Here is a 206,947-nt window from a genome sequence, read left to right on the forward strand (position 1 = left end):
CAGCGCGAGTACTTCCGCGCGTCCGGTCGCACGCTCAAGGCCGGTTTGCGGCGATTGATCGCGGACGATAAATAAGTCGCGTCGCGACGAATCCGCGGACGAGTCGTCGTGCCGCCTGGAAAAGCAAATCCCCCGCGCGGACCGCGATGTTCAGACGTCGGAGCGACGCAGCGCGCAGCCCCATTTTTCAAAGGGGGCGAAGTTCAGAGGGGGCGAGTTGTCTCGCGGCGATCACGTGGCCGCCAGGAAATTGCGGAATATCGCCCCGACTTCGCGCGGCTTTTCCATATGCAGGTGATGCGTGCCCGGCAGAATGTGCAGTTCGCCGTGGGCGAGCAGCGCGGCGCGCTCGCGCCGCATCGCGTCGGGCATGTAGCTCTGCGCCGGATCGGCCCAGATCATGCAGGTCGGGCACTCGATCGCGCGGATCAGCGCGCGCATCTGCGCTTCGCTCTGGCGCAGCGCCGAGATCAGGGTCAGGCGCGGATCGCTGCGCCAGACGTAGCCGCCCTGACGCTCCTCGCTGCGCACCGGCGCGACGCCGCGCTCGACCAGCAAGCGCGCCACCGGTTCGCTCAGATCGTTGGCGACGATGCGCGCCTTGATCGCGGTGGAGATGTCGCCGAACACCCGCAACTGCTTGCCGCTCATCGCGGCCATGCTGGCGAAGGCTTCGCGCAGACGCACGCCGACCCGTTCCTCCGGTTCGGCCAGCGAGCCCAGCGCCTCGATCAGCAGCAACCGCCGCACGCGCTGCGGCGCGGCTGCGGCGACGAAGCTCGCGGTGGCGCCGCCGAGCGAATGGCCGAGCAGATGGAACGCATCCCAGCCCAGCGCATCGGCCACCGCCAACGCCGCGCGCGCGGCGGTGATCAGGGTGTACTCGGCGGCCGGCGGCAGATGCGCGCTGGCGCCGTGCCCGGGCAGATCCGGCGCGACCAGATCAAAGTCCTCGAACCACGGCGACAAGGGCACGAAGCTGGCCGCGTTGTCCAACCAGCCGTGCAGCGCCAGCACCCGCGGCGCGCCGTTGCGGCCGTTGCGTAATCCGGCCAGGCGGCCGAACTGGGTATCGACGACGAATTCGTGCATGGGCTCTCTCGATGCCTGGGGTTGCATGACGGGGCGGTCGCGACCGGCGCTCAGTTCCAGGCCGCCAGTTCGCGTTGCACGATGCCGGCCAACGCCGCCACGTGCGCGGGCGATTCGTTGAGGCAGGGCACGTAACGCAGTTGCCCGCCGCGCGCGGCGAAATCCTCGGCCAGCATCATCGCCACTTCTTCCAGGGTTTCCAGGCAATCCACCGCGAAGCCCGGCGCGACCACGTCGACCTGGCGCACGCCGCGCGCGGCCAATGCGGTCAGGGTGTCGGCGGTGGCCGGTTCCAGCCAGCGTTCGCGGCCGAAGCGCGACTGATAGGTCAGCGTCCAGGCGTCCTCGGGCAGTTCCAGAGCCTGCGCGATCGCCCGCACGCTGGCTTCGCATTGGCGCGGATATGGATCGCCGGCGGCAGCGAAACGCTGCGGCAGGCCATGAAAAGAAAACAGCAAGTGCTGGCCCGCGCCGTTGGCGTGGCGATGGCGTCGCACCGAATCGGCTATCGCCGCGACCCAGTCCGGATCGAGGTGATAGTCATGCACCATCCGCGTGTCCAGGCCTTCGGCCCGCGCCAGCACATCGCCGACCGAAGCGGTGGTGGAGGTCGAATACTGCGGATACAGCGGCAACGCGATCACCCGCCGCACGCCCTGCTCGCGCAGTTGCTCCAGCAATTGCTTCCACGACGGCGCGCCGTAGCGCATCGCATGCAGCACGCGATGCTGCGGCAGCTCGCGTTGCAGCGCTTGAGCCAGACGGCGGGTATGCACCGCCAGCGGCGAGCCTTCCGGCAGCCAGATGCTGGCGTACTTGTGCGCGACCTTGCCGCTGCGCAGCGGCAGGATCGCGAAATGCAGCAGCGGGCACCACAGCCAGCGGTTCATGTCGACCACGCGACGGTCGTGCAGGAATTCGGACAGATAGCGCCGCACCGCGGCGGTGTTGGGCGCTTCGGGCGTACCCAGGTTGACCAGCACCACCGCGGTGTCGGCGGTGGGGCGGGGCGAAACGGGGGCGATGCTGGCGGAAGCGGGCATGCGCATAGGATGACATTCGCGCGCCGGCCTGGGCAGTCGCGCGGGCATCGTTGTTTCGGATCGCCGTCATCGATCGCGCCGATCGGCGCGTATTTCATCGAATCCAGGCGGCGTTCGCGCACGCGCTCGCCGATGCGGATCGGACACACCGACCAGGCGATGCGGCGTCGCCGTGCACTGTTCGGACAGGCTCGTGCGAGGCGGCCTACAATGCAGGCCGCGCGCATCGGCCTGCGTCGAGGCGAGGCTTCAGGTGGCAGTTAGGCGGTGATTCATCGCCGCCGCACTAGCCTGAACCGACCGTCGTCTTTGCGGTCATAGCGTTACAGCCACGGGCCCGGTCCGTGGCGCACCACATCCCGCACAACCGTCGGAGTTCCTCATGTCCCGTCCGCTGCCCCGCGTCCTGAGTCTGAGCTTGGCCTTGAGCCTGAGCGTCGCCGCTACCGCCGCCGTGGCTGGTCCGACCGAGGACCAGCGCGCCCGCGATGCGGTGCGCGTGCTCGGCGATATCCAGCAGATTCCCGAATCCTCCATTCCCGACAAACTGTTCGACGAAGCGCGCGCGATAGTGGTCGTGCCCGATACGCTCAAGATCGGCCTGGTAGTCGGCGGGCGTCGCGGCCACGGTCTGGTGTCGGTGAAGAATCCCGACGGCACCTGGTCCAACCCCAGCTTCGTCAAGCTCACCGGCGGCAGCTTCGGCTTTCAGGCCGGCGTGCAATCGTCCGACATCGTGCTGGTGTTCCGCGGCAACCGCGGCCTGGATTCGATCGTCAACGGAAAGGTCACCCTCGGCGCCGACGCCAGCGTCGCCGCCGGCCCGGTCGGACGCACCGCCGCGGCCGCCACCGACGGCCAGCTCAAGGCCGAGATCTGGTCGTGGTCGCGCGCGCGCGGCCTGTTCGCCGGGATCGCCCTGGACGGCGCGGCGCTGTCGATCGACGACGCCGCCAATCAGGCGGTCTACGGCGAGGGCAACACGCCGCGGATGATCTTCGAAGGCCGCGCCACCGGTCAGCCGTCCAACGCCGTGGTTGATTTCCGCGACCGGCTGGAAGAAGCCAGCGCCTCCGCGCGCGCGCACCGCACCGCCGAAGAACAGCGCATTCCGCTGGGCGCGACGGTGTATCCGGCGTCCGGCGCGGGCAACACCCAGGCCGTGCCCGCATCGACGGTCGCGCCCGCCGCTACGGCCCCGGCCGTGCCCGCGCAGCCCGCCCAGGGCCCGAAACCGTTCGAAACCGTGCCGGCGCAGCCCAATCCGACCAAGGTCGAACCGCTGCCCTGAGCGAGCGCGGCAGCGCGACCGATCCCGTCCGCGGGCCCGGTCGCGCGCACCCGGGGCCCCGTCGCGGCCCCGTTCAGCGGTTCCGGGCCGCTTTCGTGCCGAATCGGTCCTTCGAGCAGATAGGACCTTCGCCACATTGGCTTACGGACGGTTGCGGTATCCTTGCCGTCTTCATTCAGCAGCGAGCATCGTCATGGGCGCCTGGGGCATTGGTCATTGGATCGTCGTCCTCGTGATTGTTCTGCTGGTCTTCGGCACCAAGCGTTTGGGCAGCGTGGGCAAGGATCTCGGCGACGCGGTCAAGGGATTCAAGAAGGGCATGCAGGACGAGGACAAGCCGTCCGCGCAGTTGCCCAACGACAGCAACCGCACCGACAGCACCACCAGCACCACCAGCACGCAGTCTCGCGATAACGAGCAGAATCCGCGCTGAGTTCGGCCTGTTGCGCCACCCGCATCCCCCGCCAGGCAGACGCGCATGTTCGACATAGGCTTCTCGGAAGTCTTCCTAATCGCGATCGTGGCCTTGATCGTGCTCGGTCCCGAGCGCCTGCCCAAGGCCGCGCGATTCGCCGGTCTGTGGGTGCGACGCGCGCGCGCGCAGTGGTATTCGGTCAAGTCCGAACTCGAGAACGAACTGGCCGACGAAGAGCTCAAGCGCAGCCTGCGCCAGGCCCAGGACGATCTGCGCAGCGCGCAGAACCAGTTGCGCGACAGCGGCCAGGCGATCCGCAACGAAGTCGACGAGTTGAACCGCCGCGTCGCCGCGCCGGTCGCGGGCGCCGCGGCAGCCGCCGATCCGGCCTCCCCGGCCGATTCGTCGCCGCCGGCTCTGCTCGATGCGCCGCTGCTCGATGCGCCGCTGCACGATGCCGCGCCGCCGGCCGACGCGCCACCGACCCACGACTACCCGCACGACTACGGCGGCGCCGCGCAGCCCGACTACCACCCCGCCCCCCAGCCTTCTGCTGCGAGCGATACCGATGAGCGACGCTGATTCCGGCGCGCCCGACGGCGACGCCGCGGCCGAACCGCGCCTGCTCGATCATCTGATCGAACTGCGCGCGCGCCTGCTGCGCGGAGTGACCGGGCTGATCATCGTGTTCCTGGGACTGTTGCCGTTCGCCAACAAGCTCTACCACTTCCTGGCCACGCCGCTGCTGGCCAAGCTGCCGGCCGGCAGCCAGCTGATCGCGGTGGAAGTGGCTTCGCCGTTCTCCGCTCCGATCAAGCTGGCGTTCTTCGCCGCGCTGATGATCTCGATGCCGTGGCTGCTGTACCAGGCCTGGGCTTTCGTCGCTCCGGGTCTGTACAAGCGCGAGAAGAAACTGGCGCTGCCGCTGCTGGCATCGGCGCTGGCGCTGTTCTACACCGGCTGCGCGTTCGCGTTCTTCCTGGTGCTGCCGTCGGTGTTCGGTTTCCTGGTCAAGATCACGCCGACCGGCGTGTCGATGATGACCGACATCAACGCCTACCTGGATTTCGTGCTGATCCTGTTCCTGGCCTTCGGCATCAGTTTCGAGGTGCCGGTGGCGCTGGTGATCCTGGCGCTGCTGGGCTGGGTCACCCCGACGCAGCTCAAGGAAGGGCGCGGTTACGCGGTGGTCGGCATCTTCGTCGTCGCCGCGGTGATCACCCCGCCGGACGTGGTGTCGCAGCTGATGCTGGCCATTCCGATGTGCGTGCTATACGAGTTGGGAATCATCGCGGCCAAGTGGGTGGCGTCCGCGCCGCGCGGAGCCGACGACCGCCCGACCGGCGACGCGCACGATCCATGAGTTCGCCGGCCCGGTCCGCATCGGCCGCGGCGGCGCCGGCCGCGACGGCTCTGCGGCCGGCTGGCTTCTGGACCCGTTACCTGGCCTGGTCGCTGGATGCGGTGCTGATCGCCGCGCTGACCAGCCTGATCGGCGCCAGCCGCTGGCTTCATCAGATCGCCGCCGCGCGCGAGGCCTATGCGGCGATGAACGCGCGCGTGGCCGAAGTGATGTCCGGCGCGGTGACCGGCGATCTGGATTTCGGCGGATTCTCGCAACAGTTGCTGGCCGATCCGGCCACGCACGCGGCCGCCTCGGCCACGGCCGACGCATTGAGCGCGTTGATCCTGGGCTGGATCTTTCTGTTCGCCTTGTTCGGGCTGGTGTACGAAACCGGCTTCGTCTCGTTCTCGTCGTGGCAGGCCACGCCGGGCAAGCGTGCGCTGGGGTTGCGGGTCGGCGATGAGGCCGGCCGCCGCCTCGGCGCCGGCCGGGCCGCCGTGCGTTATCTCGCCGGCGGCTTGTCCTGGCTGACGTTGAACATCGGCCATCTGTTGGCGATGGCCAAACCCGAGCACCGCGCCTTGCACGACCGCATCGCCGGCGCGCGCGTGCTGCATGCCGGCGAGGCGCGCATGCCGCTGTGGGGCTGGGCCTGGCTGTTGTTGCAGGCGGTCGCGACGCTGGCGGCGTGCGTGTGGCTGATGCGCGCGATGCAGGCCGCGATGGACGCGGCTTTGTTCCAGAGCGGCGCGCTCTGAGCCGGGCTCAGGCTTCCAGATGCCCCGGCGGCGCGAGCGTCGACGGCGCTGTCGGCGCATCGTCGTTATGCGCGAACACATCGCGCCAGGCGAAGTAGCAGGCGCCGCACATCACCACCAGCACCGTCATGCCGTACAGCGCGAACAGCACCATCACCAGCAACTGGCCCAGCACCGGGCTGATCGCCGCGCCCAGCGGCATCAGCAGCAGCGCGGCCGCGCTGACCAGCAGGCCGCACACCATCACCCCGAACATGAACAACATCGCCGCGAACAGGTACGAGCCCAGGTTCCACAGCGACGCGCCGAAGCTGCGCTTGACCGCATCGGAAATGCCCAGCCCGGAGAACATGATCAGCGGCACCGACACCAGCACCACGGCGGTGCTGAGGTAGTAGTAGATCAACTGCACCAGCACCACCAGCGCGGGTTGTTCGGCGGTGGGCGCGCTGGTGATGCGGCCGGTGATCGCACCGCGCACCATGTCCTGGTACTGCGACCAGAAATCCAGCCCGGTCGCCCACAGCAGCAGCGAGCCGCAGATCAGCGCCAGCGCGATCTGCACCAGTCCCAGCAAGGCCAACGGCACCGCCTTGTGCAGGCGCACCGGCGCGAACAGATCGCGCGCCCGCACCGGCCGGCCGTTCTCGGCTTCGCGGATCACGTGCATCAGTCCGCCCAGCAGCACCGGCAGCACCAGCACCGCGGCCAGCACCGCCACCACCAGGGTGGTGACGAAGCTGTCCATGCTGATCGCGTTGCCGCCGATGCGCAGCGGCATAGTGAACAGGTACAGCAACAGATACAGCACCGCGATCAGCAGCAAGGCCGCGCCGAAGATCGCACGCGGATTGCGCGTACCCAGATTGATCGCGCGGATCAACCATTGCGCTCCGTGGGTCAGCGGTACCTTGCGTATCGGTTGGCTCATCTGTTCGATCCCGGGGGCTGGGAGGACGGCGGCGGGCCGGCGGCAAGACGCGTCGCGGCCGGGGCATCGCCCGGCCGCGGCCGAACCGGCGGTTCAGCGTGCGTGCAATGCACGCGCGTGGCCGACGAAACGGCGCAGCACCCGCCGCGCGTGCGGCGCGGCGCTGACATTGCCGGCGATGGTCTTGGGGCAGTGGCCTTCGTTGCGCAGCGCGTCCTGGCGCGCACGCACGTAGCCGCGCATGTGGCCGGCGCTGAATTCGGGATGGAACTGCACGCCCCAGGCGCGATCGCCCCAGCGGAACGCGTGGCAGGCGTCGTGCGCCGAGCGCGCCAGCACGGTCGCGCCGTCGGGCGCGCGCAATACGGTCTGCAAGTGAGTGGCCTGGGCCGGAAACCGCGCCGGCAGCCCGGCGAACAACGGATCCTCGGCGGCGCTGGGATGCAGCTCCAGTCCGATCGTGCCCATCTCGCGCCCGCCCGGATGATTGCCGACCTCGCCGCCGAGCGCGTGCGCCAGCAGTTGATGGCCGTAGCAGATGCCGAACAGCGGCAGTTTGGCGTGGGCGGCGTCGCGCAGCCATTGCGCGCTGCGTTCGCTCCACTGGGCGCGGTCGGTGACCATCGCGCCCGAGCCGGTCACGATCGCTCCGGCGAAACCCTCGCGGCTGGGCAATTCCTCGCCGTATTCGACATTGACCACCACCGCCTCGTCCCGGCCCAATCCGGCGGCCACGCGAATCCAGTGCGGAAAGCCGCGATGACGGCGCATGGAGGCGACCGGCTGGCCGGTCTCGAGGATCAGGAAGGGCGGGTTCACGGCGGGGCGTCGATGGGGGATGGGCGCTGCTGAAATCCGGGGCGAAGCCCTGTATTTGCAAGGCTCATCGCTATACTAACCCGCTTTGCTGCACTGCGATGAGCCCATGAGCGCGAGCGACGCACCCACCCCGGTGATCACCTTCCAAAGCATGATCCAGCGCCTGAACGCCTACTGGGCTGAACAGGGCTGCGTGCTGATCCAGCCGCTGGACCTGGAGGTCGGTGCCGGCACCTTCCATCCGGCGACCTTCCTGCGCGCGCTGGGTCCGGAGCCGTGGAACGCCGCCTACGTGCAGCCCTGCCGCCGTCCCACCGACGGCCGTTACGGCGACAATCCCAACCGCCTGCAGCGCTACTACCAGTACCAGGTGGCGATGAAGCCCAGCCCCGACAACATCGTCGAGCTGTACTTCGATTCGCTCAAGGCGCTCGGCGTGGACCCGCTGGTGCACGACCTGCGTCTGGTCGAGGACAACTGGGAATCGCCGACTCTCGGCGCCTGGGGCCTGGGCTGGGAAGTCTGGCTCAACGGCATGGAAGTGACCCAGTTCACCTACTTCCAGCAGGCCGGCGGCCTGGAATGCCGGCCGGTGCTCGGCGAGATCACCTACGGTCTCGAACGCCTGTGCATGTACCTGCAGAACGTCGACAGCGTGTTCGACATCGTCTGGACCTACGGCCCCGACGGCAGCGCGGTGACTTACCGCGACGTCTACCACCAGAACGAAGTCGAGCAGAGCGCGTACAACTTCGAGCACGCCGACGTGGCCGAGCTGTTCCACCGTTTCGACGCTTGCGAAAAAGAAGCGCAGAAACTGATCGAGCTCGGCCTGCCGCTGCCGGCCTACGACCAGGTGTGCAAGGCCAGCCATTCGTTCAACCTGCTCGACGCGCGCCGCGCGATCAGCGTGACCGAGCGTCAGCGCTACATCCTGCGCGTGCGCAAGATCGCGCAAGGCGTGGCCGAGGCCTACTTCGCGCAGCGCGAAAAGCTCGGTTTCCCCGGCCTGAAACAGCCGCCGAAAGCCGAAGCCGCATAGCCCCGTCGCGCCCCTTAAAGCCCCTCTCCCGCGTGCGGGAGAGGGGTTGGGGTGAGGGCCAGCCGCAAGCAACGAATTGCAAGCCACGTTCCGAACTTCATCCCACCTCGCACAAGCAGCGCGAGGCGCCGTCCGAAAACCGGACGGCAAACCGCAAAGGCCATCGCATGAGCACGACCCAACCTCTCCTGATCGAACTGGGCACCGAAGAACTGCCGGTCAAGGCCCTGCCCGGCCTGGCCCAGGCCTTCTTCGAGGGCGTGCTCGACGGTCTGCACAAGCGCGGCATCGAGTTCGATCGCGACGGCGCCAAGCCGCTCTACACGCCGCGACGTCTGGCCGTGCTGCTGCGTGCGGTGGCGGTGCGCCAGCCCGAGCAGAACAGCGAAGTGCTGGGCCCGTATCTCAACATCGCCCTCGATGCCGACGGCCAGCCGACCAAGGCGCTGCAAGGCTTCGCCGCCAAGGCCGGCATCGACTGGACCCAGCTGGAAAAAACCAGCGACGCCAAGGGCGAGCGTTTCGTGCACCGCGCGACCAAGCCCGGCGCCGACACCGCCATCCTGCTGCCGGAGATCGTGCGCGAGGCGATCGCGGCGATGCCGATTCCTAAGCCGATGCGCTGGGGCGATCACGATTACGGTTTCGCCCGGCCGATGCATTGGCTGGTGCTGTTGCTTGGCGATGAAGTGGTGCCGGCCGAAATCCTGGGCGTGCGCAGCGACCGCATGAGCCGCGGCCACCGCTTCATGCACGACAAGCCGGTGTGGTTCAGCGCGCCGGGCGACTACGTCGAATCGCTGCGCGGCGCCAAGGTGCTGGTCGACCCGGGCGAACGCCGCGAACGCATCGTGCGCGAAGTCACCGCCGCCGCGCAGCAGGCCGGCGGCGCGGCGCGCATCGACGAGGGCATCCTGGAAGAGGTCAACGGCCTGACCGAGTGGCCGGTGGCGATCGCCTGCGGGTTCGAGCGCGAGTTCCTCGCCGTGCCGCAGGAAGCCTTGATCGCGACCATGGAAGCCAATCAGAAGTTCTTCCCGGTACTCGACGCGGCCGGCAAGCTCAGCGAGCGCTTCGTCGGCATCGCCAACATCGAAAGCCACGACGTGGCCGAGGTGCGCAAGGGCTATGAACGCGTGATCCGCCCGCGTTTCGCCGATGCCAAGTTCTTCTTCGACGAGGACCTCAAACAGGGTCTGGAGTCGATGGGCGAGGGGCTGAAGACGGTCAAATATCAGGACAAGCTGGGCAGCGTGGCCGATAAGGTTGCGCGCGTTGCGGCGTTGGCCGAGGCGATCGCGCCGATCGCCGGTGTCGATCCTGCGCAAGCCCGACGCGTAGCGGAGCTGTCGAAGAACGACTTGCAGTCGCGCATGGTCAACGAGTTTCCGGAATTGCAGGGCATCGCGGGACGCTACTACGCCCAGGCCGCGAACGAAGCACAAGCAGTGGCCGATGCGGTCGACGAGGCGTATATGCCTCGTTTCGCCGGTGACGCGATCGCGCCGTCGCGACTGGGCCGGGTGCTCGCGATTGCCGAACGGCTGGACACGCTGGCCGGCGGATTCGCCGCGGGATTGAAGCCGACCGGCAACAAGGATCCTTTCAGTTTACGCCGCAGTGCACTGGGGTTGGCGCGCACGTTGATCGAAGGTGGCATCGATCTATCTCTGGACAGCGCCTTGGATGTTGCATTGATGGCCACTAACGGAGCAGTCATTTTCGAGGATGCACGCAAGCAAGCGCAGGCTGCAGACGCGGCGAAGCAGAAAGGCGCCAACGCGAACGTCGAGTCGACCGCCGAGGAACTTTACGACTTCGTCGTCGAACGTCTGCGCAGCTACTACACCGAACAAAACGTGCCCGCACAGCAGTTCGAAGCGGTCTCCGCATTGCGCTTGTCCAAGCTGCCCGACTTCGACCGTCGTCTGAAGGCCATCGCCGAATTCGCCAAACTCCCCGAGGCCGAAGCCCTGGCCGCCGCCAACAAGCGCAGCCGCAACATCCTCAAGAAAGTCGAAGGCGGAATACCGACGGCGATCGATCCGGCGCTGTTCAACGAACCCGCCGAGCGCGAGTTGGCCGAAGCCGTCGATGCCGCCATCGCCGACACCGATCCGCTGCTCGCCCAACGCGATTACGTCGCCGTGCTCGGCCGCCTCGCCCGGCTGCGCCCGCAGGTCGATGCGTTCTTCGACAAGGTGATGGTCAACGTCGACGACGCGGCGGTGCGCAACAATCGCCTGGCCTTGCTCAAGCGCTTGTCCGATCGCTTGGGCAGCGTCGCGGCGATCGAACATTTGTCGATTTGATCGACCCACCTGTCGTAACAGAACAGGCCGGCGCATGCCGGCCTTTTTCTTGTCCGCATCATGGGCGATTCGCTGCGTTCGCGTTACCGCCGAACCGAACGAATCGCGAGGTCTATTGTGGGAGGGGCTTCAGCCCCGACGCTTTTCAGCTCTCGTCTCGATAAATCGGAGGGAAAGTGTCGGGATCGAGACATCTCCCGCAAGAGCGATGTTTCCATTGCTGGAGCGAAGCCTCTCTCGCCAGGGTGTCGTCCCGCGAGCAAACGGTGCGGATGTTCCGGCGGATACTCGCGCGTGACGACACAACAAAAAAGGAAGCCGGCTTGCGCCGGCTCCCTTGGTGTTGTGTACAAATCGTTCCGATCGCTGGGATCAGAGGAACTTGTAGTTGAAGCCCAGGTAATACGCGCGGCCGATGGCGTCGTAGACGCCCGAGCCGAACGTATCGCCGTACATCGCCAGCGGCGGATCGGAGTCGAACACGTTGGTGATGCCGCCGTAGACATCCCAGCCGGTCTTGCCGAAGGTGTAGCCCACGCGCACGTCGTGGACGACGCCGGAGCCGGCCTTGCCCGGCGCGATGAAGTACGGATCGGCCTTGTAGGTGTCGTAGTCGGTCGTGCGCGCGACGCCAGAGACGAAGCGGGTGCTCCAGGTCGCCTGCCAATCGTCGCGCGTGTAGCCGGCGCTGAAGCTGGCCTTCCACTTGGGGTAGCCCAGTGCGCCGAGGTAATCGACCGCCGAGTTCGGGTCGTCCTGGAACGGGTAGTCGGTGTAGCCCAGAACGCGGCTCGCATCCAGCTTCCAGTTCATCTTGCCGCCGTACAGGTCGTGGACGTACTGGACACCGATGTCGACGCCGTCGGTTTCCTTGGCCGCGATGTTCTGATAGATCGCGGTCACACGGTCGATCTGGCCGTCGCCGCGACGCACGATGTTGTTGCAATAGACGTTGCCGATGCCGCCGGGGGAGTCGACGCAGCGCTGCGCGGTCGTCTCGAAATCGAGGATCGAAATCGCGTTGCGCAGCTTGATTTCCCAGTAGTCGACGTTGAGGCTGAAGCCTTCCAGGAAGCTCGGCGTGAACACGAAGCCGGCGGTCCAGGTGCGGCCGGTTTCCGGTTCGAGGTTGGGGTTGCTGCCGGACAAGCCCTGGTTGCTGCCGGTGACTTCGTCGCGGAAGTTCGCCGGCAAGCCCAGCGCGGTGCAGTTGGCGCGGCGCACGTCCGGATTGGTGGCGCGACCGATCTGCTGCACATCGCAAGGATCATCGACGATGCCGAAGTTCTGGCTCTGACCGCTGAACAGCTCGTCGATGTTGGGCGCGCGCACGGCCGAGGACGCGTTGCCGCGCAGACGCAGGCTGTCGTTGATCACCCAGTCCAGGTTGTAGCGCCAAGCCCGGGTATTGCCGGTGGTGTCGTAGTCCGAGAAGCGGATCGCGCCGCCGATGGTGAGGTTCTTGATCAGCGGCAGGTCGTGCAACACCGGCACCGCGGTTTCCAGCCAGAGCTCGCGGACGTTGTAGCTGCCGCTCGAGCTGGGAATCGCGTTGAGGAAGGTCAGGCCCGCGATGTCGCGCGGATCGTTGATCTGCTCGCTGGTTTCGCGGCGGTATTCCAAACCGGCGGCGAGGCTGACCGGGCCGGCCGGCAGCTCGAACAGGTTGTTGTTGACCAGCGAACCGCCGGCGACCATCTGGGTCAGGCGGGTCTTGGTCAGGGTGGTGACATTGAACCAGTCGCGCGCTTGACGGGTAATGGCGCCGTCGCCGAACACGCTGAAGGGAACGCAGCTGGCCGCCACGTCCGCGGAGACGACTTCGCCGGTGGTGGCGTTGAGCGAGCCGGGATCGCGCTGCGAACGGCAGACGATCTTGCCGGTAGAATCGGTCACCGCGTCCAGACCCGCCCAGAAACGCTCGTTGTAGCGGTTGTTGAGGTTCAGGCGGCGCTCGTGGGTGCGGCCGTAGTTCACCGACACGTCGTACTGCCAGTCGGTGCCGAGCGCGCCTTCGGCGCCGATCACCAGGCGCTGAGTCTTGCGTTCGGTGTCTTCGCCGCGCAGGCCGCCGTCGAAGTCGTCGCGCGAGACTACGAAGTCCTCACCACCCGTCGCGGCCGCCAGGGCCGGCTTGATGTAGGCGTTGTCGGCGGCGATGTAATGGCCGCCGTAGGTGCCCCAGGTGTTGAAGGCGCCCGATGAGGCCGACTTCACGTTCACCTTGTTGTACATGCCTTCCAGGTAAAGGCGGTGATCGTTGTTGATATCGAAGCTGCTCACCACGTTGAGCGTGGTGCGGTCGTACTTGGGCTGCAGCTGGAACGAGCGGTTGCTGTCGTTATGGTCGCAGTCGGTGCACCTTCTGCGGCCCGCATCGGTCAGGCCGTTGATACGCAGCGGACGGAAGCTGCCGTCCGGGTTGAACACGTTCAGCGTGCTCGGATCCCTGAAATTGGAGCCGAATACGCCGCCGGTGGTGAACTCATAGTTGCCGCCGTTGCGGAAGTACGAGCGGGTGTATTCCGAGCCCGGCGTGGTGATCGTAACCAGGTCTTCGTTGCCGAAGCGGTCGCGGAACTCCAGGCTGTCCTGGCGCGAATGTTCGAGCGAGAAGGCGATGTTGCCGCGGTCGTCGGAGAAGTTGGTGCCGCCGGTGAGGGAGACGAAGGCCTTGTCGAAATTGCCGTGCTGGCTGGTGCCGTACTGGGCGTGAAGGTTCGCGCCCTCGTACTTCTTCTTGAGAATGAAGTTGACCACGCCCGATACGGCGTCGGCGCCGTACACGGCCGAGGCGCCGCCGGTGATGATCTCCACGCGCTCGATCCAGTCGGCCGGGATCAGGTTGGTGTCGACGGCGGTGGTGCCTGAGGACGAACCGACCATGCGGCGGCCGTTGACCAGCACCAGCGTGCGCGCGGTGCCGAGGTTGCGCAGATCCTGCATCGCCACGCCGGCGGTGCCGATGAATTGGGTCGAGTTGCCCATGGTGAAGCTAGTGGCCAGCTGCGGCATGGTGGTCAGCACGTCGCCGATGTTGACCGCGCCGGTGGCCTTGATGTCCGCGGCGGTGAGCACGCTGACCGGCTGCGCCGAAACTACGTTCGGATTGGAGATGCGCGAGCCGGTAACGGTGACGGTCTCGATCTTGGTGACGCCATCGTCCGACGTCGCCTCGGCTTGCTGGGCGTACGCCGGCGCGACCACGCTGGTCAGTGCGGCGCAAACAGCCGTGGTCAGTAATTTTCTATTCACGAAGTGGACTCCTGAAATGTGCAGTGACATTGCTTCCCTACCGTGCGACTTCCCTGGTGATTGGAAGAGTGGGTTGGTCTTGAGCTAGGAGACCCCGAGTGTCCGCAGCGCAGCCCCCAGCGCTTCGCGGTCAGTTCCCCTGAAACCGAAATTACGACTTCTTAACGGCTGATGCAATTAATCTGCAACGCTCAACGCCAAAATTTGTAAGCAATACAAGCCTTTACCGGTTATCCTGCGCGCTATGCCATTGATCCCCCGCCTTTTTTTTGCCGTGGCCCTGGGCTGCGGGGCTGCCGGTACAGCCTCTGCCGCCACAGTCGGCAAAGTCGAGATCCACGGCCTGGATGAGGCCATGACCCAGAACGTGCGGGTTTCGTTGTCGTTGGTGGACACCATCGGCAAGGACGTGTCCGGACGCCGTTTGGGTTATCTGTTGCGCGAGGCCGAGAACGAGACTCGCGAAGCGCTGGAGCCGTTCGGCTATTACTCGCCGACGATCAAGATCGAGGATTCGCGCGGCACTCGGCGGATCGCGACGCCGGCCGGCACCGATCCCAACGCGCCGGCCGACGCGGGCGAGGCAGGTGCCGCCGATGCAGGCAATGCAGGCAATGCAGGCAATGCAGGCAATGGTCCGGGCAATCGGACCACTGCCGATACCGACACGGGAACCGGTTCGGATTCGAGCGCGGCTTCATCAACCGCCGCTTCGCCGACCGCCGCCTCGCCGCCGATCACCGTCACCATCACCGTCGACAAGGGCGCGCCGGTCAAGGTGCGCCGTTCCGATATCGCCATCCTCGGCGCGGGCAGCGACGACCGTTACCTCAAGCAGGATCTGGCCGCGTTCAAGCCCGGTCCGGAACAGATTTTCAATCACCCCGCCTATGAAGCCAGCAAGACCAAGATCAGCCGCCGGCTCGCGGAACGCGGCTACTTCGACGCCGATTTTTCTTCGCGGCGAGTGGAAGTCACGCGCGCGCAGAACGCCGCCGATATCGACTTGGTCTGGACCAGCGGCCAGCGTTACGACATGGGCCCGATCAGCTTCGAGCAGACGCCCAAGCGGATCATCCGCGACAGCCTGCTCGAACGTCTGGTGTACTGGGAACAAGGCAGTTACTACCACCAACGCAAGCTCGACACCTTCCGCGAATCACTGGCGCGGCTGGACTATTTCTCCACCATCGACATCGAGCCGCAGCCGGAAAACGCGGTCGACGGCCAGGTACCGGTCAAGGTCACTCTGACCCCGGCAAAGCGCAGCATCTACACCGCCGGCGTGAGTTACGGCACCGACAGCGGCGCCGGCGTGCGCCTGGGCGTGGAGCGGCGTTATCTCAACGATCGCGGGCATAAAGCGCTGGCGCAGATCGACTTCGCCCAGCGCCGCAAGACCGCGACCTTGCAGTACCGCATTCCCGCCTTCGCCTGGCTCGACGGCTGGTACACCATCAGCCTGCAAGGCGCGGACGAGCAGACCGATTACATCGATTCGCGCCGGATCGAGCTGGTCGCCAGCCGCAGCGGCAAGATCAACCAGCACTGGACCGCGACCGCGTCGCTGCACGGTGTGCGCGAGCGCTGGGCCTACGCCGACGAAGACGACGGCGATCCGACCACGCCGGTGGAGTACCGCACCGCGACGTTCCTGTATCCCTCCTTGCGCGCCGAGTACATCGATGCCGACGACCGTCTGTATCCGCGCAACGGCATCAGCGCCACCGGTCTGTTGCGCGGCGGTCTGGAAGCGCTGGGTTCGGACGCCAACTTCTTTCAGGCGCACCTCGCCACGCGTTGGTACAAAGGCCTGGGACCGCGCAGCCGTTTGATCGCGCGCGGCGAAGTCGGCCACACCTTCACCAATGCCCTGGTCGACATGCCGCCGTCCTTGCGCTTCTACGCCGGCGGCGACCGCAGCGTTCGCGGCTACGAATGGCGCGAGATCGGCCCGCGCATTCCGGCCATTCCCGGACGCAAGGCGTTCGCGCTGGGCGGCAAGAACGTGGTCACCGGCAGCATCGAATTCGAGCAGTACTTCAACGACAGCTGGGGCGCGGCGGTGTTCGTCGACAGCGGCAGCGCCTGGGGCGGCGCGGACGAGGGCGCGAGCGGCGTCGACGACAAGCTGAAGATGCGCACCGGCGTGGGCGTCGGCGTGCGTTGGCGTTCGCCGGTCGGGCCGCTGCGCGTCGACATCGCCCGCGGTCTGGACAACCCGGATTCGGGTTTTCAGCTTTATCTCAACATCGGCGCCGATCTGTAAGGCGCGGACAGGACGACCACCGAGCACATGAGCGATACGCCCCCGCCATCGCAGACCCCCAGCGCCGAAGAGCTGTTGCTCGAGCGCCGCCGCCGTCGCCGAGCCGCCGCCAAGCGCTGGGCCTGGCGCAGCAGCCTGGCCGCCGCGGCGCTGACCTTGTTGATCGCCTTCGCGGTGTACTGGCTGATCGCGACCATCGCCGGCCGCGATCTGCTGCTGTCGCAAATCGTCGCGCGCCTGCCGGCCGATTCCACGTTCACCTGGAAATCCGCCGAAGGCCCGCTGTCGGGCCCGCTGACCTTGCGCGGCGTGCGTTTCGCCTACAAGAACACCGTGTTCACCGCCGATCGCATCTATATCGATCCGGCGCTGCGCCCGCTGCTGGGCCGCAAGCTGCGGCTGGATGCGTTGCAGGTCGAAACCGCCACGCTGGACATCGAAAAAAGCGACGAGCCGTTCGAGTTGCCGCGTTGGCCCGAGGTGCTGCCGCAGATCGAACCGCCGCTGGCCTTGCAGGCCGACGATGTGCGCATCGACGGATTCAAGGTCAGTCGGGGCGGCGAGCATCTGATCGACGTGCGCCGCCTGCGCGCCGGCCTGGATGCGCAGTCGGGCAAGCTGCATGTCGAAAAACTCGACGCCGATACCGACCGCGGCCATTTCACCGTGCACGGCGGCTATGAGCCGCGCAAGGATTTCAAGACCGATCTGATCGCCACCGCGGTGCTGCCGAGCGCCGCCGGCCGCACGCCTCCGCGCTTGGGTTTGGTCGCGCGCGGCGATCTGGCGCGCATGGACGTGGCGGTGGCCGGCGCCGCGCCGGGACCGGTGCGGCTGACCCTGACCTTGCGCGGCAAGGACGATCCGAACTGGCAGCTGCACGCGCGCAGCGATGCGCTCGACATCGGTCTGCTGACTTCGCCCGACGCCAAGCCCAGCGACACACCGATGGCGCTGCGTTTCGACGCATCCGGCGTCGGCGGCAAGGCCGAGCTGAGCGGCGAATTCCGCCAGGGCGATCTGGCGATCAGCGTGTTGCCTTCCAAGATTTCGTTGAAGGAGCAGCTGCTCGACGTGCAGCCGCTGGCGCTGCAGTTGTTCGACGGCACCGCGACCTTGCGCGGCCATGCAGATTTCACCGATGCCGACAACGGCCAGTTCAAGTTCCAGGTCAACGCGCGTGGCCTGAGCTGGGGCGGCAAGGTCGCGCCGACCACGTTGAAGTCGATCGCCAAGCCTTCGCAGGCCGCGCAGACGCCGGACACGCCGGCGGTGACGCTGGAAAGCGCCGATCTGGGCTTTGCCGGCACGATCAAGGCCTGGGCGGCGATCGGCAACGCCCGGCTGGTACGCGACAAGCAGGCGGCCACCGTCGAGTTCGACGGACGCGGCGACGATCAGCGGATGAGCTTGAAGACGCTCAAGGCCAAGATGCCGACCGGCCTGCTCGACGGCAGCGGCGAAGTCGCCTGGGCGCCGAAACTGAGCTGGGATTTCAAGGCCGTTTTGTCGGGCTTCGACCCGGGTTACTTCGCGCCGCAGTTCAAGGGGGCGGTCGACGGCAAGCTCGCTTCCACCGGCGTCACCCGCGACGACGGCGGGCTGGACATCAAGGCCAGCGCCGAGCAGCTCGGCGGACGTTTGCGCGATCGCCCGCTCGGCGGGCGCGGCGATTTCCTCATGCGCGGCGCCGCGCCGGGCAAGACCGGCGATGCGTATGAAGGCGAAGTGGCGTTGACCCTCGGCGGCAGCCGCGTCGACGCCAAGGGCAAGTACGCGCAAGCTATCGATATCGATGCCAAGTTCGCGCCGCTGCAACTCAACGATTTGCTGCCGGGCACCGCGGGCAGCCTCAGCGGCACGGTGAAGCTGACCGGCGCGGCCGATGCGCCGAACATCGATGCCGATCTGAGCGGCAGCGGATTGAAGTACGGCGACTACCAGGCCGCCGGCTTCAGCGCCAAGGGCCGCTTGCCGTGGCGCGGCCGCGGCGGCCAGTTGGCGTTGCGCGCGAACGAACTCGACGCCGGCATCGCGCTGTCGTCGCTGAGCGTGGATGCGCAAGGCGCGGTAGAAGCCTTGCAACTGCAGTTGCAGGCGCGCAGCGAGGTGGCCAATCTCGATCTGTCCGGCAATGCGGAAAAACGCGGCGCGACGTGGCAAGGTGCGCTTGCGTCGCTGCATTTGGCGCCGAGCAAGGGCGCGTCGTGGCGATTGCAGCAGGCCGCGCAGTTCCGTTGGGACGGACGCAACGGCTCACTGACGAATGCTTGTTTGGCCTCCAGCGGCGGTGGTTCGCTGTGCGCGAGCGCGGATTGGCCGCGTCGCGGCGTCGATCTGAAAGGCCAGGGCTTGCCGCTGATGCTGGCGCAGGCGTACCTGCCCGAGCGCAGCGACAAGCGGCCGTGGATTCTGCGCGGCGAGATCGCGCTCGATGCCGAGCTGCGTCCGGTCGGCAACGGCTGGCGCGGTCAGTTCAACCTCGCTTCCAGCGGCGGCGGCCTGAAGTTCAGTGAGCGCGCACGGCGCGAATTGCTGCGCTACAACGAGCTCTCGCTCAAGGGCAGTTTCGATCCGAACAAGCTCAACGCCGAACTCAAGGCCGGCTTCAACGACGACGGCCGCATCGACGCCATCGTCAGCACCGGCTGGGACGCGTACGCGCCGCTGTCGGGCAACGTCGCGGTCAATACCGACGAGTTGACCTGGATCGAGTTGTTCTCGCCGGACATCGTCGAGCCCAAGGGCAAGCTGGAAGGCCGGATCAGCCTGGCCGGCACGCGTTCGCAGCCGCTGCTCGGCGGGCAGGCGCGCTTGTCGCAGTTCACCACCGAAGTGCCCTCGCTCGGCATCGTGTTGCAGGACGGCGACGTGCGTCTGGACGCGCAGCCCGACGGCAGCGCCCGCATCGCCGGCAGCGTGCGTTCGGGCGAAGGCACGCTCAACATCGACGGCACCCTGGGTTGGCAGGGCGACGACACGCCGCTGGTGCTGAACCTGCGCGGCAGTAACGTGCTGGCATCGGACACCCGCGATCTGCGCGCGATCGCCGATCCAGACCTGACCGTGCGTTACGCGGCCAAGCAGCCGTTGAACGTCACCGGCAAGGTCACCATTCCCTCGGCGCGCATCGACCTGGAACGCCTGGACCAGGGCGTGTCGGTGTCCGAGGACGTGGTCGTGCTCGATCCGGTCGATCCGGAAGACACCGGCGCCTCGCCGCTGGAGCTGGACCTGACCTTGATCGTCGGCGAGCAGGTCAAGCTCAACGGTTTCGGTCTGGACGGCAAGCTCGGCGGCCAGATGCGGGTGCGTTCCAAGCCCGGCCGCGAGATGACCGCCAACGGCGCGCTCAACATCGAAGGCCGCTACACCGCCTACGGCCAGAAGCTGCAGATCACTCGCGGCAATCTCAACTGGAACAACGGACCGGTGTCCGATCCGATCCTGGACGTGCGCGCCGAACGCGAAGTCGGCGCGGTCAAGGCCGGCGTCGACATCAGCGGACGGGTGAGCTCGCCGCAGGTCAACGTCTGGTCCGATCCGGCCAGTTCGCAATCCGAAGCCTTGGCGTATCTGGCCCTGGGCCGACCGTTGTCCTCGGCCAGCGGCGACGAGAACAAGCAGCTCAACGCCGCCAGCGCCGCGCTGTCGGCCGGCGGCGGCCTGCTGGCGTCGCAGCTCGGCGCCAAGATCGGCCTGGACGATGCGGGCGTGATGGAAAGTCGCGCGCTCGGCGGTTCGGTGCTCGGCGTCGGCAAGTACCTTTCGCCGCGCTTGTACGTCGGTTACGGCGTATCGCTGCTCGGCACCGGCCAGGTGCTGACGTTGAAGTATCTGCTGCGCAAGGGCTTCGATATCGAGATCGAATCGAGCACGCTGGAGAATCGCGCTTCGGTGAATTGGCGGAAGGAAAAGTAGGCCGCGCTCGGGTTGGCGTTGTGCTTTCTCGACGGCGCTCGCGCCGGGCATTGCGGTGCGGAACCGGGCCGGGTCGCGCCGGCGCTGCCGGAATGAGTCTTTCAGGGCCGTGAGTCAGATCTGTTCTCGATAAAAAATGCTGACGGCCCATCAGAGCAGTGAAAGAAGCGGCCACAGCTCGTGCGATTACCAACGAGGCCGCTGACGCGTCAGCTGAGCCTGAGGTTCACTCGCATGCGTCGCGTATCACCTGCACCTCGCGCTGCACTTCGCTGCCGTCGAGCCGCACTTCGGCGATCGTGCGCAGCAGTCCGTCGAGCGTCGCCCGCGATTGGCCGCGTTGCGTGCCCACGCAGCGCGCCTGCGCGGCGTAAGCCTGGGCGCGCCAGCCGATCTTGCGCAGGGCTTCGTCGGTGGTCGGCAGTTGCGCCAGCGAATCGAGTTGGGCGATGGCCGCGCTGTCGCCGCTCACGGCTTCGGCGCGGGCGAGGTCGAGTTCGGCGTAACGGGTGTTGGGATGGCGCGGCCCGTAGGCCTTGCGGGTGATCTGCAAGGCGCGTTGCAACCGCGGTAGCGCCAGTTCGGGTTCGCCCAGCGCCAGTTCCACGTCGCCGAGCAGGCGTTCGGTGTCGCCGACGCTGCCGTGGTCGGGGCCGAACCGCTTCAGGCGCAGATTGCGGGCGTGTTCCAGCAGACCGCGCGCTTCGCTGTCGCGGCCGGCTTCGTGCAGTACCTTGGATTGATCGAACAACAGCTCGGCCAGACGATCCGCGCGCGCGGTCGGGTCGGGGTTCTTGCGCGCGATGTCGACCGCGCGCTTGAACTCGCCGAGCGCCCGATCCTGGTCGCCGCGTTCCCAGGCGATCGTGCCGAGCGCGCTGCGCACGCCGGCCAGTTCCGGATGTTCCGGTCCCAGGCGTTGGGTCAGCAGGCCGCGGATCAGCTCGTACTCGCTCTGGGCCTGGACGAACTGGCCTTGATCCACGTGCAGCGCGGCCAGTTGCCGGCGTACCGCCAAGGTTGCCGGGTGCTGGGCGCCGTTGACTTCCAGCGCGATCGCCAGCGCGTCGCTGGCATCGCGTTCGGCATCGCCGAGCTGACCCAGTTCGCGGCGCAGCGCGGCCAGGTTGTAGCCGATCTCGACCTGCAGCGGATGGCGGTCGCCGACGCTTTGCTGCAGCCGGCGGCGCGCCTGTTCCAAACCCTGCAGCGCTTCGCGGCTTTGTCCGGCATCGGCCTGCAGGCCGGCCAGATCCATCAGGTTTTCGACTTCGCCCACGTCGGTGTTCTCGAGCATTTCGCGGCGGATCGCCAGCGACCGCTCGAACAGCTGCCGCGCGACCTGGCGTTCGCCGTTGCCGCGGCGGCAACGGCCGAGTTCGGAAAAGAATTCGCTCGATTGCAACGGCAATTGCGATTGCTCGCGTCGCGCCAGGTCCTGCGCGGGTTGCATCAGCACGGCGCAGTCGCGCGGCAGATTCAGCAGGCGCAGCACTTTGCCGCGCTGGGTCAGCGATTCCAGGCGCAGGCTGTCGGGGATGTCGTTGGCCGAGGCCATGATCGTGGTCTGGCGATCGAGCAGCGCGCGCGCTTCGTTGTAGTCGCCCAGGCTGGTGCGCAATCGCGCGATCACTCCGAACAATTCGGCGCGCGCACGCGGTTGCCGCGCGAGTTCGCGATTGCCGCGCGCCACCGACGCATCGAGCAGGCCGCGCAGATCCAGCGCCTCGCCTTCGGGCGTGCCGCGCGCGCTTTCGAACAGGCCGACCATGAAGTCCTGCATCGCCTGCGCGCGCGCGGCTTCGCCGACCGCTTCGCGCGCTTGCCAGGCGACGATGCCGAGCGCGGCGCTGAGCACCACCGCGACCAGCGCGGCGGTCGCCAGGGCCCAGCGATGACGGGCGACGTATTTGTTGAAGCGATAGCGCAGGCTCTGCGCGCGCGCCAGCACCGGCCGGCCGGCTTCGAAGCGCTGCAGATCCAGCGACAGCGCTTCCACCGAGGGATAACGTTGCTCGGGCCGCTTGGCCAGGGTCTTGAGAACGATGTTGTCCAGATCGCCGGCGAGTTGCCGGCCCAGTCGGCGCAGCGACACCGGGTCGATATCGTCGTCGCTGGCGTCGGCGTAACGCAGCACCGCTTGCGAAGGCCGCAACGGATCGGCGGCGAGAATCGCTTCTTCCCATTCCGCGTCGGTCTGACGCTTGAGCTTGTAGGGCTTGGCGTCGGTGAGCAGTTCGTACAGCACCACGCCGAGCGAATACACGTCGGTCATGGTGGTGACCGGCTCGCCGCGCACCTGCTCGGGCGCGGCGTAGTGCAAGGTGAACGCGCGCGCGCCGGTGCGGGTTTGATCGGGCAACGGCCCGTCGCCGCTGTCGAGCAGTTTGGCGATGCCGAAATCGAGCAGGCGCACGTCGCCGCCCGGGGTGACCATGATGTTGGACGGCTTGAGGTCGCGATGCACGATCAGGTTGGCGTGGGCGTGGCTGACCGCATCGCAGATCTGCTGGAACATGCGCAGACGCTTGTCCAGCGGCGTGCGTTGATTGCGGCAGTAGTCGGTGATCGGTTCGCCTTCGACGTATTCCAGCGCCAGATACGGCAGGCCGTCGCGGGTCACGCCCGCGTCGAGCAGGCGGGCGATGTGCGGATGGGCCAGGCGCGCGAGGATCTGCCGTTCGCGGGTGAAGCGGGTGCGCAGGTTGGTGTCGGCCAGGCCCGGCCGCAGCAGCTTCAGCGCGACCCGACGCTGGTACAACCCGTCGGCGCGCGAGGCCAGCCAGACCTGGCCCATGCCGCCTTCGCCGAGCAGGCTTTCCAGGCGGTAGGAACCCACTTCCACGCCCGGTCGCATGCCGCTGACCTGCGGCGCGACCAGCGGCTCGGACAGGAAATCTTCATGGCCTTCTTCCAGCGCGATCAGGCCGGCCAGATCGTCGGCCAGTCGCGGATCGTCGGCGCGCAATTCGCGCAGGCGTTCGGCGCGGGCGTCGGGATCCAGCTCGAGCAGCGCGTCGAGCAGCGGAGACAGGCGTTGCCAACGCTCGGCATCCATGCGCGATCAGGCCGGCCGCGACGCCGCGACGGCGCGGGCGGTGCAGGCGGTGCACACGGGTTTGGCGTTGAATGCGGATACGGCGTTGACGGTCATGACGGTGCGCACTTCCTTGCAGGCGCGCTGCGCGCGAGCGGCCGGCGACGCGGTCGCCGTCAGCGGTTGGGCTCGTCCTGCAGCGAGGCCAACAGGAACAGCCGCGCCTTCTGCCAGTCGCGGCGGATGCTGCGCTCGGAACGCTGCAGCAGCGCCGCGATTTCCAGCTCGGACAGGCCGGCGAAATAACGCAGTTCCACCACCTGCGCCAGGCGCTGGTCGACCGCGGCCAGCTTGGTCAGCGCGGTGTCCAGGCCGAGGGTGTCTTCGTCCAGGCGCAGGCCGCCTTCGACGTCTTCGGGCAGCTCGGTGACGCGGTGCAGATCGCCGCCGCGCTTCTGCGCCATGCGCTGACGCGCGTAGTCCACCACCACGCTGCGCATGGCCGAGGCGGCGTAAGCGAAGAAGTGGGCGCGATCGTCGAACTGGGCTTCGCGGCGACCGACCAGCTTCAGATAGGCCTCGTGCACCAGCGCGGTCGCGTCCAGGGTCTGACCGTGCTGGCCGGCGAGCTGGCGCCGGGCCATGGTGTGCAACTCCTGGTACAGGGTCGCCAGCACGCGATCGAGCGCACCGCGGTCGCCCTCGCGGGCGGCATCCAGCAGGATGGTGATGTCTGCGCTATCGGTCATATACCCCTCGACTGGACGCGACTATAGCGCGTTCATCTTCCGTTGGTAGCGGCACGGGTGGCATCAATCCTGCTTGCCGCAGCACGATGGCGTCCACTTGAATGATGGCCGAAATGCGTACGAATCGCCCCGCCGGATGAACGCGCGGGGTGCGCGCCGGATAACAGGCGCCATCAGGGACCGATGGACGGCGGCCGTTCGACCGTCCATCGGGGATGGCGCCGGCCGTCCGGCTCAGCGCTGGCAGTGTCCGCACCACACCGTGGTGCGCTGGCCGATGCTGGCCTGCTTGAGCGGCCGGCCGCAGCGCGGGCAGGGTTCGCCGCCGCGACCGTAGGCCGACAGTTCCTGCTCGAAATAGCCCGGCGCGCCGTCGGGACTGATGAAGTCGCGCAAAGTGGTGCCGCCGCGCTGGATCGCGTAGCTCAGGATGGTCTTGATCGATCCGGCCAGCTCGCCGTAGCGCTCGCGCGAGACCTTGCCGGCCGCGCGCAGCGGCGAGACGCCGGCGGCGAACAGGGCTTCGGCGGCGTAGATGTTGCCGACGCCGACCACCACCTTCTGGTCCATCAGAAAGGTCTTCACCGGCGCCTTGCGGCCGCGGCTGAGGTCGAACAGGTAGTCGCCGTCGAATTCGTCCGACAGCGGCTCCGGGCCCAGATCGCGCAACAGTTCGTGGGTTTCCCCGGGCGGTTGCCAGAGCAGGCAGCCGAAGCGGCGCGGGTCGTTGAAGCGCAGCACCCGATCGCTGTCGAGCAGCAGATCGACGTGGTCGTGATCGCGCACCGGCGTATCGGCGGGCAGCACCCGCAGGCTGCCGGACATGCCCAGATGCAGTAGCGCGCTGCCGGCGGCGGTGTCCAGCAGCAGGTACTTGGCGCGGCGGCGCACCGCGTCGATGCGCTGGCCGGGCAGGGTGTCTTCGATCTGCAGCGGGATCGGCCAGCGCAGGTTGGGCCGGCGCAGGATCGCGGTCACCACGTGGCGGCCTTCCAGGTGCGGCGCCAGGCCGCGCCGGGTGGTTTCGACTTCAGGTAATTCAGGCATGGCTCCAGCGTACTATCCCGGTCAAGCCGGTGCCGACACGTACCGGTCGCGACGTATGGAGTCCGCCATGTTGCAGGCGAGTGCATCGGAGGAAACCGCCGCCGGGCTCAAGTCCGGCGCGCCGCGCGGCGCCGGTTCCTCATCCGATTCAGTCGACGATTCGGCGACCGCCGGGGAGCGCCCGCCGGGTCTGCGCCTGCGCGCTTTCGCATCGCGAGAGCTCGATGCGGCCCTGGACGAGCTGGGCTGGCGCGGCAACCGCATCCACGCCGGCGTGCATCTGGCGCGCAAGAGTCTGCGCCGGGCGCGCGCGACCCTGGCTCTGGGCGGCGCGGCGCTGGGCCCCGGCGCGGCGCTGGTCGATCGCGAACTGCGCCAGCTCAACCGCGATCTGTCGACCCTGCGCGACGCGCACGCGCTGGTGGAAACCCTCGACCGCCTGCTGCGCGGTCACACCGACCCCGAGATCCGTCCGCTGCTGATGCGGGCCCGTCGCCGCGCCGCGGCCGCGCGTGCGCAGGCGGCCCGGCAGGCCCGGGCCGAGGATCCGGACCTGGGCGCGCGGCGTTCCATGCTGAAGGTGCTGCGCGCGGCTCTGCGCGCCCTGCCCTGGGCGGAGTTGCAGTCCGAACACTGGCGTGCGGCGGTGGCCGCCAGCCTGGACCGGGTCGCCCAGACCGGCGCCCGCGCCCGCCGCAGCGGCCTGGACGAGGACTGGCACGACTGGCGCCGCCGCGCCCGCCGGCTTTCGCAACAGCAGCGCGCGCTCAAGGTGGCCAAGCTCGGCCGCGACGCGCCGAAGTTCGACAAGCACCAGATCGAGCGCCTGGGCGAGGCCCAGGACCTGAACCTGCTGCTGGACCACTGCGGCAAGCGCTCGGTATTCGGCAAGGTCGACCGGACCGCGCTGCGGCGATTCGCCGAGGCCGAATTGGCCGGGCAGCGCGAGCGCATCGCCGGTGGCGCGGAGATCGCGGGCGGCTGACCCGGGTGGTGCGCGAGCCGAGACCCGAGACCTTTCGAGGTCTCGTGGGAGGGGCTTCAGCCCCGACGCTCTTCGCCCCGGGAGGCGATTGCTTGGCCAGACCGGAAAGCGTCGGGGCTGAAGCCCCCTCCCACAAAAGACTTCCGGCCTGCGATCGGCGCTCCGGGGCTCAAGCCCCTTCTTTCGGCCTGCGATCAGCGCCTGCCAAGCCATGCCAATCACCTGAACCACTCAGTCCTGCCCGTTTTCCCGCGTCTTGCCCGTTGGAATTTACGACCCCATCACAGGCCCGCATGCCGTACAGGCGCGAACGGTCATTTGAAAGTGGCATCATCCGATATACAACTGTCCTTTAATTGGCCTAAGGCCGACTCACCCGGCTGTCGCCACAGCCACCGCCGCTTCCGGAGTTTGCAATGCCCGCGTCCCTGATCGATTTTCTTGCCGGCGGACTGGCCCAGGCCAGTTTCTGGGAGCTTGTCGTTTACTTCCTGGTGGTGACCCAGCTCACCATCATGTCGGTGACCTTGTACCTGCACCGCTCGATGGCGCACCGCTCGGTCGATTTCCATCCCGCGCTGGCCCATTGCTTCCGTTTCTGGACCTGGCTGACCACCTCGATGATCACCAAGGAGTGGGCGGCGATCCATCGCAAGCACCACGCCAAGTGCGAGACCGAGGAAGACCCGCACAGCCCGCAGTTCAAGGGCATCGACACGGTGATGTGGCGCGGCGTGGAGCTGTACCGCGAAGCGCGCGCCGAGCGCGACGACATCGAGAAGTACGGCAAGGGCTGCCCGGACGACTGGATCGAACGCAAGCTCTACACCCCGCACGCGACCATGGGCCCGACCGTGCTGCTGGTGCTGAGCTTCGTCTTGTTCGGCGCGGCCGGCGTGGCGGTGTGGGCGCTGCAGATGGTGTGGATCCCGTTCTGGGCTGCCGGCGTGGTCAACGGCCTGGGCCACTGGTGGGGCTATCGCAATTTCGAAACCACCGACACCGCGACCAACCTGACCCCGTGGGGCTTCTGGATCGGCGGCGAAGAACTGCACAACAATCACCACGCGTTTCCGAGTTCGGCCAAGTTCGCCCTGCGCAAGTGGGAGTTCGACATCGGCTGGACCGTGATCCGCGGCCTGAGCGTGCTGCGCCTGGCCAAGGTGCTGCGGGTGGCGCCGTCGCTGGACGTGCGCCCGAACATCGCCATGCCCGACAGCGAAACGCTCAAGGCGTTGTTGGCGATCCGCTTCCAGGCCATGACCGACTACTACCGCAATGTCACCCTGCCGGCGCTGCGCGAGGAAGCCGGCCATGCCGGCGACCGCATGCGCTCGCTGCCGCGGCGCCTGCGCAAGGGCCTGGCCGACGGCGGCCGCTGGCTCGACGACGGCGCGCGCACGCGCCTGCAGAACTGGGTCGACGAGCGTCCGCGCATGGCCACCCTGGCCGACTTCCGCCAGCGTCTGGCGCAGGTGCTCGACGACCGCTCGCACGATGCCCAGGCCACCCTGCAACGGCTGCACGCCTGGTGCGTGGAAGCCGAGGCCAGCGGCATCCATGCGCTGCAGGCGTTCTCGGCGCGACTGAAAGGCTACGCCCTGGCGCCGGCGCGCTACTGAGCCGCCGGGTCCGCCGGCCCGCGAAAACCCGCGCAGCGATGCGCGGTTTTTTTTCTGGGGCCGGCGCCCGTGCCGGACGAAAAACCAGACGTCCGTTCCAGATCGGTGCCTGTGCGCAAGCGCACAGTACGTGGTCGGGTCGGTTGGCCCGACGCAACCCGCCACCCGGCGATGCGTCCGCGCATCGCGGCGCTCGCCGGTTTTCGCACATCAAGGAGATTGCGATGAAGATGTTCAGGATGAAGCGTTACAACGCAATGGTTTTCGCCGCGGTGTTCGCCGCCGCGGCCGGCTTCGGTATCGCCCACGCCGACAACGGCGCCGGCGTCGCGTGCCAGCCCTGGCCGGGCTGCGACTTCGGCGGCGGCTGGGTGTTCTGCTGCGTACCGGAGTGAGTGCCCGGGCAAGCGACCTGTAAGGAACACGGCCGGTGCAAGGCCGGTCATCGTCGATCCAAGGAGAGCTCACGATGAAGTCGCAGTCCCATCGCCGTATCAAGCAACTGTTGTTCCTCGCGCTGTTCGCCGCGGGCCTGGGCTTCGGCGCGGCCCAGGCCGATCGCCAATACGCCGAGGGCTGCGCGCCCAAGGCCGGCTGTCAGTTCGGCGGTAGCCGTCTGGCGTGCTGCGTGGACGACCGCTGATCGCAGTACCGCCGCGCGGCCCGCTCGGGCCGCGCGGCATTTCGGCGCGAGGGTCGCGACCGGGTTCGGATAAAGCCTCTTGCCCGCGCGTCGCCGCCGCGTCAGGCTGCGCCATCCCCCGCCGCCGATCCGCCATGCGCCAGGTACCGATTGCGTTCGCGTTCTGCCTTTGCCTGTCGTGCCCCGCGATCGCGGCCGCGCAGGCGGTGACGTCCACCGGCGACTATCTCTCGCGCATGGACACCGACGGCGACGGCAAGATCGCGCTGGGCGAGTACCAGGATTGGTTGAGCTACGCCTTCGATGCGATGGACGCCAACCGCGACGGCGTGCTCGACGCGCAGGAACAGCCGGCCCGTGGGCGCGGCGCGAGCGCGGCATTGACTCGGGAGCAGCACCGGCAGACCTTGGCCGAGCGTTTTCGCAAGCAGGATCGCAACCACGACGGTTGGCTCGACGCGCGCGAACTGGCCTCGCCGCCGCAGTAATGCCGCGCACGCGGCTTCGGCGACGGCGTGCGACACGCCGATGACAAGCCCAGCACCAACCGATTCTCCGCCGCACGTCGCAATGCCTGGATCGCGCAATTGCCGCATCCGCGCGCCGGGTGTCTACTAGCCGGCTATGGAATACGCACTGCCTCAGGGCGAGCTGGACAGTCTGTTCGCAGGCCCGCAATCGATCACCGGCGAACAACGCCGCGAACTCGTCGACGAGGTGGTCGAACAATTGCGCCAACGTCACGGCGAGCGCCTGCTCGCGGTGGCCTTGTACGGCTCGACCGCGCGCGACACCGACGGCCCGTATTCGGACATCGAACTGTGGGCGGTGCTCGACGACGGCGCCTTCGGCGAGGACTTCGATCTGTCCCTGGAGTGGGTGCACGGCCGCGGCAAGGCCGAGGTCAATCTGATGTCGCGCACCGCGGTGGAAGCGTTGGCGCGCGAGGTCGACGAGCACTGGGCGGTCAGTCACGGCCAGTTCGTGCATGCGCGCGCGCTGTGGATCGCGCCGGACCACGGCACCTTGGTCGAAACGCTGCGCTCGCTGGCCGCGCATCCCGACGATGCGCAAGTGGATCGGGCGATGGCCGAGGTGGTGGTCGGCGAGTTGTACGAATTGCTCGGCAAGCTGCGCAATCGTTATGCGCGCAAACCCTTGGCCTTGCTGGTCGGCGAGTTCGCCCGGTATCTGGCTTGCCTGGTCGGCCTGGCCGAACGCCATGTGTTCGTATCGGCCGGCACGATGTTCGATGAAGCCGCCGACCTGCCCGCGCCGGACGGCTCGGCGGCGCTGTTCAAGCTCGTCGCGCACGGCGATCTGAGCGACGAAATGGCGGCGACCGCGGCGGTGGAGCGGGTCTGGGCAGGCCTGCAGGCCTGGGCCGGCGAAGTCGCGCTGGATCCGGCGCTGCTGCTGCGCTGCGTGGCGGGACAGCGCTGAGATTCGGCTGCCGCAGGTTCGGCAGCGACTCCGGTGCCCGCTTTCACAGGCGCCCATCGGCAAAGGCAACCGTACCAAAAGGCACTGGATTCCCGGGTTTGCGACGATAACGATGGTGGGACCGGCGGCGCGGTCCGGTTTCCGCGGCCGGCCGCGTTGCGCGTAGTGACCGTCTTCCTCCGAGCCCGCTCATGCCGATGTTGCTCCATCCGTGGCTATACGAAGCCCGTCTTGCCGTCGTGCGCGGCGGCGATTGGCGTGGATGGCGGTTGCGCGCGTTGGCGCTGGCTTCGTGCATCGCCGTGCCGGTCGGCTTGCGGCTGTGGAGCGAGGAGACCGCGGCCTTGCCGGCGGCGCTGCCGCGGTTGATCGCGCAATTGCCGCTGCCGTTCGGTCTGCTTGCGATCGCCTTCGCCTATGCGCTGGCGCGCGGGCGCTTGATCGCGCTCGACGACACGCTGCGCCATGGCTGGTGGGCGGCCGCGCCGATCGAGCCGGCGCGCGCCACGCGCACGCTGATCTTGCTGGCGCTGGTCGCCGGCCTGGCGGCGATGGCGATCGTGGCGCTGGTGTTGGCCGCGTTCGGCGGCGGCGGCGAGGTCTGGCGCGGCGCCTGCGCGATCGTGGAGACGGGCGTGGCGGTGGGCACCGGGCTGGGACTGATCTCGGCCTTGCGCCATCGCCGTCATCCGGCGCGGCGCACCCGCGAAGGCGCGCGCCAGCCGTTGTTCGGCCTGCGTTGGCTCGACGACGCGCGGCTGCCGCATCTGAGCGATTGGCAACGCCGCGAAGCCCTGCTGCGCTGGCGCCGCGGCGGCCACGCCTGGATGATCGGCGCGGTGCTGCTGGCCCTGCCCAGTTCCACCGCCGCGGCCAGCGGCGCGGGCGTGTTGCTGATCGCGATCGCGCTGGCCTGGTTCAGCCTGGTGGTGCAGTCCTGCGCCGCCGCGACCGTCGATGCGGAGAGCTTGCTGACCAGCGCGCCGCGCGAGCCGCATGCGCTGGCGCGCGCGGCCTGGCGCTATCCGGCGTTCGCGTTCGCCTGCACGACGGCGTTCGCTGCCGCCGGCAGCGCGCTGTTGTCGCTGAGCTGGCGCGCCGCGCCGGTGTTGCTGGCGATTCTGACCGTGCTGTGCCTGCCGGCGCTGTCCGCGCTGCGCTTCCTCCACCGATCGGCGCCGCGATGAACTTCGTTCTCGAACTGCAACAACTGCAGCATCGCTACGACGAGCACGCCGTGCTGCACGGCATCGATCTGGGGCTGCCGGCCGGCGAATTCGCCGCGTTGATCGGCCCCAACGGTTCGGGCAAGACCACCTTGCTGCATTGCCTGGCCGGCATTCAGCGGCCCGGCGGCGGGCGGGTGTTGATCGGCGGCCACGACATCGTGCGCGCGCCGTTGCCGGCCAAGCGTTTGCTCGGATTCGCGGTCGATCCGGCGCGCCTGCCGCCGCTGCTCAGCGGCCGCGAGTGTCTGCGCCTGTTCGCCGGCGCGCGCGGCCTGAGCGAAATTCCCGCGGCCACTCTGGCATTGGCGGACACCTTGTCGTTGATGCCGATGCTGGATCGCCGAATCGGCCAATACTCGCTGGGCACGCGACAGAAACTGGCGATCGCGCTGGGCCTGCTCGGCGAGCCGCCGCTGCTGGTGCTGGACGAGCCGCTCAACGGTCTGGATCCGCTCAGCGCCTACGCGCTCAAGCGCCACCTGCAACAGCTCGCGCGCGAACGCGGCACCACCGTGCTGTTGGCGACCCATTCGCTCGACGTGGCCGAACGATTCATCACCCGCGCCGTGCTGCTGATGGACGGCCGCCTGCGTCGCCAGTGGCGGGCCGACGAACTCGACGCGATCCGCGCCGATCCGCGGCGATCGTTGGAGCAGTCGATGGTCGAGGCGTTGGCCGATCCCGAGTCGTCGCTTTGACCGAAGTCCGACGGTAGGAGCGGCGCAAGCCGCGAACGCGAACCGTGGCTTACGTCGAATCTGCGATGTCGCGGTCGCGGCTTGCGCCGCTCCTACAGGGGTGGCATTAATCCGCGAACGACGGGGCGATGAATTCGATGCGATTCGCGCCGATCCGCAGTGACGGCCCCCAGGCTGCCGCGATGATCGAAGTCCGACGGTAGGAGCGGCGCAAGCCGCGAACGCGGACTGGCTGTTTGCGTCGCAAGCCAGATGTCGCGGTCGCGGCTTGCGCCGCTCCTACGGCCGGTGGCGTCGGTCCAGCTCAGGGCGATGGGCCGAAAGCGCGTTCGAGCTCCGCGCGCCGTTGTTGCAATCCGGCGTAATGACGTCGTGCGCGCAGTTGCAAGGCTGCGGCCACGCCGGTCATGCCCAGGCCGATCAGGCCGGCGAACCAGCCCGCGCTCAGGCCGCCCAGCATCGCCAGAGCGAACGCGCCCAGGCTGTAGAGCGCGCAGAACGCGGAGGCCATGCGCGCGGCGATCAGGCGGTGGCGCGCGTACAGCACGCGCCGGTGGCGCAGCGCCCACAGCGCATAGACGCACCACGACAGATTGATCGCCAGCAACAACGCGAACCCCGCCTGGGTGCGCGCGGCCAGCGCCGGTTCGGTCAGCCACAACGCAGCCAATGCGGCGCTGGCCGCGGCGGCGAGCAGCAACAGGCCGACATGGGCGCCGCGCGCGGCGGGACTGAGTTCGCGTTCGAGCAGTTCGCGCAGGGCCGGCGGCAATGCTGCGTCGGTGTGCGCCGGGGCATCAGTGTTCATCGCGAGCTTCCCTCGGTGTCGAATTGATGGCGCAGCCGTCCGCGCGCGCGGTGCAGCCGCGATTTGACCGTGCCCAGCGGCCGCTCCAGCACTTGCGCGATCTCGTCCAGGGCCAGGCCCTGCAGGTAGTGCAGGCTCAGTACTTCGCGCTCCATCGCAGGCAACCGGTGCAACCCGCGTTGCAGCAGCTCCAGGTCCATCGTCTGCTCCGGCGCGGGGTCTTCTCCGGAGATGGAATCGAGTTCGTGCTCGTGCGCGGGTTCGGCGTAACGCCCACGCAAGCGGTCCATCGCCGCGCGCCGGGCGATGCCGAACAGCCAGGCGCGCAAGCGCGCGGCATCGCGCAATCCGGGCATGCCGCGCAGCACCCGCAACCAGGTGTCCTGGGCGATCTCGTCGGCGAGTTCGTCCTCGCCGCACAAGCGCCGCGCATAGCCGCGGATCGGTCCGTGCCAGCGCCGGACCAGCGCGTCGAACGCCTCGCGCTCGCCGAGTTGGCAGCGCACCGCCAGCCACTCGTCGTAGCGGGGATCGTCGTGGTCGGCGGCGGCAGCGGGCTGATTCAAAGCGCGATTCCGATGGGGTTCGATCCTGTAGTCGCGATCCGGCGGAAAAGGTTCGCGCCACCCGCGGCGGCGGGCCGGCGGCTCCGGCAACTGCTACCATGCGCCCGTTCGCAGAAGAGTGGCGCCGGCCCATGGCCGCTGCCCGCCGAAGGCGCAGGCTCCCATAATCGCTCAGGCTCGGCCGTCAGGCCGGAACACTGCAACGACATCGCCGATCTGGAGAGAGGCCGCCATGCGGCCCACCGAAGGGGCAAGCGGTCGCCGGCGCGAGCGTCGGGCCGCCCAAACTCTCAGGTAAAAGGACAGCGGGAGCGGCGCCGCGGCTCAGGCCTCGGAGACGACAGCGCATTCGCGCGACGCGCGACGCGCGGCCCGTGCCGCGGGTACGCTCGCCCGCGATGGCCTTCGCCGCCTTCGCCGTCCGTCTTCGCTGCCGTCGCCGCGGTTTCCCGCCTGGATCCGACGGAGTCTCTCGCCGTGCTACTGCAAATCATCTACCTCATCGCCATCAGCGCCGAAGCCATGACCGGCGCGTTGTCCGCCGGCCGCCGGCGCATGGATCTGTTCGGCGTGGTCATCATCGCCAGCGTGACCGCGCTGGGCGGCGGTTCGTTGCGCGATATCGTGCTCGGCCATTACCCGCTGGGTTGGGTGCGCCATCCCGAGTATCTGGGCTACACCATCGGCGCGGCGATCGCGGCGACCTTCCTGGCCAAGAAGCTGCACTATCTGCGCCGTACTTTCCTGTGGCTGGATGCGCTGGGCCTGATCGCCTTCACCCTGATCGGCTGCGCGGTCGCGCGCGAAGGCGGGCATCAGCCGGCGATCGTGGTGATCGCCGGCATGCTCACCGGCGCCTTCGGCGGCGTGCTGCGCGATGTGCTGTGCAACGAGATTCCGCTGGTGTTCCAGCGCGAGTTGTATGCGGTGATTTCGCTGTTGACCGGCGTGGCGTATCTGGCGCTGCTGTATCTGGGCGTGGCCGAAAACACCGCGGTGCTGATCTGCCTGGGTGCGGGCTTCGCACTGCGCTTGCTGGCGATTCGCTACGAGTGGGAGATGCCGAAGTTCGTCTATCAGTGAATGACCGCTTCGATGCGTCGCGACGGAGTTCTTTGCAGGAAGCGTTTCAGGTCCGGCGCTCTTCGGTCAGTCCGCGGCGGATGCGGCAGTCGGGCCTGAAGGCCCTCCCACAAAAGACTTCGGGCTTTTGTAGGAAGATCGACAGGTCCGAGGCTCTTCGGTCAGTTTGCAGCGGGTCCGCAGTACCGGCCGCGGGCCGTGCGGCAGATGCGCGGCGCACACGGCGCAGGCGCGGACCCGCGTCAGCAGGGTGGCAGCGATTCCATCGGCGGATTCTAGATCAGCGGCGAAGGCGGCGAAGCGGAAACGACGACGCCGGCGCAAGGCCGGCGTCGCGTAAGACGTGGAGCGGATCGAAGCCTTACAAGGTGATATCGCGATCCTTGGTTTCCGGCAGGAACAGCGCGCCGATCACCACCGTCATCGAGGCGACGATGATCGGATACCACAGGCCGCTGTAGATGTTGCCGGTCGCGGCGACGATGGCGAACGCGGTGAACGGCAGGAAGCCGCCGAACCAGCCATTGCCGATGTGGTAGGGCAGCGACATCGAGGTGTAGCGGATGCGGGTCGGGAACAGTTCGACCAGCCAGGCGGCGATCGGGCCGTAGACCATGGTCACCAGCAGCACCAGGAAGGTCAGCAGCGCGATTACCATCGGCTTGTTGATCTGCGCCGGATCGGCCTTGGCCGGGTAGCTGGCGGTCTTCAATGCCTCGGTGAGCTGCTTGCCGAACGCCTCGGACTGGGTCTTGAACGTGGCGCTGTCGAGCGCTTCGCCTTCGAAGCTGGTCAGGCTGGCACCGCCGATGCTGACGGTGGCCACGCTGCCGGCCGCGCCGGGTGCGTTGACGTAGGGAATGCCCTTCTTCGCCAGCGCCGACTTGATGATGTCGCACGACTGCTTGAAGGTCGCCTTGCCGACCGGGTCGAACTGGAACGCGCAACGTTCCGGATCGGCGGTCACGGTGACCGGCGATGCGGCGACCGCGGCTTCCAACGCCGGATTGACGTTATGGGTGAGCGCCTTGAACACCGGGAAGTAGGTGAACACCGCGATCAGGCAACCGGCCAGGACGATCTTCTTGCGGCCGATCTTGTCCGACAGCCAGCCGAACAGGATGAAACCGCCGGTGGCCAGGGCCAAGGCGATCGCGATCAGGATGTCGGCCTGGTTGGGATCCATGCCCAAGGTCTTGGTCAGGAAGAACAGCGAATAGAACTGTCCGCCGTACCACACCACCGCCTGGCCCGCGGTCGCGCCGAGCAGGGCGAGCAGGGCGATCTTGCCGTTGCTGGAGAAGAAGCTCTCGGTGATCGGCGCCTTGGAGGTCTTGCCCTCGGCCTTCATCTGCTGGAACAGCGGCGATTCGGCCAACTGCAGGCGGATCCACACCGACACGCCGAGCAGCAGCACCGACACCCAGAACGGAATGCGCCAGCCCCAGGATTCGAAATCGTCCTTGCCCAGGAAGTTGCGGCAGGCCCAGATCACCAGCAGCGACATGAACAGACCCAGGGTCGCGGTGGTCTGGATGAAGCTGGTGTACAGGCCGCGCTTGCCGTTGGGCGCGTGCTCGGCGACGTAGGTCGCCGCGCCGCCGTACTCGCCGCCCAGCGCCAGGCCCTGCAGCAAACGCAGCGTGATCAGGATGATCGGCGCGGCGATGCCCAGGGTTTCGTAACTGGGCAGGATGCCGACCAGGAAGGTCGCCAGGCCCATGATGACGATGGTGACCAGGAAGGTGTACTTGCGCCCGATCATGTCGCCCAGACGTCCGAACACCAGCGCGCCGAACGGCCGCACCGCGAAACCGGCGGCGAAGGCGAGCAGGGCGAAGATGAACTGGCTGGTCTCGTTCAAGCCGCCGAAGAACTGCTTGCCGATGATGACCGCGAGCGAGCCGTACAGATAGAAGTCGTACCACTCGAACACGGTGCCCAGGCTTGAGGCGAAGATGACCTTTTTATGGCCTTTGGTAAGCGACGCGGTGGACGGCGTCGCGTTGGCTGCAGTGCTGGACATGTCTGTTCCCCCGAACAGTGGGAAGGAGCGGTCTAAGGCCCGCCGGGTTTGTTTCTAATCGACTGCTGGTGCGGATTTCAAAGAAAGAAGAATGGTGCGGTGGCAGGGCGATTGATGATTCGATCGCAAAACGTCCAGTCGGTAATTCCGGCGAAGCGGAGATCAGGGATTGGAACGCTTTGCCGCGAACCCTCCAGGCCGTCACTGAACCCTCCCGCCGTCATTCCCGCGAAAGCGGGAATCCAGTGCCTTTCGTGCGAGAACGTTTGAAGTCACTGGATTCCCGCTTTCGCGGGAATGACGGTGGGAGGGAGACTCGCGACCGTATGCGTCATCGAAAAATCAGAAGCTGTACTTCACATGCGTCTGCAAACGATTCAACTCGCCCTTGTCGCCGCTTTCGATCTCGCGCTGGCCCCAGATGTATTCCGCGCCGATGTCGAGCTTCGGAATCGGGGTGTAGATCAGGTTGACGTGCGCGGACTGCGCCGACTTGGTGATGCCAAGGCCGGTGAGCGCGGTCTTGTTGTCGTATTCGGCGCGCGAGTAGAACAGGTTGCCGCGCAGCTTCGGGCTGAACACATGGCGCCAGCCGACGAAGCCGGAGATCAGGTCGATGTTCTCCAGATCGCCGGCGCCGTCGAGCACCGCGTCGTTGTTGAGCGCCAGGCCGATGTAGCGGCCGATGCCGCTGCCGGTGGTGACCATGTAGCGCAGATCGTCGCGGGCGCCGAGGTTCCACTTGCCCGACACACTGATGCCGTAGCCGGTGTTGGAATCGTTGATGCGTCCGGTCTGGTACTTGAGCTGACGCGCCAGCGCGCCGACGCTGAAGTGACCCCAGTCGCCCTTGGCGGTGTAGCGCGCGGTCACGTCGGGCACCGCGCCGTCGTCGCCTGCCACCTGCGCCATGTTGCCGCGGAACGGGGTGTAGACGGTTTCCGGGTTTTCGATCGAGAACGACCACGGCCCGCTGGTGTAACGCAACTGCGCCTGGCGGACGAACACCGTGCCTTCGGTCGGGCCGAGGAAGTCGACCGTGTCCGGCAGCGCGTTGGCGTCCTGGAAGTTCGACCAGGTCTGACCGGCCAGCCACTTGTTCCAGGTCACGTAGGCGTGGCGCAGGGTCAGCGCATAGGTGTTGGTGGCGATCTCGTTGCCAGTGAAGGCGGTCGAGCCGCCGCCGAACAGATCGAATTCCAGATAGCCCTTGAGCTTGTCGCCGCTTTCCAGGTCGGTGTCGGCGGCAAACCAGAAGCGCGAGAAGTTCGCGCCCATGTCGGTGTCGGCACTGCCTTCTTTCGCGTTGCCGCCGCCGACCGGGATGGCCTTGGGCACGTAGAACAGCCGGCCGACCGAGCCGTCGGCGATATCGCCGTCGTTGGTCGAGGTGACCGCGCTGTCGAGCTTGATGAAACCGCCGTAGCTGAAACGCGTGCCCGGATTGCCGGCGGTGCTGATGGTGGTGGACTGGATCGGATTCTTGACCGGCGTGGCCGCTACTGCGGGCGCGGCGGCTTGCGCGGCCTTGACCTCGGTGACCTGGGTCTGGACTTGCTGCTGTTGCGATACCAGTTGCTGGACCATGCGCTCGAGGTCGGCGACGCGCGCTTCGAGTTCTTTTTCTTTCGCGGTCTGGGCCAAGGCCATACCGGGCAGCAGCAAGGCGACCAGCAGGGCCGAGGCCAGCGGTCGCCGGCGGATCGTCGCGCGCGGTGCGGCGCTGCGTGTGAGCACGCTAGAGCAAGTCATGATTCCCTCCCAAGGAACGCCGCCCGAACGGTGCGGCCGCAGCCAGCCTGCGCGCCGGTGCCGGTATCTCACCATTCGCCATTGGTCGAAAAGGGCGACCTGTCTGCGCGGCTTACGACCAAGGTCTAAATACCCGGGTCCACCGCGCTTGTTGCGTTGCGGCACACTGAAGGGCCGCGATCGGGGATTCGGGATCCGCCGGACAGGCGCTATTGTTACCGCCTTGCATCGCCTCCCGAATCCCCCAATTCCTGATCACGGCCTTCCCGGAGCCATTCATGAGCCATCCCGCCAGCGTCTATCCCATCGACGAGGCGTTCGCCGCCAAGTCCCGGTATGCGCGCGCCGACTATGAGCGTCAGTACGCCGAATCGGTGAGCGATCCCGACGGCTTCTGGGGGCGCATCGCGCAGCGGCTGGAGTGGTACAAGGCGCCGACCAAGATCAAGAACGTCAGCTACGACCTGAGCGATTTCCGCATCAAGTGGTACGAGGACGGCGAGCTCAACGCCAGCGTCAACTGCCTGGACCGGCACTTGGCCACGCGCGGCGACAAGACCGCGCTGCTGTTCGAGCACGACAATCCGAACCTGCCGGCCGAGCCGGTCAGCTACCGCGAACTGCATGCGCGGGTATGCCGCTTGGCCAATGCGCTGCGCAACCTGGGCGTCAAGAAAGGCGATCGCATCACGATTTACCTGCCGATGATTCCCGAGGCGGTGGTGGCGATGCTGGCCTGCGCGCGGGTGGGCGCGATCCATTCGGTGGTGTTCGGCGGGTTCGCGCCCAATTCGATCGCCGACCGCATCGCCGACTGCGCCAGCAAACTGGTCATCACCTCCGACGAAGGCCTGCGTGGCGGCAAGAAGATCCCGCTCAAGGCCAACGTCGACGCAGCGCTGAAGCTGCCGGGCACCCACTCGGTCGAAACCGTGCTGGTGGTGCGCCACACCGGTGCCCCGGTCGACATGCAGATGCCGCGCGACCGCTGGTACGACGCGGTGGTCGAGGGCCAGCCCGACACCTGCGAACCCGAACGCATGAACGCGGAAGACCCGTTGTTCATCCTCTACACCTCCGGCAGCACCGGCAAGCCCAAGGGCGTGCTGCACACCACCGGCGGGTATCTGACCTACGCCGCGTTCACCCACGAAGCGGTGTTCGATCTGCGCGAGGACGATGTCTACTGGTGCACCGCCGACGTGGGTTGGGTCACCGGCCACAGCTACATCGTCTACGGCCCGCTCGCCAACGGCGCCACCGCGCTGGTGTTCGAGGGCGTGCCCAACTATCCGGACGTGTCGCGCTTCTGGAACGTGATCGACAAACACCAGGTCACGATCTTCTACACCGCGCCGACCGCGATCCGCGCGTTGATGCGCGATGGCGACGAACCGGTCAAGAAGACCTCGCGCGCCTCGCTGCGCCTGCTCGGCACGGTCGGCGAGCCGATCAATCCCGAAGCCTGGCGCTGGTATTACGAGGTGGTCGGCGATTCGCGTTGCCCGATCGTCGACACCTGGTGGCAGACCGAAACCGGCGGCATCATGATCACCCCGCTGGCCGGCGCGATCGATCTCAAGCCCGGTTCGGCGACCAAGCCCTTCTTCGGCGTGCAGCCGGCGCTGGTCGACGCCAACGGCGGCGTGCTCGAAGGCGAGGCCGAAGGCAATCTGGTGCTGACCGATTCCTGGCCGGGCCAGATGCGCACGGTCTACGGCGATCACCCGCGTTTCATCGAAACCTATTTCAAGACCTATCCCGGCAATTACTTCACCGGCGACGGCTGCCGCCGCGACGCCGACGGGTATTACTGGATCACCGGCCGCGTCGACGACGTCATCAACGTCAGCGGTCACCGCATCGGCACGGCCGAGGTCGAGAGCGCGCTGGTCTCCCATCCCAAGGTCGCCGAAGCGGCGGTGGTCGGCTTCCCGCACGAGCTCAAGGGGCAGGGCATCTACGCCTACGTCACCCTGATCGCCGGCGAAGCGCAGAGCGACGAGTTGCGCAAGGAACTGGTGGCCTGGGTGCGCAAGGAAATCGGTCCGATCGCCACGCCCGACCATCTGCAATGGGCGCCAGGGCTGCCGAAGACGCGTTCGGGCAAGATCATGCGACGCATTCTGCGCAAGATCGCCGAGAACGCGCCGGACCAGTTGGGCGATACCAGCACCTTGGCCGACCCGTCGGTGGTGGAGAGTCTGGTGAACGAGCGGCTTGGGAAGTGAGGTTTCCGCGGTTGGAATGGCCGCAGCAACATCAGTAACAGCAACAGCAAATCCCCCCTGGCCCCCCTTTTTCAAAGGGGGGAACCCGGTAGGTGGGGAATGGGGTTGTGGGATATCGCTTAGGGGTGTTGGCTGCACTGAAGCTCTGGAAGCTCTGGAAGCTCTGGAAGCTCTGGAAGCTCTGGAAGCTCTGGAAGCTCTGGAAGCTCTGCTCCTGCTCCTGCTGTTCCCCCCTTTGAAAAAGGGGGGCCAGGGGGGATTCAGCTTTTGCTCTCAGCTCCGGCCTTTTCCTCCAGCCGCCCGCGCACCACCCGATAAATCTCTTCCATCACCGCCACCGTTTCGTTCAACACCTGCAAGTTGTCGAAGCGGATCACCACCAGCCCCAACCGTTCCAGATCCGACGTGCGTCGCGAGTCGGCGATCCGGCCGGATTGGGTCAAATGCTGCGCTCCGTCCACCTCGATCACCAACCCCGCCGCTGGCGCATAGAAGTCCACGATGTAACCCAGCAAAGGCTTTTGCCGATAAAACGGCACTCCCAGTACCTGCTGGCGAGGTACCAGGAACCACAGTCGCGCCTCGGCTGCGCTGAGTCCGCGGCGCAAGCGTCGGGAAGGATTTTTGAGAACTCGTTCATACGGCCGCATCCCCGCATTTCACCCACCTTCACCCATCGTCCAATAGCGGACTTCGCCCCCTGCGGACGTAAGATCAGGCTCTTCTGACTCGTCGGTGCATCGCCCACCGTCGGACCGGCTCGTGCCGGCGCCGAACGTGACCGCCGAGTCGCATCGCCCAACAGGCCCGCCCCATGCCTACTTTGCTGATCGCCGACGACCACCCGCTGTTCCGCGAAGCCTTGCGCGGCGCGGTCGCGCGAGTGCTGCCCGATGCGGCGCTGCGCGAGGCTGACAGCGTCGACGCGCTGTACGCCCTGGTCGAGGCCGAATCCGACGCCGACCTGCTGCTGCTCGATCTCAACATGCCCGGCGCACAAGGCTTCAGCGCGTTGGTGCACTTGCGCGCGCTGCACCCGCAACTGCCCATCGTGGTGGTGTCCGCGCGCGAGGAGCCGGCGACGATGCGCCGCGCGCTCGATCACGGCGCGGTCGGCTTCATTCCCAAATCCGCCGACGCCGCCACCTTGGGCGAAGCGTTGATCCGCGTGCTCGACGGCGACCGCTGGGCGCCGGCCGCGGCGCTCGCCGCCCCGGCCGCCAATGCGGAAGAACACGACGCCGCGCAGCGCCTGCGCGATCTCACCCCGCAGCAGTTCCGGGTGCTGCAGATGCTCGGCGCCGGCCTGCTCAACAAGCAGATCGGCTACGAACTCGGCGTATCCGAGGCGACGGTGAAAGCGCACGTGACCGCGATCCTGCGCAAGCTGGGCGCCAACAACCGCACCCAGGCGGTGCTGATCGCCGGGCGCCTGGCGCTGGATCCGGGAGCGATCGTGCCGCCGCCGGAAGAGGTGGATTGATCGCGCCGCCATGGCTGGCGCACCGCTGCAGCACCGCGAACCGATGTGGGCCGGCCTGACCGCCGCGGATGCGCGGCGCATCGAGGCGGCCTATCGGCGCGGCAAGCACCGGGAGCAGCAAATCCGGCCGGGTGTGTTCGAGACGTCCGGCGCGCTCGATCCGGGCGGATTCTCGTTCGAGTGCTGTATCCAGCGGTCCGGCGGCGAAGTGTCGGTGAGTTGGCAGGAGGCTTGAGGGCTTCAGGATTCGGCTGTCGTGTGGCTTTCGCTTGCGCCGGCGCTATTCCGATGCCGGCGCCCGGACCATGGTCAACGATCGTCCGGATCGGATCGATCGCGGCCTAAACCCAACTCCCGCATCGCCGCGGCATACGCGCGGTCGATCTGCATGACCCGCAGCTGCGTCTGCTGGCGCGCCTTGGCTCCTTGCCGCGCGATTCGTTCGGGCGCGTGTTCGGCACGGCGGGCCTGATGGGCGGCGTCGATGCTTTCGCGGTCGGCGTCGCGGGCGACATCCAGCACTTCGTGCCAGGGCGGATCGGCTTCGAACGGCGGCGGCGCCAAGGACGCATCGTGACGCCGCGAGCGCGAACGAATCATCGCGATCAATGCACCGCCCAGCGCCACGGCGGCGAGGCCGATCAGTAACGCGGTCGAGGCCATCGCGGTCGCAGCGTCCTTGATCGAGTAGCGGGGCCGTTCAAGCGCAAACGCATGCCGTCAGACCCGCGCGGTCGGCCGCTGTGCGGCGAGGAAGGCGCGCAGCGAAGCGGGCTTGATCGGCTTGGTCAGCACCCGGCAGCCGCGTTCGCGCGCGGCGTGCTTGAGCGCGTCGCTGCCGTCGCCGGTCAGCAGCGCGGCCGGCAGCGGCGCGCCGAGGCGTTCGCGCAGCGCCTCGATCGTGGCCAGTCCGTCGAGCCGGTCGTGCAGGTGGTAATCGACCAAGGCCACGTCGGGATTTTGATCGAGCAACGCCAGCGCATCGTCGACCGTCGCCGCCAACAGCGCGTTCGCGCCCCAGCGGTCCAGAAGCGCGCGCATGCCGTCGAGAATCTCGCGATCGTTGTCGATGCACAGCACGCGCAGCCCGGCCAGCGAATCGCCCAGGGTGGGATGCGCCGATTCCTGCGGCGCGGCCGCGCGCAGCGGTTGTCCGCACGGCACCGAGATCGAGAACACGCTGCCGTAGCCGATCTGCGAACGCACCCGCAACGGATGATCCAGGGTGCGGGCGATGCGCTGACAGATCGACAAGCCCAGGCCGAGGCCGCGCTCGCCGCCGGCGCCGGGTTGGTCGAAGCGGCGGAACTCGTCGAAGATCTGTTCCAGATGGTGCTCGGGAATGCCCGGGCCGGTGTCCCACACCTGCAGTTCGACCCGGCCCTCGTACGGCCGCGCGCGCGCGGCCATCAGCACGCCGCCTTCGCGGGTGTAGCGCAACGCGTTGGCGAGGAAGTTCTGCAGCGCGCGGCGCAGCAGGCGGCGATCGCTGCGTACCGACATCGGCAGCGCCGGTGCGCGCACGCGCAATTGCAGGCCGCGGCCGGAGGCGCTGGGCGCGTACTGCGCGGCCAGTTCGCGCAGCAGTTCGCCGGCATCCAGATCGGCCGGTTCCGGACGCAGCGCGCCCGCGTCCAGGCGCGAGATGTCCAACAGCCCGTCGAGCAGATCCTCGGCCGCGCGCAGCGAGGCGTCGACGCGTTCGGCCAGGCGGCGTTGTTCGCCGGGGTCGTCGCTTTCGCGCAGCGCGGTGGTGAACAGGCGCGCGGCGTTGAGCGGTTGCAGCACGTCGTGGCTCACCGCGGCCAGGAAGCGGGTCTTGGACTGTTGCGCGGACTCGGCTTCCTGGGTGCGTTGTTCGACGCGTTGCTCCAGGGTTTCGTTGGCCTCGCGCAGCGCGCGTTCGGCGCGCTTGTAGTCGGTGACGTCGCTGTAGCTGGTGACGTAGCCGCCGCCGATCAGCGGCCGGCCGACCATCTCGATCACCTGGCCGTTGGCGCGCACGCGCTCGAACACGTGCGGCGCGCCGGCGCGCAAGTGGGCCAGGCGGCGGCGCACCAGTTCGCTGATGGTGTCTTCATCGAGCGGGCCCGCGCCCATCTCGCCGCGTTCGGCGTTCCAGCGCAGCAGATCGGCGACGGGCCGGCCGACGTACAACATGCCGTCGGGATAACCGAACAGTTCCTGATAGCGGCGATTCCACGCCACCAGCCGCATTTCCGGATCGACCACGCTGACGCCCTGGCTGATGTTCTCCAGCGTGGTCGACAGCACTTGCCGGTTGAAGCGCAGTTCCTGATTGGCCTCGTCGAGCAGCGCGACCACCTCGCCCAGTTCCATGCCCGAACCGCGCAGCGCGCTGGTCAGGGTCAGACGTGCAGAGGCCGCGCCGATCGCCGCGGCGAGCAGGCGTTCGGTGAACTGCGCCAGGGCGCGGTCGGCGGGTTGTTCGGGCAGCCATTCGCCGCCTTGCTGGCGTGCGTAATCGACGAAGGCGCGGCGCGCGTGGCGCTCGCCGACGATGCGTTCGGCCAGCGCCAGCAATTCGCCGCCGCGCACGCTGCCGGCCCAGCCGCCGGGGCCGAGCGCGGGACGGCGCACGTAGGGATCGAGAAATGGCGCGGCCAGCAGTTGTTCCTGCAGGCGCGGACGCTGGCGCACCGAGACGAACAGGAACGCGCCGATGTTGAACAGCATCGACCAGAACGTGCCGTGGGTCAGTCCGTCCCAGCCGACCAGACCGAACAACTGCTCCGGACGCAGCCAGCCGATGTCGAGCGGGCCGGTCGCGATCCAGCCGTCGGCGATCCAGCCGCCGCGCGCCAAGGCCGGCAGCAGCAGGGTGTAGATCCACACCACGGTGCCGGCGAACAAACCGGCGACCGCGCCCGAGCGGCTGGCGCCGCGCCAGTACAAACCGCCGATCAAGGCCGGCGCGAACTGCGCGACCGCGGCGAACGCGAGCAGGCCGTGCTGGGCCAGACCGTTGGCGCCGATCGAACCGCGGTGGTAGGTGTAGGCCATCAGCGCCAGCAGCACGATGGTCACCCGACGCACCCACAACACCTGCCGGTCGATGCCCGGGCTCTGGTGCGGCGCGCCTTCGTGCAGCACGCCGCTGCGCAACAGCAGCGGCATCACCAGATCGTTGCTGACCATGGTCGACAGCGCGACCGAAGACACGATGACCATGCCGGTGGCGGCCGAGAAGCCGCCGATGTAGACCACCAAGGCCAAGGCCTGCTGATCGAACTGCAGCGGCAGCGCCAGCACGTAGGTGTCCGGCGACACGCCGCTGCCGCCGAGCGCGGCCTGGCCGGTCAGGGTGATCGGCACCACCAACAGGCTGATCAGGATCAGGTAGCCGCCGAACAGCCAGCGCGCCGAACGCAGATCGTTGGGGTCCTGGCATTCGACCACGGCCACGTGGAACTGGCGCGGCAGGCAGATGATGGCGGTGAACGCCAGCAGCGTCTGGGTCACGAAGCCGGCCGGCAGGCCCGGCTGCATGACTACCCGCGCGGCTTGTTCGACCCGTTCCGGATAACTGCCCAGGCCGGGCAGATGGATCATCGCGAACACGCCGATGGCGATGAAGGCGATCAGCTTGACCAGCGATTCCAGCGCCACCGCCAGCACCATGCCGTGGTGGTGTTCGGTCGCATCGACCCGGCGCGTGCCGAACAGGATCGCGAACACCGCCAGCATCATCGCGACGTAGAACGCCGGGTCGGCGAACAGGCCCGAATCGGCCGGTATGCCCGCCAGCACTTCCACGCTCATCGCCACGGCCTTGAACTGCAGGGCGACGTAGGGCACCGCCGCGGTCAACGCGACCGCGGCGACCAGCGCGGCCAGGCCGGGCGCGCGGCCGTAGCGCGAGGACAGGAAATCGGCGATCGAGACGATCCGGTGCTCGCCGGAAATCAGCACCAGCCGCTCGAGGATGCGCCAGCCGAACATCAGCATCAGCAGCGGACCCAGGTAGATCGGCAAGAACCCCAGCCCGGTGCGCGCGGCGGTGCCGACCGCGCCGTAGAAGGTCCACGACGAGCAGTACACGGCCAGGGCGAGCGAATACACCGCGGTGCGCAGCCAGCGCGCGCGCGGCGAGCGTTCGCGCTGGTCGCCGTAATAGGCGACGGCGAACAGCAGGCCGACGTAGCCGGCCGATACCAACAGCAGGATCCAACCGGGGATCAAGGGCGCGGTTCGGGTTCAGGTGAAGTGGGACGAGTGTACGGCTTCGGCGGCGGGCCCTCACCCCAACCCCTCTCCCGCAAGCGGGAGAGGGGCTTCAAGCACCCGAGCACGAGGGGTTACAAGCGCTTGCGCTCCTCCCTTCTCCCGCTTGCGGGAGAAGGTGCCCGGAGGGCGGATGAGGGCGCTTGGACCGAGGCATCTCGCGCATCGGCACCGCACCGTGCTGCCCTGCGTCATCTTCGCGACCGCCGCGTCGCCGCCGCCTGAACACCGCCCACGCCCCGCACAATCGCGCTGAGCGGCCGATCAAGCTTCCGCACCGCGCCGCGGTGGAATCCACCGCAGTCACGGTTTCGCTGCCGCGTATTTGCCAGTGTCGGCCGCGCGCGCAGACCTTCATGTCCTCGGCGCGCGCCACCTCAACCCATCTCACGGCGCAGCAATCGCCACGCATCTCCACCGCACGCGCGGTGCGGATACGCGCGTGCCATCGTTTCCGTTGATTTCGCGCCGTCACCGATCCCTGGAGGGAACTGCGAATGAAGTACGGATATTCAATTAAAGACGGATCTTCGAAGTTGTTCGCGCCCGCGCTGCTGGCCAGCGCACTGTGTCTGGCGCTTCCAGCCACCGCGCTCGCGCAGGCCGAACCGGCCGCTCCCGCGCCGCTGAAGATCGCCGACCAGCGCAGCATCGACCTGCGCCTGGGCGCGCAACCCGGCCGCGTGGGTCGCGCCGGCACCGCGCCGGTCGAGATTCGCACGGCCGATGCGTCCTTCATCAAGGTGCACTTCGATCGTTTTTCGCTGCCGGCGGGCGTGAGCCTGGAAGTCGCCAGCCCCGACGGCCGCGAAGTCTATCGCTACAGCGCGCAGCAACTGGGTCCGCACACCGTCGCCGCCGATCTGGGCCAGGACGGCAAGACCAGTTTCTCGGCGATGTCGATCAGCGGCCCGGTCGCGGTGCTGCGCCTGGTCGGTACCGCACGCGAGCCCTGGCGCACCGACCACGGCGTCAAGGTGTCGCGCTATCTGGAAGGCTATCCGGAAGACATGTTGCCGGACCTGCAGAACGAGGGCCTGCTCGGCGGCGATGTCGGCGGCAAATCGATCTGCGGCACCAACAACAAGCAGCACGCGGCGAGCTATTCGAGCAGCGACACCCAGGCCTTCAACGGCTCCAGGCCGGTCGCGCGCGCGGTGATGAGCGGCGGCAGCCTGTGCACCGCGTGGCGGGTGAGTTCGAGCAATCGCATGTTCACCAACAACCATTGCATCAGCAGCGCCGCCGGCGTGGCCGGCGCCGAGTTCTGGTTCAACTACCAGCGCAGCACCTGCACCGGTACCGTCACCGCGCCGGTGACCAAGGTCGCCGGCGACCAGATGCTCAAGACCGATGTCACGCTCGACTACACGTTGTTCACGGTCAAGAACTTCAGCACCATCTCGAGTTTCGGCTTCCTCGGTCTGGATCCGCGCGCGGCGGTCGCCAACGAAGGCATCTTCATCGCCGGCCATCCGGGCGGGCGGGTGAAGGAGCTCAGCGTCGCCGATACCCAGAACAGCGGCGGAAAATGCCGCGTCGACGCGCCCAGCGTGACCGGCAACGCGCCCAACAGCGACGTGGGCTATTACTGCGATACCGAAGGCGGCAGTTCGGGTTCGCCGGTGATCGCCCGGTCCAGCAGCAAGGTGATCGCATTGCATCACTTCGGCGGTTGCTTCAATTCCGGCGCGAAGATCTCGCTGATCTGGCCGCAGGTGTCGACCCACTTCGGTGGCGTGATTCCCTGAAGCGGTTCGCGGTGTGATCGGATGAATGCGAAAACCCGCCTGATTCAGGCGGGTTTTCGTTATCGCGCGCATCGCGATCGCGCGCGTCGGTGTCGTCGCGATGCGTTCACACCTCGCGCACATCGTCATTGCGGCGGCGATTCAAGTTCCGCACATCCGTCGAGCGAATCCAATCGGGATCACGTTTTCTCACGTTTTCGACGTTGCCCGACACGTCCGTGCGCGGTCGGCGCTGTGCAATCTCTTGCGCGGCGCCTGCGTGCCGTTGCGGCTGCGCGGTGAGCGCCGGATCGCGATCCAGGGAGAACGTACATGCTTATCGCAAACACCGTACCGCGCGCGCTCGGCCTCGCGCTGGCCGCCTGTCTGTCGGCCTCGCCGGCCTTCGCCGACGACACTCGCCCGGCGCCATCGACCGCGGGCCAGACGCGCGCGACCGATCTGCGCCTGGGCGCGCATCTGGGCCTGTCCAAGTCGGCGTGGTCGGCGCCGGTGGAAATCCGCACGCCTGATGCGGCGTTCATCAAGGTTCACTTCGCCCAGTTCGATCTGCCTGCCGGCGTGGTGCTGGAAGTGTCCGATCCTCAGCGCAGCGAGGTGTATCGCTATCGCCAGGGCGATCTGGGTCGCCACACCGTCGACGCTTCGCTCGGCGAAGACGGCAAGACCCGTTTCGGCGCGATGTCGATCGCCGGCAACACCGCGGTGCTGCGATTGGTCGGCACGCCGACCGAGCCGTGGTCGCCGCGTCATGGCGTGCGCGTGCAGCGTTACGACGAAGGTTTCCCGCAGGAGCTGATGGGCGAATTGAGCGAAGCCGGATTGCTCGGCGGCGGCGCGTCGACCAAGTCGATCTGCGGCGTGAAAGACAGCCGTCCGGTGGCTTGCTACGCGAGCAGCGACGCGACCGCGGTCGCGCGTTCCAAGCCGGTCGCGCTGATTCTGCTCAACGGCACCAAGTGGTGCACGGCGTGGCGGGTCGGCGCCGACAACCGCATCTTCACCAACAACCATTGCCTCGACAGCGCCGCCGACGTGGCCGGTTCGGAGTTCTGGTTCAACTACCAGGCGACCACCTGCGCCGGCACCACCAGCGGCGCGTTGACCAAGGTGGCCGGCGACAAGTTGCTCAAGACCGACCAGACGCTCGACTACACCCTGCTGACGGTGAAGAACTTCGCGAACATTTCCAGCTTCGGCTATCTGAGCCTGGACGTGCGCAAGCCCGTGGTCGGCGAGGAGATCTACATCAGCGGACATCCCGATACGCGTATGAAGGAACTGTCGGTGGTCAGCGATCGCGACGGCGGCGGCCGTTGCAAGGTCATCGACGCCGATGCCGACGGTTACGGCGCCGACACCGACGCGGGTTATTACTGCGACACCGAGGGCGGCAACTCGGGTTCGCCGGTGCTCGCGCGTTCCTCGCACAAAGTCGTGGCCTTGCATCACTTCGGCGGCAACTGCAATGCGCAGGCGCCCAATCGCGGAGTGAAGATGCAGTTGATCTGGCCGCAGGTGAAATCGTTCTTCAACAACACGGTGCCCTGAGGAGGCTGCGGCGCGATCGGATCGCACGCGTCGGGGTGAAGCCCCTCCCACAACAGACCTCGTGGCCTCGGATCGCCGGCGGTAGGAGCGGCGCGAGCCGCGACCGCGACACCGCGCTGGCGGCGCAAACTGCCTGCCTTCCAAATGCGGCCAGGTCTTTTGTCGGAGGGAGCTTCAGCCCCGACACCCGCCGCGACAGACTTTGCCGAAGGCTTCGCTTGGCTCTGAGCAAAACCTTCGGGCAAAAGAAAACCCGCCATATAGGCGGGTTCGCTTCTGAAGACTCTGGATCCCCGCCTTCGCGGGGATGAAGCAATGGCACAGGCGTTTGCGCTATGCGCAAACGCGCTGCGAAGTGGGGCAGGGAATACGTGTAGGCAAAAGAAAACCCGCCATATAGGCGGGTTCGCTTCTGAAGACTCTGGATCCCCGCCTTCGCGGGGATGAAGCAATGGCACAGGCGTTTGCGCTATGCGCAAACGCGCCATTGCTTCACTTGATCTTGCCTTCCTTATAGATCACGTGCTTGCGGACGACGGGGTCGTACTTCTTGACCTCCATCTTCGCCGGGGTGTTCTTCTTGTTCTTGTCGGTCGTGTAGAAGTGACCGGTGTTCGCCGTCGAGATCAGGCGGATCTTGTCGCGCTTGGAAGCCATGGTTCGATCCTCCTCAGATCTTTTCGCCGCGAGCGCGGAGTTCGGCGAGGACGGAATCGATACCGTTCTTGTCGATGGTGCGCAGGGCATGGGCGGAAACGCGCAGCTTCACCCAACGGTTCTCACTGGCGACCCAGAAGCGGCGCTCGTGCAGGTTGGGCATGAAACGGCGGCGGGTCTTGTTCATGGCATGCGAGACGTTGTTACCAGCCGTCGTTCGCTTGCCCGATACTTGGCATACGCGGGACATTACGCACCTCGAAAGGAGTCTTGCTTCCCTTGGCCAGGGAGGCGGCGGCCCCGACACCGCGTTCTTTCGAAAGCAGGCATCGCGCGATACAGGTAAGGAATCTCGCCGTACGTGGCGGCCCGGAATCGCGCTTCCGAGGGCCGCCCGGTGATGCCCCTAAGGGCGGCCGGACACAGCGAGCCGCGTATTATGCCGGCAAATTCAAGCCGGAACAAGCACTTGGCGACCCGATCCAGGTGCGTGGCCGGAAAGACGCGATATTCTCCCGAGCACGGCCGCGAGCCCCTTATCCAGTTCCCAGCCCGGCAAGGAGATCCGCATGAACCGTCGCACCGCATCTTGCGACTGTGGCCAGTTGAGCCTGATCTGCGAAGGCGATCCGGTGCGGGTCTCGGTCTGTCATTGCCTGTGCTGCCGGCGCCGCACCGGCAGCGCGTTCGGCTGGCAGGCGCGGTTTCCGCGCGAGGTGGTGGCTATCGAAGGCGAGTCGCGCGAATACGTGCGACGAGGCGACAGCGGTAGTTCGGCCCGGTTCGGCTTCTGTCCGAACTGTGGTTCGACCGTCTACTGGCGGGCCGAAGGGCTGGAGGCGTTCGTCACGGTCGCGGCCGGCGCGTTCGCCGACCCGGGTTTCCCGCCGCCGCAGGTGTCGGTCTACGACGAGCGACGCTCGGGTTGGGTCGCGGTGCCGGAAGGTTGCGAGATCATCGACTGAGCGGCCAGCGACTCAGTGATCGGCGCGGTCGCGCTTCCAGCCGCGGTGCTTGATGTCCAGGTACAGGCTGTAGGCCGCGGTGAAGGCCGGGAACAGGTTCTGGATCACCCCGACCGAGTCCTGCTTCTGCGAGAACACGAAGTAGCTCAGGGTCATCACGCTGCCGATCAGGCTCATGTACCAGAACGCGCGCGGGATCACCGGCTTGCCCTGGCGCTTGCTGGCGATGAACTGGACCAGCCAGCGGCCGCCGAACATCAGCGCGCCGATCAGGCCGATCAGCTTCCACGGCGACATGTGCAGGCCGGTCCAGGCCAGCCAGGAGATCGGCGAATTCATGAAGTCCATGCGAGCGCGCCTTCAGCGTTCGACGATCTGGGTGATCTTGCCGCGGCGGATCAGCCAGGCCACGCCGCGCAGGTCGCTGATGCCGACCAGGGCGCGGTTGAGGTTGTTGTACTTGGACACGCCGGCTCCACGCGGACGGTGATTGACCGGCACGCTGAGGGTCTTGCACCCGGCGCGCTGCATCAGCGCGGGCAGGTAGCGGTGCATGTGGTCGAAGTACGGCAGTTCCAGGAACGCGGCGCGCTCGAACAGCTTGATGCCGCAGCCGGTGTCGGGGGTGTCGTCGCGCAGCATGCGGCTGCGGATCGCGTTGGCCCACTTGGAGGCCCAGCGTTTGCTGCCCGAGTCCTGGCGGTTGACCCGCCAGCCGGCGAACAGCTTCACCTCCGGCGCCGACTCGGCGCGCTTGGCCAGCAGCTTGGGAATGTCGGCCGGGTCGTTCTGGCCGTCGCCGTCCAGAGTCGCGATCCAGGCGCCGCGCGCTGCCTTGACGCCGTTGCGCACCGCCGTGCTCTGGCCGCTTTGGGTGACGTGGTGCAGCACCCGCAACTCCGGCACGCCGGCCTTCAGCGCTTCCAGCGCCGCCAGGGTGCCATCGCGCGAATGGTCGTCGACGTAGACGATCTCGAAATCGGCCACCCCGCGCAGCGCGGTGACGATTTCCTGGACCAAGGGTGCGACGTTGTCCTGTTCGTTGAACACCGGGACGACGATGGACAGCTGCGGCGATTGCGTCATGAACGAAGCTCTTAGGTAGTACGGGGTATTTCAGCCCGGCCCCTTGTCGGCGCGGAGTGATGAATGCGATGACGGCGAGCTGGCCGGAACGGAGCGGGGCGCGAGCCCGACCCGGGACGATCTGACCATTGGAGTGTTAAAGCGTGATCAGGCGGCGGTCGCCACAGCGACACACAAAGCGGGTCTCAGCTTAAGCCCCCGTCGGCACCTGGGTGAACGGAGCGGCGACACAAGCCGCCGCCAGATTATGAATACGCAGATGTCAGCGAAATGTCGGCGTGCCCGGGTCACAGTGGCCGCGGGCCGTCCTGGCATGGCCGAATTTCGAGAACGTCGGCGAAAATGCGCTATATGGGCCGATAATGACGAAAATATCAGACATCGTCGCCGAAATAGTCACGACACCAGGCGACCACGCGCGGCAATCCGGTCTCGATCGCGGTCGCCGGCTCGAAGCCGAACGCGGCGTGGGCGCGCGAGGTGTCGGCCATGGTTTCGATCATGTCGCCAGGTTGCATCGGCTTGTAGACCTTCTGCGCCGGGCGCCCGGCGGCGGTCTCGATGACCTGAATGAAGCGTTCCAGCTCGACCGGGGTGTGGTTGCCCAGGTTGAACACCCGATGCGGCGGATCGGATTCGGGCGGATGCTGCAGCGCGCCGAGCACGCCGGCGACGATGTCGTCGATGTAGGTGAAGTCGCGGCGCATCTTGCCGTGGTTGAACACATCGATCGGCCGCCCGGCCAGCACCGCGCGCGAGAACAGCAGCGGCGCCATGTCCGGCCGGCCCCAGGGGCCGTAGACGGTGAAAAAGCGCAGGCCGGTCGAACGCAGGCCGTACAGATGCGCGTAGGTGTGCGCCATCAGCTCGTTGGCGGCCTTGGTCGCCGCGTACAGCGAACGCGGTTGATCGATGCGTTGATCTTCGGAGAACGGCGGGGTCGCCGAATCGCCATAGACCGAGGACGAACTGGCATAGGCCAGATGCTGCACGCCGCGATGCCGGCACAGCTCCAGCAGATTGACGAAACCGACCAGGTTGCTGTCGACGTAGGCATGCGGATGGGTCAGCGAATAACGCACGCCGGCCTGCGCGGCCAGATGCACCACGCGCTCGAAAGCGAACTCATCGAACAACGCGGCCAGGCCGTTGCGATCGCCCAGGTCCAGCGCGCGGATGTCCACCTGCGGACACAGCGCGGCCACGCGGTCGCGCTTGATCTGCGGATCGTAGTAGTCGTTGTAATTGTCGAGGCCGACGACCTCGAGGCCTTGCGCGCGCAGGGCCTTGCAGACGTTGGCGCCGATGAAGCCGGCCGCGCCGGTGACGAGAATGGTCATTCGAGGGAGAGCTGGCTGACGATGCGTAAAGTGTCGCGCAGTTCCGTTGCATTGGCTGCATCGATCCACACGTGGAAGGTCCACCGATAGCGCGAACTGCGTGGCGAGAACAAGGTTTCGCGGGCGTATGCGCCGCCGCTGGAACGGAACCAGCGCACCGCACGACCGTCGATCCGGCCCTCGGCGAGGATCTGTCGCGACAACGGCTCGAAGTTCGGGTACAGGCCCGAGTACAGGCCGATCCGGATCCGCTTGTCGGCCCGCTTGGCCGTGCCGCGCTCGACCGCATAGCAGACGTCGAAATCGGGGCCGTTTTCGAGCTCCCATTGCAGGCCCGAACCGGCCGGCAGGAACGGGCAGCGGAACGGTCCGGTGTCTACGGGCAGCGGGGGCGGCTTGAGGGCGGACGCGTCCGGCTTGGGCGTCGAACGCGCCAGCGGGTCGGCCCACTCCAATGGATCTTCATACTCGGCGGGCGGCAGCGGTATCAGGACGTCCAGCGGCCCGGCCATCTGCATCGCCAGCGGTGGCCGGTACTCCGGCAACTGGTCCATCACCCGCGCCAGCGGATCGGCCCATTCCAATCGAATCGGAACGGGCCCGAACATCCCTGCCGGGCCGAGCGCGTGCAGCGGCGGCTGCATCGGCGGTGCGGCCTCCTCGTGCGGCGGTGAAGGCACCTCAGCAAGCGCAGGCGGTGCCGCCGCCTGCAATGCCGCGAGCAACAAGGTGGAGCGCATGCGGGAACCTCCGTGTCGGCCGGACGCGCCTGCCGGCCGCAGCGACGGCCACGGCCGTCGCTCCGCGGTTCGAGTTTCTTACTGTACGGCCACCTGCTTGGCTAGGGCGAAGCCCTCGTTGAGCTGCTCGGCGCTGGCCGCGTCGATCCACACGTAGACCTTGATCTTGCTCTTGGGCTTGTCGCCCGGCAGGTTGACCAGGGTTTCGCGCGAGAACGGACGCACGTTATTGACCGTTTGCTTGGTGAACCACTGAACCTGCTGCGCACCCACCGTGCCCTTCTCGGCGCGGGCCTTCTTGGCCGGCTTGAAGGTGCGGCTGCCCAGGTAAACGCCGAAGCCGCTGCCCGAGCCCAGGCTGGAAGGCAGTTCGAGGTAGCAGATCGTGTAATTGGCGCCCTGGCGCTGGTTCCACTTCAACTCGGGGTTCTTCAGTTCCGGACAGGTTCCGGTCTGCGCCCAAGCCATAACCGGTGCCAGCATCAGTGCGGCGGCGGCCATCCATTTCATAGTTGCGTCTCCTTGCTTGGTGGTGTGGTTCGTCGTGCGGCGACGACGCTTCGCATCCGGCTGGGGAATGCCCAGGCAGGACGTATCGGTGAAAGCGGAAGCGTCAGTTTAGTGGATTACCCCAATCCTGCCGGTGCGGATTCGTCACAGGACGGTCCTCTCCGGCCCGCCTGACGGCGGTGCGCCCAGGCTAGTGGGAAATAGTCGAGCCGGTGCTCGGGAGCGGGTCGGGTTTGTGGAGTGCTGAGCGGAAAGCGTCGGGGCTGAAGCCCCTCCCACAAAAGACCTCGGGGCTGAGCGGAGCCGTGAAGCATCCGATCGCGCCGCGGCGCCAGGATTGTTGTGGGAGGGGCTTCAGCCCCGACGCTCTCGCGCCGGAAGCAGCGAAACCCAGCCCAACAGCGCGATCGGCGCGCCCGCGGCGGGGTCAACCCCGCGCGCCTGCCTAATCAGGCCTCGACCTTGCCCCGCAGCTTCTCCAACACCCCGTCCAGCGAATCCAGATCGGTGTAGTGGATCACCAGCCGGCCCTTGCCGCCGCGGCCGTGCAGGACGTTGACCTTGGTGTTGAGCGACTCCGACAGCTCGCGCTCCAGGGTGGCGATGTCGGCCTGCGGCTTGACCTTGGCCGGCTTGGGCTTACCGGAGACCGGAATCTTGCCGGCCGACAGCTGCTGCACCCGATGTTCGACGTCGCGCACCGACCAGCCCAGCTCGGCGGCCTGGCGGGCCAGCGCGATCGCCGCCTGCGGCTGCAGGCTCAGCAAGGCGCGGGCGTGGCCCATGTCCAGCGCGCGGGTTTCGACCAGCACGCGGATCTCGTTCGGCAGTTCCAGCAGGCGCAGCAGGTTGGACACCGCCACCCGCGAGCGGCCGACCGCTTCGGCGGCCTGGGCGTGGGTGAGATCGAATTCGTCGATCAGACGGGTCAGCGCCGTCGCTTCTTCCAGCGGATTGAGGTCTTCGCGCTGGATGTTCTCGATCAGCGCCATCGCGACCACGGTGCGGTCGTCGACTTCGCGGATCACCACCGGAATGGTGCTCAGCCCGGCCAGGCGCGAGGCGCGCCAGCGACGCTCGCCGGCGATGATTTCGTAGGTCTTGCCGCCGCGCTCTCCGATTTCTCGAACCACGATGGGCTGGATCACGCCCTGGGCTTTGATCGACTCGGCCAGCTCGGCCAGCTTGTCTTCGTCCCAATGCTTGCGCGGCTGGTACTTGCCGGCGCTCAGCGAATCGACCGGCAGATTGCGCAGCAGGTCGCCGGGCTGGGCCTCGACCAGGGTCGGCGCCTCGGCCGCGGCCTTCGGGCCGAGCAGCGCTTCCAGTCCGCGGCCCAGGCCGCGCTTCTTGGCGGGATTGCTCATGCCGGAGTCTCCGCGCTGACAGCGGTCTTGGAGGCCTTGGCGGCTTGGTCGCGTTCGCGCTGGCGGCGCAGCACTTCGCCGGCCAGGCCCAGGTAAGCGATGCCGCCGCGGCTGGTCCTGTCGTAGCCCACGATGCTCTGACCGTAGCTCGGCGCCTCGGCCAGACGCACGTTGCGCGGCACGATGGTCCGGAACACGCGGTCGCCGAAGTGGGTGGTCAGGTCGGCCGAAACGGCGTTGGCGAGGTTATTGCGCACATCGAACATGGTGCGCAATACGCCTTCGATTTCCAGTGAAGGATTCAGGTTGACCTTGAGCGCCTCGATGGTGTCGACCAGCGCGCTCAGTCCTTCCAGGGCGTAGTACTCGCACTGCATCGGCACGATGATCGAATCGGCCGCGGTCAGCGCGTTCAAGGTCAGCAGCGACAGCGCCGGCGGGCAGTCGATGAGGATGAAGTCGTAGCTGCCGCGCAGCGGGGTCAGCGCCTGCTTGAGCCGCTGCTCGCGCCCGTCCTGGCTCATCAGGCTGATTTCGGCCGCGGTCAGATCGATGTTGCCGGGCAGCAGGTCGAAGTCTTCCGCCACGCGCAAGATGGTCGCGGCGGCATCGGCCTCGCCGAGCAGGACGTCGCAGATCGTGTCTTCCAACTGGCGCTTGTCGACGCCGCTGCCCATGGTCGCGTTGCCTTGCGGGTCCAGGTCGACCAGCAGCACGCGCTTGGGCGTGCGTGCGAGCGCGGCGGCCAGATTGACCGCGGTGGTGGTCTTGCCGACCCCGCCTTTTTGATTGGCGACGGCGATGATGCGGGCCATGCGGCTCGTCCCCTGCTGTTCGGGAATAGAAAGAAGTAACGAAGGCGGCCGGCGCCGGACGCCGATCGGACTGGGGATTATGCCCGCGCCGGCTGCCTCGCGCTTGAAGCTGGAACGGGGTCGGGCCGAACGGTGCGGCGGCGGACGCTTTGGCGGGCCGGCGTATGGTCGCCGGCCGGGGCGAATGCCCGCTCAGCCCTCGCCCTGGCGGCCGACGACCACCATATGGCGTTCGCCGACCAGGCCCGGAACGCTCAGCGGATCGACCGAGCGGACTTCCCAGCCCGGCGGCAGCGCGGCGATTTCGTCGCCCGGGCGCACGCCCTTCATCGCCAGCAGCACTCCGCCGGGTTTGAGCAGATGCCCGCCCAGCTCCAGGATCAGCGGCAAGGTGGCCAGGGCGCGCGCGGTGATGGCGTCGTACGCGCCGGGTTCGGCGAAAGCCTCGATCCGCGATTCGGCCACCCGCGCGTCCTTCAGGCCGAGCTGGCGCAAGGCTTCGCGCATGAAGCGGGCCTTCTTGCCGTTGCTCTCGACCAGGCTCACCCGCAGGCCGGGCTTGACGATCGCCAAGGGGATGCCTGGCAGGCCCGCGCCGGTGCCCAGATCGGCCAGCGCGCCGCCGCGCGCGGCGATCTCGTCGACATAGCGGTGCATGGCCAGCGAATCGAGCAGGTGCTTGCCGACCATCTCCTGCGGATCGCGCACGGCGGTGAGGTTGTAGGTGCGGTTCCAGCGCGCGAGCAGTGCCAGATAGTCCAGCAACGGCGTCGACAGCGCCGGATCGAGCGCGAGCGCGGACAGGCCGGATTCGAGCTCGCTGCGCAGCCCGGGCGGTAGGGAGACGGGGGTGTTCATCGCGGCGATTATCGCCGATGGCGGTGGCGGTGGCGGGCGGGGTCGGCGCGGCGGCGCGAGTCGGGGCTCAAGCCCCTCCCACAAAAGTCCTGGCGCTGCGTCGCGACCGGATGCGCCGCGACTTTCGCTTGGAGTTCAGGCCGCGACCATCCCGAGCAGCCCAGGTCTTGAGTGCAGGCCCGAGGTCTCTGTGGGAGGGGCTTGAGCCCCGACTTGCACCCAGGCCAAGCCAATGCTGCGGTCGCTTCACGCGTCCCACGGCCGCCACGCCAACGCCCCCAGATACCCCGGCGCCGGCTCGATCTCGCACATCCGCCATTGTTCCGGCGACCCCAGGTCCGGGTCGCATTCCACCAAGGCCAGAATGTCGCCGCGCTGCTCGAAGCGCAGTCGGTCCAATCCGAACGACAGGCCGTGTCCGTGCGCCTTGAGCACCGCTTCCTTGGCGCACCACAGCCGCAGGAAGGTGCGATCGCGATCGGCATGCTCGGCCAGCCACTGCGCTTCGGCCTGGGTGAAGTAGCGCCGTGCGATCTCGACCGCGCGGGGGCGTCGATGCATCCGCTCCAGATCGACTCCGACCTGGGCCCGGTGCGCCAGCGCGATCAGCAAGCGTTCGCTGCTGTGGCTCCAGTTGCAATCGAACTCGCCATGCGGCGGGTCCAGGTGCGGGCGCTGGCGCGCATCGCGCGACAAGCTCAGCGCGGCGTCGCCGAGCTGCGCGGCCAGCCACTCACGCGCCTGCGGTTGCGCCGGCTGGCCGTGCGGATGCGGCAGCCAGGTCCAACGCGGCGTATCGCTGCCCGGCGTGGCGGCGGAGCCGGATGAACGACTGGACAGGGACATGAACGAGGGCGGTCTTGGCGGGCGGCAGGCCACTCAGCGTAAGCTAAACGCCAGGGGATCGGACTCGAACAAGGACGCACGCGCGGGGGCGCGGCGTCTTTCCTGAAGCCAGGCTGGGCGGTCGGCGACCGCCGTCAGGCTGCGATCAGGCGGGTCCGGGCAAGTTGCAGGGCAATGATGGCGGCCACGGCCGCGGGATAACCACACCGATGTCAGCGGTCTTCGATCCGAGCCAGATTCCGCTCAGCCAGGGTCATGCGGATACAACCCGATGGATGGATCTGGTCGCCGGCGCGCCCGGACGCTTGTTGGCGTTCGGCGGCGGTCCGAGCATCGAGCGCGCGCGTTTCGAGCGCGAAGTGCGCGCGCTCGCCGCCGCTTTGCCGCACGGCGCCTGCGCGGTCAATCTGTGCGAGAACCGTTACCGCTTCCTGGTCGCGTTGTGCGCGGTGGCTTTGCGCGGGCAGATCAATCTGCTGCCGTCCTCGCGCGCGCCGGCGGTGGTCGACGACGTGCTCGCGCGTTACGCCGACAGTTACTGCATCGGCGATCTGCCGCTGGATCCGCTGCCGCCGCGCTATCTGCGTCTGCCCGAGCTCCTGGATCAGGCCGAGGGCGAGCCGCTGCGGGTCGACCCCGACGCGCTGCTGGCGATCGGCTTCACTTCCGGCAGCACCGGCCAGCCCAAACCCAATCACAAAACCTGGCGCGCGTTCGCCACCAGCACCGCGCAGAATCTGGCCGCGCTGGACGATCTGCTGCGCAGCGATGCGATCACGCCGCTGGTCGCGACCGTGCCGCCGCAGCATATGTACGGCATGGAGATGTCGGTCCTGCTGCCCTTGTTCGGGCCGGTGTCGGTGCATGCGCAGCGGCCGTTCTTCCCTGGCGATGTCGCGCGCGCGCTGAGCGAAGCCGCTGCGCCGCCGCTGCTGGTGACCACGCCGGTGCATCTGCGCGCGCTGGTCGAATCCGGCGTCGAACTGCCGGTGTTGGCCGGCATCGTCTCGGCGACCGCGCCGTTGCCGGCCGAACTGGCCCAGGCCGCCGAAGCGCGCTACCGCTGCGAAGTGCGCGAAGTGTTCGGTTCCACCGAAACCTGCGTATTCGCGCGCCGCCGCACCGCACTGGAACAGGCGTGGACGCCGTTGCCGGGCGTGCGGGTGTGCCCGCAACCCGACGGCACCGCGATCCACGCGCCGCATCTGCCCGAGCCGGTGGTGCTGGCCGACCTGATGGAAGTCGAAGCCGGCGGCCGTTTCGTGCTGCGCGGACGCAACGCCGATCTGTTGGAGATCGCCGGCAAGCGCGCCTCGCTCGGTGATCTGACCCGCAAGCTGATCGCTATCGACGGCGTGCGCGACGGCGTGGTGTTCCAGCTCGACGTCGCCGATCACTTGGGCGTGCGCCGTATCGCCGCGCTGGCGGTGGCGCCGGGACTGACCGAAGCGCAGATCCTGCACGCGCTGCGGCAAAGCATTGATCCGGTGTTTCTGCCGCGGCCGTTGCGTTGCGTGAACGCATTGCCGCGTAACGAAACCGGCAAGTTGCCGCGGCATGCCTTGGAAGCGATGCTGCGCGCCGCCGAGTGAGGCGCGAGACATTCCGTTTCGGTCGGCGTCGCGCACGTCGATGGCGGTCGCGGATCGAGCGAAACCGCATGATCCGATCGCGCGAGTGAGCCGACGCGGCGCACGATTCCTGGCGTTTGCGTTCACGAAGTTCAACGCCGCGCGTTTTCTTCACACGACGCTGATGCGCAATTCGACGTTGCCATCACGTCATGCGACCCAGACTGCACCCGACCCCATTCGGGGGCGATGACTCGGCGTTTCGACGCGACATCGCGCATCGACAGCAAACCGTGAGGAGAAAAACATATGAGCATTACCGGCTTGATCGTCTGGCTGGTGGTTGGCGGCGTGATCGGCTGGATCGCCAGCATGATCATGAGGACCGACGGCCAGCAGGGCATTTTCCTCAACGTCATCGTCGGCATCGTCGGCGCGTTCCTCGGCGGCTGGCTGGGCGGCGTGCTCGGCATCGGCGCGGGCACCATCAACAGCGGCGCGTTCAATCTGCCGGGACTGTTGTTGTCGCTGGTCGGCGCGGTGGTGCTGCTGGCGATCGTCAATCTGTTCCGTCGCGGGCGGGTGCGCTGAGCGCGGTCTCGCTCGGTTACCGGTGAGCGATAGTTAAACAAAAGGCCCGGCGAAAGCCGGGCCTTTTTGTTGAGATCAGAGCGACCGCCAGCGATCTGTTCGGGGGCTCTCCAGCGATTTGTTTGGGACCTCTGAGGTCTCTGAGGTCTTTTGTGGGAGGGGCTTCAGCCCCGACGCTTTTCGTTCCGAGTTAAGCGAAGTTCGAAGCTATCCGATCGAAGAGCGTCGGGGCTGAAGCCCCTCCCACAAAAGTCGCCGAAGCTTTCGCGGAACATTGCGAACCCCGAACCCCGAACCCCGATCAGCCCGTCAGTTCGACCCAAGCGGGCGCATGATCGCTCGGCCGATCCCAGGTGCGCGGTTCGCGGTCGATGCCGGCGGCGACGCAGCGCGCGCGCAGCGATTCGGAGATCAGGGTGAGGTCGATGCGCAGGCCCAGATTGCGGCGGAAGCCGGCCTGGCGGTAATCCCACCACGAGAACTGGTCTTCGTCCTGGTGATGCAGGCGATAGGCGTCGTGCAGGCCCAGCGAGAGCAGGCGACGCAACGCGTCGCGCTCGGCGGTGGAGGTCAGGATGTGGTCGTCGTTCCACACCGCCGGGTCGTGGGTGTCACGCGCTTCGGGCGCGATATTGAAATCGCCGAGCACGATCAAGTCCGGATATTGCTTGAGTTCCTGTTCGATCCAGACGTGCGCCGCGTCGAGCCAGCGCAGCTTGTAGGCGTACTTGTCGGTGCCCACGTCCTGGCCGTTGACCACGTACAAATTGACGATGCGCACGCCGCCCACGGTCGCGGCGATCACCCGCTTTTGCTCGTCCTCGAAGCCGGGAATGCCGACCTGCACGTCTTGCGCGCTTTCGCGCGAGAGGATGGCCACGCCGTTGTAGGTCTTCTGCCCGGCGAACACGCTGCGGTAGCCGGCACCGATCAGATCGGTATCGGGGAAACGCGCGTCTTCGAGCTTGGTTTCCTGCAGCGCGACCACGTCGGGCGCGAACCCTGCAAGCCACTGTTGCAGGTGCGGCAGGCGCACGTTGAGGGAGTTGACGTTCCAGCTGACGATCTTCATGCGCGCAAGTTTAGCCGCGTTTGCCGCGCCGGCGCCGGCCGCGACGACGCCTACCGTTGCGCTGGCGGATGTTCGCGGACGGCGTCGGCGTCGGCGTGGGCCCGACCCGCCGCCGCCGCGGCCTCGGCGGCCGCAGAGACGCTGTCCTCGTACGGGGTGGTGGACGAGGAGACGGCCGGCGGCGGTTGTCCCTGCGGACACAAGGCCTGACGGATGCGCCGGGCCGCGGCCTGGCGCGCGGGCGAGGCGGCCTGGCTGCGTGCGCCTTCGCGCTCCGCCTCGGACTCGGTGAACTCCTGGCAGGGGGTGCGGCCGTAGGCGGCGCGGGCGATATCGGCGCCGGCGCCGACGTAGGCATCGACCAGATCGGCCTGCGCGGCCGGGTCTTCGCTGTCGTCCAGCCATAGCGACAGCCGCCCGGTCAGACGCGACAGCGGTGCCTCGTCGGGGCCGAGCCGGCGCAGCCGCGCGGCCGGATCAAGGCCGGCGGCGATCAGCTCATCGAACCCGGCCTTGGTGCGCACGCCTTCCAGCGCGGCCAATTCCTGTTCGGGCGCGAAGCCGTAGCCGGCGCGGATCCAGGCGCGCAGGCCGGCGTCGTGCCAGCTGCTGGCGACCACGCGCGCCAGATCGACGTTGCCTTCCAGGCGGCAATCGCTCATCGCGTCCGGGTCGCGCGGCTCGTCGAACAGCAGCAGGCGCGCGCCCGGATCGGCCTGGGTGGTGCGCCACAGACGCAGCCAGCGGGGCAGATGGTCGATCTCGTTGCGTTCGCTCAGCCGCACCAGCAGTGCGCTCAGCAGGGTCTGTTGCTGGGCGCGCGGCCGCTCGCGCATCAGCGCCTGCGCCGCGTCGAACAGGCGCGCGGTGGACACGCGCGGCCGGATGCCGTCGGGGTCGGGCATCAGCCAGTCGTCGCCGGAACCGGTGCCGAGGCCTTCGCCGCCGACGATGCACAGTGCGCGTCCCGGGCCGTATTCGGCGGGCAGCTTGGCCATCGCCGCGCGGATCGCGTCGCCGTCGCCGCGCTCGCTGGCTTGGGTCAGCGCGGCGAAGCGCTTGCGCTGAGCCTCGTAGCCGCCCCCCTGATACGCGCGTACCGCCTGGTCGACGAGCAGAAGCACCAGCAAGGCCGGCAAAATTCCGAGCAGGCAACCGCTCAAGGCCGGGCCGATCGCGCCGGCGCGCGCGCCGTCGATCAGGGCCACGAACGGGATCGCCAGCGCGACCACGCCGGCGGCCAGCAGCGCCAGGAAGAATCCGCCCAGGTCGAGTCGGTCGGCCCAGAGGAAGAAGCACAGCGAAAACGCCAGCGTCGCCAGCGGATAGGCGAACAGCCAGCGGCGCAAGGCGCGGCGTCGGCGCGCGATCTGATCGGGAGAGCCGTCCAAGGCGATGACCGGGGTCCGTGGGAGTGCCGTTGTTGTACCGCCGCGGCCGCCGTCGCGCCAGCGAATCCGGCGCCGCGGCTACACGCGGGCGACGACACGCGGACGACGACGTAGTTGCGGCCGCCGATGGTCAAGCAGCCGCGAAGGCAACATCGGGTCTGCAAGCGCCTTCGGGGCATCGAAATCTTTTGTGGGAGGGGCTTCAGCCCCGACGCCTTTCGATCCGCTCGCGACGATAGTCACCGTGTGCAGCACATCCATCTCGCATCCTCTTTCAGCCGGATCGGACATTCGTCCACTTTCGCCGAAACCTCTGTCGCGCCGCGGTGCAATTCGAGGTCGGCGGGGACTCGGGTCGACTCGGTTGCGCCTGCCGCGAATGGCGCCACGAGTACGATGCGGCAGGCCGCGGCACGCAAGAACGATCTGAAATTCATCGCGAGCTTTGCAAGAAGTTTGCCTGGGGACATCCGGTGAGCCATCGCTTCGAGGGCGGCGCACGCAAGAGCGTCCGCATTCGCAAGCGCAGCCGATGCACCGCCTGGCTGACTATCGTCAAATGCAGCGTTTGGGGGCCGGCGCTTGCTCCTGGTCCTTCCCCGCTGGACACAGCGCCGCGTGGATGCGTTCGGCCGCTGCCTGCCGTTGCGATGGATCGGCGACGGGCTTGAGCTGGTCGGGCGCGATGGGCTTGCCGGCGGCCGCCTGGCTGGCACGCCAGTGTTCGCTGCGTTCGAACACCGCGCACGGAATCTGGCCGAGCTGCCCGGCGCGGCGCGGATCGACGCCCAGGCCGACATAAGTTTCGATCAACTCGGCCTGCTGCGAGGGATCGTCGCTTTGATCCAACTGCGTGGTCAGGGCGTAGGCGATATGGCCGAACCGGGCGGCACTGTCGGCGGCCTGGACCAGCTCGCGGCGCGGATCCACGCCGGCGTCCCGCAGCCGTCGCAACGCGGCCGGCGTGCGTATTTCCGCGAGCGCCGGCCCGGCTTGCTCGGCGGTGAAGCCGAACCCGGCGTCGACCCACGCGCCCGCGCCCGCGTCGTGCCACGTGCCCAGAATGTATTTGACCAAGGCGGCATCGTCGCCACCGCGGCAGCCGCCCTCGGCGAAGGCGTAGACCGGCGCATCGAAGGCCAATCTGCGCGAGGTGGGGTCGGCTTGGGTGGCGCGCCATAACACGGTCCATTCGCGCAGATACAGGTTCTGATCGCGGTCCACCATCGCGTGCAGCGCGGCGTACAGCGCCGCCTGTTTCTGCCCGCGCGGCCAGTCGCCGTAGACCACGGCCGAAACGGCCTTGAGCAGGGTCCTGGTATCGACCGTATGCCGGTCGCCGTCGGGCGTGTGCGGCGACCATTGGTCGGTGCCCGGGTCCGAGCCGCCGCCGAGCGCGCAGATCGCGCGAGGCATCGGAAAGTCCGACGGCAAGTCGCGCAGTGCTTGCTCGATCCGGCGTTGGCTGCCGTTGCGGACGATGTCGACCAGCCCGGCGTAGCGGCCCTGCGCGGCCTGGATCCGCGCGGTTTCACGCCTGGCGTGGGCGTCCTGGATCGAGTCGTGGACCACGCTCAGAGCGATCAACCCGGCCGGTGCGCCGAGCAACAGACCGATCAGGCAATGCGGCAAGGTGCGGGTCAGCGCGCCGTGGACGATCGCGCCCACCAGGGCAAGGGCCGCCATGGCCGCGCCGAGTATCAGCATCTCCATCCCGTTGACCAGGAACTCGATCATATGCGGGCCGAACACGCCGCCGGGCGGCATGCGTCGATAGCTGATCGCCAGCCAGATCATGGCCAGCACCGGGCCGGAGGCGAGCCACACCGCGAGGGCCAGCCAGGGCCGCGACGGACGCGCGCGCGGCGACGCGACGGGTGCGGAATCGGTAGGGCCGGCCATGGCGGAGCGTCCTTGCGTGGCGGTGGTCGCGGCGCGCGGATGCGCGTGGCGATCATCCGCGGCCGGTCACTTCACTTCGCCAGCCAGCGGATCATCGCGTCGATCTTGCCACGGTACGGCGGCTTGAGCAGATCGCTGCCGGCCTTGGAGCGCTGATAGAACACCGGCAACAATTTGCTGAAGGTGTCGAAACCGGCGCGGCCGTGGATCGCGCCGATGCCGCTGGGACCGATGCCGCCGAACGGCAGATCGTGGGCGCCGAAATGCAGCAGGGTGTCGTTGACGGTGACGCCGCCGGCGAGGGTCTGGGTCAGGATCTTTTCGACTTGCGCCGAGTCGTGGCCGAACGGGTACAGCGCCAGCGGCCGGTCGAGCGCGTTGATGCGGGCGATGGCTTCATCGAGCGTGCGATACGACAGGATCGGCAGGATCGGGCCGAAGATCTCGTGCTGCATCACCAGCGCGTCCATGCCCGGCTCGATCACCAGGGTCGGCGGGAAGATGCGCTCGGCCTCGCGCTGCTCGCGCGGCGCGCTGTCGGCGAAGGGCTCGATGACCTGCAGGCCGCGTTCGCGCGCGTCGTCGAGGTAGGAACTCAACCGCGCGTACTGGCTGGCGTTGATAATGCGGGTGTAGTCCTGCGGCGCGACCAGATCGCCGTAGCGCTGCTGCAACTGCTTGAGCAGCGCGGCGACCAGTTGATCTCGGCGCGCGGCGTCGACCAGCACGTAGTCCACGCCGATGCAGGTCTGCCCGGCGTTGAACCACTTGCCGCTGGCGATGCGCGCGGCGGCCTGTTCGATCGGGTAATCGGCGCAGATCAGCGCCGGCGCCTTGCCGCCCAGTTCCAGCGTGACCGGGGTGAGGTTGGGCGCGGCCGCGGCCATGACCTTGCGGCCGACCGCGGTGGAGCCGGTGAACAGCAGGTGGTCGAATGGCAGCGCCGAGAACGCCGCGCCGACGTCGGGCCCGCCGATCGCCACCGCGACGCGGTCTTCGTCGAACACTTCGGCCAGCAGCTCGCGCAGGAACCGCGCGGTGCGCGGGGTGTGTTCGGAGGGCTTGAGGTAAACGTGATTGCCCGCGGCGATCGCCGAGACCAGCGGCACCAGAGCCAGATTCACCGGGTAGTTCCACGGCGAGAGAACGCCGACCACGCCGACCGGCTCGGGCCGGATTTCCGCGCGCGCCGGCCAGAAGCGCCAGCCCACCGCGGCACTGCGCGGGCGCATCCAGCGGCGCAGATGGCTCAGCGCGTGGTCGATTTCGGCCAGGGTGATCATCGCCTCCGAGAGCAGGTTCTCGTGGCTGGAGCGATGGCCGAAGTCGCCGCGGATCGCCGCGTCCATCTCCGGCCCGCGTTCGCGGAACACGTCGCGCAGGCGGATCAGGTCGGCGCGGCGCTGGGCGTAATCGGGTTTGCGCTTCTGCCAGGCGCCGCGCAGGCGTTCGCGGGTGGCGGAAAGCTCGGAGATCGGCGTGTCGGCGAAGGTGTCCATACGCCGCAGTGTAGTCGTCCGCGCGCTGGCGGAGTGTGTCGGCCGTGGGGCGGCAGAGGTCAGGCGTGGGGGCCTCGGCGGTCGCTCTGCGCGATCGGCGTCGGGCCGGCGGCGGAGGCGATCCGCCGGCCGCCGCAAACCCCCCGCGGCGGATGCCGTCGCGCTAGCCCCTACAATGCTCGCATGAGCCTGCGACCCTATCTCGAAACCTTCCCCAGCCTCGGCGAACGCGTCTACGTCGATCCGGCCGCCACCGTCATCGGTGCAGTGACCCTGGCCGACGACGTGTCGATCTGGCCCGGCTGCGTGGTCCGCGGCGACGTCAACTCGATTTCGATCGGCGCGCGCACCAACGTCCAGGACGGCACCATCGTCCACGTCACCCATGAAGGCCCGTTCACCCGGCCGGGCGGTCTGCCGACGGTGATCGCCAACGACGTGACCATCGGCCACGGCGCGATCGTCCACGCCTGCACCATCGACGAGTTCGCCCTGATCGGCATGGGCGCCAAGATCCTCGACGGCGCGCGGGTGATGCGTTTCGGCTTCGTCGGCGCCGGCGCGGTGATCGCGCCGGGCAAGGTGGTCGGCGAGGGCGAACTGTGGCTGGGCAATCCGGCGCGCCCGGCGCGCAAGCTCGGCGATCGCGAGATCGAGCAGCTGCAATACAGCGCGCAGCATTATGTCCGCCTCAAGGATCGCTACCTGGGCATGCGGACAGGCTAGTCAGGCCCGGCGGCCGCGTTTACAGTCGCGGCAGGGGACAGCAGGACTCAGGGAGTCATAACTACATGGAAGACACGCAGAATCCGTACGCCGCGCCGACCGCGCCGTTGCCGGTCGAACTGGGGGAAAGCGTCAAGGCCGATCGCGGCATCCGTCTGGTCGCGCGCCTGATCGACGGCGGCCTGCAACTGGCGGTGCTGGTGCCGATGATCGTCGTGTTGGTGCTGGCCGGTCCCAATTCCGGCGGCGCCGGCAGTGCCGACCAACTCAACGGGATCCAGATTGCGGCACTGGCCCTGAGCGGGCTGATGACCCTGGCGCTGGTGATCTATCAGTTCGTGCTGCTGTACCAGACCTCCCAGACCCTGGGTAAGCGCTGGATGGGCATCAAGATCGTGCGCAACGACGGTTCGTCGTGCAGCTTCGGCCGTATCCTCGGCCTGCGCATGTTCGTGACCGGGTTGATCGAGCAAGTGCCCTGCATCGGCATGGTGTTCGCGTTGGCCAACGTTTTGTGGATCTTCGGCGAAGAAAGCCGCTGCCTGCACGATCTGCTCGCCGACACCAAGGTCGTCAACGTCTGATGCTCGACACCTATCGCCAGGTGGTGACGCCCGAAGGGGTGGCGTTGCACCTGCGCGCTGCCGGACCGGTGCCGCGCGCGTTGGCTTACGCGCTCGATCTGATCGCGCGCGGAGCGATCTACACCGCGATGTTCCAGGCGCTGGTGTACGCCTTCGGCGGCGCCGGTTACGCGATCCTGATGCTGGCCAGCTTCGTGCTGAGCTGGTTCTACTCGGTATTGTTCGAAGTGCTGATGCAGGGCCGCACGCCCGGCAAATGGGCGCTGGGCCTGCGTGTGGTCGCCGCCGACGGCGCTCCGGTGGGCTGGATGGCCTCGTTCACGCGCAATCTGCTGCGGGTGGTCGACGCGCTGCCGGTGGGCTATGCGGTCGGTCTGACCGCCTGCCTGATCGATCCGTGGAGCCGCCGGCTCGGCGACATGGTCGCCGGCACCCTGGTCGTGCATGCCGCGCGCTCGCAGGCGCTGCACGAGGCCGCGGTGGCGCCGGCGCTCGCGCCCAATCAAGTGCTGCTGCCGCACGAACAGGCCGCGGTCGTCGCTTTCGCCGAACGCGGACCGCGCCTGACCGCGGCGCGTCAGGCCGAACTGGCCGATCTGGTCGAGTCGCTGGTGCATGCGCGCGGCGCGCCGGCGGTGACGCGCCTGTACGGTATGGCCAACTGGCTGCTGGGGCGACGATGAGGCAGGATCGTTTCGTCGAACGCCATCAGGCCGAGTGGCGCGAATTCGAGCTGTGGCTGGACAAGCGTTCGCTGAGCGCGCGCGAGGCGCGCAAGCATCGGCGCGAGTGGACCGGCATCAGCGACGACGAGTTGCCGGCGCGGCACCGTCGCCTGTGCCAGCAGTTGGCATTGGCGCGCCGGCGCGGCTACAGCGCGGTGGTCACCGACCGCCTGCAATCGCTGATGCAGCGCGGCCACAGCGTGCTGTACCGGAGCAAGCCGCTGCATCCGCGGCGCGCGATCGAGTTTCTGCTGGCCGGCTTCCCGCGCCTGGTGCGCGCCGAATGGCGCTGCATGCTGGCCGCGGCGGTGTTGTTCGTGGTGCCGCTGGTGACCATCTTCGTCGCCATCCAGGTCAAGCCGGATCTGGCCTCGGGCCTGTTCGACGCGCACACCCTGGCCGGGTTCGAGCGGATGTACGACCCGACCAGCAAACGCGACCTGGGCCGCACCGACGAAGACGATCTGCAGATGTTCGCCCATTACATCGGTAACAACGTCGGCATCGGCTTCCAGACCTTCGCCAGCGGCCTGGTCGCCGGGTTGGGCACGGTGTTCGTGCTGATCTTCAACGGCATCATGATCGGCGGCGTGGCCGGACACCTGCAGGCGGTCGGTCACGGCGATCCGTTCTGGCGTTTCGTCGCCGGGCATTCGGCGCCGGAGTTGACCGCGATCGTGATCGCCGGCGGCGCCGGTCTGCGGCTGGGCCTGAGCCTGATCGCGCCGGGCCAGCGGCGGCGCGTGGATTCGCTGATCCATGGCGGAAGGCGCGGCGCCAAGATCTGCATCGGCGTGTTCGCGATGTTGGTGTTCGCGGCCTTCGTCGAGGCGTTCTGGTCGTCGATCGGCAGCATGCCCGCGCCGATCAAGTACGCGGTCGGCGCGCTGCTGTGGGCGCTGGTCGCGCTGTGGCTGGCGCGCGGCGGCCGCAACGCGCTGCATCAAGACGACGAAGACGCGCAATGAAACTCGAAGCGCTCACCGTCGCTCTGCGCCCGCGCACGTCCTGGGAAGCCTGCGAACTCGGCATGGCCCTGGTCCGTCGCCATGCCGGCGCGATCTGGAAGCCGTGGCTGCTGGTCACCCTGCCGATGCTGGCGCTGCTCAACCTCGCCGGCTGGGCGCTGGATCAGCTGTGGTTGGCCGGCGTGTTGATGTGGTGGCTCAAGCCGTGGTTCGACCGCATCCCGCTGTATGTGATCTCGCGCGCGGTGTTCGGCGATGTCCCCGGCACGCGCCAGACCGTGCGCGAACAGTTCCGTTGGGGCGCGCGCTGGTGGCTGGCCTACCTGACCTGGCGCCGGCTGGGCCCGGCGCGTTCGCTGTACCTGCCGGTGGATCTGCTGGAAGGCGGCAGCGGCGCGGAGGCGCGCGAGCGCCGCGCGGCGCTGGGCGCGCCGGTGTACGGCGTATGCGCGCTGTTGACCCTGGTGTGCTCGAACTTCGAACTGCTGATCATCATCGGCGCGGTGTTCGGCGGGCTGATGTTCATTCCCTTCGACTACTTGCCCGACACCGTGAAGTCGCTGTGGGATTCGTTCCTGGAACAGCCCGATTGGATGAATGCGTTGTTCAACGTGCTGATGTGGCTCGCGGTCAGCGTGATCGAGCCGTTCTACGTCGGCGCCGGGTTCGGTCTGTACCTCAATCGCCGTACCGAGATCGAAGGCTGGGACATCGAGATCGTGTTCCGCCGCCTGCGCGCGCGCCTGGCCGCGGCCGCCGCGCCGACGCTGATGGCGCTGTGCCTGTGCATCGGCTTGCTGCCCGATGCGGCGGCTCAACAGGCCGGCGAGAACGCGCCTGCAACCGAGGCGGTCGCTCCGTCGGAGCAGGCGCCTGCTCCGGCGCAAGACGGCGAGGCCGCGGACGAGTCTTACGAGGAAGAAGACGAGCCATCCATCCATAGCGCGCCGATTCGCGCGTTCGATGAAAGCAAGAAATCCAAGCGCCTGCCGTCGACGTTGAACGAGCTCTACGGCGATGCGCGCAGCGACGACCGCGCGCTGCGCGATGCGGTGGCCAAGGCGATGAAAGAACCCGCCGTCGCGCCCAAGCGCAAGGAAACGGTGTGGAAATCCAAGCAAGAGGTCAAGGCGCCGAAGATCGATTCGACGCGATCGCGCCGCGATTTCAGCACCCTCAGCGAGGGGCTGGCGGCTGCGGTGCAGATCGTGTTGTGGACCATCGTGGCGCTGATCGTCGCCGCGTTGCTGTTCAGCATCGGTCGCTGGCTGGGCTGGTTCCGCGGCGGCGGTGAGGTCGATCCCGACGCGCCCGGCGAGTTGCGCACCGGCGCGATGGCCGAAGCCGAGCCGCTGCCCGACGATATTCCCACCGCGATCCACCGGCTCTGGAACGACGGCCGCCGCCGAGATGCCTTGGCGCTGATGTACCGAGCGGCGGTCGAATCGATGGCCACCCGCGCCGAAGTGGTGCTGGTGCCCGGCGCGACCGAGGCGCAATGCCTGCGCGCTTCGCGCAAGCTGAGCTCGGCCGAAGACCGCGACGTGTTCGCGCGCGCGGTGCGCACCTGGCAGTACGCCGCCTATGCGCAGACGCTGCCGGCTTCGGAGGATTTCGACGATCTGGTCGGCCAGTTGAGCCAGCGCTTCGGGTGGGCGGCGTGAACCGCGGCAACGCAGTGCTCATCGGCGTCGCCGCGGTCGTGGTGATCGTGGTGGCCGTGCTTGCCGGAGTCGTGTGGAAGCGCGGCTACGTCAAAGTCGAGGAGACCGTCGATGTGCCGCGCACCGGCGAGGCCGCCAGCAATCCGCTGTACGTGCTCAAGCTGGCGTTGCAGAAGGACGGGGTCAAGGTCGATGCGCGCCAGCGCTTGCTGCTGGCCACGACCACGCTGCGGCCGCGCGACACGGTGCTGATCTACCGCGATCCGCGCACGCTCGGCGCCGCCGATGCCGAGCGCCTGCTGGCCTGGGTCGAGCGCGGCGGCCATCTGATCGTGCGCACGCCGCCGTGGCGCGAAACCCTCGGCAGTTCGCCGGTGCCGGTGCTCGGCGAGCTGGGAGTGACCCTGCTCGATGCCGACGACGTCGGTGACGATGCCGAGGAAGAGCGCAACGACTGCGTCGGCTTGTACGAACGCGGCCTGGCACCGCAGCGCCTGTTCTGCGGCGACCGCCGGTTCTATTTCTACAACAGCGAGGTCGATCCGGATTTCGCCTGGGGCGATGAGGACGAAGCCTACGTCTATGCGCGCTTCCCGCACGGACAGGGCAAGGTCGATGTGATCTCGGATCTGGACTTCCTGTCCAACCGCGGTGGCACCGGCAACTCGTTCTTCGACGGGTTCGGCATCGGCAACGACGCCATCGCCGAGCCCGCCAACGCCGCGCTGGCGCGGCAGATACTGGCGCCGAATTACCGCGCAGGCACCATGCACCTGATCTACGCGGCGGAAGTTCCGTCGCTGTGGAAGACGCTGATCGTCAACAGCTGGATGGCCTGGCTGCCGTTGCTGCTGTGGCTGCTGGGCTGGCTGTGGCAGCGCATGCAGCGGCTGGGCCCGCTGCGTCCGGCGCCGGCGATGGAGCGGCGTTCGCTGCTCGAACACATCGTCGCCAGCGGCGAACATATTTATCGCTACGGCTACGGCCCGAGTCTGCACGCGGCGGTGTTGGCCGCGTTCCTGGCGCGCCTGCGCCGGCGCGATCCTTACGCGGCCTCGATCCAGGGCGAGGCCCAGCTCGATCTGCTCGTGCAACGCTACAAGAACGAACCCAACCTCGGCGTCGCCGCGATCCGCGACGCCCTGACCACGCCGCTGGCGCGCGACCACGCCGCGTTCCGCACCCGCATCGCCACTTTGATCCGCATGAGAAACCGCTTATGAGCCTCGACGCCGCTCCGCTCGTTCCGATCACCGGCGCCGCGCTGGCGCAACGCGCCGCCGATGTGCGCGAGGAAGTCGGCAAGGCCTTCATCGGCCAGGCCGAAGTTCTCGATCAAATCCTGATCGCCCTGCTCGCCGGTGGCCATGCGCTGCTGGAAGGCGTGCCCGGCCTGGGCAAGACCCTGGTGGTGCGCGCGCTGTCCAAAGCGCTGGACTGCGGTTATGCGCGCGTGCAGTTCACCCCCGACCTGATGCCCAGCGACATCAGCGGGCACGCGGTCTACGACCCCAAGACGGAGAGCTTCAACATCCGTCGCGGGCCGGTGTTCACCAATCTGCTGCTCGCCGACGAAATCAACCGCGCGCCGGCCAAGACCCAATCGGCCTTGCTGGAGGCGATGCAGGAATTGCAGGTCACCATCGAAGGCCACAGCTTCGAGCTGCCGCCGCCGTTCCTGACCCTGGCCACGCAGAATCCGGTCGAACAGGAGGGCACCTATCCGCTGCCCGAAGCGCAGTTGGACCGGTTCCTGCTCAAGATCCTGATCGACTACCCCAGCCGCGCCGACGAGAAGCGCATGGTCACCGCGGTCAGTCTGGGACGCAGCGCGTCGGATTTTGATCTGTCGCAGGTGCGGCAGGTGCTGGGGCCGGAGGAAATCGTCGCGATGCAGCAGGGCACCGCGCTGGTGCGGGTGGACGAGGCGGTGATCGATTACGTCGTGCGCATCGTCGGCAAGACCCGCGATTGGGCCGGTATCGCACTCGGCGCCGGACCGCGCGGCAGCCTCGGCCTGGTCCGCGCCGCGCGCGCGCAGGCGGTGCTGTCGGGTCGCGATTTCGTCACTCCCGACGATGTGCGCGAAGTGGCCAAACCGGTGCTGCGCCATCGCATCGCCTTGTCGCCGGAGTTGCAGATCGAAGGCCAGTCGCCCGACGACGTGTTGCACGCGCTGCTCGCCACGGTGGAAGCGCCGCGTCAATGAGGTCGCGCCAATGAGGGCAGGTCAATGAGGGCAGGTCAATGAAAGCTGGCGTGCCGCCGCCGCTGCCGGTCGCATCCAGTGCCGCAGAACTGTCGGTGCCGCGCGATCGCGCGCTGTCGCGACGCGGCTGGGCGCGGCCGTCGCCGCGTTTCGCCTGGCTGGCGCTGCCGTGGTCGGCGCTGGGGCTGGCGGCCAGTGCGGGCTGGGTGAAGCCGCAGCTGTGGCAATTGGTCACCTCGGCGATCCTGTTGATCCTGATCGCCGACCTGTGGCGGTTGCTGCGCGCGCCGACGCCGCGCGCCAGCCGGCGCATGCACGACACCTGGGCGATCGGCGTCGAACGCCCGGTGACCCTGGAGATCGAAAGCGAGCGGCGCCAGCGCATGGACGCGTTCGACCTGCATCCGGGCGGCTGGGCGATGCGCGAGTTGCCGCGCCGGCTGGATTTGGGCGGCGGCGAGACGGCGAGCTTCGAATACCACCTGCGCGCCAACACCCGCGGCGATTTCCAGTTCGACGGCGTGCAACTGCGGCTGCATTCGCCGTGGGGATTGTGGTGGCAGTCGCGCGTGTCCGGCGAAATCCAGCGCGTGCGCGTGTTCCCCAATTTCGCCCCGTTGGCCAAGTTCGCGATGTTCAGCGCCGAACAGGCCTCGCGCCTGGTCGGCGCGCACGTCAAGCGCCGCCGCGGCGAGGGCACCGATTTCCATCAGATGCGCGAGTACCGCGTCGGCGACAGCCTGCGCCAGATCGACTGGAAGGCGACCGCGCGCGCGCGCCGTTTGATCTCTCGCGAATATCAGGACGAACGCAATCAACAGTTGGTGCTGATGCTCGACACCGGCCGCCGGTTGATGGCACGCGATGGCGAGCTGTCGCATTTCGACCACGTGCTCGATGCGGCGCTGGTGGTGGCATACCTGGCGCTGCGCCAGGGCGACGGCGTGGGCCTGCTCGCCAGCGGCGGACAAAGCCGCTGGGTACCGCCGCAGCGCGGGGTCGGCGCGATCGACAATCTGTTGCGCGCCAGTTACGCCCTGCAGCCGCAGCCGGTGGCCACCGATTTCCTCGCCGCGGCCACCGAACTGTCGTTGCGCCAGCGCCGCCGTTCGCTGGTGATGCTGGTGACCAATCTGCGCGACGAGGACATGGACGACCTGCTCGCCGCGGTGCGCATGCTGCGCGGCCGCCATCTGGTGTGCGTAGCGAGCCTGCGCGAGGGCTCGCTGGACTTGGCCTTGAACGAAGACGTCGAAGACCTGTCCGGCGCGATCCGCGCCGGCGCGACCGCGCAATACCTCGAACATCGGGTGCGCGCGCACGAAGCCTTGCGCAATCACGGGGTGATGGTGCTGGACGTGAACTGCGATCAGTTGGCGGCGTCGCTGGTGGAGAAGTATCTGGCGGTCAAGCGCGACGGGTTGCTCTGAAGTCAACCGCAGTTGCGCAACAACGTCCGACTTCGAAACTACCCGGACGCCGCAGCCGCAAACGCCGCACTATCCAAAGCCCTCGCTTCTGCTGTTCCCCCCTTTTCAAACGGGGCAACAGCACACACCCACGCTCAATTCGGCGCGGTGGCCCGTTCCAGCTCCGCCAGCCAATCCATCGCCTCGTCGCGGTCGCGCCCGCACATATCCCGTTGCGGTTGCAACGAGCCGCAAAACGTCGGCCGCTCCGGCTTGCCGAACAAACGACAGCGCAGCTCGTCGTCGAGCTGCACGCAGGGGATGCCGGCGGGTTTGCCGTGCGGCATGCCGGGAATCGGCGAGGTGATCGAAGGCGCGATGCAACACGCGCCGCAGCGGTCGCGGCAATGCATGGCGAAGGCTCAGGCGGCCGGCGCGGGTCGGCGGGCCAGGATCGCCGCCAGCAACAGGGTGATGCCGACCAGCGAGATCAACATGTTGACGATGCCCAGCACCGCCATGCGCATCGCCAGCGAGCTTATCGCGGCGGCGCCTTGCTGCGCCATCCAGGTGAACCATACCTGGCTGCCCGCGCCCAACAGCGAGCTCAGCAGCAGCAAGCCGAAGCCCAGGCTGGCGTAAGTGCTGGCCCGGCCCAGCGTGCGGCTGCGGACCAGGCACAACGACAGGCCCAGCGTGTACAGCAGCAGGCCCGGGATCATCGTCAGCAGATGCGGCAGGGCCGAGACTATCCAGTCGTTCATCGCATCGCGCTCGTGGCGGAGCGGATGCAGAAGCGGTCGCGGCCGCATGCCAAGGTCGACGCGCAACCGCCGCGCATCGCGTTCAATCCGCCGTGACCAACGCCACCGCGCCCTGCCGCAATTGCGCATACACCGGATCGGTGTCCGGGCGCTTGCGATGCCAACGCTCGAAACTCTCCGCGGCTTGTTCGACCAGCATGCCCAGGCCGTCGATGCGATCGTGGGCGCCGGCCACCTTGGCCCAGGCCAGGAACGGAATCGCCGCTTCGCCGTAGCTCAGGTCCACCGCCGCGGTGCGCGGCGTGGCCAGGCTCATCGGCAGACTCAGGGTGCCGTCCTCGCGCGCGGCCGAGGTCGCGTTTACGATCAGGTCGAAGTTGCCCAGCGTGCCTACGTCGGCGAGGTAGCGCGGGTGCACGCGGCCGGGCAGGCCTAGCGCATCGGCCAGCGAGTCGGCGCGTTCGGCGGTGCGGTTGACGATATACAGATCGCCGATGCCGGCATCCAGCAGTGCCGGCGCCACGCCGCGCGCGGCGCCGCCGGCGCCGATCAGCAGGGTGCGACGCTCACGCAGATCCAGACCGTGGCGCTCGGTGAGGTCGCGGATCAGGCCGACCCCGTCGGTGTTGTCGCCCTCCCAGCCGGTGGCGCTGCGGATCAGCGTGTTGACCGCGCCGGCGCGGCGGGCGCGCTCGCTCAGGTGTGAACAGATGCCGGCGGCGCGGGTCTTCAGCGGCAAGGTGATGTTGGCGCCCAGCCCGCCCTCGGCGGCGAATTCGGCCAGGGCCACGTCGAAGCGTTCCGGTGCGGCGTCGAGCGCCGCGTAATCCAGCGCGATCCCGAACTGGCGCGCGAACGCCGCATGGATGCGCGGCGACAGCGAGTGGGCGACCGGATGGCCGAACACCGCGTAGCGCAGGACCGGGCTGGACGAACTGGAATCGATCGACATGAGCGCGCCTCGTTCTAGACTGTGACCCTTCCAGTGGGAGACGCACGATGCGGCACGCCAGGGTCTGGTTACGTTCGAGTGTACTCCTCGCCTGCGGGCTCGCCAGCACGGCCCAGGCGGGTTTGAACGAATTCGGCATAGAAGGCATGGGCATTGTCTCAACCCCGCACAGCGAGGTGCGCGCCAGCGTGAGTCCCGACGGACGGCGCATCGTCTGGGGTAGCACCGACCGTCCCGGCGGCCCGGCCGGACGCGACCTGTGGCAGGCCAGCCTGATCGACGGCCGCTGGCAAAACCCCGAGCCGTTGCCGATCAACAGCCCGGCCAAGGACTACGACCCCATGTTCAGCGGCGACGGCCGCTGGCTGTATTTTTTCTCCGATCGCCCCGGCGGGCTGGGCAACGAAGACCTCTACCGTGCCGCGGTGCTCGGCGACGGCGGCTACGGCGCGGCCGAGAACCTCGGCTCCGGGGTCAACACCGCCGGCAGCGAATGGGCGCCGACGCCGAGTCGCGACGGCCGTCATCTGATGTTCGCCAGCGATGGCCGCGGCGGCGCGGGCCGGCAGGATCTGTGGGTCGCACGCTGGGACGGCAAAGCCTTCGTCGATCCTCAGCCGGTGCCCGGCATCAACAGCGCGGCCGACGAGTTCGACGCCACCTGGCTCGGCGACGGCCGCGCGATCGTGTTCACTCGCTCCGACGATGTGATGAACAAGGCCGTGCGCCTGTTCGTCGCGCAGTGCGACGGCCGCCAGTACGGCCCGGCCGAACCGCTGAAGCTATCGTTCAACAGCGAGGACGGATTCACCTACGGCCCGGTGATCGATTGGCACAAGCCCGGCGAGTTGCTGCTCAACGGCACGGCCAAGGCGCCCAAGGCCGGTAAGCAGGATATCTACCGGATCAAGGCGCCCACGGTGACCGGTCAGGGCGGCTGCGTCGCCGACGCGGTGCTCAAGCAAGGGCGGCAGCGCGCGTTGCCGCGGATTCGCTGAGCGGACATCGCCGCGCGCTGCCAGAACTTTTTCTCACCTTGGATTCAACAATGCGCTTTTCTCCGTCGCGTCTCAGCGCCTGCCTCGCACTGTGCGTTCTCGCCGGCAGCGCCTATGCCTTGTCCGAATTCGGCATCGAAGGCATGGGCGTGGTCTCCACGCAGCACAGCGAAGTGCGCGGCGCGGTGAGTCCCGATGGCAAGCGCATCGTCTGGGGCAGCACCGATCGCAGCGGCGGCACGGGCGGCTGGGATCTGTGGCAGGCGAGGTTGATCGACGGACGTTGGCAACGGCCCGAACCGCTCACGATCAACAGCAAGAGCAACGATTTCGATCCCTTGTTCAGTGCCGATGGTCGTTGGTTGTATTTCTTCTCCAATCGCTCCGGCGGCCGCGGCGGCGACGATCTGTATCGCGCCGCGGTGCGCGACGACGGCAGTTACGCTGCGGTCGAAAATCTGGGGCCCGGCGTCAATAGCCCAGGCGACGAGTGGGCGCCGACGCCCAGTCGCGATGGCCGCCATCTGTTGTTCGCCAGCAACGGCTTCGGCGGCGCGGGACGTCACGATCTGTTCGTCGCCCGATGGGACGGTAAGGCTTTCGTCGATCCCAAACCGGTGCCAGGCGTGAACACCGCCGACGATGAATTCGACGCCGCATGGCTCGGCGACGGCCGTGCGATCGTGTTCGCGCGTTCGAAGAATGTCGAGAACGATCCGATACGTTTGTACCTCGCGCAATGCGATGGTGCGCGTTATGCCGAAGCAGCGCCGTTGGCTTTGTCGTTCAACACCGACAGCGGTTACACGCTCGGGCCGACGCTGGACTGGAACAAGCCCGGCGAGCTGTTGATCAGCGGATCGGCGAAAGCGCCCAAGGCCGGCAAGATGGATCTGTACCGGATGAAGGCGCCCGCGGCGACCGGCCGCGATGGCTGCATCGGCCTGGCCACGTCGAAATAAGGCGCAGCGGCCAACCATTCGTCGGATGCGAACGGTCAGGCGAATTCGACGCGGCGCGTGAATGTTCCGCGCGCGCGATGCATGCGCACTCCGTCGATCCGCATCGATTCGCCGCCCATCGGATTCGAGTGAGCACGCGCGGCGTCGCCCGGCGGCGGCTGTCTATCCTGCCTCGGCCACAGTCCGTGGCCGACAGAGGACGTGCGATGCGCAACATGAATCGTAGTACGGGGGCCTGTTGTTCGCGTTGTTGTTCGCGTTGTTGTTGGCGATAACCGCGGCGCCGTCGAGTGTCGCGCCGATCGACGGTTTGCCGACGACGCCGCAGCCCCCGCAACCGCGTTGGGGCACGTGGGAAGCGACGGTGCGCTGGGTACAGCCGCACACCGTTCCGGGGCCGAACGGTCCGTTGGTTTACACCTGCATGTACGCGCACATCTCGGCCGCTTCGCAAAGCGACTGCGAAACCCAATTGAGCGGCTATGCCGGTCAGTCCGGCGTGAGCGTGGTGGAGTTCTGCGCCTTCCATCCATTCTGACGTAGTTCGCCGCGGGGCCGTGCGGCCGGCCTCGTGGTATCGGTACGATGCCTGCGCGACAACTTCAAACCTGACGGAAAACGCGAATGACCCTGGCGGTGAGTGGCGCATGATCTACGACAAGAAAGTCATCGTGCATTCGTTGAGCGGCTCGCTGGACGATATGCACGCCCTGGTCGAACAATGGCGGACGCTCGAGGTGAACTACGTGTCCTTCGTCGGCGCCAATGCGCAGCGGCTGCAGGACGAGTTCCTCGATGCTTGCGTCTTGCTGAGTATCCGCGACGGATGGGAGCCCGACGGCGAGCCCGATCCGTACTTCATTCTGTCCAGCGCGTTCGACGGCGAACGGATGGACGAAGCCATGGAGCTCGCGTTCGTACTCGGCGGCCGGCCGGCGCGGCCGGTATGCATCATGCAAATTTGAACGCGTACGCGCGGATCAGTCCGTGACTTTACGCGCGCCGGAACTTCAATTCTCCTCGCGTATCCACTGCGCCGCATCCAATGCGAAGTAGGTCAACACGCCGTCCGCGCCGGCGCGCTTGATCGAGGTCAGCGCCTCCATCACGCAGCCGCGTTCGTCCAGCCAACCGTTCTGGATCGCCGCGCGCAGCATCGCGTACTCGCCGCTGACTTGATAGACGAAGGTCGGCGCGCCGAACTCGTCCTTGGCGCGGCGTACGATGTCCAGGTACGGCAGGCCCGGCTTGACCATGATCATGTCCGCGCCTTCGTCCAGGTCGAGCGCGATCTCGCGCATCGCCTCGTCGCTGTTGGCCGGGTCCATCTGGTAGGTGTACTTGTTGCCCTTGCCGAGCGCGCCGGCCGAGCCGACCGCGTCGCGGAACGGGCCGTAGAAGCTCGACGCGTACTTGGCGCTGTAGGCCAGGATGCGGGTGTGGATGTGGCCGTCGAGTTCCAGCGCCGTGCGAATCCGGCCGATGCGGCCGTCCATCATGTCGCTGGGTGCGACCACGTCGGCGCCGGCGGCGGCGTGCGACAGCGCCTGCTTGACCAGCGCCTCGACGGTTTCGTCGTTCATGACGTAGCCGCTGTCGTCGATCAGGCCGTCCTGGCCGTGGGTGGTGTAAGGATCGAGGGCGACATCGGTGATCACGCCCAGGTCCGGGAAGCGCTGCTTGAGCGCGCGCACCGCGCGCTGGCACAGGCCGTCGTCCTGCCAGGCGGCTTGCGCGGTCAGCGACTTGGCCTCCGGTGCGGTGACCGGGAACAGCGCCAGCGCGGGCACGCGCAGTTCGCTGGCGCGTTCGGCCACGCGCAGCAGCTCGTCGATCGACAGGCGCTCGATGCCGGGCATGGAGCCGACCGGCGCGCGGCCGTCGAGTTCGTGGACGAAGACCGGATAGATCAGGTCGTTGGCGGTGAGGACGGTCTCGCGCATCAGCCGGCGCGAGAAGTCGTCGCGGCGCATCCGCCGCGGGCGCGAGTAGGGGTAGGTCATGGGCCTAGTTTACCCCCGTGCGGTGGGGCGGCCTGCGACCGGCGGTCGCGGACACTGTGTTCTGCCCAACTGGGTCAGGCCGATGTCGCGGCGGCCCCCTGTAGGAGCGGCGCGAGCCGCGACCGCGAATGGAGGCGGCCGGCGCGACCTTGTGGTCCCGCGGTCGCGGCTCGCGCCGCTCCTACAGGGAGCCCATGTCAGTCCGAATACACCCGATACCGCAACGGTCGCACATGCACGGTGCTGCCCGAGGTCGGGATCACCGCGTCGGGCGTGGCCACCAGGTCCAGCTCCAACGGCCGGTGCTGGCCTTCGATGCTCAGTTCCAGGGTGATCCGCTCGGCCAGCCGGTGCGAGGACAGCACTCGTGCCGGCAGGCCCTCGCCGTCGCCGACCAGGGCCATGTCGTGCGGCCGCACGTACAGCCGCGCGCGGCTGCGGCTGTGACTGTCGACCGGCAGGCGCAGGGCGTGGCCGTTGACCGAGAGCTCGCCGCCTTCGGTCTGGCCTTCGATCACGTTGGCGCGGCCGATGAAATCGAACACATAGGCCGAGGCCGGCGTGCTGTAGATCTCATCGGGCGTGCCGATCTGTTCGATCCGGCCGTCCTTGAGCACGACCACGCGGTCGGCCAGTTCCAGCGCTTCTTCTTGATCGTGGGTGACGAACAAGGTCGTCTGCCCGGTGTGATCGTGCAGCCGGCGCAGCCAGCGGCGCAGTTCGACCCGGACCTTGGCGTCGAGCGCGCCGAAGGGTTCATCCAGCAGCAGCACGGTCGGATCGATCGCCAGCGCGCGCGCGAGCGCCACGCGTTGCTTCTGCCCGCCGGACAGTTGTTCGGGATAGCGTCCGCCCAACTCCGGCAGCTGGATCAGCCCCAGCAGTTCCTGCACGCGCTTGGCGATGGTCGCCTTGTCCGGCCGCCGCGCGCGCGGCCGGCTGCGCAGGCCGAAGGCGATGTTCTCGGCCACGGTCATGTGCTTGAACAAGGCGTAATGCTGGAACACGAAACCGACGTTGCGCTCGCGCAGACTCAGCCGGGTCGCGTCCTGTTCGCCGAACAACAGCTGGCCCGAATCGGGTTGCAGCAGGCCGCCGATCACGCGCAGCAAGGTGGTCTTGCCCGAACCCGAGGGTCCGAGCAGCGCGACCAGTTCGCCCGACGCGACGTCCAGACTCACCGCATCCAGGGCGGCGACGTTCGCATAACGCTTGGCGATGGCTTTGAGGTGCAGATCCATTCGTGGCGATACCTAGTGAATCAACGCGGGTGAATCAGTACGGACGGCAGTACGGATGAATCAATGTTTTCGACGCGAACGCGCCAGCGCATCGCCGTGGCGCGCTTCCAGCCATATCTTGGCCAGCAGCGTGACCAGCGCCATGCTCGCCAACAACGACGCCACCGCGAACGCCAGGGCCGGTTCGCTGCCGACCTGCATGTGCAATACCTCCACGTGCAGCGACAGCGTGTTGGTCTGGCCGACGATGTTGCCCGAGACCACGGTGACCGCGCCGAACTCGCCCATCGCGCGCGCGCTGCACAACAACACGCCGTACAGCAGGCCCCATTTGATGTTGGGCAGGGTCACCCGGAAGAACATGGTCCAGGCATTGGCGCCGAGCGACCGAGCGACCAGTTCTTCGTCGCCGCCTTGCTGCTCCATCAGCGGGATCAACTCGCGCACTACGAACGGGAAGGTCACGAACAAGGTCGCCAGCACGATCGCGGGCGTGGCGAACATGATCTTGATGTTGTGGGCGTTGAGGAAATCGGCGAAAAAACCATGGCTTGGACTGAACAGCAGCACCAGGCACAGACCGGCGACCACCGGCGACACCGCGAACGGCAAATCGATCAGCGCCATCAAAGTGCGTTTGCCGCGGAATTCGAATCGGGTCAATGCCCAGGCCATGAATACGCCGCAGACGGCGTTGATCGGCACTACGATCGCGGCGGTGAGCAGAGTGAGCTTCAAGGCTGCGATCGTGTTGGGTTCGGTGATTGCCGCCATCCAGACCTTGAGTCCGCTGCCGAAGGCCGTACCGAGCAGCATCAGCAGCGGCAGCACGACGATGAGCAGCATGATCGCGGCGGCCGCGATGATCAGGCACCAGCGCACCCAAAGCGGTTCTTGCAGGGGATCGCGTTGCGGCGGCTCGCGAAGTTCAGTCATCGCGGCGATTCCCGTGGGCGAACAACGCCGATGCGGCGTTGATCGCGACCAGACAGGCGAACGACATCAACAGCAGCAAGGTCGCCAGCACGATCGCCGCGTTGACGCCGCCGTCTTCGTTGAGACGGATGGTGATCAGCAGCGGCGCGATCTGGGTCTTCATCGGCAAGTTGCCGGCGATGAAGATCACCGAGCCGAATTCGCCCAGGCCGCGCGCGAACGCCAGCGAGAAACCGGTCAGCAGGGACGGCAGCAATTCGGGCAGGACCACCCGCCGCAGCGCGGTCAGGCGCGAGGCGCCGAGCGAGATCGCGGCTTCTTCCTGTTCGCGGCCCAGCGCTTCGAGCACCGGTTGCACCGTGCGCACCGCGAACGGCAGGCCGATGAAGATCAGCGCGATCACGATGCCGGTGATGCTGTTGACCAGTTTGATCCCGAACGGCTGCGTGAATTGGCCGACCCAGCCGGTCTCGCTGTAGATCGCGGCCAGGGTGATGCCGGCGACCGCGGTCGGCAGCGCGAAGGGCAGATCGACCAGCGCATCCATCAGGCGACGGCCCGGGAAGCGGTAACGCACCAGCACCCAGGCGATCACCGCGCCGAACACCAGCGCGACCACGGCCGCGATGAAGGCGCTCAGGAAGCTGACCTTGAGCGAGGAGACCACCATCGGATCGGAGATCGTGCGCAGCCAGCCGGCCACGCCGAGGCCGCCGGAGCGCAGGATCAGCGCGGCCAGCGGCAGCAGGACGATCAGGCCGAGCCAGATCATGCCGATGCCCAGGCCGAGCCCGAGACCGGGCAGCGGCCGGCGCCATCGGGTGGCGGAGGTCGGCAGGGGAAGGACTTGCTCGCTCATGTGGCGTGGGCGGCAACTTAATTGTGGGGACAGAGGGTTGGACGCTATCGCGCCAGCGGGGTTCCTGGGAAATGCGGGTTGGTTGTTTCTAGGTGCGCGATGGCGATATGAAGGGCCGAGCATCATGGCGGCGGCGATGTTCGGGCCGGATGAATGCGGCGTCGTGCCCATTCCGGGGGTGGTGCCGTGGACCGTTGCGAGCGCCTTGCTCACGCCTGAGTGCGGCCGGATTAGGTTGCACCGGTCCCAGCCACCGCAAGCGTCGCGATATGTTTTTTAACCCGACCTTGGACGCGAACGTCCGCGAACTGATCGCCCGGCTCCAATCCACCGATACCGACACCGCGGCTGTCGCCTCGGCGCTGGCTGAACTCAGGGATCTGTTCATTCCCTCGTCCAGCCGCAATCCGCTTGCCGACGACGGCTCGCTGGCTGCGTTATGGGCGGTCGTCGTGCCGGTTTTTCTGCGTGCCCGCGATGCGGATCATCGCGAAAACGCGGCGCCCTTGCTGTTGCCCCTTTAACAAAAGAGGCGAACGGCCGTGAAGCGGACGTGGTGGATTTGCGTTTGCTGTTGCTTGAAGCAAAAGCACAAACAAATCCCCCTAGCCCCCTTTTTCAAAGGGGGGGGATTTCAATAGGGAGATTTCGAGAGGAAGTGGAGGCTTACTTCGGCAAATAAATCTTGTCGAAGAACCCGCCATCGGAGAAATGCGCCGCCTGCGCCTTCTTCCAGCCGCCGAACGCGCCGTCGATGGTGACCTGCTTCACCTCCGGAAACTTGGCCAACTCGGCCGCCGGAACCTTGTCCGGCTCGGACGGGCGGTAGCCGTGCTTGGCCGCCAGACGCTGGCCTTCGGGCGTGTAGAGGAAGCGCAAGTACGCTTCGGCCTGCTTGCGCGTGCCGTGCTTGTCCACGTTTTTGTCGACCCAGGCGACCGGCGGTTCGGCCCTGATGCTCAGGCTGGGGATGACGATCTCGAACTGATCGCGGCTGTTGGACTGGGCCAAGGTCAGCAACGCCTCGTTTTCCCAGGCCAGCAGCACGTCGCCGATCTTGCGGTCGACGAAGGTGGTGGTGGAGCCGCGCGCGCCGGTGTCGAGCACGGGCACGTTCTTGAACAACTGGGCCAGGTAGTCGACCACCTTGTCGCCGTCGCGGAACTTGGTCGAGGCCCAGGCCCAGGCGGCCAGATAGTTCCAGCGCGCGCCGCCGGAGGTTTTCGGATTGGGCGTGATCACTCCCACGCCGGGCTTGATCAGATCGTCCCAGTCCTTGATGCCCTTGGGATTGCCCTTGCGCACCAGGAACACGATGGTCGAGGTGTAAGGCGAGCTTTGATGCGGCAGACGCGACTGCCAGTTCGCCGGCAACTGCTTGGCGCCGGCGATGGTGTCGATATCGCCGGCCAGCGCCAGGGTCACTACGTCGGCTTCCAGGCCGTCGACCACCGCGCGCGCCTGTTTGCCTGAGCCGCCGTGCGATGCGCGGATGCTGAGGGTTTCGCCGGTCTGCTGTTTCCATTGCGCGGCGAAGACTTGGTTGACCTCGGCGTAGAACTCGCGGGTCGGATCGTAGGACACGTTGAGCAGTTCGACGTCCTTGGCCCAGGCCGTGCCCGCGGCCAGCGCCAAGCTCAGCACCATCAAGCGGAAAGCGGTTTTCATCTGTGAGTCCTCATGCGGGATGGCGATCGTTAAGGCGGAAAATCTGCGATCAGAAAGCAAGGCGATCAGAAAGCAAGCTGTGCGCGAGTGAAGAACGCCTTTTCGTCCTCGCGGTCGCGGCCCGCGGGCGCGCCACCGTCGAATTGGGTTTGGGTGTAGTTGGCGACGAGCTTGAGGTTGCCGGTCAGATACCAGTTCAGACCCAGCCCCCACGAACGCGCCGCGGCGGCGACCGCCGCCGGATCGGCGTAACGCGGGAACGCGCCGTCGTCGATTTCCAGACGGCCGTAACGCGCGACCAGCTCGAACGCGCCCCAGCCTGCACCACCGACCGTAAAAGCTTGGTTAGGCCGGGACACGCCCCTGTAACCGGCATCTTCGCCGGTGAGCACCAGGCCGGCGGTGAGTTGCCAGGCGGTATGATCGAGTTCGGCCTGATTGGCGCCGATGCGCACTTCTTGGCTGGAGTTGACGTATTCGCCGAGCAGGCTGAATGCGTTGCGGTAGTAGTACAGCTGCGGCGACCAGCGCTTGGCTGCGCCGTCGGCGAGCGCCGTGCCGCGATAGTTGAAGAACTGCGATTGCCCCGGCGTGCGATAACGCGGCAGGAAGTTGTTGCCGCTGCCGGCGCGGTCGCCGACGCTGCCGCCCACGCCGAAGCCCAGTCCCGACAAGGCGTTGCTGGCGTTCTTCCACGGTTCGAAGAACACGCGGCCGGCGTATTCGAATTCGTTGTCCGGATTGGCGGTGGGACTGTCGCGGCCGTCGACCGCGCCGTTGAACACGCCGAGCGCGTAAGAGACCGTCGATCCGGCGAACTCGCCCTGCAGTTGCAGGCCCAGATCGCGATTGGGCGTGAGTTCGGAGGCCAGGCCCAGTTCGATCAGGCCGGTCGAGCCGCTGGACTGCAGGCGTTCCAATCCCACCGGGCTCTTGAACTTGCCGATGCGCAAGGTCGCGCGCGGATCGAACTTCAGATCCAGGTACGCATCGTTGATGGTGGCGCTGTCGCCGGCGAACTCAGGCAGGATCCGGAAACCGATCAGCGAACCCCAGGTGCCTTCGATGCTGGGCTGGATGCGGCGGAACAGGAAGGTGTCGTTCTGCGGCACTTGCTCATCGCCGATGAAGAAGCGGCCGTCGGCTTGCACCAGGGCCTTGAACTTGACTTCCACATCGCCCGGCTGCGGCGATTTGATCGCCAGTCCCTTGCTCGCGCTGAGCGACACCGTCGGCGTGCTCGCGGCCTTGGCCGCGCTTTCCTCGGCTTGCAGCTCCAGCCTGCGTTCGATCACGCGCAGGCGCTGGTCCAGATCGGCCAGGCCTTCGCCCGCGGCCGGATCGGCGCTGCCGGCGGTGCCCAGTCGTTGCTCGATGGCGCGCAGCCGTTGCGCCAACTGTTCCACCGTGAGTTCGGCGGCCGATGCGGGCAGGCCCAGCGCGCAGGCGAGCGCGCCGCACAGCGAGGTGACTGCGATGCGCGACGTGCGCGCGGGCCGTGGCCGGGTTTGCATGATGTGCTCCTTCGATCGGTGATGACGGTGGAAGGGCCCGGTGGCGCGGACCACGGAACTGGTAGAAAAAGCAAAAACGGCGAACCCGATAGACATCGCAGCTCGATCCCGACGCACCCACGCATCGGCCGTTGTCATCGCTGCATCGCGTACCCGCGTTCCCCGCTGCGGGCGGCCGATTCGGTACCGCGACTTCAAATCCTCGACGTCAACCCAACGACGTCAGGCCCACGACTCCCCAGCCGCGTCCAGCGTGTCCACCACCACCCGCTGAGTGCGGGTGATCTCGACGATGCGCGAACCTTGCACTGCGACTTCGATCCGGCCCGCGCCCAGCTCGCGCACCGCTTTGAGCAGCACGTACTCGGTGTGGCTGAGGTTGACGATGTTGATTTCCGGTTCGCGATCGCGGGCGATTTCGTAGCGCACGGTCGAGACCTGCGTCGTTTCGGCGCCGGCCGGCGGTTTGCGCGCGCGGCTCGGGGCCGGTTTGCGTGGGGCGGCGCGGGTCATGGCCGGTCTCCGTAGTGGATCGACGCCGCATCGGCCAGGAAGGTGGCGTCCAGCAGCGAGGGGTCCAGCGCCGCCGCGCCGAAATCCGGGGCCAGCGCCAGTTCGCTCAAGCTGCGCCGGTCGAGCACGTGCGAGAGCGCGTCGCGTGCCTCGCGCATCAGCGATCGCAGGCTGCAGGCGTCGGGATCGGGACAGTCGGCGCAAGGCTGATACGCGCTGACGCTGGCGCAGCGCACCGGCGCCAGCGGACCGTCGATGGCGCGGATCAGGTCGCCGACCATGATCTGGTCGGCCGGGCGCGCCAGCGAGTGACCGCCCTTCTGGCCGCGGCGACTGTCGATGAAACCGGCCTCGCGCAGGTCGACCAGGATCGATTCGAGAAACTTGCCGGGCGCGCCGCTGTGCTCGGCGATCGCGCGCGCCTGCAGCCGGCCGTGACGGGGCGCGTAGGCCGAGTCGGCCGGCAGTCGGCCGCCTTCGGCGCGCGCGAGCGCGCACATCGCGCGCAGGGCGTACTTGGCCTTCATCGTCAGCATTTCCCAGTCACCATGTAGGAAATGTGGCCGCGGACGGGGGCCGAGGGGAAAAGGTAATGCTTTATCTGCTTATGACGAGGGGGTATGTGGGGACATGGCGGCCCTCATCCGCCCCCCGCCTTCGCGGGGGCAGGCTCTCCGGGCACCTTCTCCCGTAAACGGGAGAAGGGAAGGGCTCTAGCCTCTCTCCCACGTAGACGAGAGATAGAAAATGGCTTTAGCCCCTCTCCCGTTTACGGGAGAGGGGTTGGGGTGAGGGCCGCACGCGTTGTCGCATCCCCGCGCCACCCCGTTACGATGTCCGCCAATGCGTTCGCTCAAATCCCTCCCGCCGCTGGCCCGCACCTGTCTGTGCGTGCTCGCCGCCCTCGCCGCCGTGTGCTGGTTCGCCCCGTTGTTCGGCCGTTACGGCCCGGTGCTGCCGGATTGGGAATCGCTGTCGGCCGCGCCCGGCGCCGCCGGGCATTGGTTCGGCACCGACGCCATCGGCCGCGACGTGTTCGCGCGGACCCTCGCCGGTGGGCGTCTGTCGCTGGGCATCGGCTTGCTGGCCAGCGTGGTCGCACTGGTGATCGGCCTGAGCTATGGCGCGATCGCCGGTCTGGCCGGCGGCGCGGTGGAGCGATTGATGTTGCGCGTGCTCGATGTGTTCTCGGCGCTGCCGTTCCTGTTGGTGGTGATCTTGCTGCTGACCTTGTTCGAGCGCTCTCTTTGGCTGCTGCTGGCGGCGATCGGCGGTTATGTCTGGATCGATCTGGCCCGGGTCATGCGCGCGGAGGCGGCGCGTTTGCGCGAGGCGCCGTTCGTGCTGGCCGCGCAAGCGGCGGGCGCCAGTTTCGGCCAGCGCCTGCGCTGGCACGTATTGCCGAACCTGATGCCGCTGGCGTTCGTGTATTTGGGCCTGATCCTGCCGCAGGCGATTCTGGTCGAGAGTTTTCTCGGCTTTCTGGGCCTGTCGATCGACGAGCCGTCATCCAGTTGGGGCGGCCTGCTCGCCGAAGGCGTGCAGGAGCTCGACAGCGCGCCGTGGACGCTGTTGTTTCCGGCCGGTTTCCTGGTCGCGACCCTGGCCGCGTTCCAGTTTCTCGGCGACGGCCTGCGCGATTGGCTCGACGTGCACGGCGACACCCGCGCCGACGTCGCGCCCGCCAAGGTCGCCAGCGCATGAGCGCGTGGCTGCGACTGCAGGACTTGTGCGTGCAAACGCATTCGCGCGCCGCGCCGCCGCGGCGTTTGCTCGGCCCGATCGATCTGGAACTGCAGGCCGGGCAGTGCCTGGGCGTGGTCGGCGAAAGCGGCAGCGGCAAGAGCCTGACCGCGCTGTCGCTGCTGGGCCTGCTACCGCCGCAATTGCACGCGCACGGCCGCTTGGACGTCGATGGCGCGCCGGTCGAACTGGCCGGCGCCGCGCACGCACGCTTGCGCGGCCGCGGCCTGGCCTGGGTGCCGCAGGATCCGCTGGCCTCGCTGCATCCGCTGCGCCGGGTCGGCGCGCAACTGACCGAAACCCTGCGCGCGGTGCGCGGGCTGGGCGCCGCCGCCGCGCAGAACCAGGCGCAGGCCTTGCTCGAGCGCGTGCAATTGCCCGATCCGGCCTCGGCCTTGCGCCGCTATCCGCATCAGTTTTCCGGCGGCCAGCGTCAACGCATCGCCATCGCCCTGGCGCTGGCGACGCAGCCGCGCGCGCTGATCGCCGATGAGCCGACCTCGGCCCTGGATGCGCGCATCGCCCGCGACATTCTCGATCTGCTCGATCGCCTGCGCCGCGAAGACGGCCTGTCGTTGTTGTTGATCAGCCACGATCTGCCCCTGGTCGGCGCCTACGCGCAGCAGTTGCTGGTGCTCAAGCGCGGCGAAGCGATCGAGCGCGGGCTCACGGCTGCGGTGTTCGCCGCACCAGCGCAGGCCTACACCCGCGAGCTGCTCGCCGCCGACCGCATCGCGGCCTTGCCCGAACCCTCAGCCGCGCCGAACGCAGCGCCGGCCTTGCTCAGCGGCGAAGGCCTGCGCATGCGTTATCCGCGCGCGCCGCAGCCGGCGCTGGACGGCGTGGACATTCAATTGCATCGCGGCGAAGGCCTGGCCCTGGTCGGCGAAAGCGGCAGCGGCAAGAGCACGCTGGGCCGCGCGTTGCTGCGGCTGTTGCGCGGCGCGCAGGGGCGGGTGTGCCTGGACGGTGTGGATTTGGCGTCGTTGGACCCGGCCGCGTTACGCAGGCTGCGCGCGCGTATCGGCGTGGTGTTCCAGGATCCTTACGCGTCGCTCGATCCGCGCATGCGCATCGCCGAGGTCGTCGCCGAGCCGCTGCGCATCCACGGCGAGCGCGATGCCGCGTCGCGTCGCGCGCGCGCCGGCGAACTGTTGCGTTCGGTCGGCCTGGAGACGGACATGCTCGATCGCTATCCGCATCAGTTCTCCGGCGGACAACGTCAGCGCATCGCGATCGCGCGCGCGCTGTCGACGCAGCCGCAGCTGTTGGTGTGCGATGAGGCGGTGTCGGCGCTCGATGCGCATCACCGTGCGGCGATTCTGGCCTTGCTGGTCCAGCTCAAGCGCGAACGCGGCCTGGCCCTGCTGTTCGTCACTCACGATCTGGCCGCGGCGGCGGCGGTGGCCGAGCGCATCGCCGTGCTGGAGGCGGGCCGCATCGTCGAGACTGGAGCCACCGCGCAGGTGTTGCGGGCGCCGCAGCACCCGCACACGCGGGCGCTGCTCGCCGCGCGCCCCTCGGCGTAAGCCGATGCCGGCAGGCGCGCCGCGCCGAGGATCAGATTAAGCCGCCGCCGATGCTCAGGCGGATGATGCCGACCACGATCACGATGCCGTTGAGAATCAGCCCGGTCTTGGCCCGGCCGCTGTGTTCGGAACGGGTGAACAACAGACCGATGGCGGCGATGATCGCGCCGACCGCGGCGAAGGGAATCAGGAACCAGTTACCCCAACCCAGCAGGGGAATCAGGGCGAGGATCATCCAAACCAGTGCGAAGATGCCCCAGAGCAGGCTGATCATTCCCATCGTTTTGCACTCCATTGGCGGCCGGATCGGCCAGCTTGTCGAAACTAGTGCCTTCCCCGTGAATTTCAAGTGCCGGTCGTCGCTGCGACTTCGAACGGCCGGATCGTGGCGCGAAGTCGCTATTGCGTTTGCAAGGCACCGCGAAGTTTTTGTGGGAGGGAGCTTTAGCCCCGACGCCTTTCGATCCGGTCGATGCACAGTTCGGCAGCGCCTGAGCGAAAGGCGTCGGGGCTAAAGCTCCCTCCCACAAAAGCGTCCGTTGCAACAGCTTTTCCGAATCCCGAATCCCGAATCCACGCCTACCCATGCACGCCGTCGATCTCCACCCGCAGCTCATGCCGGCAGATCGCCGCATGCAGCAGGATGCGCGGCACGCGGTCGCCGTAGCGGCGATCGAGTTCGGCGGCGACGGTGGCGATCTCTTCGACATCGCGCACGTAGACCTTCAGGCACGACCCCGGGCCGAAGGTATTCGACAAGCTCGGGCGATGCTGGCGCGCCGCGCCGATCAGGCTGTCGAAGTTGGCCAAGGTTTCTTCGAGCTGCGCGCTCACCGACTCAGCATGCTTGGATTCGTGTCCGACCACCGCCGCGGTGCCCGACAGCAGCAACGGCATCGCCGCCGGTTGCGGCGGCAGCATCGCGCGGGCGAAGCTCGGTGGCTGCGGACCGTATTGGCGCGGGTAGCGGTAGGCGCTGACTTGGCGCGGATTCTCCAACGGCGTGCCCGGCGTGCGCGAAGCCAGCCAGTACACCTGCAGGCGGCGCGCGCCGTCGACGCGGCCGATCGCGGTCGCCGCCGGCAAGCGCGCGATCGGGAAATCGCCCAGTCCCGCGGCGCGGCCGACGCAGAACACGCGATAGCGTTCTTCGTCGCCGTGGCCCAGGGTGATGCCGTCCAGATAATTCCAAATGCGCAGCAACTGCGGATAGCCGCGTTGGGCGGTGAACGCGATCAGCTTGCGGTACAGATACTCGGCCGCGCGCGCGATCTCGCCGTTGGTGGCCTCGCCCGGCAGCGGATCGGGCTCGTCGAATTCGATCACGCCGAATTGCAGCGCGCCGTCTTCGGACCAAGCCAGATCGCCGTCGCGGCCGCACACGACCGGGCCGTTGGCGCGCCAGCGCTCCAGCCGGCGATCGCCGAACGGTTCCAGGGCCACGCGCAGATAGCGCGGGTCGTCGTGGTGCGGCGCGTTCTCGCCGAAGCCGAACACCGCCAGGGTGTCGTCGTGCGCCAGCAGTTGTTCGGCGGTGGCCTCGAGGTAGTCAACCTGCAGTCGCGCGCCGGTCATCATCGCGGGCGCGGCGCTCACGGGTTGCCCTGCTGCAGCGTGTCGCCGCGGAAATCCACATCGACCTGGCGTTTGCGCCGCAACCAGCCGCGCAAGGCCTGCGGCGCCATGCGCACGGCGGTCAAGGCATAGACCAGGCGGAAGAAGCGCAGGCGGCGCAGCACGGCTTTGTTGTCGAACACGTCGCCGGCGAGCATCGAGATCACCGCCTGTTCGACCTGCCAGTGGTTGCGCGGCGCATTGAACAGCTCGCGCATGACCGGCGTGGTGAAGCGGTAGATGAACCACTGGAAATGCTTGAGCCCGCGCTTGAGCCGCACCGTCATCTCGCGTTGCAGCGCGGCTTCGCGCGCCGGCTCGCGCAAGGCGCCGTCGACCACCGAGGCGGCCTGTTCGCCGCTGTTCATGCCCAGGTAAACCCCGGACGAGAACACAGGATCGACGAAAGCATAAGCGTCGCCGACCATCACCCAGCCCGGTCCGGTCATGCGCGTGCAGGTGTAGGAATAGTTGCCGGTCACGTGCACGTCGCCGCAGCGCTGCGCGCCTTGCATGCGCCGCGATACCGAGGGTTCGGACTCCAGGGTCTGCATCAAGAACGCTTCGGTCTCGCCGCGACGCTGCTTGAGGTATTCGGGAAAGCACACCGCGCCCACGCTCATCACATCGCGCTGCAACGGGATCAGCCACATCCAGCCGTGGGCGAAACGCTGCACGGTGATGTTGCCGGCGTCTTCGCCCTCGCGGCGCTGCACGCCGGTGAAGTGGCTGAAGATCGCCGCCGATTGGTGCAGCGGATTTTTCTGCTTGAGTTTGAGCTGGCTGCCCAGGAAGGTGTCGCGGCCGCTGCCGTCGATCAGATAGCGCATCCGGATGCGCAACTCGCCGCCGTCGTGACCGCGCGCGATCGCCGCAACCGGCCGGCCTTGTCCGTCGAACTCGACTTTCTCGACCTTGACCTGTTCGCGCGCGTCCACGCCGTTGGCCTGGCTGTGGCGGAACAGCAACTGGTCGAACTCCTCGCGCTTGACCTGGAAGGCATAGCCGAAGCGCGGGTTGAGCGCGCGTTCGAAGCGGAAGGTGTTGTAGCGCTCTACGTCGATCGGAAACTCGGCGCCGGGCTTGTGGATGCCGATCGCGCGGACCTGTTCGAGCACGCCCAACCGTTCCAGGATCGCCAGATTCATCGGCAGCAGCGATTCGCCGATGTGGAAGCGCGGATGGCTGCCTTTCTCCAGCAACAGCACCTTCCAGCCCTGACGCGCGAGCAGGGTCGCCGCGGTGGTGCCGGCCGGGCCGCCGCCGATGACCAGGACGTCGGCGTCCAAATGGGTGATGGGAGCAGGCGTGACGGACGTCGGGGAATCGGACGAAGGCGCGGCGGCCATGGCGGCCGTCCCGAGCGCGGAAGCGGGTGAGTTCATGCGCAAATGATAGCCTGCGGCCCCGCCGGACAGTGCGCCGGCCGCGGCGCTTCGCGGGGCCGGCCTGGGACTGGCTGAATCGTTCAACTCATTGAAATTAATGGTGATTGATGGCCGGAGGTGGGGTCGGGCGGGGGCTGGGCAACTGCGACTTGTTGCACGATCTGTCGCGATGAAGGATCGTTGCGCCCCTCGCTCATGCCGCAACCGGATCACACGATGTCTGAACAAAGCCCTGCCGAACGCGAACTGGCGCAGCTGCTGGTCGAGAGCCTGAACCTGGAAGACGTGGCGCCGGAGCAGATCGAGCCGGAGGCGGCGCTGTTCAACGACGGGCTGGGCCTGGATTCGATCGACGCGCTGGAACTGGCGCTGGCGATCACCAAGCGCTACGGCTTCCAACTGCGTTCGGACAGCGACGAGAATCGCCGCATCTTCGCCTCGCTGCGCGCGTTGTCCGCGCACATCCAGCAGCAGCGCGCCGCCTGACCCGCAGCGTCGGCGGCGATATCGCATTCGCCGCGGCCCCATCCCCAACCAATCCCCGCCCGCTCCCGCCGGACCGTCTTCCGTGACCGATCTTTCGTCCAGCGCCAGCGGACCGGCGCGCGTGCTGCTCGCCATCGCCTATCCGTTGCTGGCGCATTGGGCCAGCCACGACGGCAGCGGCGTGTTGGCGGCCTTGGCCTTGGCCGATCTGGTGGTGTTCGTCACCGTCGACGGATTGCTCGCGCCGCGACTGCTGGCGTGGATGGCGACCCTGGTCCTGCTCGGCGCGCTCGCGCTGTCGGCCGCCACGCCGTACGCGCAAATGCTGTTGTTGACCCCGCCGGTGCTGTTCAACGGCTGGTTGGCGTGGTGGTTCGCACGCAGCCTGCGTGCGCCGCGGCAGGCGCTGATCACCCGCATCGTCGCCGCCCTGCACGGTTGCGCGCCGGAACAATTGACCCCGGAGCTGTACCGCTACACCCGCCGCCTGACCGCGTTGTGGGCCTGCGTGCTGGCGCTGTTGGCGCTGGTCAACGGGGTGCTGGCGACGATCGCGGTGCCCGACGGCCTGCTGGCCCGGCTCGGCCACCTGCCGGCGATCGCGATCAGCCGCGAGCAGTGGTCCTGGTTCGCCAACATCATCAATTACGGCGTGGTCGGCGGCATGTTCGCGGTCGAGTACCTGGTGCGGCGACGCTTGTTCAAGCAGCGGCCGGAGACCGGGTTCTTCGATTTCCTGCGCAAAATGGCCCAATTGGGGCCGAAATTCTGGAAAGAACTGTTTTCCTGAGGTTTCCGTTCTCCCGCTCGCGGGAGAAGGCGCCCGGAGAGCCTGCCCTGGTGAAGGCGTGGGGCGGATGAGGGCGCGCCTGGGCCGTTTACCCTCGCCCCAACCCCTCTCCCGCACGCGGGAAAGGGGCTTTGCATGGGCAAACTTGGAATCTGCATGAAAACTGCGGGTTTACGTCACGTTTCCTGGTGGCCTGCTTTATCCTTCGACGTCACCTTCCGCGCCGCCTGATTACCGCACCATGCAGTTCGTTATCGCCGCCGACCATCCCTGCCTTCCGGGTCACTTCCCGGGCCGGGCGCTGGTGCCCGGGGTGCTGCTGCTGGAACGGGCGATCGAAGCGGTGCAAGCCGCGCACGGCCCCTTGGCCGGCGTGCGGCTGCCGCAGTTGAAGTTTTTGCGGCCGTTGTTGCCTGAGCAAAACGCCGAAGTCGAACTCGAAACCCTGGGCGCGACGCGCTGGCGGTTCCGAGTGCTGCATTCGGGCGAAATTTTGGCCAGCGGCGAGATCGTCGCCGATGCGCCCGCCATCGTTTCGCCTTCCGCTCCTTCGCCTGCCACGGACGCGCACGCATGAACGCCTCGCATTGGAAGCAACGCCCGGAAGGCGGCAGCCGTTTCGCCTTCCATTTGATCCGCTTCATCGCCAGCAACGGCGGACGCGCGATCGCGCGGCTGACGCTGTACCCGATCGTCGCGTACTTCCTGATCGTGCGCGGCCCCGAGCGGCGCGCCTCGCGCGCCTATCTGGCGCGGGCGCTCGATCGCGCGCCGGGCTTGTTGGACGTCGCGCGCCACATCCACACCTTCGCCGCGACCATTCTCGACCGCGTCTACATGCTGCGCAGCGGCATGGACCGGTTCGAGGTGAACGTCAGCGGGCTGGAGCCGCTGGACCGGCAGATCGAGCGCGGCCAGGGCATGCTGTTGTTCGGTTCGCACCTGGGCAGTTTCGAGGCTTTGCGAGTGCTCGCGCGGCAGCGGCCGGAGGCCAAGGTGCGGGTGGTGCTCGATCGCGCGCACAACCCGCAGCTGACCCAGTTGCTCGATGCCTTGGACCCGCAGATCGCGCGCAACGTCATCGATGCCGGCCAGGACGGTCCGTCGATCGTGCTGGCGATCAAGCAGGCCACCGACGAGGGCGCGATCGTCGCGCTGCTGGTCGATCGCGCCGCGCCGGGCGAGGCGTCGACGACGGCCTGCTTCCTCGGTGCCGGCGCGCCGTTTCCGACCGCGCCATGGCTGATCGCAGCCGCGTTGAAGTTGCCGGTGGTGCTGGCCTTCGGCCTGTATCGTGGCGGTTCGCGTTACGACCTGGTGTTCGAACCGTTCAGCGACGGTGTGGCGATCGAACGGCATAACCGCCCGGCGATACTCGCCGCGCTGGTCCAGCGCTATGCCGAACGCTTGCAGCACCATGCTCGCAACGCGCCGTACAACTGGTTCAACTTCTACGATTTCTGGCCTGCCGATGACGCTCAACAAGTCTTGCCTGACGCTGGCGCTGATGTTCGCCGCCGGGTCGCCGCACGCCGCTCCGGTTACTGACACGGTCGCGCAGGCGGCGTCGGCCGCCGATGCGGCACAAGCGGCCGATCCGGCCTGGATCCTGCCGCGTCTGGCCCAGCCGATTCCGGCGCGCAGCGATTTCGTCGAAGTGCGCGGTTCGCCCTTGTTGAAGGCGCCGCTGCGCGTGGCCGGCGAGTACCGCCGTCCCGACGCGACCACGCTGGTGCGCGAGGTGCGCGAGCCCTACGCGGAAACCACCACCATCCGCACCGGCGCCAAACCGGGGCAGGGCGAGGTGGCCATCGTCCGCGCCGGCAAGCCGGCGAAGAAATTCTCGCTGTCGCGCGCGCCGGAACTGGTCGCATTGCAGGCGAGTTTCGGCGCGCTGCTCGGCGGCGATCGCGCCGCGCTGGAGCAGCACTACCGCCTGACCGCCGAAGGCACGCGCCGGCAATGGACCATCACCCTGACGCCGAAGGATGCACGGGTAGCCGCGCGGATTCGCGAGATCGTCCTGCTCGGCCGCGATGATGAACTGCGTTGCATCGAAACCCGGCCGGCGCGCGGTAACGAACAACAGCGCACCTTGCTCGGCGGTGCCGCGCGCGCCGCGGCCGGCGTCGCCGACGCCAGTCAGTTGGCCGCGCTGTGCCGCGGCCACGGCGCCGCGCGTTGATGACGCCCGCGCGCAGGATCGGCCTGGCCCTGCTGTGGCTGGCCGCGCTCGCGCTCGCCGGCTGGGCGATCGGCGCGAACCTCAAACTCAGCGGCGATCTGCGCCGCTTCATGCCCAGCGCGCAGACGCCGGCGCAGAAGCTGCTGATCGACGAACTGGGCGAAGGACCCGGCTCGCGCCTGCTGCTGCTCGCCATCGGCGGCGACGATCCGGCCGTGCTGGCCGCGCAATCGCAGGGGCTGCGCGAGCGATTGGCCCGGCAGCCGCAAATCAAGCTGGTCGCCAACGGCGCCGGACTCGGCCTGGATGCGGTGCCCGAACGGCTGCGTCCGTATCGTTACCTGTTGTCGCCGACCTTGGACGAGCAGGCGCTCGACGGCGCGTACCTGCGCGAACAACTCGATACCCGCGTGCAGGATCTGGGTTCGCCCGCGGGCGAGTTGATCGAACCCTTGCTGCCCGCCGATCCCACCCTGGAAATGCTGCGCCTGGCCGAAGCCTGGCAACCGGCGCAGGCGCCGCAGACGCTCGACGGCGTGTGGTTCGACCGCGCGGGAAAACAGGCCTTGCTGGCGGTGGAAACGCGCGCGGCCGGTTTCGATCCGACCGGACAACAGGCTGCGATCGCCGCGATCGACGCCGCGTTCGCGCAGGTGCGCGGCGCCAGCAAGGCCGAACTCACCGTCAGCGGGCCGGGCGCCTTCTCGGTCGAGATCGGCGGACGCACCCAGCGCGAGGCCAGCCTGATCGGCACCATCGACAGCCTGGTGTTCATCGCGCTGCTGTGGCTGGCGTATCGCAGTTGGAAAGCGCCGCTGATCGGCGGCCTGCCGCTGGCGACCGCGGGGCTGGCCGGGCTGGGCGCGGTCGCTGGCGTATTCGAAGGCGTGCATGGCATCACCGTCGCGTTCGGCTTCACCCTGATCGGCGTGGTCCAGGACTATCCGATCCATTTGTTCAGCCATCAGCGCCCCGGCCTGTCGCCGTGGGCGAGCGCGCGCAGTTTGTGGCCGACGCTCGGCACCGGCGTGGCGTCGACCTGCATCGCTTATCTGACCTTCTTCGTGTCCGGCGTCGACGGCTTGCAGCAGTTGGCGGTGTTCACCATCGTCGGCCTGGCCACCGCGGCGCTGACCACGCGTTTCATGCTGCCGGCGCTGATCGATCCGGCGCCGCGCGACGTCGCCCGATCGCAGCGCCTGGCGCGGGTGTGGAACGCGCTGGCGCGCTGGCCGCGGCTGGGCGTGGCCAGCGTGTCGTTGATCGCGGCGCTGGCGTTGGCGGTGATTCTGTTCGTGCCCGGCGCGTTCTGGCAGAACGATCTGGCCAAGCTGACCCCGGTGCCCGAGGCGGCGATGGCGCGCGACATGCAATTGCGCGACGAACTCGGCGCGCCGGACGTGCGTTACGTCATCGCTATCGAAGGCCGCGCCGCCAATGGCGACGCCACCGAGGCGGCCTTGCAGGCCTCCGAGGCCTTGCTGCCGGAACTGTCGATGCTGCGTCAGCGCGGCGCGATCGCCGGTTACGATCTGGCCGCGCGCTATCTGCCCAGCGCCCGGACTCAGCGCGAACGTCAGCGGCGCCTGCCCGAACCGGCGCCGTTGCGCGCCGCGCTCGATGCCGCGGTCGCCGCCAGCCCGTTCCGCGGCGACGCCTTCGCCGACTTTCTGCGCGACGTCGAACGCGCGCGCCATGCGCCGCCGCTGAGCGTGCGCGATCTGGCCGGCACGCCGTTGGCGGTCAGCGTCGAGGGCCTGCTGCTGCAACGCGGCGATCACACCACCGCGTTGGTGTCGCTGACCGGCCTGCGCGATCCGGAAGTGGTCGCCGACGTGGTGGGCAAGCACGGCGCGCAGTTGCTCGATCTCAAGCAGGCCTCCGAGTCCCTGGTCGCCGAGTACCGCGGCCGGGTGCTGATGGCGCTGGCGCTGGCCGGCGTGCTGCTGGCCGCGGCGGTGTGGATCGCGCTGCGATCGCCGCGGCGGGTGCTGCGGGTGCTCGCGCCGATGGCGCTGACCACGCTGCTGATCCTCGCGGTGCTGCGCGGATTGGGCGTGGAGTTGAATCTGTTCCATCTGGTGTCGTTGATTCTGGCGGCCGGCCTGGGCCTGGATTACGCCTTGTTCTTCGATCACGCCGGCGACGACCGCGCCGAACAACTGCGCACGCTGCATGCGGTGATCGTCTGCAGCCTGACCACGCTGATGGTGTTCGCGCTGTTGGCGCTGTCCTCGATCCCGGTGCTGCGCGCGATCGGTGCCACGGTCGCGCTCGGGGTGATGTTCAACTTCGTGCTGGCCCTGCTGATCGTGCGTGAGCCTGCGGCGATGTTGCCGGCACAGGACGACGATGCGGACGCGTGAGGACATCGCCGCGCTGATTCCGCATCAGGGCCTGATGTGCCTGTGGGAAGAGGTCGTGGAATGGGACGAGGAGCGCATCGCTCTGCGCAGCCACGGCCATCGCGATCCGCGGCATCCGCTGCGCAGCGGCGGGCGCCTGCATGCGGTGCACCTGTGCGAATACGGCGCGCAGACCATGGCGGTGCACGGCGGTTTGGTGGCGTCCAAACAAGGTGCCGTGGCCAAGCCCGGCGTGCTGGTGGCGCTGCGCGGAGTGCAACTGCATCTGGCGCACATCGACGATCTGCCCGGCGCGCTGGAAGGCATCGGCCGCAAGCTCATCGACACTGGCGAAAGCTGGCAGTACGAGTTCGAGATCCGTCACGCCGGCGCGTTGATCGCGCACGGGCGGGCGGCGGTGATGGCGCGGACCGACTGATCCGGCGTAGCCGTTTCGATCGCGCGTGGTTGTGTGGTTGGGGCTTTGGCGCGGACGCTTGGTTGCGCAAACAGAGCGCCGCTTGATCTGCCGGCGGCCCACGCCGCCCACTGCGCGAAAAGCGTCGGGGCGCAAGCCCCTCCCAAAAAAGCGCTCGCCGATACGAAAAGCGCCTGCCGATACGGGAGCCGGGGATTTCACATCCTCTGCGCTGCAGCGTTCCTGTCGACGAACGCGCTCGCGCCGTGCGCGCCGAAGGAAGGCCGTCCATGTCCATGCAATTCAAGTTCGAAGATTACGGCCCGCATCGCGAGGACGGTCGCTTCGGCCACCATTTCAGCCTGCGCATCGTGGTCGGCGAGCGCCGCGGCGCTCGCCTGGCGTGGTTCGAGCGCTGCGACCGGCCGTACGACCCGGACATGCCGATGGATACCTGGGTCGACATGCACCAGCTCATCGGCGCGCGTTCGCCGCTGTACGCGCAGTGGTTGGAAACCACGGTGGACAGCGGCCGGGTCGAGATCGATTTCGATCACGCGCCGACCATGCGCGAGGAACCCTATGCCCAGCGCAACCTGGAATGGTGCGTGGTGGTGGTCGATGGCGATGAAGACCAGGCCGAGGACGACCCGCGCGAATGGGCGATGTGGCGCGGCATGCAGCATCTGGTCTGCGACGGCGAAGGCCGGGCGATCGAGCAAACGCTGCGTCCGATCGCCTCGCTGCACGGAAGCAGCGCCCAGCCGCCGTCGCCGGACGAATTCCCGCACTACTGAGGCGAACCCCGCGCGAGCCGCGCCCAGGCCCCGAACGAGGCATCGATCTCGCGGGTGGGCGGTCCCCGTTCCGCGCGGCGCGATGCGGCGCCGTGGCGGGGCGGGGGCTGGCGATCGGCGGCTGGCGATCAGCCCGGTGCCGCCGCGGGCTTCGGCGGCCGTGCTTCTACAATGGGGCTTTGAGCATCGGGCTCCGGCCCAGGAATCCCCGCATGTCCGAACCTTCCACTCCTTCGCGCCGCGCCTTGGTCACCGGCGGCAGCGGCGATCTGGGCCGCGCCATCTGCCTGCGCCTGGCGGTCCAGGGTTGGCGCGTGATCGTGCATGCCAACAGCGGCATCGATCGCGCCGAGGCGGTGGTCGCGCAGATCCGCGAGCGCGGTGGTCAGGCCGAAGCGATCGCCTTCGACGTCGCCGATGGCGATGCCGTCGCGCGCGCGATCGAGGCCTTGCTGCAAGGCGGCCCGATCCAGGGCGTGATCAACAACGCCGGCATCCACGACGATGCGCCGATGGCGGGCATGAGCGACGCGCAATGGAAGCGCGTAATCGACGTGTCGCTGCATGGGTTCTTCCATGTTACCCAGCCGCTGCTGCTGCCGATGGCGCGTACCCGTTGGGGACGCATCGTCAGCGTGTCCTCGGTCGCCGCGGTGTTGGGCAATCGCGGCCAAGCCAATTACGCCGCCGCCAAGGCCGCCTTGCACGGCGCGTCCAAATCGCTGGCCCGCGAAATGGCCAGCCGCGGCATCACCGTCAACGTGGTCGCGCCCGGCGTGATCGAAGGCGGCATGGCCGCCGAGGCGTTCCCGCCCGAGACGATCAAGCAGATGGTCCCGGCCGCGCGCGCCGGCCGCGCCGACGAGGTCGCCGCGCTGATCGCTTTTCTGTGTTCGGACGATGCCGGTTACATCAACGGGCAGGTGATCGGGATCAACGGCGGGATGGGCTGAGGCCTGCGTTCGTCGCGCATGCGCCGTGCACGGCGGACACCCGACCGGCATACTGAGCGGGCCCGACCGGGCCGATGGGGATCGGCGGCGGGCACGAGCTGAATCACGGATGCGTGCGGCGGTCGCCGCGCGCCAATCTTGGTATCGACAAGGAACGCATATGCGATCGGTAAGGTCATGGGGTTTGGCGATGTGCCTGGCGTGGGTGGCGAGCGCGCCGACGGCGGTTTGGGCGAAAGGCGAATTGGTCAAGTACGTCGAGGCGCGCAATGAGGTCAATCCGCCGCCGTCGCTGCCGTTGAAGAGTTTCGACCGTTTCGAAATCGTCCCCTTGAGCATGGACGCGCCGTATGCCGGACAGAAGAGCAACGAACTCGCACGCGAGCGGTTGCAGGCGAATCTGGACCTGCGCGTGCCGCCGATCCTGAACGCCTGGAACGAATTGCCGACGACGGGCGCCGCTCCGCGAACGCTCAAGATCGAGCCGCAGGTCCGGCATATCCGCTACATCAGCGGCGGCAAGCGTTTCTTCGGCGGCGTACTCGCCGGCGGCTCGGCGATTCTGGTCACGGTTAAGATGAGCGATGCCGCCAGCGGCGAAGTCGTCGCCGAACCGGAGTTCTATCAACACGCCAACGCCTGGGGCGCGGCGTATTCGTTCGGCGGCACCGATAAGGCGATGAACGTCCGCATCAGCGAAATGGTCGCGGCCTATCTGACGCAGAACCGCGATGAGGCGGTCGGCGGGCCCACCGGCAAGAACGAAGAAAAGCGCGAAGGCGAAACCCGCGGCTCCTGAGTCCGCGCCGCGCGCCGTCGCCTTCGATGCCGCCGCGGCGGAGAGCGCCAAGCCACGAGACGACCGGGCCCGGCCCGAACCGCAGGGTCCGGTTCAGGCCGAGTTCTTATTTTCCGCGGACTCGGTCGGGCGCCCCGGACCACCGGTATCGAAGCGGCGTTCGGACGGCCCCTGCTTCACCCCACGCTGGGCGGGGCCGGCGTAGCATGGCCGTCTGACCGTCATCGGAATCGCCGTCATGCGCAGACTCATGTTGCTCGCCCTGCTGACATCGTTGCTAGCCGGCTGCGCCAGTTCGCATGTGTTGACCGGCACGCCGCGGCCGCCGGTGCCGGTGGAGCAGGTGCGGGTGTATTTCGCGCCGCCGCCGAGCCGCTACGAGGAGATCGCCCTGTTGGAAAGCAACAGCGGCGCGTTCACTTACGGCGAGCAGAACAAGACCGATTCGGTGCTCACCAAGCTGCGCACCGAGGCCGCCAAGCTCGGCGCCAACGGCGTGTTGTTCCAGGGCACCCAGGACGGCGCGGGCGGGACCGGCGTCAGCGTCGGCGCGGGCGGCGGCAGCTATGGCGGCGGCCGTCATTTCAGCGGCGGCGGGGTCGGGATCAGCATCAGCCCGCGGCAGAAGTTCGCGCGCGGCGTGGCGATCTACGTGCTCAACCCGCCGCCGATGAGCGATCCGGGTCCGCAGGGGCCGGTGAATCCGAATCCCAATCAGAATCCGCCGCCGCGCGAGTAGGCGCAGTGGCTGTTGCCCCCTTTAGAAAGGGGGCGGCGCTCGCGTAGCGGGCGCGGGGGATTTGAGCTTTTGCTGTTGTTTGGGGTGGAGCAAAAGCAAAGGCAAATCCCCCTAGCCCCCCTTTTTCAAAGGGGGGAACTCGAACGGGGGAACTCATGCGCTCAGCGCAAGGTCGTCTGCGCTTTGTGCACGCCTTCGCCGCCGAATTCGCCGCTGGGATCGTCGATCAATGGCGGGTTGGCGCGGATGCTGCGATAGATCGCGGGAACGCCGCCGCGGCGCAGGCACTGCAGCACGATGTGCGAGGTGATCCGGCTGAAATCGCGCAGCGGTTTGAAGTGGCTGGCACGGAACTGCTGCTGCGCCTCCTCGTTGTTGTAACGCGATTCGATCGGCACCGACACGCAACGGGTGCCCAGTTGCTGCGCGGCCGACATCAGGATCTGCGCTTCGAACACGAAATCCTCGCCGGGTACCTCGCGCAGCGCGAGCACCTCGGCCGGGTACAGACGTTGGCCGCTCTGGCTGTCGGCGATCTGGTAACCGGTGCCCCAGGCCACGCCCCAATCGCCGAAATCGTTCGCCAGCCGGCGATAGGTCGGCTGTGCGGCGCGCTTTCGCAGCCGCGCGCCGATCACGATATGGCCTGGATGACGGTTGGCGCTGTCGATCAATCGCGGGATGTCTTCGGCCGCGTGCTGGCCGTCGCCGTCCATGGTCACCACCGCCGCCGCGCCGCGCCGCTGGGCTTCGGCGAAGCCGTCGCGCAGGCTGGCGCCCTTGCCCTGGCGTTGCCGATGGCGCAGCACGGTGGCCGGCAAGTCGGCGATGCGATCGAAGGTGCCGTCGTCGGAACCGTCGTCGATCACGATCACCTGCGCGCATTGGGCCAGCGCGCCTTCGACCACTTCGCGGATGCGCAGCGCTTCGTTGAGCGCGGGAATCACCACCGCGACGTTGTGGCGGTCCAGGCGGACGCGCGCGGCCGTCGGTTGCGCCCAGGCCGGCGCGGTCGTGTCGCGTCCTGGCGACGAAGTGTCAGTCATGGCTCAGTTCCATCCACAGGCTGCGGCCGGCGCCCGCCGGCAACGCGACGCGATCATGGCGCGCGGCCAGGGCTTCGAACAAGGGGAGCATCGGCGCGCTGGCGTTGTCGGCATCGTGTCGCGCCAGCCGGCCGGGCGCGGCGTCCGCGGCCGGTCCGGCGAGCCAGGCGCGCAGGACCGGAACGCCGGCGCGGGCGCGCGACAGCACCAGCGCGCCGCCGAGCAGGCCGCGGCTGTGCGAGACCTGCGCCAGCGGGCCCTGGCTGCCGCCGTCGTAACCGACCAGCAGCACCGCATCCTCGCCGGTGGCGATCTGGCTCAGGGCCTCGATCAGGCCCTGGGCGAAGCTGGCCTGCAGCGCGCTCAGCGCGGTGGCCGGGCGCATCGCGCCGGCGCCGATGGTCCAGTAGCCGGCGGCGGCGTTGTGCACCGAATTGTGGAAACGGGTCGGCGAGATCGTGCGCGGCTCGCTGGCCAGCGTGGCGCACATGTAATCGGTGATCTGCATGTCGCCGTGACTGGAGGCGAACACCGAGGACAGGCTGGCCGGATCGCGGCCGGCGGCCTGGCACGCGGCCAGGGCGACTTCCAGCGCGACCGCGACGGTTTCCGGCGCGCGCCGGCGCTCGTTGGCGGCCAGCAATTGCGGCGAAGGACGCGCCGGCGCATCGGCGACGATTTCGCCCTGGCCCAGCGCATAAGCGCGTGCGGCGTTCCAATCGGGCAGGCCGCGGCTCCAGTACCCGATGCCCTCGATGCAGGCGCTCAATGCCACGGCCGGGCGCGGAATCGACTCGCTCATGCGCGCGCGAACACCAGCGAACAATTGTTGCCGCCGAAGCCGAAGGAATTGTTCATCGCATACCGGATGGATTGGCGGGCGTTGTCGAAACGGATCTGCGGCCCATTGCCGGGATCGGGATCGACACTGTTGAGGATGCCGGGCAACTCGCCGCGTTCCAGCGCGAGCAGGGCGATCGCCGATTCGACGATGCCGGCCGCGCCGAGGGTGTGGCCGGTCCAACCCTTGGTCGAACTGGCGTGCAGCCCGGGCGGGAACAGCGCGGCCACCGCGAGCGCTTCGACCTGATCGTTGGCCGGCGTGGCGGTCCCGTGCAGATTGAGATACCCCACGTCCTGCGCGCCGATGCCGGCGCGGGCCAGCGCATCGGCCATCGCCAGGCGCGCGCCCAGGCCTTCGGGATGCGGCGTGGACATGTGGTGGGCGTCGCTGGATTCGCCGTAGCCGCGCAGTTCCAGGCCGCGCGCGGCGTCGCCGTCGCGGCGTTCGAGCACGGCGAAGCCGCCGGCCTCGCCGAGCGAAAGTCCGACCCGGTTCGCGTCGAACGGCTTGCACGGCTGGGTGGAGACCAACTGCAGCGAGTTGAAGCCGAACAGCACGCTGCCGCACAAGGTGTCGACGCCGCCGACCAGGGCCGCGTCGGCGAGGCCGGCCTGGATCAATCGCGCCGCTTGGGCGAACACCTTGGCACTGGACGAACACGCGGTGGCCACGGTCGCGCACGGCCCGCGCAGGCCGGTCGCGGCGGCGACGAAAGCGCCCAGCGAATGCGGCGTGTGCAGAATCGGCCGCGCCAGTTCGTCGGGGAAGCGCGGCGGATCGCCTTGCAGGCTCGCATAGGCCTGTTCGGTCGCGCCGATGCTCGACGTCGAGGTGCCGACGATCACCGCCACACGTTCGGCGCCGTGGCGCGCGACCGCCGCGGCGATGGCCTCGGGCACGCCGTCGTGCTGCAGGCTCATCCAGGCCAGACGGTTGTTGCGGCATTCCCAGTCCGACAGTGCATCCGGCAGCGGCGCGTCCTCCACGCCTTCGACCCGGCCGATCCAGCAATCCAGCGGCGCCTGATCCGGCGCCAGCGGGGCGAAATCGTTGCGGCGCAGGCCGCTGCGGCGTTCGCGCAGGGCCCGGGCCTGGGCCTGAAGACCCTGCCCCAGCGCGGTGGTCGCGGTGTAGGCGCGGATCGCCAAGGGGGGCATCGGTGAGACCTTGGATGTCACTAGACAGGTACGACGCTGCGAACGGAATCAGCCGGAAGTATAGCCACCGGCCGCACGCGGCCGGCCGGGCCCGGGCCGCGTATCATGGCCGGCGCTGCGGGTCGGTTCATCGGCGCGCGCGGGGCGGGCGTCGATGCCGCCGTCGCGCGGCCGGAAGCGATCGGCGCAGCACCGTTCAGGTATCCACGGAGGATCCCTGACCACAGGGGGAACACCATGCGTTTGATGCATCTGATGTTGGCGGCGTTGTGTCTGGCCGCGTTCGCGGCATTTCCGGGATCGGTCCAGGCGCGTTCGGCGCCGTTGGTCGATCCCGATCCGGTCGCCATTCCGGCCGGCGTGGATTCGGCCAAGGTGGCCAAGGACATCAAGCGCGCGCTGATGGGCCGCGGTTGGTCGGTGACCGCCGAGCAGCCCGGCCAGATCGATTCGACCTTGAACCTGCGCACTCACGTCGCCCGCATCCGGGTCAGCTACGACAACTATCTGGGCTGGATCGGCTATCTGACCGCGGACCTGTCGACCAACCTGCAACTGTCCGGCCAGGACTGAAGCGCGCGCTGCGCGTCGCCACGGCGCGCGGCGTCGGGTTCGGTCGACAACCCCATCGCCGCGGCGCGGTCCGATCGCGTTGCGGCGTGCGACATCGCTACCGCCACCGATTTCACCTTCGCCGTTCTTCGTCCGCTTCCGCCGGTTTTCTTCGTGACCAGCCGTACCGCCCACCGCATCGCATTGTTCGGCGACCGCGACATCCTGCATGTCGCGGTGATCGCTTCGCTCGCCTGCGTGCTCAGCGCGGGCCTGGTGTATCTGGGCTATCTGCTGCACGTGTTGCGAGTGGCGCGCAATGCCTCGTGCCGGCCCGAGCGCGGCGAATGCGTATTGTTGTTCGGCAAGCACGCGCCAGGCGGTCGGCTCGACCGCGATTTCGAAGCGCGGCTGGATCGCGCGATGTCGCTGTGGCGCGAGCGTCCGCCGACGTGTCTGGTCTTGCTCGGCGGCGGTCCGGCGAACGAGCCGACCGAAGCCGAACTGGCGCGGCGCGGGCTGATCGCGCGCGGCCTCGCCGCCGATGCGCCGCTGTGGCTGGAATCGGAATCGCGCGACACCCTGCAGAACCTGCGCAACGCGCGCGTGTTGTTGGGCGAGCGCATGAACTCGCGCGTGACCTTGCTCAGCAGCCGCTATCACCTCGCCCGTTGCGCCTGGTTCGCCCGTCAGCTGGGCTACGACTGGGAACTGTGCGCGGCCGAGCCGCGCCTGCCGCTGCGGCCGAGCATGCTGATGCGATTGGCCGGTGAGGCCGGGTATGTGTGCATGAACGATATCGGCGCGCGTTGGGCGCGGCTGATCGGCAGCCAACGCATGCTCGCGCGGGTCAGCTGAGCGCGCCACGCCCGCGCCGGCAAGGCCGGAAATTATTTTCAGAATGGGAAAACACAGCGTCGTGATCGGCGTTTGTCGGTCTTGTGACGGCTATCCGGCGAAGCGGGCTTACGACTCTTGCACGCGCCGGTCCGCTGCGCGCCGATTTGTGGCAGGCGCGGCGGCTCAGTCTTCGCCGGCGCGGCGCGAGCGGGCCCCGCGCGGAGCGGGCCGGGCGGCGTCGGCGCCGTTGTGGCGCGCCATGGCTTCGCGCAGATGCGACTCGCCGCCCGAGCACACCGCCAGCACCCGGCAACGGCCCGGCGCGGCGGCGATGTAGGCGTGACCCATGGCGCTGTCGAAGTACATCGAGTCGCCGACTTCCAGTCGCGCCGGCGCATACAACTCGCTGTGCAGTTCGATCGCGCCTTCCAGCACCAGCGCGAATTCCTCGCCGGTGTGGCGGATCAGTTCGCCGAATTCTTCCAGCGAACGCGCGTGCACCTCGGCGATGATCGGCACCAGGCGCTTGTTGAGCAGTTCCGAGGCCGGGTAGAGGTGATCGTAGTTTTCCGTGCGGATCGCATAGCCCTCGCCGGCGCGGGTGATGCTGCGCCGGCCGCTGAAGGCGTCGTTACCGGCCGGCGGCTGCGAGGAAAACAATTCGCCGATGTCGACTTCCAGGCCTTGGGCGATGCGGGTGAGCTTGTCGAAGCTCAGCGACATCTTGCCGTTTTCGATTTTCGACAAGGTCGAAATCGGCAGCCCGGTGCGCGCGCCGATTTCGGCCAGGGTCCAGCCGCGCTGGCGGCGCAGGGCGCGCAGGGCGACGCCGGGGTTGTGGGCGGCGGCGGGCGCGGCGACGGTGACGGTCTTGCTGCGCTTGGCGGGCATGGACGGAGCCGAGGGAGTTCAAGGCGAACTCTAGGCGGGCGCCATCGCCTTGCCAAGCCAGCGCGGCGAAGGCTTGTTCATTTTGTGAAATCCAGTTGCCGATTATGAAAATCGGCGGCGTAGGCTGACGCGGCAGGGGCCGGAGCGGCCGCATGCGGCCGACGGGGCTGAACGCGATGTCGCTGGGTTCGGCCGACATGCCGGCGACGCACTGAAGACATAAGCACGGTGCGATGGTGCACACGCAGGCCGCAAAGCCCGCGCCAGCACGCCGCGAGCGTCCGCGCACCGCCGTTTCGGCCACGGGCGAACGCGTACACTGCCGGGCGGTGTTCCGGGCCGGAGTGCGTGGCGCGGTATGGATGACGCGTCGCCGGCGATGCCGGCCGGACCGACAGGGGTGGGAGTCGTAATGATGTTCAAGCCTTCGATGCGCGCGCTGCGCGTGAGCCTGAGCGCGGTAGTGTTGCTGACCGCGACGCTGTCGGCTCCGGCGCAGCAGGCGCCGAGCGCGCCGACGCCAGTGGCCGAGCCTTCCACGCCCGATCCCGCGGTTCAGCCGCCGGCCGACCCGGCCGCGCCCAAGGCCGCCAGCCCGGCGGCGTTCCCGCTCAACCCGACCGCGTTGCCGCTCAGGCCCGCGCCGCCGGCCGCCGCGCCGCCACCGGCGCGCGCGCCGACTCCCACGCCCACACCCGTCGATACGGTATCGCGGCCGCCCGCGCCGGAGCGGCGCGAGTCGCCCGCCGAGGCCACCGCCCGCGCCGCGGCCACGCCGCCGGTGGCCGATCCGGCCGCCGCCAGTCCGTCATCGAGCGCCACGCCGCGGACCGGCACGCCGGCCGCCCCGGCGGCTTCGCCCGCGCCCGCCCGTCGCACCGCGCCTTCCAACCCGTCTCCCTCGATCCCGCCGCCCACCCTTGCGGTTCCTCCGCGCACGACGCCGGTCGAGCCGCGATTGCCGGCCGCGGCCGCGCCGCGCCCGGCCGGTACGCCGCCCGCCGCCGCGCGCCCGCCGGTCGTGCCCGCCGTGAGTTCACCCGCGGCGAGTTCGCCGAAGCCGCCGGCGCCGCGCAATCCGCTTCCCGCCACGCCCGTCGGTTCGGTATCGAACCCGCCGCGCCCGTCGCCCCCGCCATCGGTCGCACCCGCGAGGGCGGCCCAGCCCGCGCCGGTGCCCGCCCCGGCACCGCCGCTCCGTACCGCCGCACCGCTCCCTTCGGCACCGACTGCGACGACCGCCGCTCCGCCCTCGCGCACCGCGCCCTACGTCGCGCCGCTGGCCGGCGGGGTGGTGCGGCCTTCCTCGCCGCTCGCCGACGGCGCGGGCGAACTCACCCCGGCCCCGCCGCCGGTCGCCGCGCCACCCGAGGCGCAACCCATCGACGTGCGGCCGTTGCCCTCGCCGATCGCGCCGGTACCCGCGCCGCTTCCGGTCGAAGCCGCGCCGGAGCCCGTCGCCGAGATCCTGGTCGAAGCCGCCGGTCGCGCGCCGACTCCGGTGGTCAGCGCGCCGGACCTGGAGGCCTATGCCGACGGCCTGGTGCCCGCAGCGTTGACGCGCGGCGGCCTGGCCGGTGCGGTGGCGGTCGTGGTCAAGGACGGCCAGATGGTGTTGGCCAAGGGCTACGGCTACGCCGATCGCGAACAACGCAAACCGATGGACGCCAACCGCACGCTGGTGCGGCCTGGCTCGATCTCCAAGCTGTTCACCTGGACCGCGGTGATGCAACTGGTCGAGCGCGGCAAGCTCGACCTCGATGCCGACATCAACACCTATCTGGATTTCCGCATTCCCGACTACCACGGCCAGTCGCTGACGATGCGTCATCTGATGACCCACAGCGGCGGCTTCGAGGAATCGGGCAAGTACTTGTTCGTCGAAAACCGCGCGCGGCTGATGCCGCTGGGCGCGTACCTCAAGACGGTGCAGCCGCGGCGCATCTACGCGCCCGGGCGGGTGCCGGCCTACTCCAACTACGGCGTGGCCCTGGCCGGCTACGTGGTCGAACGGGTCGCGCGCGTGCCGTTCAACGATTACGTCGAAGCGAACATCTTCGCGCCGTTGGGGATGCGCCATTCCAGTTTCCGCCAACCCTTGCCCAAGGGCCTGGCCGCCGACATGGCGCTGGGGTATCCGCTCGCGGGCGCGCCGCCGATCGGGTTCGAACTGATCAACGCCGCGCCCGCCGGCAGCTTGTCGGCGACCGGCGCGGACATGGCGCGTTTCATGATCGCCCAACTCGATCTGGGCCGTTACGGCGGCAACGCGATCGTGCAGCCGTACACCGCCCAGGCGATGCAGAACACCCTGGTGCGTCCGATCGCCGGCCTGGATGCGATGACCCTGGGCTTCTTCCGTCGCGATACGCGCGGGCCGGTGTCGATCGGCCACGGCGGCGCGACCGAGGCCTTCCAGAGCAGTCTGGTGTTGCTGCCCGAACACAAGCTCGGCGTGTTCGTGTCGGTCGACGGCCCGGCGCGCGCCGGGCGCGCGCTGCATCGCGATCTGGTCAACGGATTGCTGCGGCGTTACTACCCCGAGCGCGGCGCGCCGCCGCCGACGGTGGTGACCGCGTATCTGCACGGCCGTCAGGTCGAAGGGCGCTACGAGAGCAGCCGGCAATCGTCGAGCAACTTCCTCGCGATCGCGCGTTTGTTCGGTAGCGCCACCATCGAATTGAACGAGGACGAGACGATCTCGGTGTCCACGTTCCGCACTCCCGATGGTCGGCTCAAGCGTTGGCGCGAGATCGCGCCGTACCTGTGGCGCGAAGTCGACGGCGAGAGCCGCCTGGCGGCCAAGGTGATCGACAACCAGGTGATCGCGGTCAGCAGCGACGACGTGCCCGCGGCGCTGTGGCTGCAGCCGGTGCCGACTTGGCGCTCGCCGGCCTGGATGGTGCCGCTGCTGTACGTCGCCTTGGCCGTGCACGTACTGGCGCTGGCGTTGTGGCCGGTGGCCGCGCTGGTGCGCCGCCAGACCCAGCGGCGTTTGCGCCTGGACGGGCGCGAACGCGATCTGCGTCTGCTCAGCTTCTTCGGCCTGATCGGCAATGTGCTGCTGTTCGCGTTGTGGCTGTGGATACTGAGCCGGATCGAGGCGTCGCCGCGCGCGCTCGGCGGCGGCCTGGACCCGGCGATCCGCATGGCGCAGTTGCTGGGCCTGCTCAGCATCGCCGCCGCGGCGGTGACCGTGCTCAACGCGCGCGCCGCATGGAAACCGCCGCTGCAGCGTCTGCGCCGGGTTTGCGCGACCGCGATCGCCGCGGCCTGCATCGCGGTGGTGTGGCTGGTGTTCGCGCTCAAGACGCTGCAGTGGTCGCTGGTGTACTGACGCGGGCGGCATCGCCTTGACGGGATGTGGCGCTTGGTTGAATCACGGAATCACGGAATCACGCAAACGAAGAAGGCCGCGACGATCGTCGCGGCCTTCTTCGTTTTCAGCGCCCCGGTGCGGTATCGGGGCTTGCTAAGACGCGGCGATCACTTCGCCGCCGCGTTCTTGCGCTGGGGCACGTAGTTCTCGCGCACCGCCTTGCCCAACAGCGCCGGCGGCAACAGGCCCTGGTCGAGCAGGAAGTTGTTGAAGCTCAGACGGTCGAAGCGATCGCCCAGCGCCAGCTCGGTTTCCATGCGCAGTTCCAGGATGCGGCTGTAGCCGTAGAAATAGCTGCCCGCCTGGCCCGGCATGTTGAACATGTAGCGGTCCAGTTCCTGCTTGGTCATCGCCTCGGAGAAACCGACCTGCTCGCCCAGTACCTTGCCGGCGCTGGCGCGGTCGGTCAGGCCCAGGTTGAGCATCGGGTCGAGGATCGCGCGCGCCGCGCGCAGCAGGCGGAACTGCAGCGCGATCAGCTGACCGTCCAGCGGCTCGTACGGCACCATCTCGGCTTCGGCGTACAGCGCCCAGCCTTCGACGTTGACCGAGTTGAACGCGAACATGGTGCGCGCCAGCGAAATACCGCGTTCGACCATCGCGGTGAATTGCAGTTCGTGGCCCGGCCGGCCCTCGTGCGCCGACAGCGTCCACGCCGCCGATTCGTAGTTGAAGTCGTCGTAGTGCAGCGCCTTGCCGGCGGGGTTGGGCACGCCGATCGGCAGCACGAACTGGCCCTGCTGACCGGTGTTGCCGACCAGCGGCGCGGGCAGGAAATGCGGCGCGGGCTGCGCGGCCGATTCGGCTTCGCTGCCCAGGCGCATCACCATCGGTCGCTGCGGCACGTCGACGATCTTTTCCTTGCGGATGATCGGATCGATCGCGTCGATGATCTTGCGATAGCGCGATTCGAGCTGATCGTTGGCGATGGTGTCGCGCTTGAGCGCGCGGATCACCGCGACGTAGTCGTGCGGATCGGCGACCTGCAAGCCCTTGGCCTTGGCCACCAGCGGCGCGAGCTGGCGCATCGCCGCGCGGGTTTCCATGAACTCGACCTGGGCGCGGCGGATCAGCAATTGCGGATCGACGTCGATGCCGAACTGCTTGAGCTGATACGCATACAGCTGCGCCGGCAAGCGCGCGTCGGTGCGCGCCTTGGGCAGCACTTGCGCGCGGGTCCACTGGCCGTACTCGCTCAGCTGGGTTTCCATCGCCTTCAGTGCCGGCTCGGCGCCCTGGATCTGGTACTTGGCGAACAGCTTGCGGATGCCCTTGGCGTAGGTCTCCACATTGCCCAGCGCCTGCTCGACTTCCAGCTTGGTCGGCTGCAGCAGCGCCGGATTGCTCAGGCGTTCCTCGTAGCGTTCGCGCGCCAGCTGGGTCAGCGGCTTGCTGCCCGGCGCCTGGCCGACGTAGGCCTGCAGTCGCGCCAGTCCCTTGGCCCGGCGTTCGGGCGGGGTCTGATCCGAGAGCAGGGCGTTGAGCCCGGAGAACACGGTCTGCGGCGCGTCGAACCACGGCAGCACCAGCTTCTCGTTGAGTTCGCTGCCTTCGATGCTGTTGTCGACCGCGCGGATCAGGATCTCCAGATCCTGGCGCACGTCGGCGTTGCGTTCGAGTTGCAACTTGCCCTGCAGCTCGGTCTTGGCCTTGACCATCGCGGCGCGGAAGCGCGGGCCGACGTCGGGGTTGAGGTCGGTGACCTTGTCGTCGTAGCCGGGAATGCCGAAGAAGGAAAAACCTTCCGGGCTGAAATCGGCCTGCGCCTTGATCAGGATCTGGGTGTACTGGTTGCTCTGCGCGACCCAGGCCGGTACCGGCTTGGTCGTGGAGGCTTGGGCGGCCGCGGCCTCGGCGGCCTGCGCGGGCGCGGCGGACAGCACCAGAACGGGCGCGGACAGCGCCAGAGCGACTGCAAGGACAAGCGGCTTCATGGCATGACTCGTTGGAGGACTGGCGTCAGCATCGGCTGCGTGCGGGCGCGGGCCAAGCCCCGAAGGTCATGCGCGACGCCGCGCACGGGCGGTTCAGGGGCGCGGTAGGTCGATTTCGACCGGGCCGGGTTCGATGTCCACCCGCGCCATGGTCAAGATCCACTGCGCCGACGGCCCGCGCGGTCCGGCATCTCACTGTTCGGCGTCGTGGTGCAGATCGAAACGTTCGCGCGGAGGGCCGTCGGACACTCCGTCGATCTGCTGGTACTGCCATGCGCCGTTCTCGAATTTGGCCTGGAGATCGACGCTGCCCTCGCCGCGCGGGCCGCGCAGAAACACCAGGATCTTGGCGATTCCGCCCTCGCGCTGTTCGACCCCGCCCAGCGGCACCCAACGCGTCTGGATCGGCTCGCCGAGCGCGCCGGTCATGCGCGGGTCCGCGCGCACCCGCGCCATCGCTTCGTGGTAGGGGGCGCTGTTCTTGATCGCCGACATCGCCATGTACATCACGCCGCCGCCGATGACCAACGACAGCGCCATCATCGCCACAAAGCCCAGCACCAGCATCAACACCCAGTGCCGATGCACCCAGGGTTTGCGATATTCCGTATTCATGGCATCACGTTCCTTGTCGTCCTGAGGGTGTGGGTCTCGCGCTCAGCGCTTGAGGCAGCGGTCGAAGAAATCTTCGGTCAGGCGCAGCCGATGCAGATTGTCGCGTCCGCGCAGGCCGTGCTTGGCGCCGGGGTAGGTCATCAGTTCGAACGGTTGGCCGCGTTGCTGCAGCACGCTCATCAGCACCGTGGAGTTGGTGAACATCACGTTATCGTCGGCCATGCCGTGGATCAGCAGCAGCTTGGAGGTGAGGCCGTCGAGGTGTTCGAGCACGCGGCCTTCGCGGTAGCCGTCGGGATTGGTCTTGGGCAGGCCCATGTAGCGTTCGGTGTAGTGGCTGTCGTACAGGCCCCAGTCGGTGACCGGGGCGCCGGCGACGCCGCAGGCGTACTGGTCGCTGGCCTTGGCCAGCATCATCAAGGTCATGTAGCCGCCGTTGGACCAACCGAAGACGCCGATGCGCCCGCCGTCGACCCAGGAATGGGACTTCAACCACTCAACGCCTTTGATTTGATCCTCCACCTCCACCGTGCCCTGCTTGCGGTACAGCGCGCCCACGAACGCCGCGCCGCGCCGCGGCGTGCCGCGGTTGTCGAGCGAAAACACCAGATAGCCGCGCTGGGCCAGGTATTGATTGAAATCCGGCGCCCACGCGCGCTTGACCGATTGCGCCGCCGGTCCGCCGTAGACGTAGACCACCACCGGATAACGCTTGGACGGATCGAAGTCGCTGGGCTTGATCAGGCTGTAATGCAGCGTGGTCTTGCCGTCGGCGGCCTTGATCGTGCCGAACTCGACCGGACGCTGCGCCTGCAGGTACGGCGCGTACGGATGCTTGGGGTCGGCCAGATCGTTGTCGACCAGCGCGGCGACGCGGCTGCCGTCGTTGCGGTACAGCTCCAACTGCGGCGGCGTGAGCGGATTCGACCACGCATCGACATAGACGCTGGCGTTCTTGGCGAAGCTCGCCGCGTGCTGGCCGTCGGTCTTGGACAGGCGCTCGATCGCGCCGCCGGCGAGCGGCACGCGATACACCTGCGTATCGGTCGGCGTGTCCTTGCCGGCGGCGAAATACACTTGCCCGCCCGCTTCATCGACCGCGAGCACGCTGTCGACCGGCCAATCGCCGGAGGTCAACGCGGTGGCCTTGGCGCCGTCCTCGGACAGCAGATACAGATGCTCGAAGCCGCTGCGTTCGCTGCTCCACAGGATCCGGCCGTCCTTGAGGAAATGCAGATCGTTGTGCAACGGCACCCAGGTCTTGGAAGTTTCGCTGGCCAGCGTGCGCTGTTTGCCGGACTGCATATCGGTTTCGATCAGTTCCAGCGTGTGCTGATCGCGCGACTGGCGCTGGAAGGCGAGGCGGCCGGCGTCGCGCCAGTCGACCCGGGCCAGGTAGATGTCGGGGTTCTTGCCCAGATCGATCTCCTGCGACTTTGCCGTCGGCACCAGGCGTTGCTGGTGCGGGCCGTTGCTGCCGTCGGGATTGCGCGGATAGACGCGGGTGTCGGTCAGGCCGACGTTGGCCACGAACAACTGCACGCGCACGTTGGCGTCGCCCGCGGCCGGATAGCGCTGCTGGACCACATCGGTGCGATCGGGATACACCTCGTAGCGCTTCTGCACCGGCACCTGCGATTCGTCGATGCGAGCGTAGGCGATCGCCGAATCGTCGGGCGCCCACCAATAACCGGTGTGGCGGTCCATTTCCTCGTCGGCGACGAATTCGGCCACGCCGTTGCCGATCGTGTCGCTGCCGTCGAAGGTGAGCTGGCGCGGCTTGCCGTCGGCCAGATCGATCACCCACAGGTTGCGATCGCGCACGAAGCTGACGAAACCGCCCTTGGGCGAGAGTTTGGGATCGGTGGCGAAACCCTCGCCGTGGGTGAGCTTGCGTACCGCCGCCTTGCCCGATTTGCTCAGGTCATACAGATACAGCTCGCCGCCGAGCGGGAACAGCAGGCGCTGGCCGTCGGGCGACCACTGGTAATCGACGATGCCCGACAGCGCGGCGATGCGCTGGCGTTCGCGCCGCGCTTTCTCCTCGTCGCTGAGCACTTCCGCGCCGGGCAGCACGTCGTCGGAATCGACCAGCATGCGGGTCTTGCCGCTGGCGATGTCGTAAGCCCACAAATCCAGGCGATTGCGGTCGCGCTGCTTGCCGCGCAGGAAGCCGACCCGGCTGCCGTCCGGCGCGATCTTGGGCTTGACCAGGCTCGGGCCCGACAACGGCGCGTCGCCAGTCAGGGCTTCCAGGGTCAGGCGGCTGGGCGCCGGCGCGTCGGTCGCGGCGGCGGTGGGCTTGGAGGCGGCGAGGGCGGTGGTGGCGGTCAGCGACATGGCGAGCAGGCAAGCGGCGAGGCGACGGGGATTGTTCATTCGGGCGATGGTTCCGTGGCTGACGCTGGATCGCGGTCCGGCGTCGGTTGCTGCATCAAGGCGTGGACGCGGGGGTGCCGAACAGGTTCCGACGCATTTCGTCGGTCATGGTCTTGTCGGCCCGGTACACCTTGCCTATTTCGTAGGTCCGTTGGAAGGCCGGCCGCGCGCTCAACTCGTCGTGCCAACGCTGCACGTTGGGATAGCGGGCCAGGTCGACGTGGTGCCATTCGTGTTCGCGGGTCCAGGGGTAGCAAGCGAAATCGGCGATGGTCAGTGTATCGGCGGCGATGTACTCGCGGCCCGCCAGCCGTCGGTCCAGCACGCCGTACAGCCGTTCGGTCTCGCGCTGATAGCGGTCGATCGCATAAGGCACCTTCTCCGGCGCGTAGCGGTTGAAGTGATGGTTCTGGCCCAGCATCGGGCCGTAGCCGCCGACCTGCCAGAACAGCCATTCGTTCACGGCGATCCGCTCGCGCAGCGCGCGCGGCGCGAACAGGCCGGTCTTTTCCGCCAGATACTGCAAGATCGCGCCGGACTCGAACACGCTGATAGGAGCGGGGCTGATCCCCGCGCCACCGTCCGCCGGCGCATGGTCGACGATCGCCGGCATCCGGTTGTTGGGAGAGATGGTCAGGAATTCGGGCTTGAACTGATCGCCCGCGCCGATATCGACCGGTTTGATCGAGTACTCCAGCCCCGCGCCGGCCTGGGCGGCTTCTTCGAGGAACAAGGTGATCTTGTGGCCGTTGGGGGTCGGCCAGTAGTGCAGGTCGATCATGGGGAAGGACTCCGCTGAGAAAGCCGGCAGTGTAAAGGCGGTCCCGCGCGCGCCAGATCCGCGCCGGTGGGACGGCGTGTGCCGCCCGCGTCGGGCCCCGCACGGGGCGGTTATCTGAATCCCGCTCTCGTCCGACATGGCGATGTCGCCGCCGCCCGGCTACTCTGTGAACCCCGCTGCGCGGGAATCGCCTTCCCATTCAACGAGTTCCGAGTTCCGCATGACCGATCCCAAGATCACCCGACTCAATCCCCTGCCGGCCCTGATCTTCAGCTCGCGCTGGCTGCAGCTGCCGCTGTATCTGGGACTGATCGTCGCCCAGGGCGTGTACGTCTTCCAGTTCGTCAAAGAACTGATCCACCTGGTCAGCGACGCGGCCAGTCTGACCGAGCAGGCGATCATGCTGATCGTGCTGGGTCTGATCGACGTGGTGATGATCTCCAACCTGCTGGTGATGGTGATCGTCGGCGGTTATGAGACCTTCGTCTCGCGCCTGCGTCTGGAAGGGCATCCCGATCAGCCCGAGTGGCTCAGCCACGTCAACGCCAGCGTGCTCAAGGTCAAGCTGGCGATGGCGATCATCGGCATCTCCTCGATCCACCTGCTCAAGACCTTCATCGGCGCGGGCAATCTGGGCCTGCCGTTGTGCGGCACGCCGGAGGCTTACGAGGCGACGCGGCAGCTCGCGGCGATGACCGCCAAGGGCGCATCCGAGCTCGCCAATGCCGCAAGCAGCATCAAGGCGCGCTGCAGCGACGTGACATCCGAAGGCGTGATGTGGCAGTCGCTGATCCACTTCCTGTTCATCGTCTCGGCCGTCGGCATCGCCTGGACCGACAAGCTGATGAGCAAGGCGCCGGGCAAGGCGCACTGAGGTTTCCAGCGCCCGCGCCGCAACGGCGCGGGCGGGTCAGTCGCCGCGTCCGCGCGGCGATGGGTCGCGACGCGGCGCGCTCATGATCGCGCGCCGCAATCTCGCCGCATCGGCGTCGGCGGACAATCGCAGAGCGCCATCGGCCGTGCTCAGCCCCAATTCGCGATAGGCCGCGTCGAGCGGCGGAAATTCGGTCATTGCCGCATAGCGCCGGTACAGGCGCGCGAACACGCCGCGGCCGCCGGCGCGATCGAGCGCATCGACGAAGGCCCGCGGCTCGAGATGTTCGTCGCCGTCCAGGCAGCAATCCGAATAACGCCCCAGCACGTGCTCCAGCGTGGTGCCGCGTTCGCGCCGCAGCGCCAGATCCGCGTCCAGCCAATACGCCGCGCCGGCCCAGTAGATGCGCATGGTGCTGCCGCGGCTCCAGCCGACCTGATCCATGCGCCGCCCCGCGCCGACCGCGCGGCCGCGTTGAAACCCGCCGTCCAGTCGGCGCCAGGCTTCGTCCGCGTCCAACAGGCCGGCGCGGGCGCGCAGCACGTTCTGGTAGTAGCTCGCCAGGCCTTCGGCCAGCCAGCGGCCCTGATCGCCCAGATACGGATGAAACAGGTGCGAGAGTTCATGCACCGCAGTCCAGTCGGCGCGCAGTTCGGCCAGGCTTGCGTCGTCGCGCACGTACAACAGCACCGCAACGCCGTCGCCGCGTCGGGTCTGGCCCCACGGCACCGGACTGGAGTCGCGACTGGAATCGCGGCCGCGGCGCGGCACCAGGCGGATGCGCACCGTGGCTTCGCGCAAGGGAAAATGGCCGAACGCGGTCAGCGCGGCCTGGGCGCATTCGTCCAGCCAGCGGTGCAATTCATCGGCGCGCTCGCGATCGCCGGGGTTCTCCACGATCACCCGCAGCCGCGTATCGCCGGCGCGGATGACGCGTTCATCCGCGCCGATGGCCAGGTGCTTGTTGTTTGCCGTGTCCGCCGCTGCTTGCGCGCAGGCGGGCGCCGCCGTCGCCGCGAGCGCGGCGCAAAGCAGCAAAGTCGGCAACGGCAGGACGCGGGCGGCCATGATCGTCATTGGAATCGCGCGGCGCGAGAAGGTTCCCGCACCTGGGCCGTTACAATAGCCCGATGGACGTATCGCATCTGCTCGACGCACTCAATCCGGCCCAGCGCGAGGCCGTTTCGGCTCCGGCCGGCCACTATCTGGTTCTCGCGGGGGCCGGTAGCGGCAAGACCCGCGTGCTGACGCACCGCATCGCCTGGCTCAATGAAGTCTATGGGGTGCCCACGCACGGCATCCTCGCGGTCACCTTCACCAACAAGGCTGCCGGCGAAATGCGCTCGCGCGTCGATGCGCAGCTCGCGCGCGGCGCGCGCGGCATGTGGATCGGCACTTTCCACGGTCTGGCGCACCGCCTGCTGCGCCTGCATTGGCAGGAAGCCAAGCTGCCGGAAGGTTTCCAGGTGCTCGACAGCGACGATCAGCTGCGCCTGGTCAAGCGCGTGGTGCAGGCGCTGGAGCTCGACGAAACCCGCTTCCCGCCGCGCCAGATCAGTTGGTGGATCAACGCCCAGAAGGACGAAGGCCGGCGTCCGCGCAACATCCAGCCGGCCGGCGACGACTGGGCCGACGTGATGCTGCGTTGCTACGAGGCGTATCAGGAACGCTGCGAACGCGCCGGTCTGGTCGACTTCGCCGAGTTGCTGCTGCGCGCGCATGAGTTGTTGCGTGATAACCCGGCCTTGCTCGCGCACTATCGGACACGCTTCCGCGAGATTTTGGTCGACGAGTTCCAGGACACCAACGCCATCCAGTACGCCTTCGTGCGCGTGCTGGCCGGCGACACCGGCCACGTGTTCGTGGTCGGCGACGACGATCAGGCCATCTACGGCTGGCGCGGCGCCAAGGTCGAGAACGTGCAGCGCTTTCTGCGCGATTTCTCCGGCGCGCAGACCATCCGCCTGGAGCAGAACTACCGCTCCAGCGCGAATATTCTCGACGCGGCCAACGCGGTCATCGCCCACAACCCGGACCGACTGGGCAAGAAGCTGTGGACCGACACCGGCCACGGCGAGCCGATCGATCTGTACGCGGCCTACAACGAGATGGACGAGGCGCGCTTCGTGATCGAGCGCCTGCGCCAGTGGGTGCGCGACGGCGGCAGCCACGGCGATGTGGCCATTCTCTACCGCAGCAACGCGCAGTCGCGCGCTTACGAAGAAGCCTTGTTGTCCGAACAGGTGCCGTACCGCGTGTACGGCGGCCAGCGCTTCTTCGAGCGCGCCGAAATCAAGGACACCCTGGCCTATCTGCGCCTGATCGCCAACCGCGCCGACGACGCCGCGTTCGAACGCGCGGTCAACACGCCCACCCGCGGCATCGGCGAGCGCACGCTCGACGAGGTGCGCAAGCGCGCCCGCGGCGACGCGGTGTCGCTGTGGGAGGCCGCGCTGCGGCTGTCGTCGGAGAACGGGCTGGCCGGACGCGCGCGCAACGCACTGGCCGGTTTCGCGCTGCTGATCGACACCCTGCAAAGCGACGTGGTCGACATGCCGCTGCCGGAGAAGATCGATCACGTGCTGCAACGCTCGGGCCTGCGCGAGCACTACGCCAACGAGTCGCGCGGTCAGCTCGATTCGCGCACCGACAACCTCGACGAACTGGTCTCGGTGGCATCGCGCTTCACCCGCAGCGACGAGGACGAGGCCGCGGCGATGCCGGAGCTGATCGCCTTCCTCAGCTACGCCGCGCTGGAGGCCGGCGAAGGCCAGGCCCAGGCCGGCGAGGACGGCGTGCAATTGATGACCCTGCACAGCGCCAAGGGCCTGGAGTTTCCGCTGGTGTTTCTCGGCGGCCTGGAGGAAGGGCTGTTCCCGAGCTCGCGTTCGACGGAGGAATCCGGGCGCCTGGAAGAAGAGCGGCGTCTGGCGTATGTAGGCATCACACGTGCGCGCGAGAAGTTGGTGCTGAGCTACGCCGAAAGCCGGCGCATCCACGGCATGGAAACGTTCGGCATGCCTTCGCGTTTTCTGCGCGAGATTCCCCCGAATCTGCTCAACGAGGTGCGGCCGAAGGTGCAGGTCTCGCGTCCGGTGTTCAACAGCGCGCCGCGCCGCGATTTCGGCCATGCGCCGATCGAGGCGCCGCCGGTCAAGCTGGGCTCGCAGGTGCGCCACGCCAGCTTCGGCACCGGCACCGTCACCGATTACGAAGGCGCCGGCGCGCATGCGCGCGTGCAGGTGAATTTCGATGAGGCAGGGAGCAAGTGGCTGGTGTTGGCTTATGCGAATCTGCAGCCACTCTAGTTAATCGTTCGACGCGTTAGTGAAGAAGCGAAACTCCCCGAGTCGTCACTCCCGCCAGCGTCGGAATGACGGTCGCCAATATTGAGTGGTCGCCGGTAAAGCTTCTGAGATTACGCCGTCGAGGCCGCGCTTCCTCATTGCCGTCATCCCCGCGAAGGCGGGGATTCAGGGCTTTATCGCGGCACAACTCTGAAGTCTCTGGATCCCCGCCTTCGCGGGGATGACGAGCAAAAGCTGCGCGAATGGCGAGCAACAGCCTCGGGGACGATGAGCAAAGGCCGCGGGCAACTCACACACCGAAGCGGCGCACCAGAGGTTACGTCAACGCCTGTTCTCAAAACGCATACCGCACCACCAACTGATACACCGGCCCCGCCTTCTCGCTCTCGCGCTCGTACTCGTCGTAATCGCGACCGAGCTGGTCGCCGAGCGTATTGAACTTGTGGAAGTCTTCGTCCTTGGACGCATTGAGCAGGTTCGATCCGGTCAAACGCACCGCCACTTGCGAGCCGAACCGCTTCTCGACGAAGGCTTCCAGATCGGCGCCGTAGCGCGTCGAGACCTCTTCGCCGAGCACGCGCGAGGCGGCATCGCCCTGACGCCGGTAGCTGGCGCCGAACGACATGCCCACGCCCGGCAAGTCCTGGATGAAGCCGACATTGAGCACCGAACGCGGCTGGTTGTTGAAACGGCGCTTGCCGAAGTCGTCGTCGACCTCGCTGTCGAGCCATGAGTAGTTGAGGAACACGCCGGTGTCGGCCAGGCCCAGCGCGGTCAGCGGCGTGGACAGGTCGAACTCGGCGCCGTAGACGCTGCCGTCGCCGATGTTGGCGGCAGTGAAGACGAAACTGTCCGGGTCCAGCACCGGGTAACCGGGCGTGCCCGGGCCCGCGCCGGGATGTTCGTCGAGGAACTCCTCGACTGCGTCCTCGTGATCATCCAGTGCGGTCGCGCTGGGCCGGCCGGTGCCGACGATCTCGATCAGATCGCGCACCTTGCGATAAAACAGATTCACGCCGACCACGCCGCGCTGGCCCAGCCGGCGCTCATAGCCCAGATCCAAACCCCACGCGGTTTCCGGCTGCAGATCGGGATTGCCGAGGAAATCGTTGTCGCCGTATTCCTCTTCCAAGGTCATCGGCAGCAGCTGATTGAAATCCGGACGGCGCACGGTGCGCGCGATCGAGGCGCTGAGGCGGTCGTGTTCGGTGAGATTGAAACGCAGATGCGCCGACGGCAACAGCAGGCCGTAGTCCTTGTCGCGCTGCACCGCGTCCTCGCCTTCTTCGGCGACGCTGCGGATCTTGGCGCGGGTGGTTTCGTAACGCAGGCCGGTTTCCCAGTCGATGCGGCCTTGTTTGCCGGAGAACATCAGATACGGATCGAGCCGGCGTTCCTCGATCCGGCTGGTCTGGCGTTCGAAGTCGGCGTAGGGAGGTAACGGCTGGCCTTCTTTCTCGGCCTCCACTTCGCTGGTGCGCAGCGAGGCGGTGCGGCGCTTGTCCACGCCGTCGACGCCGAACTCCATCTTGGCCGCGCCGAGCGCGCGGCTGTGGGCGAGCTTGAGGCTGAACTCGCTGTCGCGCGTGTCGCCGAGGATGCGCGTGCCTTCGAAGCCGTCGAACGAGGGCGGGCTGTCTTCGTCGTCGTAGCCGATTTCCTGCTCGGTATCGTGGCGGCGGTCCTCGAAGCGCGCATAGCCCAGATCGATCTCGCTGCGGCCGCCGGCCATGTCGAAGGCGTAACGCGCGTTGAGGCTGGCGTTGTCCTGCTTGATGTCGACTTTCTGGTCGTTGACCGACAGCAGATGGTCGCGCGCGCGGCTGGCCGGGTCGTTGTATTCGAGCGAATGTTCGGTCTCGGTGCGGTCGGTGCGTACGTAGAAGCCGTCCACGCTCAGGCGGCCGGTGCCGATATCGCGGGTGTAGGACAGATTGCCGGAGTAATCGGTGCCGTCGCGCACATCGCTCTGGTCTTCGCGATCGACGAAATCGCCGTCGGGCGACTCGAACCGGTCGCTGCGCTTGCGTTTGGGGTTGTGCCGACCTTGCACGTTGACGCCGCCGAGCACGCGGCCGCCGGCGAATTCGCCGCTGCCGACCGCGCCGAGCACCGGCTTGGTCTTGTCGTCGTCGAACTGCAGCGCGCCGGCGCGCAGATAGCCGCCGTCGAAGTCGTAGGCGTCGCGCAGGACGATGTTGAGCGCGCCGGCCACCGCGTCGCCGGAGCGGTTGGCGCTGGGGCTGCGGATGATCTCGATGCGCTCGACCAGTTCGGCCGGAATGCGGTCGACGTAGAACGAGCGATCGCCGCCCGCGCCGGGCACTTTTTTGCCGTTGATGAGGATCTGGGTGTAGCCCGGGTCCAGGCCGCGCAGGCGCGCGCCGTCGTACTCGAGCACGTCGGAGACGAAACCCACGCTCGGCACGCGCTTGAGCATGTCGCCGACGGTCAGCGGTTCGAAACGCTGGAAATAGTCCAGGCCGTAGCTCAGGGTCGGGGCGGTGGCTTCGCTGCGGTCGCGGTAGGCGATCTGTCCGGTCACCGTGACCCGGTCGAGCTCGGTCGCCGCGGGGGGCGCTGCGGGGACGTCCGCGGCCACTGCCGGCGCGGCGAGACAGACCAGTACGGCGGCGCTGAGGGCATGATGGCTGAGCTTGAGACGTCGCGGACTGCGCATGGATTTCGCCGGTGAAGGTATGGCGAGCGTTGTAAGTCCATGCGATGGCAGGACGATGACTGTGTGCGCGATTTGTCGTTTTGCCGCGGCGCGTGCGAGCCGGTCCTGTCATGAAAGCGGCATATGACGCTTCTATAACAGCGTCCGGGGAACTACCACGAACCAGAACATGCCCAAGCGCTCAACATTGCTCCTGTCCCTCGCCTTCGCACTGGCGGGCTGCGCGACCTCCGATGCGCCGCGCGGCGCCGGCGCACCGGCGCAAGCCGCGCAGCGCGAGCCCGACGAGCGCGGCGCAGCCGACGCCGATCCGTTGCTGGTGCGTGCCGGGCTGGACTACCGGCAGGTCGCCGAAGCGTTCGTGACCCCGGCCACGCCGCAGGACAACATCGACTCGCCGGCGGTCTGGCGCGCGCCGAACGGTCGCTTGTGGCTGCTGGCGACGGCCAAGCAGGGCGGCGGGCTGGTGATGTACGACGGCGACCAGGGCACCGCTGCGGCCCGCTACGGCCGCGAGGGCGACGGCCTGGGCGAATTCCGCCGGCCCAACGGCATCGCCGTGTTCGGCGATCTGGCGTTCGTGGTCGAACGCGACAACCGCCGCGTGCAGGTATTGTCGCTGTCGTTGCCGGCCGCGCCGCTCAATGCGCCGGGCATCGCCGACACGCGCACGCCGCAATTGCGCCCGCTGACCAGCTTCGGCGCGCAGCAACTGCAACAGCCCTACGGCTTGTGGGTGCGCGAGGTCAGCGCGAAGGAACTGGAAGTGATCGTCACCGACGCCTACATGGCCGGCGAGGACGCCAACGGCAACGAGATTCCGCCGCCGCTGGAGCAACTGGGCCGGCGCATGCAGCGCTATCGCCTCGATCTGCGTGGCGCGACGCCGCTCGCGCGCCATCTCAGCGCCTTCGGCGACACCAGCGCGGCCGGCGCGATCCGCGTGCCCGAGTCGATCTGGGGCGATCCGGCGCACGACCGCCTGCTGATCGCCGAGGAAGACCTGGCCACCGGCACCGCGATCCGCGACTACACCCTCGACGGGCGTTACCGCGGCCAGACCCTCGGGCTGGGACTGTTCAAGGCGCAGGCCGAAGGCATCGCGCTATGGCAGTGCGGCGACGGCAGCGGTTACTGGATCGCGACCGATCAGTACAAAGACCGTAGCCTGTTTCATGTGTTCGATCGCGTCAGCCTGCGTCACCTGGGCGCGTTCGCCGGCCGCACCGTCGGCAACACCGACGGGGTGTGGTTGCAGCAGGCCGGCTCGACGCGTTTTCCCGACGGCGTGTTCTATGCCGTGCACGACGACCAGGCGGTCGGCGCGTTCGATTGGCGCGATATCGCGAACGCGTTGAATCTGCGCAGCCGCTGCGAAGGCTGAGGCGCGCGGCGCCTCAGCGATCGGTGAGCTGGAACGACTTCACCAGCAGATCGAAGCCGGGTTGGGTCTGCTTGAGGTCTTCTTCCGCGCTTTGCGTAATCAGGAACGCGGTGCGGTGCGCGCCGGTGATCTTGCGGTACTCGCGCAAGTGCGGAACCTTCACCCCGGCGATGCTGACGACGTAACGCTCGCGGATGGTGCCCTCGGTGAAGGCCGACAGATCGAAACGGCTTTCGCGCTTGAGCATCGACGGTGTCTGCTTGTCCGCCTCGGCCGAGAAGCTGCGGGCGAACTCTTCCAACTCGCGGGCGCCGTCGGACTGGACCATCGCGATGAAGATCGCCGAACCCGGGCTCTCCACGGTCAGGTAATGCATGCTGGCGATGCGCTGGTCGTCGCTGAGTTTCCAGTTGCCCGGAATCTGCAGATGCACGCCGAGACGGTCGTAGGGCTTGGGCTGGGCCACGTTGGCGGCCGGCTCGCCGCAAGCGGCCAGCAGCACGATCAAGCCGGCGGCCAACCAGCGAAGGTGGCCGCCGAGCGAGGCGCGGGTTCGAGTCATGGCCATCATCCTTGAATGCCCCCTGTGGACCTGCGCGACACCGTAGCAGCCCGCGACGGCGCGCGCGCGTGCCGTTCGGCCCGGTGCCGCGGCCACGACCAACGACACTGGGAACGCACGGCCGCGGCCGCCTAGGCTGAGCGCTCACGCCTGCCGAACGGGAACCGCCGATGTTCGTACGTCTCGTCCTCGCCGCCGCGCTCGTCCTGTGCGCACCGGCCGCCTTCGCCGCGGAGCTGCACGCCGACCCGCGCAATCTGCAACCCAAGGATCTGTTCGATCTGGAATGGGCCGACGCCCCGGCGATGTCGCCCGACGGCCGCCGCATCGTCTACCAGCGCAAGTTCTTCGACATCATGAAGGACCGCCGCCGCAGCAATCTGTGGCTGGTCGACGTCGACAGCGGCCGGCAGCGCGCGCTGACCAGCGGCGCGGCCGGCGACGGCGCCGCAGTGTGGTCGCCCGGCGGCGATCGCATCGCCTGGGTGTCCGATCGCGAAGGGTCGGCGCAGATCTGGGTGCGCTGGATGGACAGCGGCCAGCAGTCGGCGATCAGCAGCCTCACCGAAGGCGCATCCAACCTGGCGTGGTCGCCGGACGGCCGCTGGCTTGCCTTCACCATGCACGTCGCCGCCGACACCACGCCGCTGGCCAAGCTGCCGGCCAAGCCCGAGGGCGCGCAGTGGGCCGACGACATCAAATTGATCGAGCGCATGAACTATCGCGCCGACGGCGCCGGTTACCTCAAGCCCGGTTACCAGCACGTGTTCGTGATCCCGGCCGACGGCGGCACGCCGCGTCAGGTGACCCAGGGCGATTACGACCACGATTCCACGCCGGTGTGGAGCCGCGACGGCCGATCGCTGTTCGTGGTCTCCAACCGCCGCCCCGACGCCGAATACCGGCCGATCGATCAGGACATCTACCGGGTCGACGTCGCCAGCGGCGAAACCACCGCGCTGACCGACCGCGGCGGGCCGGACGTGTCGCCGGTGCTGTCGCCCGACGGCCGGCAACTGGCCTATCTGGGTTACGACGATCGCAAGCTCGGCTATCAGGTCGCGCATCTGTACGTGCTCGATCTGGACAGCGGAAAGTCGCGAGGGCTCACCGAGAACTTCGATTACGAGATCGAGAATCCGCAGTGGGATCGCGGCGGTCGCGGTCTGTACTTCGGTTACGACCGCGAAGGCGTGAGCCATCTGGGCTGGATCGCCGCCGGCGGCGGCAAGGTCGAATCGGTGGCCGACGACGTCGGCGGCACCGCGGTCGGGCGGCCGTATCCGGGCGGCAGTTTCTCGGTCGGCGCCGGCCGCGTCGCCTACACCCACGGAACCGCCTCGCGCATGGCCGATGTCGCGGTGGTCGAGCGCGGCGGCAAATCGCGCGTGCTGACCGATCTCAACGCCGACTCGCTCGCGCGCAAGCGCCTGGGCGAGGTCGAGACCTTGTGGACCAAATCCTCGGCCGGCGGTTTGGACGTGCAGGGCTGGATCGTCAAGCCGCCGCAGTTCCAGGCCGGCCAGCGCTATCCGCTGCTGCTGGAAATCCACGGCGGCCCGTATGCGAACTACGGCCCGCGTTTCGCCGTGGAGACCCAGCTCTACGCCGCCGCCGGTTACGTCGTGCTGTACGTCAATCCGCGCGGCAGCACCAGCTACGGCCAAGCCTTCGCCGACCACATCCACCAGAACTATCCCAGTCACGACTTCGACGATCTGATGAGCGCGGTCGATGCGACCATCGCCAAGGGGTATGTCGATCCGCAGCAGTTGTACGTGACCGGCGGCTCCGGCGGCGGCGTGTTGACTGCCTGGATCGTCGGTCACACCGAGCGTTTCCGCGCTGCGGTGGTGGCCAAGCCGGTCATCAACTGGACCAGTTTCGCGTTGACCTCCGACGGCCCGTCCTACATCACCCAGCACTGGTTCCCCGGCCCGCCGTGGGAAGCGCAGGAGTTGTACTGGAAGCTGTCGCCGCTGGCGTACGTCGGCAAGGTCAAGACCCCGACCATGCTGATCACCGGCGAAAGCGACTACCGCACGCCGATCTCGGAGACCGAGCAGTACTACGCCGCGCTCAAACTGCATCGCGTCGACAGCGCGATGATCCGCATACCCGGCGCGTCGCACGGAATCGGCGCACGGCCCAGCGAAACCCTCGCGCAGGTGCTCAACACGCTGGGCTGGTTCGAGCGTTATCGCAACAAGCCGGCGGCAAAGCCCGAATCGGCGCCCGAGCGCTGATCTGCCACGCCCGCTTCGATAAGTGCCCCTTGAAAAAGGGGCTAGGGGGATTTGCTCTTATCCGCAAAACAGAATCGCCACCGCACCCAGAGCGAATCCCCCACGCTCCGATTTCCATCGCTCCAGCCGCTCGCGCCGGGCGCCGCCCCCTTTTTCAAAGGGGGCAACCGTTCGCGACTGCGCGCCGGACGATGGCCGCGCTCCGCCTCAATCCAGCTTCACCCCGAAATGAAACGCCTCGATGCGCAGGCGTTCGCGCAGGTAGAACGCATGCGCGTCCTGCCGGTGAGTGCCCGAGTCCAACTGCAGGCGCGCGCAACCCAGTCGCTTGGCCTCGGCCTTGAGCCAATCCAGCATCGTCTTTCCGTAGCCCTGGCTGCGCACCGTCTGGTCGGTGATCAGATCGTCCACGTATACGTGCAGGCCGACTGCGAGCATTTCCATCACCCGCCAGCAGGCGAACGCGCGCGGCACGCCTTGCGCGTCGAAGGCGACGGTGGCGCGGCAGCCTGCGGCGATCTGCCGGTGCATCTGCGCGAGGAAACGCGCCTCGTCGAACTCGGGGCGCAGTTGCGACACCAGCGGCCACACGGCGCGCAGTTCGGCGTCGCCGACGATGGTGCGGATTTCAAAAGTTGCCGACATCGACCTGTCACGGAAGCAAAACAGGCGGGAAGTGTAGCGAACCACGGCCGGCGCTTTCGCCGGTTTCGTGCCGTTGTTCGCGGCGTTCGGGCCGTTACCAGCTGAACAGCTTGAAATACACCGGCGAGACCGTGCCCTCGCCCTTGCTGGTGTCCAGGCGGCCGTCGCCGTTCTCGTCGACCAGGTAATAGACCGGCCCGCGCGCGGGCGTGATCTTGACCGCGCGCAGCTGCCCGGCGACCCGGTACTCCTCGAGCACGTCGCCGTTCTCGACCGTGCGGGTGCGGATCTCGGCGTTGCTGAGGGCGGCGGTGGGATCGTCGGCCGCGCGCGTGGTGGCGCAGCCGCTCAGCGCGAGGGCGAACGACAGGCCCAGCAGGGTGGCGAGGGGCGTCGGCGACGCGTGGGGGGCGCGCATGGCGAATCTCCGTGTCTCAGGCCGATAGCATACGCCGCAGGCTCGTTAAGGGTGCGCATCGACGGAGCGCGATGTCCGACATCGAGCTTGCGCGGACGTTGTGGCTTGCGTGTCGGGGCTGAAGCCCCTCCCACAAAAGACCTCGTGGAACCGATGCCGCCCTTGAGCGCTTGCGTGGTCTCGGTAACTTTTGTGGGAGGGGCTTCAGCCCCGACAGCCCGCCGCCGCGAAACCCGGCCCCCATCGCAGCCCCGGCGACCGCTCGGCGTAGAATCGGGGCCATGAAAAGACTCGTCCTGATCGATGGTTCCAGCTACCTCTACCGCGCCTTCCACGCGTTGCCGCCGCTGAGCAACGACGCCGGCGAGCCTACCGGCGCGCTGTTCGGCGTGGTCAACATGCTGCGCTCGACCCTGAGCGAGCGTCCGGATTACTTGGCCTTCGTGGTCGACGCGCCCGGCAAGACCTTTCGCGACGACCTCGACCCGCAATACAAGGCCAATCGCCCGCCGATGCCCGAGGACCTGCGCGCACAGGTGCTGCCGATGTGCGAGATCGTCGAAGCGCTGGGCATTCCGATCCTGCGCATCGACGGCGTGGAAGCCGACGACGTGATCGGCACCCTGGCTCTGCGCGCCAACGCCGACGCCATCGACGTCACCATTTCCACCGGCGACAAGGACTTCGCCCAGTTGGTGCGCCCGGGCGTGGTCCTGGTCAACACCATGAGCGGCAGCCGGATGGATTCCGACGAGGCGGTGTTCGCCAAGTTCGGCGTCAATCCGAACCAGATCATCGATCTGCTCTCGCTGATGGGCGACACGGTCGACAACGTGCCGGGCGTGGACAAGTGCGGGCCCAAGACCGCGGCCAAGTGGCTGGGCGAGTACGGCACGCTGGAAGGGGTGATCGAACACGCGGGCCAGATCAAGGGCAAGATCGGCGACAACCTGCGCGCCGCGCTGGGCCGGCTGCCGCTCAACCGCCAGCTGACCACGATCAAGACCGACGTCGAACTCGACCGCGGCCCGCAGGAGCTTGCGCTGCGTGAGCGCGACATCGAGGCGCTGCGCGTATTGTACGCGCGCTACGGCTTCAAGCAGGCCTTGCGCGAGATCGAAGGCGGCGCCAACGCCACGGCGAATGAACTCGCCGCCGACCGCGCGGGCCTGCGCGCCACCGCCGCCGGTCACGCGCGTTCCAGCGCCGCGGCCGAAACGCCGGACGCCGCGTTGTCGGTCAAGGGCGAATACGAAGCGATCACCACCCAGCCGCAGCTCGACGCGCTGGTGGCCGCGCTGCAGGTCAGCGAGGAGTTCGCCTTCGACAGCGAAACCGACTCGCTGGACCCGATGATGGCCAATCTGGTCGGCCTGAGTTTCGCCACGCAAATCGGCCGAGCGGTGTATATCCCGTTGGCCCACGATTATCCCGGCGCGCCCGCGCAGCTCGATCGAGAGACGGTGCTGGCGGCGCTGCGGCCGGTGTTCGCCGATCCGGCCCGGCGCAAGCTCGGCCAGCACGGCAAGTACGATCTGCACGTGCTGCGCCGCCATGGCGTTGAGGTGGCCGGTTACGCCGACGACACCATGCTGGAAAGCTTCGTCTACAACGCCACCGGCAGCCGCCACGATATGGATTCGCTGGCCAAGCGCTATCTGGGCTACGACACGATCAAATACTCCGACGTGGCCGGCAAGGGCGCCAAGCAGATACTGTTCTCGCAGGTCGCCATCGACGATGCGACCAAGTACGCGGCCGAAGACGCCGACGTGACCTTGCGCCTGCATCGCGTACTGGGCGCGCGCCTGGCCGCCGAGCCGGAGTTGGAACGCGTCTATCGCGAGATCGAAATGCCGCTGGTGCCGGTGCTCGAACACATCGAGGCCAACGGCGTGATGATCGACGGCGACGAGCTGCGCCGGCAATCGCAGGATCTGGGCAAGCGCATGCTCGCTGCGCAGATCAAGGCCACCGAACTGGCCGGGCGCACGTTCAATCTGGATTCGCCCAAGCAACTGCAGGCGCTGTTGTTCGACGAACTCAAGCTGCCGGCGCTGGTGAAGACGCCGACCGGCCAGCCCAGCACCAACGAGGAAGCGCTGGAAGCGATCGCCGACCAGCACGAACTGCCGCGGGTGATCTTGGAATACCGCGGCTTGGCCAAGCTGCGCAGCACCTACACCGACAAACTGTCGGAGATGGTCAACCCGCACACCGGCCGCGTGCACACCAGTTATCACCAGGCTGGCGCCGCGACCGGACGGTTGGCGTCGAGCGATCCGAACCTGCAGAACATTCCGATCCGCACCGACGACGGGCGCCGTATCCGCCGCGCTTTCGTCGCGCCGCCGGGCCGGCGCCTGCTGGCCTGCGATTACTCGCAGATCGAACTGCGGATCATGGCGCATCTGTCGGAAGACCCCGGCCTGGTGCGCGCGTTCGAGTCCGGCGCCGACGTGCATCGCGCCACCGCCGCGGAAGTGTTCGGCAAGAAATCGCTGGAGGACGTCAGCGGCAACGAGCGCCGCGCGGCCAAGGCGATCAACTTCGGCCTGATGTACGGCATGAGCGCGTTCGGTCTGGCGCGTCAGCTCGGCATCGGCCGCGGCGAGGCGCAGGACTACATCGCGCTGTATTTCAGCCGCTATCCCGGGGTGCGCGATTTCATGGAGCGCACGCGCCAGGACGCGCGCGAGAAGGGTTATGTGGAAACCGTGTTCGGCCGGCGCCTGTATCTGGAGAACATCAAGGCCTCCAACCAGGGCCTGCGCGCGGGCGCCGAGCGCGCGGCGATCAACGCACCGATGCAGGGCACCGCGGCCGATATCATCAAGCGCGCGATGATCGACATCGACGCGTGGCTCGGCGCTCACGGCGAGCGTGCCAAGATGATCCTGCAGGTCCACGACGAACTGGTGTTTGAAGCGGACGAAGCCTTTATCCCCGAATTGCGGGACGAGGCCTCGCGCCGGATGGCCGCGGCGGCCACATTGCGCGTGCCGCTGGTTGTAGACAGCGGTATCGGTATTAATTGGGACGAAGCGCATTGATTATCTGGAAGCTATTGATTTTGCAGGACTTGCTTTAATGAATCGGTCCTGAACCCAACAATTTATTAACTCTGATCTTCACGAACTATCCATGTGCCAGGTGGTCATATAGGTCGCGACAGATGCAACGTCTGTCGCCGATCTCTCCCTCCCCTGGAGTGATCCCCCGGAGCGAACGCCCCCTCCCCAGGGCACGCTCCACCAGCCCCGCCGGCCCCCCCTGCCTGCGGGGCTTTTTATTTGCGTCGCCCATGGCGATATCGCCATCGTCGATGGCCTCCATGCGGAAACAGGTGCGCGTCGACCGCGCCCATGCGACTGCAAGCCGATGCGCTGCCTGCATACCGATGCCATCGTTCCTGGCACGGATCTTTCCGTGGAATCGGCGACGCTGCGTTTTCCGCGAATGCGTGAATGACCGTCGGCGCGGGCGACCCATGCTCCAGCGCCGCCGAATCGCTGCCTCCGCGCCCGCCGCCGATGCGGATCCGCGCGCACGGAGCCCGGGCCGACCGGTCGTGACGGGCGTTGCACGCGGCGGCGCGCCACAATCGCGCCATTGCCGCCGCCCGCCAGGAGTTCGCCCGATGTCCGACGCCTTCCATCTGTCGATGCCGTGGTGGGAGTACCTGGTCCGCGCCTGCATCGTGTACTTCGTGCTGCTGGCGATGATCCGGCTGTCGGGCAAACGCACGATGGGGCAGTTCACCTCGTTCGACATGCTGCTGATCGTGCTGCTGGGCAACGCGGTGCAGAACGCGCTGCTGGGCAGCGACAACTCGGTGACCGGCGGCCTGATCCTGGCGAGCACGCTGATGGTGTTGAACTGGTCGGTCGGCTACCTCGCCGCGCGCAGCGCCCGCGCCGAAAAGGTGCTGGAAGGCGAACCGGTGGTGCTGGCGCGAGACGGCCACGTGTTCCGCAACGTATTGCGCCGCGAACTGGTCAGCCGCGCCGATTTCGAGAAAGCCATGCGCGAGAACGATTGCGACGAAATCGATCACATCGCGTTGGCGATGCTGGAGACCAATGGCCATATCACGATGTTGCGCAAGCCGGATAAGAGCGGGTGAGCGTGGTGGTTTGCCCCGGGCAATAAAAGCGTCGGGGCTCAAGCCCCTCCCACAAAAGACCTCGTGAGTCGCGCGGAGCCCTGCCAACACGCGCCCTGCAGCCAGCGAAGTCTTTTGTGGGAGGGAGCTTCAGCCCCGACCGCGCATTGCCGACCGACCGCGCATTGCCGATGAGCGACGCGGCCGCGAGCGCGCCGGTGTCAGCCCGTGGCTTCGCCCAGCCAATCGCGCGGCACCAGATACTCGGCCAACCGGGCCTCGTCGCTGTCCGCTTCCGGGCGGAAGCCATATTCCCAGCGCACCAGCGGCGGCAAACTCATCAGGATCGATTCGGTGCGTCCGCCCGACTGCAGGCCGAACAAGGTGCCGCGGTCGAACACCAGATTGAATTCGACGTAGCGCCCGCGCCGGTACAACTGGAACTGCCGCTCGCGTTCGCCGTAGGGCGTGTCGCGGCGTCGCTCCACCAGCGGCAGGTACGCGTCGAGAAAACCGTCGCCGACCGCGCGTTGATAGGCGAAATCGCGCTCGAAATCGCCGTGCAGATCGTCGAAGAACAAACCGCCGACGCCGCGGGTTTCGTTGCGGTGCTTGAGCAAGAAATATTCGTCGCACCAGCGCTTGTGCGCCTGATAACGCTCCTCGCCGCCGAACGGCTCGCACAGCGCGCGCGCGGTGCCGTGCCAGTGGCGCACGTCTTCGATGAAGGGATAGAACGGGGTCAGGTCGAAGCCGCCGCCGAACCACCAAGCCACGGTTTCGCCGTCGCGCATCGCGCGGAAATGACGCACGTTGGCATGAGTGGTCGGCAGGTAGGGATTGTTGGGATGGAACACCAGCGACACGCCGACCGCGCGCCATGAGGCGCCAGCCAGTTCCGGCCGGGCGGCCGTGGCCGAGGGCGGCAACTGGGTGCCCGACACGTCGGAAAAGCCGATGCCCGCCTGTTCGAACACCTTGCCGCCGCGCAGGATGCGGGTGCGTCCGCCGCCGCCTTCGGGGCGTTGCCACACGTCCTCGGCGAAGCGCGCCTGACCGTCGGCCTGTTCGATGGCGGCGCACAGACGGTCCTGCAGGCCGGAGAGGTAGTCGCGTACGCGGTCGAAGTCGCTCATGCGCCCATTCTACCGGGGCCGTCGCGGCGGCAGGATGCGACCGCCCGCCGCGCGCGGTTCAGTCCGCCGGCAAGCCCGCGATCCACGCCTGCAACTGCGCCTGCCCGTCTTCGTCTAGCTTCCCGTCCAGCGCCGAGTACCAGTGGCGAACCTGCGACGGCGAGAGCTGCGCTTGCAGCATCGGCAGGCTGTTGTCGAAAAAGGCGCTCAGGAACGGAATCCCGCGCATGTACAGATAAGTCGAATCGGTGACGCGCACTTGCTCGTAGACATCGCGCAACCACTCCAGATGCGCGAGCGCAGCTTGGCCGTGGCCGGCGCGGTTGAGCGCGGAGATGAAATTGGTCCGCGCCGAAACCGGAGACATTTCGCGCGTATCCGCGTTGATCTGATCGAAATGCATCAGCCAGGCTTCGCCGCGCTCGACTTCGTCGCACATCGCCGACACGGTCGCCAGTTGCAGAGCGTTGTGCGCGCTCGGCTCAAGATCGAACAGCGCGTGCCAATGGTCGAAGGCTTGCGGGTAGCGATCGAGTTCGCTCAACGCCAGCGCGCACAGCCGGTGCGCGTCGGCGCGGGTGTCGGGCGCAGCCGCCTCGACATGCTCGCGCGCGAGCGCGAATGCGGTTTCGAAATCCGGGCGTTGCAGCGCGGCCAGCGCCGTCGCCAGTTCCGGCGCGATCGCAGCGGCGGGAGCATCCTCGCCTTCGGCCTGTGCGCGTCCGGCCTCGTCGGGTTTCTTTCCGCGTCCGAACAAACGGCTGATCAATCCCATAGCGACATCTCCTTGGTCGTGCGCCGCCGGTGCGCGTGGTTTGCGCGATCGGTGCGGCGATGAAGCCCATCGTGGGCTTCGGCGATCGTGCCGGTCGGAACACGGGCCGCGGCGCGGCCCGTGCGCGCCGGACTTACTTCAACGTGCGATTGAACAACTCATGGATCCGGCGGTATTCGTCGTACCACGCATCGGGATGGGTGAAGCCGTGACGCTCCAGCGGATACGGGGCGATCTCCCACTTGTCCTTACGCAGTTCGATCAGGCGCTGGGTCATCATCACCGAGTCCTTGAAGAACACGTTGTCGTCGATCATGCCGTGAGCGATCAGCAGATGGTCCTTCAGGCCGGCGGCATATTCGATCGGCGAGGACTTCTTATAGGCCTGCGGATCCAGTTCGGGCGTGTTGAGGATGTTGCTGGTGTACTCGTGGTTGTACTGCGACCAGTCGGAGACCGGACGCAGCGCGGCGCCGGCCTTGAACTTGCCCGGTTCGCGGAACAGCGCCATGAAGGTCATGAAGCCGCCGTAGGAACCGCCGTAGATGCCGGCGCGGTCGCGGTCGCCCTGCTTGTTGGCGACCAGCCAGTCCAGGCCGTCCAGGTAATCCTCCAGCTCCGGATAGCCCATCTGGCGGTAGATCGCGGTGCGCCAGTCGCGGCCGTAGCCTTCGGAGGCGCGGTAGTCCAGATCCAGCACCACGTAACCTTCGCGCACCAGCAGGTTGTGGAACATCTGCTCGCGGAAGTAGTTCGGGTAGCGGTTGCTGACATTCTGCAGATAACCGGCGCCGTGCACGAACATCACGATCGGGTACTTCTTGCCCGGCTCGTAGTTCTTCGGCCCATAGAACTTGCCCCAGACCACGCCGGCGCCGTGTTTGGACGGCACCTGCACGTACTCGGGCTGGATCCACTCGCGTTTCTTGAACTCGTCCTTGCGCGTGTCGGTGAGTTTGACCGTGTGCCCTGCATCGGCGCCTGCGCCATTCACATCGACCACCGCCACCTGTGGCGGTGTGTAGCTGCTCGAATAACGCACCAGCAGCTTGCCGCCGTCGGGCGAGACCGAGAAGCTCTCCACGCCGTCGAGCGCGGTCACCTCGCGCACCGCGCCGCCGCCGCGGTCGACCGCGCAGACCTCGTAATCGCCGGGCCACTTGCGATTGCACAGGAAGAAGAAGGTCTTGCCGTCGGCGCCCAATGTGGGCTGGGAGACTTCCCACTTGCCCGAGGTGATCGCGCGCGGCGCGCCACCGCCGTCGCTGACGTACAGGTGCGAGTAGCCGCTTTGTTCCGACAGCAGCCACAGGCCGCCATCGGCAAGCCAGCCGAAATCGTTGAAGTCCCAGCCGACCCAGGCCTTGTCGGTCAGGCGATGGCGGGTATCGAGCGCGGCCTTGGCCGGATCGACCGAGGTCAGCCAGCGATCCTTGTTGTCGATCGCGCGCACCAGCACCGCGGCGCGGCGGCCGTCGTCGCTCCAATGAATCGACGCGCCGCTGCCGTCGCCGTTGGCTTCGATGCGCACCGGGCGATCGCCCTTGAGCGGATCGAGCTTGGCGCTCTTGCGCAGCGCGGCGAGCGGGTCGTCGCCGATCCCGGGCAGCTTGTCGAACTTGAGTTCGCTGGCCTTGGCGTTGGCCACATCCACCAGCCACAGCTTCTGCGGCAGCGGCTCGTTGCGGCCGACGCGCGTGCGCACTTCCTCGAATTCTTCGTAGCCCGATTCGGTCACGTACTTGGGCATCTTGCCGGCGGCGCCGGCTTCGCCCTTCTTGGCCTGGGTCACGACCAGCAGATAGCGGCCGTCGGGCGAGAGCGCGCTGTCGACGATCTCGACCTCGTCGCCCAGGTACACCGGCTTGGGCGCGCGGGTGCCGTCGCTCATGCGCCAGGCCTCGTCCTGTTCGCGCGCGGCGTCGCGCGCGGCGCGGTCGTTGCGCAGGGTGTCGATGGTGGCCAATTGGTAATCGCGCAGCACGTCGGCCTTGGGCGGCTTGGCCGGGTCGTTCTCGGCGCGCACTTGCGCGGCCAGGCTCACGCCTTGGCCGGCGCGCCACTGATACCACTGGTTGTCGACCCGGAACACGAGGTTGCCGCCGGGACCGAACTGCGGGCGCGATTCGGTGTCGTTGCTGCGGGTGACCTGGGTCAGGGCGCCGCTGCGCAGATCGCGCACGAACACGTCGCCGTTGCGGATGAAGGCCATGCGCGCGCGCTGCGCATCAAAGGCCGGGTTGATCGCGTCGATGTCGGCGCGCGCGGCGCCCTCCAGGCGCTGCGGCGTGCCGCCGGCGACGCCGGCCTGCCAAGTGTCGCGAATAATCCCGCCGTCGCGCTTGAGCTGGTACTGCACGCGCTGGCCGTCCCAGGCCCACCAGGCGCGTTCGACCGGCGGGCCGATCCAGTCCGGGTCGGCCATGGTGTCGGCCAGGGTCAAGGGCTGGGCGGTCTGCGCTAAGGCGCCGCTGACGAGCAGCGCCAGGGGCAGGGCGGCGAGCGTGGCGTAGGAGATGCGCATCGAACGGGCTCTTGGGACAAAAAGAGGGCGCAGATTAGCAGTCCGGGGGCTTGGGACGGGCCGGCCGTTGGTCATGGCCACGGGGTAGTGCGCAGCCGTCAGTGTGCGATTTCGGTGGCGAGGCGCCGGGTTTGCGCGATCGGTGATTTCGCTGGAGCGGGTGGTATGCGCGGTGGAGAGCGTCGGGCCTGAAGGCCCTCCCACAAGAGACCTCGAAGTCCACGTCGCGATGAAGCCCTGGATCCCCGCCTTCGCGGGGATGACGTCGTGAAGGTCCGAAGTCTCGTGGGAGGGCCTTCAGGCCCGGCGCTTTCGGTCTAGATCGCCGCATCCTTCGACGCAGACCGCCGCCCGCATGCCGCCGTTTGTCACATCGAGGCGCGACCTGCGCGGCATAGGCGCCAGGGTCACCCAAGCTCAGGCCGACGCACGATCGCGTGCAAGCGCTTGATCCAGAACCGCCACTGCGCACAAAACCGAACCTCATCGCGCCGACCCGCGCCGCTGACCACACCGCGCTCACCGCCTTTGCGCTTTATGTGTTTCCAAGAAACCGCCGTTACCGGTGCATGTTGCGGCGCAAAATGAACCCGCTGGCGCGCAGTCGTGCGTCATGGAGGCAATGCACGTGGACGCCTTGTTGCTGTCGCGGATCCAGTTCGGCTTCGTGATTTCGTTCCATATCCTGTTTCCCGCCTTCACCATCGGCCTGGCCAGTTGGCTGGCGTTCGTGGAATGGCGCTGGCTGCGCACTCGCGACACCTTGTGGCGCGATCTGTATTTCTTCTGGACCAAGGTGTTCGCCGTGTCCTTCGGCATGGGCGTGGTCTCGGGCATCGTCATGAGTTTCCAGTTCGGCACCAACTGGGCGGTGCTCAGCGAGCAGGCCGGCAACATCCTCGGGCCGCTGTTGTCCTATGAGGTGCTCACCGCGTTCTTCCTGGAAGCGACTTTCCTGGGCGTGATGCTGTTCGGCTGGAACCGGGTCGAGGAGAAAATGCATTTCCTGGCGACGTGCATGGTCGCCTTGGGCACCTTGATCTCCACGTTCTGGATCATCTCGGCCAACAGTTGGATGCAGACGCCGACCGGCTACAAGATCGTCGACGGCGTGTTCGAACCGGCCGATTGGTGGGCGATCGTGTTCAACCCTTCGTTCCCGTACCGATTGGCGCACATGGTGCTGGCGGCGTTCATCACCACCTGTTTCGTGATCGGCGGCGTGGGCGCTTCGTATCTGCTGCGCGGCGTCCATGTCGAAGCCGGAAAGCGCATGCTCAAGGCCGCGGTGATCTTCGCCGCGATCACCGTGCCGACCCAGGTGTTCGTCGGCGATCTGCACGGCTTGAACGTGCGCGAGCATCAGCCGATCAAGGTCGCAGCGATGGAAGCGCACTGGCAATCCAATCCGCCGGGCGAGGGCGTGCCGCTGATCCTGTTCGCGATACCCAACGAAAAGGCCGAACGCAACGATCTGGAAATCGCCGTGCCCAAGCTCGGCAGTCTGATCCTCACCCACACCCTGGACGGCGACATCCAGCCGCTGAAGTCGGTGCCGGCCAGCGAACGGCCGCCGGTGAAGCCGGTGTTCTACGCGTTCCGGGTCATGGTCGGTCTGGGCATGGCGATGCTGGCCCTGGTCGCGTTCTCGCTGTGGCAGTTGTGGCGCAAGCGTTTGTACGAATCGCGCGCGGCGCTGTGGGGATGGCGGGTGCTGACGATGAGCGGATTCGTGGCGATCCTGGCCGGTTGGTACGTGGTCGAGATCGGGCGACAGCCGTACGTGATCTACGGTCTGCTGCGCACCGCCGATGCCGTGAGCCCGATCGAAGCGGCCAGCGTGATGACCTCGCTGATCGTGTTCGCGGTGGTGTATTTCACTGTGTTCGGCGCCGGTTTCCGCTATCTGGTCAAGCTGATCCGCAAGGGCCCGCACCCGCACGAACCGCCGCCGCGCAACGGACTGGGCGACAAAACCCCGGCGCGGCCGTTGTCGCTGCCGGACGAATCCAGCGAAGCCGGTGCTTGAGCGCGGCGAACCAGACGGAGTAGGACGATGGAATATTGGCTGCCGGTAATCTGGTTCGGCGTGATCGGCTTCGGCGTGCTGATGTACGTGCTGCTGGACGGCTTCGTGCTCGGCCTGGGGATTCTGGCGCCGTTCGCCGAGAACGAGGATCAGCTCGATCACATGATGAACACCGCCGCGCCGATCTGGGACGGCAACGAAACCTGGCTGGTGCTCGGCGGCGCCGGTTTGTTGGCGGCGTTCCCCAAGGCTTACGCGCTGGTGTTGTCGGCCTTGTATCTGCCGGTGCTGCTGATGCTGATCGCGCTGGTGTTCCGCGGCGTGGCCTTCGAGTTCCGCTTCAAGGCCAAGCGGGCCAAATCGGCCTGGGGCGCGGCGTTCGCGCTGGGCTCGCTGTTTTGCGCGTTCGCCCAGGGCGTGATCCTGGGCGCGATCGTGGAAGGTATGCCGATGCAGGAGGGCAAGTACGTCGGCGGCATCTTCGATTGGTTCAGCCCGTTTTCGATGCTGACCGGCGCGGCGGTGGTATTCGGTTATGCGCTGCTGGGTTCGACCTGGCTGATCCTCAAGACCGAAGGCCGCATGCAGTCGATCGCGCGCACGCTGGCCAGACCGCTGGTTTTAGTGGTGGCGGTGTTCATCGGTCTGGTCAGCGCCTGGCTGCCGTTCCTGGACTCGCGGATCATGGCGCGCTGGTTCGAGGGCGGGAATTTCTACTGGCTGTTCCCGGTGCCGCTGCTGGTGATCGCCAATGCCTGGGCGCTGTGGCGCTCGGTGATGCGCGAGGGCCGCGACGGGCATCCGTTCCTCTACGCGCTGGGGTTCTTCGTGCTCGGCTTCGTCGGGCTGGTGGCGGGCATCTGGCCCAACATCGTGCCGGGGCTGACGATCTGGGATGCGGCCTCGCCGCCGTCCTCGCAGGGCTTCGTGCTGGCCGGGCTGGTGGTGCTGTTGCCGGCGATCCTGGGCTACACGTATTGGTCGTACCGGGTGTTCAGCGGAAAGATCGCGGCGGATGCGGGGTATCACTAGCCGCAATGTCCCTTCCCCGAAGAGGTGGCTGTTCCCCCCTGTGAAAAAGGGGGCAGGGGGATTGGCGTCAGATCGCGGTGCCCCCAGCAAATCCCCTGGCGCAGCCCAGCGCAGGCGCCAGCCCCCTTTTCAAACGGGGCGAGTTTCCACCGGAACAAGCTTTTCGCGACCTACCACTCCCGTCCGGGCCTTGCGCTGAACACAGAAGTTCGCGTAGCCCTGACGGGCAGGTATGCTGTGCATCACATCTGCGATGCAGAAAAACAGTCTCCCCCGGCTGTACCGCCCGCCCCATGCAAGCCTACGTTTACAAAAGCCTCCGCAAGGCAGACACCTACGTGTATCTGAGCGCGCGAGACGATTTCCAGCGCCTGCCCGACCTGATGCGCGAGCAATTAGGTTCGCTGCAGTTCGTGCTCGAGGTCGAGCTGACCCCGCAGCGCAAGCTGGCCCGCGCTGATGCCGAGCAGGTGCGCCGGAATCTGCGCGCGCACGGTTTCCACCTGCAATTCCCGCCCGCCCTGCTCCCATCCGCCCTGCTCCCATCCGCCCTGCTCCCATCCGCCATGTCCCCGCCGTTCTTCGCCGAGGCACCGACGCCCGATGCCTGACGCTTCCAGCCCGCGCGCCTTGTCCCGCGGTTTCGGCCTCGCGCTCGCCGCCGGCTTGGTGCTGGCGTTGGCGACCGGTTTCGGCGGCAGTCCGGTCGGCGCGCTGATCGCCCTGGTCGGCGGCGCCCTGTCCCAACCGGCATTCGCCCTGGCGGCGCGGTTGTGGAAGCGGCGCGACGACAAGCCGGCGTGGAAGTCCGAACTGCTGACCCTGTCCGCGTTGTGGGGCGGCGTCACCGCGGCCACCGCCGCACTGGTCGCCTGGCCGCTGAGCGCGTTGCAGCAAAGCGGCTCGCTGCTGGCCGCGCTCGGCCTGAGCGTGGTTGCCGGCCTGATTCTGCTGGGCCTGTGGCGGTTGTGGCCGCTGTGGCAGGGCAGCGAACGCGACGGCACGCCGTTGCCGCCGCAATGGGCGCGGCTGGCGGATCTGGATCTCGGCGCCTGGCGCGGCCTGGGCGTGGCCGCCATCGTCACCGGCCTGGCCGGTGCGACCGTGCTGCTGGCCTGGCCCGGGCTGCTGTCGGGCGGCGCGCGCTGGACCCTGGCGGTGGCCTTCGCCCTGGCGTCGCCGGCGCTGCATGCGTTGCTGCAGTCGATCGCCCCGGCGCAGGCGCTGCCGGGCGTGGAATTCGATCCCGAACTCGATACGGTCCATAACGCCGAGGAACTGTTCGACGACGGCGAACCCTTGGCCGATGCGCAGTTGGTCCCGGCGCTGTACGCCGCCGCGCGCGCCGGCAAGGTCGAGCGCGCGCTGGAGCTGATCGAGCTCGGCGCCGACGTCAACGCGGCCCCGGTCGGCGACGACCGCGACCGCCGCAGCCTGCCGGTGCTGGCCGCGGTGCTGCCGGACCTGCGCCTGTTGCGTGCGCTGATCGCCCACGGGGTGGACCTCAACGCCGCCCACGCCGGCATGACCCCGCTGCTGGCGGCCACCCGCGACAGCTGGCACGGCCGCCCCGATGCGGTCATGACCCTGCTCGCCAACGGCGCCGATCCGCGCCTGGCCGACCACGAAGGCAACACCCCGCTGCATCATGCCGCGCGCAGCTCCGATCCCGGCGTCGCCGCATTGCTGCGCGATGCCCAGGCCGAGTTGGAACCGCTCAACCAGGACGGCCTGAGCCCGCTCGGCGTGGCCTGCGCCAGCGGCAATTGGCGGCTGGCCAAGTTCCTGCTCGAACGCGGCGCCAAGACCGAACACCCCGGCGGCGCGCCCGCGCTGCTGGCCGCGGCCGGCGGCGACGAGGACGATCCGGCCGGCGTACAGCTGCTGCTCAAGCACAAGGCGCGCATCGACGCGCGCGATGCTCAGCGCCGCGGCGCCCTGCATACCGCTTCCTTCGCCGGCCATCTGGACATCGTCACCACCCTGCTGGCCGCCGGCGCCGACGCCAACGCGATCGACAACCAACAGCGCACGCCGCTGCTGGAAGCCGCGCGCGGCGGCCGCGCCGCGGTGCTGGAACGGTTGCTCGAACATCTGCCGCAAGGCGGCGTCAATGAGGCCAAGGCGATCGACGCCGACGGCGCAAGCGCGCTGATCCTGGCCTGCCAGGCCGAAACCGCGTCGCCGCCGCTGGTGGTGCGTCTGCTCGATCTGGGCATCGACGCCGAGCTGCGCGACCGCCAGGGCAAGCGCGCGGTCGACCGCGCCGCCGAGGCCGGGCGTTGGTCGCTGGTGGCCGCGCTGGATCGCGCCTACCCGTTGCCGGCCGCGGTCAGCGGCGAGGGCGACAGCGACGCACCCGAGGGCGAGCGGGTGATCGTCGACCGCATGCCGGCCGCGCTGCTGCGCGACGGCTTGCGCGAGGGCCGCGCCTCCGAACTCACCGGCCTGGCCAAGCTGCTGAGCCCGGCCGAGCTGGGCGCGCAACTGCACGAAGAAAACGGTCAGGTCCCGACCCCCGAACGCATCGACTGGCTGCTCGGCCAGGGTGCCGATGCCAACGTGCGCAATGCCGCCGGCGATACGGTGCTGTTCGGCTTGCTCGACCAGGCCCCCGATTCGCTGCCGGCGCTGCAGGCACTGCTGCGCCACGGCGTATCGCCGGCCGGCCGCGGCGGCCTGGGACGGTTCCTGGCGACCTGCTCGGCCGGCGATCAGGCCGCGCGCGGTCTGGAACAGTTCGCGGTGGACCTGCTCGAACGCGGCGCCGATCCGTTCGCGCGTACCGCGAGCGGCGATCCGGCGCTGGCGATCGCGGTGCGGTTGGGCTGGTCGCGCCTGCTCGAACGCTTGCTCGCCGCCGGCATGGATTTGAACACCCGCGACAGCCATGGCATGAGCGCCCTGCACCTGGCCGCCGCGCTCGGCCGCGAAGCCATGCTCAAGCGGCTGGTCGCGCACGGCGCCGATCCCAATCTGCTCGCCGCCGACGGCCAGACCCCGCTCGGCGTGGCCCTGGCCTCGGGCCGGCGCGATCTGGCCGACTGGCTGGACTGGCGCGGCTGGCCCTTGCCCAAGCGCCCGCTGCAGGCCGCCGACGTGCCGGCCGCGGCGATCGTCGGCGATGCCGACGCGGTGCGTCGCTTGCTCGATCTGGGTCTGGCGGTGGACAGCCCCGACAGCCAGGGCTGCACCGCGCTGCTACGCGCCGCCGGTGGCGGTCATCGCGCGGTGGTCGATCTGCTGCTGGCGCGCGGCGCCGATCCGCAGCGTGCGGCCAACTCCGGCGCGACGCCGCTGTCGGCCGCGGTCAGCATGCGTCACGGCGAGATCGTCGACCGTCTGGTCGCCGCCGGTGCGTCGCTGGAACAGCGCCTGCCCGGCGATCTGACCGTGCTGATGGTGGCCTGCGCACTCGGCCTGACCGATCTGGCCGCACGCCTGCTCACCGCCGGCGCCGACGTGCACTCGCGCGACGCGCAAGGCCGCATGGCCCTGCATTGCGCGGCGATGTTCGGCTTCACCGCGCGCGAACGCAGCCGCCTGGTCGCCTTGTTCGACACCTTGCTGCTGGCCGGCGTCGATGCCGACCAGTCGGCCGCCGGCGCCACGCCGCTGTTGCTGCTGCTCGGCGCGCGCGCCGAACCCGGCACGGCCGCGGACGAAGACGTGCTGATCGCGGGCCTGGAACTGCTGCTCGACCACGAGGCCTCGCTCGACGTGCAGGACCCGCGCGGTTTCGGCCCGTTGCATCTGGCCGCGCTGCACGGTTTGTTGCGTGTGGTCCAGCGCCTGCTGCGTCATGGCGCCAACCCGGACGTGCGCGATGCGCTCAATCGCACCCCGCGCGAGATCGCGGTGATGCGCGGCTTCGTCGATATCGCCGCCGAGTTCGCCCCGGCCACGCCGAGCAAGGGCGCCGACGGCGGTGTGTCGATGGCGAGGTTCTTGCGCGGGCCGGGGAACTGAGGCCCGGCCGGCGTTCTCCGGCGGGCCGGGCTTGATCGTCATTGAGGTGTCGCGGTCGCGGCTTGCGCCGCTCCTACAGGAAACCTATGTAGGAGCGGCGCAAGCCGCGACCGCCAAACGTCGCTTACTTCGTCTGTGGCGATAGCGCCGCAGACCTCAATGCCGAGTCGAATTGTCCCCAGGCAAGGTCGTCGCCTGCTTGTCGACCATCCCCGCCAAAACGCCTTCGCCGCGGTCGGCGTTGAACAATTCCTCCAGTTCCTTGCGCGCATCGCGTGCGGTCTGGAGCAGCGCATCTTCGTCGTCGTGGACCAGGTACTGCGCCTCGAGCATGCGTTCGTCGAGTTCGCGGAAACGTTCGACGTGGTCGTGCGCGGTCTCGGCCTCCACGCCCAGCTCGATCAGCACGTCCTTGCCCAGTTTCAGGCTGGAGTGGAAGGTCTCGCGCATCGGTTCGGCGCCCAGGTCCATCAGGTCCCAGGCGTGCCGGCGGTCGCGTGCGCGGGCGAACACCTTAGCCTTCGGGTACAGGCGCCGGATCGTGCGCACCGTGCGGATGCCGCTGTCGCGGTCGTCGATGGCGATCACGAAGATCTTGACCTGGGCCGCACCGGCCGACCGCAATAGCTCGGGCCGCGCCGGGTCGCCGTAGTAGATCGCATTGCCGAAGCGACGCATGAAATCGACCTGCTCGGCGCTGTTCTCGATCGCGATGAACGGCGTGCGGTGCGCCACCAGCAGGCGCGCGATGATCTGGCCGAAGCGGCCCATGCCGGCGATCAACACCTGCGGGTGATGATCGGGAATCTCGTCGTAAGGCCGCTTTTCCGTGGGCGCGGGGGCGGCATCGAGCATGCGCTGGGCGGCGATCATCAGCAGCGGCGTCAGCGCCATCGACACGCCGACCGCGGCGATCAGGCGGTCGCGGGTCGGATCGTCGAGCAGATTGACCTTGACCGCTTCGTTGAACACGATGAAGGCGAACTCGCCGCCCAGCGACATCACCGTCGCCAACTGGAACGCGCCGCGCTTGTCCAGGCCGCCGGCGCTGATGCCCACGCCGAACAGCAGCAGGAATTTCACCGCCAGCAGCGCGGCGACGATCGAGCCGATCAGCAACGGTTCGGCCAGCACCCGTTGCAGGTCGATGCTCATGCCCACGGCCATGAAGAACAGGCCCAGCAACAATCCCTTGAACGGCTCGATCTGCGATTCCAGCTCGTGGCGGAATTCCGAGTCGGCCAGCAGCACGCCGGCCAGGAACGCGCCAAGGCCGGCCGAGAGCCCGGCGGTCTGCAGAATCCAGGCCGAACCCAGCACGGTCAGCAACGCGGCGCCGGTGAACACCTCGGGCATCCGCGTGCGCGCGACCACCCGGAATACGTGCCGCAGCAGCACCCGCCCGCCGAATACCACCGCCGCGATCGCGCCGACCGCCTTGGCCACCGACATCCAGCTCAGGCCTTCCACCGCCGCGGCCTTGCCCATCAGCGGAATCGCCGCCAGCAGCGGAATCGCCGCCAAGTCCTGGAACAGCAGGATCGCGAACGCGAGCCGGCCGTAGTCCGTCGACAAACCCTTGCGTTCGGACAACAGTTGCAGGCACACCGCGGTCGAGGACAGCGCCAGACCCAGGCCGACCACGGTCGCCGCCTTCCAGCCCATGTTGCCGCCGAACATCGCCAGCGCGCCCAGGGCCAGGCCGCTGAGCAGCACCTGCAGGCCGCCGGCGCCGAACACCGGCTTGCGCATCACCCGCAGCCGCGCCGGCGAGAGCTCCAGGCCGATTACGAACAACATCATGACCACGCCGATTTCCGACGCCGCCAACACCGGCTCGGCATCGGCGATCACCTTGATCCCGTAAGGTCCCAACACCACGCCCGCGGCCAGATACCCCAGCACCGCGCCCAGCCCGAACTTGCGAAACACCGGCACCGCGATGACCGCGGCGAGCAGAAACAACAACGCAAGTTCTAGACCGCCACCGTGCATGGGCACCTCCTGTTTCTGAATTATGGCCTGTGCGGGCGCCGGCTGTGGGGAGGGTGGTGGCGCGACGTTGCGTTCTAACCGGTAACGCCCGCGGCCGTGGGCGGCTGACGCAGAGAGTTTGCTATGGTTGCCGATACACCGGATTTCAATCGCCCCGACCGCTTCGGGGCCCGCCAGGACTCAAGGACCTCAAGGATGAACGCGATCAAATACACCGCATCGGCGCTGCTGTTTGCGGCGCTGGCATGGCCTGCGTTCGGCGCGGGCAAGAGCGCGACCGAGGTGCGCAAGCAGATCGAGATGAGCATGGTGCTCACCGGCAGGGTCACCATCGCCGACGACGGTCAGGTGCGGTCGCTGCAGATCGATCGCGAGAACGAGGTGCCGGCGCTGGTCGGGCAAGTGGTCCGCGGTTCGGTGTCGAAGTGGCGGTTCGATCCGCTCAAGCCCGGCGAAACCGACGCCGGGACCACATCGATGCGCGTGCGAGTGGTCGCAAGCCCCGCGCCGGAAGAAGGCCCGGACAAGTTCGCCCTGCGCATCGTCAGCGCCAGTTTCGGCGAGACGCCCGAAGACGAAATGCCCAAGCGCGCATCGTTTAAGCCGCCGGTGTTTCCGATGGCGGCGGCCTACGCGCGGGCGCCCGCCACGGTGTACCTGGTCGCGCGCATCGGCCGCAACGGCAAGGTGGAGGAGGTCTTTGCCGAGCAGGTCAATCTGAAGGCGGTCGGCAACGAGCGCCAGATGAAGCAGTTCCGCGAACTCTTCGCCGATGCCAGCGTGACGGCGGCCAAGCGTTGGACGTTCACGGCGCCGGCCCGGGGCCCGGAGGTCGACGACGACCATTGGTCGGTGCGGGTGCCGGTCGATTTCGTGTTCGAGCGTCAAGACGCGCGTTACGGGCATTGGGAAGCCTATGTTCCCGGCCCGCGCCAGAAGGCGTCCTGGCAAGCTTCCGAACGCGACGCGACCGCCGGCGTGGATGCCGTGTCGGGCGACAAGATGCAGATGGTCGGCCGCGGCCCGCGTTTGCTGACGCCGTTGCCGCAGGGTTGATCGTCGCTCGCGATCAGCTCGTCGGCGCGTTGCAAGCCATCGCGCCGATGCCTGGCGACTGCAACGCATTCGCCTATGTTTTACGGTCTTCCATCACTGCAACGCAGATGCGTTGTGAGCCGTCGCGACCTGTGCGATAGCGCTCGGAGACAATGACGGACGACGCCGGCCGTAACGCGGCCGGCGTCGGGCAGGAGCGATCCGTCGTCGCACAGGGAGGTGACCATGAAGGCCGTCGCAGCGGTGCTGCTGGCGCTGATGTTGAGCGCGTGCAATCCGGAACTCATCGATTATTCGTCCGCGCGTTTCGACCGCATCGGCGCGGATGGCATGGATACGCGCGTGCCCGGAGCGGCCGCTTCGCCGCTACCGGCCGGCACATGTGGGAAGGTTTTGGAGGCCAGCGGCGGCCGGACCGAAACGCGTCGGGGCTGAAGCCCCTTCCACAACAGATCTCACAGCTCTGCGCTTCTTGCACAGCCTCGCCGCGCATGCTCGAAGTCTTTTGTGGGAGGGGCTTCAGCCCCGACGCTCTTCGCCCCCGGTGAGGTGAATGCCTCGCGGCCGCGATCCAGCGACTTCGGCCCATCCATCCGGCCCCGAATTGTCCTGGCCCCCGGACGGGGGCATGATGAGCGACCACCGAACCGCCCGCCACCCGTAGCACCGCACTCCCTAGTCGGGCTCGGCGACTCGTGAAGCAGTAGCACCGACAAGGAGCCAGTGTCTATGAATGCCGCAGTCGATTCGATTACGCCGCCCGGGCCCGTCCCGGCCGGCGACCCCGCCGCCCGTCGCTGGTACGCCGGCCAGAGCGCGACCCCAACCCCCGGAACCGCCTACACCGCGCTGTTGCCCGCCGACGACGAGTGGTCGCGCGATACCGTGCTGCGCGCAGTCGTCGCCGACGCCTTGCAACGCAACGGCCTGGTGGTGGACGAGGACACCCTGGAAGCCACGGTGAACTCGGTCGGCGCGCCCGGCGGCGCGCTCGCCGATACCGCGCTGAGCTGGAAGCTGCACCCGGGCGAGACCCGCGGCGATGCGCGCGTCTCGCCGCCGTTCCACGGTTATGCCGTGGCGATGCCGGCCGACTTGCAGACCTCGCTGGTCGATTACGCCAAGACCTGGTCGACGCAACGCGACGCCCTGCCGCCCGCGCCGGTGGACCGCCCGATCAGCGAACTCAAGCAGCTCGCTCTCACCGGCGGCCACAACGAGGTCGCCGAAACCCTCGATGCGCTGGACGCGGCGATCAAGGCCGGCACCACCGCGCATCGCAACGGCCAGCCGCTCGACGCGGTCGCGCTCAGCGCGGTGCTGGAATTCGCCACCCGCAGCGGGCGCGAGCGCGAGGCGGCGAAGATTCTCGAACGCTACAGCGCGATCAAGGACGTGGTCGGCGGCGCCAAGGACATCGGCCACAACGCCGGCCGCGTATTCAACGGCCGCGACCCGCTCACCGGCAAGCCGCTCGACACCGACCAGCGCGTCGACGCCGCGTTCGATCTGCTCAGCGGCGGCTTCAAGACCGCCGGCAACATCGGCAACGTCGCCCTGCTGCTGGGTGCGCGCAATGCCGGTCTGGTCGGCGGCCTGATCGGCATCGCGCCGGTCGGCATCGCCGTCGTCGCTTTCGCCGCCGGCGCCTACGAACTGATCAAGCACGTGCGCGAAGCGATCCTGAAGCCGCAATGGGACGAGTTCCGCGAGCGTTTCCCGTTCGCCGAAGGCATGGAGCCCAAGCGCGCGATCACCGGGGTGATGCGCCAGATCGCTGGCATGCCCACCGACGCCGGCAATGCGCTGTCCACGGCCACGCGCATTCTCGATGGCGTCGGCCAGAATCCGGAAACGCGCGAGCGCTTCCTGTCCTTCCTCAAGCAGAAGGTGCAGCCCGAATCGCTGGTCGACGCGCTGGCATCGGGCCAGGGCCTGAGCACGCTGAGCGAGCAACAGCAGATGCTGTTGGCGCAGGCCGCCAAGGGTTCGGCCAAGGAGTTCCTCGATCTGGAACTCAAGGACGTCAAGCGCTACGTCCGCGATCGCGACGGCGAACGCGAGCGCGGCACCTATCTGTTGCCGGCGGCGCAGCAGGAAGCGGCCAACCGCAACACCAACAAGCTCGGCGGCGCGGTCGAAGAAGGCCTGCGCCTGGCGGCGATCCTCACCAGCGGCGCCAACTCGCTCAACGGTCAGTACCGCGATCTGCTCGATAAGGTCAAAGGCACGGAGCTGACCGGCAAGCTCAACGAGCAGCAGCAGAAAAACCTCGCTGCCGCGCTGGTTCCGGCTACCCGCGAGGGCGGCCTGACCCAGGTCGATCATCTGGTCGCCAGCAAGGACGGCAGCCGCGTGTTCGCCGTGCAGGGCGAGCTGGATTCGCCGACCCGGCGCATGGTCGCGCTCGATGTCGCCGGCGGTTCGCAACAGAGCGTGGAAACCAGCAGCAAGTTGGTGGCGCATCAGGCCGCCAACGCGGAAACGCAATCGCAGGCGCAGCTCGCACAGAACGGCGGCCGCGGGTTGTAACGCGCGCTCGTGGGAGGGCCTTCAGGCCCGAAGCTTCGGTTCCAGATGGGTCGGGAGCTGGTTGAACGGCGTCGGACCTGAAGGCCCTTCCACGACCGATTCGATCGCCGCCGGTTGCGGCGACGGCAAGCGCCTCGCGGATGCGGGGCGTTTTCGTTTATGTCCTCGCGACTGCGGGGCGCGATCGAGTCGAACCCGCCGCGCGCTCGTGGAAGAACCTTCAGGCCCGACGCTGTCGATTCCAGCCGTGGCCGGAAACCGACCGAACGGCATCGGGCCTCAAACCGCTCTCACTGGCGCTCCTCCGTCGACGCATCGCACAGTTCGCGCAGCCGGCCGCGATCGCGGTACCGAGTGGGTGGACGGATGAGGCGGTGCGTGCCTATCATTCCGGCGCCTGAATACGCACCGAGTCGTCACGCAAAGGGCCCCTTGCAACCGAGGAGCCGCCCGTGCGTACGCATTCCACAGCCGCCGAACCGATCCTGCATCCGGATGCGCAAGCCGGCCTCGCCCAATGGCGGGAGCTGACGCGTCAGGCCAATGCGGCGTTCGACCGACGCCAATACGCACATGCGCAGCGACTGTACCGGCAGGCCTTGCAGCTGGCTGCGGCCTTGGCGAGCGGTGCCACGCTCGCCGCATCGCCCGACGACTGCCTCGCCGCCCTGGTCGTGGCCCATCACAATTTGTCCGTGGTCCATCGCCAGCGTCGCGATCGCGACGCCGCGCGGGACCAACTGTGCCTGGCGCATGAGGCCCTGACCCGGATCGCGTCCGATCCGCTCGCGCCCGCGGCGATCCGCCGCTGCGCCCTGCATCACCTGAGCCGCACCCGATTCGCCCTGCTCGACTGGCAGGCGAGCCGCGGCGCCTGCGCCCGAAGCCAAGCATCGCTGCGCGACAGCCTGTCGGCCGTGTCGTCGCTCGGCGCCGCACTGCATTGACGTCCTCCGCTTTCTCTTCCTCCCTCCCTGTCCGGAAACCGATGATGCCGCACGAGCTGCCCGCCTTGCCCTACGCCTACGACGCGCTGGAACCGCACATCGATGCGAAGACGATGGAGATCCATCACAGCAAGCATCACCAGGCCTACATCAACAATCTCAACGCCGCCGTGCAGGGCACGCCGCACGAAGGCGTGCCGGCGGAAACGCTGATCGTGGCGATCGACCAATTGCCCGAAGCGCTGCGAGCGCCGGCGCGCAACAACGGCGGCGGTCACGCCAACCACAGCCTGTTCTGGACGGTGATGGCGCCGCCGGAGCAGGGCGGCGGCGGTCAGCCGCAGGGCGCCTTGGCGCAGGCGATCGAGTCGGACCTGGGCGGCTTCGACGCATTCAAGGACGCCTTCACCAAGGCCGCGCTGACCCGCTTCGGCAGCGGCTGGGCCTGGCTGCTGGTCGGCGCGGACGGCCGGCTGTCGGTGGAAAGCAGCGGCAACCAGGACAGCCCGCTGATGGTCGGAATCGGTTCGGGCGGCGTGCCCATCCTCGGCTTGGACGTGTGGGAACACGCTTACTATCTGAAGTACCAGAACCGCCGGCCGGACTACATCGCCGCGTTCTACAACGTGATCCATTGGCCGGAAGTCGCGAGGCGATATGCTGCGGCGAAGAACTGATTCGGGCGGGGACGGCGACGCGGCCGAGCGCCGCGTGGGCGCGTTCGGCCGCCGGTTGAGCCCGGCGCAATGGGTCGGGCTGGCGATTCTCGCGCTGGGCGCGGTGGCGATGGTCTCCGACATCTGGCGCTACATCGACAGCGTCCCGGCGATTCGCAACGCCTTCGTCGGCGGTTCGGTCGCCGCCTTGGCCACGGCCTTGGGCGCGTTGCCGGTGCTGTTCTCGCAGCGCCTGTCCGACCGCACCCAGGACATCCTGTTCGGCTTCGGCGCGGGGGTCATGCTCGCGGCCTGCGCGTTCTCGCTGATCATTCCGGGGCTGGCGGCAGCGCAGGCCTCGGCGATGTTCGGCGGCGGCGAGAAGGGCGCCAGCCTGGTGATCGGCATGGCCGTGCTGCTCGGCGGCGCGGCGATCATGGCGATCGACCACTTGGTGCCGCACGAGCACTTCATCAAGGGACGCGAAGGGCAGTCGCCAGGCAAGCTGCGCCGGACTTGGCTGTTCGTGTTCGCCATCGCCTTGCACAACCTGCCCGAGGGCCTGGCGATCGGCGTGGGCTACGCCGGCAACGAGGGCGCGGTGCGGGCCAATGCGCTGGCCATCGGCATCGCCATCCAGGACGTGCCCGAAGGCCTGGTGGTGGCGGTCGCGCTGCTGGCGGCCGGTTACTCGCGCTGGCTGTCGGTGTTCATCGGCGCCGCCAGCGGCCTGGTCGAACCGGTCGGCGCTGTGCTCGGCGCGGCGGTGACCAGCCATTCGCATGCGATGTTGCCGTGGGGCCTGGGCTTCGCCGCCGGCGCGATGCTGTTCGTGATCAGCCACGAGATCATTCCCGAATCGCACCGCAAGGGGCACGAGAGTTTCGCCACAGCCGGGCTGATGATCGGGTTCGTGTTGATGATGGTGCTCGATACCGCGCTGGGATAGGACGGCGCGACGGCGCAAACGAAAACGCCCCGCATCGCGGGGCGTTTTCGTTACAGCGCCGGTGGAATTCAGCGCTTCATCGAACTGAAGAACTCGTCGTTCGACTTGGTGGTCTTCATCTTGTCGAGCAGGAATTCCATCGCGCCGATTTCGTCCATGCCGTGCAGCAGTTTGCGCAGGATCCAGATCTTCTGCAGCAGCTCCGGCTCGATCAGCAGGTCTTCGCGGCGGGTGCCCGAACGGTTGATGTCGATCGCCGGATACACGCGCTTCTCGGCGATACGGCGGTTCAAGTGGACTTCCGAGTTGCCGGTGCCCTTGAACTCTTCGTAGATCACCTCGTCCATCTTGCTGCCGGTGTCGATCAGCGCGGTTGCGATGATCGTCAGCGAGCCGCCTTCTTCGACGTTACGCGCGGCGCCGAAGAAGCGCTTGGGACGGTGCAGGGCGTTGGCGTCGACGCCGCCCGACAGCACCTTGCCCGAGGAGGGCACGACGTTGTTGTAGGCGCGGGCCAGGCGGGTGATCGAGTCGAGCAGGATCACCACGTCCTTCTTGTGTTCGACCAGGCGCTTGGCGCGCTCGATCACCATCTCGGCGACCTGCACGTGGCGCGCGGCCGGTTCGTCGAAGGTCGAGGAGACCACTTCGCCGCGCACCGTGCGCTGCATTTCGGTCACTTCTTCCGGACGTTCGTCGACCAGCAGCACGATCAGGTGCACGTCGGGATGGTTGTGCGTGATCGCGGTGGCGACCTGCTGCATCATCATCGTCTTACCGGCCTTGGGCGGCGAAACGATCAGCGCGCGCTGGCCTTTGCCCTGCGGCGCCATCAGGTCGAGGATGCGGCCGGTGATGTCTTCGGTCGAACCGTCGCCGCGCTCGAGCTTGAACTTGCGGCGCGGGAACAGCGGAGTCAGGTTCTCGAACAGGACCTTGTTCTTCGACGCTTCCAGCGGCTCGCCGTTGATGCTGTCGACGACCGACAGGGCGAAATAGCGTTCGCCGTCCTTCGGGAAGCGGATGCGACCGGACAGATGATCGCCGGTGCGCAGGTTGAAGCGGCGGATCTGGCTGGGCGAGATGTAGGTATCGTCCGGGCCGGCGAGGTAGCTCGCCTCGGCCGCGCGCAGGAAGCCGAAGCCGTCCGGCAGGATTTCCAGCACGCCGTCGGCGGCGACGCCTTCGCCGTGGCGGGTCAACACTTTCAGCAGGGCGAAGATGACGTCCTGCTTGCGCGCGCGGGCGACGCCTTCCTGGATGCTGAGCTGGTCGGCCAGATCCAGCAGCTTCGGCGCCGGCATGCGCTTGAGGTCGCCCAGCGAGTACTGCGGGAAGCCCTCGGGCACCTGCGGGTGCGGGCGCGGGACGAAGTTTTCGCCGTTGCCGTTCTCGAACGAGCCGTCGTCGCCGCCGCGCTGCTGCGGCCGGTTGTTGCGGTCGCGGTCGCGGCGGTTGCGGAAGCGGTCGCGGCGGTTGCCGCCGCGATCGTTGAAGCCGCCGTCGCGCTGCTGGCCCTGATTCTGGCCTTGCTGCTGCGATTGGGGGTTGTTGCCGCCGCCTTCCTGGCCGTTATTGCCCTGCGATGCGGCGGTCTCGGCGGCGCCGGAGGCGGCCGGAGCGAACTCGCCGGCGCTGGCGGCCGGGGCGGGAGCGGGATTCTTGGGAGCACGCGGCGGCGCGGGTTCGGCGGCGGGCGCCGGCGCGACGGGTGCGGGGATCAATGGGCTGGCATCGCTGACTACGGCCGGAGCGGCATCGGCGGATTTGCTGGCGCGCGGTTTACGCACGCGCTTTTCGGCGGTATCGCCAGCGTCGGGGGTCTTATCGGACAAGCGGAGGTTCCTCGCTAAGCGGCGAGCGCTCGCATCGGGCGAGCGGGACGTCAGGGACGTGGGTTGATGATGAGTATCTGGACGGGGTACGGCAGACGGGGTGCGGCGCAGGGACGCGAAGTCCGACGCCGGGTACTGCGAAACTAGCACTGCTGTAGCGTGGCGGCAAGCTTCCCCGGCCATACCGTTCACGTTGCCGGGCAAGGCCCGGAGCGCTTGCGCCCGTGGGGGCGCAAGCATCATGCCGATCCGATGGCAGGCCTCAGATGGCCTTGTCGATCATCTGGGTCAGCAGCGACTTGATGTTCGGCGGCGCGCCCAGCTGGCTGGAGTGCACCTGGCCGTCCTTGAACATCAACAGCATAGGGATGCTGCGCACGTTGTAGCGAACGCCCAGGGACGGGAATTCCTGCACGTCGACCTTGACCACCTTGGCCTTGCCTTCGTACTGCTCGGCGAGCTGCTCCACGATCGGGCCGATCGCTTTGCAGGGGCCGCACCACGGGGCCCAGAAATCGACCAGGACGGGTTCGGACGACTGCAGCACGGTGGCGTCGAAGTTGGAATCGCCAGCATGCAGAATTTTTTCGCTCACGGAGGTCTCCTGCGCGTTGCCCGACCATACGGTTCAGGCTAATCTTGAACGGAATGCCCGGGCAGGCCATGCCGGGCGGGGGCTTACGCTAAACTGGGGCGTTTCGCGGAACCTTCAAGGCCTCAGGCCTCAAAGAAAGCGCCGCGCCACGGCCTCATCGAGTCGGTCTGCCCAGTGCAAAACGGGTGCCGGTTCGGCCCCGGCAGTCTGCTTCGCCGACGCCACCCACGCAAGCGACACCCTACGACGCCGAACCGGCGCGGATCTCCGAAACGCATGAGCGACAAGCCTTTAACCGATATAACGTTTTCCTCCTTCGATCTGCATCCGAGCTTGTTGGCGGGCCTTGAGGCTGCTGGTTTCTCGCGCTGCACGCCGATCCAGGCGCTGACTTTGCCGATCGCGCTGACTGGCCGCGATGTGGCCGGCCAGGCCCAGACCGGTACCGGCAAGACGCTGGCGTTCCTGGTCACGGTGGTCAACCGCCTGCTGACCCGCCCGGCGTTGGCCGAGCGCAAGCCGGAAGATCCACGCGCGTTGATCCTGGCGCCGACCCGCGAACTGGCGATCCAGATCCACAAGGACGCGGTCAAGTTCGGTTCCGACCTGGGCCTGAAGTTCGCCCTGGTCTATGGCGGCGTGGATTACGACAAGCAGCGCGAACTGCTGCAGAAGGGCGCCGACGTCATCATCGCCACGCCCGGCCGCCTGATCGACTACGTCAAACAGCACAAGGTCGTGTCCTTGCACGCTTGCGAGATGTGCGTGCTCGACGAAGCCGACCGCATGTTCGATCTGGGTTTCATCAAGGACATCCGCTTCCTGCTGCGGCGCATGCCGATCCGCACCGAACGCCAGACCTTGCTGTTCTCGGCCACGCTGAGCCATCGTGTGCTCGAGCTCGCCTACGAGCACATGAACGAGCCGGAAAAGATCGTCGTCGAAACCGAGTTCATCACCGCCGCCAAGGTGCGCCAGAAGGTGTACTTCCCGGCCGACGAAGAAAAGATTCCGCTGCTGCTGGGCCTGCTGTCGCGCAGCGAAGGCGCGCGCACGATGGTGTTCGTCAACACCAAAGCCTGGGTCGAGCGCGTCGCGCGGTCGCTCGAACGCGGCGGTTACCGGGTCGGCGTGCTGTCGGGCGACGTGCCGCAGAAGAAGCGCGAATCGCTGCTCAACAAGTTCCAGAAGGGCCAGCTCGAAATCCTGGTCGCCACCGACGTGGCCGCGCGCGGTCTGCACATCGACGGCGTCAGCCACGTCTACAACTACGACCTGCCGTTCGACGCGGAAGACTACGTGCACCGCATCGGCCGCACCGCGCGTCTGGGCGCCGAGGGCGACGCGATCAGCTTCGCCTGCGAGCGCTATGCGATGAGCCTGCCGGACATCGAGGCCTACATCGAGCAGAAGCTGCCGACCTTGCCGGTCGATGCCGAACTGCTGGTCGCCCTGCCGCGCAAGCCGCGCGAGATTCCGGCCGGCGAAGAAGGCGAGGACGATAACGAAAGCATCGGCTCGATCTTCAAGGAAGCGCGCGAGCAGCGCGCCGCCGACGATGCGCGTCGCGGCATCACCAGCCGAGGCGGTCGCAGCGGTGGTCCCGGCGGCAGCCGCAGCGGCGGTCGCAGCGAAGGCCGTCGCGATGGCGCGCCGCGCCGTCCGCGCAGTGAAGACGTTGCGCCCAAGCCGGTCGTCGATGCCGCCGCCGGCGAAGCCGCGCCGGCGCCAGCGCCGCGTCCGCCGCGCAAGCCGCGGGTGGAAGGCGAAGCGCCGGTGGCCGGTGCTTCGGTCGCGCCGCAGGGCGCCGAGGGCGAGCGCGCGCCGCGCAAGCGCCGTCGTCGCCGCGGTGGCCGCAAGATCGAAGGCGCCGAGGGCGCGAGCGTGGCTCAGGCCGCCAGCCCAGCGACTTCGGTCTCCAAGCCGGCCGCGAACAAGCCCGCGTCGAGCAAGCCCGCGCCGAGCAAGCCGGCCACCGCGCCGGCCGCCGCCGCGGGCGAAGCCAAGCCGTCGCTGTTGGGCCGCATCGGCCGCAAGCTCAAGTCGCTGGTGGCGCGTCCGCCGCGCACGCAGCACTGAGTCCAGGCAGGGTCGGCGAAGCGGCATAGCGGTTCGCCGTGTCGCATCGGATGCATCGAGGGCCCCGTCGGGGCCCTCTTGCGTTGAGCGACTTCAGCGCACTGCCGCGATACGGCCTGGCCCCCCGCGTTCGCGAGGACGACAGCCAACGGCAGCAACGTCCTGTCGCGTTTACCGCCGCCGGCTGCGGGCCGAGGGCGTTCACTTGCGACGTCGGACGTCGGGCAATGGGCCGGGCCGGGCCGCGTATCCGCGCGCCGGCGGGTGCGGCTGCCGGCTTGAGGGCCCCGGAACGGGTGCGTCCGCGGGCGGGCCGGTCGTTGCCGTCGCGACGGTTTGCGTGCGGCCGCGGCGACCGCAGCGCGAACATGGGCCGAACGCGAGCGCCGAAACGTGATGCTTTCCGGCGATTCGCTCTGCGATACTTCCGGCCATGACCGTATTGCGCTTCGACAACGTCAGCAAACGCTACAGCAGCGGCCACGAAGCCCTGAGCGAAGTCAGCTTCGAAGTGGCGCCGGGCGAGATGCTGTTCGTCACCGGCCATTCCGGCGCCGGCAAGAGCACGCTGCTCAAGCTCATCCATCTCAGTGAGCGGCCGAGTCGCGGCGCGGTGCTGTTCGGCGAACGCAACCTGGTCAAGGTCGGCGGGCGCAGGATCGCGCTGCATCGGCGCGAGGTCGGGGTGGTGTTTCAGGATCACCGCCTGCTGGCCGATCGCAGCGTCGCCGACAACGTCGCGCTGCCGCTGCTGTTGCGCGGCCTGCGCCGCGGCGACATCGGCCGGCGCGTGCGCGCGACGCTGGACAAGGTCGGTCTGGGCGCGCGCGCCTCGGCGTTGCCGGGCGAGCTGTCGGCCGGCGAGCAGCAGCGCGTGGGCATCGCCCGCGCGATCATCGGCGAACCGCGGCTGCTGGTCGCCGACGAGCCCACCGGCAATCTGGATCCGACCTTGTCGGCCGAAATCATGGCCTTGTTCCAATCGCTGCCCGAGCGCGGCACCAGCGTGCTGGTGGCCAGTCACGACCTGGCCCTGGTCAAGCGCATGAAGAAGCGCGTGCTGGTGCTCAATCACGGCCGCCTGGTCGACGACATCGCTCCCGAGGATCTGGCCGAATGAGCAGCCCCGCAAACATCGGCCCGGCGCAGCGCGATGAAGCCGCGGTCGAATCGGCCTCGCAATCGCGTCTGGGTGTGTGGTTCGACCATCACCTCTACAGTCTGGTCGCCAGCGTCGGCCGCTTGCTGCGCAAGCCTTGGGCGACCTTGTTGACCATCGGCGTGATGGCGGTGGCGCTGGCGCTGCCGCTGGGCCTGTGGGCGAGCTTGAACAACGTCGAGCGCTTCGCCGGCGACGTGCAGCGTTCGCGCCAGATCAGCGTGTTCCTCAAGCCAGAGATCAAGCTCGAACGCGCCCGCGCGCTGGCCGAGGAACTGCGCGCCCGCGCCGAAGTCGGCGGCGTGGAGCTGCGCACGCCCGAGCAGGGACTCGCCGATCTGCGCGAGAAAAGCGGGCTGGGCGAGACCCTGTCGTCGATCGAAGGCAATCCGCTGCCGAGCCTGCTGGTGGTGACGCCCAAGGGCGATGAACTGGCGCTGGCCCAGACCCTGGGCGAACTGGCCGAGGCCGACGTGGTCCAGCACGACGCCGGTTGGCGCCAGCGCCTGGACGGCTGGTTGCGATTCGGCTCGCGCCTGGCCTGGGTGCTGGCGGTGATGCTGGGCCTGGGCGCGCTGCTGGTGGTCGGCAATACCGTGCGCCTGGACATTCAGTCGCGGCGCGAGGAAATCGGGGTGTTGCAATTGCTCGGAGCCACCGACGGATTCATCCGCCGGCCGTTCCTGTACCTGGGCGCCTGCTATGGGCTGGCCGCCGGCGCGGTGGCGTTGGCCTTGCTGACTGCCGCCGAACACAGCCTGCATGAGCCGCTGACCGCGCTTGCGGTCAGCTACGGCAGCCATTTCGAGCTGCAGGGCTTCGGCCCGCTGCAGGCGCTGCAGATTCTCGCCGGCGCCGCCGCGCTGGGCTGGCTCGGCGCGGGCGTGGTGACTGGACACTATCTGCGCCAGAGCCGCGCCGGGCAGGGCTGAGCAGAGCAGGGCTGAGCGCAGGCCGCCGCACGTAACCCGCGAGGTCTCTGTGGGAGGGGCTTCAGCCCCGACGCTTTCCGATCTGATCGCAACGGGCTGCAAGGCGACCTGAGCGGAAGCGTCGGGGTGAAGCCCCTCCCACAAAACCACCCAGCCTGCAGGCGCTCGGCAGGCACCCTCTCGGCAGGCTCAGCCCCACCCGAGAGCTGCGACCGCCTCCGCCTGCCCCGAACCTGCCTCACAACTCGACGCAAGGCCGCTCCCGCCGACACGCGGTTGCCATGATGGTGCGCAAGGCTCGGAATCCGGACCTGCTTGCGCCTAGAATCTTAATCCCCTGCATGATCCGCACTCCGTTCCGCGCCGGCGCCTGGCGCCGCCGGTTTCCGCGTCGCCGAGACGGTACTGTCCCCGTATGCAAAGCCAGAACCTGCGTCACTTCGATAACACCGCACCGCGCGTGATGGTGGTCGACGGCTCCCGGCTGGTGCGCAAGCTGATCGCCGACGTGCTGGTGCGCGAGCTGCCCAACACGCGCATCGTCCAGTGCGGCAGCATCGTCGAGGCCAAGGTCGCGCTGGATCACGGCGAGGTCGATCTGGTCACCACCGCCCTGGTGCTGCCCGACGGCGACGGCATCGCCCTGGCGCGCGCGGTGCGCGAGGCGGCGACCCAGGCGTATGTGCCGGTGATCGTAGTCTCCGGCGATGCGCAGGCGCATCTGGAATCGCGCCGCTTCACCGAAGACGTTACCGACTATTTCGACAAATCCCTCGGCCCGGCCGCGCTGGCCGAGTTCATTCGCGGCTACGTCCAGCCGCAGCCGATTCCGGGCGCGCGCGTGCTCTACGTCGAAGACAGCCGGGTGGTCGCGGTCGCGACCAAGCGCATGCTCGAGCGCCACGCCTTGCATGTGCTGCATTTCATCGGCGTGGAAGAAGCGCTGGAGCATCTGGAAGCGCATCGCGCCAGCGGCCGCAACGGTGGCGATGCCGGCGCGGATCTGGTACTGACCGACGTGTATTTGAAGGGCGAGCTGGGAGGGAAGGATCTGCTCGCCAGACTGCGTAATGACTTCGCTTACGGCAAGCGTCGTCTGCCGGTTCTGGTGATGACCGGCGACGCCAATCGCGACAACCAGAGCGCGCTGCTGCGCGCCGGCGCCAACGATCTGGTGCTCAAGCCGATCGAAGAGCGCCTGCTGGTCACCAAGACCTTGTTCCAGTTGCGTCTGTCGCGGCTGGTCGAACCGGCCAGCGCGGCGGTGCCGGCATGAGCGACGGCGATCGCGACATCAAGCTGGAGCCTTCGTGGAAACAGCACGTCGGCGATTGGTTCGCGCGCGAGGACATGCACGCGCTTTCGCGCTTTCTGCGCGAGCGCAAGACGGCCGGGGCGCGGATTTTTCCGCCGGGTCCGGAAATCTTCAGCGCGTTCGACGCGACGTCGTTCGATGCGGTCAAGGTCGTGATCCTCGGACAGGATCCGTATCACGGCCAAGGCCAGGCGCATGGCTTGTGTTTCTCGGTACGGCCCGGCGTCCAGGTGCCGCCGTCGCTGGACAATATCTTCAAGGAGATCCATCGCGATCTCGGCATCGCCCGGCCCGATCATGGTTATCTGATGCCATGGGCGCATCGCGGCGTGTTGTTGCTCAACGCCGTGCTCACGGTCGAAGAGGGCCGCGCTGGCGCGCACCAGGGCAAGGGCTGGGAAGGCTTCACCGATCACGTCGTCGACGTGCTCAACCGCGAGCGCGAGGGCCTGGTGTTCCTGCTGTGGGGCAGCTACGCCCAAGCCAAGGGCAAGGTGATCGATCCGCGTCGGCACCGCGTGCTCAAGGCGCCGCACCCCTCGCCGCTGTCGGCGCATCGCGGCTTCATCGGCTGCGGACATTTTTCCGCCGCCAACGAATACCTTTCGCGTCAGGGCGTGGCGCCGATCGACTGGACCCTGCCGGCGCGCAACGCGCTGGACGCGTAAAAAAGGCCCCGGCGGGAAGCAGGGGCCGCAACTACAGCATTCCAGCGCGATACGGAGATGGGTCCGGCGACAGCTCGGCCCCTTTGCACGGGTACGACACGATCGCGTGAGCCGGCCGATGCCATTGAGCGCCGCCGGCTGCTTCCGGCGGCGGGCGTCGGTTCGCGTAGCGACCAGTCCATTCTCTGATCGGAGAATATCAACTCCGGGTGCGGCTATCGCGTACATCCCGGGGTCGGCCTCGTCGGGCCTTGCGTGCCGGCGCTCAGGCTTCTTCTTGATGAGCCATCAAGGTCGCCAGCAGCCCCGCGTCGTCGCTGGCTGATACCGCCAGTACCCGCGCCGACTCGCAGTTGCGACCCAGCACATAGGCATGGCTCATGTTGGCGTCGATGTAGCTGCCTTCGCCGGTCTGCAATACCGCTACATCGTAGAACTCGGTATGCAGCTCGACGACGCCTTCCAGGACGAATACGAACTCTTCGCCCTGGCTGCGCACCAGCGGGCCGAATTCCTTGAGGCTGCGGGCGCGGATCTGGATCACCGACGGAGTCATGCGTTTGCGGCGCAATTCGGTGCACAGAAAGAATGCGTCGTAGTTCTTATCGGTCACCCGCGCCGCATCGCGCATGCGGCCGATGCTGCGCCGCGCCGTGACCGGTCGGGTCGCCGGTGCGTGGGTCTCGGCGAACAGCTCGGACATGCTCAGGTTCAGCCGCTGACTGAGCTGAAGCAACTTGTCGTAGGTCAGCGACAGCCGATCGTGCTCGATCTTGGACAGGGTGGACAGCGGAATGCCGGCGTGCTCGCTCATTTGCTTGAGCGTCCACTGATTGCGTGCGCGCAGTGAGCGCAGCAGGCCGCCGATGGTCGGTTGATGCGACTTCATCCATCTCTCTGGTGGCTGATGAAGGCGGAGCCGGCAGACCTGATCGGAGCGCGCGGCCGGGATCGCCCGGAAGTTCTGAAGCTTGCAAGGCAATGCGGATAGACACCAATCGGGCATCCGAAAGGCAGCCTCGAAGTGCGCTATCGACCTGAGAATAGAGGATTTTTCAGGTCTGAGGATGCGCCACGCCGCTGATGGCGCTTAGTCGATGTCCGGGCGCCCCGCCCAAGCGGCATCAAGTACGCGAAGGCGATTGCCTTCGTGAAACGGTTGTTAGGACTCGTCTGAATTTTGCAGGCGATTTTGTGCCGGTGGACCCAAAAAAACCGGTTTTCGGGTCATTAGTGACGCTTTGCGTCACGTTTCGCGGCCAAGTCAGCGCCTGGTTACTGAAATCGAAGCCCTCCGGAATGTTTCGTCCGGCACAGGATCAGCGTCTATGTCCTGTATGGAGATAATTTTCCGATAAGGGTGTAAGTGGGTGCCATCGTTATGCCATCGGGCCACCCCGCTAGTCGACTTCAGGTTTAGGGGGCGTTGTGACCGTGGATTCCAAATCAGCTGTTCGAGCAGTGCTGCGCCGTGTCGGGCGGTCATTGCTGCTGACGGTCGCAATGACCTGGGCGCTGCCGGCGTTCTCGCAGAATGCGGTCAACCGTGCCTCCGTAACGCCTCCGGACGGGGTGAACAACACCGGTGCGAACTGCAACCGGCCTGGACAAACCTTTGCCAACCCGGTCTGCACCTCGGAGGACAGCGATCCGATCCAACCTCGCTTGACCTTGGTCAAGACGGTAATCAACGACAATCGCGGTACCGCCACGACGGCGGACTTCACGCTGACCGCCACGGGGCCGACGCCGATCAGCGGGACGAGCGGTGCGCCAGCGGTGACCAATACCACGGTGAGTGCGGGGACATACACCCTCACCGAAACCAACCTGGCGCTGTCCAACGGCGTTGACGCAGAGTGCGTCATTATCAATAACGATATCGCTGGGCCCGAAGTAAGCAGCAGTAAATCGTCGGATCCGGCGACCGGCACCACGGTCAATCCGGGCGCGACGATCACCTACACCTTGTCGACCACGGTGACGACGGCGGCGTTGACGTCTGCCTACACCCTGACCGACACGATCAGTGGCGATCAGACGTTCGTTTCGGTGACCAACACCGGTGCGTACACCTGCACGGGCACCGGCCCGGTGGTGTGCACCTTGCCGGCCGGTACTTTGCCGGGCACCTATACGCTGAACTACACCACCACCGTTGACGCCGATGCGTCGGGCACCGTCGGTAACAGCGTCGCCGGCAACGGCGGCGGCGATCCCGATCCGGAATGCACCAACTGCACCACGACCCACACGGTCGCGGCACCGGTGATCAGCAGCAGTAAGTCGTCCGACCCGGCCAGCGACACCACGGTCAATCCGGGTGCGACGATCACCTACACCCTGAGCACCACGATCGGCACGGCGGCGTTGACGTCGGCCTACACCCTGACCGACACGATCAGCGGTGATCAGACGTTCGTTTCGGTGACCGACACCGGTGCGTACACCTGCACCGGCGCCGGTCCGGTGGTCTGCACCCTGCCGGCCGGTACCTTGCCGGGCACCTATACGCTGATCTACACCACCACCGTTGACGCCGATGCGTCGGGCACGGTCGGCAACAGCGTGGCCGGCAACGGCGGTGGCGATCCGGATCCCGAGTGCACCAACTGCACCACGACCCACACGGTCGCATCGCCGGTGATCAGCAGCAGCAAGTCGTCGGATCCGGCGACCGGCACCACGGTCAACCCGGACGCGACGATCACTTACACCCTAAGCACTACGATCGGCACCGCGGCGTTGACGTCCGTCTACACCTTGACCGACACGATCAGCGGTGATCAGACGTTCGTTTCGATGACCAACACCGGCAGCTACACCTGCACGGGCACCGGCCCGCTGGTCTGCACCTTGCCGGCCGGCACCCTACCGGGCACCTATACGCTGACCTACACGGCCACCGTCGACACCGATGCAGCCGGTACGGTCGGTAACAGCGTCGCCGGCAACGGCGGCGGCGATCCCGATCCGGAGTGCGTTACCTGCACCACGACCCACACCGTGGCGTTACCGGTGATCAGCAGCAGCAAGTCGTCCGACCCGGCCAGTGGCACCACGGTTAATCCGGGCGCGACGATCAGCTACACCCTGAGCACCACGATCAGCACGGCAGCGTTGACGTCGATCTACACCCTGACCGACACGATCAGTGGTGATCAGACGTTCGTTTCGATGACCAACACCGGCAGCTACACCTGCACGGGCACCGGCCCGGTGGTGTGCACCTTGCCGGCCGGCACCCTACCGGGCACCTATACGTTGAGCTACACGGCCACCGTCGACACCGATGCGGCCGGTACGGTCGGTAACAGCGTCGCCGGCAACGGCGGCGGCGATCCCGATCCGGAGTGCACCAACTGCACCACGACCCACACGGTCGCATCGCCGGTGATCAGCAGCAGCAAGTCGTCGGATCCAGCGACCGGCACCACGGTCAATCCGGGTGCGACGATCACCTACACCCTGAGCACCACGATCGGCACTGCAGCGCTGACGTCGGCCTACACCCTGACCGACACGATCAGCGGCGATCAGACGTTCGTTTCGGTGACCAACACCGGCAGCTACACCTGCACGGGTACCGGTCCGCTGGTCTGCACCTTGCCGGCCGGCACCCTACCGGGCACCTATACGCTGACCTACACGGCCACCGTCGACACCGATGCAGCCGGTACGGTCGGTAACAGCGTCGCCGGCAACGGCGGCGGCGATCCGGATCCGGAGTGCACCAACTGCACCACGACCCACACGGTCGCATCGCCGGTGATCAGCAGCAGCAAGTCGTCGGATCCAGCGACCGGCACGACGGTCAACCCGGGCGCGACGATCACCTACACTTTGTCGACCACGGTGACGACGTCGGCGTTGACGTCGGTCTACACCCTGACCGACACGATCAGCGGTGATCAGACGTTCGTTTCGGTGACCAACACCGGTGCGTACACCTGCACCGGCACTGGTCCGCTGGCCTGCACCTTGCCGGCCGGTACCTTGCCGGGTACCTATACGCTGAGCTACACGACCACCGTTGATGTCGATGCATCGGGCACGGTCGGCAACAGCGTGACCGGCGACGGCGGTGGCGATCCGGATCCGGAGTGCACCAACTGCACCACGACCCATACGGTCGCATCGCCGGTGATCAGCAGCAGCAAGTCGTCGGATCCTGCGACCGGCACCACGGTCAACCCGGGCGCGACGATCACCTACACCTTGTCGACCACGGTGGCGACGGCGGCGTTGACGTCGGCCTATACCCTGACCGACACGATCAGCGGTGATCAGACGTTCGTTTCGGTGACCAACACCGGCAGCTACACCTGCACGGGTACCGGTCCGCTGGTCTGCACCTTGCCGGCCGGCACCCTACCGGGCACCTATACGCTGACCTACACGGCCACCGTCGACACCGATGCAGCCGGTACGGTCGGTAACAGCGTCGCCGGCAACGGCGGCGGCGATCCGGATCCGGAGTGCACCAACTGCACCACGACCCACACGGTCGCATCGCCGGTGATCAGCAGCAGCAAGTCGTCGGATCCAGCGACCGGCACCACGGTCAATCCGGGTGTGACGATCACCTACACCCTGAGCACCACGATCGGCACTGCAGCGCTGACGTCGGCCTACACCCTGACCGACACGATCAGCGGCGATCAGACGTTCGTTTCGGTGACCAACACCGGTGCATACACCTGCACTGGTAGCGGTCCGCTGGTGTGCACCTTGCCGGCCGGCACCTTGCCAGGCACCTACACGCTGACCTACACCACCACCGTCGATTCCGATGCGGCCGGCACGGTTGGCAACAGCGTGGCCGGCAACGGCGGCGGCGACCCGGACCCCGAGTGCACCAGCTGCATCACGACCCACACCGTGGCGTTACCGGTGATCAGCAGCAGCAAATCGTCGGATCCGGCGACCGGCACCACGGTTAATCCGGGCGCGACGATCACCTACACCTTGTCGACCACGGTGACGACGGCGGCGTTGACGTCTGCCTACACCCTGACCGACACGATCAGCGGCGATCAGACGTTCGGCGGCGTGACCAGCGCGGGCGATTACACCTGCACCGGCACTGGTCCGCTGGTGTGCACCCTGCCGCCCGGTACCTTGCCGGGCACCTACACGCTGACCTACACCACCACCGTTGACGCCGATGCGGCCGGCACGGTCGGTAACAGCGTGACCGGCAACGGCGGCGGCGATCCGGATCCCGAGTGCACCAACTGCACCACGACCCACACGGTCGCATCGCCGGTGATCAGCAGCGGCAAGTCGTCCGACCCGGCGACCGGCACCACGGTCAACCCGGGCGCGACGATCACCTACGCCCTGAGCACCACGGTGGGCACCGCGGCGCTGACGTCCGTCTACACCTTGACCGACACGATCAGCGGCGATCAGACGTTCGGCGGCGTGACCAGCGCGGGCGATTACACCTGCACCGGCACTGGTCCGGTCGTGTGCACCTTGCCGGCCGGTACCTTGCCGGGCACGTATACGTTGAGTTACACGACCACCGTCGACGCCGATGCGGCCGGTACGGTTGGCAACAGCGTGACCGGCAACGGCGGTGGCGACCCCGATCCGGAATGCACCAACTGCACCACCACTCATACGGTCGCATCGCCGGTGATCAGCAGCAGCAAGTCGTCGGATCCGGCGACCGGCACCACGGTCAATCCAGGTGCGACGATCACCTACACCTTGTCGACCACGGTGACGACGTCGGCATTGACGTCCGTCTACACCCTGACCGACACGATCAGCGGTGATCAGACGTTCGGCAGCGTGACCAACACCGGAAGCTACACCTGCATGGGCACCGGTCCGCTGACCTGCACCTTGCCGGCCGGTACCCTGCCGGGCACCTACACGCTGAGCTACACCACCACCATCGATGCCGATGCGTCGGGCACAGTCGGTAACAGTGTCGCCGGCAACGGTGGCGGCGATCCCGATCCGGAATGCACCAGTTGCACCACGAGCCACACAGTTGCATCGCCGGTGATCAGCAGCGGTAAGTCGTCGGATCCGGCCAGCGGCACCACGGTCAATCCGGGTGCGACGATCACCTACACCTTGTCGACCACGGTGACGACGTCGGCGCTGACGTCGGTCTACACCCTGACCGACACGATCAGCGGCGATCAGACGTTTGGCAGCGTGACCAACACCGGCAGCTACACCTGCACCGGTATCGGTCCGCTGATTTGCACCTTGCCGGCCGGCACCCTGCCGGGCACCTATACGTTGACCTACACCACCACCGTCGACGCCGATGCGTCGGGCACGGTGGGCAACAGCGTGACCGGCAACGGCGGTGGCGACCCGGACCCGGAATGCACCAACTGCACCACGAGCCACACGGTCGCTGAGCCGGTGATCGTCAGCAGCAAATCGTCCGACCCGGCGACCGGCACCACGGTCAACCCGGGCGCGACGATCACCTACACTTTGTCGACCACGGTGACGACGTCGGCGTTGACGTCGGTCTACACCCTGACCGACACGATCAGCGGCGATCAGACGTTCGGCGGCGTGACCAGCGCGGGCGATTACACCTGCACCGGCACCGGTCCGCTGGTGTGCACCCTGCCGCCCGGTACCTTGCCGGGCACCTATACGCTGAGCTACACCACCACCGTTGACGCCGATGCGTCGGGCACCGTCGGTAACAGCGTCGCCGGCAACGGCGGCGGCGATCCCGATCCGGAGTGCGTTACCTGCACCACGACCCACACCGTGCTGGTCGAACCCGCGCTGACCTTCACCAAGACCGCGGGCGCACCGACGACGAACCTGGGTGCCAATGCGTCCGTGACCGATGCCGGCGACACGATCGGCTACACCTTCGTGATCACCAACACCGGCAACGTGAACCTCATCGATGTTCGGGTGAACGACGCCAGGTTGGATGTTCCGGCGGTGTGCGGCGTCACGACCCTGGCGCCGAACGAAAGCACCACCTGCACCGGCACCCACACCATCACCCAGGACGAAGTGAACGCGGGTACGTCGGACAATACGGCCACCGCCACCGGTACGCCGCCGAGCGGCTCGCCGATCACCTCGGAGCCGGCCTCCACCCAGACCCCGCTGCCGCGCAACGGCGAGCTGCGTTCGATCAAGGCGATGACCGCCAACGCCGACGAAGACGCCAGCGGCTCGGTCACGGTGGGCGACACCCTGACCTACGCGATCACCGTTACCAACATCGGTAACGTCGATCTCAACAACGTCGTGGTGGCCGACAACAAGATCACGCCGAACACGACCACCTGCGCGATCGTGGTGCCGGGTGCGACCTGCGTGCTGACCGGTACCTACCGGGTCACGCCGGCCGACGCCAATGCGGGCACGATCCGCAACACCGCCACCGTGGTCGATACGCCTCCGCCGGGTGGTGCCGCTGTGTGTCCGAGCGGTTCGGCCGATCCGAAGTGCAACCCAAGCGTCGATGTACCGGTGGTCCAACAGCCGAACTTGGCCTCGATCAAGGCGATGACCGCCAATGCCGACGAAGACGGCGACGGGCGGGTGAGCGTGGGCGATACCTTGACCTACACCATCACCGTCACCAACACCGGCAATGTCGATCTGACCGATGTGGTCGTAAGCGACGACAAGATCACGCCGAACACGATCACCTGCGCCAGCGTGGCGCCGACCGGCACCTGCGTGCTGAGCGGCACCTACAAAGTCGTCCAGTCCGATGCCGACACCGGTTCGGTGGCGAACACCGCGACGGTGATCACCACCACGCCGAACGCCTGTCAGTCCGGTTCGACCGAAGCGCGTTGCCGCCCGAGCGTCACCGTGACGATCGAGGCGCGTCCGGCGGTGGCTATTGTCAAGGTCGCGACCCTGACCGTGGACGAAGGCACCCAGGGCGTCGGCAACGTCGGCGATGTGATCACCTACGCGGTGCGCATCACCAACACTGGCAACGTCACCCTCAGCGAAATGGCAACGCGCGACGTGTTGGAGGGCTATCCGGCCACGACGTTGAACTGCGCCACCAACACGTTGGCGCCGGGTCAAAGCACCGACTGCAATCCGTACACCCATGCCATCACCCGCGAGGAGGCTAATGCCGGCGGAACCCTGGACAATCTCGTCACGGTGACCGCGCGCTATGGCAGTAACGGCGGTGGCTCGGCCAGCGGTACGGCCACGGCCGAGGCCCTCGCGGTCATGCGGGTCGAGCCGGAATCGGCCAGCGATCTGTTCGTGACCAAACAAGCCAATCCGCGCGACGTGAAGATCGGCGATCTGGTGCGTTACACGCTCACGATCAAGAACATCGGCCAGGTCGACACCACCGATGCGACGTTGACCGATACGCCGCCGGCCGGATTCACCCTGGTCGAGGGCAGCGTGCAGGTCGCCGATCGCGACGGCGCCGGTCGCCAGGTCGGCAGTCACCCGATCAAGGTCGATCAGATCGACATCCAGGCCGGCGAAAGCGCGACCGTGATGTATCTGATGCGGGTCGGGGCCGGTGTGCGCCCGGGTGTCCATGTCAATCGCGCCTATGCCGAAGACAGCGGCAAGCGTTCGAACGAGGCGACCGCCCAGGTCCAGTTGATCGCCGATCCCTTGCTCGACGAATCCCTGCTGATCGGCACGGTGTTCGACGACCGCGATCAGGATGGCTGGCACGATCCGGCCGAATTGAGCAAGGTGCGGGTGCAGGGCGGCTTCGCGGCCGACACCTACCTCGCCGACTCGACCACGGTCGATCGCGGCGACGGCTCCAAGCCCGAGCCCGATGCGAGCTCGCCGATGCTGCACGGCATCGAGTTGGGCAAGATCAGCGCGCGTCAGTCCGAGGCCGATCCGGTCGCCGACCACACCGTGGTAATCAGCCAGGTGCTGCGCGAGCCGAGGTTCGACGACAACTTCGTCTTGACCACGGCGCAGGGAGTCACCCTGCGCATGGATGCTGCGGGCAACACCCGCAGCGAGCTCAGCGGCGATGCGGCCAAGGGCCTGACCGGGGCGCAGCCCAAGGTCGAGCGCAAGGTCGCCCAGACCGCCGACGGCTACCGCGTCGACTACCTCGTGAGCAATCACGGTATCGAAGAGCGCGGCATACCCGGTGTGCGCATCGCATCGGTGGAAGGTCTGCTGATCGAAACCGACCAGTTCGGCCGCTATCACCTGGAGGGCGTGGCGGGCGGTCCGTGGGAACGCGGCCGCAACTTCATCCTCAAGGTCGATCCGGCCACCTTGCCGCCGGGCGCGACGTTCACCACCGACAACCCGTTGGTGCGCCGTCTGACCCCGGGCATCCCGGTCCGCTTCGATTTCGGCGTCAAGCTGCCGCCGGGCGAAATCCCCGGCAAGCAGGAGCAGGTCGAGATGCGCATCGGCGAAGTGTTGTTCGCGCCGGGCAGTGCGGACGTCACGCCGCAGTACCTGTCCGCGATCGAGAACATGGCGTTGAAGATCAAGCAATACGGCGGGGGCGAGATCGTCATCACCGCCAACGGCGAGAACGAGACGCTGGCGATGGATCGGGCCCTGGCGGTGCGCAAGTCGCTGGAAACCCGGGTCGATCCGCAACTGTTCAAGACCTTGCAGATCAGCGTGCGCACCGATCCGCAGGATCCGGCGACGATGGTGGTCGGCTTCGCGCAGTGGCCGGTGCTCGGCACGGTGTTGTTCGACACCGACAAGGCGACGATCAAGCCCAAGTACCTGCCGGTGATCGCCAAGGTCGCCGCAGCGCTGGAGCAACTGCGCGGGACCCGCGTGATCCTGACCGGCCACACCGACCTGCGCGCATCGGACGAGTACAACGTCGCGCTCGGCATGCGCCGCACCCGGGCCGTGTTCGAGGCGATCGTCGCCCACGCAAGTCCAGAACTGCGCCAGCACTTGCGCGTCGACATCAGCAACGACCCGGCAGCCCCTGCCGATAAGCCGGGCAAGTGAGGGGGCCTGCCATGAAAATGAAACTGCTCGATTACACCCTGATCTGCATCCTCGGCGGCTTGGCCAATGTCGCCGGCGCGCAAACCCGCGCGCCGGCGGCGGTCCAGCCCGCGACGCAGCCGAACACCGCGCCGGCTTCGACGCGGAACCCCGATGAGGTCGACTGCGACGCCGCCGGTTGCGAAAGCGACCAGGGCGTGCTGTTTGAACTGCGCACCCGCGGCGAGCGTCAACCCTCCACGCGCGGAACCTCCGAACGCTCGTCGTCGGACGTCCTGCAGCCCGATCGCCGGGTGACGATCGAGGCCGAGGACACCCAGTCGGCCTGGCAACAGGCGCCGGTTCCGGGCAAGGCGGTGGTGGTCGGCAAGTGGTCGATGCAACTGCCGGGCGGCGGCGTGATCTGGGCGACCGAGGATCCCAACCTCGGCCGCGCGGAAATGACCGTGTCCGCACCGTCGCTGATCGCCTACGACGGCAGCAAGATCGTCAAGCCGGTGCGCTTCTACGCGTACAACAACTATGCGGCGTTCATCAAGCGCTCGCAGGTGCTGATCTATCGCGCCAGCGATTCCGATCTGGTCCGGCCGATCGCGACCCTGGACCTGCCGCGGGCGTCGGTCAGCGATATCGAATGGGACGGCGCCTTGCCGGCCGATCTGAAGCTGCGCGCGTCCGACGAACTGATCTACATCGTCCGCGCGCATGGCGAAGACGGCAGCTACGACGAAACCTTCCCGCGGCGCATGCAACTGGTCAAGCCCGAAGAGGCCGAGCGGGGCGCACGGATCCTGCGCGATGCCGCGCAGAAGCAACTCGGCACCTCGTTGAGCCTGGAGGACGCCGAGCAGCGCAGCCAGGTCGACAGCATCTTCGGCCAGGACAATCTGCGTCAGCAGAACATCCCGATCTACGGGTCGCGCGTGCGCCTGCAGGGGCGCAACATTCCCGACGGCGCCTCGATCAAGATCAACGGCCGCGGCCATCCGGTCGATCTGGAGCGCAAGCTGGTCGCCGAGTACCTTGTGCCGGTCGGCCAGCACCGTTTCGAGATCGAGGTCGGCGGCCGCAAGGACGAGCCCGCGCTGCGTCACGCGATCAATGTCGACGTCACCGGCCGCTACATGTTCGCCGTCGCGCTGGCCGACTTCACCGCATCCAAGACTCACGCCAGCGGATCGGTCGAGCCGGTGGCCGGCGACGACCGCTTCGACGACGGGTTTCTGATCGACGGACGTCTGGCCTTCTATTTGAAGGGCAAGGTGCGCGGCAAGTATTTGGTCACCGCACAGGCCGATACCCAGGAACGCGAGATCAGCGAGCTGTTCAACGGCTTCTGGGACGCCGATCCGCAGGATGTGTTCCGTCGTCTCGATCCGGACCAGTACTACCCGGTCTACGGCGACGACTCGGTCACCTATCGCGACGTCGATACGATGGGTCGGCTGTACCTGCGCGTGGACTGGGACAAGAACCAGGCCCTGTGGGGCAATTTCGATACCGGCATCACCGGTACCGAGTACGCTCATTACAGCCGTTCGCTGTACGGCGGCGCCTTCGACTGGCGCAGCCGTCGCACCACCGCGATCGGCGATGCCGGAACGCAGTTGCGGGTGTTCGGTTCGCAGGCGCAGACCGCGCCTGGCCACAGCGAACTGATCGGCACCGGCGGGCGTCTGTACTACCTCAAGCACGGCGACGTGCTGCCGGGATCGGAGAAACTCAGCGTCGAAGTGCGCGATCCGACCACCGGTCGGGTCGAGAAGCGGGTCGATCTCGTGCGTGGAGCCGATTACGAAATCGACGAGCTGCAAGGCCGCGTTCTGCTCGACAAGCCGCTGTCGCAAGTCTCGCGCGACGGCCCCCGCACCCTGACCCACGACACCCCGCTGGACGGCTATCAGCAAGTCCTGCTGGCCGACTACGAGTACGTGCCCGACGGCTTCGACGCCGACGACGTATCGACGGGGTTCCGCGGCAAGCATTGGTTCGGCGATCACGTTGCGGTGGGCGGCACCTACGTCGATGAAAAGCGTTCCGGCGAGGACTACAGCCTCAAGGGCGCCGACGTCACCCTGCAGGCCGGCCGCGGCACTTATCTGAAGCTGGAACAAAGCCAGACTCAGGCGACCAGCGCGCCGGTCTTCTTCTCCGACAACGGCGGCCTGAGCTTCACCGAACTCAATTCCGGTTTGAAGGACCGCGAAGGCAAGGCGCGTTCGGTCGAAACCAGGGCCAACTTCCGCGAGCTGGGATGGACCGAACTGGATTGGAGCGCGGGCGCCTGGTGGCGCAAGGTCGACGAAGGCTACTCGATCTCGCGTTACGACACCGGACTGCCGATCGAGGAACGCGGCTTCGAGTTCTTCGGCGAACTCACTCCGGCCGTGCGCGTGTTCGGTCGCTACAGCGTGGCCGAGCGTGGCGAGGAGTCGCTGACCCAGGCCCAACTCACCGGCGAGTGGCGTCTCAACGACGACATCAGCCTCAGCGGTGAAGTGCGCCGCGTGCAGGAGCGGCGTCTGACCGCCGATTCCAGCGGTGTGTTGGCCGCGCTGGAATACCGGCAGCTGGTGGGTACTCAACTGGAGCTGTTCGGCACCGCTCAGGTCACCGTCGACGACGATCATGGCCAATACGACGACAACGACGCCCTGAGCGTCGGCGCCAAGTATTTGTTCGGCGACCTGTCCAGCGTGGGCGCCGAGCTCACCACCGGCGATCGCGGCGACGCGGCCAAGGTCAATGCCGAGTATCGGCTGGCGCCCGATCACAGCTTGTACGGCGCCTACACTTACTCGACCGATACCAACGATCACGACCCGCTGTTCAACGATCGTCTCAACACCGGTTGGACCTTGGGCCAGCGCTGGCGTCTGTCGAATCAGGTCAATCTGTTCAACGAAAGCCAGTTCCTCAAAGCGCCCAATGAATCCGGCCTGGCGCATACCTACGGCATGGACTTCTATCCAGGCGAGGGTTGGAACCTGGGCTTCACCCTGCAGGAGGCGAGCCTGGATCGGACCGCCGGGTTGGGACAGGTCGACCGCCGCGCTGTCAGCCTCAGCGGCGGGCGAAATTCGGTCGATACCCAGTGGTCGAGCAAGCTGGAATGGCGGCGCGACACCGGCGCGGAACGACGCGAGCAGTGGACCTCGAGCAATCGGTTCTTGCACAAGCTCAGCGACGGTTTCCGTATCGCCGGGCGCCTGAACTATTCGCAGACCCGCGACCGGATCGATCGCAACGCCGGCGCCAAGTTCGTCGAAGGCAACGTCGGTTTCGCCTGGCGTCCGTACGACAGCACCCGTTTGGCGTTGCTGGGCAAGTACACCTTCTTGTACGACGTGTCGGCCTTGCAACAGGTCGGCCCGAACATCGCCAATTACGATCAGCGCAGTCAGGTACTCGCGTTCGAGGGCATCTACAACGCGAACCACCGCTGGGAATTCGCCGGCAAGCTGGCGCGGCGGGTCGGTGAGGTGCGGTTCGGCCGGCTGCAAGGCGAATGGGCCGATTCGTCGACCACCTTCGCCGCGGTGCAGGCGCGTTACGAGCTCAAGGAGGTCTGGCACGGCCTGGCCGAGTATCGCTGGCTGGACGTGCGCGACGGCGGCAGCAAGCGGGGTTTTCTGCTCGGTATCGATCGCGATATCGGCAAGAACTTCCGCGTCGGCGTGGGCTACAACTTCACCGATTTCAGCGACGACCTGACCAACTTCGACCGCGACCACCGGGGCTGGTTTCTCAATATGGTCGGCAGCTACTGATGGCCGGGTGTGTGTCCGTGAAGACGCCCGCGTTGCGATGGTAGAAGTGGCCGGCCGGAACGCTCAATGCGTGTTCCGGCAGGCGGCGCCAGGCGGTGATGAGGTGCGCTGGGATGTAGAACTTGGAGCATGGGCGGAGTGTTCAACATGGACGGAATTAGAGACAGCCGTGATGAGCGTTGCGTTGTTGGGTCGAACCGGTTTCATCGGCGAGACTTTTTGATCAGGTCAGTCAACAAACGAGGTGCAGAATGAAAGAGACCAGGCGTCGCATGACGCTCAATCTGGCCGGTAGCGAGATGCAGTTCCTCGAAGAACTGTGTGTACGCAAGGGCGTCAGCAAGACCGCGGCGATTCGACAGGCCTTGCGCCTGTATCAGGTGGTCGAGGATCGGGCCGATAAGGGCAAGAAGATGTTTTTCGTCGACAACAGCACTAAGGAGCGTTCGGAGTTGATGCTGCTCTGACGCGCTCTGCCGTTCTGCCGCATACCGGAAGATGCGGTGGCATGGCATCAGGGAAACAACGCGCCGCGTTCGGCGACCGCATCAGACGGACGGGACCGCTCAGGCGCGATCGGTCGGGCTCGATCAGACGATTGCAGGCTATCAGCGTTGATTCGATTGCCGGCTGTCCGATCGGGAGATGCTGGTTTCGGGTACAACGATACGGGTACAACGATATCGGTAGCCTAAGGTTCGATTCAGGTGTGCGCCTGAGTGGAGCCAAGGTCGCCGCCAGTGAGGCAAGAGCGGTCGAGGCCGCTTGTCCGCAGATCCAGCGCGTCGTCTGTTGCCGCGTCACGCCGCCGTCGTGGCCGTCGACGCGAAGCTCAGGCGCGTTCAGTCGTCTTGCAACATGTTTTACCTGTTGGATCGTCGCCTGACGGCCACGATCACGACGCCAACGATGGCGAACGTGCCACCTGCGCACTAACGAAAGAACTCGCGCAGAGCCGCTCCCGCGTCGTGCAGACTGGTAACGGCGTCGGCCGGCGGCGACAGTAGCCCGAAGCGGCATTGCGGCAACGATGGCAGTCGAGGGGAGTGAGCGATCGCCAGCCCCGGCCCGATCGCCGATGCATTGAGACAGCCCAGACCCAGCCCGGCGCGCAGCGCCGCCTGCACGCCGGCGACGCCGCTGCCGGTGTGGGCGATGCGGTAGCCGGTGCCTTGGCGTTGCAGGCGCCGCACCGCGGTCTGGTGCAGGCTGCAACTGGGCGGCAGCAGCACCAGCGGCAACTCGGACTCGCGCCGCAGATCCAGTCCGGGCGTGGCGACCCAGGCCAACGGTTCCTCCCGCAGCCAGGCGACATTCGAAGAGCCGCGACCGCGTCGCGGGCCGTTGTCTATCTCCATCGTCAGCGCCAGGTCGTAACTGCCCTCGGCGTGACCCTGGGCCAGCGCCGCGCTCTGGCCCACATGCACCTGCAAGCGCAGATGCGGGCAGTGACGGCCCAGGTGGGCGAGCAGGCCGGCGATCTCGTCGGGACGGAAATAATCGCTGATGGCCAGACGCACCTCGGCCCGTCGCGGCTCGTTGCGGACGTCGTGCAACGCCAGTTCACCCAACGCCAGCAGGTGTCGGGCGTGGCCGATCAGGCGCTCGCCGGCCGGGGTCGGCGACACGCCGTTGCGCGAGCGCAGCAGCAACGCCGCGCCGGTCGCCGCTTCGAGTTTCTGGATCTGCTCGCTGATCGCCGATTGCGAACGGAACACCCGCCCCGCGCCACCGGAGATACTGCCGGCCTCGGCGACGGCGACGAACGCACGGAGTTGTTCCAGGTCCAGGCTGCGCATTGCGGCTCCTGCTATCGGCTTAACCGATGGATAGGCTCAGATCTTCCCGCTATTCCGATGGCCGTGGCAAGTCTAGTCTGAGCCTGCATTCCGAGCCGAGTCATGCCGGCCCGCCCAGAGCCCGCCACCATGCCGCACCTGAATCTGCAATTGTCCGGAACCCCCGATGCCGAACTCAGCAGCCGCGCCACCGCCCTGATCGCCGATCTCACCGTCGAAGTGCTCGGAAAGCCGCGCGAGCTGATCGCCATCGCGGTGCACTACGTCGACCGCGCGCACTGGTTCATCGATGGCCGGTCGCTGCACGAGTGGGGGCGCAACGCCTTCCACCTGGACATCAGCATCACCGATGAAACCAACACCAAGGGTGAGAAAGCGCACTATCTGGAACAAGTACACTCGCGTCTGTCGGCGCTGATCGGCGATGTGCACGAGACTTCGTACATCCATATCGTCGACGCACGCGCCGCGGCGTATGGTTATGGCGGATTGAGTCAGGAGCGGCGTTATCAATTGGCGCAAAGTCAAGCCAAGTCCTGACTCGTAGAGCAGCGTGGGATGCGGCGCCTGGGGAGGGACTTCCGCAACCTGCAGTCCTGCCTGTGGGCCATGGGCCGAGGCCGCGGCGGCGGCGGCAATCAGGCGCGCGTGCCGCAGCCAGCGGCTGCTGCGATCTCTGCCGTCAAGACCCGGCGGCTTCAGGTTTATCGATGGCCGATCACCCCGCAGACGGCCCGTGTCGGCTGCGGGCGAAAGCGCCACCACGAGGCTCCGCGCGCACGGGCCTCTTTCACTTTGTCCGGCACCCACCTAATGTGTGCGCTCCGGGCATTGCGCGTCGCGCGCGAACGCCCATCGCATCGCAACAGGCCGCCATCGTGTTGAGGACCGTCACCGCCACCCGCTACGTCACGCCGCTGCGTGAAGGTGGCTCGTTGCCTGCCGTTGTCGAGGCCGACGACGAGGGGCTGTACGTGATGAAGTTCCGCGGCGCCGGCCAGGGACGCAAGGCGCTGATCGCCGAGATCGTCGCCGGCGAGTTGGCCCGACAGATGCAGTTGCCGGTTCCGGAAATCGTGCTGATCGAACTCGATGCCGACATGGCGCGGACCGAGCCGGATCCGGAAATTCAGCATCTGATCCGCGAGAGCGCGGGCCTGAATCTGGCGCTGGACTACTTGCCCGGCTCGGTCAATTACGATCCGTTGGTGGACCGGCCCGACGCGGAGTTGGCGTCGCGCATCGTCTGGTTCGATGCCTTCGTGACCAATGTCGACCGCACCGCGCGCAACACCAATATGCTGCTGTGGCATCGGCGCCTGACCCTGATCGATCACGGCGCGGCGCTGTACTTCCATCACGATTGGGCCAACGCGGCCGACGCCGCGGCCAGCCGTTTCGTGCCGATCAAGGATCATGTACTGCTGCCGCTGGCCAGCGCGATCGCCGAAGCCGATGCGTGGATGGCCGCGCGCATTACGCCGGAGCTCGTGCAGTCGGTGGTGGCGTTGATACCCGAATCGTGGCTGATCGACGAACCCGGCTTCACCGATGCGGCCGAACACCGCCGTGCGTATGCCGACTACCTCAACCGCCGCGTGCGCTCGCCGCGCGCCTTCGTCGAGGAGGCGATCCATGCTCGCTCGCTCCAGTTATGACTATGCGGTGATCCGCGTGGTGCCGCGGGTCGAGCGCGAGGAGTTCGTCAATGTCGGCGTGCTGGTCTCGTGCCCGCAGGCGCAGTTGTTGGCTGCCGGAATCGAGCTCGATTCCGAACGTCTGCGCGCCCTGGATCCCAGCGTCGACGTCGAGGCGGTGCGCCTGCATCTGCAGGCGATAGATCGCATTTGCCAGGGCGGCCGCGATGCCGGCCCGATCGGCCAGTTGCCGGCGCGCGCGCGTTTCCATTGGCTCACCGCCAAGCGCAGTTCGATCATTCAGATGTCGGCCGTACATACCGGCCGCTGCGCGCAATCCGATGCGATCGTCGAGCATCTGTTGGAACGGATGGTGCGGACGCCCAAGCCGACGCTATAAAACGCGCGAGATTCGCGTCGCCGTCGTGCATGCAGATCCGGTCGGCGGCGCGGAATCGCCGAACTCGGAATAGGAAATCCGGGTCCGTGCATGGGCAAGGCCGTGCTCGTGGATGCGCCGACGAGAAGGCTGCCTGATCTCGCCGCGACATCCCGCCGCGACGAACGCGATCCGCGCAGAGCCTGCAGCGGCCAACCGCTCGCGGGCCGCAGCGGCGCTTCGACACAAGACGCTTCGACACCATCGTGCGAACGTGAGGGTGTATGGCGATCGTTTCGCCATTCCTGAAATCTGCGCGGGCTGAACGCGTCATCGACGTGAATAGATACACAGGGAAAAAACACGGTCCGATCCCGCCGATTCGCGAGGTGTGAGACGCCATGGCGCTGTAATGTCCAGGACGGTGGAGTCGAAACGGTCCACTGATCGAAGCGGGTTGTTCTGTTCTACAGACGAGGCCGCGGATGCGGCTCAAGGAATCTGGAGGTTCATGGAATGAAGATCACCACAGTCGCCATTGTCGCCGCGGCGCTCGCGGCGTTTTCCTGCACTGCATCGGCTCAGGCCGCGAAGGCCGCAGACGATTCACGCAAAATCATCCCCGTGAGTGTGGGCGCGATGACCTGCACGCTGTACGTTTACCGGCCCAGATTGTGGCAGCGCAGCAGCGATCCTAAGCACGACAGGTTCGACGCGCCGATCGGCATTGAGTGTCCGAATGAATTCAAAGTGGACGGCGCGCGGTCGAGTGTCCGGCTGACCAAGAACGGTACCGACTACCATCAAGACCCGACCATTTTCTATACCTTTTCGCATCAGGAAAGCGCTTATCGCGCTTACACTACGACGAGCCTGAGCTGCCAGAAAAAACCGGCTCAGCCGGTGAACTGGTTCAGCAGCGGCTACATCACCGTCAAGTACCAGGGCGTCAAATACAGAATCGACAACTACAGCGATCCCGCGCCTTTGTTCTGCCAGTTCCCGTAGGCAAGCCGATCGTCCTTGCCGCCGGGGGCGGAGTCGGCGTCCGGATCAGGCCGTGGTTCGCCAGTTCGTCTGACCGGCCTGCGGCCAAGCTTGAAGGCGGCGGTCTTGTCGGCCGCCGCCACTCGGCATGGAGCGCGACGGCGATGGGGCTTTGCCTGTGAGAGCCTGCAGCGCAGGGGCTTGGCGCGCGGCCGCCTCGTCCCCATGTCCGGTGGTAGCCGCAGCCGCGGCGCCGTCGACCGCGAGCGAGGTAGAGGCATGCAGCAAGAATCGGACATCCTGGGCGACGTCGGCGACACGGCCGACCTCAAGCGCGCCGTCGCGCTGCTGGAAACGCCGTCGCTCACCGCGCGCATGGCCGCGTTGGTCGGCGCGCCGATCGAGTTCGGCATGTCCAAGCTGCCCAAGTTCGTGCACACCCGGATTCAGAAGATCGTCCATTCGGCCCTGCACAAGGCCGCGTCCGCGGCGCTGTGGACGGTCAAGGATGCGCCGAGCAAGGGATCGTCCACCAAGACCCACAAGCTCGCCGCGGCGGTGTCGGGCGCGGCCGGCGGTTTGTTCGGCGCGGCGGGCTTGGCAGTGGAGCTGCCGGTGACCACGGTCATCATGATGCGCGCGGTCGCCGATATCGCCCGCAGCGAAGGCTTTTCGGTGTCCGATCCGTGGGTACAGGCTGCATGCGTGGAAGTGTTCGCCTTCGGCGGCAACAGCAAGGACGACGATGCGTCCGAGTCGGGCTACTACGCCTCGCGCGCAATGTTGTCGGAGCTCACGCGCAATGCGACCCAGGAACTGGCGCATCTGGCCGGCCATCGCGGCGCCCACCATGTGACCCATGCCTATGCCAAGAAGCAGGCCGCGGCGTGGACGGCCAAACTGATCGACACGGTGGCGACCCGCTTCGGAATGGTGATCACCGAGAAGACCGCGGCGCAGATCGTGCCGGTGGTCGGTGCGGCGACCGCGGCGACGATGAACGTGTTGTTCACCAATCACTATCAGGCCATGGCGCGCGGGCATTTCATCGTCAAGCGGCTGGAGCGCAAGTACGGTGTGGCCGAGGTTGAGCGGGCGTACCGGGCGATTCATGCGGGTGAGACGGCGCTGGTGGCCATACCGCATACGAGCGAGTGAGGATTGTGTCGGTTTGATCGAAGAGCGTCGGGGCTGAAGCCCCTCCCACAAAAGACTTCGTCGTCCCGCGGCTGTTGTGGGAGGGGCTTCAGCCCCGACGCTTTCCGATCCGATCGCGATCCGCCCCGATGGGTTAAAGATCGCCGCGCAACGCCAGCGTCGTGCGGGTGCCGCGCTCGGCCTTGTCGAAGCGCAAGGTCCAGCCCAGGTGTTCGCACAGCCGTGAAATCAGGTCCAGGCCGATGCCGCCGCCCTCGCGTCCGCCGCGGGCGACGCGGGTATACAGCGCGCTGATTTCTTCCGGGGTCATGCCGTGGCCGGGGTCGTCGATGATCACGGTGGCGTCGGCCTGCAGGCGGATCGAGATCTCGCCGCGGTCGCTGTTTTCGATCGCGTTGCGCAGCAGGTTGCCGATGGCCACCTGCACGATCGGCAAGGGCGCGACGATTTCGCAATGCGGCATCGGCGCGAGCGACACGGTCAGGTCTTTGTCGCGGGTCAGATGGCGGTGGTCTTCGACGATCTCCGGCAGCAGCTGATCCAGGGCGACGCGGTCGGCGCCCGCGGTCAGGCGTTTGGGGTCCTTGGCCAGCACCAGCAGCAGCGAGATCAACTGCTCCACGTCGCGTGCGGTGCGGTGAATGCGGTCGAGCTGATGGCGGGTGGCCGGCGCCAGATCGTCCTGATCCAGGGCGATCTCGGTCGCGCCGGCGATCACCGCGATCGGCGTGCGCAGTTCGTGGCTGGCGCTGTCGATGAAGGCGCGCTCGCGCTCGACGAAGCGGTCGTTGCGTTCGACGTAGTCGTTGACCGCCTCGGCGATCACCACCAGTTCCGAACTCGCCGCCTCGGGCACGTCGACCCGTTGGCCGGCGCGGTGGGGCTGCAGATTGCCGATGCGCTCGGCCATGTTGCTCAACGGACGCACCAACCGGTGCACGCCCCAGCCGATCACCACGCCCAGCAGCAGCAAGGTGGTGATGGCCGAGCCGGCGATGGTCAGGGCCATGTCGAACTCGCGATGCTCCATATCGTCGATGTTCAAGGCCAGGGTCAGCCGGCGGCCGTCGACGTCGCGCACCAGCACCACGTGTTCGACGTTGTGATAGACCACATCGTCGTGGACGCCGGGTCCGATCGCCGACAGCTCGTGCGGCGGCGGGCGGGTGGCGCTGTCGTACAGGCTCAGCGCGTCGGTGTCGGTCCAGCGGTAATCCGGATCGATGCGGCTGCGTTCGACGAAGTGATCCAGTTCGGTGTCCATCAACGACGTCCACACCAAGTGCTCGGCGTGTTCGTTGACGACGAAGCCTTGCACCACCACCGCGATCGACAGCAGCGCGGTGTAGCCGAACAAGCCCAGCATGATGCGCTGGCGCAGGCTGGAGCGGCGCCGTCGTCGCGGCGGCGTCGCGGCGGCGGGCTCAGCCGGCGTGGTCATCGCGATCATCGCGTTCGACCGCCTGGGCCGCTTGCGCCGGCACGGCCAGGCGATAGCCCACGCGCGGCAAGGTCTGGATGAGTTTGAGCGGGAACGGGCCGTCGACCACGCGCCGCAGTTCGTAGACGTGCGAGCGCAGCATGTCGCCGTCGGGCGGGCTGTCGCCCCACAGCGAGTGTTCCAGACGGTCGCGGGTGACCGCGCCGGGGCTGGACTGCATCAGCACCTCCAGCAATTTGCGGCAGGCCGGATACAGGTGCAGCGCACGTCCGCCGCGGCTGACTTCCAGCGTGGTCAGATCCAGCTTGAGATCGGCCACTTGCAGGATGCGGTTGCGGCCGCGGCCGGCGGCGCGCGCGGTCAGCGCTTCCAGACGCACTTCCAGTTCGGGCAGGGCGAAGGGTTTGGTCAGGTAGTCGTCGGCGCCGGCGCGGAAGCCGGCGATCTTGTCGGGCAATTCGTCGCGAGCGGTCAGCATCAGCACCGGCACGTCGGAGCCGGCTTCCTCGCGCAGGCTGCGCAGTACTTCGCGGCCGTCAAGGCGCGGCAGCATCCAGTCGAGCACGATCGCGTCGTAATGCTGGGTCACCGCCAGATGCAGGCCGGTCGGCCCGTCGGGCGCGGCGTCGAGGGTATGGCCGCGCGCTTCGAAATAATCGAAGAGGTTGGCGACCAGGTTGCGGTTGTCTTCCACCACCAGCAGGCGCATGCGCCGGGTTCTCCTGCCGCCGGATGCGGCCATGGCGATATTGCCCCAACCCACGTGGCCGCGCCGTAATCTTCGTCTCGGCAACGCCGGCGGGCCGCGCAGTGTCGCCGGACGATGTCGGAAATTTGTCGGAATCGCGGGCGCGCGGTGCGCACCGCAGCGCGCGGATGCCGCGCTGGCTGAACGCTCGCTCGCGCTTAACGCGGCGCCAACCTGGTTCCGACCGGTCTCCGACAAAGGCGCTTCGATGATCGCCACGGCCCGGATTCCTCCCCTTCGGGCTCCTCGCCGAAGGCGGGGTCCGTTGCCGAGTGAGTCCCGTCGATGAGTCTGTTTTCCGCATCCCGGTCCGGGCCGTTCGAGCCCGTGTCTGCGCATCTGCCGTCCATGCCGGGCCGGGATGCGCCCACCCAAGCGTTCTTGCGCGCGCATGCGCTGTGGCCGTTGCTGGCGTTGGCGACGCTGAGCGTGGCGTGCCTGGGCCTGGGCGGCGATTTCTGGTTGGCCGATCGTTGGTATGCGCTGCAAGGTGGGCATTGGGCGTGGCAGGACGCGTTCGTGACCGAACGGCTGATCCATCGTTTCGGTCGCGACGCCAGCACCGCGGCGTGGCTGGGCGTGGCGGCGTTCTGGATCTTCGCGCGCCTGCGTCCATCGCTGGCCGCCTGGCGCCGGCCTTTGGCGTATCTGTTGCTGGCCACGCTGATCTCGGTCGGGTTGGTGTCGGGACTCAAGTCGCTGACCAACATGGATTGCCCGTGGGATCTGAGCCGTTACGGCGGCGCCAACGCCTATTTCGGGCTGTTCGATACGCGTCCGGCGGGGCTGGATCGCGGGGTGTGCTTTCCGGCCGGCCATGCGAGTGCGGGTTACGCCTGGGTCGCGTTGTACTTCTTCTTTGCGTGGGTGCAGCCGCGTCTGCGCTGGCTGGGACTGGCGATCGGCCTGAGCCTGGGCGCGGTGTTCGGCGTCTCGCAGCAACTGCGCGGCGCGCATTTTTTTTCGCACGATGTGTGGACGCTGGCGATCGCCTGGTTCGTCGCCCTCGCGCTGTATCTGACCATGGCATGGCGTCGGGCGCCGGCATCGTCGCCGGCCGTGTTGCCGGTGTTGCGGAGCGCGGGCCGATGAACGCGATCACTCGTCCGCAACTGCGCTGGCCGGCCTGGTTCGCCTATCGCCCGCAAGCCAGCGTTGACACGCTGATCCTGTCGGCCAGCCTGTTCTTCGCGGTGTTCGCCAACGGCGCGTTCTGGCGCGCGGCTTCGGTCGCCGGCGCGATGGATACCGCGCATGGCGCCTGGGTCGCGGTATGCCTGTTCGTGGCGATGGTGGCGATCACCGCCTTGTTGCTCGGCGTGCTGCTCAATCGTTGGACGGTCAAGCCGCTGCTGACGGTGTTGCTGTTGGTCACCGCGGGCGCGGCCCACTTCATGAGCCAGTACGGTGTGTACCTGGACACCGGGATGGTCCGCAATGTGCTTCAGTCCGACGGCAAGGAGTCGGGCGAGTTGCTCACCGTTGGCCTGTTGTTGCCGGTGTTGCTGTACGGCGTGGTGCCGGCGCTGCTGTTGTGGCGGGTCAAGCTGGTGGTGCGGCCGCTGGGGCGCGCCCTGTTGATCCGCATCGGTTTGCTGGCGGCGTCCTTGGCCCTGGCGGGGCTGGCGATTCTGGGCTCGTTCCAGGACATCTCGGCGCTGATGCGCAATCACAAGGAAATCCGTCATCTGGTGACGCCGGCGAACTATCTGGTGTCCTTGACCCGGGTGGCGCTGGACGATTCGGCCTCGCGCGTGCGCGGACGCACGCCGATCGGCGCCGACGCGCGCATGGCCGCGCGCCCGGTCGGCAGCAAGCCGCGTCTGCTGGTGATCGTGGTCGGCGAAACCGTGCGCGCGCAGAACTGGGGTTTGAACGGTTACGAGCGTCAGACCACGCCGGAATTGGCGCGGATCGCGCCGATCAACTTCCCCGACATGACCGCCTGCGGCAGCAGCACCGAAGTGTCGGTGCCGTGCATGTTCTCCCCGTACGGCCGCGAGAACTACGACAAGGACCGTATCCAGGGTTCGGAATCGCTGCTCAACGTGCTCGAATACGCGGGTATCCAGACCTTGTGGCGCGACAACCAGACCGGCTGCAAGAACGTGTGCAAGGGTCTGGCGTTCGAATCGTTCGAACACGACACCGATCCGGCGTTCTGCGACGCCGAACGCTGCTTCGACGAAGTGATGCTGCGCGGTCTGCGCGAGCGCATCGACGCCAAGCCCGGCGACGCGGTGGTGGTGCTGCACCAGTTGGGCAATCACGGGCCGAGCTACTTCCGCCGTTATCCCCAGCGGCTGCGTCGTTACACCCCGACCTGCGACACCAACGAACTGGGCAAGTGCAGCCAGCAGCAGATCGTCAACGCCTACGACAACGCGATACTGGCCACCGACGAATTCCTGGCGCGCACCATCCGCTATCTGGCGCAGGACACCTCGCGCGATACGGCGATGATCTATCTGTCCGATCACGGCGAATCCCTGGGCGAGAACGGCTTGTACCTGCACGGCGTGCCGTACGCGATCGCGCCCAAGACCCAGACCCGGGTGCCGATGACGATGTGGTTCTCGCCTGGATTCAGCTCGGCGCGCGGGTTGGACACGCGATGCCTGCGCAATGAAGCGGCGCGTCCGGCCAGCCAGGACAACCTGTTCCACTCGGTGTTGGGTTTGATGCAGGTGGAGACGGGCGTGTATCAGAAGCGCTTGGATCTGTTTGCGCCGTGCGTGCGTAAGACGGCGTTGTAGGAGCGGCGCGAGCCGCGACCGCGACATCGCGCTTGCGACGCAAACCGGGTTTCGCACTCGCGGCTCGCGCCGCTCCTACAGTCGGAAACGGAACGGCGCTTCAGGTCTTGCCCCACCAGCGGCGATGCAGCACGCGCGCATGGCTGCGGCGCAGCCAGCGGCGGACGTGGGTTTCGTTGGCGCGATCCGGATACGGCCAGACGGCCGCGGGCGTAGCCTCGGAGATCCAGCCGTTCTGACGCCATAGCGCGTCGGCGCAAGCGAAATAGCCGTGATTGACCAGTACCTCGAATTCCACGTCGAGGAATCGGTCCAGGTCGGTGCGGATCTGGCCCAGCACCTGGGTCACCAGGGCCGGGCTGTAACCGTCGGCGCCTTCGTCGCGATTGCTGGTCAGGCCCCAATACACGCCGGTCATCGCGCCGCTTTCGGCCTGGCCGAAGAACAGCCGCTTGCGCAAGGCCTCGGCTTGATTGCTCATGACTTGGGTATAGCGCATCAGCTGTTGCAGCCACCAGCGCTTGCTCTCGAACACGAACGGGCCGCCGGCATCGGACACCAACACCTCGCGATAGCGCCTCAAGGTGGGTTCGGTGGCCAGGTTGTCGTACACGCCGCCATCGCTGAGTTCGATGCGCGAGCGCAGTTCCTCGGCATCGTCGCCCTGGTAGTGGCCGCGCTGATAGTCGCCGGGCGTGGCCTCGAACCGCACCGGGCCGAACACCGGCGGGAACGAGGACGAGGCGGCGACCGCGTAACTCAACCGCACGCGCTGCGCGCCTTCGCGCAGGTAGCCGGCCAGGTAGTCGCCGACCCGGCGGCGCGAGAATTCCCAGTTCACGCCGAAGGTCAGATCGGTGGCGCAGAACACGAACGCGGGCGTTTCCGGCAACTCGTCGAGATAGCGTTCGCCGAACATGCCCTGGTAGCCGCGTTCGAGCAGGGCGATACGGTGCGAAGGCCACAGCAGGTTGTGCGCGGCGGTCGCCAGCACCGGCCAGGTACGCAGGTCGCGCGCGGCCACGGCGCGGAACGGTTCGACCACGCTCGCGCGGAAGTCGATGCGATCGGCCCAGGCGGCGAAACTTTCATCGGCCGCGCGCCGGGTGTCCAGATAGCGGCAGGCGAGCCAAGCCGCGACGATGCTGCCGCCGGACACCGAGCTGACCATGCCCAGGCCGGCGAGCAGGCCGGCTTCGTGCAGCCGCAGCAGTCCGCCCAGATGGAACAGCGCGGCGCGGTAGCCGCCGCCGGACAGGCACAGCGCGCGACCTTCGCGTTCGCCGCGGCCGCGCGACTGCGCGGCCAATTCGGCGCGGCGGGCTTCGCGGCGGATGCGCAGCCGTTCGAGTTCGACATCGGTGCTTTTCATGCGGACGCCTGGCCGGTGTGGGCGCGATGAGGACGCGCGGGCAGGGGTATTGTCCGGTAAATGGGTCGCGGTGCTTGGGATCGGGGCGTCGACCCTCGGCTCTGACTGGGCCCGCCCCGGCCCGGGCGCATGGCGTTCGGGCGTTCGGTTCCGCGCGAGCCGATGGCTCGCAAGCGCGGCCCCTCACTCCGCAAGCGGGAGAGGGGCAAAGTGCGGGGCATTGCTGTTCCCTTCGCCCGTTTACGGGAGAAGGTGGTCCGAAGGACCGGATGAAGGCCGCGAGGCGATGCAAGATCCCGACCCGCCGCGCTCCGGCCTCTCCCACGTTGGCAGAGAGGCCGGAGCGCTCGCGCCCGGTCGAGACGGTCGCTCAGGCCACCTGCACCAGCTCCAGCGCCGGTTGCGCGGCGGCCGGCGCCTTCGCCTCGTCGCCGCCGCGCAACGGCGGCAGCAGTCCCCACTCCCCAAGAGTGCGCACCGCCGTGGCGATGCCGTTTTCCGCATGAATCTTCTCGCCCAGCTCGCGCGCGGCCTGCACGCGTTGCGGCTGCAAGGCCTCCTTGATCGCCTGCGCCATCTGTTCGGCGTTGACCGTGCGCCGGTCCAGCGCCGGCGGCGCCGTGCCCAGTTCGTTCATGCGCCGGGCCCAGAACGGCTGGTCGCCGAAGAACGGTACGAACACCGAGGGAATCCCGGCGCGCGCCGCGGCCACCGTGGTGCCGGCGCCGCCGTGGTGCATCGCCATCGCCATGCGCGGGAACAGCCAGTCGTGCGGCGCGGCTTCGATCACGTAGATCTGATCGTCCATGCGGCCCGGATCGCGGCGCAGGCCGCCCCAGCCGGTCGCCAGCACCGCGCGGCGGCCGCTCAGGCGCACCGCGTCGACGACCACGTCGGTGAAGGCCTCGGCGTTGTTGGCCAGCATGCTGCCGAAACCGATGTAGATCGGCTGCTCGCCTTCGGCCAGGAAATCGGTGAGCGACTGCGGCGGCTGCCATTCGTTGGCTTGATCGAGGAACCAGCTGCCGGTGACGCAGACCTGTTCGGGCCAGTCGTCCGGGCGCGGCAGGATGTGCCGGCTGTAGCCGTACAACACGCGCATGCGCTCGGGGTCTTTGTCGAAGAACGGCCCGTACCACGGAAACAGCGGCAGCTTGAGCTGCGGCCGGATCGCGCCGTTGACCGCCGGCTTGATCGTGTACCAGGCCAGCAGCTTCATCACCGCGAATAGGGCCAGGTTCACCGAACCCGGGAATTCGCGCTTGGACCAGAACGACAGCGGCGAGAGCTTGCGCGAAGGCGTGAACGGCTGCAGGTGCGCTTGCAGGAACGCAACTCCTTCGGCCTCGCCGATCGCCTTGGCGAGCTGGGTCACGATGCCGGTGCCGATCAGCAGCGACGCGCCCTTGCACACGGGCCGCGCTTCCTGCGCCCAGGTCGCGGCCCACTCGGCGAATTTCGCCCGCGTGTGCTGGACCAGGTACCAGGGATTGAGCGCCTTATCGACGGTCTCGGGATTGTTGGTCAACAGATCGCTGAAGTCGGCGCTGATGGCGCAGAACTCCAGGCCGGCTTCGCGCACCAGCGGCGCGAAGTTCTCGCTGGTGACGATGCGCACCGGATAGCCGGCGTGAAGCAGCGCCTGGCCCAGACCGACGCACGGACGCACATCGCCCTGGGTGCCGACGGTGAAGATGACGATAGAGCCCGGTGCGGAGTCGCTGTTGGCGGCCGGAACGTTGATGGCGGCGGGGAACGAGGAAGCGGACACGGAGCTCTCCTTACGAATAAGCGACGGCGAGCGAGACCGGGGCGGGCACCGCCGCGGCCGGCAGCGGCGTTTCGCGCCGTTGCGGTTCGGTATGCGGCTGCAGGCGTTCGCGCAACACCCGCGCGATGTGCGCGGCCGCGCGCGGCTCGAGCATGGCCTGGTGGTGGCAATCCACGTCGTGCACCTCGATCCGGCCGTTCACGAACGGCTGCCAGGCATGGGCGTGGTAATGCAGCATGCCGTCGAGGTCGACCTGTTCCTTCTGCCGCGCGTCGAAGAACATCACGTCGGCGTCGATCGAAGTGGGCCGGTAGCTGCGCGCCAGCATCAGGTTGTTGCGGGTGACCGCGGCGACGTTCTCGATCAGCTTGGTGTCGGCCTTCATGATCTCCTGCACCAGCGGAATCTCGAACACGTCGTACTCCTGGCACAGCAGGTCGGCCAGGCTGCGCATGTCCTGCGGCGGGTTGTCGTAGGCGCGGTGCTGGAAGCCGAGGAACTTCAGGACCGCCTGGGCCTGCTGGGCTTCGCTGGTTTCCACCGGGTCGGCGACGAAGGGATAGGAGTCCATCATCGCCAGCAACTCCACGCGCTCGCCCACCTGCTCCAACTGCGCGGTGACGGCGTGGCCGATCAAACCGCCCAGCGACCAGCCGAGCAGGCGGTAGGGCCCGTGCGGCTGGATCTTGCGCATCTGCGCGATGTAATCGGCGGCGATCTCCTCGATGCTGCCCGGCAGCGCGCCGCCGCCACGCAAACCGCGCGATTGCAGGGCGTAGATCGGCATCTGATCCAGATGCCGCAGGATGCCGGTGTAAGCCCAGCTGAATCCGGTCACCGGATGGATGCAGAACAGCGGACGGTCCTCATCGGACGCCCGCAGCGACAGCACCGCGCCGAGCGGATCGTTCTCGCCGCCGCTGCGTTCCAGATACGCGGCCAGACTGGCGATGGTGGAGCCTTCGAACAATGCGCCCAGCGAGAGCTCGGAATTGAAATGCTTCGGGAACGCCGCGACCAGTTCGGCTGCGGTCATCGAATCGCCGCCGAGCTCGAAGAAGTTGTCGTGAATGCCGACCTGGTCCAGGCCGAAAATCTGCTGCCACACCGTCACCAGCTTGCGCTCGGTTTCGCTGCGCGGCGCCACGTAAGCCGCCTGGCGGCTGCGCGCCGGGGGGATCAAGGCCTTGCGGTCGAGCTTGCCGCTGGGAGTCAGCGGCAACATGGCCAGTTCGATGTAGCTCGACGGCACCATGTAGTCGGGCAGACGCAACGCCAGCGTGCGGCGCAGGGCGTCGCCATCGATCCGCGCGCCGTCCGCCGGCACCAGATAGGCGGCGAGCAGGGCGTGGCCGGCGCTGTCGCAGTGCAGGTTGACCGCGGCTTCGGCCACAGCGTCCAGCCCGCACAGATGGGTCTCGATCTCGCCCAGCTCGACGCGATGGCCGCGGATCTTGACCTGCTGATCGGCGCGGCCGAGGTATTCGATCACCCCGTCCTCGCGCCAGCGCGCCAGGTCGCCGGTGCGGTACATGCGCGCGTCCCGGCCTGCGAACGGATCGGCGAGGAAGCGTTCGGCCGTGAGGTCTTCGCGATGCAGATAGCCCTTGGCCACGCAGGCGCCGCCGACGTACAGCTCACCGACGCTGCCGGTGGGCACCGGCTGCAACTGCGAATCGAGCACGTAGGCCTGGGTGTTGAGCAGCGGCCGGCCGATCGGCGGCGGCGCGCCGTCGGCGACGTCCTCGGCGGTCAGCTCGATCGCGCTGGCCCACACCGTGGTTTCGGTCGGCCCGTACAGATTGGTGACGCGCGCGGCCGCGGCGATCAGGCGCTGGGCCAGTTCCGGCGGGCAGGCTTCGCCGGTGGTCAGCGCATGCACGCCGTCCAGGCGGACATCGGCGTTGGCCAGCAGCATCCGCCACAGCGACGGCGTGGCCTGGACGAAGTTGAGTCCGTGTTCGGCGATCAGCCGGCCCAGCGCGATCGGATTGCGGATCACCTCGGCGGTGGTCATGACGATGCGCGCGCCGACGCTGAGCGGCAGGAACAGCTCGAAGCAGGCGATGTCGAAGGCGACCGTGGTCTGGGCCAGGAAGCGATCGGCCGAGGTGGGCGCGAACAACTGCTGGGTGGCGGCGAGGAAGTTGGTCAGGTTGTGCTGGCTGACTTCCACGCCTTTGGGACGGCCGGTGGAGCCGGAGGTGTAGATCAGGTAGGCCGTAGCCTCGGCGCACGGCCGCGGCAGCGGCGCGGCAGCGTCGTTGTCGTAGTGCTCGTCCTGTTCGTGGGCGAACAACAGCGCCAGCGGGCGATCGGCGAAGGCGCTGCCGAAGGTCTGAGTGGTCAGCAGCACGCTCGGCGCGGCGTCGTCGAGCATCATCGCGATGCGTTCCATCGGAGCTTCCGGATCCAGCGGCAGATAGGCCGCGCCGGCTTTCCATACCGCCAACAGCGCGCCCATCAACACCTCGTCGCGAGGCAGGGCGATGGCGACGATGTCGCCGGGCTGCACGCCGCGCGCGATCAGACGATGGGCCAGTCGGGTGCTGGATTCGTCGAGTTCGCGATAGCTCAGGCGAGTGTCGCCGGCGATCACCGCGACCGCATCGGGCGCGCGCGCGGCCTGCTCCTGGAACTGCTCCAGCGCGGTGCTCTCCGGCAGCGGCGCGGCGGTGTCGTTCCAGCCCTGCAGCACGCGCGTGCGTTCCTCGTCGCCGAGCACGTCGATCGCGCCGAGCGCGATCGACGGATCGGCCAGGACCGAATCGATCAGGCGCATCAAACGGCTGCGGTGTTCGTCCAGGTGCGCGGCCGGATACAGGGTGGGATTGGCGTCGAAATCGATGGTCAGGCCCTGACCGTCGAGGCGATCGAACACGAACACCATCAGGTCTTCGGCGCTGCCGTTGTGCAGATTCTTGCCGCTGGCGCGGTGGCCGCCGAAGCTGCCGTAGTCGTAAGGCTCGATGTTGATGCCCAGCCAGGCCATGTGCTGGTCGGGATTGACCAGGCCCAGGTCGCGGCGCAGGTCTTCGTAACGGTACTGCTGATGGCGCAGCGCCGACTTGACCACGCGTGAGACCTGCGCGAACAACTCCGGCATGGCCATGTCCGGCTGCATCTTCAAGCGGATCGCGACCACGTTGGCGACCATGCCGGGCGTGTTGCGCATGGCGTGATTGACGCGGCCGGTGACCGGCATGCCGAACACCAGGTCCTGGGCGCCGCTGGCGCGGTGGTAGTACGCGGCGATCAGGCCGATCAGCACCTGCGGCAGGCTCACGCCGCAATCGCGGGCGATCTGCGCCATGCGTTCGCGCGAGGACTCGGGCACGTGGCCGCTGGCGCGGCGCAGGCCGCCGGCGTTGCGCACGCGGCGGCGCGCCAGGGTGACGGCTTCGGGCAGATCGGCCAGGGTTTCCAGCCAATACTCGCGATCACGGCGGCAGCGATCGGATTCGCGGTAGCCGGTTTCCATCTCCACCAGCGAGGCCACCGTGCCGTAGTCGACCGGTTCGGGTTCGCGGCCTTCGATGTAGGCGGTGTAGAGCTCGTTCAGGCGCTTGGCCGCCATGCCGCCGCTGAAGCCGTCGTAGACGGTGTGGTGGGCGCGCTGGTACCAGCAATACAGATCGTCGGCGTATTTGAAGATCGCGCCGACCCACAGCGGGTCGTGGATCAGATCGACCGGCTTGTTGAGCTCGGCCTGCATCCAGCGTTCGCCGGCTGCGCGCGGATCGGCTTCGCCGCTGAAATCGATGTAGGGAAATTCGAACGGATACTGCTCGCGCACGATCTGATAAGGCAGGCCGTTGTGTTCGACGATATAGGAACGCGTGGCTTCTGCGTCCTGGGTGAACCGGCGCAACGCGCGTTGGAACAGCGCTGGATCGATCGGTCCGTGGATTTCCACCGCTTCGGCGATATTCAAAGTGGCTTCGACCGCAGCGAGCTTTTGCCCGACCCACAATCCGCGCTGGGCAGTGGTCAGGGGCAGGCCGGGGGGATGGACGTCGTTCATGGCGCTTCCTTTGAGCGGCCGCCGGGCCACACGCCTCCACCGGCCGGCGGACGCGATGTCCGACGGCGCGTGGTGTTCAGCGCGCGCGAGCCTGCGGCCAACTCGTTCTTACGAGTGGCCCCCTCTCCGTGTGTATTGCGAATCTAAGTACAAGCATGGCCGCGACGCTGCGCGCCGGGGCATGGCCTCTTCCGTGTGCATCCGGCGCTTGCGCGCGGACGGCGGGCCTGAATTCTTATTAGATGTTGCTGCGGGTCGGGCGGGTGTGCATGTGCGATTCACGCAACGCGCCGGATGAGGGCTGACCGTCCGCGCGAACCGTTGTGTTCGAAGCCGGCACCGCACTTTGCGTGGTGTTGCGCCTTGCGAATCAATATCCCCGAGCGCTCAAGTCATGTCCATCAAGACGGGTGAGAGCCGGATCACAAGTCGAGTATTTACGGAGCGTGCGTTGAGAGACGGATCACAAGACGGATATGTGAAGCTTTTACTGCAGCGCTCGCGGCGTCGAGAAAATCACCCGGCCTTCGCGCGAAGCGATATTTTCCTGGAAATTTCGCGGTTTTCCTCGTGCTGTCTCAAGCCTGTGCCAGTTCACGCGCAAGTTGTGATGATTTCGGTTTTGTTTCCGCAGCGCGCATTTCGATTTGGATTTCGGTAAACGTGTTTGTCCCAGATCAATATCGATCGCCGTCGCACACGACGGTGAGGATCGGTGAAAAATTATCCGTTCGGGAAAATTGGGGCGCTGACGCGATCGCCGCGGGGCTGGCCGAGGCGTCCGGCCCAAGCCCGGAGCAAGCACCGGACCGTCACCGCCCCGGCCCGGGCACGGCCGGCCCGAATGGTTTATGATGAGAATGGTTCTCATTTGTAGGGGGTCCGCCGATGTCGATCCTGTCCAGTGTGGTTCCTTACGAGCCGGCGTTCGCCCGCGCCGGAACGGTCCCCGCCAGCGGCGACGAGGCTTTGCGCGCGGCCGCGTTGGATGTGGCCGAACGGTTGTTGGTCGAGCGAGGTTCCCAACGCGTGGGCCTGGCCGACATTGCCGTCGCGGGCGGATTGCCCTTGCGTGCGTTGCGCCGCTGCTACGCCTCGCGCGAACAACTGCTGTCGGCGGTGCAGGAGCGTTTCGTCCGGCGCTTCTGCGTGCATTCGGCGCAGGCCATGGACCGCTGCCGCGAAGGCGACTGGAGCGGTCGTCTTCGCGCCTGGGTGCGCGCGGCGGTCGACGGCTACCTGGATCACGTCGCCCTGCACGATGCGGTGTTCCACGATCTGCGCACCCACGACCGCCTCGCCTGGCAGGACAACCCGGTGGTCGATCAGTTGGTCGCGCTGCTCGAAGGCGGCATCGCCGCGAGGGTGTGGGTGGCGCCGGATCCGCGCATGACCGCGGTGATCTTCTTCACCGCGATGCACAGCGCGGTGGATCGGGTGATCGCCTGCGGCGACCCGCAAGACGATCCGGTCCAGGTGCGCCACCGTCTGGTCCAGACCTTGATCGGTTATTTCGAACGCACGGTGCAGTGGTGGACGCGCTTCTGATCGGCACCGTGCTTCTGATAAGTACTGTCTGATCGGTACTGATCGAAGCCGCGCCCGAATGGACTGTCTGCGCGCGCTCAGGCCGCGCGCGGCTGCGCCATCAAGCAGGCGATCGCGTCGCGGTGCTCGACGTCGACGACATCGAAGAAGCGCGCGCCGATCATCCATTGCGCCTCGCGCAAGGCCTCCAGCGCGGCTTCGGCCTGGCCGCAACGCAACAGCGCCTGCCCCAGCAGCAGCGCCGCCAGCGGCGTGTGCTGTTGCGCGCACCAGGCGCGGGCTTCGCGCGCGGCGTCGATGCAGGCCTCGTCCTCGCCCAACTGGTACAGGGCTTCTGCCAGCCCGCTGCGCAGCCAGTAGCGGATCTCGTCTTCGTCCATGCCGGCATCGGCCAGGGCGATGGCCCGGCGCCAGTGTTGCGCGGCCTGGCGCGGCTCGCCGTTGGCCTGGTGGCCGACCGCCTGATTGGCCAGATCCAGTACCTGCGATTCGACTTCGTCGGGCGGGGGCATCATTTCCGTATGCATGGTGGTTCCTTCCTGGAAGTCCGTCACAGCGTGAGCGAGCGTGGTGGCAGAGGCCGCAATCCGCAACCCTGCGAACCAATTAACGTAGGGCGCGTGAAAAAAGGGTCACTGGATGTGGAAAGAATGATCCAACTCGTCCAGATCCTCGTCCTCGGCCCGGTGCCGGCCCGGCCATAGCCCGGGCAGGCGGGGCAGCCGGGCGACGAACCGCGCCCCGCCCAGCGGCGAGGCGTCGACGTGGATCTGTCCGCCGTGGCGATCGACCACCTGGCGGACGATGCTCAGGCCCAGGCCGAAGCCGCCGGTGGCGCGGTCGCGGCTGCGGTCGAGGCGATAGAAGGGCTCGAACACCCGGCGCCGGTCCTCCGGCGGAATGCCCACGCCGTCGTCTTCGACCACCAGCAGCCAGTCCTCACCGTCGACTTCGGCGCTGACCCGGATCGTGTGGTCGGCGTAGCGCACCGCGTTGCGCATCAGATTGGAGAACGCCCGCCGCAGGCTGCGCGGTTCGACGTCGATCTCGTCCAGCGCGGGCGAGATCGCCCATTCGATGTTGGTCGAACGGATCCGCAGCTCTTCGGCCGACACGCCGGTAGAGGCGCGCAGGAACGCGGCCAGCTGCACCGGCTCCAGGGTCGGCGTCGCGCCGTTGCGTTCGAGCATGCCCAAGGTCAGCAGCTCGCCGACCAACAGATCCAGTTCCTCCACGTCGCAGCGCAGCGCGTGCACCCGTGCCCGCGCGACCCGGTCGTCGAGGGTGTCGGCCAGATTGGCCAGGCCGAACTCCAGCCGCGTGATCGGCGTGCGCAGCTCGTGCGAGGCGGCGTTGACCATGTCGCGCTGCGACTGGATCAGCCGGCCGATCTGATCGGCCATATTGTTGAAGTAGGCGCACAACTGACGGATCGAGGAGCCGCCGCGCAATCGCGCGCGCGCGCCCAGGTCGCCGTCGCCGAACTGCGCGGCGGTTTCGCGCAGCCGCTCCAGATCGCGCCAGTGCGGCTGCAGCCAGATCATCAGGCCCAGCAGCACCATCGCGAACACGGTGAGGTAGGCGATGTAGCGGATCGGAAAATCGTTCTCGACGTAGCCGATCTCGACCACCTCGCCACCGCCGAGCCGCAGATAGATGTGGTGATGCTCGCTGCTGACGTGATCGCTGGAGGTGCCGCCGGTTTGCAGGTCGGCGCGCACGCGCGCCGGCAACGCGGCGAGCTCGTCGGCCGGCACCAGGCTGTAGCGGCCCGGCGTTTCGCGGTTGAGCTGGGCCAGACGCAGACTCAGCTGCGCGCCGCTGGCGCCGTGCAGACGGTCGCGCAGCAAGGTCAGTTCGCCGACGAATTCGTGTCGGGCCGAGGCCGAGTACTGATCCGGAAACAGGTAGGGAAACACCTGCTGCACCACCAGGATCGAGCACAACAGCAACCCGGCCACGGTCAGGTACAGCCGGACCAGCATCGAAAGCATTCAGTCCTCCCAGGCGATCGGGCTGAACAGGTAGCCTCGCCCCCAGACGGTTTTGATTTTGCGCGGCTCGTGAGCGTCGTCGGCGAAATGCCGGCGCAGCCGCGAGATGCTGACGTCCACGGTCCGGTCCACGCCGTCGAAGCCGATGCCGCGCCAGCGCCTGAGCAACTCGTCGCGGCTGAGCACCCGGCCGGCGGCCTGGGCCAGGATCACGAACAGATTGTAGTCGGCGGTCTTCAGGTCGACCTCTTCGCCTTTCCAGCGCACTTGGCGCGCGGTGAGATCGATCTGCAGGCCGCCGTAACTGAGCATCGACGGACCGGCGGCCTGCGGCTGGGCCTGGCTGCGGCGCAGGATCGCGCGCAGGCGGGCCAACAGCAGGCGCGGCTCCACCGGTTTGAGGACGTAATCGTCGGCGCCGACTTCCAGTCCGGTGACTTGATCGAACAGATCCGCGCGCGCGGTGAGCATCACGATGGGCAGGCTGGATTGCTTGCGGATCTGGCGGCAGACATCGAAGCCGTCCATCCCGGGCAGCATCAGGTCGAGCACGATCACGTCCGGCGGATCGTCCTCGATCGCCGGCAGCGCCTGATCGCCGCGCAACACCACCGAGGTTTGAAAGTCGTAGCGTTGCAAGTATTCGGAGATCAGCCCGGCCAGACGGGCGTCGTCCTCTATCAGCAGGACTTTGTTCATGGCCACCTCATGCGAGCCGGCATGGTAGCGCCGGTGGTTGCGACCCGTTAGTACGATACAAATAAACACATCTGGCGTTGAGGCTAGCGTCAGGCGGCTTGGCGTGTGTGAACATGCGGATCCGGGGCAGGGTGAACCCAGAAGGGCGGACCCTGAGCGCGCGTTCGGACTCAGGGAGCATGGGGCATGCGGCGAACGATGAAACTGTTGTTGTTGATACTTGCGGGGGGCGGATGGTTGCAAGCGCATGCATGCGACTGCTTCGCGCCGTTGAGTGAGGGCGGCATGCGCGACGCGAAGCAGATCTACGTGTTTCGACTGGCCGCCGTCGAGCGATTGCGAACACCCGGCACGAACATGGAGACGCACACGGTCCGGGGCAAGATCGCAGTGTCGATCGGCCTGCGCGGCGAAGCGCCGCCGACCATCGTCCTGTATTCCACCGGCTGGTGCTGCGGCACGCGCATGCGGGTGGGAAATTACTACGCGGCGTTCATCGGCGAACGCGGACCGCGCTCGGTCGGGAAGCATAACCTGCTGTATCTGGGCGACGACCAGCGTGCGTCCGAGGCGGCCACGGCGCATGTGCAAGCGCTGTTGCAGCAGGGTACTGCGCTACCCCGAGGTCTGCTTGAAGCCAGCATGGAGCGCATCGACGCGTCTCCACCTCCGCCGCCCCCGCCGCCTGGTTATCGGCCGCCGCGCGAGGCTTCGACCAAGTAACTTTGCGGCGTCGCGTCCCGCGCGTCGCGGGACAATCGGTCTGCAATCGATCCATGTATCGATGCTGACATTTGTCACGGAAGCGTCGTGCCGGCGGCGTCAGCACAATCCATTGACCGAAACCGCGGCGACGGGCTTCGTGCTCGCCGCCGCGTCGATCTGGCTGTTCGCAGCGTCGCGCCGATCAAGCGTGGCCACGCTCAGGCGCCGCTCCACAGCTTCAGAGCCTCGGCCGCCACTTCGCGCGGAAACTCTTCCGGGAAGAACAACTTGGCGCCCTCGATCCGGCGCACACCGCGCGAGTTCGGAAACACGCGGTCCAGATAATCCGGGCTGGCCGGCGAGAAGATCGTATCGCCGGTGCCCCACAGGATCCGCACCGGCAGACCGCGTTGCTTGAGCGTGGCTTCGATGCCGGCCAAGGGATTGGGATCGAGCCCGATCGCGTAAGCGTCGGTCAGGCGGATGCGTTCGGGCGATTCGACCAGCGGCCGGAAATAGGTCTCGATCGCCTCGTCGGTGGGATGCTGCGGATAGGTGAAGCACAGCACGCCGATGCCCTTGTCCGAGCGCGCGAAATCGTGGTCGGCCAACTGCGGCGGAAACGTCTCGATCGCGAAGCGGCCGCGGCGCGCGGCCTCGATCACCGGCACCACCGCTGCCGGCGGGCTGTCGATCTGGGTATCGCAGTTGGTCAGCAACAGGCTGCGGACGCGTCGCGGATGCGCGGCGACCAACAACTGCGCGGCCTGGCCGCCGCTGTCGTTGGCGATCACGTCGACCTGGTCGATGCCCAGTTTGTCGAGCAGCGCGATCAACATGCCGACCTGCGCATCGGGCGCCACGCTCTGGCCTTCGGCGACGCGGGTGTAACCCAGGCCCAGCCAGTCCGGCGCGATGCAGCGGCGATGCGGCGCCAGTTCGGCCATGACCCCGCGCCATTGGAAGCCGTTGAGCGGGAAACCGTGCAGCAGCAAAGCGACCGGGCCGCGACCGCGTTCGACGTAGGCGATCTCGCCGAACGAGGTCGGCAGATAACGGCGCGCGGCGTGAAAGGCCGCGGCGTCCCAAGCGGTTTCGGTCGAGGCGCCGCCGGCCGAGGTGCCGATCAGGCCGCCCGCGCAACCGCCGATCAGACCGGCGCCGACCGCGCCCAGGCCCAGATGGATGAAAGTTCTGCGATTCATGACGTGTCTCCCGTGGCCCGGCGGGCGCTTCGATGGGAGGCGATGATTCGCGCTTCGGGTCATGGGCTCAATGACGCACGGGGTGAAATCGTCATGACCTGGCAGGTCATGGTTTCGCCTGCGCGCGGCTTCTATGATGCGCGGCATGGCCACGCTCCGTTCCTTCTCCGCCGCGCTGCAGGCTCCAGCCTCGCGTCCTTCAGCTCGCGACCCGGGCGTCGGCGCGCTGCTGCGCGAATGGCGTTCGACGCGGCGCATGAGCCAGCTCGATCTGGCCCTGGACGCGGGCGTGTCGGCGCGCCATCTGAGCTGCGTGGAAACCGGCAAATCGCAGGCCAGCCGCGAAATGATCGCGCGGCTGGCCGACGCGCTGGAGATGCCGCTGCGCGAGCGCAACGCCCTGTTGGTCTCCGCCGGCTTCGCGCCGATGTACCCGGAAACCGCATTAGCCACGCCGGAGCTGGCGCAGATCCGGCGAGCGATCGAATTCGTGCTCAAGCAGCAGGAGCCGTACCCGGCATTCCTGCTCAACCGGCATTGGGACGTGGTGATGGCCAATCAGGCGGCGATGCGGGTCAACCGCTTCGTCATGGACGGGCGCGCAAACCTGCATGGCAACATGATCCGGCAGATCTTCGATCCCGACGATCTGCGCCCGGCGGTGGCCAACTGGGAAGAAGTCGCCGGCGAGTTGATCCGGCATTTGCACAACGCGGTCGCCGCGGCGCCGTCGGACACGGCGGCGCGCGATCTGCTGGCCGAAGTGCTGGCCTATCCGGGCGTGCCCGCGCATTGGCGCCGGCGCCAGTTCGATGCCGCGCCCTCGCCGCTGTTGACCACGATCCTGCGCCGCGGCGAGCGCGAGCTGCGTTTCTTCTCGACCATCACCACCTTCGGCACGCCGCGCGACATCACCCTGGACGAACTGCACGTGGAGTGCTGTTTTCCGATGGACGAGGCCACCGCGCAACTGTGCCGCGAACTGGTCTGATACCCGGCATCGGCGAGCGCCCGAGGCGTACGCGCGACTGAATCGTTCGCCGGAACCTCCAGACACCTCGTTCAGGCGACGCGATAATGGCAACTTGACGGTTGCATTTAATCCGTGCCAGGATGAAATGCACCCAGGAGGTTGCCTTTCATGAACGTATCCGTTACCGATCGCATCGAGCGCGAGATCCTGCTCAAGGCGCCGCGCGCCAAGGTCTGGAACGCGCTGGCCGACGCCGAGTCCTTCGGCCAATGGTTCGGGGTGAAGCTGCAGGGCCAGCGTTTCGAGCCCGGGCAGGTCACTCAGGGCTACATCACCTATCCGGGCTACGAGCATCTGTTGATGCAAGTGGTGGTCCAGCGGCTGGAGCCGGAGCGCCTGTTGTCCTTCCACTGGCATCCATATGCGGTCGAACCGGGCAAGGACTATTCGCAGGAAGAACCGACTTTGGTCGAGTTCATTCTGGAGCAGGCCCCGGACGGCACCTTGTTGCGCGTGATCGAGTCGGGTTTCGACAAGGTGCCCGCCGCTCGGCGCGAGGAAGCCTTCCGCATGAACTCCGGCGGCTGGGACGAGCAGATCAAGAACATCCAGCGCTATGTCGAATAAGCCCCTGGCCGGGCCGCTCAAGGCGCCGGCCTTGCGCAAGTCGGCGCGGCTGTTCGGCGCGCTGGGCGATGAAACCCGCCTGCGCCTGGTGATTGCGTTGTGCGCTGGCGGCGCGCTGTCGATCGCCCAGCTCACCGCGGGCACTCAGATCAGCCGGCAGGCGGTGACCAAGCACCTGCAGGTGCTGGCCGAGGCCGGACTGGTGCGCGATCTGAAGATCGGCCGAGAGCGGTTGTGGGAGTTCGAACCGTCCCAGCTCGATCAGGCGCGGCAATCGCTGGAACGCATCGCCCTGCATTGGGATCAGGCCTTGCTCCGGCTCAAGGCGTTCGTCGAGGACTGAGCGGCTCAGCGGTCGCTCAGATCCAGGATCGGCCGGCGATGCTCGCGGCAATGACGTTCGTACTCGGCGCGCTGGGTTTCGGCGGTGGCGCGAAACCGCACCGTGCCGCCGGGGCCGAGAAATTCCACCGCGCCCATCACCACCACCAGCGCGACCATCGGTTCGTCGCCGACGATCTTCCACCAGTCGACGTTGCCGGCCGGTTCGTACACGTAGTCGCCCGGGCCGATCAGCTCGCCCGTGCACAGCTGGCGCGTGCCGCTGAGGTTGTAGGCGTGGATCTCGCCGGTGTGACGATGCAGCGGCATGGTCAGGCCGGGCTCCATGCGCAGCAGCTCGACGAAGCCGCGGTCGTCGGCGAGAAAGCGCAGTGGCTTGGCGAACTTGCCGGGCATCGACGAGGGAATCCACGGCAGATCGGCGCTGGCGCCGATGCGCGCGGGAAGGTAGTCGAGCAGGGCTTGCGGTTCGGCGGACATGGAGCGGCTCCCGAAAGGTGAGGGCGATTCAGTCGGCGATCGCGGCGAAGTAGCGCTCGAACGAGGCGTCGACCGCCTCGCGCCCGCCGCCGATGATGTTGCGGCCCCAGGTGTAGCCATACACGTCCTCGAACGGATAGGACGCCACGCGCTCGCGCATCGCCCGCACGTCGCCGGGCTTCATCGGGATGTAGTTGGGATAGCTGTACATGAAGGTCACATGGCGGCGGTCGGACACCACCTGCAAGGCATCGCCCGGAAACAGCGCGTCGCCGCGCTCGCCGCCGCGCCGCCAATGCAGCGCGGTGCTGCCGGTGAAGTGGCCGCCGCAGCGGATCAGCACGACGTCGTCGGACAGTCGCAGCGTATCGCCGCTCCAGTAGCGGATCAGCGGCGACGGGCGCTGCACCCATTCGCGGTCGGCTTCGTGCAGATAGATCGGCACGCCGCCCAGCGCCTGGCTCCATTCGATCATCGAGGCATAGAAATGCGGGTGCGAGATCGCGATCAGATCGACGCCGCCGCGAGCCTTCAGCGCGGCCACGGCCTCATCGGTGACCAGCGCCAGGCTTTCCCAAAGGATATTGCCGGCGCCGGTCTGCACATATGCCATGCGTTGATTGATGGCGAAGTCGGGGCTCAGGCCGATACCGAGCACGCCGGCGTCGTCTTCCAGTTTGAGCGAGTAGCGTTGCGCCAGCGATTCGTGCGTGGTCCAGCGCTGTCCGTTCCAGCCGACGTATTGGCGTTCGTCTTCGCAGATCGGGCAATGCGTCGGCGGCGTGGAGGATTCGGCGAACTGGGTGCCGCAGGTTTCGCAGATGGGGCAGGGCATGGCGGGCCTCGATGAGGTTGGCTGTGCGGCGGGATTCGCGGAACTGCCGTCAATTCTGTGGGACGGCCTTCAGGCCCGACGTTTTTCGGTCGGTCGTGGCAAGGCCTCGCGCCCCGCGCGGGGTTTCAGGACTTCGCGCCCTGGCCGAACAACACCCTGCGTTCGGCTTCGCTGAAATTCGCGGTCTTCGCGTAGGGATCGTCGATGCCGGCGTACGTGCGCTGCGTCGCCGGGCGCGCGCGGATGCGTTCGAACCAGCGTTGCAGGTTCGGCGTATCGGCCAGGCGTTGGCCCAGCCCTGCGTGCGGCACGATCCACGGATAGCAGGCGATATCGGCGATCGAGTACTCGGCGCCGGCGATGAACTCGCGTTCCTGCAATTGCCGGTCGAGCACGCCGAACAGACGATGGACCTCGCGGGTGTAGCGATCGATCGCGTACGCCACCGCTTCGGGTGCATGCGCGCGGAAGTGCCCGGCCTGGCCGGCCATCGGGCCGAGTCCGGCCATCTGCCAGAACAGCCATTGGGTGGATTCCCACTGCGCGCGCTCCTGGCGCGGCCACAGCAGGCCGGTCTTGCGCGCCAGATACAGCAAGATCGCGCCCGACTCGAACACGCTGATCGGCTCGCCGCCGTCGCCGGGCGCGTGATCGACGATCGCCGGGATCTTGTTGTTGGGCGAAATCGCCAGGAATTCGGGCTTGAGCTGTTCGCCGGCCGACAGCCGCACCGGCACCACGCGGTGCTCCAGTCCGGTCTCCTCCATATACAGCTTGAGCTTGAGACCGTTGGGGGTCGCGGCGTAGTAGAGGTCGATCATGGTCGGGCTCCGTGCGGCATTGCGCCGCGGCTTTCATGGAGCCAGCTTAGGAGTACTCTGGCGCCCTGATCGGGCCAGAGCGGACAGATTCGATGGAACCAGTTTTCCAGTTTCCCCTGGCGCTGCCGGATCGCGGCCACGGCAATCTGACCCAGGAACTGCATCAGCAACTGCGCTCGGCGATCCTCGACGGCCGTCTGGCCGCGGGTTCGGCGCTGCCGGCCACGCGCCAAGCGGCCGCCGCGCTGGGCATCGCCCGCAACACCGTGGTGACCGCCTACGACCTGCTGATCGCCGAGGGCTACGTCACTCCGCGCCAAGGCGCCAAGGCGGTCGTCGCCGACGTCGCCGCGCGCCGCGACCGTCGCGGTCCACAGCATCTGTCCGCCGGTCCGGAAGACGCGCGCTTGAATCCGTTGTGGCGCACGCCGTTCCTGCGCCCGGAGGCGCCGCGCCAACTGCCCGAGCGTTGCTTCCGTCTGGGCATTCCCGATCACCGTCATTTTCCGCACGACGTATGGCGGCGGTTGTCGGCGCAATCGCTGCGCACCTGGTCGAAGACCCGCTTCGGCTATCCGCCGTCGGAAGGCATCGCCGAATTGCGCGAGGCCATCGCCCACCATGTCGCGTTCGCGCGCGCGGTGGCCTGCGTGGCCGACGATGTGATCGTGACTTCGGGCGCGCAGCAGGCGTTCGATCTGCTCGCGCGTTTGTTGGTCACGCCCGGGCAAACCCGGGTCGCGGTCGAAGAGCCCGGTTATCCGCCGGTACGCGCCGCATTCGCCGCGGCCGGCGCGCGGCTGGCGCCGATGCCGGTCGATGAGGAAGGGCTGTGCGTGGATCAAGTGCCCGACGATGCGCGGGTGATCAGCGTGACGCCGTCGCATCAGTCGCCGACCGGCGTGGCCTTGTCGATGCGCCGCCGCCGCGCGCTGTTGGATTTCGCGCGGCAACGCAACGCGATCGTGATCGAAGACGACTACGACGGCGAGTTCCGTTTCGGCGGCCGTCCGCTGGACGCTCTGCAGACCCTGGATCGCGACGGGCTGGTGTTCTATGTCGGCACCTTCTCCAAGAGCCTGTTCCCGTCGCTGCGCAAGGGTTTCATCGTCGCCCCCGCGTGGGCGCGCGACGCCTTGATCACGGTCAAGCACTGCGCCGATTCGCATTGCGACACCATCACCCAATCGGTGCTGGCCGCCTTCATCCGCGACGGGCATTTGGCCCGTCACGTACGGCGCATGCGGGTGATCTACGAAGAACGCCGCGATGCCTTGCTGGAAGGGTTGCGCGGCCCGTTGGCGCCGTGGCTGGAGCCGATTCCCTCCGAAGCCGGCCTGCATCTGGCTGCGCGCATTCGCGACCCGCGCTTGGCGCCGGCGATCCTGGCGCGCTTGCAGCGGCATGCGCCCGGCGCGCAATCGATCGCCGAGTACGCGATGAACGCGCCCGAGCGGCCGGCGATCACCTTCGGTTACGGCGTGATCGACGCCGACGAAATCCGCGTGGCCTTGCGCCGTTTCGCCGCATCGCTGGCCGAACTGGGCGCGCGCTGAGTCAGTCTCGCGCGCCGGTCACAGGAATGAAGCGCGCCGGCCGCATCCGGCCGAAGTCGGTGCGGCGATCGCTGCGCACGCGCGGGTTCGGGTCCAGCACCCAGGCGCCGGTGTTCTGGCGCAGGAACACGACCCAGTGCCAGCGATCGTCGATGGGGTCGTGATTGATCGCGACGATGCCGTCGCCGTCGCATTCGTCCCAACCCGTTACCGCGCGTTCGTCGCCCGTCCGCGGGCCGAGCAGGCGCAACATCCGCTGCAGTTGCCGCGCGTTGGTGAGGTAGCCCTCGCGCGCATTGCGCAGGCCCGCGCCGACGCGGTAGCGATAGGGTTTCGGGCCGATGCCGAGCGCTCGCGCCAAGTTCCGCGCCTGGGCGTAGCCGATGCCGGCGAGCATCGCCACGCAGGCCAGTCCGCAACCGCTGCGGTCTTGCTGGAGTTGGCGTCGGATCATGGTGGCCTGGGTAAGGTGCGAAGCTTGAGCTTAGCAATGCGGCGAACAAAGCGCCCTCACCCTGACCGGATCTAATCCACCCTTCATTCCCCTTATTCCCTTTGCGAGGCTTGGGTAGATCGCAACGCGGGGCGGCTATCTGGCCGTTCGGGAACTCAGCACATCATGACCAGAAGCCACGGGCGCCAATGACAGGCCCGATCTACACTGGTCGCATTCGGCAGAAGGAGACTCGCCTTGAAATTCCGCTCTCTCGCGGCCTTGCTCGTCCTGGTGTGCTGCGCGCTGACAAGCTGCAAAACCGTCGAGCCAGCCAATCGCACGCTAAAAGACTTACAGGAGTGGGCAACGCCCGAGCCGTATGACAGCGTGTCGCCCGAGTACGAACAGCGGCGCGCCAAGGCGGCGATGGTGCAGTGGGTCGAACAGTATCTGAAGCACGAATATCGGGTGATCGACCGACGTTTCGTCTTGACCGCGCCCGGGTCCACCGACGGGGCGGCGATCGGCTCCAAGGCGCATCAACATGTCACACAGAACTTGGGCGGCACGATGCAGACCGATGGCTGGTATGACGATGATAATTACATGATGCATGTGTGGACATTCGGCGATAGCTCACCGCGTTATGTGGCTTTCGTGTTGACCCGCGATTTCTTGCCCGGTACCCGTGAACGCCGTATGGCGGACTATCTGGAGCTCGCGCCTGTGGCGAAAAACTGACCACTCCACGACAACAGGAAGTCGATATGAACAGGGAAGAACGGCAGAACACGGCCACATTCGGCAGAAGGAGCTTCGCCTTGAAATTCCGTCCTTTAGGGAAGCTCTTATATGGGCGCCTCCGGGAAAGCAAGCCGTTGATCGGATGATGGTCAGATAGCAGGACTGCGGTCTTATATCCGGCCTGTTGTGCGGCGCGAATGCCCGCTGGCCCTGATGGATTTCGCTGACGA

General features: G+C 67.5%; 173 protein-coding genes, 2 pseudogenes and 1 riboswitch (1 of these 176 only partly in view). Of the genes and pseudogenes, 95 read left to right on the forward strand and 80 right to left on the reverse strand.

Translation table 11 applies throughout. The features are described from left to right. Window positions 1-75: the 3' end of a M48 family metallopeptidase gene (locus ACTOWJ_RS08655; protein WP_441334197.1), read on the forward strand. 726 nt of this gene lie to the left of the window's left edge; the window shows 75 of its 801 coding nt (coding positions 727-801); its start codon lies off the left edge, out of view; the stop codon is at window positions 73-75. Between the two features lie 156 nt (window positions 76-231). Here the strand turns inward: ACTOWJ_RS08655 and ACTOWJ_RS08660 are convergent, their stop codons facing one another. Then, window positions 232-1,092 carry an alpha/beta fold hydrolase gene (locus ACTOWJ_RS08660; RefSeq protein ID WP_441334198.1) on the reverse strand — a complete coding sequence of 287 codons (861 nt, stop codon included), beginning with the start codon at window positions 1,090-1,092 and terminating at the stop codon, window positions 232-234. Window positions 1,093-1,142: 50 nt separating this feature from the next. Continuing rightward, window positions 1,143-2,141: a ferrochelatase gene (hemH, locus tag ACTOWJ_RS08665; RefSeq protein ID WP_441334199.1), complete on the reverse strand. Its 999-nt coding sequence runs from the start codon at window positions 2,139-2,141 to the stop codon at window positions 1,143-1,145. 376 nt (window positions 2,142-2,517) lie between these two features. On the opposite strand from hemH, the gene ACTOWJ_RS08670 reads away from it, so the two are divergent. The 5 genes from ACTOWJ_RS08670 (at window position 2,518) to ACTOWJ_RS08690 (ending at window position 5,944) form a co-directional block, all read left to right on the forward strand. Continuing rightward, window positions 2,518-3,426: a lipid-binding SYLF domain-containing protein gene (locus ACTOWJ_RS08670; protein WP_441334200.1), complete on the forward strand. Its 909-nt coding sequence runs from the start codon at window positions 2,518-2,520 to the stop codon at window positions 3,424-3,426. Between the two features lie 193 nt (window positions 3,427-3,619). Continuing rightward, window positions 3,620-3,859 carry a Sec-independent protein translocase subunit TatA gene (gene tatA / locus ACTOWJ_RS08675; RefSeq protein WP_441334201.1) on the forward strand — a complete coding sequence of 80 codons (240 nt, stop codon included), beginning with the start codon at window positions 3,620-3,622 and terminating at the stop codon, window positions 3,857-3,859. Window positions 3,860-3,904: 45 nt separating this feature from the next. After that, window positions 3,905-4,423 (forward strand): Sec-independent protein translocase protein TatB, encoded by a 519-nt coding sequence (gene tatB, locus ACTOWJ_RS08680; protein ID WP_441334202.1) that lies wholly within the window; start codon window positions 3,905-3,907, stop codon window positions 4,421-4,423. After that, window positions 4,410-5,204 (forward strand): twin-arginine translocase subunit TatC, encoded by a 795-nt coding sequence (gene tatC / locus ACTOWJ_RS08685; protein ID WP_441334203.1) that lies wholly within the window; start codon window positions 4,410-4,412, stop codon window positions 5,202-5,204. The genes tatB and tatC overlap by 14 nt, the downstream gene beginning before the upstream one ends. A 50-nt stretch (window positions 5,205-5,254) precedes the next feature. Next, window positions 5,255-5,944 (forward strand): RDD family protein, encoded by a 690-nt coding sequence (locus tag ACTOWJ_RS08690; protein ID WP_441334367.1) that lies wholly within the window; start codon window positions 5,255-5,257, stop codon window positions 5,942-5,944. A gap of 7 nt (window positions 5,945-5,951) precedes the next feature. Here the strand turns inward: ACTOWJ_RS08690 and ACTOWJ_RS08695 are convergent, their stop codons facing one another. Both ACTOWJ_RS08695 and ACTOWJ_RS08700 read right to left on the reverse strand, forming a co-directional pair. Beyond that, complete coding sequence (locus ACTOWJ_RS08695) at window positions 5,952-6,875, reverse strand: hypothetical protein (RefSeq protein WP_441334204.1); 924 nt, start codon at window positions 6,873-6,875, stop codon at window positions 5,952-5,954. A gap of 93 nt (window positions 6,876-6,968) precedes the next feature. Further along, window positions 6,969-7,694 (reverse strand): glutamine amidotransferase, encoded by a 726-nt coding sequence (locus tag ACTOWJ_RS08700; RefSeq protein WP_441334205.1) that lies wholly within the window; start codon window positions 7,692-7,694, stop codon window positions 6,969-6,971. 106 nt (window positions 7,695-7,800) lie between these two features. On the opposite strand from ACTOWJ_RS08700, the gene glyQ reads away from it, so the two are divergent. Further along, window positions 7,801-8,736: a glycine--tRNA ligase subunit alpha gene (gene glyQ, locus ACTOWJ_RS08705; protein ID WP_441334206.1), complete on the forward strand. Its 936-nt coding sequence runs from the start codon at window positions 7,801-7,803 to the stop codon at window positions 8,734-8,736. 167 nt (window positions 8,737-8,903) lie between these two features. Next, window positions 8,904-11,048: a glycine--tRNA ligase subunit beta gene (gene glyS / locus ACTOWJ_RS08710; protein WP_441334207.1), complete on the forward strand. Its 2,145-nt coding sequence runs from the start codon at window positions 8,904-8,906 to the stop codon at window positions 11,046-11,048. 372 nt (window positions 11,049-11,420) lie between these two features. On the opposite strand, the gene ACTOWJ_RS08715 is transcribed toward glyS, so the two are convergent. Then, a complete protein-coding gene (locus tag ACTOWJ_RS08715; RefSeq protein WP_441334208.1) occupies window positions 11,421-14,303 on the reverse strand; it encodes a TonB-dependent receptor domain-containing protein in 2,883 nt (960 codons plus the stop codon). Between the two features lie 244 nt (window positions 14,304-14,547). Between ACTOWJ_RS08715 and ACTOWJ_RS08720 the strand changes: the two genes are divergently transcribed. Both ACTOWJ_RS08720 and ACTOWJ_RS08725 read left to right on the forward strand, forming a co-directional pair. Beyond that, window positions 14,548-16,572, forward strand: coding sequence for an autotransporter assembly complex protein TamA (locus ACTOWJ_RS08720; protein ID WP_441334209.1), 2,025 nt, complete (start codon window positions 14,548-14,550; stop codon window positions 16,570-16,572). A 27-nt stretch (window positions 16,573-16,599) separates the two neighbouring features. Next, entirely contained in the window at window positions 16,600-20,493 is a 3,894-nt protein-coding gene (locus ACTOWJ_RS08725; protein ID WP_441334210.1) for a translocation/assembly module TamB domain-containing protein, read from the forward strand. Between the two features lie 226 nt (window positions 20,494-20,719). On the opposite strand, the gene ACTOWJ_RS08730 is transcribed toward ACTOWJ_RS08725, so the two are convergent. From ACTOWJ_RS08730 to mutM, 3 genes are all read right to left on the reverse strand, one after another. Continuing rightward, window positions 20,720-23,551, reverse strand: coding sequence for a protein kinase domain-containing protein (locus ACTOWJ_RS08730; protein WP_441334211.1), 2,832 nt, complete (start codon window positions 23,549-23,551; stop codon window positions 20,720-20,722). 155 nt (window positions 23,552-23,706) lie between these two features. Next, a complete protein-coding gene (locus tag ACTOWJ_RS08735) occupies window positions 23,707-24,279 on the reverse strand; it encodes an ECF-type sigma factor (protein WP_441334212.1) in 573 nt (190 codons plus the stop codon). Window positions 24,280-24,513: 234 nt separating this feature from the next. Beyond that, complete coding sequence (gene mutM / locus ACTOWJ_RS08740; protein WP_441334213.1) at window positions 24,514-25,326, reverse strand: bifunctional DNA-formamidopyrimidine glycosylase/DNA-(apurinic or apyrimidinic site) lyase; 813 nt, start codon at window positions 25,324-25,326, stop codon at window positions 24,514-24,516. A 67-nt stretch (window positions 25,327-25,393) separates the two neighbouring features. On the opposite strand from mutM, the gene ACTOWJ_RS08745 reads away from it, so the two are divergent. The 8 genes from ACTOWJ_RS08745 to ACTOWJ_RS08780 all read left to right on the forward strand — a co-directional run bounded on the left by ACTOWJ_RS08745 (window position 25,394) and on the right by ACTOWJ_RS08780 (window position 31,946). Then, the gene (locus tag ACTOWJ_RS08745; RefSeq protein WP_441334214.1) at window positions 25,394-26,311 is read left to right on the forward strand and encodes a CHAD domain-containing protein; all 918 of its coding nucleotides are present in this window, start codon (window positions 25,394-25,396) and stop codon (window positions 26,309-26,311) included. 416 nt (window positions 26,312-26,727) lie between these two features. Then, window positions 26,728-27,933, forward strand: a complete 1,206-nt coding sequence (locus tag ACTOWJ_RS08750) for a DesA family fatty acid desaturase (RefSeq protein WP_441334215.1) — start codon at window positions 26,728-26,730, stop codon at window positions 27,931-27,933. Between the two features lie 224 nt (window positions 27,934-28,157). Then, a complete protein-coding gene (locus ACTOWJ_RS08755; RefSeq protein ID WP_441334216.1) occupies window positions 28,158-28,328 on the forward strand; it encodes a hypothetical protein in 171 nt (56 codons plus the stop codon). 74 nt (window positions 28,329-28,402) lie between these two features. After that, a complete protein-coding gene (locus ACTOWJ_RS08760; protein ID WP_441334217.1) occupies window positions 28,403-28,576 on the forward strand; it encodes a hypothetical protein in 174 nt (57 codons plus the stop codon). Between the two features lie 134 nt (window positions 28,577-28,710). Then, window positions 28,711-29,064: a hypothetical protein gene (locus tag ACTOWJ_RS08765; RefSeq protein WP_441334218.1), complete on the forward strand. Its 354-nt coding sequence runs from the start codon at window positions 28,711-28,713 to the stop codon at window positions 29,062-29,064. Window positions 29,065-29,200: 136 nt separating this feature from the next. Then, window positions 29,201-30,019, forward strand: a complete 819-nt coding sequence (locus ACTOWJ_RS08770; RefSeq protein ID WP_441334219.1) for a kanamycin nucleotidyltransferase C-terminal domain-containing protein — start codon at window positions 29,201-29,203, stop codon at window positions 30,017-30,019. A gap of 191 nt (window positions 30,020-30,210) precedes the next feature. Then, entirely contained in the window at window positions 30,211-31,206 is a 996-nt protein-coding gene (locus ACTOWJ_RS08775) for a hypothetical protein (protein WP_441334220.1), read from the forward strand. Next, the gene (locus tag ACTOWJ_RS08780) at window positions 31,203-31,946 is read left to right on the forward strand and encodes an ABC transporter ATP-binding protein (RefSeq protein ID WP_441334221.1); all 744 of its coding nucleotides are present in this window, start codon (window positions 31,203-31,205) and stop codon (window positions 31,944-31,946) included. Before ACTOWJ_RS08775 ends, ACTOWJ_RS08780 begins: the two co-directional genes overlap by 4 nt. A 304-nt stretch (window positions 31,947-32,250) precedes the next feature. Here ACTOWJ_RS08780 and ACTOWJ_RS08785 read toward each other — a convergent pair whose 3' ends face one another. Next, entirely contained in the window at window positions 32,251-32,754 is a 504-nt protein-coding gene (locus tag ACTOWJ_RS08785) for a hypothetical protein (RefSeq protein WP_441334222.1), read from the reverse strand. Continuing rightward, a complete protein-coding gene (locus ACTOWJ_RS08790; protein WP_441334223.1) occupies window positions 32,751-33,320 on the reverse strand; it encodes an RNA polymerase sigma factor in 570 nt (189 codons plus the stop codon). Before ACTOWJ_RS08790 ends, ACTOWJ_RS08785 begins: the two co-directional genes overlap by 4 nt. Window positions 33,321-33,526: 206 nt before the next feature. Then, a riboswitch (glycine riboswitch) is annotated at window positions 33,527-33,634 on the forward strand. A gap of 163 nt (window positions 33,635-33,797) precedes the next feature. Here ACTOWJ_RS08790 and ACTOWJ_RS08795 point away from each other — a divergent pair. Next, window positions 33,798-34,403, forward strand: a complete 606-nt coding sequence (locus ACTOWJ_RS08795) for a trimeric intracellular cation channel family protein (RefSeq protein ID WP_441334224.1) — start codon at window positions 33,798-33,800, stop codon at window positions 34,401-34,403. A 361-nt stretch (window positions 34,404-34,764) separates the two neighbouring features. Here ACTOWJ_RS08795 and ACTOWJ_RS08800 read toward each other — a convergent pair whose 3' ends face one another. Further along, complete coding sequence (locus ACTOWJ_RS08800; protein WP_441334225.1) at window positions 34,765-36,429, reverse strand: MFS transporter; 1,665 nt, start codon at window positions 36,427-36,429, stop codon at window positions 34,765-34,767. A gap of 342 nt (window positions 36,430-36,771) precedes the next feature. Further along, window positions 36,772-38,181 carry a DcaP family trimeric outer membrane transporter gene (locus ACTOWJ_RS08805; protein WP_441334226.1) on the reverse strand — a complete coding sequence of 470 codons (1,410 nt, stop codon included), beginning with the start codon at window positions 38,179-38,181 and terminating at the stop codon, window positions 36,772-36,774. Between the two features lie 278 nt (window positions 38,182-38,459). Here ACTOWJ_RS08805 and acs point away from each other — a divergent pair, with 278 nt between their 5' ends. Then, on the forward strand, window positions 38,460-40,412 hold the full coding sequence (acs, locus tag ACTOWJ_RS08810) for an acetate--CoA ligase (RefSeq protein WP_441334227.1): 1,953 nt from the start codon (window positions 38,460-38,462) through the stop codon (window positions 40,410-40,412). A 260-nt stretch (window positions 40,413-40,672) separates the two neighbouring features. Here acs and ACTOWJ_RS08815 read toward each other — a convergent pair whose 3' ends face one another. Further along, complete coding sequence (locus tag ACTOWJ_RS08815) at window positions 40,673-41,062, reverse strand: endonuclease domain-containing protein (protein WP_441334228.1); 390 nt, start codon at window positions 41,060-41,062, stop codon at window positions 40,673-40,675. Window positions 41,063-41,226: 164 nt separating this feature from the next. On the opposite strand from ACTOWJ_RS08815, the gene ACTOWJ_RS08820 reads away from it, so the two are divergent. Continuing rightward, window positions 41,227-41,895 carry a response regulator gene (locus ACTOWJ_RS08820; protein ID WP_441334229.1) on the forward strand — a complete coding sequence of 223 codons (669 nt, stop codon included), beginning with the start codon at window positions 41,227-41,229 and terminating at the stop codon, window positions 41,893-41,895. Window positions 41,896-41,905: 10 nt separating this feature from the next. Continuing rightward, complete coding sequence (locus ACTOWJ_RS08825) at window positions 41,906-42,130, forward strand: hypothetical protein (protein WP_441334230.1); 225 nt, start codon at window positions 41,906-41,908, stop codon at window positions 42,128-42,130. Between the two features lie 74 nt (window positions 42,131-42,204). On the opposite strand, the gene ACTOWJ_RS08830 is transcribed toward ACTOWJ_RS08825, so the two are convergent. Both ACTOWJ_RS08830 and ACTOWJ_RS08835 read right to left on the reverse strand, forming a co-directional pair. Next, entirely contained in the window at window positions 42,205-42,558 is a 354-nt protein-coding gene (locus tag ACTOWJ_RS08830; protein WP_441334231.1) for a hypothetical protein, read from the reverse strand. Window positions 42,559-42,615: 57 nt separating this feature from the next. Continuing rightward, a complete protein-coding gene (locus ACTOWJ_RS08835; RefSeq protein WP_441334232.1) occupies window positions 42,616-46,098 on the reverse strand; it encodes a hybrid sensor histidine kinase/response regulator in 3,483 nt (1,160 codons plus the stop codon). A 539-nt stretch (window positions 46,099-46,637) separates the two neighbouring features. Between ACTOWJ_RS08835 and ACTOWJ_RS08840 the strand changes: the two genes are divergently transcribed. Together ACTOWJ_RS08840 and ACTOWJ_RS08845 are read left to right on the forward strand one after the other, a co-directional pair. Next, window positions 46,638-47,891 (forward strand): trypsin-like serine peptidase, encoded by a 1,254-nt coding sequence (locus ACTOWJ_RS08840; protein WP_441334233.1) that lies wholly within the window; start codon window positions 46,638-46,640, stop codon window positions 47,889-47,891. A 312-nt stretch (window positions 47,892-48,203) separates the two neighbouring features. After that, complete coding sequence (locus tag ACTOWJ_RS08845; RefSeq protein ID WP_441334234.1) at window positions 48,204-49,442, forward strand: trypsin-like serine peptidase; 1,239 nt, start codon at window positions 48,204-48,206, stop codon at window positions 49,440-49,442. 492 nt (window positions 49,443-49,934) lie between these two features. Here ACTOWJ_RS08845 and rpmG read toward each other — a convergent pair whose 3' ends face one another. Then, window positions 49,935-50,099, reverse strand: a complete 165-nt coding sequence (rpmG, locus tag ACTOWJ_RS08850) for a 50S ribosomal protein L33 (RefSeq protein ID WP_031370656.1) — start codon at window positions 50,097-50,099, stop codon at window positions 49,935-49,937. A 13-nt stretch (window positions 50,100-50,112) separates the two neighbouring features. Further along, window positions 50,113-50,349 (reverse strand): 50S ribosomal protein L28, encoded by a 237-nt coding sequence (gene rpmB / locus ACTOWJ_RS08855; protein WP_441334235.1) that lies wholly within the window; start codon window positions 50,347-50,349, stop codon window positions 50,113-50,115. A 319-nt stretch (window positions 50,350-50,668) separates the two neighbouring features. Between rpmB and ACTOWJ_RS08860 the strand changes: the two genes are divergently transcribed. After that, window positions 50,669-51,064 carry a GFA family protein gene (locus tag ACTOWJ_RS08860; RefSeq protein ID WP_441334236.1) on the forward strand — a complete coding sequence of 132 codons (396 nt, stop codon included), beginning with the start codon at window positions 50,669-50,671 and terminating at the stop codon, window positions 51,062-51,064. A 12-nt stretch (window positions 51,065-51,076) separates the two neighbouring features. On the opposite strand, the gene ACTOWJ_RS08865 is transcribed toward ACTOWJ_RS08860, so the two are convergent. From ACTOWJ_RS08865 to ACTOWJ_RS08905, 9 genes are all read right to left on the reverse strand, one after another. Further along, entirely contained in the window at window positions 51,077-51,412 is a 336-nt protein-coding gene (locus ACTOWJ_RS08865; RefSeq protein ID WP_441334237.1) for a lipid-A-disaccharide synthase N-terminal domain-containing protein, read from the reverse strand. Between the two features lie 12 nt (window positions 51,413-51,424). Beyond that, a complete protein-coding gene (locus ACTOWJ_RS08870) occupies window positions 51,425-52,150 on the reverse strand; it encodes a glycosyltransferase family 2 protein (RefSeq protein WP_441334238.1) in 726 nt (241 codons plus the stop codon). Window positions 52,151-52,524: 374 nt separating this feature from the next. Beyond that, the gene (locus tag ACTOWJ_RS08875) at window positions 52,525-53,490 is read right to left on the reverse strand and encodes an NAD-dependent epimerase/dehydratase family protein (RefSeq protein WP_441334239.1); all 966 of its coding nucleotides are present in this window, start codon (window positions 53,488-53,490) and stop codon (window positions 52,525-52,527) included. Then, the gene (locus tag ACTOWJ_RS08880; RefSeq protein ID WP_441334240.1) at window positions 53,487-54,230 is read right to left on the reverse strand and encodes a hypothetical protein; all 744 of its coding nucleotides are present in this window, start codon (window positions 54,228-54,230) and stop codon (window positions 53,487-53,489) included. Before ACTOWJ_RS08880 ends, ACTOWJ_RS08875 begins: the two co-directional genes overlap by 4 nt. Before the next feature lie 78 nt (window positions 54,231-54,308). Beyond that, the gene (locus tag ACTOWJ_RS08885) at window positions 54,309-54,740 is read right to left on the reverse strand and encodes a hypothetical protein (protein WP_441334241.1); all 432 of its coding nucleotides are present in this window, start codon (window positions 54,738-54,740) and stop codon (window positions 54,309-54,311) included. Between the two features lie 449 nt (window positions 54,741-55,189). Continuing rightward, window positions 55,190-56,107, reverse strand: a complete 918-nt coding sequence (locus tag ACTOWJ_RS08890; RefSeq protein ID WP_441334242.1) for a ParB/RepB/Spo0J family partition protein — start codon at window positions 56,105-56,107, stop codon at window positions 55,190-55,192. After that, window positions 56,104-56,922 (reverse strand): ParA family protein, encoded by an 819-nt coding sequence (locus tag ACTOWJ_RS08895; protein ID WP_441334243.1) that lies wholly within the window; start codon window positions 56,920-56,922, stop codon window positions 56,104-56,106. The genes ACTOWJ_RS08890 and ACTOWJ_RS08895 overlap by 4 nt, the downstream gene beginning before the upstream one ends. A 192-nt stretch (window positions 56,923-57,114) precedes the next feature. Then, window positions 57,115-57,780: a 16S rRNA (guanine(527)-N(7))-methyltransferase RsmG gene (gene rsmG, locus ACTOWJ_RS08900; protein WP_441334244.1), complete on the reverse strand. Its 666-nt coding sequence runs from the start codon at window positions 57,778-57,780 to the stop codon at window positions 57,115-57,117. 246 nt (window positions 57,781-58,026) lie between these two features. After that, window positions 58,027-58,626: a 4'-phosphopantetheinyl transferase family protein gene (locus ACTOWJ_RS08905; protein ID WP_441334245.1), complete on the reverse strand. Its 600-nt coding sequence runs from the start codon at window positions 58,624-58,626 to the stop codon at window positions 58,027-58,029. Window positions 58,627-58,901: 275 nt separating this feature from the next. Here ACTOWJ_RS08905 and ACTOWJ_RS08910 point away from each other — a divergent pair, with 275 nt between their 5' ends. The 3 genes and pseudogenes from ACTOWJ_RS08910 to ACTOWJ_RS08920 form a co-directional block, all read left to right on the forward strand. Beyond that, window positions 58,902-60,218: an AMP-binding protein gene (locus ACTOWJ_RS08910; RefSeq protein ID WP_441334368.1), complete on the forward strand. Its 1,317-nt coding sequence runs from the start codon at window positions 58,902-58,904 to the stop codon at window positions 60,216-60,218. A 288-nt stretch (window positions 60,219-60,506) separates the two neighbouring features. Further along, a complete protein-coding gene (locus tag ACTOWJ_RS08915) occupies window positions 60,507-60,788 on the forward strand; it encodes a GlsB/YeaQ/YmgE family stress response membrane protein (RefSeq protein WP_441334246.1) in 282 nt (93 codons plus the stop codon). A gap of 200 nt (window positions 60,789-60,988) precedes the next feature. Continuing rightward, a pseudogene (locus ACTOWJ_RS08920) lies at window positions 60,989-61,123 on the forward strand (DUF6053 domain-containing protein); the annotation flags it as partial. Here ACTOWJ_RS08920 and xth read toward each other — a convergent pair. The 4 genes from xth to ACTOWJ_RS08940 all read right to left on the reverse strand — a co-directional run bounded on the left by xth (window position 61,090) and on the right by ACTOWJ_RS08940 (window position 66,652). Further along, window positions 61,090-61,860, reverse strand: coding sequence for an exodeoxyribonuclease III (gene xth, locus ACTOWJ_RS08925; protein WP_441334247.1), 771 nt, complete (start codon window positions 61,858-61,860; stop codon window positions 61,090-61,092). The pseudogene ACTOWJ_RS08920 and the gene xth overlap by 34 nt on opposite strands. A gap of 50 nt (window positions 61,861-61,910) precedes the next feature. Then, window positions 61,911-63,251 carry a hypothetical protein gene (locus ACTOWJ_RS08930; RefSeq protein ID WP_441334248.1) on the reverse strand — a complete coding sequence of 447 codons (1,341 nt, stop codon included), beginning with the start codon at window positions 63,249-63,251 and terminating at the stop codon, window positions 61,911-61,913. A gap of 555 nt (window positions 63,252-63,806) precedes the next feature. Then, window positions 63,807-65,153 (reverse strand): hypothetical protein, encoded by a 1,347-nt coding sequence (locus tag ACTOWJ_RS08935; protein ID WP_441334249.1) that lies wholly within the window; start codon window positions 65,151-65,153, stop codon window positions 63,807-63,809. A 71-nt stretch (window positions 65,154-65,224) separates the two neighbouring features. After that, entirely contained in the window at window positions 65,225-66,652 is a 1,428-nt protein-coding gene (locus ACTOWJ_RS08940; protein ID WP_441334250.1) for a coniferyl aldehyde dehydrogenase, read from the reverse strand. Window positions 66,653-66,835: 183 nt separating this feature from the next. Here ACTOWJ_RS08940 and ACTOWJ_RS08945 point away from each other — a divergent pair, with 183 nt between their 5' ends. From ACTOWJ_RS08945 to ACTOWJ_RS08980, 8 genes are all read left to right on the forward strand, one after another. Then, window positions 66,836-67,378, forward strand: a complete 543-nt coding sequence (locus ACTOWJ_RS08945; RefSeq protein WP_441334251.1) for a gamma carbonic anhydrase family protein — start codon at window positions 66,836-66,838, stop codon at window positions 67,376-67,378. A gap of 65 nt (window positions 67,379-67,443) precedes the next feature. Beyond that, window positions 67,444-67,962, forward strand: coding sequence for an RDD family protein (locus tag ACTOWJ_RS08950; RefSeq protein ID WP_441334252.1), 519 nt, complete (start codon window positions 67,444-67,446; stop codon window positions 67,960-67,962). Further along, the gene (locus ACTOWJ_RS08955) at window positions 67,962-68,645 is read left to right on the forward strand and encodes an RDD family protein (RefSeq protein ID WP_441334253.1); all 684 of its coding nucleotides are present in this window, start codon (window positions 67,962-67,964) and stop codon (window positions 68,643-68,645) included. The genes ACTOWJ_RS08950 and ACTOWJ_RS08955 overlap by 1 nt, the downstream gene beginning before the upstream one ends. Next, entirely contained in the window at window positions 68,642-69,655 is a 1,014-nt protein-coding gene (locus ACTOWJ_RS08960; protein WP_441334254.1) for a stage II sporulation protein M, read from the forward strand. The genes ACTOWJ_RS08955 and ACTOWJ_RS08960 overlap by 4 nt, the downstream gene beginning before the upstream one ends. Next, window positions 69,652-71,319 (forward strand): DUF4129 domain-containing protein, encoded by a 1,668-nt coding sequence (locus tag ACTOWJ_RS08965; protein ID WP_441334255.1) that lies wholly within the window; start codon window positions 69,652-69,654, stop codon window positions 71,317-71,319. The genes ACTOWJ_RS08960 and ACTOWJ_RS08965 overlap by 4 nt, the downstream gene beginning before the upstream one ends. Then, complete coding sequence (locus ACTOWJ_RS08970; RefSeq protein WP_441334256.1) at window positions 71,316-72,542, forward strand: DUF4350 domain-containing protein; 1,227 nt, start codon at window positions 71,316-71,318, stop codon at window positions 72,540-72,542. The genes ACTOWJ_RS08965 and ACTOWJ_RS08970 overlap by 4 nt, the downstream gene beginning before the upstream one ends. Then, window positions 72,539-73,528 (forward strand): AAA family ATPase, encoded by a 990-nt coding sequence (locus tag ACTOWJ_RS08975; RefSeq protein ID WP_441334257.1) that lies wholly within the window; start codon window positions 72,539-72,541, stop codon window positions 73,526-73,528. Before ACTOWJ_RS08970 ends, ACTOWJ_RS08975 begins: the two co-directional genes overlap by 4 nt. 38 nt (window positions 73,529-73,566) lie before the next feature. Next, window positions 73,567-74,958 (forward strand): DUF58 domain-containing protein, encoded by a 1,392-nt coding sequence (locus tag ACTOWJ_RS08980; protein ID WP_441334258.1) that lies wholly within the window; start codon window positions 73,567-73,569, stop codon window positions 74,956-74,958. 134 nt (window positions 74,959-75,092) lie between these two features. Here the strand turns inward: ACTOWJ_RS08980 and ACTOWJ_RS08985 are convergent, their stop codons facing one another. The 3 genes from ACTOWJ_RS08985 to aroE all read right to left on the reverse strand — a co-directional run bounded on the left by ACTOWJ_RS08985 (window position 75,093) and on the right by aroE (window position 76,653). Next, on the reverse strand, window positions 75,093-75,350 hold the full coding sequence (locus tag ACTOWJ_RS08985; protein WP_441334259.1) for a YkgJ family cysteine cluster protein: 258 nt from the start codon (window positions 75,348-75,350) through the stop codon (window positions 75,093-75,095). Between the two features lie 9 nt (window positions 75,351-75,359). Next, window positions 75,360-75,701, reverse strand: coding sequence for a hypothetical protein (locus ACTOWJ_RS08990; RefSeq protein ID WP_441334260.1), 342 nt, complete (start codon window positions 75,699-75,701; stop codon window positions 75,360-75,362). Window positions 75,702-75,783: 82 nt separating this feature from the next. Next, complete coding sequence (gene aroE / locus ACTOWJ_RS08995; protein WP_441334261.1) at window positions 75,784-76,653, reverse strand: shikimate dehydrogenase; 870 nt, start codon at window positions 76,651-76,653, stop codon at window positions 75,784-75,786. Between the two features lie 47 nt (window positions 76,654-76,700). Here aroE and ACTOWJ_RS09000 point away from each other — a divergent pair, with 47 nt between their 5' ends. From ACTOWJ_RS09000 to ACTOWJ_RS09015, 4 genes are all read left to right on the forward strand, one after another. Then, window positions 76,701-77,651, forward strand: a complete 951-nt coding sequence (locus ACTOWJ_RS09000) for a TolB family protein (protein ID WP_441334262.1) — start codon at window positions 76,701-76,703, stop codon at window positions 77,649-77,651. Window positions 77,652-77,701: 50 nt separating this feature from the next. Then, the gene (locus ACTOWJ_RS09005) at window positions 77,702-78,613 is read left to right on the forward strand and encodes a TolB family protein (protein ID WP_441334263.1); all 912 of its coding nucleotides are present in this window, start codon (window positions 77,702-77,704) and stop codon (window positions 78,611-78,613) included. A 238-nt stretch (window positions 78,614-78,851) separates the two neighbouring features. Further along, window positions 78,852-79,151 (forward strand): hypothetical protein, encoded by a 300-nt coding sequence (locus ACTOWJ_RS09010; RefSeq protein WP_441334264.1) that lies wholly within the window; start codon window positions 78,852-78,854, stop codon window positions 79,149-79,151. Window positions 79,152-79,260: 109 nt separating this feature from the next. After that, window positions 79,261-79,578: a hypothetical protein gene (locus tag ACTOWJ_RS09015; protein WP_441334265.1), complete on the forward strand. Its 318-nt coding sequence runs from the start codon at window positions 79,261-79,263 to the stop codon at window positions 79,576-79,578. A 45-nt stretch (window positions 79,579-79,623) separates the two neighbouring features. Here ACTOWJ_RS09015 and hemB read toward each other — a convergent pair whose 3' ends face one another. The 4 genes from hemB to cysT form a co-directional block, all read right to left on the reverse strand. Continuing rightward, window positions 79,624-80,616 carry a porphobilinogen synthase gene (gene hemB, locus ACTOWJ_RS09020; RefSeq protein ID WP_441334266.1) on the reverse strand — a complete coding sequence of 331 codons (993 nt, stop codon included), beginning with the start codon at window positions 80,614-80,616 and terminating at the stop codon, window positions 79,624-79,626. 197 nt (window positions 80,617-80,813) lie between these two features. Then, the gene (locus tag ACTOWJ_RS09025) at window positions 80,814-81,857 is read right to left on the reverse strand and encodes a sulfate/molybdate ABC transporter ATP-binding protein (RefSeq protein WP_441334267.1); all 1,044 of its coding nucleotides are present in this window, start codon (window positions 81,855-81,857) and stop codon (window positions 80,814-80,816) included. 60 nt (window positions 81,858-81,917) lie between these two features. Then, window positions 81,918-82,793: a sulfate ABC transporter permease subunit CysW gene (gene cysW, locus ACTOWJ_RS09030; RefSeq protein WP_441334268.1), complete on the reverse strand. Its 876-nt coding sequence runs from the start codon at window positions 82,791-82,793 to the stop codon at window positions 81,918-81,920. Then, on the reverse strand, window positions 82,786-83,652 hold the full coding sequence (gene cysT, locus ACTOWJ_RS09035) for a sulfate ABC transporter permease subunit CysT (protein ID WP_441334269.1): 867 nt from the start codon (window positions 83,650-83,652) through the stop codon (window positions 82,786-82,788). Before cysT ends, cysW begins: the two co-directional genes overlap by 8 nt. 287 nt (window positions 83,653-83,939) lie before the next feature. On the opposite strand from cysT, the gene ACTOWJ_RS09040 reads away from it, so the two are divergent. Beyond that, the gene (locus ACTOWJ_RS09040; protein ID WP_441334270.1) at window positions 83,940-84,176 is read left to right on the forward strand and encodes a hypothetical protein; all 237 of its coding nucleotides are present in this window, start codon (window positions 83,940-83,942) and stop codon (window positions 84,174-84,176) included. Between the two features lie 142 nt (window positions 84,177-84,318). Here ACTOWJ_RS09040 and ACTOWJ_RS09045 read toward each other — a convergent pair whose 3' ends face one another. From ACTOWJ_RS09045 to ACTOWJ_RS09060, 4 genes are all read right to left on the reverse strand, one after another. Continuing rightward, window positions 84,319-85,320 carry a sulfate ABC transporter substrate-binding protein gene (locus ACTOWJ_RS09045; RefSeq protein WP_441334271.1) on the reverse strand — a complete coding sequence of 334 codons (1,002 nt, stop codon included), beginning with the start codon at window positions 85,318-85,320 and terminating at the stop codon, window positions 84,319-84,321. A gap of 65 nt (window positions 85,321-85,385) precedes the next feature. Continuing rightward, a complete protein-coding gene (locus ACTOWJ_RS09050) occupies window positions 85,386-86,834 on the reverse strand; it encodes an OprO/OprP family phosphate-selective porin (RefSeq protein ID WP_441334272.1) in 1,449 nt (482 codons plus the stop codon). A gap of 222 nt (window positions 86,835-87,056) precedes the next feature. After that, window positions 87,057-87,347 (reverse strand): hypothetical protein, encoded by a 291-nt coding sequence (locus tag ACTOWJ_RS09055; protein ID WP_441334273.1) that lies wholly within the window; start codon window positions 87,345-87,347, stop codon window positions 87,057-87,059. Beyond that, window positions 87,344-87,883 (reverse strand): RrF2 family transcriptional regulator, encoded by a 540-nt coding sequence (locus tag ACTOWJ_RS09060; RefSeq protein ID WP_441334274.1) that lies wholly within the window; start codon window positions 87,881-87,883, stop codon window positions 87,344-87,346. Before ACTOWJ_RS09060 ends, ACTOWJ_RS09055 begins: the two co-directional genes overlap by 4 nt. A 307-nt stretch (window positions 87,884-88,190) precedes the next feature. Between ACTOWJ_RS09060 and ACTOWJ_RS09065 the strand changes: the two genes are divergently transcribed. After that, window positions 88,191-89,051, forward strand: a complete 861-nt coding sequence (locus ACTOWJ_RS09065; RefSeq protein WP_441334275.1) for an ABC transporter permease — start codon at window positions 88,191-88,193, stop codon at window positions 89,049-89,051. Next, window positions 89,048-90,619 (forward strand): dipeptide ABC transporter ATP-binding protein, encoded by a 1,572-nt coding sequence (locus ACTOWJ_RS09070; RefSeq protein ID WP_441334276.1) that lies wholly within the window; start codon window positions 89,048-89,050, stop codon window positions 90,617-90,619. The genes ACTOWJ_RS09065 and ACTOWJ_RS09070 overlap by 4 nt, the downstream gene beginning before the upstream one ends. Window positions 90,620-90,650: 31 nt before the next feature. On the opposite strand, the gene ACTOWJ_RS09075 is transcribed toward ACTOWJ_RS09070, so the two are convergent. The 3 genes from ACTOWJ_RS09075 to ACTOWJ_RS09085 all read right to left on the reverse strand — a co-directional run bounded on the left by ACTOWJ_RS09075 (window position 90,651) and on the right by ACTOWJ_RS09085 (window position 93,618). After that, window positions 90,651-90,893: a hypothetical protein gene (locus ACTOWJ_RS09075; RefSeq protein WP_441334369.1), complete on the reverse strand. Its 243-nt coding sequence runs from the start codon at window positions 90,891-90,893 to the stop codon at window positions 90,651-90,653. A 305-nt stretch (window positions 90,894-91,198) separates the two neighbouring features. Beyond that, on the reverse strand, window positions 91,199-92,197 hold the full coding sequence (locus ACTOWJ_RS09080) for a chorismate transformation enzyme, FkbO/Hyg5 family (RefSeq protein ID WP_441334370.1): 999 nt from the start codon (window positions 92,195-92,197) through the stop codon (window positions 91,199-91,201). Window positions 92,198-92,211: 14 nt separating this feature from the next. After that, the gene (locus ACTOWJ_RS09085) at window positions 92,212-93,618 is read right to left on the reverse strand and encodes an NAD(P)/FAD-dependent oxidoreductase (protein WP_441334277.1); all 1,407 of its coding nucleotides are present in this window, start codon (window positions 93,616-93,618) and stop codon (window positions 92,212-92,214) included. Between the two features lie 219 nt (window positions 93,619-93,837). Here ACTOWJ_RS09085 and ACTOWJ_RS09090 point away from each other — a divergent pair, with 219 nt between their 5' ends. From ACTOWJ_RS09090 to ACTOWJ_RS09140, 11 genes are all read left to right on the forward strand, one after another. After that, complete coding sequence (locus ACTOWJ_RS09090; RefSeq protein WP_441334278.1) at window positions 93,838-94,107, forward strand: phosphopantetheine-binding protein; 270 nt, start codon at window positions 93,838-93,840, stop codon at window positions 94,105-94,107. A gap of 82 nt (window positions 94,108-94,189) precedes the next feature. Next, a complete protein-coding gene (locus ACTOWJ_RS09095) occupies window positions 94,190-94,897 on the forward strand; it encodes a ketosynthase (protein ID WP_441334279.1) in 708 nt (235 codons plus the stop codon). A gap of 241 nt (window positions 94,898-95,138) precedes the next feature. Further along, entirely contained in the window at window positions 95,139-95,474 is a 336-nt protein-coding gene (locus ACTOWJ_RS09100; RefSeq protein WP_441334280.1) for a hypothetical protein, read from the forward strand. After that, on the forward strand, window positions 95,471-96,445 hold the full coding sequence (locus ACTOWJ_RS09105) for an LpxL/LpxP family acyltransferase (protein WP_441334281.1): 975 nt from the start codon (window positions 95,471-95,473) through the stop codon (window positions 96,443-96,445). The genes ACTOWJ_RS09100 and ACTOWJ_RS09105 overlap by 4 nt, the downstream gene beginning before the upstream one ends. Beyond that, on the forward strand, window positions 96,405-97,082 hold the full coding sequence (locus tag ACTOWJ_RS09110) for a LolA-related protein (RefSeq protein ID WP_441334371.1): 678 nt from the start codon (window positions 96,405-96,407) through the stop codon (window positions 97,080-97,082). The genes ACTOWJ_RS09105 and ACTOWJ_RS09110 overlap by 41 nt, the downstream gene beginning before the upstream one ends. After that, window positions 97,082-99,448 carry an MMPL family transporter gene (locus tag ACTOWJ_RS09115; RefSeq protein WP_441334282.1) on the forward strand — a complete coding sequence of 789 codons (2,367 nt, stop codon included), beginning with the start codon at window positions 97,082-97,084 and terminating at the stop codon, window positions 99,446-99,448. Before ACTOWJ_RS09110 ends, ACTOWJ_RS09115 begins: the two co-directional genes overlap by 1 nt. Next, complete coding sequence (locus ACTOWJ_RS09120) at window positions 99,435-99,866, forward strand: phosphotransferase (protein ID WP_441334283.1); 432 nt, start codon at window positions 99,435-99,437, stop codon at window positions 99,864-99,866. Before ACTOWJ_RS09115 ends, ACTOWJ_RS09120 begins: the two co-directional genes overlap by 14 nt. Window positions 99,867-100,135: 269 nt before the next feature. Continuing rightward, window positions 100,136-100,642 (forward strand): hypothetical protein, encoded by a 507-nt coding sequence (locus tag ACTOWJ_RS09125; RefSeq protein ID WP_441334284.1) that lies wholly within the window; start codon window positions 100,136-100,138, stop codon window positions 100,640-100,642. Between the two features lie 212 nt (window positions 100,643-100,854). After that, entirely contained in the window at window positions 100,855-101,595 is a 741-nt protein-coding gene (gene fabG / locus ACTOWJ_RS09130; protein ID WP_441334285.1) for a 3-oxoacyl-ACP reductase FabG, read from the forward strand. A gap of 160 nt (window positions 101,596-101,755) precedes the next feature. After that, the gene (locus ACTOWJ_RS09135) at window positions 101,756-102,394 is read left to right on the forward strand and encodes a hypothetical protein (protein ID WP_441334286.1); all 639 of its coding nucleotides are present in this window, start codon (window positions 101,756-101,758) and stop codon (window positions 102,392-102,394) included. A 238-nt stretch (window positions 102,395-102,632) separates the two neighbouring features. Then, window positions 102,633-103,133, forward strand: coding sequence for a hypothetical protein (locus ACTOWJ_RS09140; RefSeq protein WP_441334287.1), 501 nt, complete (start codon window positions 102,633-102,635; stop codon window positions 103,131-103,133). Window positions 103,134-103,294: 161 nt separating this feature from the next. On the opposite strand, the gene ACTOWJ_RS09145 is transcribed toward ACTOWJ_RS09140, so the two are convergent. The 3 genes from ACTOWJ_RS09145 to ACTOWJ_RS09155 are packed head-to-tail and all read right to left on the reverse strand — an operon-like array spanning window position 103,295 to window position 106,180. After that, the gene (locus ACTOWJ_RS09145; RefSeq protein WP_441334288.1) at window positions 103,295-104,179 is read right to left on the reverse strand and encodes a glycosyltransferase family 2 protein; all 885 of its coding nucleotides are present in this window, start codon (window positions 104,177-104,179) and stop codon (window positions 103,295-103,297) included. After that, the gene (locus tag ACTOWJ_RS09150; protein ID WP_441334289.1) at window positions 104,172-104,981 is read right to left on the reverse strand and encodes a beta-ketoacyl synthase chain length factor; all 810 of its coding nucleotides are present in this window, start codon (window positions 104,979-104,981) and stop codon (window positions 104,172-104,174) included. The genes ACTOWJ_RS09145 and ACTOWJ_RS09150 overlap by 8 nt, the downstream gene beginning before the upstream one ends. Then, window positions 104,978-106,180 carry a beta-ketoacyl-[acyl-carrier-protein] synthase family protein gene (locus ACTOWJ_RS09155; protein WP_441334290.1) on the reverse strand — a complete coding sequence of 401 codons (1,203 nt, stop codon included), beginning with the start codon at window positions 106,178-106,180 and terminating at the stop codon, window positions 104,978-104,980. The genes ACTOWJ_RS09150 and ACTOWJ_RS09155 overlap by 4 nt, the downstream gene beginning before the upstream one ends. Before the next feature lie 237 nt (window positions 106,181-106,417). Here ACTOWJ_RS09155 and ACTOWJ_RS09160 point away from each other — a divergent pair, with 237 nt between their 5' ends. Both ACTOWJ_RS09160 and ACTOWJ_RS09165 read left to right on the forward strand, forming a co-directional pair. After that, the gene (locus tag ACTOWJ_RS09160; protein WP_441334291.1) at window positions 106,418-106,753 is read left to right on the forward strand and encodes a hypothetical protein; all 336 of its coding nucleotides are present in this window, start codon (window positions 106,418-106,420) and stop codon (window positions 106,751-106,753) included. 153 nt (window positions 106,754-106,906) lie between these two features. Further along, complete coding sequence (locus ACTOWJ_RS09165) at window positions 106,907-107,590, forward strand: YdcF family protein (RefSeq protein ID WP_441334292.1); 684 nt, start codon at window positions 106,907-106,909, stop codon at window positions 107,588-107,590. A 165-nt stretch (window positions 107,591-107,755) separates the two neighbouring features. Here ACTOWJ_RS09165 and ACTOWJ_RS09170 read toward each other — a convergent pair whose 3' ends face one another. Together ACTOWJ_RS09170 and ACTOWJ_RS09175 are read right to left on the reverse strand one after the other, a co-directional pair. Continuing rightward, window positions 107,756-108,463 carry a helix-turn-helix domain-containing protein gene (locus ACTOWJ_RS09170; RefSeq protein ID WP_441334293.1) on the reverse strand — a complete coding sequence of 236 codons (708 nt, stop codon included), beginning with the start codon at window positions 108,461-108,463 and terminating at the stop codon, window positions 107,756-107,758. Between the two features lie 555 nt (window positions 108,464-109,018). Next, window positions 109,019-109,723, reverse strand: coding sequence for a hypothetical protein (locus tag ACTOWJ_RS09175; RefSeq protein WP_441334294.1), 705 nt, complete (start codon window positions 109,721-109,723; stop codon window positions 109,019-109,021). Window positions 109,724-109,757: 34 nt separating this feature from the next. Between ACTOWJ_RS09175 and ACTOWJ_RS09180 the strand changes: the two genes are divergently transcribed. Continuing rightward, entirely contained in the window at window positions 109,758-111,800 is a 2,043-nt protein-coding gene (locus ACTOWJ_RS09180) for a serine hydrolase domain-containing protein (protein ID WP_441334295.1), read from the forward strand. 149 nt (window positions 111,801-111,949) lie between these two features. Here ACTOWJ_RS09180 and ACTOWJ_RS09185 read toward each other — a convergent pair whose 3' ends face one another. The 4 genes from ACTOWJ_RS09185 to ACTOWJ_RS09200 all read right to left on the reverse strand — a co-directional run bounded on the left by ACTOWJ_RS09185 (window position 111,950) and on the right by ACTOWJ_RS09200 (window position 117,551). Next, on the reverse strand, window positions 111,950-113,776 hold the full coding sequence (locus ACTOWJ_RS09185) for a DUF885 domain-containing protein (protein ID WP_441334296.1): 1,827 nt from the start codon (window positions 113,774-113,776) through the stop codon (window positions 111,950-111,952). Window positions 113,777-113,968: 192 nt separating this feature from the next. Further along, window positions 113,969-114,391, reverse strand: a complete 423-nt coding sequence (locus ACTOWJ_RS09190) for a cytochrome c oxidase assembly factor Coa1 family protein (protein ID WP_441334297.1) — start codon at window positions 114,389-114,391, stop codon at window positions 113,969-113,971. 42 nt (window positions 114,392-114,433) lie between these two features. Further along, on the reverse strand, window positions 114,434-116,770 hold the full coding sequence (locus ACTOWJ_RS09195; RefSeq protein ID WP_441334298.1) for a S9 family peptidase: 2,337 nt from the start codon (window positions 116,768-116,770) through the stop codon (window positions 114,434-114,436). A gap of 55 nt (window positions 116,771-116,825) precedes the next feature. Further along, the gene (locus ACTOWJ_RS09200; protein WP_441334299.1) at window positions 116,826-117,551 is read right to left on the reverse strand and encodes a glutathione binding-like protein; all 726 of its coding nucleotides are present in this window, start codon (window positions 117,549-117,551) and stop codon (window positions 116,826-116,828) included. Between the two features lie 220 nt (window positions 117,552-117,771). Between ACTOWJ_RS09200 and ACTOWJ_RS09205 the strand changes: the two genes are divergently transcribed. Continuing rightward, on the forward strand, window positions 117,772-118,425 hold the full coding sequence (locus ACTOWJ_RS09205) for a TIGR00645 family protein (RefSeq protein ID WP_441334300.1): 654 nt from the start codon (window positions 117,772-117,774) through the stop codon (window positions 118,423-118,425). A 36-nt stretch (window positions 118,426-118,461) separates the two neighbouring features. Here the strand turns inward: ACTOWJ_RS09205 and ACTOWJ_RS09210 are convergent, their stop codons facing one another. Then, window positions 118,462-119,493 carry a M61 family metallopeptidase gene (locus ACTOWJ_RS09210; RefSeq protein WP_441334301.1) on the reverse strand — a complete coding sequence of 344 codons (1,032 nt, stop codon included), beginning with the start codon at window positions 119,491-119,493 and terminating at the stop codon, window positions 118,462-118,464. Between the two features lie 62 nt (window positions 119,494-119,555). On the opposite strand from ACTOWJ_RS09210, the gene uvrD reads away from it, so the two are divergent. Next, complete coding sequence (uvrD, locus tag ACTOWJ_RS09215) at window positions 119,556-121,733, forward strand: DNA helicase II (protein WP_441334302.1); 2,178 nt, start codon at window positions 119,556-119,558, stop codon at window positions 121,731-121,733. 334 nt (window positions 121,734-122,067) lie between these two features. On the opposite strand, the gene ACTOWJ_RS09220 is transcribed toward uvrD, so the two are convergent. Continuing rightward, window positions 122,068-124,413 carry a TonB-dependent receptor plug domain-containing protein gene (locus ACTOWJ_RS09220; protein ID WP_441334303.1) on the reverse strand — a complete coding sequence of 782 codons (2,346 nt, stop codon included), beginning with the start codon at window positions 124,411-124,413 and terminating at the stop codon, window positions 122,068-122,070. 169 nt (window positions 124,414-124,582) lie between these two features. On the opposite strand from ACTOWJ_RS09220, the gene ACTOWJ_RS09225 reads away from it, so the two are divergent. Continuing rightward, on the forward strand, window positions 124,583-125,797 hold the full coding sequence (locus ACTOWJ_RS09225; protein ID WP_441334304.1) for a phytase: 1,215 nt from the start codon (window positions 124,583-124,585) through the stop codon (window positions 125,795-125,797). A 13-nt stretch (window positions 125,798-125,810) separates the two neighbouring features. Here the strand turns inward: ACTOWJ_RS09225 and ACTOWJ_RS09230 are convergent, their stop codons facing one another. Beyond that, window positions 125,811-126,359: a hypothetical protein gene (locus ACTOWJ_RS09230; protein ID WP_441334305.1), complete on the reverse strand. Its 549-nt coding sequence runs from the start codon at window positions 126,357-126,359 to the stop codon at window positions 125,811-125,813. A 170-nt stretch (window positions 126,360-126,529) separates the two neighbouring features. On the opposite strand from ACTOWJ_RS09230, the gene ACTOWJ_RS09235 reads away from it, so the two are divergent. Continuing rightward, window positions 126,530-128,605 carry a S9 family peptidase gene (locus tag ACTOWJ_RS09235; protein ID WP_441334306.1) on the forward strand — a complete coding sequence of 692 codons (2,076 nt, stop codon included), beginning with the start codon at window positions 126,530-126,532 and terminating at the stop codon, window positions 128,603-128,605. Window positions 128,606-128,812: 207 nt separating this feature from the next. Here the strand turns inward: ACTOWJ_RS09235 and ACTOWJ_RS09240 are convergent, their stop codons facing one another. Together ACTOWJ_RS09240 and ACTOWJ_RS09245 are read right to left on the reverse strand one after the other, a co-directional pair. Next, complete coding sequence (locus ACTOWJ_RS09240; RefSeq protein ID WP_441334307.1) at window positions 128,813-129,250, reverse strand: GNAT family N-acetyltransferase; 438 nt, start codon at window positions 129,248-129,250, stop codon at window positions 128,813-128,815. Between the two features lie 94 nt (window positions 129,251-129,344). Continuing rightward, the gene (locus ACTOWJ_RS09245; RefSeq protein ID WP_441334308.1) at window positions 129,345-129,668 is read right to left on the reverse strand and encodes a DUF2782 domain-containing protein; all 324 of its coding nucleotides are present in this window, start codon (window positions 129,666-129,668) and stop codon (window positions 129,345-129,347) included. 281 nt (window positions 129,669-129,949) lie between these two features. Between ACTOWJ_RS09245 and polA the strand changes: the two genes are divergently transcribed. Beyond that, a complete protein-coding gene (gene polA, locus ACTOWJ_RS09250) occupies window positions 129,950-132,721 on the forward strand; it encodes a DNA polymerase I (protein WP_441334309.1) in 2,772 nt (923 codons plus the stop codon). Window positions 132,722-133,308: 587 nt separating this feature from the next. Next, window positions 133,309-133,794: a DUF421 domain-containing protein gene (locus ACTOWJ_RS09255; protein WP_441334310.1), complete on the forward strand. Its 486-nt coding sequence runs from the start codon at window positions 133,309-133,311 to the stop codon at window positions 133,792-133,794. 200 nt (window positions 133,795-133,994) lie between these two features. Here ACTOWJ_RS09255 and hemF read toward each other — a convergent pair whose 3' ends face one another. From hemF to ACTOWJ_RS09270, 3 genes are all read right to left on the reverse strand, one after another. Further along, complete coding sequence (gene hemF / locus ACTOWJ_RS09260; RefSeq protein WP_441334311.1) at window positions 133,995-134,909, reverse strand: oxygen-dependent coproporphyrinogen oxidase; 915 nt, start codon at window positions 134,907-134,909, stop codon at window positions 133,995-133,997. A 58-nt stretch (window positions 134,910-134,967) separates the two neighbouring features. Beyond that, complete coding sequence (locus ACTOWJ_RS09265; RefSeq protein WP_441334312.1) at window positions 134,968-135,684, reverse strand: hypothetical protein; 717 nt, start codon at window positions 135,682-135,684, stop codon at window positions 134,968-134,970. A 133-nt stretch (window positions 135,685-135,817) separates the two neighbouring features. Then, window positions 135,818-138,208, reverse strand: coding sequence for a prolyl oligopeptidase family serine peptidase (locus ACTOWJ_RS09270; RefSeq protein ID WP_441334313.1), 2,391 nt, complete (start codon window positions 138,206-138,208; stop codon window positions 135,818-135,820). A gap of 628 nt (window positions 138,209-138,836) precedes the next feature. Here ACTOWJ_RS09270 and ACTOWJ_RS09275 point away from each other — a divergent pair. The 4 genes from ACTOWJ_RS09275 to ACTOWJ_RS09290 all read left to right on the forward strand — a co-directional run bounded on the left by ACTOWJ_RS09275 (window position 138,837) and on the right by ACTOWJ_RS09290 (window position 145,238). Beyond that, window positions 138,837-140,237: a cytochrome ubiquinol oxidase subunit I gene (locus ACTOWJ_RS09275; RefSeq protein ID WP_441334314.1), complete on the forward strand. Its 1,401-nt coding sequence runs from the start codon at window positions 138,837-138,839 to the stop codon at window positions 140,235-140,237. 27 nt (window positions 140,238-140,264) lie between these two features. Next, window positions 140,265-141,269 carry a cytochrome d ubiquinol oxidase subunit II gene (gene cydB / locus ACTOWJ_RS09280; RefSeq protein ID WP_441334315.1) on the forward strand — a complete coding sequence of 335 codons (1,005 nt, stop codon included), beginning with the start codon at window positions 140,265-140,267 and terminating at the stop codon, window positions 141,267-141,269. 293 nt (window positions 141,270-141,562) lie between these two features. Beyond that, entirely contained in the window at window positions 141,563-141,880 is a 318-nt protein-coding gene (locus ACTOWJ_RS09285; RefSeq protein ID WP_441334316.1) for a YcgL domain-containing protein, read from the forward strand. Further along, window positions 141,873-145,238: an ankyrin repeat domain-containing protein gene (locus ACTOWJ_RS09290; protein WP_441334317.1), complete on the forward strand. Its 3,366-nt coding sequence runs from the start codon at window positions 141,873-141,875 to the stop codon at window positions 145,236-145,238. Before ACTOWJ_RS09285 ends, ACTOWJ_RS09290 begins: the two co-directional genes overlap by 8 nt. A 156-nt stretch (window positions 145,239-145,394) precedes the next feature. On the opposite strand, the gene ACTOWJ_RS09295 is transcribed toward ACTOWJ_RS09290, so the two are convergent. Then, entirely contained in the window at window positions 145,395-147,233 is a 1,839-nt protein-coding gene (locus ACTOWJ_RS09295; RefSeq protein WP_441334318.1) for a monovalent cation:proton antiporter-2 (CPA2) family protein, read from the reverse strand. Between the two features lie 195 nt (window positions 147,234-147,428). Here ACTOWJ_RS09295 and ACTOWJ_RS09300 point away from each other — a divergent pair, with 195 nt between their 5' ends. The 6 genes from ACTOWJ_RS09300 (at window position 147,429) to ACTOWJ_RS09325 (ending at window position 153,373) form a co-directional block, all read left to right on the forward strand. Beyond that, a complete protein-coding gene (locus ACTOWJ_RS09300; protein ID WP_441334319.1) occupies window positions 147,429-148,289 on the forward strand; it encodes an energy transducer TonB in 861 nt (286 codons plus the stop codon). 225 nt (window positions 148,290-148,514) lie between these two features. After that, window positions 148,515-148,724, forward strand: a complete 210-nt coding sequence (locus ACTOWJ_RS09305; protein ID WP_441334320.1) for a hypothetical protein — start codon at window positions 148,515-148,517, stop codon at window positions 148,722-148,724. A 294-nt stretch (window positions 148,725-149,018) separates the two neighbouring features. After that, the gene (locus tag ACTOWJ_RS09310; RefSeq protein WP_441334321.1) at window positions 149,019-150,821 is read left to right on the forward strand and encodes an XVIPCD domain-containing protein; all 1,803 of its coding nucleotides are present in this window, start codon (window positions 149,019-149,021) and stop codon (window positions 150,819-150,821) included. Window positions 150,822-151,273: 452 nt separating this feature from the next. Further along, window positions 151,274-151,768, forward strand: coding sequence for a hypothetical protein (locus ACTOWJ_RS09315; protein ID WP_441334322.1), 495 nt, complete (start codon window positions 151,274-151,276; stop codon window positions 151,766-151,768). Between the two features lie 44 nt (window positions 151,769-151,812). Beyond that, window positions 151,813-152,445 carry a superoxide dismutase gene (locus ACTOWJ_RS09320; protein WP_441334372.1) on the forward strand — a complete coding sequence of 211 codons (633 nt, stop codon included), beginning with the start codon at window positions 151,813-151,815 and terminating at the stop codon, window positions 152,443-152,445. Between the two features lie 34 nt (window positions 152,446-152,479). Next, a complete protein-coding gene (locus ACTOWJ_RS09325; RefSeq protein ID WP_441334323.1) occupies window positions 152,480-153,373 on the forward strand; it encodes a ZIP family metal transporter in 894 nt (297 codons plus the stop codon). Between the two features lie 68 nt (window positions 153,374-153,441). Here ACTOWJ_RS09325 and rho read toward each other — a convergent pair whose 3' ends face one another. Continuing rightward, complete coding sequence (gene rho, locus ACTOWJ_RS09330) at window positions 153,442-155,208, reverse strand: transcription termination factor Rho (RefSeq protein WP_441334324.1); 1,767 nt, start codon at window positions 155,206-155,208, stop codon at window positions 153,442-153,444. 262 nt (window positions 155,209-155,470) lie between these two features. Next, window positions 155,471-155,803, reverse strand: a complete 333-nt coding sequence (gene trxA, locus ACTOWJ_RS09335; protein WP_441334325.1) for a thioredoxin — start codon at window positions 155,801-155,803, stop codon at window positions 155,471-155,473. A gap of 276 nt (window positions 155,804-156,079) precedes the next feature. On the opposite strand from trxA, the gene rhlB reads away from it, so the two are divergent. The 5 genes from rhlB (at window position 156,080) to ung (ending at window position 161,956) form a co-directional block, all read left to right on the forward strand. After that, complete coding sequence (gene rhlB, locus ACTOWJ_RS09340) at window positions 156,080-157,882, forward strand: ATP-dependent RNA helicase RhlB (RefSeq protein WP_441334326.1); 1,803 nt, start codon at window positions 156,080-156,082, stop codon at window positions 157,880-157,882. 433 nt (window positions 157,883-158,315) lie between these two features. Continuing rightward, window positions 158,316-159,002 (forward strand): cell division ATP-binding protein FtsE, encoded by a 687-nt coding sequence (ftsE, locus tag ACTOWJ_RS09345; RefSeq protein WP_441334327.1) that lies wholly within the window; start codon window positions 158,316-158,318, stop codon window positions 159,000-159,002. Next, entirely contained in the window at window positions 158,999-159,973 is a 975-nt protein-coding gene (gene ftsX / locus ACTOWJ_RS09350; protein ID WP_441334328.1) for a permease-like cell division protein FtsX, read from the forward strand. The genes ftsE and ftsX overlap by 4 nt, the downstream gene beginning before the upstream one ends. A 415-nt stretch (window positions 159,974-160,388) precedes the next feature. Further along, on the forward strand, window positions 160,389-161,249 hold the full coding sequence (locus ACTOWJ_RS09355) for a response regulator (protein ID WP_441334329.1): 861 nt from the start codon (window positions 160,389-160,391) through the stop codon (window positions 161,247-161,249). Continuing rightward, on the forward strand, window positions 161,246-161,956 hold the full coding sequence (gene ung, locus ACTOWJ_RS09360) for a uracil-DNA glycosylase (RefSeq protein ID WP_441334330.1): 711 nt from the start codon (window positions 161,246-161,248) through the stop codon (window positions 161,954-161,956). Before ACTOWJ_RS09355 ends, ung begins: the two co-directional genes overlap by 4 nt. Before the next feature lie 265 nt (window positions 161,957-162,221). Here ung and ACTOWJ_RS09365 read toward each other — a convergent pair whose 3' ends face one another. Then, a complete protein-coding gene (locus ACTOWJ_RS09365; protein ID WP_441334331.1) occupies window positions 162,222-162,845 on the reverse strand; it encodes a helix-turn-helix domain-containing protein in 624 nt (207 codons plus the stop codon). Window positions 162,846-163,459: 614 nt separating this feature from the next. Between ACTOWJ_RS09365 and ACTOWJ_RS09370 the strand changes: the two genes are divergently transcribed. The 3 genes from ACTOWJ_RS09370 (at window position 163,460) to ACTOWJ_RS09380 (ending at window position 176,147) form a co-directional block, all read left to right on the forward strand. Continuing rightward, window positions 163,460-171,910: a DUF7507 domain-containing protein gene (locus ACTOWJ_RS09370; RefSeq protein ID WP_441334332.1), complete on the forward strand. Its 8,451-nt coding sequence runs from the start codon at window positions 163,460-163,462 to the stop codon at window positions 171,908-171,910. A gap of 11 nt (window positions 171,911-171,921) precedes the next feature. Beyond that, on the forward strand, window positions 171,922-175,680 hold the full coding sequence (locus ACTOWJ_RS09375) for a hypothetical protein (RefSeq protein ID WP_441334333.1): 3,759 nt from the start codon (window positions 171,922-171,924) through the stop codon (window positions 175,678-175,680). Window positions 175,681-175,931: 251 nt separating this feature from the next. Next, window positions 175,932-176,147, forward strand: a complete 216-nt coding sequence (locus ACTOWJ_RS09380) for a transcriptional regulator (RefSeq protein WP_036110112.1) — start codon at window positions 175,932-175,934, stop codon at window positions 176,145-176,147. 465 nt (window positions 176,148-176,612) lie between these two features. Here ACTOWJ_RS09380 and ACTOWJ_RS09385 read toward each other — a convergent pair whose 3' ends face one another. Further along, window positions 176,613-177,479 (reverse strand): LysR family transcriptional regulator, encoded by an 867-nt coding sequence (locus ACTOWJ_RS09385; protein ID WP_441334334.1) that lies wholly within the window; start codon window positions 177,477-177,479, stop codon window positions 176,613-176,615. 129 nt (window positions 177,480-177,608) lie between these two features. Between ACTOWJ_RS09385 and ACTOWJ_RS09390 the strand changes: the two genes are divergently transcribed. From ACTOWJ_RS09390 to ACTOWJ_RS09410, 5 genes are all read left to right on the forward strand, one after another. Further along, window positions 177,609-178,019, forward strand: a complete 411-nt coding sequence (locus ACTOWJ_RS09390; protein WP_441334335.1) for a tautomerase family protein — start codon at window positions 177,609-177,611, stop codon at window positions 178,017-178,019. A gap of 341 nt (window positions 178,020-178,360) precedes the next feature. Then, window positions 178,361-179,137, forward strand: a complete 777-nt coding sequence (locus tag ACTOWJ_RS09395) for a HipA family kinase (protein ID WP_441334373.1) — start codon at window positions 178,361-178,363, stop codon at window positions 179,135-179,137. Continuing rightward, window positions 179,115-179,516: a DUF3037 domain-containing protein gene (locus ACTOWJ_RS09400; RefSeq protein ID WP_441334336.1), complete on the forward strand. Its 402-nt coding sequence runs from the start codon at window positions 179,115-179,117 to the stop codon at window positions 179,514-179,516. The genes ACTOWJ_RS09395 and ACTOWJ_RS09400 overlap by 23 nt, the downstream gene beginning before the upstream one ends. Window positions 179,517-180,011: 495 nt before the next feature. Continuing rightward, window positions 180,012-180,503 carry a hypothetical protein gene (locus ACTOWJ_RS09405; protein ID WP_441334337.1) on the forward strand — a complete coding sequence of 164 codons (492 nt, stop codon included), beginning with the start codon at window positions 180,012-180,014 and terminating at the stop codon, window positions 180,501-180,503. Between the two features lie 258 nt (window positions 180,504-180,761). Beyond that, on the forward strand, window positions 180,762-181,640 hold the full coding sequence (locus ACTOWJ_RS09410; RefSeq protein ID WP_441334338.1) for an EcsC family protein: 879 nt from the start codon (window positions 180,762-180,764) through the stop codon (window positions 181,638-181,640). A gap of 69 nt (window positions 181,641-181,709) precedes the next feature. Here the strand turns inward: ACTOWJ_RS09410 and ACTOWJ_RS09415 are convergent. The 3 genes and pseudogenes from ACTOWJ_RS09415 to ACTOWJ_RS09425 all read right to left on the reverse strand — a co-directional run. After that, window positions 181,710-181,781: pseudogene (locus tag ACTOWJ_RS09415) on the reverse strand (DUF6053 domain-containing protein); the annotation flags it as partial. Further along, window positions 181,774-183,081: a sensor histidine kinase gene (locus tag ACTOWJ_RS09420; protein ID WP_441334339.1), complete on the reverse strand. Its 1,308-nt coding sequence runs from the start codon at window positions 183,079-183,081 to the stop codon at window positions 181,774-181,776. The pseudogene ACTOWJ_RS09415 and the gene ACTOWJ_RS09420, both read right to left, overlap by 8 nt. Then, window positions 183,065-183,790: a response regulator transcription factor gene (locus ACTOWJ_RS09425; protein ID WP_441334340.1), complete on the reverse strand. Its 726-nt coding sequence runs from the start codon at window positions 183,788-183,790 to the stop codon at window positions 183,065-183,067. Before ACTOWJ_RS09425 ends, ACTOWJ_RS09420 begins: the two co-directional genes overlap by 17 nt. A gap of 324 nt (window positions 183,791-184,114) precedes the next feature. On the opposite strand from ACTOWJ_RS09425, the gene ACTOWJ_RS09430 reads away from it, so the two are divergent. Together ACTOWJ_RS09430 and ACTOWJ_RS09435 are read left to right on the forward strand one after the other, a co-directional pair. After that, window positions 184,115-184,921: a phosphatase PAP2 family protein gene (locus ACTOWJ_RS09430; RefSeq protein WP_441334341.1), complete on the forward strand. Its 807-nt coding sequence runs from the start codon at window positions 184,115-184,117 to the stop codon at window positions 184,919-184,921. Next, a complete protein-coding gene (locus ACTOWJ_RS09435; RefSeq protein ID WP_441334342.1) occupies window positions 184,918-186,585 on the forward strand; it encodes a phosphoethanolamine transferase in 1,668 nt (555 codons plus the stop codon). Before ACTOWJ_RS09430 ends, ACTOWJ_RS09435 begins: the two co-directional genes overlap by 4 nt. Window positions 186,586-186,685: 100 nt before the next feature. Here the strand turns inward: ACTOWJ_RS09435 and ACTOWJ_RS09440 are convergent, their stop codons facing one another. From ACTOWJ_RS09440 to ACTOWJ_RS09450, 3 genes are all read right to left on the reverse strand, one after another. After that, on the reverse strand, window positions 186,686-187,957 hold the full coding sequence (locus ACTOWJ_RS09440) for a patatin-like phospholipase family protein (RefSeq protein ID WP_441334343.1): 1,272 nt from the start codon (window positions 187,955-187,957) through the stop codon (window positions 186,686-186,688). Window positions 187,958-188,327: 370 nt separating this feature from the next. After that, window positions 188,328-189,728: a glycosyltransferase gene (locus tag ACTOWJ_RS09445; RefSeq protein WP_441334344.1), complete on the reverse strand. Its 1,401-nt coding sequence runs from the start codon at window positions 189,726-189,728 to the stop codon at window positions 188,328-188,330. A 10-nt stretch (window positions 189,729-189,738) separates the two neighbouring features. Further along, window positions 189,739-193,752, reverse strand: coding sequence for an amino acid adenylation domain-containing protein (locus ACTOWJ_RS09450; RefSeq protein WP_441334345.1), 4,014 nt, complete (start codon window positions 193,750-193,752; stop codon window positions 189,739-189,741). Between the two features lie 888 nt (window positions 193,753-194,640). Here ACTOWJ_RS09450 and ACTOWJ_RS09455 point away from each other — a divergent pair. Continuing rightward, a complete protein-coding gene (locus tag ACTOWJ_RS09455; protein ID WP_441334346.1) occupies window positions 194,641-195,300 on the forward strand; it encodes a TetR/AcrR family transcriptional regulator in 660 nt (219 codons plus the stop codon). Window positions 195,301-195,377: 77 nt separating this feature from the next. On the opposite strand, the gene ACTOWJ_RS09460 is transcribed toward ACTOWJ_RS09455, so the two are convergent. The 3 genes from ACTOWJ_RS09460 to ACTOWJ_RS09470 form a co-directional block, all read right to left on the reverse strand. Next, entirely contained in the window at window positions 195,378-195,827 is a 450-nt protein-coding gene (locus ACTOWJ_RS09460; RefSeq protein WP_441334347.1) for a hypothetical protein, read from the reverse strand. Between the two features lie 105 nt (window positions 195,828-195,932). Beyond that, on the reverse strand, window positions 195,933-197,294 hold the full coding sequence (locus tag ACTOWJ_RS09465) for an ATP-binding protein (RefSeq protein WP_441334348.1): 1,362 nt from the start codon (window positions 197,292-197,294) through the stop codon (window positions 195,933-195,935). Next, on the reverse strand, window positions 197,295-197,993 hold the full coding sequence (locus ACTOWJ_RS09470; protein ID WP_441334349.1) for a response regulator: 699 nt from the start codon (window positions 197,991-197,993) through the stop codon (window positions 197,295-197,297). Between the two features lie 198 nt (window positions 197,994-198,191). Here ACTOWJ_RS09470 and ACTOWJ_RS09475 point away from each other — a divergent pair, with 198 nt between their 5' ends. Beyond that, entirely contained in the window at window positions 198,192-198,716 is a 525-nt protein-coding gene (locus ACTOWJ_RS09475; RefSeq protein WP_441334350.1) for a hypothetical protein, read from the forward strand. Between the two features lie 200 nt (window positions 198,717-198,916). On the opposite strand, the gene ACTOWJ_RS09480 is transcribed toward ACTOWJ_RS09475, so the two are convergent. Continuing rightward, the gene (locus tag ACTOWJ_RS09480; protein WP_441334351.1) at window positions 198,917-199,903 is read right to left on the reverse strand and encodes an alpha/beta fold hydrolase; all 987 of its coding nucleotides are present in this window, start codon (window positions 199,901-199,903) and stop codon (window positions 198,917-198,919) included. A 145-nt stretch (window positions 199,904-200,048) separates the two neighbouring features. On the opposite strand from ACTOWJ_RS09480, the gene ACTOWJ_RS09485 reads away from it, so the two are divergent. The 3 genes from ACTOWJ_RS09485 (at window position 200,049) to ACTOWJ_RS09495 (ending at window position 201,846) form a co-directional block, all read left to right on the forward strand. Further along, a complete protein-coding gene (locus ACTOWJ_RS09485; protein ID WP_441334352.1) occupies window positions 200,049-200,894 on the forward strand; it encodes a helix-turn-helix domain-containing protein in 846 nt (281 codons plus the stop codon). A gap of 150 nt (window positions 200,895-201,044) precedes the next feature. Then, window positions 201,045-201,503, forward strand: coding sequence for an SRPBCC family protein (locus ACTOWJ_RS09490; RefSeq protein WP_441334353.1), 459 nt, complete (start codon window positions 201,045-201,047; stop codon window positions 201,501-201,503). Next, complete coding sequence (locus ACTOWJ_RS09495) at window positions 201,493-201,846, forward strand: ArsR/SmtB family transcription factor (protein WP_441334354.1); 354 nt, start codon at window positions 201,493-201,495, stop codon at window positions 201,844-201,846. Before ACTOWJ_RS09490 ends, ACTOWJ_RS09495 begins: the two co-directional genes overlap by 11 nt. Window positions 201,847-201,851: 5 nt before the next feature. On the opposite strand, the gene ACTOWJ_RS09500 is transcribed toward ACTOWJ_RS09495, so the two are convergent. The 3 genes from ACTOWJ_RS09500 to ACTOWJ_RS09510 all read right to left on the reverse strand — a co-directional run bounded on the left by ACTOWJ_RS09500 (window position 201,852) and on the right by ACTOWJ_RS09510 (window position 203,981). After that, window positions 201,852-202,325, reverse strand: coding sequence for a cupin domain-containing protein (locus tag ACTOWJ_RS09500; protein ID WP_441334355.1), 474 nt, complete (start codon window positions 202,323-202,325; stop codon window positions 201,852-201,854). Between the two features lie 28 nt (window positions 202,326-202,353). Continuing rightward, the gene (locus tag ACTOWJ_RS09505) at window positions 202,354-203,160 is read right to left on the reverse strand and encodes an MBL fold metallo-hydrolase (RefSeq protein WP_441334356.1); all 807 of its coding nucleotides are present in this window, start codon (window positions 203,158-203,160) and stop codon (window positions 202,354-202,356) included. 125 nt (window positions 203,161-203,285) lie between these two features. Next, window positions 203,286-203,981 (reverse strand): glutathione binding-like protein, encoded by a 696-nt coding sequence (locus ACTOWJ_RS09510; protein ID WP_441334357.1) that lies wholly within the window; start codon window positions 203,979-203,981, stop codon window positions 203,286-203,288. 92 nt (window positions 203,982-204,073) lie between these two features. Between ACTOWJ_RS09510 and pdxR the strand changes: the two genes are divergently transcribed. Then, window positions 204,074-205,537 (forward strand): MocR-like pyridoxine biosynthesis transcription factor PdxR, encoded by a 1,464-nt coding sequence (pdxR, locus tag ACTOWJ_RS09515; protein WP_441334358.1) that lies wholly within the window; start codon window positions 204,074-204,076, stop codon window positions 205,535-205,537. 1 nt (window position 205,538) lies between these two features. On the opposite strand, the gene ACTOWJ_RS09520 is transcribed toward pdxR, so the two are convergent. Beyond that, the gene (locus ACTOWJ_RS09520) at window positions 205,539-205,991 is read right to left on the reverse strand and encodes a hypothetical protein (RefSeq protein ID WP_441334359.1); all 453 of its coding nucleotides are present in this window, start codon (window positions 205,989-205,991) and stop codon (window positions 205,539-205,541) included. A gap of 237 nt (window positions 205,992-206,228) precedes the next feature. On the opposite strand from ACTOWJ_RS09520, the gene ACTOWJ_RS09525 reads away from it, so the two are divergent. Further along, complete coding sequence (locus ACTOWJ_RS09525; protein WP_441334360.1) at window positions 206,229-206,714, forward strand: hypothetical protein; 486 nt, start codon at window positions 206,229-206,231, stop codon at window positions 206,712-206,714. The last annotated feature ends 233 nt before the right edge of the window (window positions 206,715-206,947 follow it).

It is taken from the genome of Lysobacter sp. CA199 (assembly GCF_052078715.1).
GTDB lineage: Bacteria > Pseudomonadota > Gammaproteobacteria > Xanthomonadales > Xanthomonadaceae > Lysobacter.

Excerpts from the sequence above, each read along its gene's own strand:
- ACTOWJ_RS08660 (WP_441334198.1), bottom strand. The coding sequence starts at position 1,092 with ATGCACGAATTCGTCGTCGATACCCAGTTCGGCCGCCTGGCCGGATTA.
- hemH (WP_441334199.1), bottom strand. The coding sequence starts at position 2,141 with ATGCGCATGCCCGCTTCCGCCAGCATCGCCCCCGTTTCGCCCCGCCCC.
- ACTOWJ_RS08670 (WP_441334200.1), top strand. The coding sequence starts at position 2,518 with ATGTCCCGTCCGCTGCCCCGCGTCCTGAGTCTGAGCTTGGCCTTGAGC.
- tatA (WP_441334201.1), top strand. The coding sequence starts at position 3,620 with ATGGGCGCCTGGGGCATTGGTCATTGGATCGTCGTCCTCGTGATTGTT.
- tatB (WP_441334202.1), top strand. The coding sequence starts at position 3,905 with ATGTTCGACATAGGCTTCTCGGAAGTCTTCCTAATCGCGATCGTGGCC.
- tatC (WP_441334203.1), top strand. The coding sequence starts at position 4,410 with ATGAGCGACGCTGATTCCGGCGCGCCCGACGGCGACGCCGCGGCCGAA.
- ACTOWJ_RS08695 (WP_441334204.1), bottom strand. The coding sequence starts at position 6,875 with ATGAGCCAACCGATACGCAAGGTACCGCTGACCCACGGAGCGCAATGG.
- glyQ (WP_441334206.1), top strand. The coding sequence starts at position 7,801 with ATGAGCGCGAGCGACGCACCCACCCCGGTGATCACCTTCCAAAGCATG.
- glyS (WP_441334207.1), top strand. The coding sequence starts at position 8,904 with ATGAGCACGACCCAACCTCTCCTGATCGAACTGGGCACCGAAGAACTG.
- ACTOWJ_RS08720 (WP_441334209.1), top strand. The coding sequence starts at position 14,548 with ATGCCATTGATCCCCCGCCTTTTTTTTGCCGTGGCCCTGGGCTGCGGG.
- ACTOWJ_RS08725 (WP_441334210.1), top strand. The coding sequence starts at position 16,600 with ATGAGCGATACGCCCCCGCCATCGCAGACCCCCAGCGCCGAAGAGCTG.
- ACTOWJ_RS08730 (WP_441334211.1), bottom strand. The coding sequence starts at position 23,551 with ATGGATGCCGAGCGTTGGCAACGCCTGTCTCCGCTGCTCGACGCGCTG.
- ACTOWJ_RS08735 (WP_441334212.1), bottom strand. The coding sequence starts at position 24,279 with ATGACCGATAGCGCAGACATCACCATCCTGCTGGATGCCGCCCGCGAG.
- mutM (WP_441334213.1), bottom strand. The coding sequence starts at position 25,326 with ATGCCTGAATTACCTGAAGTCGAAACCACCCGGCGCGGCCTGGCGCCG.
- ACTOWJ_RS08745 (WP_441334214.1), top strand. The coding sequence starts at position 25,394 with ATGTTGCAGGCGAGTGCATCGGAGGAAACCGCCGCCGGGCTCAAGTCC.
- ACTOWJ_RS08750 (WP_441334215.1), top strand. The coding sequence starts at position 26,728 with ATGCCCGCGTCCCTGATCGATTTTCTTGCCGGCGGACTGGCCCAGGCC.
- ACTOWJ_RS08755 (WP_441334216.1), top strand. The coding sequence starts at position 28,158 with ATGAAGATGTTCAGGATGAAGCGTTACAACGCAATGGTTTTCGCCGCG.
- ACTOWJ_RS08760 (WP_441334217.1), top strand. The coding sequence starts at position 28,403 with ATGAAGTCGCAGTCCCATCGCCGTATCAAGCAACTGTTGTTCCTCGCG.
- ACTOWJ_RS08765 (WP_441334218.1), top strand. The coding sequence starts at position 28,711 with ATGCGCCAGGTACCGATTGCGTTCGCGTTCTGCCTTTGCCTGTCGTGC.
- ACTOWJ_RS08770 (WP_441334219.1), top strand. The coding sequence starts at position 29,201 with ATGGAATACGCACTGCCTCAGGGCGAGCTGGACAGTCTGTTCGCAGGC.
- ACTOWJ_RS08775 (WP_441334220.1), top strand. The coding sequence starts at position 30,211 with ATGCCGATGTTGCTCCATCCGTGGCTATACGAAGCCCGTCTTGCCGTC.
- ACTOWJ_RS08780 (WP_441334221.1), top strand. The coding sequence starts at position 31,203 with ATGAACTTCGTTCTCGAACTGCAACAACTGCAGCATCGCTACGACGAG.
- ACTOWJ_RS08785 (WP_441334222.1), bottom strand. The coding sequence starts at position 32,754 with ATGAACACTGATGCCCCGGCGCACACCGACGCAGCATTGCCGCCGGCC.
- ACTOWJ_RS08800 (WP_441334225.1), bottom strand. The coding sequence starts at position 36,429 with ATGTCCAGCACTGCAGCCAACGCGACGCCGTCCACCGCGTCGCTTACC.
- ACTOWJ_RS08805 (WP_441334226.1), bottom strand. The coding sequence starts at position 38,181 with ATGACTTGCTCTAGCGTGCTCACACGCAGCGCCGCACCGCGCGCGACG.
- acs (WP_441334227.1), top strand. The coding sequence starts at position 38,460 with ATGAGCCATCCCGCCAGCGTCTATCCCATCGACGAGGCGTTCGCCGCC.
- ACTOWJ_RS08815 (WP_441334228.1), bottom strand. The coding sequence starts at position 41,062 with ATGCGGCCGTATGAACGAGTTCTCAAAAATCCTTCCCGACGCTTGCGC.
- ACTOWJ_RS08820 (WP_441334229.1), top strand. The coding sequence starts at position 41,227 with ATGCCTACTTTGCTGATCGCCGACGACCACCCGCTGTTCCGCGAAGCC.
- ACTOWJ_RS08825 (WP_441334230.1), top strand. The coding sequence starts at position 41,906 with ATGGCTGGCGCACCGCTGCAGCACCGCGAACCGATGTGGGCCGGCCTG.
- ACTOWJ_RS08830 (WP_441334231.1), bottom strand. The coding sequence starts at position 42,558 with ATGGCCTCGACCGCGTTACTGATCGGCCTCGCCGCCGTGGCGCTGGGC.
- ACTOWJ_RS08840 (WP_441334233.1), top strand. The coding sequence starts at position 46,638 with ATGAAGTACGGATATTCAATTAAAGACGGATCTTCGAAGTTGTTCGCG.
- ACTOWJ_RS08845 (WP_441334234.1), top strand. The coding sequence starts at position 48,204 with ATGCTTATCGCAAACACCGTACCGCGCGCGCTCGGCCTCGCGCTGGCC.
- rpmG (WP_031370656.1), bottom strand. The coding sequence starts at position 50,099 with ATGGCTTCCAAGCGCGACAAGATCCGCCTGATCTCGACGGCGAACACC.
- rpmB (WP_441334235.1), bottom strand. The coding sequence starts at position 50,349 with ATGTCCCGCGTATGCCAAGTATCGGGCAAGCGAACGACGGCTGGTAAC.
- ACTOWJ_RS08860 (WP_441334236.1), top strand. The coding sequence starts at position 50,669 with ATGAACCGTCGCACCGCATCTTGCGACTGTGGCCAGTTGAGCCTGATC.
- ACTOWJ_RS08865 (WP_441334237.1), bottom strand. The coding sequence starts at position 51,412 with ATGGACTTCATGAATTCGCCGATCTCCTGGCTGGCCTGGACCGGCCTG.
- ACTOWJ_RS08870 (WP_441334238.1), bottom strand. The coding sequence starts at position 52,150 with ATGACGCAATCGCCGCAGCTGTCCATCGTCGTCCCGGTGTTCAACGAA.
- ACTOWJ_RS08875 (WP_441334239.1), bottom strand. The coding sequence starts at position 53,490 with ATGACCATTCTCGTCACCGGCGCGGCCGGCTTCATCGGCGCCAACGTC.
- ACTOWJ_RS08880 (WP_441334240.1), bottom strand. The coding sequence starts at position 54,230 with ATGCGCTCCACCTTGTTGCTCGCGGCATTGCAGGCGGCGGCACCGCCT.
- ACTOWJ_RS08885 (WP_441334241.1), bottom strand. The coding sequence starts at position 54,740 with ATGAAATGGATGGCCGCCGCCGCACTGATGCTGGCACCGGTTATGGCT.
- ACTOWJ_RS08890 (WP_441334242.1), bottom strand. The coding sequence starts at position 56,107 with ATGAGCAATCCCGCCAAGAAGCGCGGCCTGGGCCGCGGACTGGAAGCG.
- ACTOWJ_RS08895 (WP_441334243.1), bottom strand. The coding sequence starts at position 56,922 with ATGGCCCGCATCATCGCCGTCGCCAATCAAAAAGGCGGGGTCGGCAAG.
- rsmG (WP_441334244.1), bottom strand. The coding sequence starts at position 57,780 with ATGAACACCCCCGTCTCCCTACCGCCCGGGCTGCGCAGCGAGCTCGAA.
- ACTOWJ_RS08905 (WP_441334245.1), bottom strand. The coding sequence starts at position 58,626 with ATGTCCCTGTCCAGTCGTTCATCCGGCTCCGCCGCCACGCCGGGCAGC.
- ACTOWJ_RS08910 (WP_441334368.1), top strand. The coding sequence starts at position 58,902 with ATGGATCTGGTCGCCGGCGCGCCCGGACGCTTGTTGGCGTTCGGCGGC.
- ACTOWJ_RS08915 (WP_441334246.1), top strand. The coding sequence starts at position 60,507 with ATGAGCATTACCGGCTTGATCGTCTGGCTGGTGGTTGGCGGCGTGATC.
- xth (WP_441334247.1), bottom strand. The coding sequence starts at position 61,860 with ATGAAGATCGTCAGCTGGAACGTCAACTCCCTCAACGTGCGCCTGCCG.
- ACTOWJ_RS08935 (WP_441334249.1), bottom strand. The coding sequence starts at position 65,153 with ATGGCCGGCCCTACCGATTCCGCACCCGTCGCGTCGCCGCGCGCGCGT.
- ACTOWJ_RS08940 (WP_441334250.1), bottom strand. The coding sequence starts at position 66,652 with ATGGACACCTTCGCCGACACGCCGATCTCCGAGCTTTCCGCCACCCGC.
- ACTOWJ_RS08945 (WP_441334251.1), top strand. The coding sequence starts at position 66,836 with ATGAGCCTGCGACCCTATCTCGAAACCTTCCCCAGCCTCGGCGAACGC.
- ACTOWJ_RS08950 (WP_441334252.1), top strand. The coding sequence starts at position 67,444 with ATGGAAGACACGCAGAATCCGTACGCCGCGCCGACCGCGCCGTTGCCG.
- ACTOWJ_RS08955 (WP_441334253.1), top strand. The coding sequence starts at position 67,962 with ATGCTCGACACCTATCGCCAGGTGGTGACGCCCGAAGGGGTGGCGTTG.
- ACTOWJ_RS08960 (WP_441334254.1), top strand. The coding sequence starts at position 68,642 with ATGAGGCAGGATCGTTTCGTCGAACGCCATCAGGCCGAGTGGCGCGAA.
- ACTOWJ_RS08965 (WP_441334255.1), top strand. The coding sequence starts at position 69,652 with ATGAAACTCGAAGCGCTCACCGTCGCTCTGCGCCCGCGCACGTCCTGG.
- ACTOWJ_RS08975 (WP_441334257.1), top strand. The coding sequence starts at position 72,539 with ATGAGCCTCGACGCCGCTCCGCTCGTTCCGATCACCGGCGCCGCGCTG.
- ACTOWJ_RS08980 (WP_441334258.1), top strand. The coding sequence starts at position 73,567 with ATGAAAGCTGGCGTGCCGCCGCCGCTGCCGGTCGCATCCAGTGCCGCA.
- ACTOWJ_RS08985 (WP_441334259.1), bottom strand. The coding sequence starts at position 75,350 with ATGCATTGCCGCGACCGCTGCGGCGCGTGTTGCATCGCGCCTTCGATC.
- ACTOWJ_RS08990 (WP_441334260.1), bottom strand. The coding sequence starts at position 75,701 with ATGAACGACTGGATAGTCTCGGCCCTGCCGCATCTGCTGACGATGATC.
- aroE (WP_441334261.1), bottom strand. The coding sequence starts at position 76,653 with ATGTCGATCGATTCCAGTTCGTCCAGCCCGGTCCTGCGCTACGCGGTG.
- ACTOWJ_RS09000 (WP_441334262.1), top strand. The coding sequence starts at position 76,701 with ATGCGGCACGCCAGGGTCTGGTTACGTTCGAGTGTACTCCTCGCCTGC.
- ACTOWJ_RS09005 (WP_441334263.1), top strand. The coding sequence starts at position 77,702 with ATGCGCTTTTCTCCGTCGCGTCTCAGCGCCTGCCTCGCACTGTGCGTT.
- ACTOWJ_RS09015 (WP_441334265.1), top strand. The coding sequence starts at position 79,261 with ATGATCTACGACAAGAAAGTCATCGTGCATTCGTTGAGCGGCTCGCTG.
- hemB (WP_441334266.1), bottom strand. The coding sequence starts at position 80,616 with ATGACCTACCCCTACTCGCGCCCGCGGCGGATGCGCCGCGACGACTTC.
- ACTOWJ_RS09025 (WP_441334267.1), bottom strand. The coding sequence starts at position 81,857 with ATGGATCTGCACCTCAAAGCCATCGCCAAGCGTTATGCGAACGTCGCC.
- cysW (WP_441334268.1), bottom strand. The coding sequence starts at position 82,793 with ATGACTGAACTTCGCGAGCCGCCGCAACGCGATCCCCTGCAAGAACCG.
- cysT (WP_441334269.1), bottom strand. The coding sequence starts at position 83,652 with ATGAGCGAGCAAGTCCTTCCCCTGCCGACCTCCGCCACCCGATGGCGC.
- ACTOWJ_RS09045 (WP_441334271.1), bottom strand. The coding sequence starts at position 85,320 with ATGAAAACCGCTTTCCGCTTGATGGTGCTGAGCTTGGCGCTGGCCGCG.
- ACTOWJ_RS09050 (WP_441334272.1), bottom strand. The coding sequence starts at position 86,834 with ATGCAAACCCGGCCACGGCCCGCGCGCACGTCGCGCATCGCAGTCACC.
- ACTOWJ_RS09055 (WP_441334273.1), bottom strand. The coding sequence starts at position 87,347 with ATGACCCGCGCCGCCCCACGCAAACCGGCCCCGAGCCGCGCGCGCAAA.
- ACTOWJ_RS09060 (WP_441334274.1), bottom strand. The coding sequence starts at position 87,883 with ATGCTGACGATGAAGGCCAAGTACGCCCTGCGCGCGATGTGCGCGCTC.
- ACTOWJ_RS09065 (WP_441334275.1), top strand. The coding sequence starts at position 88,191 with ATGCGTTCGCTCAAATCCCTCCCGCCGCTGGCCCGCACCTGTCTGTGC.
- ACTOWJ_RS09070 (WP_441334276.1), top strand. The coding sequence starts at position 89,048 with ATGAGCGCGTGGCTGCGACTGCAGGACTTGTGCGTGCAAACGCATTCG.
- ACTOWJ_RS09075 (WP_441334369.1), bottom strand. The coding sequence starts at position 90,893 with ATGATCAGCCTGCTCTGGGGCATCTTCGCACTGGTTTGGATGATCCTC.
- ACTOWJ_RS09080 (WP_441334370.1), bottom strand. The coding sequence starts at position 92,197 with ATGATGACCGGCGCGCGACTGCAGGTTGACTACCTCGAGGCCACCGCC.
- ACTOWJ_RS09085 (WP_441334277.1), bottom strand. The coding sequence starts at position 93,618 with ATGAACTCACCCGCTTCCGCGCTCGGGACGGCCGCCATGGCCGCCGCG.
- ACTOWJ_RS09090 (WP_441334278.1), top strand. The coding sequence starts at position 93,838 with ATGTCTGAACAAAGCCCTGCCGAACGCGAACTGGCGCAGCTGCTGGTC.
- ACTOWJ_RS09100 (WP_441334280.1), top strand. The coding sequence starts at position 95,139 with ATGCAGTTCGTTATCGCCGCCGACCATCCCTGCCTTCCGGGTCACTTC.
- ACTOWJ_RS09105 (WP_441334281.1), top strand. The coding sequence starts at position 95,471 with ATGAACGCCTCGCATTGGAAGCAACGCCCGGAAGGCGGCAGCCGTTTC.
- ACTOWJ_RS09110 (WP_441334371.1), top strand. The coding sequence starts at position 96,405 with ATGTTCGCCGCCGGGTCGCCGCACGCCGCTCCGGTTACTGACACGGTC.
- ACTOWJ_RS09115 (WP_441334282.1), top strand. The coding sequence starts at position 97,082 with ATGACGCCCGCGCGCAGGATCGGCCTGGCCCTGCTGTGGCTGGCCGCG.
- ACTOWJ_RS09120 (WP_441334283.1), top strand. The coding sequence starts at position 99,435 with ATGCGGACGCGTGAGGACATCGCCGCGCTGATTCCGCATCAGGGCCTG.
- ACTOWJ_RS09125 (WP_441334284.1), top strand. The coding sequence starts at position 100,136 with ATGTCCATGCAATTCAAGTTCGAAGATTACGGCCCGCATCGCGAGGAC.
- fabG (WP_441334285.1), top strand. The coding sequence starts at position 100,855 with ATGTCCGAACCTTCCACTCCTTCGCGCCGCGCCTTGGTCACCGGCGGC.
- ACTOWJ_RS09135 (WP_441334286.1), top strand. The coding sequence starts at position 101,756 with ATGCGATCGGTAAGGTCATGGGGTTTGGCGATGTGCCTGGCGTGGGTG.
- ACTOWJ_RS09140 (WP_441334287.1), top strand. The coding sequence starts at position 102,633 with ATGCGCAGACTCATGTTGCTCGCCCTGCTGACATCGTTGCTAGCCGGC.
- ACTOWJ_RS09145 (WP_441334288.1), bottom strand. The coding sequence starts at position 104,179 with ATGACTGACACTTCGTCGCCAGGACGCGACACGACCGCGCCGGCCTGG.
- ACTOWJ_RS09150 (WP_441334289.1), bottom strand. The coding sequence starts at position 104,981 with ATGAGCGAGTCGATTCCGCGCCCGGCCGTGGCATTGAGCGCCTGCATC.
- ACTOWJ_RS09155 (WP_441334290.1), bottom strand. The coding sequence starts at position 106,180 with ATGCCCCCCTTGGCGATCCGCGCCTACACCGCGACCACCGCGCTGGGG.
- ACTOWJ_RS09160 (WP_441334291.1), top strand. The coding sequence starts at position 106,418 with ATGCGTTTGATGCATCTGATGTTGGCGGCGTTGTGTCTGGCCGCGTTC.
- ACTOWJ_RS09170 (WP_441334293.1), bottom strand. The coding sequence starts at position 108,463 with ATGCCCGCCAAGCGCAGCAAGACCGTCACCGTCGCCGCGCCCGCCGCC.
- ACTOWJ_RS09185 (WP_441334296.1), bottom strand. The coding sequence starts at position 113,776 with ATGAAGCCGCTTGTCCTTGCAGTCGCTCTGGCGCTGTCCGCGCCCGTT.
- ACTOWJ_RS09190 (WP_441334297.1), bottom strand. The coding sequence starts at position 114,391 with ATGAATACGGAATATCGCAAACCCTGGGTGCATCGGCACTGGGTGTTG.
- ACTOWJ_RS09195 (WP_441334298.1), bottom strand. The coding sequence starts at position 116,770 with ATGAACAATCCCCGTCGCCTCGCCGCTTGCCTGCTCGCCATGTCGCTG.
- ACTOWJ_RS09200 (WP_441334299.1), bottom strand. The coding sequence starts at position 117,551 with ATGATCGACCTGCACTACTGGCCGACCCCCAACGGCCACAAGATCACC.
- ACTOWJ_RS09205 (WP_441334300.1), top strand. The coding sequence starts at position 117,772 with ATGACCGATCCCAAGATCACCCGACTCAATCCCCTGCCGGCCCTGATC.
- ACTOWJ_RS09210 (WP_441334301.1), bottom strand. The coding sequence starts at position 119,493 with ATGGCCGCCCGCGTCCTGCCGTTGCCGACTTTGCTGCTTTGCGCCGCG.
- uvrD (WP_441334302.1), top strand. The coding sequence starts at position 119,556 with ATGGACGTATCGCATCTGCTCGACGCACTCAATCCGGCCCAGCGCGAG.
- ACTOWJ_RS09220 (WP_441334303.1), bottom strand. The coding sequence starts at position 124,413 with ATGCGCAGTCCGCGACGTCTCAAGCTCAGCCATCATGCCCTCAGCGCC.
- ACTOWJ_RS09225 (WP_441334304.1), top strand. The coding sequence starts at position 124,583 with ATGCCCAAGCGCTCAACATTGCTCCTGTCCCTCGCCTTCGCACTGGCG.
- ACTOWJ_RS09230 (WP_441334305.1), bottom strand. The coding sequence starts at position 126,359 with ATGACTCGAACCCGCGCCTCGCTCGGCGGCCACCTTCGCTGGTTGGCC.
- ACTOWJ_RS09235 (WP_441334306.1), top strand. The coding sequence starts at position 126,530 with ATGTTCGTACGTCTCGTCCTCGCCGCCGCGCTCGTCCTGTGCGCACCG.
- ACTOWJ_RS09240 (WP_441334307.1), bottom strand. The coding sequence starts at position 129,250 with ATGTCGGCAACTTTTGAAATCCGCACCATCGTCGGCGACGCCGAACTG.
- ACTOWJ_RS09245 (WP_441334308.1), bottom strand. The coding sequence starts at position 129,668 with ATGCGCGCCCCCCACGCGTCGCCGACGCCCCTCGCCACCCTGCTGGGC.
- polA (WP_441334309.1), top strand. The coding sequence starts at position 129,950 with ATGAAAAGACTCGTCCTGATCGATGGTTCCAGCTACCTCTACCGCGCC.
- ACTOWJ_RS09255 (WP_441334310.1), top strand. The coding sequence starts at position 133,309 with ATGTCCGACGCCTTCCATCTGTCGATGCCGTGGTGGGAGTACCTGGTC.
- hemF (WP_441334311.1), bottom strand. The coding sequence starts at position 134,909 with ATGAGCGACTTCGACCGCGTACGCGACTACCTCTCCGGCCTGCAGGAC.
- ACTOWJ_RS09265 (WP_441334312.1), bottom strand. The coding sequence starts at position 135,684 with ATGGGATTGATCAGCCGTTTGTTCGGACGCGGAAAGAAACCCGACGAG.
- ACTOWJ_RS09270 (WP_441334313.1), bottom strand. The coding sequence starts at position 138,208 with ATGCGCATCTCCTACGCCACGCTCGCCGCCCTGCCCCTGGCGCTGCTC.
- cydB (WP_441334315.1), top strand. The coding sequence starts at position 140,265 with ATGGAATATTGGCTGCCGGTAATCTGGTTCGGCGTGATCGGCTTCGGC.
- ACTOWJ_RS09285 (WP_441334316.1), top strand. The coding sequence starts at position 141,563 with ATGCAAGCCTACGTTTACAAAAGCCTCCGCAAGGCAGACACCTACGTG.
- ACTOWJ_RS09290 (WP_441334317.1), top strand. The coding sequence starts at position 141,873 with ATGCCTGACGCTTCCAGCCCGCGCGCCTTGTCCCGCGGTTTCGGCCTC.
- ACTOWJ_RS09295 (WP_441334318.1), bottom strand. The coding sequence starts at position 147,233 with ATGCACGGTGGCGGTCTAGAACTTGCGTTGTTGTTTCTGCTCGCCGCG.
- ACTOWJ_RS09300 (WP_441334319.1), top strand. The coding sequence starts at position 147,429 with ATGAACGCGATCAAATACACCGCATCGGCGCTGCTGTTTGCGGCGCTG.
- ACTOWJ_RS09305 (WP_441334320.1), top strand. The coding sequence starts at position 148,515 with ATGAAGGCCGTCGCAGCGGTGCTGCTGGCGCTGATGTTGAGCGCGTGC.
- ACTOWJ_RS09310 (WP_441334321.1), top strand. The coding sequence starts at position 149,019 with ATGAATGCCGCAGTCGATTCGATTACGCCGCCCGGGCCCGTCCCGGCC.
- ACTOWJ_RS09320 (WP_441334372.1), top strand. The coding sequence starts at position 151,813 with ATGCCGCACGAGCTGCCCGCCTTGCCCTACGCCTACGACGCGCTGGAA.
- rhlB (WP_441334326.1), top strand. The coding sequence starts at position 156,080 with ATGAGCGACAAGCCTTTAACCGATATAACGTTTTCCTCCTTCGATCTG.
- ftsE (WP_441334327.1), top strand. The coding sequence starts at position 158,316 with ATGACCGTATTGCGCTTCGACAACGTCAGCAAACGCTACAGCAGCGGC.
- ftsX (WP_441334328.1), top strand. The coding sequence starts at position 158,999 with ATGAGCAGCCCCGCAAACATCGGCCCGGCGCAGCGCGATGAAGCCGCG.
- ACTOWJ_RS09355 (WP_441334329.1), top strand. The coding sequence starts at position 160,389 with ATGCAAAGCCAGAACCTGCGTCACTTCGATAACACCGCACCGCGCGTG.
- ung (WP_441334330.1), top strand. The coding sequence starts at position 161,246 with ATGAGCGACGGCGATCGCGACATCAAGCTGGAGCCTTCGTGGAAACAG.
- ACTOWJ_RS09365 (WP_441334331.1), bottom strand. The coding sequence starts at position 162,845 with ATGAAGTCGCATCAACCGACCATCGGCGGCCTGCTGCGCTCACTGCGC.
- ACTOWJ_RS09370 (WP_441334332.1), top strand. The coding sequence starts at position 163,460 with ATGACCTGGGCGCTGCCGGCGTTCTCGCAGAATGCGGTCAACCGTGCC.
- ACTOWJ_RS09375 (WP_441334333.1), top strand. The coding sequence starts at position 171,922 with ATGAAAATGAAACTGCTCGATTACACCCTGATCTGCATCCTCGGCGGC.
- ACTOWJ_RS09380 (WP_036110112.1), top strand. The coding sequence starts at position 175,932 with ATGAAAGAGACCAGGCGTCGCATGACGCTCAATCTGGCCGGTAGCGAG.
- ACTOWJ_RS09385 (WP_441334334.1), bottom strand. The coding sequence starts at position 177,479 with ATGCGCAGCCTGGACCTGGAACAACTCCGTGCGTTCGTCGCCGTCGCC.
- ACTOWJ_RS09390 (WP_441334335.1), top strand. The coding sequence starts at position 177,609 with ATGCCGCACCTGAATCTGCAATTGTCCGGAACCCCCGATGCCGAACTC.
- ACTOWJ_RS09400 (WP_441334336.1), top strand. The coding sequence starts at position 179,115 with ATGCTCGCTCGCTCCAGTTATGACTATGCGGTGATCCGCGTGGTGCCG.
- ACTOWJ_RS09405 (WP_441334337.1), top strand. The coding sequence starts at position 180,012 with ATGAAGATCACCACAGTCGCCATTGTCGCCGCGGCGCTCGCGGCGTTT.
- ACTOWJ_RS09410 (WP_441334338.1), top strand. The coding sequence starts at position 180,762 with ATGCAGCAAGAATCGGACATCCTGGGCGACGTCGGCGACACGGCCGAC.
- ACTOWJ_RS09420 (WP_441334339.1), bottom strand. The coding sequence starts at position 183,081 with ATGACCACGCCGGCTGAGCCCGCCGCCGCGACGCCGCCGCGACGACGG.
- ACTOWJ_RS09425 (WP_441334340.1), bottom strand. The coding sequence starts at position 183,790 with ATGCGCCTGCTGGTGGTGGAAGACAACCGCAACCTGGTCGCCAACCTC.
- ACTOWJ_RS09430 (WP_441334341.1), top strand. The coding sequence starts at position 184,115 with ATGAGTCTGTTTTCCGCATCCCGGTCCGGGCCGTTCGAGCCCGTGTCT.
- ACTOWJ_RS09435 (WP_441334342.1), top strand. The coding sequence starts at position 184,918 with ATGAACGCGATCACTCGTCCGCAACTGCGCTGGCCGGCCTGGTTCGCC.
- ACTOWJ_RS09440 (WP_441334343.1), bottom strand. The coding sequence starts at position 187,957 with ATGAAAAGCACCGATGTCGAACTCGAACGGCTGCGCATCCGCCGCGAA.
- ACTOWJ_RS09450 (WP_441334345.1), bottom strand. The coding sequence starts at position 193,752 with ATGAACGACGTCCATCCCCCCGGCCTGCCCCTGACCACTGCCCAGCGC.
- ACTOWJ_RS09455 (WP_441334346.1), top strand. The coding sequence starts at position 194,641 with ATGTCGATCCTGTCCAGTGTGGTTCCTTACGAGCCGGCGTTCGCCCGC.
- ACTOWJ_RS09460 (WP_441334347.1), bottom strand. The coding sequence starts at position 195,827 with ATGCATACGGAAATGATGCCCCCGCCCGACGAAGTCGAATCGCAGGTA.
- ACTOWJ_RS09465 (WP_441334348.1), bottom strand. The coding sequence starts at position 197,294 with ATGCTTTCGATGCTGGTCCGGCTGTACCTGACCGTGGCCGGGTTGCTG.
- ACTOWJ_RS09470 (WP_441334349.1), bottom strand. The coding sequence starts at position 197,993 with ATGAACAAAGTCCTGCTGATAGAGGACGACGCCCGTCTGGCCGGGCTG.
- ACTOWJ_RS09475 (WP_441334350.1), top strand. The coding sequence starts at position 198,192 with ATGAAACTGTTGTTGTTGATACTTGCGGGGGGCGGATGGTTGCAAGCG.
- ACTOWJ_RS09480 (WP_441334351.1), bottom strand. The coding sequence starts at position 199,903 with ATGAATCGCAGAACTTTCATCCATCTGGGCCTGGGCGCGGTCGGCGCC.
- ACTOWJ_RS09485 (WP_441334352.1), top strand. The coding sequence starts at position 200,049 with ATGGCCACGCTCCGTTCCTTCTCCGCCGCGCTGCAGGCTCCAGCCTCG.
- ACTOWJ_RS09490 (WP_441334353.1), top strand. The coding sequence starts at position 201,045 with ATGAACGTATCCGTTACCGATCGCATCGAGCGCGAGATCCTGCTCAAG.
- ACTOWJ_RS09495 (WP_441334354.1), top strand. The coding sequence starts at position 201,493 with ATGTCGAATAAGCCCCTGGCCGGGCCGCTCAAGGCGCCGGCCTTGCGC.
- ACTOWJ_RS09500 (WP_441334355.1), bottom strand. The coding sequence starts at position 202,325 with ATGTCCGCCGAACCGCAAGCCCTGCTCGACTACCTTCCCGCGCGCATC.
- ACTOWJ_RS09505 (WP_441334356.1), bottom strand. The coding sequence starts at position 203,160 with ATGCCCTGCCCCATCTGCGAAACCTGCGGCACCCAGTTCGCCGAATCC.
- ACTOWJ_RS09510 (WP_441334357.1), bottom strand. The coding sequence starts at position 203,981 with ATGATCGACCTCTACTACGCCGCGACCCCCAACGGTCTCAAGCTCAAG.
- pdxR (WP_441334358.1), top strand. The coding sequence starts at position 204,074 with ATGGAACCAGTTTTCCAGTTTCCCCTGGCGCTGCCGGATCGCGGCCAC.
- ACTOWJ_RS09520 (WP_441334359.1), bottom strand. The coding sequence starts at position 205,991 with ATGATCCGACGCCAACTCCAGCAAGACCGCAGCGGTTGCGGACTGGCC.